Raw genomic sequence first — 226,370 nt, forward strand, 5'->3', positions numbered from 1 at the left:
GTCGCTGTCGGTGTGGAACTCGACCGGCATCCCGCCCAGCGAGCTGCGAGACCCCGCCAGCTGCTCGCGGCGATCAGCGCGGCTGGTCATCGCGGTCGTCCCGAGGATGACCGCCCCGGCGTTCCGCAGGCGTTCGACAGCGATGTAGTCATGAGGAAAGGAGGCGATTCCGGCAGCGGGTGCCGGCAGTCCCTTGACGCCGATGGTCTCCTTGACCGCGACCGGCACTCCATGGAGGACGCCGACGGGTTCGTTGGCCAGGACCTTGCGTTCGGCGGCCTTAGCCTGCTCTCGTGCACCGCTCGCGTCGACCGTAGCGAAGGAGAACAGCTTCGGATCGATCTCCTCGATCCGGTTCAGGAAGTGGTCGGTCACCTCGACAGGCGAGATATCCTTCTCGACGGCCAGCTCTCGCAGGCGCCATGCGGGCAGCCAGGTCAGGTCCTCCGGCATGTTCTCTCCTCAGCTCTCCGGTACAGCCTCGCAAAGGCCGGATCGTTCGTTCCCCGTCGATTCCGGTGCCCTCCGACGTCGGAGCGAGCTAAAGGTGAGAGTACGGCGACGGTGTTTCAGGGCAGGCTGCCATCTGGCGTCGAGTCGGACTGGAGTCCCGCCACACGGCGGTTGAGATTGCCGAAGGCACAGGACGTCACGTGTCCCTTTCTTTTTCCTTCCTTTCGGCTGTCCCGAGGGCAGGGGTTGCCCACCACGGTGCGCGTGGGGCAACCGCGCCCAGGCGGTGTGCCGGACAGGGACAGGTCAGACAGGGAGAGGTCAGCAGTGACGGGCAGGCGCGGGAAGTCCGTTCCCGGAACGTGTGCTCGCCGTTTGGCGGATTTGCCCGAAGAGTCCCAGCCAGATGGCGCGTCCGACGGTGTCGCTCCTCACTCAGACTCCCTTGAAGTGGTCACGAGGACGTGACCTCGGTGAAACGGAGTGAGTGTGACCACGGTGGCAGCCAATGCGCATCCCCCGGTTGATCCGGAGATTGCTGACGTTTTCGCCGTCGCACGTGCGAATCTTCCGTCGAGCGCGACGACGTCCGCAGCCCAGTACATCGCCGCGAGGCGGGAGATGGTGAGCGGTGCGGCGGCGACGGACGAGAGCCTTTCCCGTGGCGGTGCGATCGCGATCCAGGAGCTGACCGTACCGGGTCCTGCCGGTGCGCCGGATGTCCCGCTGCTTGTGTTGCGCCCGGTCGGCATGACCACGCAGGCGGCGCCCGGCATCTATGCGATCCACGGTGGCGGGATGATCGCCGGCGACAACAGGACCAGGATCGACACCTTCGTGGACTGGGCGGTCGAGTTCGGGGCGGTGCTCGTGTCAGTGGACTACCGTCTCGCCCCGGAGTGCCCGGATCCGGGACCGGTGGAGGACTGCTATGCCGGTCTGTCGTGGACGGCCGAGCACGCTGAAGAACTAGGCATTGACCCGGCCAGGCTGATCGTCGCAGGGGGGAGCGCCGGTGGCGGACTCGCGGCTGGCGTCGTGCTCATGGCCAGGGACCGAGGCGGCCCGGCACTGCTGGGCCAGGTGCTGATGAGCCCGATGGTCGACGACCGGCACGAGACCCAGTCCAGCACGATGCTCGACGGGGTGGGTGTCTGGGACCGGAACGCGAATCTCATCGGCTGGACGGCGCTGCTGGGGGAGCGCCGAGGCGGGCCGGACGTCTCCGTCTACGCGGCACCGGCACGCGAGGCCAACCTCGCCGGGCTGCCGCCGGCGTTCATCGACGTCGGTGAGGTCGACGGATTCCGCGACGAGGACGTGACGTACGCGACCCGGATCTGGCAGGCGGGTGGAGCCGCCGAACTTCATGTCTGGCCGGGCGGCCTGCACGGGTTCGACCAGTTGGTGCCCGGGGCGGAGGTATCCCGAGCCGCGATCTCGACCCGGACCGACTGGGTCCGTCGGCTGCTCAGCAGCCAGGCGTAGGACCACCCCCGAGACCCGAACAGACGCTAGTACAGGGCTAGTCCGAAGGAGGATGTCGTGCAGCAGGCAGCATTGATTCAGGTCACCCAGGAAATGGTGCCGATGCGGGATGGCATCCGCCTCGCGACCAGCATCCACCACCCCGCGGGTGAGGGGCCATGGCCAACGGTGCTATTCCGTACGGGATATGGGAAGGACGAACCCTATTCCGGACTGGACCAGATGGGCAGAAGGGCGGCCGAGCTGGGATTCGCCTATGTCGCTCAGGACGTCCGGGGCCGGTACGGCTCGGAGGGTGACTACGAGCTTGCCCTGAACGATCGAACGGACGCGTACGACACGGTCGACTGGCTGGTCGCACAGCCCTGGTCGAACGGCGCGGTGGCGCTGGGCGGAAGCTCCTACCTGGGCCTCACCGCATTGCTGGGAATGGTCGGCAACCACCCGGCGGTCAAGGCCGTGGCGTCCTCGCTGGCGGGCGGGATTTTCGACGGCTTCGGCTACTACGCACCAGGTGTCGCGCAGATCGACGTGCTGGTGATCTGGCCGCTCGCCAGTATTCTCCAGGACGCGCTGAGGCGCAGCGGGGCGGCTGTCACGGACCCGGTCGTCCTGAAGTTGATCGAGTTCCCGCTGCGGGACGTCGCGGCTGAACTCATGGCGGCGACACCCCCGACCCCCGAACGTCTCGCCGAGTTGGTCTCGCAAATCCAGACTCTCATGGCGGAGCAGGTCGAGACGGTCGGCCGGATCTACCAGCGCCCGCCGCACGAGGTCATCCAGCTCCTGGCCGAGCACATTCCGTGGGTGAAGGAATGGGCTTCGCACCCGGATCCCGGCGACTCCTACTGGCTGTCGCGAGATATCTCCTCCGGTATGGAGGACGTGACAGCGCCGGCACTCTATGCCACTGGATGGCACGACCTCTTCATTCGTGGCGCGATTCGCACGTATCTGCGCGTGCAGGCCAACCCGAATTCGGGACCACAGAAGCTGGTGATCTCCCCCTATTCGCATTACGGCACCATGTTTCCCGTGTCCGAGTGGACTCCGCAGGATGTGATGACGCCCGACGCCATGGAGATAGGTTCGGTTTCGTACGCCCCCAACTCGGTCATGACCCGTTGGTATGAACGCTTCCTCAAGGGTCATGACAACGGCATCGATACCGAGGCGCCGATCAGTATCTACGTGCAGCGGGCCAATGTCTGGCGTGACGAATGGGAGTGGCCGCTGGCGCGGACCGAGTGGACGCGGCTCCACCTCCGCGGCGGCGGAGCCGCGAACACCGCGGCCGGTGACGGCCGGCTCTCGGCCACGCCGCCCGGCGACGAACCCCCCGACTCGTACAGCTACGACCCTAAGGATCCGGTGCCGACCCGCGGCGGCACGACCCTGGGCACGGGATCTCCGGCCGGCATCACCGACCAGTCCGACGTCGAGACCCGCCGTGACGTCCTCGTCTACACGGGGGATCCGGTGGAGTCCGGGGTCGAGGTGACCGGCCCGGTGACGGTCGAGCTCTGGGTCACCACATCCGCGGTGGACACCGACTTCACGGCCAAGCTCACAGACCTCGCCCCCGACGGCCGGTCGACCAACGTCTGCGACGGGGTCACCCGGCTGCGCTACCGCCCGGAGGCCCCTGGGCTCGTCACGCCCGGTGAGGTCCAACGGATCACGATCGAACTGACGCCGACGAGTTATCTGTTCCTGCCCGGCCACGCCTTCCGGCTGCAGATCTCGTCCAGTAACTATCCCTTGCAGGACGTCAATCTCAACACGGGCGAAAGCAGTCTTCTCGGCGACAGTTCGGTGATCGCGCGGCAAACCGTCCTGCACGACGACAGGCACCCGTCCGTACTCGTGCTGCCGGTCATCCCGACGTGATGTGGGCGTCGTGCCCGTTAACCAAGGTCAACCAAGGCGTTCACCTGTTGCGGGCATGACGCTTCGCTGCGTCCTTCGAGACCGTAAGACGTTCGTACGGACCGACTGTCAGACCAGACCTCGGCGCGCATCGCCAGGGCGGCCAGGATCAGGTCGCGGTTGTCGAGGGCCGGGGTGCCGTCGGGAAGTTCTGGCCGTCCTCGAATCCGATGCGGGCCTGGTGGCAGTCCTCCAGGGCGGCTCTGAGCACCGGCCAGACCGTCGCGGCCTCGCCGTGGTGAAGGAGCGGGCAGGTGACGCCGGCGGCGAGGATGGCGGCGGCCATGGTCCGGGCGTGCGTCACCGCTGTGCCGGGGTCCTCGTCCATGGGCTCGATCAGGATGCGCACCTTGCGGTGAAGGGTGGGTGAGGCGAGGAGGGCGGGGACGCCGTCCATGCTCCAGATCGCGCTCTCAAAGCCCATGCCACGAGCCACCACGAGCGCAGCGGTCTCGGTGGCGCCATCCTCGCTGAAGGCGACGGAGGCGAAGTCGGGCAGCACCTCCCATGCCTCGACCAGGGCGAGGCGTTCTTCCGGGCCGGAGCAGGTCCACAGCCCGGTGGTCGTACCGATCACCGGGTCGGGGGCCGCCGCTCGGACTTTGCGCAGCACGGCGGCGAGTGCGTCGGGACAGCTGGTCTGGCCCTCCGCACCGTCCCTGACGTGCAGATGTACCGCGTTCGTGCCGGCGGCGAGTTCCGCGGCCGTCACCGGGGCGGCGGGGTATTCGGACGTGGTCCGTCCACCGTTGACGGCGGCCTTGAGGAACACGGTGGTCCTTCGGAGGCGTACGGGAACGTGACAGCAACATCAGTCGGTCAGGAGGCCAGCAGCTTCTCGACGACTGCCGTGGCGCCGGTCAGTGCGCCGAGCGGTTCGCCCTGCCGCAGGTCGGCGATCAGGCCGGGTTCCTCGGCGTCATCGGCGATCGCCTCGTCCAGCACGGCGGCGAGCCGCCCTGCGGGGGCGATCAGCAGGCCGTTGGCGTCGCCGAGCACGAGGCCGCCGGGTGCACGGGCATTCCGGCGCAGGTGACAGGGACATTCAGGCCGCCGTCGGCGATGCCGTGCAGTTTCGTGGTGAGCAACGACAGGCCGTAGGCGTAGACGGGCAGACCGATGGCGCTCAGCGCGTCGATGTCGGTGCAGACCCCGTCCACGACCGCGCCCGCCGCGCCGCGGGCGGAGACGGCGTTGGCGACGGCCTCGCCGAGGGGGGCGTGCCGACGATCGCCGCCGCAGTCGACCACCGCCACGTCACCGGGCCGCACGAGACTTGCGGTGTGGTGCAGCAGGACCGAGCGTCAGCCGGCGTCAGGGCCTATCGGCGTGGGGCCGAAGATGCGGCGGAGGTAGCTGAGCCTGGCCGTGATCGCCGCACGCGTGACCTCCGCCTTCGGTGCGACGCCCTCGGAGCCGTGCATCGCGCCGGCCCAGATGTGCAGATCCACCGGCACACCTGCCTGCGCGAGCCGGGCCCCGTAGTCGATGGTCTCGTCACGGAAGGTGTCCGCCGATCCCGCGTCGAGATAAGCCGGAGGAAGGCCGCTGAGGTCGGTCGCTCGCGACGGCGCCGCGTACGGGCTGACGTCCGGGCCCCCGCACTCGTCGCCGAGGATCGCAGACCACCCGGTCCGGTTCGACGTACGGTCCCAGATGACGTTCTCGAAGTGGCTGGAGACCGTGATCTCCCGGTCGTCGAGCATTGGGCTCAGCAGAACCTGATGGCTGACCGCCGGGCCGCCCCGGTCTCGGGCGAACAACGCCGTGGCTGCGGCGACCCCCCCTCCGCCACTGGCCCCGAACAGGGCGATCCGGTCCGGGGCGACGCCCAGCGACGCCGCGTTCTCCGCGACCCAGAGCAGACCGGCGTACCCGTCATGCACCTGTGCCGGATGCGGGTGCTCGGGCCCGACCCGGACGGCGACCACCACCGCCACCACGTTGAAGTCGGCCACCCAGTCGAGCAGGCCCAGAATGTCGACCGCCATACGGGTGCCGCTGGCCACTTTGCCGCCACAGTGGGTGAAGCAGATCCCTGGGCGGGGCCCGGAGCCTGCGGTCGGCCGGAGGACGAGAACGGGTACGTCGGGTCCTCCCTCGAACCCGGGAACGGTGAGCTCCTCGAACTCCACTCGACCGCCGTGGCGAAGGGTCTCATCGCTGGCAGACAGAGCCATGGCCTGTTCCCGGAGCGCGGGGATTCCGTCCGGCGTGAGGCTTGTGACGCCCATCCGGGTCGGGCTGTTGTCCCCGGCTGAATTCGTGGTCACAGCGGCCTCGACCTCGGGGTCCAGGACCGGGCGGGTAAGGTCCGTCATCGTTTTTCTCGCTCTCGTCGACTGGGCGGTTGCTCGTGGGGTGCCGGATGCCGGATGCCGGATCCGGAGGCGCAGCCGCACCCCGCAGGGCACGGAGGCACCGGCGTAACGGCCTGCCGGAGGAACCGACAGACCGTTAGGCAAGACTGAGGTCACCTCCGGGGCGAGCGGCGTGCCTGCGGTGAGTGTGCGCGGGTCACGAGCGCTCTTCGGGTGGTACGAACAGCCTCAGAAACAGGGCCACATCATGTCTGGGAGATCCGCGCCGCATCGCCGAAGTGGATGTGACTCACTCGACGAAGGCATGCGGCGTGTCGGCCGGGTCACGCGGGGAGGTCAGCGGCTGCCGTGGCGGCCTGTCCGCGCTGGGCGGCGACAAGCGCCAGAGCGGTGATCGTCCCTGCGGCGGCGATGATGCCCGGGACCAGGAAGCTGAATCTGACACCCGAGAGGGAGTAGAGCGGGATCCCGTTCATCATGGTCGCGAATGAGCTGTTCAGTATCGCGATCACCACGACCGGAACAGCCGACGAGAAGACGCTGATCATGACCGATGCCATTCCCGCGATGGTCGCCTGCAATGTGGAGGGGACCAATTCGATGATCAGGTTGTATGCCGATCCTGCCGCCATTCCGACGCCGACGCCGACAACCGCGATGGGGACGAGGATCCCGGCCGCCGAGGTAATGGTCGCGGCGGACGCCACCGCACCGACGACGGTGATGACCTGTGAGATGACGAGGGTTCGCGCCGGGCCCACCCGCTGTGTGAGCTGTCCTCCGATGATGCCGCCGATCAGGACCCCGAGACTGAAGGGGGCGAGATACCTGGCGATGCCGAGGGAGTCGGTGCCGAAACCGTATCCGAGCCCCAGCACCGGAGGTGTCTGGGAGACAATGCTGATCATGAGGAAGAAGCAGGCGCCGCTACCGCCGGCCAACCCGGCGATCAGCATGGTCAGCACCAGCGGCCGCTGCTTCAGGAAACGCACATCGACCAGGGGTTCGCGGGTGCGCAGTGCCTGGAACACCCACAGCACCAGCACTGCCAGCCCCGTGATGAAGAGGCCTGTCGTCTTGAGCGAGAGCCATCCCCAGCCCTCGCCGAGGCTGATGGCGGCCAGTACCGCCGCCAACGCCGCTCCCAGCAACAGGGCACCCAAGAAGTCGACTCGTCCCTGGGCGCGGACCGGGGACTCCGGGATGAGCGCCCGCACACAGGCGGCGACGACCAGCGCCATAACCGCGGGGAACCAGAAGACGCTACGGAAGCCCGTGCCGTCGACCAGCCAGCCCATGAAGTAGGGCATGCCCGCGGTGAGCAGGCCGGACCCGGTGGCGACGACACCCACACCGACGGCGATGGTCTTCACGGGGAAGGTCTGGCGGACCAGGGAAATGCAGAGGAACGGCGCCGCGAGGACAGCCCCCTGGAGAGCCCGGCCCGCGAGCAGCCAGCCGAACGTCGGCGCCACCGTGCACAGCAGCGATCCAGCAGCGCTGATGAGCAAGGTGATGATCAGGAGTCTTCGCTTGCCGTGGAGATCGGCGTACTTGCCCAGAATCGGCGCCCACACCGCGCCGACGAGGGTGACAGCGGTCGTGATCCATGCGGATTGACTCGTGTGGTAATGCGTGAGGATCTTCGGCAACGCGACCAGTGGCGCGGCGTAGATAATCGAGGCGACTTCCACGGAAAGAACCAGCATCAGCAGCCAGCTGAGTGTCTTGGGCGTCCACCCCCCGCCGTCGGTCGTCGGCACGGGGGCGGTTTCTGGCGGCATCTCGGCCTCAGTACCCGCGGTCGATTGTGTTGACATGGAGAGCCCTTTCGCAGAAGCGGACAGGAGGATGACCGGCGTTGTACGACGCCAGATCGATTCCGCATACGAGACGGAATGCGGGGGGCGGCGCCGTGTAGTGACTAGTTCTGAAACTGGCCGACGAAGGCGCTCCCGATGGGGATCGCACAGTCCGGCCCACTGCCCATGACAGTGCGGTTGGTCACCGCAGCGAATCGGTCATGGTGTGCCCTTCTCCTGCGCTGCAACATGGTGATGTTCACCGGATGGAGCGGCGTCGTTCCATGACATGGAGTGTGTCGCTCACGTAACATCCACGAGCCCTACATATGGCGGGAATCGGTGCGAAATATCCGCCATCCGGCGCGGGGGATCTTCTTTTGGGGCGAGGTACGTAGTGACTCATGAGGGCTTCCTCGACGGCGTCCGCGTCCCGACTCCACACTGTTGATCAGCGCGGGACCATACGTGTCGGCGTCGGCTGAACTCGGCCGTCGTCGAGAGTACGGATCAGGCCGTCGAGTCGGATGACCCCGCGGTTCAGCATGGGGTTCGCAACGATATGGCGCACCAACGCCGCGAACCCGGCAGGTCACCGAGCCGGGAGGGATATGCGGAACCTGGCGGCGGAGGGATTACCTCACCTCCGGCCTCCAGGGGGAGGCCCGAGGTGAGCGGAGTGCCGAAGACCCACGTGCGATGGAGACGACTCAGATCTGGTGCTGAGCCAGCCCTCGTACGGCGGGCAGGATCAGCCGGGAGAAGCCGACCGCGTGTCGCGATCCCCGCGCAGGTGACAGCGACACGCAGCGTGCCGAGCCGGAGGCGGACTCCACCGCGGCCTGAACAGTGACAGGGTCGGTCACATCGCAGGGCACGAACCGGGCTGCCGATTCGGAAGCGGCCGGCTTGGCGGCGACTTGGTCGCAGCCCGACGGCATGGCCTGCTGCCCTGAGGACAGACCGACTGCGTGGGGCCGACAGGGGAGCAAGCCGGTCTGCGCGGTCGCGCAACGAGGTGACGAGTTGCGTGTTCGACCAAGACGCAGCCTCCCCTGATGAGCGAGCCCAGATCACGACTCCAGACACGTCCTACGTGTGGGACACCCAGACCTGAGCGCGGTCAAGGCGGGCTGATGCGCGGTCGAGGGGCTCAGGGACTGAGTAGTCGTCGTACCCAGCCGGTTCGGGTCGATATCGACACTTGGGACACAGCTGCCTGCGGGAAGATCTGATCGAAGCCGTGGACGGCTCCGGGCCAGATGTGGAGTTCGGCCGAGCCGCCGGCCTGCCAGATGCGGGTGGCGTAGTCGACGGCCTCGTCGCGGAACACCTCTACTTCGCCGACGTCGATGAATGCGGGGGGCAGTCCTGCGAGGTCGCGTTCTCGGGCGGGGGCGGCGTAGCTGGAGACATCGGGTCCGCCTCGCCGGTCGCCGAGCAGCGCGGTCCAGCCGGTGAGGTTGGAGGTGCGGTCCCATATGCCCTCGCCGTCGAGCATGTGGCTGGAGGGGGTTTCGTTGCGGTCGTCGAGCATCGGGCACATCAGGAGCTGGCCGATCAAGGGCGGGCCGCCGCGGTCGCGGGCCATGAGTGCCATGGCGGCCGCCAGTCCGCCACCGGCGCTTCCGCCGACGACGAGCAGTCGGGCCGGGTCGATGCCGAGCTCCTCGGCGTGCTCTCCGGTCCAGACCAGGCCGGCGTAGCAGTCCTCCACCAGGGCCGGGTCGGGGTGCTCGGGAGCCAGCCGGTACTCCACCGATACCAGCACCACGCCCAGTTCCACCACCCAGTCGAGGAAATTGTCGATGCCGGCCCTGTTGTCGCCGCCGATCATTCCGCCGCCGTGCGTCACATAGATGCCCGCGCTCGGCGCCGTCGTGCCACTGGGCCGACAGACGAGCAACGAGATGTCCGGGGCGTCCGCGGGGCCGGGCACTGTTATCTCATTGAATTCAATGGCGCCGCCCCTTCGCAATTCCTCATCCGAAATCAGATATTCGGGATTCACCTCGCGCAGCTTCTTTATGTCCTCTGCCGTGATGGTGGTGGGTGCGCCCTTGCCCAGAAGTGCCAGCCCTGCGGCGATTTCTGGGTCGATCGGCGGATGGCAGATCCGGATAGTGGTCATACACACTCCAGTTTTTCTGGCCACACCATTGTAGCCACTGCAGATAATTCTCAGTGACGAAACTCACCGGCTCGAGCGCCAATCGGCGGAGATATCGCCCAGGCACCCGCCATCCGGCGGGCGGTGGCACTTCCCGGCCTTGGATTCGGTGCCGGGACCGTGGGCGTCCGCTGGACCGCGCCAGTTGGCGGGGATGTCCCGCCATTTGACGAGTACGGGAGCGCGGTCACCCATCTATGTTGAAACAGGATCATAGGCGATCGCGTGGATGGGATAAACGGATGAGCTTCATCGTGGACACTGGCGTCCAGGTTCCTGTTCGGGACGGATCCCTTCTCGCGACGACTGTCTGGCGTCCGGCGAGCGGAGCACCCGCGCCGACGCTGCTCATGCGCCATCCCTATGGCACAGACATCACCTCGGGGTATGGCGGCACCCAGAGTCCTGACATCCTCGCTCTCATGGCGGCCGGATACGCGGTCGCGGTGCAGGACTGCCGGGGGGCTTTCCACTCGGAGGGTGTGTTCACCCCTCATGTCGACGACCGGAACGACGGTGTCGACACGGTGGCGTGGCTGGTCGAGCAGGAGTGGTGCGACGGGAGGGTGGGCACCTACGGCGCGTCCTACGGGGGGTTCGTCCAGTGGCTGACAGCCTCCACCGGTGTCGAGGCCCTGAAGGCGATGGTCCCGACCGTGACCTCGGACGACTTCTACCTGTCGCCGTGGTACTCGCCGGGCGGCGCGCTCTCACTGGAGACCGTGTTCTCCTGGACCACGATGGTGGCTCTCATGCGGGCCCAGTTCGAGGTCAGCGGTGGTGGTGGGGATCCGAAGGAACTGATGGCGCTCGCCGAGGTCATGGCCGACCCGCGGGGAGCCATGAGCGTGGCGCCCACCAGTTCGCAGGAACTGCTGGAGAGGCATCTGCCCTGGCTGGGGGATGTGCTGCGGCACCCGAGCCGCGATGAGTACTGGCAGCGTCTCGGCCCTGTGCGAGACGTCTCGTCCATCACCGTGCCGGCGCTGAACATCGGCGGCTGGTACGACCTGTTCGTCACCCAGACCGTGCGCTCCTACACCACCATGCGCGAGGGCGGTGGAAGTGTGGAAGCCCGGGAGGGGCAGCGGCTCGTCATCGGCCCGTGGGCGCACACGCCGGGCGGTGACACAGGCATCTATCCGGACCGGCACTTCGGTATGGCCGGAAGCGTCGTCGGCTCGCAGCTGACCGACATCCAACTGCGTTTCCTCGACCGCTGGCTGCGGGGCAACGAGGACGCACTGGAGGGTACGGCCCCGGTGCGGATCTTCGTCATGGGCCTGGACCAGTGGCGTGACGAGCAGGAGTGGCCGCTGCCCGACACCCAGTACACGGACTACTTCCTGTCCGCTTCCGGCCCCGCCAACACCGCCGAGGGCGCCGGTCTGCTGTCCAGCGCGGAACCGGAGTCCGAGAAGCAGGACACTTACCTGTACGACCCGCGGCGGCCGGTCCCGACCCTCGGCGGCAATATTGTCGCCCTGGCTCCGCAGGATCTCGCGGGGCCGGTGGACCAACGCCCGGTCGAGGCCCGAGACGACGTGCTGTGCTTCACCACTCCGGTGCTCGAGAACCCCGTCGAGGTCACCGGCCCGGTGTCGCTCACCGTGTTCGTGTCGTCCTCGGCGGCGGACACCGACTTCACGGGCAAGCTCGTCGATGTCTTCCCCGACGGCCGCGCCATCATTCTGTGCGAGGGCATTCAGCGCGGCCGGTACCGCAACTCGCTGGCCGATCCGGAGCTCATGCAGCCCGGCGAGATCTACGATATAACGCTCAACATGTCCGTGACGTCGAATGTCTTCCTGCCAGGACACCGGATCCGCCTCGAGGTCTCCAGCAGCAACTTCCCCCGCTACGACCGCAACGGCAACACCGGCGGCGTCATCGCCGAAGAGACCGAGGCCGACATGGTCATCGCCGTCAACCATCTCCACCACGGCCCCGCACACCCCAGCCGGCTCACCCTTCCCATCATCGATCGGTGAGTGTGCAGGGACGGGCATGACGGTGTCCGTCCGCGGTCGTCAGCGCCACCGGCGGTCAGGTGATTTCCTGAGGGCCGGTGGCGTTCATGCCCTCCGGCATCGAGGCCTCCTGCGCCACAATGCCACGGCATTGTCCTGCGCCATGCCGGCATCCGTCAGAGCGCGGTGGGTGAGTCGTGGCCGGTGGCGGGGAAGGCCTGCTCAGCCCAGATGATCTTGCCGGTGGGGGTCTGACGGGTGCCCCAGTGGTCGGTGAGCTGGGCGACAAGCAGCAGACCGCGTCCGCCTTCGTCAAAAATGCGGGCGCGCCGTAGGTGCGGGGCGGTGCTGCTGGGGTCCGAGACCTCGCAGATGAGCGTGGCGTCCTTGATGAGGCGGAGCTGGATGGGGCCACCGCCGTAGCGGATGGCATTGGTGACGAGTTCGCTGACCACCAGTTCCGTCGTGAAGGTGATGTCTTCCAGACCCCAGGCCGTCAACTGGTTGGCGGTGTGCTTGCGGGCATCGGTGACGACAGCGGGGTTGGCGGGCAGATCCCAGGCGACCACCTGACCGGCGTCGAGAGCGTGGGTGCGGGCGAGGAGAAGGGCGATGTCGTCGGTGGGGCGTGTGGACAGCAGGGAGTCCAGGACGAGGTCGCATGTTCCCTCCAGCGACGGGGAGGGCTGACTCAGGGCTTGGCCGAGGAGGGCGAGCCCGGCGTCGATGTCCCGGTTGGAGGTCTCGATGAGGCCGTCGGTGAACAGGGCGAGCAGGCTGCCTTCGCGCAGCTCGACATCGGCTGTTTCGAAGGGGAACCCGCCCACGCCCAGTGGCGGGCCGACCTGCAGCTCCAGGAACTCCACCCCGCCGTCGGGGCTGACCACGGCGGGCAGCACATGCCCGGCGCTGGCCAGGGAACAGGTGCGGGAGACCGGGTCGTAGATCGCGTACAGGCAGGTGGCACTGATCTCGCCGGCCGGTGACGATGCCTCCCGTTCCAGGCGGATGACCACGTCGTCGAGGCGGGTCAGCAACTCGTCGGGTGCCAGGTCGACGTCGGCGAGGGTGCGTACCGCTGTCCGAAGCCGGCCCATGGCCGCAGAGGCGTGCAGACCGTGGCCGACCACGTCGCCCACCACCAGGGCGACCCGGGCTCCGGACAACGGGATCACATCGAACCAGTCGCCGCCCACACCCGCGCGAGAACCGGCGGGAATGTAGCGGGAGGCGACTTCCACGGCGGACTGCCGCGGTGTGTGCCGGGGCAGCAGGCTTTGCTGAAGGGCGATCGCGGTGGTGCGTTCGCGGGTGTAACGGCGGGCGTTGTCGACGCACACCGCTGCCCGGGCCGTGATCTCCTGGGCGAGCCGCAGGTCGTCCTCATCGAAGGGGTAGGGCGTTCGGTGGCGGAAGAACTGCGCGAGTCCCAGAGTGGTTCCGCGGGCCTGCAGCGGCACCACCAGCAACGAGTGGATTCCATACGTCACGGCGCTGCGCGTGCGGCCCGGATGCGCAGCCACCCACTTGGGAACGGCGGCGCCTTCGAGGTGGTGCCGGGAGGGGATCCCGGTGGCCAGGGCGCGGGACGGATCCGAGTCCTCAGGATAGCTGTGGGTTCGCCCGACGTGGATCACCGCTTCCGGGCAGCCCTCCAGCACGGACTGCTGGGCAACCCGCCGGAAGACGAGCGGTGTCGCCTCCTGATCCGATTCCTCGCCCTGGAGCGCGGAGTCCAGGAGATCGACGATCACGAAGTCGGCGAAGCGGTCGGTGCCCACATCCGCCAACTCCTGCGCGGTTCGGGAGACATCCAGGGTGCTGCCGATCCGGATGCTGGCCTCGTTCACCAGGGAAAGCCGTCGGCGAGCCCAGTACTGCTCGGTGGTGTCGTACAGCGCGGTGCCGACGCCCCGTATCTGTCCCTCCGGGTCCTTCAACGGAAAGAACACTGTCGACCAGGAGCGCTCGCGGCTCTCGGCAGGTGCCCGTCCGACGAAATCACCGGACACCACGTCCCCCATACGCAGCGCCCGCTCAGCGAGGGCAGGGAACTCCTCGGCACCGGGGAAGAACTGTCCGGGCTCTGTCTCGCCCATCCGCAGCCCGAGGGATTCCGTCTCCGCCTTCCCCGCCAGGGCACGGGATGCGTCGTTGAACCCCATGATCCGTCCGTGTCTGTCGCCCACCGCCACGGCCATCGGAAGCTGGGTCAGTGCCCACTTCTTCAGCTTGTCGGCGTCGGGCTCGTTGTCCGGTTGCTCGGGGGCACTGGCCGACACGATCCACAGCGGGCCGCCGGTGGCGCCCTGGAGCGGCTGCGCGAGAACCGCCAGCTCCAGCCGATAACCGTCGCGGTGCCGCGCCGAGACCACCCCGCTCCACGCCTCCCGCGCGGCATACCCTCGCTTGGCCGCAGCAGGCAGTTCCGTGGCAAGTAGGCCGTGCACAGACTGTCCCACCACTTCGGCGGGTTCGTATCCAAGCATGCGCTCGGCGGCCATACCCCAAGCCGAGACTCTGCCACGACTGTCGACCGCCGCCAGGGTCTCTGCCACCGAGGGCATCCCCGCTACGTCGGCGTCCGCGTCGGCAGCGACACCCTCGCCAATGGATCTGTCTCTCGCATTCCGCACAGGTGACTCCTTCCCCCAGTCTTCCGCACGATCCCGGGTCTGACCACTCACAAGCGGCGTCGGCGTCGGCTCCGAAGCGGTAACGCCCACGCTTGCACGGTTCCGAGGGGGACGGCTCGGCGGGATCGGCCGCCCGGCGCCTCGCGACGACTCGGCCGCTGATCGGGATGCGCGAACAAGATCGCTGGGTAAGGGCGCGACGGCGAGGTCGTGAGCTGGAACCACGAGCGCCAGCGGTACGACGGAGGTGCCCGTGCCCGAATCGTGGGCCGGCATAGACGCAGGCAAGACCCACCACCACTGCACTGTGATCAACGCCGAAGGACAGCGGCTGGTGTCGCGGAAGATTGCCACCGACGAGGTCTCACTCTGGACCTCGTCGGTGATGTCTTCCAATTGGACGACGGCGTCGCCTGGGTAATCGGCGTGAAGAGCGGTGGTGCCGCCCTGCTGATCGTCTTGGCCGGTGAACGACGGGCAGCAGTTGCACTAAATCCACAGCCGGACAGGCCACTCATCGCGCCTCCGAGGGCTACCGCGGCGAGGGCAAGACCGGCGGGGAGGACCATCGCGGTCGCGGTGTTCTCCGGCTGGTCGGGCCGAATGACAGATCGGTTCCATGCCTTGTCGGCGAAGCGCTCCACCTGGCGGGCAGATCGGGGAATCGAGTCAGTAGACCCCCGGCCCACCGGCTGCGAGATCGATCATCGTCTTGCGGGACACGGCGGGATTGCGTGCGGTCATGAATCTCTCCGTCGGGTTGAAGTCCCGGGAAGGGGGGAGCCGTATGCCCAGCTCATGTCGTCCGGCGGTCGAGGACGCCGGTGACGACGGCGTGGGTTTCGGCGAGCGGGGGATGGGTGACGAAGTGGCCGAAGGTGTCGTTGGCGAAGAAGGTCACTCCGTCGCAGCGATCGCCGTACTGGCGGTAGACCTGGTGCTGGTACTCGAAGTTCTTCCGGTCGTCCAGGTGGACGCGGTACGTGTACCAGGGGTCGACGAAGTCGAAGGAGAACAGCACTTTCGGGCCGCCGCCGTGCTGGTCGCGGATACGCAGTCGGCTCTCCAGATTGGGGATGATCTGTGTGCGTTCCACCAGCACCGCGAAATTGCTGACCATGACCGCGTCGAGACGGCGGTAGTTCTCCGGGCTCATGGCCCATCGTTCGCCCTCGACCTCGGCGGGCCAGTAGGAGTCCATCCAGTAGATGAGCCTGTCGCCCATCTGTTCCCGCAGCCCGTCGAAGAATCGGGTGATCCCGGCCCGGCGTTCGGGGGTCGGCTCGGGAGCGTTGTCCGGATGCCAGAAGCCGAGGAGGCCGAACTGGTTGCCCAGGAAGACTCCGTCCAGCTCCATGTCCCGGGTGAAGGCAGCGGTCTGCGCCGCGACGAAGTCACCCGTGCACAGGCCTTCTTCGATGCCCTGCGGGTAAGCGGCGTACGCACGCTCGTCGGCGCGCAGCGAGGAGCACACGTCGATCACGCCCGTGGCCATGGTGCCGCCCGCGTCCGCGCTGCCCGGTGCGCCCTCGGGATGGCGGTGGGTCTTCCACTCGCTGCGGCAGAACTCGGGTCCGGGCTCGAGGTATTCCAGCAGCCGAAGCTCTATGCCCCGGCGGTCCGCTTCCTCCCGCAGCGCGGCGTAGATGCGCTGCAGCACCCGATACGTCATGACCTGCTCGCTGAGGATGAACATCGGCCCGGCGCAGTACGGGTTGTACGAGCGTTCGCCACCCTCGCGCACCCGCAGGAGCCAGTTGAGGTTGTGCGCCATCGCATCGGCGTGTTCGCCGGCGTAGCAGTTGTAGCGGGCCCAGTCGAAGGAGTCCTGAACGTTCTCGAGGCCGCGGTAGTTGAGGATGTGGTCGCCATTGCCCGCGCAGAAGACGACGACCACCTGGTCGGCCGTAGTGGTCCACTCCGCGTAGTGGTCGAAGAACTCCCGCACCCGAGGCAACGGATCGCTCAAATCAGGGAAGATCTTCGGAGTCAGCCACAGACATACCTGGTGCTTGGCAGCCGCCTTGTCGGACGCCACGATGTGAGTCTCCTGTCGTGAAGTGAACGTAAGTTGCCCGGTCGTACGTCGCACGGCGCCAGCCGCCTGATGGGGCCGGCGCCGACATGATCAGCAGCCGCGGCGGTCGGCTGTGTACAGCACCAGCGTCGAAGACGACGGTGTCGAGGGCGGAGCCTGCCGTCCCGCCCGCGGCCTCGGCGGGTGTCCACCACTGGGCGTTGAGGGTGGCCGCGCCGACTCCCCGCAGGATGTTGCGGCCGCTGGTCGCGTTCATGGACGGTGCTCCCTGCTGCTGTGAAGGGAAGACGTGATTGACCGGCTGTGACGGGTGTACGTCGGTGACCGGCCGGAGGAAGAGGGAGTCCGCGCGGGGGATCAAGGCACGGGCGGGGGAGGGGCGGTGCTGCCGCGCACGACGAGCCGGGTGGGAAGGTCCGTACGGGTGTCGTCGACGTGCAGCCCGTGCAGCAGGCGCACCAGGGTGCGCAGGGCCGTGGCTGCCATCTCGGCGATCGGCTGGTGCACGGTTGTCAGACCCGGTACCAGGCGGCGAGCGTCGGGGATGTCGTCGAAGCCGACCACGCTGAGGTCGTCCGGCACGCGCAGCCCGCGCCGACCGGCCGCCCGCAGGACTCCGAAGGCCATCTCGTCCGAACAGAGGAAGAGGGCAGTGGGCGGCTCCGGAAGGTCCAGCAGTTCTCCCGCAAGCTGCTCGGCCCGGTCGGTATCGAAGCCGGCATGACGTACGTATTCCGGCCTGGGCTTGATCCACGCGGACGTGAGTGCCTGACGGTAGCCGTTGATACGGGCGTTGCTGCTCGGCATCCGCCGGTGACCGCCCAGCACCGCGATCCGCCGGTGGCCCAGGGCCAGCAGATGTTCGGTGGCGGCCCGGCCGCCGGAGCGATTGTCGGCTCCGACGGCGGGCACACCGGGCGGCGGCTCCACGCCTGGCTCCAGGACGGCGTACGGGATTCGACGGCGGGAGAGCCAGAGGTGCTGGGTGGGGTTGAGCCTTGTACCGGCGAACAGCACTGCGGACGTCCCGTGGGCCGCCAGTCGGTCCAGGCGCCCCGCGCGGTCCCGCAGCCATGAGGAGACCACAATGCCGAGGCCCAACTCGGCGCCGGCCGCTTCCGCTCCGCGCAGCACCTCGCCGGACCAGCCGCTTCCGAAGCCGGGCAGTACCACGTCCACCAGGGGGACGGGACCGGACGGGGCCGACTGCGGCCGTCGTACATAGCCTGCCTTGCGCACCGCTTCCTCCACCCGTAGCCGGGTCTCCGGCGCAACGTTCTCCCGGCCGTTGACCACCCGGGAGGCGGTGGGGACCGAGACACCCGCGATCTGGGCGATCTGGGCGAGCGTCGGCAGCGACGTCGTACGTGGCATGGTCGTCACTCCTCCCGGCCCTGGTGCAGCAGGATGACGCTCCACGGCTCGATGTCCTCGTCGAACAGGAACCGCCCGTCCGGGCCGACGCTGCGGATGACCCGGCGTATGGCGTGACCGGCGGTTCGCAGCAGGGCGGTCTGTTCGCGGGTGGGGGTTTCGGGGGCTCCCATGGCGTGCCAGGCGGCGACGGCGTTGCCGTGCGCGCCGTCCAGAGTCTGGATCGTGACCGCCGACCTCGGTCGCAGATGGACGAGTTCGACACGGAGGCGGCGTGGTTCACCGGTCGCGGGAACGCGTTCGGTGCAGTCGTGCGAGCCGCTGGAGTCGGGTGGAACCTGGGCGGCCTCGGGCGGGCAGTGGTAGCCGAGGGCGGCGAGTGCGCCGGTGGCGCTGTGCCGGGTGACGACCAGGCCCTGCACCTGGGCGAGGAGTTCGTCGCCGAGCAGGTGCAGCATCCGGTAGGCGTGGAAGGCGGGTTTCGGCACTCCCTGGTGGGTGACCAGTCCGAAGTCGCCGTGGAAGGGGGCGCTCCCGGCCCGGGGCGCCCCCAAGGGGTCGGCGGACCCGCCAGGGGCGATGGAGTGCACGAGGCCGATCGAGTCCAGGCTGGTTCTGACCGCGAGAGTCGCGGCTCGGAGCAGGTTGTGCGGGGACGGGCCGGGGTCCGAGCCCGTGAGGTGGATCTCGGCGTCGGGGTAGGCGCTCTCGCCGACCACGCGGCGCAGGGTGCGCAGATCGCGGGTGGTGGCGGGGGCGTGCTGTTCGTGCGCGTCCGCGGCCCGGCCGGTGGCGTACGAGGGGCAGGAGACGAAGTCCACCGGTAGCCCGGCGGCGTGGCAGAAGGCGAGGAATTCCCGCACGCCGGAAGCACGGTCGCCGGTCGTCCGGCCGCCGACGCGCAATCCGTGGTCCGCCTCCTTCAGGGCCCGGACGGCGACTCCGTACAGATCGAGATACCCGCTGTGCGAACCCCGTAGGAACGGGACACGGACGGGCTCGCTCCGCACTTCGAAGTACCAGGAACGGACCTCGTCGAGCCCGTAGCGGTCGATCCAGTGTTCGGCGAGCTCCCGAATCCGCTCGCTCCACTCCTCCAGGTCGGGCAACGGAGCCTCGTAGGCGTGCGACCGGTCTGCCAAGCTGGCCTCGTCGGCGAAGTCGCCCCGGGGGAAGTCGAGTTCGAGGAAGGGGCGGACCCCGGCGTGCAGCATCCGGTCAAAAAAGTCGTCCAGGTACGGGAAGTCGAGTACCGCCTCGCCTTCCCCGTCCCGCCGGCGCAGGAACATGCCGGCCTGCGGCAGCCCGGAGACCCGCACGAAGCGGAAGCCGGCCGCATCCTTCACCAGTCGCAGTTGCTCCTGCCAGTCGGCCCGGAGTCCACCGGGGGCCCGTCCGGCGCCGGCGCAGGCGGACCAGAGGTGGGCCAGTGGGGTGCCGGGGGCACGGGCGCCCACCGCGAGGGAGAGAGTCATGCGGCCGACACCCAGTCCCGGATGAGCCCGACAGTACGGTCCGGGTGTTCCTCGTGCAGATAGTGGCCGGTGTCGGGCCAGTGGTCCACCCGGGAGCCGGGGACACGGAGGGTGGCGCGTTCCCAGTCGGCGGCCTCGGCCGAGGTCCATACGGTGAGCGCCGGGCAGGGGCGGCGGCGCAGATACGTCTCGCTGTGCGGGCGGACTCCCACGGCGTCCGGGTCGGTGTACATCCCCGCGTACGCCTGGGCGATGACATGGCCGGGGGTGCCCAGCATGGTCCGGATGTGCGCGGTACGCAGTCCGGGCGGAGCGTCGGCGGAGAAGGCGCCGGCCACGAACCCGGCCGCCGCGGCGGAACCCTCCTCCTGATACGTGGTCAGGCGGCGCGGAATGTCCGCTGCCTCGGCCCCGTGCGCACCGTGCGCGGGGTCGAGAGCGACCACGGACCGTACGGCCCTCGGGTGGTGGACGGCGAGCAGGTTGACGACCTGCCCGCCCATCGAGTGCCCGACGGCGAAGACGGGTGCGGTGCCGAGCCGGTCCAGCAGCTCGGCCAGGTCGTGCGCCATCTCGGCCGGTGTGTTGTGCTTCTCCGGCACCTCCGAGCGTCCGTGTCCCCGCAGATCGGGCACGACGACCCGGTACCGGTCAGCGAGCGCCTCCGCGTGCGGCGACCACTCGCGCCCGTCGCCGCCCCAGCCGTGCACCAGCAGCAGCGTGGGCTGGTGGGCCGGGCCGAGGTCGGTGTGGAAGAGCCGGGCGCGCCCGCCGACGGCTGTCATGAGTGGCCGGTCCGGTAGGTGGCGTAGGCGAAGTCCGCGTGGACTCCGCTGCCGTCGAGGTCCTGGACCCAGAGGCCGAGCATGGCGCCGGTGAAGCCGAGGGTGCGGACGCGGCCGTCCTGGAATTCGTCGGCGGCCTCGTCGGAGACCGTCGTGGCGTCGAGTTCCACCGGGAACTGGCGCACCCGGTCGCCGATGTCGTACGAGAAGCGCAGCACCGGTCCGTCGAACTCGACGCCCAGCACGACGGGCGCCCCGCTCTCGACGGCGATCCCGGGCTCATGGAGGGTGAGCCGTCCGGCCTCGCAGCTGAGGACTCGCAGGAGTGGGGAGCCGTGGTCGCCGGCTGTCAGATGGAGGTAGTGCCAGTTGCGGGTGTTGTAGTAGGCGGTGAGGCCGGCGAGGTGGTCGGAAGTGCGGGGTTCGAAGTCCATCCGGGTCTCGAACACGCAGTGTTGATCGGTGACCCTGCGGGCGACCAGGCTGGGGGCGCGGCGGCTGCCCGCAGACTGGCCGCCGACGATCCGCAGGCGTCCCGGGGCGGGACTGACCCAGTGCGGCGCGGCGGGGCGGCGCAGCGTCGACCACTCGGGCCCGAGCCGCGGTCCTTCGAAGAGATCGGTCGCCGGGGGCTCGGGTACCGGGGCGTTCGCAAGCGTGGGGACCGGGATCTCGACGGCGGGGATGCCACCCGCGATGCGGGGCCAGCCGTCCTCGCTCCACTCGACGGGTTGCAGGGCGGTCTCGCGCCCGAGCACACAGCGACCGCGTTCGCCGTAGGGCCGGGCGGTGATGTGGGCGGCGTACCACTGGCCGTACTGGGTCTCGACCAGCGAGCAGTGCCCGGCTTTCTGCAGCTCCAGCGACGGGTCGTGCCGTGACGTCAGCATGGGACCGGCGGGGTCGGTCTCGTAGGGGCCGTCGATGCTGCGGGAGCGCGCGACGGTGGTCTGGTGCTCGTAGCCGGTGCCGCCCTCGGCGGTGACCAGGTAGTACCAGCCGTCACGGCGGTAGAGGTGCGGGCCCTCGGTGACGCCGAGGGCGGTGCCCCGGAAGATGGTGCGGGGTTCGCCGGTCACGCGGCGGGCGGCACGGTCGTAGCGCTGGAGCTGTATCCCGGCGAACGTCTCGTGGCCGGGCCGCCAGTCGAAGCGCATGTTCAGCAGCCAGCTGCTGCCGTCCTCGTCGGTGAAGAACGAGGTGTCGAAGCCCCGGGCGTGCAGCGGCACCGGATCCGACCAGGGGCCCTCGATCGAGGGTGCGGTGGTCAGGTAGTTGGGGACGTCCTTCCAGCCCTCGCCGTAGGTGTCGACGACGGTGAAGACGAGGTGGAACAGGCCGTCGGCGTAGGACAGCCCGGGTGCCCAGATGCCTCCGGAGTCCGGTACGCCCTGGAGATCGAGCAGCCGCTTGTCGTCCAGTACGCCGCCGAGGCAGCGCCAGTTGACGAGGTCGCGGGAGTGGTGAATGCGGACGCCGGGATACCACTCGAAGGTTGAGGTGGCCAGGTAGTAGTCCTCGCCCACGCGGAGGATGGACGGGTCGGGCTCGAAGCCCCGCAGCACAGGGTTGCGGAGCACGGCAGGGAGGTCGCTGTGGGTGGTCCCCTGCTCGCGGAGCTGGGGGAGGGGTTCGGGAAGGGGGAGGGGTTCGGGAAGGCGGAACCCTTCGCCGTGTGCGGTGGTGGTCACGATGCCGGTCGTCCTACTTCTTGTCGGCCTTGGCGCAGGCGTCGTCGAGCTTCTTGAGAGTGTGGCCGACGCTTGGCGAGCGGCCAGTGCGAGGGCCGGCGCCCGACGCGGGCTGCGGCTCGAAGGCAGTTGCTGGGACACGGTCGCGGCAGTTGCCCAGGAGTCATAGTAATCGGTTGCTGGAAACGTAGGGTCGGGATCGCCGCAGCTGCAAGAGTCGAGGTCCATGTATTTCAGAAAGTCTCCTGTTGGAGGCTGGCATCCCATGTCCATAATCATGTCGTTTATGGGAATTTGGGCTACTTGACTTCGCGGTCATGGCCCAGCGGCCGTGATTTCTTGCGCATGCGTTGACCTTGCTCGGAGGGCGTGGTGAGCTCTAGTACGCGATTACTATTGCTGTTGCTGATTCACTGGCCCGAAGCGCAGGAGACCCATGAGTGACCGTCCGGCGGCTCTGTTCGCCATGAACCCCGTGCACCTGCCCGAGCTCTTCCCGCGCCCAGCTCTGGACCGGCTCGGTCAACTGGTACGGATCGACGAGAAGGCAGTCGCTCAGGACTTCACCGACCCGGGCGTCACGGCGGCGCTCGCCGAGACGGAGATCCTGATCACCGGTTGGGGCTGCCCGTCCGTCGACGCGGCGGCGCTTGCCGCCGCACCCCGGCTGCGCGCCATACTGCACGCGGCCGGAAGTATCCGCAGCGTGGTCACCGACGCATGCTGGGAGCGTGGTCTGATCGTCTGCAGTGCGGTCCAGGCCAATGCCCTGCCCGTGGCCGAGTACGCCCTGGCGATGATCCTTCTCGCTGGGAAGGACGCCTTCGCGCTGAACGAGCGCTACCGCCGTGAGCACACATACCCCCTGTCCCAGGACCTCACCGGTCTGGGCAACAACGGACGGCGGGTGGGCATCATCGGTGCCTCCCGGGTCGGCCGCCGGGTACTCGAACTGCTGCGCCCCTTCGATCTGCGGGTCACGCTGCACGATCCGTATGTCGACGAGGCCGAGGCAGCCGCTCTCGGCGCACGTCTGCTGCCCCTGGACGAACTGCTGCGCGCCAGCGACATCGTCAGTCTGCATGCGCCCGAGATTCCCGCCACTTACCGGATGCTCGACGGCGAGCGGCTTGCCCTCATCCCCGACGGCGGTGTCCTCATCAACACCTCACGCGGCTCGCTGATCGACCCTGTCGCACTCACCGAGGAACTGGTCTCGGGCCGCATCGGTGCCGTCCTCGACGTCACCGAACCCGAACCGCTGCCCGGCGACTCCCCACTGCACCACCTGCCCAACGTCTTCCTCACCCCGCACATCGCCGGTTCGGTCGGCAACGAACTGGCACGGCTCGGCGGCACCGTCGTGACAGAACTCGAACACCTCACCGTCGGCCAGTCCCCGATGTACCAGGTCCGACGCTCCGACCTCGCGCACTTGGCCTGACGCCGTATCGGTCTCAGAACCCGTCCGCCGCGGGCCGGCGCTCGTATGCGGGCCGCGTTTCCGCTGCCGGGCTCCCGCCACCTTGTGGGATATCCCGCCGATGGCTCTGCTGTCCCGCCCTCGTGGGTGAGCGGGAACTCCGCATCCGTGCCGACGATGAACCGTCCTTGCCCGCTGCGGAGAGTGACCCCGGGCAGGGAGCGTTGCTCCCCGGGGGCAGGTGCCTCGGGTGCGGGCCGAGCCGCACCACGGCGCCGCAGATTACCGTCGGCCCACCCGGCGGTGCCGGAGAGGTCCGCCGCCCGAGTGTCCGTGCAGGTCGAGCTGGTGGCGGCCCCACTCGGCGAGGCGGACGCCGTCCCGGCGGAAGAACGCGTCCTCCAGCAGGGTGGCGGCAATCGGGCTGCGTACGCCCCCGACCTCGGGCTCCAGCCACAGACCCGGCACCATACCCGCCTCGCGGATGCGGTCGAGGATCTCGCCCAGCCCGCCCGGGAAACGCGCCGCCGACTCCGCCCATACCGCTGACGGCATCCCACCAGCCGGGCACCCCGCCCGGGGCGACGGCGCCGGGCCGTTCCGCGTCGACGCAGAAGACCTCGGCGCTCGCTGCCGCTGCCGCGTCCACCCGGGGCAGCAGGGCCTTCGTGGGGCTCGCCCATCAGGCTGTTCATGAAGTCGTTGAAGACCACCGGAAGACCTTGGTGGTCCGGGTGCTGCCGACGGCTGGCACGGCGGTGCAGGGTCATGGCGCCCAGCGCGGGCTCGACGCCGCCGGACGGCACGAGGGCGACGGCCACCGAGACCGTGCGGAAGGAGTCACCCGGGTCCAGGCGCCGACGCCACTGGTGCTCGCGGTCGTTGGGGCCGCCGAGGACGAGGCAGACGTCGTCGAAGCGTCGGAGAGTTCGGCGTGCCAGGAGCCGTTGTGTTCGATCTGCCAGAGCAGGGCGCGGCCGGTCGTGGTCTCCTCCAGGCAGCCCGACGGCAGGCACTCCGAGGATGACCACGAGCCCGTACTGGTCACGGCGATCCGGTTTTTAGAGCCGGTCTGGCCGTACGGCACCATGCCTACGTCGTACAGGCCGTGCTACGCCAGCGTGGCGCGCGCCCACCGGAACTCGCCGCTCCAGGGGTTGGCCGCCTTCCACAGGGACAGACCGTCCTCCCAGCGTTCTCCGTCGGGCAGCTGCCGGGCGAGGTTGGACACAGCGAAGGAGGAGACGAACTCCAGGGTGACGGGCTCGGCGCCGGCGTTCTCCACATACGCCTGCGAGCCCAGCACCAGCACGCCCGCGCGCTTGCAGACGCCGAACAGGGCCGTCCTGATCCTTTTCGTGGCCGACGTAGCGCAGAGCCCGCGCGGCGCCGTCCACGTGCCGATTGCCCGAGGTGCCCAGCCGCCCGCTGTCTGGACCTCGACCAGGGGAAGCGTGCGGCGGGCGAGCCGGCCGGACAGCTCGGGCTCGCTCAGGGGGTCGGGCAGCGACATGGCTTTGCCTGCCGCGAGAAGTCTCACCGGCTCCGCGGGGGTGTGGGAGATGAGCAGGGACAACGCATCGGATCCCCAGCGCAGGTGGGTGACAGTCATGGGTGCGGACTCCACGGGGTGCGATGGCCCCGGATGCAAAGGGGCGCTCTCGGTCGGGGTAAGTCTCTTCGCCCAGACAGCGAACGGCGAAGGTGATTCAGTCGCATCGCGGTCGGGACATGACAAACGCGCTGGGATGACCGCCGACCGGACTGCCCGGCGCGGGGGTGGGCAGGCGTGCAAGCCGGCAACCCCGCCAGGCGCCGGTGGCGCTCTGTCTACTTCGGGCGCACAGGCCCCGCTGATCCGCGTACGACGACGTGGGTGCCCATCTTCACGTACTGGACGGGGTTTTCGGCCTGGTTCAGGGTCATGCGCACGGCGGTGCGCCCCAGTTCCTCGTGGGGGATGTGGACCGTGGTCAGTTCTGGGAAGACATCGGAGGCCAGCGGGATGTCGTCGTAACCTGCGACCGAAATGTCCTCCGGTACCCGCACCCCCTCCTCCCGCAGTCCTTTCAGCAGACCGGCGGCGATCATGTCGGTGACCGCGAAGACAGCGGTGAACTCCAGGCCGCTGCCGAGCAGTTCACGGGCCGCCCGGTGGCCGAACTCGCGGGAGAAGTCGCCGGGGACCACCAGGTTAGGGTCGAAGGCAATGCCACGGCTTTCCAGTGCCCGTCGGTAACCGGCCACCCGTTCCGTCGACGTGGACACGTCCATCGTGCCGAGCAGCACGATGCGCTCGTGCCCTGCTGAGAGCAGATAGCTGGTCATCGCGAAGGCGCCGCCCTCGTTGTCGTACTCGACGACAGTGTGCGGGACATCCCGGCCGAGGGAGGGGCGCCCGCACAGCACCAGCCGGGATCCGGCCGAGTCCAGGGCCCGGGCGAGCTTGGCCATCCGCTCGGTGTACTCGGGGGTCTGGTGTGCGCCGCCCACCAGGATCACCGCTTCGGCGCGCTGCTCGCGCATCAGGTTGATCACTGCTATCTCGCGCTCCGGATCGCTGTGCGTGGTGCATACCAGGCACAACCGCCCCTCGGCGGTGGCCTGTTGCTCGACACCGCGAGCGATGTGGGCGAAAAAGGGGCCTGTGACATCGTTGACGACGAAGGCGACGGTGTTGCTGGTGGAAGTGCCCAGGGCGCGGGCATTGGCGTTGACGACGTAGTCGAGTTCGCTGAGTGCGCGTTGCACGCGAGTGCGGGTGGCGGCGGCCACCGGATACGTGCCGCCCAGAACTCGGGAGACGGTTGCCGTGGAGACACCCGCCCTGGCCGCGACCTCCTTGATCGTCCCGCGCTTGATCCCGTCCGCCGCACCATTGGTGGCGTCCCTGGCCATGGCTCTGCTCTCCCGTCGTTCCTGCTCGGTCATGGTAGATGCGTGGACTGTGCCAGGGGACGATCACCGGCCCACCGGTCGGGTCAGGCCCAGGCGCGGTCGAGTCAGAAGAGAACTCGATAGTAACCGCGTACTACCGTAGGGACGGCCTTCGAGGTCGGTCAACGCTCGCGTTGCGTGTGCCCTGCGAGGCTTCGAAAGCTTATCAAGTATGGCAAATAGGCATCCCGGTTACCTCGCTCGGCAACCTTCATGAAGATCTGGGGAAGCAAATTCACTTCATCCCTATGTCTCTTCGGAGTAGGGAGTCGTCGTTCTATGGCAAGTGGTTTCTATACCGCATCGCACGACCCCGACCCAGAGGACCAGTGAACAACACCCGTGCCAGAGCGATCGTCGCGGGCGCCGCGGCCACTTCTCTCCTGCTGCGATCAGCTCGTTCCAGGTGGTGGGAGCCTGCCCAGGTGGCCTTCTCCCAGCAGGCCGGCGACACCGTCTGGGTCGGCCCGCGCAGGAGCCTGGTCCTTCGCCGGGTCTGACCCGCCTCTGACGTGGCGACTCGGGTGACGCAGAGGGCGGCGGCCCGGAGGACTCTTCCTGACCTGGACGGGTCACCGTTCCGCGGGGGTCGGCCTTGTGGGGGATGTTCGTGGTCCTTATGCTGCGGCCGGTCGGCGCACAGTTCTACAAGGGCCCGGAGGTGGAGCCGTGACAGGTGATCCTCCTGTTGTGGCCGTAGGGCTGCTCGGCGGGTTCGTACTGTCACGTGACGGCACACCTTTGACGGGGAATTGGCGCCGCTCCAGTGCCAGGACGGTGGTGAAGGTGCTCGCGCTCGCCCCCGGCCACCGGCTGCATCGCGAGCGGGTGATCGACGCATGCTGGCCAGGCGTGGCGGAGGCGGTGGCCGGCCGCAATCTTCGGGCCGCCCTGCACGCGGCCCGGGACTTCCTGGAGGCGGGCCTGGAGAAGGGGGCCGGACGGAGCTATCTCGTCGCCGACGGTGAGATGGTGAGCCTGTGTCATGTCCGGGTCGACATGGACGAGGTGCGGTCGGCGCTGCGCCGGGGCGACCGCGCGGCCTTGGTGGCTGCCGTCGGAAATCTCGGCAATGAGCTGCTGCCGGAGGACCGCTATGCCGACTGGCTGGTGCCCTACGAGGCCGAACTGGTCGTGCTGCGCGAGCAGTTGGTCCGGGCGTTGCCCGTCGCACCGGACGGGCCTCGGCTGCCGGAGGTTGTGAACCGGCACGTCGACATGCCCATGCGGGGCAGAGAACGGGTTCTTCAGGAGCTCGCCGCATCGCGTTGGCCGGTGACTGTGATCAGTGGGGAGGCCGGGGCCGGGAAGACGCGGCTCGCGGCCGAGGCGGTACGACTGGCCGCCGACGGCGGGGCCCTGGTGCTGTGGGGGACCGCGCACGATGCCGAGGGGCCGACCCCGTACGGGGTGATCGGTGATGCGATCGGGAACTATCTGGCCTCGTTGTCGGATGAGCTCAGACAGGCCGCATTGGTGCGGCATCCGGCCCTGGCCGGACTGCTGCCGGTGACGGGCGCGCCGGTGAGCCGGGGCGGGCCGGAGGAGGAGCGGGCCCGGCTGTTCCATGCCGTGGCCTCACTGCTGGTCGACGCGGGGCAGGAGACGCAGGGCGGGCTCTGGCTCGTCCTGGACGATCTGCACGCCGCGGACCTGGGCAGTTTCCAGCTGCTGTACCACCTGGCACGGGTGGGTGCCGGACGGCTTCGGGTCCTGACCACGCTGCGCGAGGGCGAACTTGGTTCCGGCGATCCGAGGGTGAGGACACTGACCTCGCTGCTGGCCCAGGGGATGGCGGGCCGGGTGGAGATCATGCGGCTGGCCGAGGCGGACTGCCGACGGCTGGTGATCGACGCTATGGGCATCGACGTGATCGGCGAAGCCGACGAAGCCATCCTGCGGGCCTGCTGTGAACTCTCCGGCGGCAACCCGCTGTTCGCCCGAGAGCTGGCCGCGGCGCCGGACCGCGCGGCCGCGCTGACGCGGGGCGCGGGAAGTGTGCCGGAACGCGTCAGCTATCTGGCGGCTCAGCGCATTCAGGCCCTGGGCCCCGGCGCGCAGACGGTCGCCGAGCTGCTCGCGGTGGCGGGCGAGCCGATGCACCTGGATGAACTCGCCGAAGCAGCGGCCGAGTTGGGGATTGCGGTCGGAGCGCTTCTCGACGATCTCGATGAGGCCGTCCGCAGCCGGATCATCGGCGAGTCCCCGGTGGTGAAGGCCGGGCTGCCGAGCGTGGAGTACGGCTTCCGGCATCCGCTGATCCGGCTGGCCTGCCGGGACGTGCTCACCGCCGTGCGACGGCGCAGGCTGCACATACTTCTCGCCGACGCGCTGGTACGCCACCGCCCCGAGGCGGTCGACGCGGCGGCCTACCACCTCAGCCGCGCAGACGACCCGCGAGCGGTCGAGTTCCTGCGCCGGGCGGCGCACCGGGCTGCCGCGATGTACGCCAACGACACCGCCGACGGCCACTACTCCGAGCTTGTCGCCCGGCTGGAGGCCGCCGGCCTTCCGGCCGCCGAGGAGCGCCACGCCTGGGGCGTGGTGCTGCGGGCACTGGGGCGCTACGACCGGGCTGCCGAAGTCCTTGGTGCGGCCCGGGTCGGCTTCGGCGCAGTGGGGGAGACGGCGCGATCGGTACGGACGGTCGCCGCTCTGGCTGAGGTGCTCAGCCGCGCCGGACGGCCTGCGGAAGGACTGGACCTGCTCGCCGGGCATGATCCCGGTGCGTTGGACTCCCGTACGGCCGCCCTGTTCCATCTCGCCGAGAGCGTGTTGTACTTCGGCACCGGCCGGTATGCGGAGACGCTGGACGTCACAGCGAGAGCGGAGGCCCTGTGCGGTGGCGATCCGCAGCTGTTGGCCAGGGCCCTGGCCAACAGGGCGTCCGCGTTTCTGCTGCTCGACCGGCTGCCCGAGGCGCGGCGGACCGCAGAGCGTGCGCTGGGCCCGGCGGAGGCCTCCGGGGACCCGGCGCGTCTGGTCGGGCCGTTCAACGTACTGGCGCAGCTTGCCCAGCGCGAAGAGCGATTCGCCGAGGCCCACGCGAATGGGGAGCGGGTGCTTGAGCTGGTCGAGTTCGCGGGCGATCCGGCGGAGATCGTCCTGGCCCGCGGCAACCTCGTACAGCAGACCCTGAACCTCGGGGACCCTGCAGCCGCGGCCGAGCACGCGTCACAGGCGTTGACACTGGCGCGGCGCCTCGGCGAGTCCTGGTGCCTGCCCTACGCGCTGACCAACCAGGCCCGGGTACTTGTCCGGCTGGGGCGAGAGGGCGAGGCCGCCGGTCTTCTCGATGAGGCGCTCGTGATCGCCGAGTCCACCGGTGACAGGCAGGCCCGCGCGGCGGCGACCGGACTCCGTGAGCGGCTGGGCCAGTTACCACGTCGGGGAACGCGGCGGTAACTGCCGGATCCTACGGTGACGGGCACAGACCGACAGCGCCCGGAGCCACCGTGAGGATGCATGGCAGAGGACACCCCGCAGGCAGTCGTCGACGCGGGCGGCGAGGGGTGGCCCCGGGTCGAGCCACTCCTTGAGCGCTACGCGCGTGAACTGTCCGGCGGAGTACTGGAGATCCACACCGCGCATCCCGAGGTCCCTGCGGCCATGGGTGAGTGGTGCGCGACGCGGGGCCACACCGTACTCGCCACGCAGACATTGGAGGGCGTGACCGGTCTGCGTATCCGGCTGTCCCACCCATGGAGGCGCCATGACATTCCCTGACATTCCACTCGGTAGTGGTCCGCAGCCAAGACACAGACCCGGCAGGGCACTTGCGGTCGGCCTGGCCCTGGCGCTGCTCGGTCCGGCCCTTGTGGCGTCGATCCCCGCAGCCTCGGCCGCGGACGACCCCGCCGAGATCACCGCTCAGGTCACCGAAACCCTGGAGAAGAAGAAGGCCGCCGATGTGTGGCTGGTCTTCGACGACAAGGCCGACCTGGCCAAGGCTTCCGCGATCAAGGACTGGAACAAGCGCGGCCAGGCCGTCGTCGACGCGCTCAAGGCCACCGCCATTTCCAGCCAGGCCGAGACGAGGGCCGAACTCACGGACGCGGGAACGGAGTTCACCTCGTACTGGATCTCCAACCAGATACGCGTACCCGGGGCTTCCAAGAAGCTCGTCACCCGGCTCGCCGGGCTGCCGGGCGTGGAGAAGATCACCGAGTCGAAGCCGGCCGAGCTGGTCGAGCCCGAGGACGCCAAGGACGCGGCCGAGGTCAACGGCGTCGAATGGGGTCTGGCGGCGATCAACGCCGACGACGTGTGGAAGGAGCGGGGCGCCACCGGGCAGGGCATCACCATCGCCAACATCGACACCGGTGTGCAGTACGACCACCCCGCGCTCGCGGCGCAGTACCGGGGCCGGCAGGCCGACGGCACGGACAACCACAACTACAACTGGTACGACCCGGCCAACGTGTGCGGTTCCCCTTCCGTCGCTCCCTGCGACAACCAGGGGCACGGCACCCACACCATGGGCACGATGGTCGGCGACGACGGTGCCGGCAACCAGATCGGAGTGGCACCCGGCGCGAAGTGGATCGCCGCCAAGGGCTGCGAGTCGGACTCCTGCACCACCGAGTCGCTGCTCTCCTCCGGACAGTGGATGCTCGCCCCGACCGACCTGAGCGGCCAGAACCCGCGCGCCGACCTGCGCCCCGACATCATCAACAACTCATGGGGCGAGGACAACGGCAGCGACGAGAACCCGTACTTCGACGACATCGTGAAGGCCTGGACGGCCTCCGGGATCTTCGGACTCTTCTCGAACGGCAACGCGGGGCCGAACTGTGACACGGCCGGTTCGCCCGGCGACTCCGCGTCCGCCTATGCGGTGGGCGCGTTCACCAGTGGCGGTTCTATCGCCTCGTACTCCAGCCGCGGGCCCGGCGCGGACGGCAAGGTGAAGCCGGACATCGCCGCGCCCGGTAGCAACGTTCGGTCCTCGGTGCCCGGAAACGGCTACGCCTCGTCGTCCGGTACGTCGATGGCCGCCCCCCATGTCGCGGGCGCCGTAGCCCTGTTGTGGTCCGCTTCGCCCGGGCTGATCGGCCACTACAAGGAGACCAGCGCACTCCTCGACGACACCGCCGTGGACGTGAACGACACCACCTGCGGCGGCAGCGCCGACGACAACAGCGTGTGGGGCGAGGGCAAGCTGGACGTCCTGGCCGCCGTCGGACGCGCCCCCGGCGCCGAGTCGGGTGTACTGAGCGGCACCGTCACCGACAAGGCGACCGGCAAGCCGGTCGCCGGTGCGCGCCTCGACCTGACCGGCGCCTCCGACCGCAATGTCGTCACCGAGGAGGACGGCAGCTACCAGCTGACCGTGACCCCTGGCGAGTACACCGTGAAGGCCTCGCTGTACGGATACGAGACCGGCACCGCGACCGTCCCCGTCACCGACCAGGGCACGGTCACTCAGGACTTCGCGCTGGAGCCCAAGCCGGTGTGGAAGGTTGCCGGGACGGTGACCACGGACGCGGGCAAGGCGGTCGCGGGGGCCACGGTGTCGATTCCCGGCACTCCGGTCCAGCCGGTGGTCACCAAGGATGACGGCCGTTACACCCTGCCCGAGGTCGCGGCCGGTACCTACACCCTCCAAGTCGCGACCCCCCAGGGCTGCTTGGGCTCCGCGACGGTCGAACTCACGGTGGACGGCGACGAGAGCGCCGAGGTGACTCTCGGGTCGAAGACCGACGCCTTCGGCGACACCTGCGTGGTGGAGAAGTCGCAGTACATCGAGGCGGACGAACCGTTCGACCTCACGGGCGACGACGTCAGCGCCAAGCTCGACCTGCCGTTCGCGTTTCCGCTCTACAACGATGTCTACCGCAGCGGTGTGCTGAGCAGCAACGGCTATCTGAGCTTCCTGCCCAACCTGTCCAACCCGTTCAACACCGCGATTCCGGACCAGCGCACCCCCAACGCGGCGATCTACGCCTTCTGGGACGACGTACGGCTCCTGAACGGCGTCTCCAAGGTCTATACGAAGACGGTGGGCACGGCCCCGAACCGCCAGTTCGTCATCGAGTACCGCAACGCCGGCATCTTCGGTGGCGGAGACGCCCGTTTCGACTTCGAGACGGTGCTGCACGAGACCACGGGTGAGATCGTTCTCGCCTATCGGGGTCTCGACCCGGACAACCCGTACGAGACGGGCCACTCGGCGACGGTCGGTATCGAGAACGCCGCCGGCACGGACGCCCTCCTGTACTCCTACCTCGGCTCCGAGCCGCTGAGCGACGCGCGTGCCATCCGGATCATCCCGGCCACCGGCGGCTACATCCGGGGAACGGTGACCGACGGCAACGACGGCGACGCCGTCAAACGGGCCACCGTCGCGGTCTCGGCCGGCGGCAGGCGGATCGCCGCCACCACGACGGACACCAAGGGCGGGTACGCCTTCCGCGTCCCGACCGGCACCGGTTACGACGTGTCCGTCAACGCCTCCGGCTACTCGACCCAGTTGACGACGGCGTCCGTGAAGACCGACCAGTGGACGGACACCGACTTCAAGCTTCCCGCCGGGGCTCTGAAGGTGGAGGTCGGCGGCGACCTCGACCCGTGGGTGGTGAAGAAGGGCAGTAAGGCGCGGATCCCGGTCAAGGTCACCAACACCGGTACGAAGCCGCTCACCTTCGAGATGGCGGAGCTCGGCGGTGCGGCGAAGACGGCCGCGGCCCGCGAACCGGGGCAGGTGATCAGCGAGTTCGAAGCCCCCGGCCTGGAGAACATCTCCGGCACGGCCGTCGACGGGGCCGGCAACCTCTGGCTCAACAACTTCCCGACCCGCAGCTTCGTCGAGTACGACCGGAAGAAGCTGAAGCCCACCGGGCGGGCGGTCGACGCGTGGTACTCGTCGGACGACGTGGACATCGCCTACGACAGCAGGCACGGCCTGCTGTGCCAGCCGACCGGGATCGGCCCGGCGGACCTGATCGCCTGCACGGACCCGGACAAGGGCACCACCCGGCACATCGACGTGTCGCCGGTCGGCGGCGAGGTCTCGCGTGGACTCGGCTACCGAGCCGACGACGACACGTTCTACCTGGGCAGCGCCACGACCGGGAAGATCTACCAGGTGGCAGGGCTCTCGCACGAGAAGCCGGGGAAGCTGATCGCCAGCTGCCAGTGGACGATGCCGGTGTACGGCGTCGCCTACCACCCCGGCACCGGCGGCCTGTACTTGATCGGCTACGGCGATGTCTACACGTACGACATGAAGACCTGCGCGCAGACCGGCAAGCTCCCCGACCCGGAGGCGCAGGCGACAGCCGTCTCGGGGCTGGAGATCGACCCGAGCGGTGACCTGTGGGTGTCCGCCCCGAACACCCGCAAGGTCTACCGGATGAGCAGCGGGCAGACGGCTCCCACCGACATCGGCTGGCTGTCCGCGAAGGCGACCACCACCACTCTGAAGGCGGGGGAGTCTGCCACGGTCACCGTCACCGCGGACACCGCGGATCTCAAGTCAGGCACTTACCAGGCCTATTTGGAGGTCTCCAGCGATTCCGGCCGGGTCCAGCCGGTGACGGTTCCGATAGAGCTCGTGGTGTCCGCCTACCGGCAGGCCGTTGATGCCGGAGCGCGTGAGGCCTACACCGACACCTCGGGTCGGGAGTGGGGCGCGGACCAGCAGTACCGGCTGAACTCCTATGGCTGGGTAGGTAGTTCGCGGACAGTTTCGGCCGGTGCCACGACCGGGATCGCGGGAACGGTCGAGGACAGGCTCTACCGGTCCCAGCGCGAAGGCATGGACGCCTATCGGTTCGACGGCCTCCCGGTCGGTACCTATCAGGTGACACTTGACTTCGCCGAGCTGAGGAAGCGGGTTGCTCCGAACTCGCGGGTCTTCGACGTCACCGTCAACGGGAAGTCCGTGCTGTCCGGATACGACATCGCCGAGGCGGTCGACGCGCTGACCGCTGACCGGCACACCTTCCTGGCGAAGGCGGGAGAGGGCGGCAGCGTAACGGTCGGCTTCACCGGACCGCGGGGATCCCTGCCGCCCATGGTGGCCGGTGTGGTCGTGGAGCACCGCCCCGATCTCGGCTGACGGGTGACCTTGCCGTGTGTCCTCGCCCGGTCGGCCGAGCCGGCGGGGACACACGGCTCCACTGCTTGGCAGCCGGGGTTTGCACCAGGCGGACCATGGCCCGATACAGGTCTATGGGCGCGGGCAGGACTCGAACCTGAGACCAAGCGCTTAGCCCGGCGCTGGGTCGCGCGGACGCCCATGCCAAGACTCTGGCGGCAAAGCACGACTCCTCGGTGAAGAAGATGGTGGCCCGCCAGCGGGCCACCATCACGACATCCCAGGGGCCACGCCGATGCTACGAAGCCAGGATCGAACGCGAGGGCAAGCAACCATTGGTCGCCAGGTTCGACGGGATACCCCTCGCGCGGCACAAATACGCGGACCTCACCGACCGCATGCCAGGCCCTGCTCCGCGCGAAGCGCAACTGTCGGTTTCGTCCGGCCGACTCCTCCTGCATGGTATTGCGAATATCACGTAATGAAGAAGGGGACCCCGATGACGGCAACTCCGCCCTCGCGGTCTGTGCCGTGCGGTTCAATCACGTTCTGCCCGATGTTTTTGCAGGTTTCGGTCTGGCGGTCGCGGTAGCCGATCCAATCCCGGTGGCCAGAGGCGGTGATCTTCTGGCTGTAGCGGGCCTCGGGATTGCGCGGGGTGGCGATCTCCATGCTCGACCAGGGCACCCGCGCGGTGGCCGCAGCCGGCCTGCCGTCCGCCGAGGACTTCCCGGTGCTCCGCTGCTCGGTGTTCCGGCGGCTGGCCCGGTTACGGGTGGACTTCGGTCCCCGCCAGCGCAATTGGCCGTCCTCGTCCAACCAGTACTGCTGCACCCATACCTGCCGTCGGCGCCAATCTGCAGGACGTAGGCGATCAGCGCCTCTCCGCCGCGACAGCCGGTCGTAGCGCAGCTGCCGGCCGTAGCGGTCGACCCACCCCGACGTGATGAGTCCCGCGAGCCAGTCCTCGGCGTGCACCGAGAGTTCCTTCAGCGCGCAGCGCAGGCTCTCGGCGACCAGTTCACCGCGGTTGAGCCTGCGGACTGCGGCGAGTACGTGGGTGGATTCGGTGCGCAGTCGGCCGCCCCGCTTGACCAGCCTCGCCGCCACAAGACGGTCCACCATGACGGGAAAGTAGGCGATCGGCTCGGTCTCCTTCGGCCATCCGGGCTCGGAACTCGCTGAGCACGGAGTGGTCGAATCCCGGATCGTCCAGCTCCAGGCCGAGACAGTACTTCCAGTCCAGACGGCAGCGTACGGCCTTGGCGGCCTGCCGGTCGGTGAGGTTCTCCGCGTACTGCAGTACTGACACCAACGCCAGCCGGGCGGGCGAGAGCCTTCTGCGTCCGTCGGCCGGATACCAGCCAGCGAAGTCCTCGTCGGTGAACAGGCCATCCAGCCGGTCCCGCATCCACATCGCTGTCGTGCCCCGCGGATTGCTCGCCTGTGCCATCCGCACCGTCAACAGCGGGATCAACCGCCCCGGTGCATAACCCATCGCCATTGCGGCCCCCCGATCGCCGAACCTGCCCAGCTCAAGACACCAGAGCACGACGCGGCCCCAACCGAACGCTAAATCAGGCGACTTCACCCCACAGAGCGAAGATCACCAACAGCATCCGGCAATGCGGCCAGAGCCGTTTTCGAGAATCGCCATCAGGTCAAGCCGGATGATGTACCAGCAGCCGGACGTCGACCTCACCACCGCACCTACGTAGTCGATCCCTGAAGAACTCCGCGAGCTGGTCGCCGTCATGCTCGACCCGAATGCGTTCAGCAACAGGGCGTTCGCGGCCACCGACCCGGCCGAGATCGACTTCAACTTGTCTGAGGTGCAGGCCGCGGAACTCCCTGCCTCCAACGGCATCGGCACGGCACGCGGGCTGGCCCGCATGTACACCGCGTCGATCGGCGAGGTGGATGGCGTACGCCTGAGCACCCTGGAGACCCTCGCGTCGGTGACCAAGGCGCGGGCCGTTGACGGCCACTGGGACGGACCTGGTGATGGTGGTGCCGAGCCGGTTCGGCTCCGGAGACATGCTGCCCACCGAGACCAACCTCATGACCGGACCCAACTCCTTTGGCCACGCTGGCCGGGGCGGCTTGCTCGCCTTCGCTGGCTATGCCCACGAGCAGAGCATCGCCTTCGGCTATGTGATGAACCACATCATCGAGGACCCCGGCGATGTGCGGGCGGCGTCGCTGGTCGACGCGGTGCGGAGGTCGCTGGCGTCACTGGGCGAGGCTGACCCTCGACGGGCGGTCTCGCCCGACCTGAGGGGAGGCCAGGGCCCCGCAGCTGGTCCACAGCTCCGTCAGGCCACAGCGTTCTTGGTCATGGACTTGGGTACATCGACATGCCCCATGGCCCGGTCGATCGTGATCTCGATGACCACGCGCTCCGGATCCGGAGCCGGAGTCCGCCCGTACCGCTTGCCGTAGCGCGTCACGGCGTCGTCGACAGCGGCTGGGTGGGTGCGGACCTCGGCCGTGCCCTCCAGCGTCGCCCAGCGTCCTCCGTCCACTTGGCAGACGGCGACGCGTGCTTGGTCGGGCAACGCTGCCTGAAGGTTGGCGACTTTCCTACTCGATTTGCGAGTAATAACCCGAGCGATACCGGAGTTGGCGTCCACGGTGACCCCAACCGGCACGACATGCGGGCGGCCGTCTGGCCGAAGCGTCGTCAGGGTGCACAAGTGGTACTCGTTCCAGAACTTCAGGTAGCCGTCACCTTGGCGGTTTATCTCGGTGTGCATGGCAGGGAATCCTAATCGTGAATGATGTCCAGGCTGTCTGAAAGTGGCTAGGGCCACACTTCACCCTTCGACCCAAGAGTTTGGGAGATTTAAGCATTGATAGAAGTTTTTGCCCCATGTGCTCATGGTGCAAAAATCTCGAATTTATAACGAACTTAGCATCCCTCACGATGCTTGGCGTGGGCGCGTCAGGCGCAGGAAGTGCCAGCTCAAAAGCATGATCGACATCTTGCTGTGATGATTTGATGTGATTTGTTGTTTGGGTGTCTCTGCGGCTTGATGGGCGACTTTCAGACAGGTCATGACGTGGGCTTCGCGTAGTGTCCGATGAAGTTCCCGAAGCCTGCCGAGGGCACTTGATGTCGCGTCATTGCATGTTCGCGCTAGCGACTTTCGATGATTGGAGATCTCGGGTGCGCACCTCTGCTGTCCATGGGTAGGGGGCGTGCGCGGCCTGGAGCGACGTACTGGCCTCGATGTCCGTGATCACTTGTGGCTGCGTCGTGCGGCGGGGACTGGACCTGATTCGAAACGGGCGCGGCCGTTGCCCGGCTTCCTGGACGAGCCATCCACGGCTGGTACGAAGGGGATTACTGATGTGGCCGGGAAAAAGTGACCGCGACGCGGCTGAACCCGAGGTGCCTGCGCAGGGCGGAGTGAGCCGTCGGCGGTTGGGTCGGTGGCGGACAGCTCAGAAGCGGACGGTGGAGCGAGACCTGCACCGTCGGCTGCGGCGAGAGCTCCAGGACCTCGGCGTCCAGCCCCCCTTGGACGTGAAGGAACTGTGCCGGGCACTCGGGGAGAGACGGGGACGCCCGATCGTCCTGCGGCCTTTCCCGCTGGAGAAGCCTGGACCGTCGGGGCTGTGGGTCGACATGCCGCAGATGGACGTGGTCCTCTACCAGCAGGAAACGACTCCTCTGCACCAGGACCACATCATCCTGCACGAGGTGTTCCACATCATCGTGGCCGAGGACGAGCCGGGCGAGGAGGAGCAGGAACCCCCGGACGACTTCGTCGAGGGCTGGGCCACGATGATCCCGGTGCTCGACCCCGCGCTGATCCGGCGTGTGGCGCGCCGGTGCTCGTACGACGACGGGGAGGAGTGTGCCGTCGAACTCGCGGCCACGATCATCCTGGAGTGGTCGTCGGTGCTTGATCACGTCACCCCGCTGTCGGAGGACCCCTCGGTCCGACGTGTTCAGGCGGCGCTGGGTGACCGACGAGGGTGGCTCTGACCCGTGACCGGATTGATCCTCCTGGGCCTCGCCGCTGCCGTCGTCTGGAAGCTCTACCAGTGGTCGAGAGCACCCCATGACAAGCCGCTTCGTTCCGTCACACTGTGCCTGCTGAGCGCCGCGCTGTCCTATCCGCTGGCCATGCCCGGTGGCGCCTCGGGCGTCGACACCGTGGCCGGGCACGGCACCGCGAAGCTGATCCAGAACGTGCTGCTCCTGCTCACGGTCTACTTCCTCATGTGCTTCTACCTGTACTCGGCCGACGAGCGGGCCGGGCGGCTGCGCGCCAGGTGGGAAGCCCTCGTTGTGGGAGCCGTGGCAGTGGCGATCACGGTCGCCGCGTTGTCGGTTCCGCACGAGGTGTTCGCCGGTTCCTTCAGCACGGCGGACATGACGATCCCGCAGATCGCCTTCTTCTACGGCGGCGCCGGCCTGTACCTCATGTACGCCCTCGGCGTGGCCGGCCGGTGGACTTGCCGCTACGCCCGACTGTCGAGGCGTCCGCACGCCACGGGCCTGTGGATGGCCGCCATCGGTCTGAGCGTAATGGCGATGGCCTGCGCCGTCCGGGCAATCTTCGTCGTCATCCGTTGGAGTGGTAAGGCCGTGCCGCAGCCGCTCATGGCGGGTGTCGCGTTCCTTCTTGTGGTGTCCATCCTGCTGTTCTTCGTGGGTGTCACTTATCCGGGGGCCCGCGGGAGGGTTACGGCGGTGCGGCTCTGGCTGCGGCGTCGCCGAGACCACCGTCGGCTGGCCTCGCTGTGGCAACTGCTCGCCGAGGCCTATCCCGAGAACGTGCTGCAGCCTGCCTCCTCCGAACTGTGGGATCGGTGGCGGGCCCGTGGCGTGCACCGTCGCTACCACCGGCGGATAGTGGAGTGTCGTGACGGACTGGTTGACGTCAGCCCCTACCTGGCCGACGCGTCGGAGGACACCGAAGTGCTCGACCTGCCTCCTGCCGTGTTGGCGGACCGCCTTCGGCACGCCGTGAACATGATCGGAAAGGGAGCCCTTGCGCCACGTCCGGCGGTACCGCTGGCAGTGCCCACGGAGGACAACCGGGAAGCAGACGTCCGTCAGTTGATCGCCGTGTCGGACGCGCTGCGTCTGCCGGCCTAATCACTGAAGCCAAGGAGAGTTCAGATGCTGATCACCGCAGGCCGAGTCCTTGTCGACTCCGGGACGTACCTGGACGACGGCGCCATCCTCATCGAGGGCGACTCGATCACGGCGGTGGGGCCGCGTGTGCAGATCGCGGAGCAGGCTGACGCGGACGCGGTGCACCTCGCGTTCCCCGAGGGAATAGTCGTGCCCGGTCTCATCGACGCACATGTCCACCTCGCGTTCGACGGAGGCACGGATCCCGTGACCACGCTCCACGAGTCCACCGACGAGACCCTGCTGAAGGACATGCGGCGCCGTGCGGAGCAGCTCCTGCGCAGCGGCGTGACGACGGCCCGCGACCTGGGCGACCGCAACGGCCTTGCCCTCCGCCTGGACGAGGAGATCGCCCGAGGCGGCACGCCGGGCCCTCGGATCGTCTCGGCGGGAACGCCTGCGACCCCGCCCGGGGGACACTGCCACTTCCTCGGGGGCGAGGTCTCTGGCGTGGCCGAGGTCCGCGACCTCGTACGGCGCAACATCGCGGCGGGTGCCGGCGTGATCAAGGCGATGGTCACCGGAGGCGGCCTGACCAAGGACGGGCCGAAGAGCTGGCAGAGCCAGTTCACCTGGGAGGAGTTGCAGGCCCTGGTGGACGAGGCCCACCAGGCCGGCGTTCCGGTGGCCGCGCACGCGCACGGTACGGACGGCATCGCCGCGGCCGTGGAAGCGGGCGTGGACACGATCGAGCACTGCACGTGGATGACGGGCGACGGCTTCGACCTCCGGCAGGACGTCCTGAAGAAGATTGTCGACGACGGCATCGCGGTCTGCCCGGCCGTGAGCCCCCACTGGCAGATGCTCCCGCGATTCTTCGGTGAGGAGCGGGCGGCGGCCATGTTTGATCTGGTCCGGCAGATGGCGGAAGCCGGCGCCAAGCTCGTCGCCGGAACCGACGCGGGAGTCCAGCGTGCAGGATTCGACGGGCTGGTGCCTGCCCTGTCCTTCTATGCGCATCTGGGCCTGCCGACCAGCAAGATCCTCGACATGGCGACAGCCGACGCGGCCGACGCGCTGGGACTGGGCGGGACGACGGGCCGGATCGTTCCTGGATTCCGAGCGGACCTGCTGGTGATCGAGGGAGACCCCCTCGAAGACCTCGACGCGCTGCGTGCGATCCGCGCCGTGGTCGCCGCGGGTCGGCATCACGAGCTGTAGAGAGCAGACCCTGTGTAGTAGCTGACGCGCATCCTGTCCGGGGCCTTCAGCCGGGCTTCGGACAGGCGCTACTCGTTCGCGTCCGGCTCTCTCTCCTCCAACTCCGTGACCAGGTTGTTGACGAACTCCATGACGTTCGTCGGCAGCCCCTGAGAACCCATCCCGCGCCCCTTGACCCGGCCGACGGCCCCCTTCCTCGACGCCGACAGGAGCTGGAGGCCCTCGTAGACCTGACGGGCCACGGCATCATCCGGCTGGAAGTACATCGGCGACACACCGAGGAACGCTGCCAGGCCCTCAAGGACCACAGGCGAAGCCGTTTCTACTGCGCCGGTACGCAGATCCAGAACCCCTGCTGCGGAGATGACCCGGGCTCCAGCACGGGCGTTGACCGCGTCGGCGATCTCCGCGTCCGTCGGAGGCCCCTGTTCTCCGGGGTACGAGCGCTCCAGGACCAGGGTGATCTTCTCGGCCAGTGTGCCGGGCGGTCCCGCAGAGCCCAGAGCAGTCCCGGTGGCCTCCAATTCGGCTTCACCGCCCCGCGCCTTGGCGATCGATCGGTCCTCTGCTCGCCGCAGCTCCTCTTCGCTCACCCCGTAGGCCGCCGCCAAGGCCGGAACGTACTTGTCCTTCAGTCGCCGTTCCCCGCGTTCGGCTCCCGCCACGGGACCGGCACTCTTGGTCCCGATCAGCGTCGCCGTCTCGTACTGGTAGTAGCCGGCATCGCATCGCAGGTCGGTCAGATCGGGGAGGCCCGTGCGAGGGAACAACTTGTCCAGTTCCCGGTCGAGTGCCTTCGCCAAGGCAGGCAGTTTCTCCGGATCGGGAGTTGCCAACCCGGTCTCCCAGCCGGCGACCGTCGAGCCCGCTACGCCGACGGCCGTCGCCACGTCGGTCTGCGCGACGTTGGCGGCACGCCGCACAGTGCGCACGTGGTCTCTGTCGAAGTGGCGAGCAGACATCGAGCCTCGCTTTTCGGCAAACCGAGAGAATCTCGGTGTGTTGACTTTTTCTGGGACTAGTAATAGCTTCAGCTTAGCGAAAAACGGGGAGCCTCGCACGCTCTCCCGGTCTTCGCCTTTCGATCTTCTGAGGCGCCGAGACCGAGGGGGTCGATCTGCGGGGGTCCCGCGCTGATTTGTGTGCGGGGCTTTCGCAGGGCGTAGTCGGCGCCGGAGGGGTCGTATTCCTCGGACACCAGACGGTACGTGCTCCAGCTTTGCGGCGGGGCAGTGAGATCACATTACGGCTGCTCAGTGCCCGTGCGCGGTACTTGCAGAGTGGCTGTCACGCAAGGAGTTTCGTATGTCTCTGCTTCAACCGGCGGCCTACCGTATGGCCGTTCGGGCGGGACTTGCGAGTGGTGCAGAGGCTGCAGCCCGTATTGACGTGCCGTTAGCTTCGCGGGCGCAAGGCGTTCCAGTGCGCCGTGTTGGTTATGAACTGGCACGCCCGCGCTGGTGAATATCGGGTGCGGATGAGCCGTGAGAGCGGAAGCGTAGTTCGGTAGTGCTTCCGGAAACCCTTCTGGTCAGATACCCCTATGCCCTCCATCGCCCGCGCAGCGGCTTGATGGCCACCGAGTTGAAGGCTGCGCTCGGTTCAGTTGTTCGGAACGGAAACGCACCGTCCCAGCGGTATATGTCGAGTTGGCGTCGAATCGGCCCACTGCCCGCTGTCCGCTGGAGTGTTGCGAGCGGCATACATATGTTGCTGGTCCGCCGGCGAAACCGCCGAATCAGAACCCGCTCAGGGGAGGAAACCAGAGCCACATCGGACATCAAGTCCGCATTTTTCAGCGGGAGATGAGGCCGGGCGCCCAGAAGTTAGCAGCTTCCGGGCGCCAGGCCCGCCACCCCTGAGGGCGCGGATTCACAACCGGGGCGAATCGGCTGACCTTTTCGACGAGAACGGCCGTCCCACCCCACCTACGAGTGAGGAATTGTCGCATGCCCGAGTCCTGGACCGGAAGGGCGCTCGCCGCCCAGCCCGCCAAGACCCTTGACCCCACCGCCGGTACCCGCCGGCACCGCCTGGCTGTTCTCCTCGCGGACATGGTGCCCGGTGCCCGCACCGTCCGTGTCTCGCAGCACCAGCCCAGTCAGACCTGGCCGAGCCCCTACACCCGCGCGTACGACGAACAGGGGCAGCTCGTACCCCTCAACCGGGCTCAGCGCGTGACCACCGCACGCTGGGTGATCCGCGCCCACCCCGAGGCGAACTGGGACGAGGCGCACGACCTCGACCTGACCACTGGGGCCCTGCGGCCCGCCGCAGAGGCATGTGCCGTCGTGGACGGAGGCCGCTGACCGTGGCCCGGATCCGAACGATCAAGCCAGAAGCCTTCGCCTCCGAGTCCCTTGCAGCCGTCTCGATCGCGGCAGAGCGAACCTTCTTCGGCCTCCTTACCCAGGCCGACGACCACGGCCGCTTCCGCGACCAACCTGCCGTTCTCGCCGGGCTGCTGTGGTCTCTGCGCCCGGAGCACGGCCCTGTGGAGGTCGAGGACGACCTGTCCCAGCTCGCCTCCGCCCACCTGATCTGCCGCTACGAGGACGACGACGGCAAGCGGTATCTGCACATCGTCACCTGGCGCCGGCATCAGCGGATCAACCGTCCGAGCGGCGTTCGTTTCCCCGCCTGCCCGACCCACGAGGTCGAGCAGCGCGATGCGGATGCACCGCAGGCGCACGGAGCAGTCGCTGAGTCCTCCGTGAGGGCGCACGGAGGACTCAGTGAACCCTCACGCACTCCGCATAAGCCCTCAGTGAACCGTGAAACCCCAGGTCAAGATGCCTTCCGTGAGTCCTCGCGGAGCTCTCACGGAGGACTCAGTGAGCCTGCAGTGAGACCTCACCGTCCGGATCTAGGACCTAGGAACTTGGATCTAGGAACTACTTCTCCTTCGGGAGGCGCAAGCGCCACCGCACCGGAGACCGTCTCGACAGAGCTGCTCATCGACGAGTACGCCGCCGCCTGTGCTCACCGCCCGCCCAGCGGCGTGCTCGGTCACCTCCGACGCGAGACGGCCAAACTCCTCGCCGAGGGCATAGCCCCCGACCACATCCGCGCCGGGCTGGCCCGTCACCGAGCCAAGGGCCTGCACCCGAGCACCCTGCCGAGCCTGGTCCACGAGGCGATGAACGCCACTCCGGCCGGTTTGGTACGGCCGGAATCGCGGCCTAACGTGCCCGGTCACCGGGCCTGGGCCAACCCCGCCGACCCTGCCGCTGCCTACGCCGAGGAGCTGTGATGCGCGACCGTGACGCTCAGCCCGTCGGCGGCATCGCCCGCCGCCTGGCCACCATCCTCACCTCCCGGGGCATCGACCCGACCGCCCCGCTCATCGACCCGGTCGAGCCCATCCCCGCCCTCCAGGCGGCGCAGGCCCGCATCCCGGCCCGCTATCAGGCCGCCGTCGCCGACCATCCGGCGGTCGCCGCCTGGGTCCGCGAAGTCGCCCAGGCAGGGCGGCCCGGGATCGCGGGAGCCCCGGGCCTTGCCCAGGGACGCTCGCTGCTGATCGTCGGCACCACCGGAACCGGCAAGACCCACCAGGCGTACGGCGCAGTCCGGTCGCTGCTCATCGCCGGAGTCCGGCTGCGATGGAAGGCGACCACGGCCGCCGACCTGTACGCGGAGCTGCGACCCCGCCCCGGGCACGACGGTGAGCGGGAACTGATGGATCTCGCCCGTTGCCCGCTGCTGATCATCGACGACCTCGGCGCGGCCAAGAACAGCGAGTGGACCGAGGAGATCACGATGCGGCTCATCAATCGCCGCTACAACGAGATGCTCCCGACCCTCATCACCACCAACCTCGGCATGGCCGACCTGCGCCAGCACATCGGCGACCGGGTCGCTTCCCGGCTGACCGAGATGACCGACAAGGTCATCCTCGACGGTCCCGACCGCAGAAGAGCCCTCGCAGCCGAGCGTCGCCGCATCGCTGCCAGCTGAGCTCTGCCGCGACCGGCTGCCACCGCTTCCGCCTCCTTCACGCACCAACCCCTGGGCCGCGCATGCCCAAAACGCGCCCGGGGTGACCGGAGACCCCCACATGCACAGCACCGAGAACCAGATGCCGCGCACCCTCGGCGACCACACCTGGCACGAGAGTGCCGCCTGCCGCTCGACGCCCCATCACCAGGTCGACCCGGACCTCTTCTTCCCCGAGCCGGACGAGATGGACCGCATCCGCGACGCCAAGGCCCTGTGCGCGCAGTGCCCCGTCCGTGCCACCTGCCTGGACGCCGCCCTCGAAATCGGGGACCGCGACGGCATCCGGGGCGGCATGACCGAAGAGGAACGCGACCCCCTGCACCGCAACCTCCAGAGCCGCTTCGACTACGCCCGCGTGAACGCCGTACTGGCCGGCCGCGACATCCACCTCACCCAGGCGGAACGCGACGCCGTCGTCCGCGCCGCCTACCAGGCCGAGATGCCCGCCGAACGGCTCGCCTGGCTGCTCAAGGTCACCGATGAGCACGCCGAGAAGCTCTACCGCCGCACCCGCCGGGAGATCCGCAATCGGGCCGTCGACCAGCAGAAGAAGGCGAACAAGGGGAAGAAGAAGCCCAAGAGCCCCACCCAGGTGCTCAAGGCACCCCCAGCCGAGACACCCGCACGAGGCGACCTCGGGACGGCCGCGTGAGTCGCAGCGCGCCTATACCGGCGCGGATCACCGGCTGGGACCGAGCCGCGATCGTCGCCCTCGGCGGCGCCGGGTGCGCGCTCTCGTATGACGCCCTGCAGCAGATGGCCACCGCCATTCACGTCCGAGGGCCCCTCACGTTCGTCTTCCCCCTGGTGATCGACGGCTTCATCGCGTACGGGGTACGCGCTCTCCTGGTCCTGCGCACCGCCTCCTTCGCCGCCCGCCTGTACGTGTGGATGCTGTTCGGCACGGCGACGGCCGCCAGTATCTGGGCCAACTCCCTGCACGCCGTACGCCTCAACCAGCAGCGTCCCGAAGGCGGCGGGCTACGGCTGGGCGATGTGACCGTCGGCGCCTTGTCCACGCTCGCCCCGCTCGCTCTGGCCGGAGCCGTCCACCTGTACATCCTCATCGCCCGGCGGGTCACCGAAGCCGGCCACCACGGAGACCCGGACACCTTCGGCGTCCGGACCGACCGGGTCACCGCTGACCGACCGGAGACCCCGCTCGCGGCGGACGGACACCGGCGGGTCCCGGTCACCGCCGGACACTCGGCCGCCCTTTCCGGTCGGAACAGCAGCCGCCCGGCGGTCACCTCCGGCCGGGACGTACCGCGAGCGGTCGACCGGGAGGAGCTGTCGGGACACCCCGAGAGCGTGCCGGGGCCGGAGTCGACGAACGGCGGAGACACCGATGACCTGGGCGGACAGCCGGTCAGCAGACCTGCCCCGGTCGCCCGCCTGCGGCTGGCCGCCCCGTCGGTCACCGAGCCGGAGACCAGTCCGGACATCGCCTCGGAGACCCCGGACAACGGCGGCCCGGACACCGCCCTGCCGACGGACACCCTCCTGCCGATCGCCCGCCGGGCGGTCGCCGACGCGGGCAAGACCACCCGTGAGGTCGTCGCGGACGCCATCCGCGGACAGGGCAAAACCCTGGCCAACGACCGGCTGACCGCCCTGATGCGCCAGCTCCGCGCCGAGACCGGCCAGGACTCGGCCACCAAGAACGGCTGACCGACCAGCCCGGACAAGCGGGCGGCCAATGGGACCAACCCGGCCGCCCGCTCCGCACCCCGCCAACTTCCGTCCACGTACCGGAGGCACACGATGCGCACCACACCGGCCACACCCGCCGAAGCCGACGCCTGGATCACCGTGCTTCGGCAGTACGGACACCTCCACCGCGCCGAACCCGACCCGGACGGCACCTGGACCGTGCAGCGAACCCCCACCAGCACGCCCCGAACCCTGCACCACCCGGTCCTCGCCCTCGACTTTGTCGCCGAGGTCCTCCACGACGTGCGCCGTACGAAGGCCCAGACGCCCCGATGACGCGCCCCGAGTCGGCCGAAACCACCTCCGACCTGCAGCAAGACCCCTGCTCGGCACGAAGCCGAGCAAGCTGTACCTTCCGAAACTCCTCCGCTGCCCAGGGCCGCGGAGGAGTTTCGGAAGGGCATGCCTCCGCCCCGGGAGGGGCGGGGGAGACCCGGCACCAGGGGGCGCCGGGCTCGAAGGCTGCGACCGAGGGCGGATCGCAGCCAGAAGGAGAAGCAGAGCCGAGTGCCGCGACGCGTACGCGCCCCCGTCTGCGCCAGAGCGTCCACCGCGACCAAGTCCGCAGCGTCCGCCTGACCCGAGACGAACTCGACATCGTGAAGCGCGCCGCTGAAGCCGTCGGTCTGAAGACCGCCGGGTTCCTTGCCGACGCCGCGGTCGCGGTCGCCCAGGCCCAAGGCGGTCCGAAGACATGGCTGTTGGACCAGCGTGGCCGAGTGGAGGAACTGATGGCGGCCAGTGCCCAACTCGCCCGCGCCGGCAACAACCTCAACCAGGTCGCCCGTGCCCTGAACTCCGGCGGTCAGGCACAGTACGCGGACGAGGCGGTCGCCCGTGTCCTGCGTGCTGCCGCCCGCATCGAAGCCGCCGCCACAGAGATGGCGCGACGCTGACAGTGGTCCCCGACATCTCCACCGGCAGCCGCACATACGGACTGCTCAACTACCTCTACGGACCCGGCCGTCGGGACGAACACACCGACCCCCACCTCGTCGCATCCTGGATGCCAGGGCTCGCCCCCGACCCCGGACGCGACCCGGACGCCACGCTCAAGCAGCTCACCGATCGGCTCGACCTTCCCGTTCGGGCCCTGCCGAAGAACCGCCGTCCGGCCCGGCACGTGTGGCACTGCCCTGTCCGCACTGCGCCCGGCGACCGTCAACTCACCGACGCCGAATGGGCCGAGGTCGCCCGACGCATCGTCCACGCCACCGGCATCGCCGAGGAAGGCGACGCCAAGGCGTGCCGCTGGATCGCCGTACGCCACGCCGACGACCACATCCACCTCGTCGCCACCCTCGTCCGCGAAGACGGCCGCCGCCCCCGTCGCCACGAGGACGGCATCCGTGCCCAGGCCGAATGCCGAAAGATCGAAGCCGAGTTCGGCCTGCAGATCCTCGACGGCGGCGACCGTACCGCCGCCCAGCGCCCCACCAGCGCCGAACGCTCAAAAGCCGAGCGATCCGGTCGGACGGAGACACCCCGAGAAACGCTGAGGGAGAGCGTCCGCCACGCTCTGGCCGGAGCCGCCAGCGAGGAGGAGTTCTTCTGCCGCCTCGCCGAAGCTGGCCTTCGGGTCGAACAGCGCATTGCCCCGTCCGGCGATACCCTCGGATACAAGGTCGCCCTCCCCGGCGACCGCAACCGCGACGGCGAACCTATCTGGTTCTCCGGCTCGAAACTCGCCCAGGACCTCTCCCTCCCCAGGATCCGACAGCGCCTCGACGCCGGACTGCCCGACGATGATGCGCACATCACCGACCACACCGACGAACGAGTGCCCCGCCCGGCCCGCGCCCGTCGCCAGGCTGCTGCGGTCGCCGAACGGGCGGTGTCGACACTCGACGGGGACGACGACGAGGACTCCGCCGCCCAACTGGTCGGTGTCGGTGAACTCCTCGACGCCATCGCCCAGACCTCCCCGGCGTTGACCCGCAAGGAACTCGTCGAGGCCGCCCGCGTCTTCGAACGCGCCACCCGCTCCCACATCCGCGCCGAGCGCGCAGACAACCGAGCCATCCGCTCCGCCGCCCGCGGCATCATCCGCGCCGGCAACTCCCTCGGCAAGGGCGAAGACGGCGGCGCCACCGCGATGCTCCTGTCCACGATGGTCCTCATCGCCATCGCCGCGGTTCGCTGGCACTCCGCCCGCGGTCACGCCCAGCAGGCAGCCGCAGCCCAACGAGCCGCTCAACACCTGCGCACCGCCTACCGATCGGCTTCCGCCGTTCCCATGAACCTGATGCGCGAGCAAGGCCGGCGGCTCCCCGAACACGTACGAGAGCGGTACGCCGGCACCCTCGGAACCGTCCTGCCCCAGCAAGCCGACCGCATACGTCGCGAACCGGGCTGGGACGCCCTCGCCGCCACCCTCGACCAGGCCGAGCGAGCAGGACACGACCCCGACGCACTCCTCCAGCAGGCCATCGAATGGCGCGAATTGGACACCGCGGACAGCGTCACCGACGTGCTCGTCTGGCGACTGCGCCGGATTGGCAAGCTGCCCGCCCCGGCGGATGAGTCCCGCGCCCGTACGAAAGCGCGGACAACACAGTCGCGACCCCAACCCTCGACGCCGCAGGTCCCAGCGACACCGGTCGGAACCCACCGTGTCGACCCTCGCCGAGGGCCGAGGCGCTGACCAGCACGAAAACAGCTGGACACCGACCGCCAGTGCCTGTTAGTGCTGGTCAGACATGGAGAAGGAGACGATGTAGATGCTCGACCAAGGCCATCAGCCCCAGAGAACCGTTCTGCCGGAGACGGTCTTTGGAGACGACCCCCTGCTTCGACTCCAGCAGGAGACGCAACTCGGCGACGGCAACATCCGTCTCCGCGCCACCACCCACCCCGAGGAAATCGTCATCACGGGGATCCCTGTGATGTGCCCGCAGTGCGGCGCTCGGCGCGACTGGATGGTGATCTGCGACCGCAACGAGATCAGCATCCGCTGCCGCTGCGCACATCAGTGGGTCGAGCGCGAGCTGACCCGCTCGGACTACGACGCGATGATCGACGTCGGAGGGCAGGACTATCCGAGCCTGGAGGCTGCAGCCCGAGCCACGGGCTACGACGGCACGTACATCGGCATCTATCTGGATTGACGAGTGCAATCGCATCGTTACTCGGCGGGCGGCGTCCGCTCCTCCTGCCATCCTCCGGTCCCGGCTGCAGGTGGGCACCCCACTTGCGCTGAGCGTTGCTCCGTCACCCCGGCTACCCTTCCGGAGCCGCCGGAGAGGAACTCTGGGGGAAGAAGCCGAAACGGTGTCCGCGTGCTTCCCGGCTGAGCATGTAAACCTGTGCCTGCTCCTCGATGTGCGCTGGCGGATCGCTGTTCTCGACGACGATCGCCTGGCCGGTGAAGTCCGTCAGCAGGATGCGGTAAAAGTGCTGCATCACCCCGTCGGGCAGATCGGCATCCCGCATTCCGGGCTCCCGGTCGGTGGCCAAGGGGGAGTCCAGGACGACGAAACCGGGGTGGCTGTCCTCCCTGCGCAGACACATGCTGGTGAGCGGGATGGCGAAGGACGCGTGAAGAACGGCCCGCATGCCCGTGTCGTGTCCGGTCTGTGGGCGGTCGCCGACGTGGAGTTCGGCTGTGTCTGGTCGTAGGACACAGCATTGACCCTGCGTACCGACCAGGCATCCAGGGTCCGCTCGATGTTTCGTTCGAAGTCGGCGATGGTGCTGAGGCCTGGTCACCTTGGTGTTTCGCCGGGAGGAGCCAGCTGTATCCCGCCTGGTTCACTGCGGCTCTTGGGCCGCGACCCGGAAAGCTTTCGTAGATCGTCTTGTGTCAAATACCCTGACCCTGCGTGTTGTTGACGTGGTGCATGGTCAAGACGGTGAGGTGAGGGGGCGCAGTGGCGGCGGTGTTCGTCGACCGTGAGGACAGCCTGAGCGTGATCGGGAGCGTCGCGAGGAGACTGGAGGAGGGGAGCAGCAGTGTCCTGGTCGTTGAGGGTGACTCGGGCATCGGCAAATCGTCGCTGCTGGCCGAGGTGCATCGCCGGTGGTCCGGCGGAGCGTGCCGCGTGGTGCTGGTGAGCTGTGTGCCGGGGCTCGGCAGGGGAGGCGAGTACGGACCGTTTCTCGACGCTCTCGACGAACTGAGTTCATCGTCACGCGGCGGGAAGCGCAGATCGATGTGGGCCCGCGCGATGGGACGAGGCGCCGCTGCTGCCACACCGGTTCTGCTGTCCGCCGCCATTCCTGGGTTCGGAGGCGTGGTCGAGGCGTGGCGGGCGGCGGCCGAGGCGGCCGTTGGCACCGGGTCCGTCCCGGGAGACAGCTTGGGGCCGCCGCGGATGGCCATGACCTACGGGATCGTCGAAGCGCTGCTGGCGGAGGCGCGTGACGGCTTACCGCTCCTGCTGCTGATCGATGACGTCCAGCTGTTCGACGAGGGGAGCCGCGAACTCCTGAACATGCTGCTGCGTAACCTCGAAGGCGAGCCGCTCAGCCTGGTGCTGGGTATCGGTTCGTACGCGTCGTCGACGGTGAGTGGTGCCCAGGTCGAGCAGCTGCTCCATGTGTGGGAGAGGAGACACAATCTGCTGGTGGCACGCCACAGGGTCCCGCCCCTACCGGACTGGGCCGTCGGAGAGCTGGTAAGCGTCCGGCTACAGGGCCAAGACGTTCCCGTCGGCTTCGCGGAGCAGGTGCACTCGCTGACCGCCGGGCGTCCGGTCTTCGTGGACCAGGTCCTGAAGCTGTGGCGCCCCGGCTATGGGACGGACGTGCCGCTGCCGGACGAACTGCCGGACGCGTTCAGGGAACGCTTCCTGCGCATCGACCCCGAAGTCCGTGAACTGCTTGTTCTCGGAGCCACCGCAGGCGAGTTCTTCTTCTCGCACACGCTCGCCGAAGTGACCGGAATCCCCCAGATCCGTGTTCAGGACCTGCTGCACCGCGTCGGGCGCGAGCACGGGCTGGTGCGCGAACGGCGTCGTGCGGACATGCCACGGTGGGCCGACACATTGCACGTCGACTGGTACGACTTCGAGCACCGTGCTCTCCAGTCGTGCATCCGGCAAGAGCAGCAGGACGAGGGGGCGCTGCTGCTGCGGCACGCTCGTATAGCCGAAGCCCTGGAACGACTGCCGCGTAGCGGTGAGGATCTTCCGCGTGAAGTCCGCGTCATGATTGCCGGACACCTGCGCGCGGCCGGCCCGGCTCGTGCTGCCGCGAGCTCTGCTGCCCACTACCGGCTTGCACGGTCCGTGGCCGTGGAGGAGCTGTCGTTCATTCAGGCGGAGAAGTACTGCCAGACCGCCCTCGACTCGGCTCGGCAGCTACCCGAAGGAAGCCCGGAACGTGATCGGCGGCTCGTGGAGGCTGCCGAACTGCTGCTGAGCCTCACAGAGGTGCGCTGGAAGGGCAGCGGGAGCCGGCCGGAGGCACCCGGTATCGACACGCTGGCGGCCGAGGCCGAGGAGTCGGCCCGCCGCCTCGGTGACCGGTTGCTGATCGCCCGCACCGCGCTGCTGCGCGGCAAGACGCTTCTCGCGGTACGCGGCCTTGAGCCCTCGCTGGAAAAACTCCACGAGGCGGTCACCCTCGCCCGGGAGTGCGGACCAGAAGGTACCGAAGTGCTCTACGTCGCGCTCGTCGAGTACGGTCGCCAGCTCCCCAAACGCGACCTGGAAGCCGGCCTGGGGGTTCTTTTCGAGGCCGAAGAATTGTACGCCTCCTCCGCCGAACTCGGTGACGTCGCGAACCCGGTACTTCAGCACGCCCGCAACCTCAATGAGATGCAGATCGGCGTCAATCTCTTCGACGCCGGCCGCTTCGACGAAGCCCTGCAACGGTTGTTGCGCTGCGTGGAGCGGCTGAGCGGTGAGGTGATGCGCGGCGAGCTGCCCGTAGCGTTGAACTATCTTGCTCAACTGCGCATGGCCTTGGGCGACACGGAGGAAGCCGAGGCCGTACTTGCCAGGGCGCTGGGCTTCGAGGAGGAGCACCAGGAGAAGGGCGAGAGCATCAGCGGCTGGCACGCTTACAACAACGCACTCCTGGCCCTGATCGCCTCCCGTACACCCGAGCGTGCGCCAGAAGCGCTCTGGCGGATCCGGGCAGCCTGGCTTGAGACCCAGGAGACGTGGCTGGTCAACCTGGTGCCCATCGTCCGCAACTTGTACGTGGACGTGCTCACGGCCGTAGGAGAGGATTCCGGACAGGCCCTCCGGCTGATCGGGGACACACTCGTCGAGACGGAGACAACGCAGATGGCCCGCAGCCGCATCGCCGCGTTCTGCCTGCGCAGCCGCCTCCGGCTCGAGGAGGGCGATGTCCGGAACGCGGTCGACGACGCCCGTGCGGCTTACGCGATCCTCGTCGAGCGGGGTGCGATGCCTGCCCTGCGCACGGAAGAGGTGCTGTACGACGTGTCGCGCGCTCTGGCCGCAGCGGGCGACGACGAGGAGGCGGGCAGCCTGCTGGTGCGGGCCCGCGCGGAGGTAAGCCGCAAGGCGGACAGCATCGGCGATCCGCGCCGACGGGACCACTTCCTGAACGCCGTACCGCTCAACCAGGCCTTGTTCGCGGATGTGCCGTCGGTGCCCGCCGAATCCGCGGTTACAGTGCGGGACCAGGGTGATTCCCGCACGGAGGAGTAGAGGGAGGCGGAAAGCGTGTACACCATAACCAAGGAGTTCCACTTCTCCGCGAGCCATGTGCTCGACCAGCTGCCCGCATGGCACCCTTGCGCACGCATGCACGGCCACAACTACATCGTCGTCCTCGAACTCTCGGCCGAGGATGACGCGCTCACCCCTCCGGGATTCGTACGGGACTACAGGGACCTCGACACGTTCAAGAAGTGGATGGACGACACCCTCGATCACCGGCACCTCAACGAATCGATGGGGGGGGGGGGTGCTCTCCTTCGGCAGAGAACCTCGCCAAGTGGATCTTCGACAGATGGCGTGACGAACTACCCGAACTTTCGGCGGTGAAGGTATCGGAGACACCCAAGACGTGGGCGATCTACCGGCCGTAGTCGCGACTTTCCCGGCTCGCACGATGTCGGGTGTGGCCGCTTTCCACAGCTCAGCTTCGATACTCCAACGAGCCGAGGGCTGCCCCAGTTCGTGGGGCAGCCCTGGTGGCGTTCGAGACGATTGATCGTTAGCTGGCGGCCAGGTGGTTGGCGAGGCACAGGGCGTCAGTGGCCACGGACAGTGCGGCGTAGAGACCGATGACCTCCAGCACCGTGGGGTGTACGACCGGGGTCCAGTCGCCGTGAAGGTCCGGCCAGTTGGCGAGGAGGGCATCCGTCGCGGCCAGTCCGAGGTGGGCGTTCACGTTCATTCCGCCTGGGAGGCTGGGCTCCCAGCTCAGCAGGACGGAGCCGGGGCGGAGGCAACCGGCCCTTGGACCGGTTGCCCACACCGTGCGGATCGGCTGCGTGGGAAGCGGGGGAACCGAGCGGATCAGGGCACCGAGTGCGGACTGTGGCATGGGGTATCGGACCAGGTCACTGAGGATCAGGTGGTCCTGGGAGCTGATCGGCGACGCAGCGGGCTGGGTGCGGGGGCGGCAAGTCATACGCTGGCCCAGTCCAGCTGGTTTCGGGCTGCGGGCGGTAGAACGCCCTCCTGGCCGTTTTCGGCTATGTAGACGGCTCCGTCCGTTCCGGTGATCTCCACGATGCGGCCGATACGGTGGGCGTACGGCCAGTCCGGGTTGACGGCGAAGTACGCGGGCAGGTCGGGGTCGACGGTCTGAAGCTGATGGATCAGGTGGCCGACGGTGATCGTGTGGGGCAAGGGAGTCTCCTGGGCGGTGAGGGGGTGAAGCGGGAGCGTGGCCGGCGTTCAGTCGTCCGTGTCGAGTCGAAGCAGCTCGCGAAGCACAGCTGGGCCCTTCGACGGCGCCGGTGACTCCTCTTGCTGCTGTGCGGCGCGGTGGCGCCTGCCTTCTGCGATGGCGTAGTTCTTCGTCGACGAGGAGCTGCTAGTCGAGGTCGTGCAGCTGCACGTGGAGATGAAGCGGTCCTGTCCCGTGCACCCCTCCGTGAGCGGTTCACCGGTTCTGGTGTGCTTGTGTTCGGAGGGGCAGACGGTGTCGTCGGAGTGGTAGGCGGTCACGGTGATCGAATGGCGGGGCATGGAGCGACCTCTCGGGCGGTGGGTAGGGCTTGTGGCGGCTGCCGGGCGGCCGTCAGACGCAGGTGCAGTAATGGGTGGGGACGGCGATCAGGGCGGCGAGGAATCCGGCGACGGCCTGTGCTGGGGTGTCCGGCCCGAATGCCTGGCGCCAGGCCGTGGTGGCGTCCTTGTCCGTGACGTGGATGTGCCACAGCTCGCCGCGCGCTGCCTCCCGGCTTTCGGGGAGGAAACCCACGTACACGCGCCGGTCGGGGCTGGAGCAGTGGACATTGCAGTCCAGGTCGGTGACGACGTCCCAGCCCTGGCCGTGGAGGAGGTCGGTGACGGGACGGGCGCAGTGGCATTCGAGGAGCCATTGCCGTGCGCCGAGGGCGGGCAGCGGAGGTTCGGACAGAGGCTGGAACGAGATGGTGGTGGTGGGCGACACGAGCAGAGAACCCTTCGTTGACCTGCGGTTTTTTCGGGCTCCCGTACGTTGACATGGTCTGGGGCGGGGTCTCCACTCGTTGGCCGCAGCGCGCGTCTGCCGTGGGCGAACTGGCCTCGGATGCGACGGCTGATGTCCGTCGAAGGCGGAATGAAACGGTCGTTCCCGCAGCTGTTGCGGAAACGACCGTTTGCAGCCTGGAGGAAGGGGGATCGGACTTGGCCGACGAGGAGATCCGTGTGTACGACGAGGCCGTCGATGACGTCGAGGCGGCAGCCTTGGGCCGTGCCCGGATGGCCGATGGGCGGCGGATCGAGGTGACGGTGGAGGAGTTGACGCGGCTGCTGGCAACCGGGGACGGGAGAGCACCGCGAGCGGGCGGCCACGGACGGGCCGAAAACGCTTAGCGGCGCGGAGCGTGCCCCTTGTTGTCCCCCGTGCCGTGATGTGCTGGGGATTCGGTGCCCGGCGGGTTCCTCGGCGATGCGGACACTGAGGTGGTCGAGCGCGCCCTCGCTGCCTCGGTCCGCGGCGCAGCGGACCGGTTCAGTGACCGGGCCAGGCCTTCGGCCAGGTACCCCTCGGGGTAGGCGTCAACGATGGATCGGACTGCGTGAACGCGGGCCTGGCTGCTGGCGTGGGCGCTCAGCAGGTCGGAGGACGAGGAACCGATTCCCTTCAGGTCGTGGAACAGCGGGACGCGGGCGGGCCGGGTGAAACGGTGCACGCGCTCACGGTGGTTCGCGATGTCGGTGCCATCGATTTCAAGTGCTCCGCGTATCCGTAGGGCCGCCACGAGGGCCGGGTCGTTCACCCTGCCCTCGCGCAGGTACACGTGAAGATCCTCCACGGGGTGTCCCCAGGCCGATTCGATCATTTGGTCGGCGGCTGCCAGGTCGGTGGGATCGGACATGATCCTTGCTTTCTCAGTGGATGGAGGAGGCGGGCGGTCAGTGCGAGTGGTGGCGGTGGCTGCGGTGGACGCAGCGAGTGTCGTACCGGTCACGCGGTCTGCAACTTTGCTGCGGTGGTCGGCCCGGCGCGGTCATCGGCGGTACGGCGAGCGGACGGGGAGGCGGGAGCCCGGACCGGCTGGGGCGGGCGCCGCCGGGGCGCGTACGAGGTGCTTGGCAACGGTGGAGCTGGCCCGTGCGGCGGAGGCACGGCGGACATCCAGTGGAGTGGGCACCGGCGGCCTCACGGGGGTGATGTGAGCGGCTCCCCGGTTTCGGGCGGGGACGTCGCGCGGGTGCCGGATCACGGGGGTGGGGTCGGCCAGGCGTGCTGTGGTGGCCGCGATCAGACGGACGGGTGTGTGGGTGGTGAAGGAGGCGTACCAGCGTGAGATGTAACCGTCCCGGCCTCCCCACAGGAGCCAACGGGCAGCGTCTTCGCGCAGTTCGGCCTCTGGGGTGAGGAAGCGGCGCGAGTAGGTGAGCCCGGCGAGTTGGTCGGGTGCGGTCAGGAGTGTCTCGGCCCGCAGGTATTCGTGTTTCCAGCCCGCTTCGGTCAACGGACGGAGTCCCTCCTCGGCCCGGAGTGCCGTTCCAGTGAGGTAGGAGTCCGGGCCTTCGGCGTGACTGTTGGCGAGGGCGGTGGTGAACGCGGTCACCAGCTCGATGGGCGTGGCCGTGTCGAAGGTGGCCATCCAGCGCGGGGGTTCGAAGAGGTCGGTGTGGACGGTGACCTTCCACAGCGTGTGGTCCGGCCCTTCCGGCAGGTAGCCGAGCCGGATGTCCTGGGCTGGTGAGGAGACGTACACGTTGTGCGCGTCGTCATGGTTCACGGCGAAGCCGAGATCGAGGAGAGGCGCCAGGGCGGGGTCGCCGGTGAAATCGGAGGTCGGGCCGGCGAGGTAGAAGGGGGAGACCTGGACGTCTTCGAAGCGGGCGGAGTTGGGCACGGTGGGACTCCAGAACTCTGGGCGGGGCGCTATCGCTGGCGCCGGGGTCCGGCGTGCGGGGCGAGCACGGCGGGCGCGGCCGGGGACGGCGGCACGGGCACTGCTCGGACATGCGCGCTGCGGGCGAGGGCCGCAGCGGCGCGCGGGACCAGCGCGGCAGGCTCCGGGAGGGTGACCGACACCAGGGCGCGGTGGCGGTCCGGAATGTGCTCAGCGGTGCGCAGCACGGGGGCGGGGTCGGTGAACACGGCGGCCGACGCCGCGATGAGGTGCTGCGGGGTGAATCGGCTGAAGAACGCCTGCCAGGCGGGCGCGAAGACGGGGTCAGGGCCGGCGGACATGTGCCACGTCGACTTCGCGGGGCTGATCAGCTCGTCGTATTCGTGGAGCCATCCCACCTGCATCTGGTAGGCGGCGTGCCGGTCGGGCGAGAGCGTACGGAACGGCTGGGAGCCGTGTACTGGTTGCCACCCATGGCGTGCGATCAGTGAGGCCGGGCTGGTGCCCGTGTGGTGCTTGCCGCCGCTGAGGTAGTCGGCGAAGTTGTTGTGCAGTCCGTCGACGAGGGGCTCGGTGAACGCGGCGACGATCTCGCTGGGGGTGTTCCGATCGAACGTGGTGATCCAGTCGGGAACGCCGAGTGGGTCCTCCGCGTAGGAGACGGTCCACCCGCCGTAGTGGCTCTCCACAGGGTTGGCGACGCGGACGCGCTGGCACGGGCTGGTGTAGTAGGTGTCGGTGCCGAAGGCGACGGTCTTGGTCCAACCAGCGGCGTTGTCGAGGATGTTGAAGACGGCCGTGCTGGGTCCGGGGCCGGCGAGGTAGCCGGGGCTGACCAGGACTTCGGCATCCGCTGCGCGGGTACGGGGTTCGGTGCTGGGCATGGGGGAGACCTCCGTCGGGGCGGCGAACGGGCGCCCGCGCGAGTGGCGTTCGGCTTCGCACGGGCGCCGTGGGAGCGGCGGGATCTTTCTGCGGGCATGGGGGATCACCTGGTCCGTGAGGGGCGGGAGAGCGCTGTGATGTGCCCGGGGACGCGTGGCTGCGGGTCCGGGGCGTGCGAGAACAGTCCGGGGAAGGCGGAAGGACTGCGTCGTACGGCCGCTGTCGCCCGCGCCGTACCGGCCGTCTGCTGAGCCGCCGTGCTGTGCTCACCGCTGCGGGGAGCGAGGACTGCCTCGCTGCCACGGGCGAACGCCGTGAGTTCCGTGTACACGGTCGAGAGGGACCGGGCGGCGGGCGTCAGGGTGTACTTGGCGCCGGAGAAGTCGCTGGTCCGCGTGAGGAGCTGGTCCGTCTTGAGTTGATTGACGCGGTAGTGGAAGGTACCGGTGGCCAGCCGAGCGGCGGCCCGCAGTTCGCCGTTGGGGAGCGGGCCGTACTGCGTGAGGGCCTCCAGAACCTCGATGGCGCCCTTGCCACGCAGCCGGCGAAGGGCGTCTTCGGCACGCTCGGCCTCGGCGAGTGCGGGTCCGGTGTCGGCGAAGTGAGCGCGGTGCCAGGAAACGAGCGCGCGGTGGGCGGGCTCCGCGCTGCGGCCCAGCGGTGAGAGGGCGTACACACCGTGCTCCGGTCGTTCCAGAAGGCTGGCCGTCTCCATACGGCGTACGACCTGCGCGGTGTTCTGGATACCGATCCACGGCAGCGCGGAGGAGATGTTCGCGACGCGCAGGGGGCCGCGCTGTTGGATGGTCTGCAGGGTCCAGGTGGTCCATCGCGGTGCGAGCCGGGCGATGGCCTGATTGATGAACTTGACGTGCTCGTGCGCCATTTCGAGGTCGGGCATGGTCATTTCTCCGGGAGCTGGTTGCGGAGCCGTCAGCAGGATCGCCCTGTTGTTTGAGGCGTGTGGTCGGTGACGGCCAGCGAGGAGGCGGCGTGAAAAGGGGATCAGCGGGTGTGGCGGGTCCGCTGGTGCGTACTGGGACCGGCAGGGGGCGGCGGGCTGGCGGCGGTTCCTTGGCCGTTGCTGCCGTGAGGGGAACGGGACCTGGCCGCTTGGGCGCGGCGTCCCAGGGCGGAGGTGTTGGTGGCTCCTCGCTCGCGCTCCAGCCGGAGGGCGGCGGTGCGGTAGGCGGCCTGGTCCTGGCGCTCGCCGACGGCCAGGAGATAGATCTCCCGCTTGTGCTGTGAGGAGGCGGGCGCGTCCCGGTACTGGATGACCAGTCGCCACCGGGTCTCCGGGTCGACGTAGACCTTGTGACAGCCCGCCAGTTCGCGTTGCAGGGCGGCCCCGCGTTCGTTGCCGTGGACCAGGTGCTGCAGTTCGAGGAGGGCCAGGTCGCGGATGTCCTCCGGTACGGAACGCAGATCGGCGAGTGCCTCGGGATGCGCGGCGAAGGCGTACCGTGCCCGGCTCACAACGTGCCCCCACGAGGACGCGGCGGAGGAGGCCCTGCTGACCGTGGCGGGGAGACCGGCGCCGGGGCTACGGCGAGGCCGTTGCCCCGGAGCGTGGAACGGGCGCGTGCGGCGGCCGTCCTGCGGTCGGTCGAACCGGGTGGGGGAGGTGCCAGGGGGAGCGGCGAGTCGCGCTCCGTGGCCCAGGCGTCCGCCGCGTCGGCGCTGGCGAAGGCGCCCTCCCGGAGGGTGTAAGAGCGCAGGTCCTTGGTCGTCTCTTCGAGGAAGAGGCGGCATGGCGTCTGCGCGGAGTCCGGGTGACTGTCGTAGACGAGGGCGCGGACTTCGATGCCGGAATCGGCGGAGGACGGGTTGTCGGTGTAGTGGTCGAGGACCTCGTAGCGGTCGCCGGGGTTGGTCCTGAGCAGGTCCTCAAGGCGTGCCGAGAGTGCGTCGGCGGGGCGGGGCCCATGGGGGTCGGACAACTCGGCGGCTTCCCCTGGGCACCCCCGGTGGACGAGCCAGTTCTGTGCCAGGGGAACGACCGGGTGGCGCTCGGACGTGAAGTCGAACGTCTGCTGCTCGACGTCCCGGGTGATGTGCAGCGTCACGTACTCCGCCGTACCAGGGATGTCCCAGATCGCGGCCCGGTCGTACAACAGCAGGTAGCTGTCGCGGCCGTCGGCGCTGTGGTAGTCGGTGAGGGTGACGAACAGGTCGTCGGTGAGCGTGACGGAGGAGAAGTCCTCCTCGATCTGCTCGGTAGCGGCCTCGAAGCCGTCGATCCGGTAGTCCGGTACGAGCGGTTCGTACGCGTGGGTCATCTCAGACTCCGGCGGGCACGGGTGAGGCGAGCAGCCGGTGGTGGGGGCGGGCCGCGCTCGTCGTGCACGCGCCGAACGGCCCATCGGGGGTGCGGAGTTGGAGCAGTGTTGGGTCGAGGTGATCGCGGTGCCACGTCGAGGGACCGGTGAGGCCGGCCTGGACGTCGGTGAGCTGCTGCCAGGCGAGCCAGAGCGCGTGCAGCCGGGCGACGGCCTCGGGGTGCTCCTGCCACTGCCGGCACCACGGGCGGCCGGTGGTGATCTCCCGGCCGTAGACCGGCATGAGCAGGTCGTGCACCCAGTTCGTCAACGCCGCCAGTTCTTCGGCGTACGCCTTGGGGGCGAGCGCCAGGATGAAGACGGAGGCGGGCTCCTCCGCCGAGGGGGCGTTCGGATCGCCGGCCGCTCGAGACGGGGGCGATGCCGCGGGTTCGGGGCGATCGGCGTCGCCCGGGTCGTCGTCCTCCTGGGACGGGTGGTCGTCGGTGAGCAGGGCGAGCGTCTCGCCCTGCTTGCGGCTCTCCGCGACGAGCCGGGTGACCGTGGCGACGAGGTCGTCCAGGTCGTGGTCCGGTATGCGTACCGGCTCGCTCTTGTGAGCGGGTTCGGACATAGCTACCCCTGTGCAGGATCTGTTGGGTGGGGTGTCGAGGGTCCGGAGAAACCGGGGTTTGGCCCGGCCGGACATCGGGTGTAGAAGGCACTGCTCAACCCGGCGTGCGGTGACGGCAGACGGAGCGAGGTGGCGCCAGGATCCGCAGCGCGCGGGCAGCCTGTTGCGACACAACTCCGTTGCCCAGAGCGGTCAGTTGGGCCGGGCGGACCAGCCCGGGTGTGTCGGTCACCCAGCCCGGCGGGAGGCCCTGCATCCACTCCACGAACAGCGGGCTCAGGCGGCCCGCGTCATCGGTCGGCCGTGGTGCGAGACGGGTGACCGTCTCCCATCGGGCGATGGCGGCGGCGTAGCGTCCCCAGGTCCCGGCCCGTCCTTCGTCGGAACCGGCTCGGCGAACAGCGGGAGTACCACTGCCGAGAGGCGCGGCAGGAAGCCTGCTCCCGGTCGACGGACCGGTGTGCCGGTCTCCCCTGCCCGGTGTGTCGGACGCAGCCGGGCTGCCGCCGAGGGGGCAGGGTCAAGTCCCCATTGCCGTGGCGCTGGTTGGGTGAACCCTTCGTACCGTCCGAGGCTTTCGGGGTGGGCAGGAGCCACTCGACCTCGTCCGCCAGGTTCGGGCCGTGGCCGCCCTGCTTGCGTTTCGCCGGGTGCTGACTGCCGCCGTTGGCCCCCAGGTTGCTGGTCGGCATCTTGAGCAGGGGCGACCCGTCCGGACGGCCAGGCGGCGAGGAAGATCCGCTCCCGGCGGTGCGGGGCTCCGACGTCAGCGGCGCGAAGCACGCACCAGCACGCATCGAACCGGAGGTCGGCCAGGGAGCCGAGTACGGCACCGAGCGCTCGCACAGCAGGCTGACCTGCGGTGTCTCCCAGACACCGCAAGCAGAATTCCACGTCGCCAGGGGAACCGGCGGGCGAGGTGAGGAGCCCTCGGACATTCTCGACCACCACCAGGCAGGGGTTGAGGGCTTCGACGGCGCGGACGACGTGGTGCCAGAGCCCGGAACGGGTGCCTTCGGCCAGTCCGGCGCGGCGGTCGGCGTCGGAGACGTCTTTGACAGGGGAAGCCGGCCGTCAAGACGCACACCCCGGGGACGTCGGCCCAGTCCACGGCGGTGATGTCGCGGAGGTTGGGCACGGTGGGCCAGTGGCGGGACAGGATCCGGGAGGCGCCCGGATCGACCTCGGCGTGCCAGGCGAGCGTGCCCCCGAGGGCGGCCTGGGCGCCCAGGTCCAGGCCGCCGTAGCCGGAGCACAGGCTCCCGATCAACGGAGGCGTCGGCGACCCCGGAAGATCAACGTGCGTGGCGGGGTACGGGGGTGAAGGCGAGGCGGACCGGTGCAGGCGCGGGCGGTTCGGGGCACGCAGGGAGGCGTTCGGGCGAATCGGCGGGGAGGACCGAGCGGCTCAGGGCCGCCAGCATGTGCGGCGGGGTGCCGTCCAGGCGGTCCGCCGCACGCCGCAGGTCGACGACGACGTCCTGCAGGCTGTCCCGGACACGCTCCGTCCGCTCCTGGATAACCCGGAAGGCGGCCTTCCGGGCATCGCGGAGATCCCCGGATTCAGGGGCCTTGGCGTACCGGTTGAGGAAGCCGAACTGTGCGAGCGCTTCGGTGTGGTTCTTCAGGGCCTGTCCTGCGGGGACGGCTGCGCCAGCGTAGGCGTGGACGACCGGGCCGAGGTCGAGCGCGGCGGTGTTGTCCGTGGCGCGGAAGAGGACGTCGTCGGACAAGTCCTTGATCAGGTCGGCCAGCACGGCGAGTTGTTTGGCCGCGGTGGCGAGGCCGACAAGCTCGCTGGGTGTCTGGGGAACGCTGATGTCGTCCCGCAGTTTGTCGAACTCCACGGCGAAGAGATACAGCTCGCCCTGCTCGATGGCGGCGCGGCCAGTGCGGTGCATCACGAATGGCTCCGGCGGGGGTGTCGATCAGGGGTAGGGGAGCATGCGGGCGTGGCTGATGCCGTGGCCGGCGCGGGGGCCGTTACAGGAAGAGGACTGCGCGAGCGGGCGGCGTCGATTCGTGTGGCCGCAGGCGCGTCTGTTGGGCCGGCCGGACGGAGCGGCGCAGTCTCGCTCTCGGAGGCGGCTCGCCAGCGGCGGCGGACGTCGTCGAGTGGTCCCAGGGCGTGCAGGGCGTAACCGATCAGCCGTCCCGGGGCCAGGGCCTCGGTGTCGGCCAGCGCCCGCACCTGCCGGGCTGCCATGGCCGCCGCTCGTACGAGGGATGCCTGAACGATGCGCTCGCCGAAGTACTCGGCCGCTCCGGAGAAGGCCAGCGGGTCGCAGATCCGCAGGACGCGCTCGGCGTCGAGGCTCCCGTCGGCCAGTGCGCCCCGGCGCTGTGTCTCCCACAGCATGGTGAGCTGGTCGATGGGTTCACCGCGGTGGTGCAGTGCTCCTAGGGAGCGGTAGATGTGCTGGTGGCCGATGTCGGCGAAGTCGTCGGGGTGGAGCCATCCGACGACGTCGAGCAGTTGGTCGGGGCGGACGCTGAGACAGCCGAGGAGGAACTCCTCGTCGGCCAGGACTTCCTCGTCCACAGGCTGCGGCTGGTGTGCCGACGGCTGACTCGGTGCGGGCGGCGCCAGGGGGCGTGGGTCGGTGCCCCACCGGTGGGCGAGGTCGGTGAGGACGTCGGACAGGATCTGGGCGTGACGGATCGTTTCCTCGACACCCCCGCGGACTCCGTCGGCACGGGCGGCCTGGTGGAGGCGGATGGCGTGTTGGGCCACACTGCGGTGGATGGCGCCTTCCAGGACCATCCGTCCGTAGACCGGGGCGTGCGCGGGGCGCGGACAAGCGGACACGAGCGAGTGGGCGTACGGCGCCGTCAGTCCGCGCGTGCGGGTGCCGGCCTCCTGCAGGGTGTCGGTCACCCAGGCCAGCGGCAGGGGCTCGCCGGCGCTTATCGTGGTGGCGGGGTGGCCGTCTGCTCGGAGTTTGAGCATCGCGGCGTACAGGGCCCGGTGCGCGGGGCGGGAGAAGTGGTCAGGTCGCAGCCAGGGGGAGAGGTGGTCGAGTTGGCCGGGATCGAGGAAGACGGCGCCCAGGACCGCCTGTTCGGCCTGTATGAGCGGTGTCATCGGGAGACCTCGCCGACGGGCCCTCGGCCGGAGTTCAGGTGTGCGACGGCGCGGTTGGCGGCGGCCAAGTCGGCGGCGAAGCAGTCCAGTTCACTGGTGAAGGCGGCATCCGAGGCGGGCAGAGACCCGGTTGGAGAGACGAGCCACCAATGGCCGTCGCGGCGTACGGCGGGCGTGTCGGCAAGTCGCTCGACGGGGCGGACGGACGCCCAGGTCGGCGGTACGGGATGGGACATCGGAGCACCTCAGGCAGAAGGGGAACGAGCAGCGGCTGGGCGGAGGCAGGCACCAGGCCTAGGCGTCTGGTGCTGACTCGCTGCCGTACCGGGGCGGTCACGCGGCCGGGCCGAAGTCGTCGCGACGCAGGTGCTTGGCCAGCGCCCGCTCGGTGATGGCCGCGGTCGCCTCGGCGGAGGCGGCGCCAAGACGGTCGGCGTCCGGTTCGCGGAACCAGGGCTTGAGGTCGAGCAGCGCCGGACGGACGCCGGTGGCCAACAGGAGCGCGGAGCCCTTGGGCAGGGCCCGGATTGCGTCGGCAGGCAGCACACGCTCCTGACGCATCGAGACCGATGTCGACTTGCCCGACTCACTCGTGGATACGGAGACGGTGCGTACGTCGTGGTCGCCGACGAGGCGGGACAGCTTGTCGGCGAAGTCGGCGTCGTCGATGCCGGAGCCGATCAACTTGATCGTCGCGGCGGACCACAGGGCGTCCATGCCGGCCTCGCCCCAGACCCGTACGCCCTGGCGGTAGGACTGGAGGATCGTGATCGGGATGACGCCGCGGGAGCCGAGGTGGGAGTAGAGGTCGGGCAGGTCCGCGATCTTGCAGACATTGGCGGCCTCGTCGAGGATCGCCAACAGCGGCGCGTCGAGGCGCCCGCCGTCACGTTCGGCCTGGAGGACGGCCGCACGCATCACCGCGTCGGCGGCTGCGGCGATGATCGCCGAGGCGGAGCCGCCGCCGTCCTTCGACAGCAGGAACAGCGTGTCCTTGCTGGTCGCGAACTCCTGCGGCTTGAACTCCCGTACCTTCTCAAGACCGTTGGACGGGGTAACCCAGGCGGCGATGGCCGGGTCGAGGAGACAGCTCGCGTACTGCCGGGCGGTCTCGAAGATGCCGTCGCGGGTCTCGACGGCACCGGCCACCGTGCCCTGGAGCTGTGCGGCGACGGCGTCGAGGCCGGCGTCCTGGAGGAGGTCGATGGGCGTGCGGTCGGCGGGGGAGGCGAGCCAGGCCAGCACGTCGGTGATCGGGCGGCCGTCGCGGGCAGCGGCGAGGAACAGGGCGGTGAGAGTGTTGGCGGCGGCGGTGGACCAGAAGTCACCCGCGCTCGACTCGTCCACAGAGGCGGTCACGAAGTGCCCGGCCAGCCGCCGGGCCCCGGCGAGATCATGGGCGTCGGCGAGGACGTCCCACCACATGATCTGCGGGGCGTGCGCGATCTGCTGCGGGTCCAGCGTCCATACCGTGCCCACCCGGGAACGCTCGCCGAGCGTCGCCGTGAAGGCGTCGCGTGCCGCCTTGTTCGAGGTCAGCAGTACCGGGCCGGGGGCACGCAGAATCGCGGGTATCGCCAGACCGGACGTCTTCCCGGACCGAGGCGCCATGATCGCGAGAAGCACGTCCTCCCAGGAGGAACGCACCTCGGTGGCACCCGGCTTCAGTGTGCCGAGCAGCACGCCGCGATCGTCCGGCTCCACGTCCTTGGGCTTGGTGCCCTTCAGACTGGGCCGCAGATCGACCGCCTTCTTGGCGATCTTCCGGGGCAGCAGATCGGCCAGGTCCCGCCGATCGGCCAGCCCGCTGGGATTACGGCGAAGACGCAGCCAGAGCCGGGCCCCGAGAACGGCTGCCACGGCGAGCACGGCGCTCGGCAGCAGATAGCAGCCGGTGAGGACGGCGGGGTGAGGGAGATGCGGCCAGACCAGCCTGGGGTGCAGGAGCGCGTTGGTCGGCTGGAAGGCGGCCCACGGATCGGAGCCGGCAACGACGTTGGCGAGATTGCCGAACAGCCAGGCCAGCGAGCCTCCTGCCATACCGAGACCGGCGATGCCGATCAGGAGGTAGAGGAGGAAGTCGGTGCCGGTGGTGGTCGAGGGCGTGTTGGTACGCGGAGATGACAAGGCGGGATCCAGAGGGGTGCGGACCTACGGGTGGCGGTGGGACGACGCGTTGATCTGGCGGTCACGAGCAGGCTCCTAGCGGGTGCGGCGGCGGATAGCGGAGTCGGGCGCGGTGGGGGAGAGCGTGGTGGGCTCGGCGCATGCCGCAGACGTGGCGGCGGCAACTGCGGGCGAGTCAAGGGCGGCTGCCGTGTTGATCTCCGCGTGACGCTGCCGGATCTCGGCGAGTACGGCGGCGAGCGCCGTCTCGGATACCAGATCGTCGGCGACGTGCGCGTCGAATTGCTCGGCTCGCAACAGGCACACGGCACGGGTGGCCCGGCTGCGCTGCTCCTCGTCGGCCAAGCACTCGGGCAACTGGTGCCAGACGTACTGCGGAACAGCGGTCATCTCGACGAACCCGCAGGCGACAAGAATCCGGTGGGCGAGAGGATCGCTGCAGTCGGCGATGACCTCGGTGCCGAGCGGCTTGCGGTAGATCTCGGCGTCGGTTCCGTACTCCTCGTGGAGGAAGGACACGAAGCGGCCTCCTTATCTAGGGGGATTCAGCGGGCCCGGCCCGGCGACTGAGGTGTCCCGGGCGGCGTGGCTGCGGGCTCAGCCGACACGGCGGCTGCTGGTGCGGGGCGGCGGTTGGGGGCAGTCGCGTTGTAGCGGGCGACGCCTTCCTGCCAACTCCTCTGCGCGGGAGGGGCGAGATCCCGCATGCGGTCGCTGGCGGCATGTAGGTCCGTGCCGAGCTCCCTCGCCGTCGCGGCGGCATCTTCGAAGACGTATGACAGGTCCCAACCGCGTTCGGTATCAGTGGCGTTGGCCTGTGCGGCGGCGGCCTCGAAGAAGTCGCCGAGGCGGACGAGAACGCCGTCGTCCGGGTCCAGAACCTCGTCGACGACGTCCGCCGCGTCCCTGTACGTGGTCGCGCCGTTGAGTCGGTCGACGAGCATGAGCACGCTGTGTCCGATGACCCGATCACCGGCGGGGTCGGTGGGCGTGGTGACGCGGGTGACGTCCAGGCCGGGGTCGAGATCGACGTGGTAGCCGACGGCGGTCAGCATCCCGGCGGCGTGGGTGGCCATCCGGTTCTCGTGCGCTTCGCCCATGTCCCAGGGCAGGCGGTACCAGAAGGAGCGCGGCGTGGTCTGGATGACGAAGCCCGCGCGTTTGAGGAGGGTGGTGGCCAGCTCGTCGCCGCCTTCGGCGATGACGTTCCCGGTCGGCTCGCGAGTGATGACCACAGAGGGTGTGGTGGACATGGAGGCCTCCGGGCGCGGTTAGAAGTGCGGGTTCTCGGTCGGCCGGTCGTTCGTGGCGGCGGCTTCCAACAGCTCGGGGAGGTCGGCAGGGTCGGCGTCGCGTTGATCGAGCCACCACCCGGCCCGCGTCAGGAGCCGTACGGTGTCCTCGATGGCCTCCCACTCCGTCTCGCTTGTGGTGCCTTCCAGGGCGAGGGCGGTGTAGGCGGCAGAGACGAGCTGGTGGCGGCAGCGGGTGCCCCAGGCGACCGCACGGTCGGTGCCGTCCAGCGGAGGCATCCGGTAGCGCGCTGACCACTCCTCCGCCTCGTCCTGCTCGGCGGCTCGCTTTTCCGCCAGCCACTCGGCCTTCGACTCGGTGTCCTCGCCTTGGGCGGCACGCCAGCAGCCGGCGCAGTCACGCTCGGCGAGCCATCGGGCGTAGCCGGCGCGGCGGTCGGCCGGGCGGTCGGAGAGATCAGCCCGGGAGGTGTGTCCGCAGGCGTGGTTGATGGTCCAGGACTTCTTGACGGCCATGAGCCGGACTCCTTGAGCTATCGAGAGCGGGATCAGCGCGAACGGCGGGTGCTGGGCGGGGGAGCCTGGGCACGGACGGTTGCGTCCGGCGGTTCGGGGCCACCGGCGGGGGCCGGGCGGTTGGGGGAGGACGCCAAGGCCGCGCGCGAGCGTGCGGTGTGCGTGACAGACGGGATCTCGTGCCGGGCGGGGAGCGGCACCTCGGCCAGGGGCGGCGCGTTGTCCGGAGTCAGGTCCGGCATGACGGCCAGGTCGAGCTGGGCGGTGACGAGCTGATCGCCGAGGAACGCGACGTGGTGGGCGATGGTGCGCAGATGCACGCCCAGCTCGCGGCCGTTGGGGGTACCGAGGCGCTCGCACCAGACGGCGGCCGTGTCGACGAACTCCTCCAAGTCGCCGACGACACCGTGGTGTTCGTCGAGGATCTGCTCCAGTACGTCGGCGACATCGGCCGAACGACGCAGCTCGTGCAGTTCTCCGGTCAGCGCGGTCAAGGACTGGCCGGGCAATGCCTGGCGTACGGGCACCCGGTCCGGGGTGGGGATGGGCGGCGGCAGCATGATGCAGGGATCGGCAGCTACCGAGAGTCCGACGTTCTGGAAGTCGCGGCTGGCGCGGGCCACGGTGCGCACCGCCGTGTTGTGCGGGGTGTCGCCGGGCAGCAGGTAGAGATCGAGGGTGCTGCTGTAGCGGAAGTGATGCTTGCGCAGGACCTCGTCGAGGAACGGCCGGTCATCCGCGACGGCGGCCGTCACCCCGAGGTCGGGGTCAACTCCGAAAGCGACGTCGGGCTCGAGTTGCAGATTCATGGCGAAGGCTCCCTTCGGCGCAGGCGTCTAGCGGACGCGGGCCGGCTGCTGGGCGGCGACGGGCGGGCGGTAGGCGACCGCGGTGTCGGGCCGAGGTGGCACCGAGGCGCCCGCGCGGCCGGGGGAGATGGCGACGGCGGCCCTGGCCCGGCGCTGCTGGGTCGACGGAGTCGGATCGGGACGTCCGTTACCGCGGATGTAGGAGAACGCGTCGAACGCGAGGGACGTGTTGTCCAGCCGGGACTCGACGTACCGCAGATCGCCCTCGCCGTGCAGCAGCACGCCCTCGCGGGTGCGCAGGTCGGTGCCGACCGCCCGCAGCGTGCCGTCGGGATCGCGTACCTCGTCGTGCACGACGATCCGGGCGGCACGGATGTCGGCATCGAGCGCGCGGGCGGACGCGAAGACCGCCTCCTCGCCACCGACGGCCTCCGGCCGGTCGAGCAGACCTCGCCCGCCGTGGAGCCGGGTGGCGGGCTTGACGTCGTACACGGCGTCGGAGGTGACGCTGTACTGAGCGGCGCGCAGGGACTGGACGGCCTGCTGGCCTCGCCGCCTCGGGTCGTGCGTCGGCTCGGGCAGGGCGTACAGGTGACTATCGGGCATCCGTTCGAAGCCGACGAGCCGCAGCATGCGGTCGGCGGCGTGGTTGTCGTGCGATGCCGCGGCCACGACGCCGTACTGGTCGTGGTGGGCGATGGTGATGTGCGGAGGTATTTCCGCCACAAGAGTTGCACCTCGCAGTGGTCGGGGCGTGCGGAGGACGAGGATGCGGCCCGAAGACGGATTTGGCGGTGCCGGGAATCCGCGCTAGCGCGATCGGGTCGGGCGGTCGTGCCTGAGGACGCCGAGCGGCGGAGCAGCGGCGGACAACGTCGCTACCGGGGCGTTCTGGCGGATCGCGTGCGGAGACCGGGCGCGGGCTGCCTCGGCCTGTGCGGAGTGCTGTGGCCTGTCCCGCCAGCCGCGCACGGCTCGCTCGGCCCGCGCCATCTCGACGAGCGCGCCGCCGTTCTCTGTCCAGGTCAGGGAGTAGTGCCAGCCGTCGGCATCGCGCTCGGCTACAGCCTTCGCGAAGGCCGCTGCGGCGCGAGGGCGATCCGGCACCAGTGCACCGGCAAGAAAATCGAAGTCGGCATGTACCTGTGCGCCGCCTTCCAGGGCCTCGCGCAGCACCCGAAGCCGGTACGGCCAGCGTCCCTCCGCACGATCACCAGGATCCAGGAGCGGGAGTGTTGCGTCGGCGTGGGCGACGAGGGCCGGCCCGCAGGTGAGGGAGGGAGCGAACTGCGCCCACATCTCCGCTTCCCGTTGCTGCTGGCGCAAGCCGTAGCGCTCGTCGAGGGGCCGGTGGTCGGCGTCGCACAGGCTGCCCGACACGGCATCCCACTCAGCCAGGACGCGTTCCCCGGCGGCCACGCGCGGGCTGAACGGGGCAGCAGACACAGTGCCGTCGTCACCGGCCAGAGGCATCGCGGGCGACGTCTACGGCGGGGCGGGAATGTCAGAGAAGAGAGCATGGCGTGGCCGTGGGCGGATGACTGCTGACCGCGGCAGGGTTGCACCAACCAACCAACCAGGCGGGATGAGATGCGGGTCCGGCCGTGTGCGGATTGTGCTGGATCACTTACGCAGGAGTCATGATTCGTGCTACTCGTTTAGCGGGGTGATCTGGCGAGATGGGCGGGGGCGTATGACGTCGGACGGCATGGAGGTACGGACGCGGAGGGCGAGCCGGGTTCAGGATGCCGTACGCATCCTGTTCCTGTTGGACCACTGCGCAGAGCCGGATACCGAGTGCACGGCCCATCCGGATGCGGTGACGGTTCTGCGCGGGCAGAAGAAGCTTCAGGCGCTCGACTTCTGGCTTCGGAATCCCGACTACCTTGCCGATGAACTGTTGAACGCTGCAGAGACCGGCCGGAGCGTCCCGGGAGTCAGGCCGGTCGATCGGGCGGCAGCATTGCTGGACGGCGATGAGCCGGATCTCGATTCCTACCCCATGATCCGCTGGCGCTACGGCGCCTACGAGTCGCTCGATGACGCTCTGGCTCTGCTGGTCGCACACGGGCTGATCGGCATCGATGCGATCGGTACAGCGCCCGACATCGACCGCTGGGATTACTGCCTACTGCCAGCGGGCCGACGGGACGCACAGGAGATGCGCACGCAGGAGCCGGATCTGTCTTGGTACGACGAACGCGCCGCACTCGTACTGCTGCTGGCCGGGGACCGTAGCGGCAGCGCCCTGAAAGAGCTCCAGTACGCGCAAGGTGAGTACGAACGCACCCATATGGGCGAGGACATAGCCGGCATCCTCCCGCGTGTCCGGGCCCGCCTGGCGGCACTACAGAACAGGACGAGCGAGGGGCTGAGCGCATGAGTAACTTCACCGAGGCCGTCGCCCGCCGTGCCGGTGTGGACGTCGCGGAGGCCGCAGCAGTGCTTCAGCACCACCGGGTACGGGAGAGCAGCGTGCTGCCGCGGCCGCACCGCCTGGCGCTGACCTCCATCGAGTTCTCGGGAACCAAGGCAGGCAAATTCACTGACGACTTCCGCTTCACATGGCCGCTCAGCGACGGGTTGTGGTGCCTGGCCGCCGACAACCTCAAAGGCAAGAGCACCGTCCTGGAAGTGATCTGGTGGTGCCTGCGCGGCAAGAACAAGAGACTGCAGGACACCGCACGCAGGTGGATCTCCCAGGTCCGGCTCGAAGGCCACATTGATGGTGACCCCTTCAGCGTGACGTTCAGGCACAGGGACGGCATACCGACCGGACGCTTGGAGACCGGAAAGGGCACACCCGGGGTCGACTTTGCCAGCGAAGCTGAGTTCGCGTCCGTGATGAGCCAGTTCATGATGAATCGTCTCAACTTGGAGATCCTACGCGGATGGCACTCCGACGTCCAAGGCGAACAGGACGGTAAGGCCACCGTCACCGACTGGGCGCTGTTCAGCCATGCGCTGATCTGCCGCAACCGCAACGCTGAAGTTCTGCTCGGAGAAACCACCGAGAACGGATCCGTCGTCAGCCTGCTGCAGATGTTCATCGGTTTGCCCTGGACCAGCACACGCCGTGACGCCGATACCGCCCTGAAGACCGTTCGTCAGCAACAGCGGGGAGACAAGCGCCGCGCTACTGAAGACACCCAGGCTCGCACGGACTCTCTGCAACAGCTCAAGGACAAGATCACGGCAGCCGAGGCGGCCCTCGCCAATACTGGCGCCGCTCCATCACTGGAAGACCAGGCCATGGCCATCGAGCAGGCCGCGGCCCACGTCGCGTCCTGCGCAGAGCGCCATGCCACTGCCGTACAGGTGCACCTCACCGTCCAGCAGAACCACACCGAGCTGCACCAGACACTCTTGGAAGACCGGAAACGGCTACGCGACATGAAGGAGAACACGGCAGCCAAGCGGTACTTCGGGGCACTCACCCCCACTTGCTGCCCGCGCTGCACCACCACCGTCGCTGACCTCCTTCACGCGCGCGGTGAGCAGGCTGCGGACCAGTGCTCCGTATGCGGCAGCGCAACTCCCGAGGATGCTCCGGAGGACACCACAGCCATCGACCAGCTGAGCGAGAGCATCGACTCCCTGACCGTCGCAGACGACCAGCTCCGCACAGGATTGCGCCGGGCGGAGAAGAAGCGGAACGAAACTGAAGACCAGCTTGAGGCCGCCCGCCGTGCGATGGCCGCTGCCCAAGCAGGGCTGCCGGATGCTTCCGTCCTGCGACGCCAGCTTGACCTGGAACGTCTGCGGGGCGCCCTGACCGAGCGCGAAGTCACCCACGCTCGCGCGGGCGGAGCAGCGCAGACGGACCCGGAGGAGAAGATTCTCGAGGCTGCGTACAAAGAAGCAGACGCGCGCGTTGGGAAGGCCAGCAAGCCCATCATGGACCGGGTCAGCAGCGAAATCTTCGACCTCGCCGTACGACTGGGATACAACAACCTCCAGGGTGTAGCGCTGCAGGCCAACGGCCCCATGAAGCTCCACTTGGACGATGGGCCGACCTGGTTTCAGAAGGTGACCGAGGGCGAACAGCTGCGCCTGCGCATGGCGACTCTGCTCGCCCTCCTCCGCGTCGGCCAGCAGCACGGTGGCCGTCATCCCGGCCTGTTCCTCATCGACTCCGCCGGAGCCCAGGAGATGATCCCGACCGACCTGGCCGAGACGCTGCAGCAACTGCAGGCCATTTGCGACGAGACCGACGGGCTGCAGATCATCGCCGCTACTGCCAACCGCGAACTCGCCCGTGCGGTCATTCCTGACGACCGCACGAAGATCGCTGAAGCAGGTTCCTTCATGTGGTGACCAACAACCCGTTGGGGCGTTAACGCGCCAAAACCCCGCAGGCCGCCGCACGACAAGGAGGGCCACCGTGACTCCACTGGAGACACTGCTCGGCCGCCACGGAGACTCCCCCACACTCGAAGACTTCGGCGGCGAAGACCAAATCTGGACCCAGGCGAACGAACTTGCCACCTCCCGACTGTGGTTCCGCGCGGCCGAGACCCTCCTTGCTGCCTGGGACCGCCTCAGCAGCCCCGACCGCGCCGCAGCCTTCATCGCCGAAGCCCTCACGACTGAGAACCGGCCGGGCGTCGTCGGTGACCTCCTCGACCGACTGTGCGACCATTCTGGATACCTCGAGCACCACGCCGCCACGCTGAATCGCATCGCCCTGCGCCGGACGGGGTCCCACGCCACCGCCCTCGAAGCCGAGACCGCCGGCCTTTTCCTCGAAGCCGCACTTCGCCTGGCACTCGCTGGAGGCGCTATCAAGCGCTATGGGCTCCTCGACATCCTCGTCGACCCACAAGTCGTCTCCGCACCAATCGGATACGCGCGTCAAGTCGTACGGGCACTCGGAGCCGCCTATGAACAATGGCGCGACGAAGACCTGACTACCGCGCTCCATGCATTCATCGACATACCAACGCTGCGCTCCGACGCCGCGTTCGAGCTGGCCATGTGCTACCTCTCTGACGCTTTCAACGCCGCAGATCGCCCCAGCCTCCTGACCCAGCTCACCACCAGCCGCACCCACTTCAGCGAAGCCATCGGCTCCGACGAGGACCGCCCGGACGCCACGGCATACCGAGCCGCGATCAACGCTGTCCTAGCCTTCGAAGCCGGCGACAATGAAGCTCTCGCCGCCGAGGCAACGCAACTACGTCGCTCCACTTCTGAACACAGGCTCTGGCTCACAGGTCTGCGGACTGGCTGGCGAGATGGCCGCTACGACACCGAAGCTGCCTGGTACACCCTCAGCACTGACCTTGAGCGGGCCGCCACCCACCTCAACGCACCTCTCCCCACCTGGCCAAGCCAGACGATCCAGCACATCCTCGCCGTTTACACCGCTCACCGCTCCGTACGCCTCACCTCAACGGGAACTGCTTCCGCGCTGCAGCTCCTCGTAGCCCCCCGCATCGAGGACGCCTTCGCCGCCCGCGAGGGGCTCCTACTGCACGTGCGCGGGCTTCTCGCTGATGCCCCACCGGACTGGGATCGGCACGCCGCCGAGGAACTCCGCTCAGTAGTCGAGTCCCGGCTCGGGCTTCAGCCTGAGGAAGCTGCCGAGGACGGCCCGGGAAAAGACGGAGCGGCGGGCGACTTGGCCGCCGCACTCGGTAGGCAGGTACTAGTAGGGCTTGGTCAGGTGCGGTCCGTGATGGCGTGTCTTCTTGATCGGTTGTGTCGTTGGTCGGGTGTGCTGGGTGGGGAGTTGGCTGCGGTCCGGTGTGATCTGGAGGACTTCGCGGCGGAGATGTTCGAGCCGTTCGCGCGGGCAGATCAGCGGCGGTGGGGCGAGGTCTATCTGCGGGGCCTGCTGCTGGACGGCGGGCGCAAGTCGGTGGAGCCGATGGCCGCCCGCCTGGGCGAAGACGGGAACCGGCAGGCCCTGGCCCACTTCGTCACTTCCAGCCCGTGGGATGCGGCACATGTGCGAGCCCGTTTGGCCTGGCGTATGCAGCCGGTCGTCAAGCCCACCGCGTTGATCATCGATGACACCGGGTTCCTCAAGGACGGGGACGCGTCCGCGTGCGTGACCCGGCAGTACACCGGCACTGCGGGCAAGGTCACCAACTGCCAGGCCGGGGTCTCGCTGCACCTGGCTTCCAACGGCGCCTCGGCGGCGGTGAACTGGCGTCTGTTCCTGCCCGAGAGCTGGGATCCCGCCTCTCCGAAGGCCGATCCGGTCAAAGTGGTCCGCCGTGACAAGTGCGCCATCCCTGCCCAGGTGGGCCATGTCGAGAAGTGGCAGCTGGCCCTCGACATGATCGACGAGACGCGCTCCTGGGGTATCGAGGTGCCCCAGGTCATCGCCGACGCCGGCTATGGGGACACCGCCGCCTTCCGGCTTGGCCTGGAAGAACGCGGTCTCGACTACGTGGTGGGCATCTCGACCACGACCACCGCGCAACCCGAGGACGCACAGCCGTGCACGCCGGCCTACTCCGGCCTGGGCCGACGGCCGGTTCCTGCCTACCCCGATCCGGCGCAGAGGGTGAAAAGCCTGGTCATCGCGGCCGGCAAATCTTCCGCACGGCCAGTGCAGTGGAGGGAGGGATCGCGGCCGGGCAGTGGCCGCAGCGGGCACAAGCGCATGTACTCGCGCTTCGTGGCCCTGCGGATCCGGCCCGCCGGACGTGAGATCCGCAAGGCCACGGCCGCCACCGAGCTTCCGACGCGCTGGCTGCTCGCCGAATGGCCCACCGGCCAGGACGAGCCCGTGCAGTTCTGGCTCTCCAACCTGCCCGAGACCACCCCGTTGCCCGTCCTCGTGCGCACCGCGAAGCTTCGCTGGCGCATCGAGAACGACTACCGCGAGATGAAACAGGCCCTGGGCCTGGCCCACTTCGAAGGCCGAACCTGGCCAGGCTGGCACCACCACGTCACCCTCGTCTCCGTCGCCCACGCCTTCTGCACCCTCCAGCGACTGAGCCGATCCCCAAAAGAGACGGCGTCGGCCTGAGCCTCTACCGAGTCGTTCGCGAACTGCAGTTACTCCTCGTGATCTGGACCGGCGCCTGCCCCACCTGTCACCGCGACATGCCAGACCTCGCACCAACCTGACCAAGCCCTACTAGCTGCCCTACCCCCTGGGGTACTCAACGGCCTCCACGAGCAGCTCACTGACAGCGATCTCAACCACATCGCATCGCTGCCCAAAGCTGAGCAGGATCTCTTCAACAAGGTTGTTGAGGGGTTGCAGCAATGCCCAGACTTCCAGTCTCTTCTGGTGCGGAGACACTTTATCCGCCTCGTCACCGCGACTATCCGATTCCTTGCGAACAGGATGGACCGTGGCCGCGACAAGCACACGAAGAAGACCGCCTATCTCTTCGCTCCCAAGCCGGGAGAAACGCTCCCGCATGAGATCGAGCTGCAGGAAGATCTGCACGACTATCTCGACAGTGCGTGCTTCGAGGTTCAGATGGAAACCATCGACCGCAGCGGGGGGCGCGCTGACATCCTGGTTCTATTCCCGGAATTCAGCATCGTGATTGAGTGCAAGCGCGAACCTAAGAAGGCAGAACCCGAGGATCTCAAGCGCTACCTGGGGCAGACTGTGGCCTACCAAGCCTCAGGAGTCACGCTCGGCATGCTTGCCGTTCTGGATCTTACGCCGAAGCCCCACTGGTTCCCCAACCTGCGCGACAACATGTGGACCGAGCATGTTCCCGCCCCCGATTCCCGGCAGCTGGATCGCTGGGCCGTTGTCGTCCGGGTGCCCGGAAATCGCACTACCCCTCACGACATGTAAGGGCTAGCGAGTTCAATTGTCCGGCGATGAGCATGACGGACATGAGCGGCAAGGACGGAAAACCAGAACTGGACCCAGGGGCACGGTGGGGGCGGGGAATCGGAGCGCGACACCGACGCCCCCTCAGGAGCGATTGAAATGATCAAGAAAGAGTGATCTTGGACATTCGGGCGTCCGTGTCGAACAGGTCGCGCTCACGCGGATGAAGAAGATGTTGAGTAATGAACGACCGGCCTGCGACCTTCCATAGTCCGCGTCCCTTGGTGAGCGCGGAGACGGCCTGGGTCTCGACGCCGGTGAGCCCCAACAGGGCTGCGGCCGAGGCGAGTTGGTCGGCTTCCTGCCGGTAGATGATCCGGGTGGAGCAGTCGGTGAGCAGGCCCTCGGCCAGGGCCCGGCCCCGGGAACCGGCGTCACCCGCGGCCAGCAGGTCGCTGAGGCGGTGGATGACCATCAGGTTCGCGATGCCGAGGCCGCGGGAGAGCTTCCACTGGCTCTGCATTCGCTCCAGCAGAGCAACCTGGCGCATCACGCGCCACGCCTCGTCGTAGATCGCCCAGCGCCGTCCCCCGGAGGGGTCGGCCAGCGCGGACTCCATCCACGCGGACGCGCAGGTCATCGCCAAGACGAGCGAGGTATCGTCGCCCGCACCGCCGAGGCGGGACAGGTCGATGGACAGCATCGGCGCATTCGGGTCGAACGCCACGGTGCTCGGCGCGTCGAACATCCCGGCCAGATCGCCATGCACGAGCCGGCGCAGCGCGTGTGCCAGGTCTTCGGCGGCGTGCCCGAGGCGGCCGGACAGCTCGCCGAGCGCGGCATCGAGTCGCTCAGGAGAACCGAGGACGTAGGCGACCTCGCCCAGCAGCGGGGTGGTGCCGCGGGATCCGGCGTGGGCGACGACCTGGTCGAGCGCCACATCGAGCGCGGTGTGCTCCATGGGATGCAGTTCGCGCCCCAGGACCGTCTTCGCGAGCGAGCCGAGCAGCAGAAGGCGCCGCTTGCGGACCTCGCCGGTCCAGTCGTCCTCGCTCACGCCGTACGGCCGGGCGGGCGCGTCCAGGGGGTTCAGGCGTCCCGTCAGTCCGGGACCGAGCGCGATGGTCTGGCCGCCCAGTTCCTGGGCGACGACGGTCCACTCGCCCTTCGGGTCGCAGGGCACGTAGATCCGGTATCCGAAGGCCACGGCGCGTACGGCGAGGGACTTGGCCAGGGCGGACTTGCCCATGCCGATGATCCCGGCGAGCAGGATGTTGGGGTTGGTGAAGCCGTCGAGGCGCCCGTACAAGGAGAACGGGTCGTAGGTGAAGGCGGCTTCGGCGTGGACGTCACGGCCGATGTAGATCCCCTGGGCCCCGAGGCCGCCCTCCGCGAGAAAGGGGTAGGCCCCGGAGGCCGTAGCCGTCGTCATCCGGTGGGCGGGGAGCTTGAGACGGCCACCGCGGGCCGAGGCCGCACCGGGCCGGCCGGCGACCGGGTAGGTGGCCCGCAGCTCGGGATCGAGACCGGGCGCGGGGCTGCGGGCTTCGGGACGGGCGGCATGGCGGGCCTGGTCGCGGGCGGCGGCGAACTGATGACGGGCTGCGCGGGCCGTGCGGCGGTCGCTCTTGCGGGGGACGAACAGCGGGCTGGCGCTGGCGCGGGTACGAGAGGGCATGAGGGTGGTGCTCCTGGCTGTCAGTGGCGGGTGAGGCCGGTGAAGGGGTCGCGCAGATCGGCCGGGGTGTGGTCACGGCGGACGCGGGCGGCGGTGGCCAAGTGGCGTTGGCACACGGTGAGTTCGGGTGCTCCCTCGGGCAGCCGGGCCCGGCACGTCTCCTGGGTGGGGAGGCGGCCGGAGCCAGAGTGAGGGGCGGTGTGAAAGGCGGCGTGGAGGTGCTCGGCTGCCTGCCACAGCCGGATCCGGCATGCCCGCAGGTGGTCGCCCTCCACCCTGGCCACGGGGGTGGTACGGGCGGTGTGGGCGTCGAGCAGCCCGTAGAGCGCGACGACGTGGGCGTGCAGGGAGTCGAGTTCGGCACGGCCGGCGGCGACGGGGGCGACGGGCATGTTGATCGCCTGGTGGAAGTCAAGCGCGGCGGTGGCGAACGGGACGAAGTCCGGAGCCAGTTCGGGCAGGGGCTCGGTCGGCATGAGGGTGCCCTTCGGTTGAGCGCGAGACGGTGGTGCCGGTGCGCTACGGGCGGGCGAGGGGCAGGGCGGCGTTGGTGAAGGCCTCGGCCTGCTGCCAGGTCAGAAGGCGCAGGTCGACGAGGGCGGCGACGGCAGCCGTCTCGATTGCCGCGCAGGCCGCGTTGAGCTGTTCGTCGGTGTCGGCGCTGACGGTGAGCAGGCCGGTGAGGGCGACGTCGGCGTGTCCGGCGATCAGCTGGCGCTCGCGCTGCTTGATGTCGGCGTACTCGACCGAGTCCTCTTCGGAGTCGACCTGTCCCTTGCGCTGCCGCTCGGCGGCGTCGGCGATCACGGTGGCCTTGCGGCGCTGGACGTCCTTGAGCGCGGAGTCCAGTCCCTTGGGCTCGTACGTCAGCGAGAGCGTGCGGCGGACTCCGGAGGTGAACAGGAGCTGGTGCAGGAAGCCGGGTGAGGTTTCGATGCGGGGCCAGTTCTCGATCCAGAACGTGGCGTGGTGGGCCGAGTCGGTCTGGATCCGGTCGGCCTTCTCGACCAGGACGACGGGGCCGGCGGCAGCGGGCTCGGCCTGCGCGCGGCCGGAGGAGGACCACTGGTCCAGGGCAGCCGACGCCTTCGGGTCGTACGCGGTACGGATCACGGCGGCGATCTCGGATGCGCCCAGCCAACTGCTGGGCGTGAGACCGGAGTTGCGGGCGGCCTGGTCGAAGGTGGCGGTGAGCTGGGCCAGGACGGCCAAGCTGCCGGTGAGCCCGCCTCCGGCCTGGTTGATCAGACGGCGGGCGGCCTTGAGGTCGAGGGCGAGTATGACGTACGCCTCGTGCGGGGCTGCAGCCGGTCCGGCGGCGGCCAGCAGGTCACGGTAGATGGGTCCGGCCAAGTGGGTCGCCTCGTCGCCGTGGTCGTGCCAGTAGCGGTTGAGCGCGTCGCCGGAGTCGGGGACGGTGCGCTCCAGGACCTGGACCCGGGCGATGTGCCCGGTGCGTGCCAGAGCCGCCAGCGTGCGGCCCCAGCCTGCGACGTTGCTGGACTGGGTGGCCGGGTCGAGGAGGGCGAAGGCACGGGAGGAGACCTTCACGACGGCGGTGAGGGTGCCGTGGTGCGGGTCGTGCACCGCGCCGAAGCCGCCGCGGGGAGAGGTGACCACCCGCAGGGACGCCGCGGTGCCTGGGAGGTGGAGCAGGCCCTCGCGCTGCGGCCGGGTGGACGGCCGGGCCAGCCAGATGAGCTGGCCCCGGAAGCGGCGCAGTGCGTATTGGGCGGCGATAGGTGCCCAGTCGGCGAGGGAGCGCCCGCGATGGCGGATGAACACCGCCGCCAGGATGACCGCCCACAGCGGTACGAGCTTGAGCGCCCCGGCGACGCCGGAGGTGAGCAGCACCGCGAGTAGTAGCAGGCCGGTGACGGTGACGACGATCAACTGAGGAGCCGACAGGCCGAGCAGTACGCCGCGCCGCGAGCGATGCGGGAACTTCACGGTGGCCGGGCCGTCAGGCTGAGAGGTGTCGGAAAGCATGGCGAAGCCGTCCTTGGAACGTGGAGAGCAAGGAGGTTGGGGGAGGAAGGACGGGGCGGGCGGCGCCGGAGGCGACCTGTGCCGCCCGCCCCGTCAGGGGAGGGCTACGAGTCCGGTCCACCTGGCGGCTCGGGGTAGACCCACTGCTGCGGCGTGGCCCCGCCCTGCGGAGAAGGCCCGCTCACCGCGGACGATCCGTTGCGCCGGGGTGCCGGCGGATCCAGGTGCGTGACCTGCGGCTGTGCCACCGCCGCGCCCTGGGGCGTCGGCCCGGAGGAGACCGGTGCCGCGTCGGCCGCCGTCTCCTGGCCGGGACGCTGGATCAGCGGCTGACCACGGTCACCAACGGTGGGAGGTCGTCGGATCAGTGCCCGACCCTTGTCGCCGGTGGCGTTCGGGTCCTCGCCGAAGGGGAAGTGGGTCTGCTTCGGCTGGTCGTTCCCGGCCGAACCGCCGGTCGGGTCGATGCCGGAGGCGACACCGCCCGAACCCTGGCCCGGAACCTTCGACGGGCCCTGCGGAGCGGGCATGCCGGTGCCGACCTGCATCGCGAGCTGGCCCGCGGTCTTCGCCGCGCCGGTCGCCACCGCGACTCCTGCGAGGCCCGTACGGTGCAGGTCGTCCTGGCCGCCGCCGTCGGCCGCCCAGTGCACGAACTTGTACGTGGCGTAGGGACACAACATCACCAGAACCATGACGACGATGCCCGCCATGGCGTCGGACAGGGCGGCGAGCCCGTCGGAGGCGTCGCTCTTGCCCATGGCCGAGACGCCCAGTAGAAACACGATCGTCATCAGCAGCTTGCTGACGATCAATGTGCTGGTCGCCTCGATCCAGCCGCGTCGCCAGCGCTTGGCGACTTCCCAGCCGCCGCCCGCGCCGGCGAACACGGCGAGCGTCACCAGGACCAGGATGCCGACCTTGCGGGCGACCATCACTGCCCAGTACAAGAAGGCGCCGATGGCACACCCCAAGCCGACCATGGCGGGGATCGTCCAGCCCAACGCGTACATCGGGCCGAGGTTGTTGACCTCGATGACGCGCCGGATCGCGTCGTCGACCGAGCTGTTCGCCGCCTTGAACAACCCGGCGGAGAGCGCGTCGACCACAGTCAGTGCGACGGTGGTGCAGGCGATGGCGGCGAACGCGAACAGGACACCCGCCACCGTCCCGGTCACCGCCTGCGCGAGGGCACGTTCGTCACGGCGCCAGGCCGCGCGCATCAGCTGCAGACAGAACGTGCCGACGGTCAGGATCAGACCGATGGGCAGCAACAGCTCGTAATTGTCGCGGAACCACTCGGCGTTGAGATCGACGGCCGTGGTCTTGTCGACGGCCGTCGAGGCGAGGTCGGCGGCGGACTGGGCCAGTTCGCCCATCGACTTGGCGATCCAGGCACCGATGCCATCGGTGATTGCCTCGCCGGTCGAGCCGACGACGCCGCCGACGGTGCTGCACACCGTGTCCATCAGGGGAAGGTCACAAGCCCCCATGAGGGCACCTCCTTTCGGGGATTGGGGGCGATCAGGGCGCGACGCTCGGCAGCACACCGACCAGGGCACACGCCCGGGCGGGGCGGCACTGGACGGCGAGCGTCGTGGAGCGGGACTCGGCTCCGGTCCCGGAGCCCTTCCACGCGATTGCCTGCTTGCCGGTGACCGTGACGGCGTAGACGTACGCCTCGGTGATCGCGCCGGGGTCCTGGGCCAGGGCGGTCTTGAACGCCTGCGGGAAGTGGCCCTCGCCGACCTTGGCACTCGCGTGCTGGCGGTTGTCGTGCATCCGCGACCACAGCACCGGGCTCGGCACCTGATCGGAGACGGACGTCCAGTCGGCGTACTTCTTCTCGCTGGTCATCCACCGCTTGAGACCCGCGACGTGCTCGACCTGGGAGAAGGCTCGGGTGTCGTACGTCCACAGGACCTTGGTGGCCGCCTTCGCGAACTCGATCGGATCGCTCGTCCGGGGCGGCGACGCAACGGCCTCACGCTCACCGGCGGTCGCCGTCGGCGAAGCCGCCTGCGGCGTGGACTTCGGGGCCTGGGAGGGCTTCGCCGAGGCGGGGCTCTCCGCGCGGGTCAGATACGCGAGGAGACCGGCGACGGCCAGCAGCACCGCAAGCACGAGGCCGCCCATCACGGCACGTCGCAGGACCGAGGACGGCGACCCGTACGTGCGTTCCTGGGTGGCGAGGGAACGTTTCTTCGACATCAGTGGACCTGCGTCCCCATCGCCGAGAAGAAGGTGACGATGCCGTTGGCCGCGCCGAGCAGCAGCGCACACCCGGCGGCGATGACGGTGCCCTTCTTCCCGTTCGCCTCGGCCTGGTGACCGCCGCTGTGGTGACCCCACGCCCAGACGATGGCGGAGATGGCCAGGGCGCCGACCACCGCGATGATCCCGAAGAGGTTGATCGAGGAGACGACGTTCTTCAGCACGTTGAGGCCGGGGAGGCCGCCCTCCTTCGGCGTGATGCCGGGGTTGTACGCCAGATACCGGGCGTGCTGCATGAGCTTCACTTGGAACTCCAGTGCGAATTTGGGCCCGCGAGGGCCCGAGAGGGAGGGGATGGAGCGAGGGGAGGGGGGCGAAGAAGCTGGTCAGACGACTCGGCGGGCGGCGAGGATGTCTGCACGCCAGTCGGCGAGGGTCGAGATCTTGACCACGTCGCCGGTCTTCGGGGCCTGCAGGATCAACCCCTGGCCAACAAACATCCCGACGTGCTCCGGCACTTGGGCCGTGCCGCGGGTGAACAGGAGGTCGCCCGGCTTGAGGGCATCGACGCTGACTGCCTTGCCCTCCTTGACCTGCGTGTACGTCGTCCGGGAGATCGAGACACCGCCGGCCTTGTACGACGCCTGCATCAGGGACGAGCAGTCGCACCGGCCCATCGGGTCCTGGCCGTGCGGAGCGGAACACGTACCGCCCCACTCATACGGCGTACCGAGCTGACCGAGACCCCAACGGATCGCCGTACGCACCGACTTGGGTGCACTGGCCGGGATCGTGTAGCCCTCGGGGACGGACCCGGCGGGAATCGGGCCGAACGAGGACCCGTCCTCGCCGGTGCCGCACCCGGTAGCTGCCGAGGAGGAGACCGCCTGCTCGCCCTTACCGCTCGTGACGCTGTCACTGTCGGAACCCCCGTTCCGGCCAAGTGATTTGGCGATGGCGATCTGAAGGGCCGTGGCCAGCGGCTCCCACTTCGCGTACTCGTCGGGGAAGCCGCTCTTCTGAACCGCCTGCGCGGCCTGGGCGATGGTCATCGACTGCCAGCCCGAGACCTTGAGCAGGCCCTCGTAGAACTTCGTCGAGGCGTACACCGGATCGCGAACCTGCGCAGCCGTACCCCAGCCCTGACTGGGACGCTGCTGGAAAAGACCGAGCGAATCCCGATCGCCGTAATCCAGATTCCGCAGCCGCGACTCCTGCAGAGCCGTGGCCAGGGCAACGATCTGCCCCCGTGTCGGCACCTTCATCGCGACGCCGGTGGCCTGGATCGTCTTGGCGTTCGGTATCTGCTCCTCGGGTTCATCCAACCCCGAAACGGACACGGACCCCTTGCCGTCACCCTTGAGGATCGACTCCACCTGCTTCGCGACGGCCGCGCTGTCCACAGCCTGTGCGCCGTCGGCGGCACAGGAGGCTTGGGCGCTGCTGGAACCAGCGAGAGCGACAGCGACCGGCACGATCAACAACGTCGGGCCGAGTGCCACGGCCCCCGCTATGGCAACGACCTTCTTCACCGGCGATGTCCGAACGACAGCCGGAAGGACAGGGAACCTGGCCCTGGGGAGGGGCGCGCCTGGGCATGCTGCATCGACAGCTCCTTACTCGTAGACAGCGCGGCACAGGCGTTCTCGTCGAAAAGGCCACCGACACCACGCCGGTTATGAATTCGCAATCCCTGAGGGAAACAGGGAAACCAGGGCCGGGAGCTGCTAACTCCCGGCCGCTGGACCCCTTACTGGAAAGCGGCAGCCAGCCGCGCTCTTAATCTCACTCGCCACATTGGGATTCCCCTTCGTCGATTAGGAAGCCAGCCGGTGGGGTGCCAGGCGCGCTGCCCTTCGGACCAGCACGCATCGACACAGCTCACCAAGGGGAAGCAGGTCCCGTCCTGTGAACACAGCGAGACTGTAGGGACGAAATCCGGCCGCACCAAACGGCCCGTGCGTCGGGCGGTTTCGGGTTGCTAAGCGGAGATCCGACTCATTGGGTGCGGCCGGAATCCGGAGTTAACCTCCAGTGCATTGCTCGCCCCGGCAGCTGCTTCAGCGGTTCTGCGGAGCGACCCATGCCGACGTGCGCAGCCCTCCGTGAGCGGAGAAGTGCGCGCACGACCGCCGTCCTGAAGGAGAGAACCGCGCAATGCCGTACACCCTGTATCGAGGCGACGCGCTGACCGCCCTCGCCGGCATCCCTGACAACAGCGTCGATGCCGTGATCACCGACCCGCCCTACAACAGCGGCGGCCGAACGAGTAGCGAGCGCACCGGCCGCTCCGCGCGCGCGAAGTACACCTCGGCCGACGCCGAGCACGACCTCGCCAACTTCCCCGGAGAGAACCGCGACCAGCGCTCGTACGGATACTGGCTCACTCTCATACTCACCGAGTCCTATCGCGCGACCGTTGAGTCCGGCACCGCGCTCGTCTTCACCGACTGGCGGCAGTTGCCGACGACGACGGACGCCCTCCAGGCCGCCGGGTGGACCTGGCGGGGGATCGCCTCGTGGCACAAGCCGGTCTCCCGGCCGCAGAAGGGCCGACTCAAGCAGTCGTGCGAGTACATCGTGTGGGGAACCAAGGGGCCCGTCGACGCCAACCGCAACCCCGTCTACCTGCCCGGTCTCTACACGGCGAGCCAGCCGAGGAAGGACCGTGTGCACATTACGCAGAAGCCTGTGGAAGTGATGCGCGAGCTGGTGAAGATCTGCCCGTCGGGTGGAACGATCCTTGACCCTTTCGCTGGCTCCGGGACGACCGGCGTCGCCGCTCTGAAGGAAGGCCGCCATTTCATAGGCGTTGAACTCTCCGAGCACTACGCCGACATCGCAGAAGCTCGGCTATTGGAAACGCTGCAACAGACCGCACGGCGCGAGGACTTCGACCTCGCCGGACCTGAGGAATGACAGCGAGACGCCCCGGCGAACGGGCCCGAACGCAGAGACAGGGCGGGTGTACCACCCGGCATCGGTGGTACACCCGCCCTTGATCGTGCGGTTGTTCAGGCGGCTTCGACGCTCCGCCGAATGAGCTCACCAGCGCGTGCGAGATCCGCGTGCGATCCGATCCGCACCTCGATGCCGTCACGGATACCGAGGCACCCCAGACCACGAATATCGCGCGAGAATCCGTCGTGCAGCTTCACCGTGTCCGGGTCCAGCTTGAGGTTGACCACGAGCACCCTGTTCCGCGTCTGAACGCGCACTGTGGCAACGTTCTTGATCCGCCGGTACGCGATGTAGTGAAGCTGGGTCTCCTTCCGAACGTCACCGTACGACAGGAGCACCTTGTCGAGATCCGCGAACAGGTCCTTCAGGTCCTGCGGTGCCTTGTCGAGGTACCGCAGGACCGACTTCGGAGCCGTCGAACTGGCGCCCCGGGGAACACGTGGAGCTCCTCCCCGTGCCGGTGAGACTGCGCCGGCATCCGAGGCGACGAGTTGCAGAGTGAGCACATCGTCGAAGACCCGGTAGACCACCAGGTCGATCCGACGGCCGATCATCTCGACCGCCACAGCGTCGTGGTGCGTGAAGATGCCGGCGACGCAGACGATGCGGGGATTGCTCCAGTCGATCTCCCCAGCCGCTTTGATGCCGAGCCTCTCTCTGACCAGGCTCTCGAACTCGTGGTGGTGGTCGTGGAGCCACGACAGGTACGAAAGCGCCTGATTGACGACGTTCTGGTCGCGGGAGCGCTTGTACTCCACGATGACCGGTGTTCCGTTTTCATCCACACCGAGAGAGTCGATCCGACCGCGATGACGACCGGTGCGGTACTCGGTCGCCAGGAAGCGGATACCGAGCATCGCTTCCATGTTGGACTCGATGAGAGTCTGCAGCTCGCGCTCGACGCTCACGGAGGTCCCCGGTATCTCGGTGGCTTGCCAGCCTCTCACCCTGAAGACCTTCAGGTTACTCATGCGCCTCCCGGCCTCATCTCGATCACCAAGAACGAACAATCGAGGCCAGGAGTCGTTTATTCCGATGGCACAAACGGGGGCTCGGTTCCACCGAGCCGGCCTTGTCATCGAGAGGTGGATGAACGCTCAGCCTCTTTCATCCTGTGCTGGAGGGGCGAAATAGGCTGGTCAGCGAGGGTGGTGACGTGGCAGAGCCCCTCGTCGTTGGCGTGGTGATCTCACTCATCACACCGGCGACCGAGAGGCTCTGTTGGTTCCGTATCCTTATCCATCCATGCTCGACGTCCCGCATGAGCTGGTCGAGCATGTCTCTTGGCTCATCTACACCCGAAGACGTGAACTGAACTCGCCCTGGCGAAAGCTCGGTTGCTTCAAGCAGGCTCTGCTTGCCCTGGCCTACCTGCGGAAGAACGAGACGTTCGCTCAGGTCGGGGCCGGGTTCGGGGTGTCCGAATCGGCGGCGTGGCGATACGTGGACGAAACCGTCGAGGTCCTGGCCGCCCGGGCGCCGGGCTTGCACGAGGCCCTGGTGGGCCTGGGCGAAGGCGACTTCGTCATAGTCGACGGGACTTTGATTCCCACCGACCGCATCCGCGCGGACGAGTCGTACTACTCGTAGAAGCACAAGAAGCATGGCATGAATGAGCCTCTTCGAGCTGGCCACCGATCAGGTGATGGTCCACGAAGCGCAACGAGCGAGGCCCCCGGACAGTTGATCGAGATGTCTGACGTCTCAACCACGCTGCTCGGGGGCCTCGTTGGTCATCTATCCTGCCGCACTCGACCTGCCCCATGCCCTCGTGGAGTGGGTCACGATGCTCATCGTCACCCGCGAGGGTGACCGGCGCTGCAAGCTCCGCCCGTCCCAGCGCGCGACGGTGGCACTGGTGTACCTGCGCGAACACACCACCCTGGCGAAGATCGCTGCCGGGTTCGGGATCAGCGAGTCCACCGCCCACGCCTACACCAGCGCGGTCATCCACCTGCTCGCCGAACGCGCGCCGGGTCTGCTGAAGGTCCTGCGCGAGACCGACCCTGACTTCGTCCTGCTGGTCGGCACGCTCGCCGAGTGCGACCGGGTCGGCGACGGACGGGCCGACTATTCCCACAAGCACCGCCGGCACGGGGTGAACGTGCAGGTGGTCACCGATCCGGGCGGCCGACTGCTGTGGCTCTCACCCGCGTTGCCCGGCCGGACTCACGACCTGACCGCCGCCCGCACCCACCGGATCATCCGCATCTGCGAACGCCAGGGCGTCCCCATCCTGGCCGACCTCGCCTACCAGGGCGGAGGCCCCTGGATGACCACCGGCATCAAACGCAAGCCCCTGCAGGAACTCACCCCCACCGAGAAGACCCTCAACCGCGCGCTGTCCGCGGCACGCGCACCGGTCGAACGCGGCGTCGCACACCTCAAGACCTGGCGCATCTTCCGCAGATCCCGATGCAGCCCCAACCGCATGACGTCAATCGCCAAAGCCATCCTCACCCTGGAGCGGCAACGCTGAAGAAGCTCAATGTTCAGGTCATCACTGCACCGGACGGAACCCCGCTGTGGTTCTCAGGGGCAAGGCCAGGACGGACCCACGACCTGACCGCAGCCCGCGCCCAAGGCATCGTCCAAGCCTGCCTGACCCGGCAGGTCCTGGTCCTGGCCAGCCGCGCCTACCAGGGCGTGGCGCCATCGTCCGCACCCCGTACTGCGAACACCGCGAACTGCCCGAGCACTACCAGCAGTACAACCGCGACCACGCCCGCCTGCGCGCATCCGGCGAACGCGCCTTCGCCCAACTCAAGCCCCTGGCGCCTGCTGGCAAGCGCACGCTATTCAACCAATAGCTTCGGTCGCATCGTCCGCGCTGTGTATCCCCATCTGATCTGTGCAAACACAGGATGCAAGGGGCTCACTGGGGAGTTTCGGGAGCGCGAAGAGAGCCCTGACCGTCACGGGGCGATCGGGGCCTTCTCCTCACAGGTGGGGGAGCCATCTGGGTCAGGTGGCCTCTACTCCGCGAGGGGCTCGGGGGAGCTGGACGATCCGGGGCAGGGTGTCCATCCGCTCCATGGAGCGCTCGTGCATGGTCAGCAGTTCCTGCACGCACTCCCGGCAGGCGTACAGCGGGGTCTCGCCCTCGTCGCTCGTGATCTCACCGAAGCGGGTCACCTGGACCCGGCGACGGGAGCAGCGGAAGCAGGTGCCCATCTCGTACTCGTACGCCGCGATCAGGACGCCGAGGCGGTCGGTCGAGACGTGCTCGGGCAACTTGGTCACTTGGGCCGGCCGGTGTCCAAGGGCACGGTGACCGTCAGCCGCTCGGGGTCGTTCTGGGTCCACTCGGTGCCCCCGCCGGTGAGGGGACGCAGGAAGTACGTACCCCCGGAGACGTCCGTGACCATTCCGGTCCGGCCTGCGTCCTCGTCGCGGACATGGTCGCCCACCCACGCCTTGCCGTCCTTCACTGCTCGACCTCGCATTGCAGTTCGCCCCAGACCCGCTTCCCCCACCGGTAAAGGTCGGTGCCCCACCGGTCCGAGAGGGCGTCGATCAGGAGCAGCCCCCGGCCGCCCGTCGAGAGGTTGTCATCGTTGGACGTCTTCATCTCCGGCATGGTGCGGGACTTGTCGACCACGGCGATCCGTACGAACCGTTTGCTCGGTCTGGTGATGACGACCCGGATGAGACGGCTGTTCGTGTGCTTGACCGCGTTGGCCACCAGTTCGGAAACGAGGAGCGTCCCGGCGTCCGTCAGTTCCTCGAGGTGCCAGGCGGCCAGCGCCGTCTTGACGAGCTTGCGGGCGACCTCGGCGCTCTCCTCCAGACCGGGGACGGTCTCGGAGTATCCGTGGTGCCCTGTGGGGCATGGCTGCGTTGACACGATCATCTGTACCTCAGGGGTGTCGGCGTACGGCGGCCTCGCTTCAGTCAACGGCTGTGCACTGCTGTCGAGGAGGAAAAGTCGGCCCCGTGTGTATCGCGGTCAACCGGAAATTTCTCGACACTCGCCCCTACTGACGTGGCCGAAGTGGCTACCGTGGGTGCGTGGAGGGGAACACGAGTCTCATCAGCGCCATGGCCGAGTCGGGCCTCAAGCAGGCCGAGTTGGCCGAGGCCGTCAATGACCTCCTGCGTTCTCGCGGGTACGACGGAACGGTGAGTGATCGGACCGTCCGGAACTGGCTCACCGGAAAAACCCGCTGGCCCCACCCCCGTCAGCGGGAAGCCTTAGAGGCAGTATTCGGATGTACGGCCGATGAGCTGGGCTTCAGTCCGCCACCGGCAAGACACACCATCACCGAACCGGAGCCATCCGTGAGGCGCAGGAATTTCTTCTCCGCCACCGCCGGTACCGCCGTTGCCGTCGTGGCGCCCGTCGTGGATCTGCGGCCGACCTCTGTCGGCACCTCGGACGTGATCCGCTTGCGCAGCGGCCTGGACGCCCTGATGGCCCTGGACGCGTCCCGAGGCGGTCACGAGGGCCTGGAGCGGGCGGCCCTCGCCGGAGCGGACGACGCCCTCGGCAAGGTCAAACGGGCTGCCTCCCAGCGCATTCGCCAGCGGCTGTTCGCCGTGGCCGCCAACTACATGTCAACGGCTGCTTGGGCCGCCATCGACGGTCGCCAACTCGACCGCGCTCAGGCCCGCCTGGACCGCGCGCTGTACCTCGCCGGGATGGCCAAGGACCCTGTCGTCGAGCTGCGGGTCTGGAACTCGTACGCCATGCTCGCCCACCAGCGGGACAAGTTCACCGACGCCGTGGATGCCGGGTACGCGGCCCAGGCGACGGCCATCGCCCGGAGGGATCCCTTCTACGGCTCACTCGCTCACGCGCGTACGGCCGTCGCCCACGCCAACCTCGGCGACCGCCAGGCAGCCATCCGCTCCCTGGGGTACGCCCAGGAGTCTCTGAGCAAGGCGCCCGATGGCGAGCCCCGGCCGAGCTGGGTGACGTTCTACGGGGCATCCGAGCTGACCGCGATCAGGGCGATCGTCCGGGATCGGATCGGCGACGCGGCCGAGTCGGAGGCCGCCTCCCACCAGGCCCTGGCCACGATCCCCAAGACCTTTCGCCGGAACCGTGCTCTGGCCACCACACGGCTGGCCCTGGCTCAGCTCCACCAGCGCGAGATCGAGCGGGCGTGCACCACGGCTTCCACGGTCTTCGAGCTGATGTCCGGCAACCCCATCCCCGGCCGAATGCGGTCCCTCCTTGGGGACTACTACCGGGACTTGATCACTCTTGCGCCGGACACAGTCGTCGCACGAGAGTGGGGAGACCGCTACCGATCCGAATGGAGCCGAGCCTGATGGCCGACTTGGACGTCCGTCACTTCACCCACGACGACCTGCCGCAGATTCGACAGACGATCATCGATCTGCACGCCGCAGCGGCGGGCCCCGACCGGGACGACGACTTCAAGAAGAAGTTCCCCTGGTTCGTCGACCACTGGGGCGGCAATCCCGGCTTCGCCTGCGTGATCGCGTACGACGGCGACGAGGCAGTGGGCTTCGCCTACGGGGCTCCGGCGGTCCCGGGGCGGGAGTGGTGGCGCGAGTACGTCGATCAGGCACCGGAGAAGGACCTGACGTTCTCCTACTCCGAGTTGGCCGTCCACCCGAAGAAGCGGAAGCAGGGCGTGGCGGACCTGCTCTCCCGAACTCTCCTGGAGGACAGGGACGAGGACCTCGCGGTCCTCCTGGTGGACGTCATGCATCCTCGGGTCCAGGCCCTGTACGAGGACTGGGGCTTCCGGAAGGTGGGCGAGCGGCAACCCTTCCCGGACTCTCCGGTGTACGCCGTGATGCTGGCCGAACTGCCGCTTTCGTAGGTCCTGAAACGACAAGAACGCCCCCTCCCGGCCGGAGCCGGAAGGGGGCGCGGATCTTCCTTACGGGGTGGGCGCAGGAAGTTCCGGCGCGGATCAGGGGATGCGAAAGCCCCGGCCGGGGAGCCGAGGCTTTCGAGGTGCGAGCCAAGACCGTCGTGCAGGCCGCCGAAGTCGACACACTCAGCGCCACTGAGGTCAACGCCCAGGCCAAGGCGGATGACGAAGCCGCGCGCATCGTCGAACTACTGGGCCCGAACCTTATCCTCAAGCCCACCAACGAAGGTCGCTCGGTCGGACTGCGCCTTACCCACAACCGTGACGAACTCGCAGCAGCTCTGCTGGACGGCTCGAAGCAGTGACATCGGAGGGGGTTACACACAAGCCGCGCAGCAGAATGGTGACCAGTGCGTCTACCACTGCCCAGCCGAAGTCACGCCTGTGACGGAGGAGAAGCTGCGCCGCCACGACCTCTCCGTCCACCAGGCCTTGGGCTGCCACAGCTACGGCCGCCACGACTTCGCAGTCACCCGAAGCGGCCAGGTGCTGTGACTGGAAGCCAACACCCTTCCCGGCCTGAGCCGCTAGGGCAACCTCGCTCGCATGGCCCGTGCCGATGACATCAGCTACGAACGGCTCATTAGCCACATCCTGCGTGGCGCGCGCACCGTCGGCGGGCCCACTCATGAGAGGGGAGTACCGCGCCGTGCCCGGCATGACGTCCGTCAACATGCTTGGCGCGATGGACCTCCTCGGCCGAGAGGTCGTGTGGACTCCCATGTTTACGTCCACCGCCTTCGACTCTCTTCTCGGCGGGTGCCAGATGCGGGTGGAGGCCGAGAACGCGCGCACCCGATCCTTCAAATTCCGCAGCGCCTACGACGCACTTGCGACGTGGATTCGCACCCGGCGGTCCGCCGGAGTCATCGCCGCGCAGGCGACTGCCACCGCCACCCCGGCGGTGCTCAGTTGAGGTTGGGACAATGGCCTCGTTGGGCGCGGCCGGGAGAATCGCGTATACCTCTTGTTGAGCCTGCCCCGGAGGTAATAGTTGGAACGCCAGTACGTAGGAGTTGCCGAAGCGGCAGCCTTTCTCGACATGACCGAGCGTTGGATGTATCGAAGAGTCCCAACGGCATGGCATTCATAGGTACTACTTCGGTGGCAAATTGAAGTTCAAGATCGCCGATCTTGAACGATGGGCGCGTCAGCAGAAGGTCGCGTGAAGGGCCGGGCGATTGCCCGGCCCTTTCGCGTCAGAGGCTGTCGTTGAGGAGTCGAGCCGCGCGGCCGATCGACGCCGGCATGAGGTGGCGATAGATCTTGAAGGTCATGTTGATGTTCTTGTGGCCCATCCATTCGGCGACGTCTGTGATGGGTATCCCCTTGGACAGGCAGTTGGACGCGAAAAAGTGACGCAAGGAGTAGGGGGTGAGCCTCCTGGTGATGCCTGCCCGCTTCTTGGCCACGTCCCATTGGTAATCGAGTGTCGTGTGTCCCCAGTGCACGGATCGTTGGGTGTGGAGCAGGTATCCGTCTGTATCGACGCCATGTTCCTTCTCGTATTGAAGGACCGACTCACGGACTGTCCAAGGCATGGGGGATTCGCGGTACTCTCCGGGCTTGCGGTGCTTGAGGCGTGCTTGCTGGCGCGTCTTTCCGTCGATCTGTTCGGTGATGCGGTAGACGTCGTCAGCGACCATTCGGTCGAGGTTGGCGGCGTAGGCCTCCCCGTTCCGGCAGCCGCAGCCTGACATCAGGTCGATGACGACACGTAGCCCGTCGCTGCCGACAGCCTTGAGTGCGTGGATCTCGTCCAGTGTCGGGATGGTGATCTTCCGAGGGATGTACTCGGGCGGGATCACTCCGTCGAAGGGGTCTTGGGTGATCCCGCCGCGACGACGTGCATCGAGAAGGATCTTCTTGAGGGTGTCGAAGGCGTTCTGTTGTGCGGCGAGCCCGACGGAACGTTCCTCCATCGACATGATGAAGTCGTCGACGACCGTCGACGTGAACGTGCCCATCCGACGGGATTCCAGGGCCGGTAGAATCTGGCTGCCGAGAACCTGGTTGACCGAGCGAACACTGCCGGGGGCGTAGTGGCGCTGCCGGGTGAGCCATGCGGAGGCGTACGCGCCGAAGCGTTGTTTACCGATCTCGCGCTTGAGATCGACCTGCTGGCGCGGGGTGCTTCGTTTCTCGTCGTAGACCTTGGTCAGCCGGTAGAGTGCGTCCTCCTGCCTTGCGTACCCCGATTCCTCACACTGGCGTCCAGTAGCGTCGCGATAGCGAACGGTGTAGGGGTGAGAGCAACGACTCTGGTGGGAACAGGCGCAGTTCTTGAAGAAGCTGCCCATCCCACGTATGAGTTGGGTCGCCAACGTGCACGTCTCCTGACTCATGCTGGGAGTTTGCTGACCAACGGACCCTCAGCATGGTCCTGACCTGCGGCCGCACCAAACTACGAGACGTTGATGAGCATCTTCACGGGTACCTCCTGGTGAGATTGAGAGATGAGCCTCTGGCCTATGTCTTCGCAGGTCAGAGCCAAGATTATTCGGTTGTCGATCTCGCGGTGCACGACGGTCGGAAGCGGGCTGCGGCGGTACTGATGCTGACTCGACGCCGACTTTGATGACGGGTCGTCAGACATGGCTGACGTGCGCTTGCGTGGCTCTGGAAGCCTTCTCCGAAAGTATCAACGCTGACTGAGCGGGGGCCACGTGTGCGGACGCCGACGGAAGTGCGCGGGGTTGCGCTTGACGTCCTTCCGGGCGCGTCGCTCAGCAGCAGGGCGGCACGGGGTTCGTGCTGCCGGGGGCCGACACGGTCGGGTCGCGACGCGGGGACGGAGGTCCTGCGGGCCCGTATCCGAGGCGGATCACCATGTGGGCGGGACCGGTGGCATCGTGGCGCTCCGCGTCGGTGGTGAGCCGGAGAACGCGGTTGGTGTCGGCGTGGGAGACGTACGTCAGGACGGCGCCTCCGGAGTGGGCTGCTTCGGCGGGTTCGGCCGGCACCGCGGCGGGGAAGGAGCGCTCGGAGAAAAACGGGAAACGGCTGCTGGGCCGGCGCCGCAGAGCGTCGTAGAGACCGGGGGAGGAGCCTCGGACGAGGCCGCCGAGCCTGATGGCCGGCAGCTCGGGCTGGTCGGGGCGCGGCAGGAGGCGGGTCAACGGATCCCAGCCGCACTGTGTGATCGCCACCCGCAGATTGAGGACGGCGCAGCAGACCGACGGGTGGAGGGCGCGGCCGGGTCGCCGTGCCGCAGTCCGCGGTCCGTGGCCGCGCGGCCACGCAGTGTGACCGTGTCCGCCCTCGATCGAGCCTGACACGCCAGGGCTGAGTGTCGTGGATCGAGGGGGCTGTCACGGCGGCCGAGACCAGCGTCTTCAGGTTCCGGGCTTCGAACAGGGCGGAAGGCACCGGCGGTGGCGCCCCCGGTTGGGGAGCGCCGGGACAGGGGCAGTCCGGCCCGTCGCGCGGTCCCGATGGGCCTGCCCTTCGTCACTTGGGCCGTTGCTCGCCCGCCTCGGACTGCCCCAGGTGGGAGGCGAGGACGGCGGCCTGGACGCGGCGCTGCACGCCCAGCTTGGCCAGCAGGCGGGAGATGTGGTTCTTGACGGTCTTCTCCGACAGGTAGAGCCTCTTGCCGATCTCGCGGTTGGTCAGGCCGTCGCCGATCAGCGCCAGGATGTCCCTCTCACGCGGTGAGAGGCTCTCCAGCTCGGACGGCACGGACGGCGCCTGAACCGGGTCGGCCCGCAGCGACCGCATCAGGCGGGCCGTGGTCGCGGGGTCCAGCATCGACTGGCCCGAGGCCACCGTGCGTACCGCCGAGACGAGGTCGGTGCCCTTGATCTGCTTGAGGACATAGCCGGAGGCGCCGGCCATGATCGCGTCGAGCAGGGCCTCCTCGTCGTCGAACGAGGTCAGCATCAGGCAGGCCAGCTCCGGCATCTGGCTGCGCAGCTCCCGGCAGACCGAGATGCCGTCGCCGTCCGGCAGACGCACGTCGAGAACGGCGACGTCCGGGCGCAGAGCGGGGCCTCGGGCGAGCGCGTGGTCGACGGTGCCGGCGTCGCCGATCACCGAGATGTCGGGTTCGGCGTCGAGCAGATCGGCCAGGCCGCGGCGGACGACCTCGTGGTCGTCCAGCAGGAACACCCGGATCGGGTTCTGCTCGGTGAAGACGCGTGGCTCTGGCATGGTGACCTCTCGTTCCCCGACGGAGGACAGACTGCGGGCTGTCCGTGGAGCCGATCATCACCCGCCGGGACCGAATGCACTAGGGCCGACCGGCCCCACTCGCCCGGAGGAAGCTGCCCTGACAGTCCCACGACCACCTGGTCCCGGCAGGTTCACGCGTAGTCGGCGTTCTCGGTGTCGCCTGCGGGCGCTTCCTTGGGGTCTTCGTGCCGGGTGAGACCGAACTTCACGTCCACGACCCCCTCGACCGCGCGGACCAGCCGTGCCGCCACCGGCACCAGGGAGGTGTCCCGGACGCGGCCGACGAGCGTCACGACGCCGTCCCGTACGTTAGCGCGTACGTTCGAGTCCGGCGTGGGGAACAGATAGGACACGACCTCGCGCCGTACCTCCTCGGCGATCTCCTCGTCGGTACGCAGGAAGACCTTGAGCAGGTCGGCACGGCTGACGATGCCTTCCAGTACGCCCACGGCGTCGACCACGGGCAGTCGCTTGACCCTCGCCCGGGCCATGGTGCGGGCCGCCTGGGCGAGTGTGGCGTCCGGGCGGACGGTGAGGGCGGGGGAGGTCATGAGTTCCTCCGCAGTGACCGCGCCGGCCTTCTCCAGGTCGGACAGGCGGCGCAGCTGGGTGTACCGGTCGGGATCGCTGTCGCGGAACTCCTCCTTGGGCAGGAGATCCGCCTCGGAGACGACGCCGACGACGCGGCCCTCGCCGTCGACGACGGGCAGGGCACTGACCTTCCGGTCCTGCATCAGCCGCACGATCTCCTTGAAGGCCGCCCCGCGGCCGACCGCTGCGACCGTGTGGGTCATGACATCGCTGACGATGTGCGGGGTGCCGTGCATGGTCATTCCTCCGTGATGTGTTCGGGTCAGATGGTGCTTCCGGCGCCGTACGGGGCGTACAGGTCCAGCAGGCGGGTCCTGGCGGCGCGGAGGCGGTGGGCGAGTACCCCACCGACCCACTGGGCGACGTCGTTGCCCAGCACCGGGTCCTCCTGGCACATGGCCCGGACGACCGTGGCGTCGAACTCGTAGGCCCGCACAGGGGTGGTCGCCTCGGCGCCCAGGTGCCAGATGTGCGGAGTGAAGAGCCAGGACCAGCCGACCAGTTCGTTGTGCCCGAGGTTCTCGATGACGGCCGCACGACGGCCTGGCACGTGCATGTCGAGCTCGATCCTGCCGCTGCGGATGATCCAGAAGCGGTTGGCGCGTCCGCCCTCTTCGAAAAGACGTGTCCCCTGGGGGATCGACACCTCCCGGGCGGCGCTCATGAGCCGTTGGCGGTGTTCGGCTGACAGAGCGCGCAACATGCTGGGGCTGGGAGTGAGGGAAGCGTTCATGGCGTGCCTCCGTAGCCGGGTGTACGGGCTTCCAAGGCCAGCTTGCGCCGGGCCCTCCGGGCGGGCCATGGGCCACCTGGTCCCATTCCGCGCCACACGGCACCGAAGAGGAGTTTTCGGGTGCCGCGTGGGAGCGTCGCGTGCGGCAGGAACCGGTTCCTGTCTCCGGTCCGTCGGAGGTCCGGGCACCGACGGAAGCTCAGGGCGACGCCAATCATCGTGCGCCCACGACGAGTTGGGGCCGCCCGGACTTCTTCGACCGGGACCTTCGGTCCCCCTGCGGGCCCTGACGGCCGCTGCCCTGATCCGGTGTGGCGCAGAAGCATCGTTCGTGGAGCACCCCATCCGCAGCAACCCGCACAAGGAGCACAGCCATGCCCAGGACCTCATCGACCGGTGACCCAGCCGCGCCGGAGCCGAAGGCGGCGCTCGGGCTCCCGGCTGCGTCCGCGCTGGTGATCGGGACCATCATCGGCACGGGAATCTTCGCCCTGCCCTCCGCCCTCGCCCCCTACGGGCCGGTCTCGCTGGTCGCCTTCGTCATGGTGACGGTCGGCGCGCTGGCGCTCGCGCTGACCTTCGGGGCGCTGTCGAAGCGGGTGCCGGCGAGCGGCGGGCCGTACGTCTACGCCCGGGAGGCGTTCGGCGAGTTCGCGGGATTCCTCAACGCGTGGTCGTACTGGATCACCGCGTGGGCCGGCAACGCGGCGATCGCCGTGGCGTGGGTCGGATACGTCGAGGTGTTCGTCAACACGGGTCACAAGACCTGGATCTCGATGGGCATCGCCCTCGGCGGGCTCTGGGCGGCGGCCGCGATCAACCTCACCGGCGTCCGCAACATCGGGGCGTTCCAGGTGGTCACCACCGTGCTGAAGTTCGTGCCGCTCGTCTTCATGGCCACCATCGGGCTGCTGTTCATCGACCCGGACAACTTCGGTGCCTTCAACGCCGGCGACCAGTCGGCGCTCGGCGCGATCTCCGCCGCGGCGGCCATCGCCCTGTTCAGCTACCTCGGTCTGGAGGCGGCCTCGGTGGTCGCCGGCCGGGTGCGCGATCCGGAGCGCAACGTGCCGCGTGCCACCGTCTACGGCACGCTCCTGTGTGCCGTCATATACATCCTGGGCACGCTCGCGGTCTTCGGTACCGTCTCGCACGGGGCGCTGGGCGACACCGTCGCGCCGTTCACCGACGCCGCGAACAACATCGTCGGCGGCACCTGGGCGGGAGACGTCGTGGCTGTCGCCGCGATCATCTCGGGCATCGGCGCCCTCAACGGCTGGACCATGCTCTGCGCCGAGATGCCGTACGCCGCCGCCCGCGACGGGCTCTTCCCCGACGCCTTCGCGAAACTGCGCGGACCGAGCGGCGTCCCGGCCTTCGGCGTCATCGCCTCCACCGTGCTGGCCTCGCTGATCACCGTGTTCAGCTACACCCGCTTCGAGGACGTCTTCACGAAGATCGTGCTGTTGAGCGTGCTCACCGCAGTGGTCCCGTACCTGTTCTCCGCGGCCGCCCAGCTGTACTGGCTGCTGGTGCGGGGCAGGGAGACCCTCAGTCGGCGGCGCCTGGCCCGCGACGTCACCGTCGCCGCGCTGGCCCTGGCCTTCTCCTACTGGTCGATCCAGGGCAGCGGCTACCAGACCGTCTACTACGGACTGTTCGTGCTGCTGCTCGGCGTGCCGGTCTACGTCTGGCTGAAGCGGGGCCAGGGCCGCTACGGCGACGACCCGGCCGAGGTGATCCCCGCCCCGCGCGAGGAGCGCGCCCCGGAGACGCCGGCACCGCCCAAGCGGCTCTCCCGAGGACTGCGTACCAACCGGGTCGGCGGCCCGCGCAAGCGCAACGCCCACCGGCCGCAGGACTGACCCCACCGCCCCCTTACGCCCTCGCGCCCACCCACCTGCGCAAGCAGGGCATCGAGATCGTCACCATTGCCGGCGCCGAACTCGGCCGTGGCCGTGGCGGCCCACGCTGCATGAGCTGCCCCAGCGAACGAGACCCGGCCGCCTGAGCCACGTACAAGAGGACCGCCATGACCACCACCGCCACCAACGCGACGAACGTCGACCTGCGAGGCCGCTCCTACCTCAGCGAACTCGACCCGGACGTGAGGTTCATGCACTGCCTGCCGGCCCTGCACGACCGCCGTACCCACCTCGGTCAGGGCCTCTTCGACCGCTACGGCCTGGACGGACTCGAAGTCACCGACGGCGTCTTCGCCTCACCGGCGTCGATCGTCTTCGACCAGGCCGAGAACCGGCTGCACACCATCAAGGCCGTACTCGTCGCCACCCTGGAGGACTGAAGCCATGCGTATCGTCGTCGCCCTCGGCGGCAACGCCCTGCTCCACCGCGGCGAACGCCCCGACGCCGCGATCCAGCAGGCCAACATCGACCGCGTCGCCACCGCCCTGGCCGCCCTGGCCCACGAGCACGAGATGGTCCTCACCCACGGCAACGGCCCCCAGATCGGCCTGCTCGCCATGGAGAGCGCGGCCGATCCCGACCTCACCGCCCCCTACCCGCTCCATCTGCTCGGCGCCCAGACCCAGGGCATGATCGGCTCCCTGCTGGCCTGCACGCTGCACGACGCCCTCCCCGGCCGCCCCATCGCCACGATCGTCACCCACACCCTCGTACGGTCCGACGACCCGGCGTTCGCACGGCCCACCAAGTTCGTCGGCCAGGTCTATCCCCGGGAGGTGGCCGACGCCCTCGCACGCGAACGCGGCTGGCACATCGCGCGGGACACCGCCGGCTGGCGCCGCGTCGTTCCCTCCCCGGCACCGGAACGCATCCTGGAGACCGACACCGTCCACGAACTGCTGAACAGCGGCACCCTCGTGATCTGCGCGGGTGGCGGAGGCATCCCCGTCACCGCGGACAACGACACCGGCGCGTTGACGGGAACGGAGGCCGTCATCGACAAGGACCTCACGGCCGCCCTGCTCGCCGAGGACCTGAAGGCCGACTTCCTGCTCATCCTCACCGACGTCCCGTGCGTGTACGAGGACTACGGGTCCCCCGCCCAGCAGCCCGTCCCCCGTGCCACCCCCGCCGAACTGCGCCGCAAAGGCTTCCCCGAGGGCTCCATGGGGCCGAAGGCCGAGGCCGCCGCCCGGTTCGTCGAACGGACCGGAGGGCTCGCCGGCATCGGAGCCCTGGACGCGGCGTACGAGATCGTCCACGGCCGGTCGGGCACCCTGATCCGCCGGGACCTCACGGTCGGCTGACGGGCGGGTGCGGAGGAACGGCGGGCTGCCGGGCCCCCTGAACCCGGGGGCCGAACGGCCCTCCCGTGGGCGCTGTCCGGCACTCCCCGTGACGATCACGGACGACGAGCGTCGAAGCGCAGGACACGAACGGGGGAGAGGAACGGCGACGACCGCAACCGTGAAGGTCGGAGACCGGGTCGACGTACTGCCCTTCCACAAGCTCGGAGCACCGAAGTGCGAGGCACTCGGCATCCCCTTCCCGCTGCGCGACCCCCGGTTCCCTCCCCCGCCCTGGTCGGATGCGTCCACGAGCGCTTCAAGGAGCGGGGCGTGCCCGCCTACGGACGGGCGAACAACGCGCGGTACGCGGCAACGGCTGCCGTCGGCGACGCGTGGCGTCCGGCGTCCCCGGCGGCGAGCGATGCGATCACGGCGGCCGTCATGAGGGTGGGCGTGGACTCGGGGCCGACCGACAGCGGCCGTGAGGAACCGAACAGCGCGTACAGCGCGGGGACCGGCAGGATCGCCCACAGTCCGGTGACCGACGGCAGCCCGGCCACGCCGGCGTAGGCCATGGCCTACGGCACCAGGTATGCCGCCACGGACATCCCGGCGAGCAGGTCACCCCTTGAGCCACGCCCACCGGTAGCCGGGACGTGTGACCAGGCCTGGCGCCGGCCGGTGCCACTCCGGCAGGTGCCTGGCCGAACCCTGGGACATGTGCCGCCTTCCGTCGTCCGGCCCATGATCCACCGGCGCGGGAACCAGGGCGGGACCCCGCGCCCCGGTGTGCCGCACCCGGCCCAACGGCCCCTGCGAACAGGGCCGTTCGACCCCGTGACCGTGGACCTTCGGCATCCGTCGCCGGTCGGCGTGCGCGGCCAGAGTGAGCGGTGTCAGGGACCGACCCGACCGCCCCCGAAGGGAACCATGACCATGGCCGTGCACGAGCACCCGCACCGGAGCCCCGGCTTCCACCTGCCGTCGCTGCGCAGGAACCGGACCGCCTCCGCAACCGAGCCGGACGTGTCGGCAGCCACCGGCACCGCGCGGGCCTACGCCTTCGCCTCCCTGCGTCTGTTCACCGGGTTCGTCTTCCTGTGGGCGTTCCTCGACAAGACGTTCGGGTTCGGCTACGCGACCCCGTCCGGCAAGGGCTGGATCGACGGCGGCTCGCCGACGAAGGGTTTCCTCGGCTCCGTCGCCGTCGGACCGATGGAGTCCACCTTCCGCTCCTGGGCCGGCGACCCGTGGGCGAACTGGCTGTTCATGCTCGGTCTGCTCGGGATCGGCGTCGCCCTGGTCGCAGGAGTCGCGCTGCAGCTCGCCGCCGTCGCCGGCACCGTGATGATGGCGCTGATGTGGATCGCCGAGTGGCCGCCGGCCAAGCACCTCTCGGACGGCTCGGCGAGCATGTCGACGAACCCGTTCGTCGACTACCACCTGATCTACGCCGTCGTCCTGATCGTCCTGGCCGCTGTCGCCGCCGGCGACACCCTGGGTGCGGGGCGGCTCTGGGCCAAGCTGCCCTTCGTCCGCGACCACAGCTGGCTGCGCTGACCACAGACGGTGCGGTGGGCCCCTCACGCGGCCCACCGCACCGACGCGTGCAGGGGGTCGGTCGGCCCTGAACCGGGACCAGTGGCCCCTGCACGCCGAACCGCCCGAGGACGAGGCTGGAACCGGATCCGTCACCCCAGGAGGTGGAGATCATGCTCCGCACCATCACCGTAGGTCTCGACGGCTCGCAGGAGAGCCGGGCCGCCGCGGAATGGGCGGCCCGCGAGGCGAAACTGCGCGGCCTGCCGCTGAAGATCGTGCACGTGTGGGAGCCGGTGCCGGCCCCCATGGCACAGGCCCCGCTCCTGGGAGCCGAGACCCAGCAGCACTGGACCGAGAGGATTCCCCGGGAAGCCGCCGCAGGCATCCGGCTGCGCCACCCTGGCGTCGAGGTGTCCACGAAGCAGGTCTCCGGCAACCCGGGTGACGCACTGGTCGAAGCGGCGAAGAACGCCGAACTGCTCGTCCTGGGCTCGCGCGGCTTCAGCGGGATCGGCGGGTTCATGGTCGGCTCGGTCGGCCTGTCCGTCGTCGCGCACGCGGACCGCCCCGTCGTACTGGTCCGCGCGCAGGAAACGGCCGCCGACGAACACGAGATGGACCCTGCGGGCATTCCGTCCGCCGCGACCCCGTTCCGGCCCGTCGTCCTCGGACTCGACGTCGAGCACCCGGACGAGACGCTGATCGAGTTCGCCTTCGATGCCGCCAAGCGCCGCGCGACCTCCTTGCGGGCCGTCCACGGCTGGAACCCGCCCGCCTACTACGCCTACGACACGCCCGGCAACCGGGCACTCGCCCTGAGCGCGTCCGAGGCCGTGACCAAGGTGCTGCACCCCTGGCGCAAGAAGTTCCCGGACGTGGAGGTCGTCGAGACGTCCCGCTTCGGCAGCCCGGCCGTCCACGTCGTGGAGGCCTCCAGGGAGGCCTCCCTGGTCGTCGTGGGCCGGCGGATCCGCCGTAACCCCTTCGGCGCCCACATCGGCCATGTCGCGCATGCCGTCCTGCACCACTCCGCCGCCCCCGTCGCCGTCGTCCCTCACGACTGACCCGCCCCTCCTGGGGAGAAGAGCCCCACGGCGAAGCCGGTGGCTCCCGCCCCGGGGTCGCGGGCGTTCAGGCCGGGAACCGCCTCCGCGAGGAAGGGGTCCCCGGTCTCTTCGAGGACCAGGACGACGGGACAGGACGAAACGGCCACGGTGTCCAGGTCCCGCACGCCGGTCACGACCGGTTCCGCCGCCCCGGGGACGGCCGGGTCCAGTGCCGGTTCACCCGGGGCGGCAGCCCGCGCCGGGGCGCTTCCCAGGAGGGCCGGCGGACGGCCGCGCGGCAGGGTGCCGAGCGGCCGACGTGGGCGACGATGACGCGTTCCACAAGGTCTTCCTTCTTCTGCCCTCCGGCCGGATCGGCCGATGTCGACCGGCACCTCGGGCGGCTGGCGCAGGGCGTGACGACGAAAGGTCCGTGGCTGTGCCTTCTCGCGGTTTTCCGAGGAGGCACAGCCTCAGCCGGTGCGGTGCCCCCACTGCGGGCCGACCAGGTCCCACTCCCGGTCCCAGCCCGCCATGCGCCGCTGGTCGAGCCGCCGGCGGGCGAGCGCGCCCACGGCGTGGACACCGCCGACGAGGGAGAGCCCCGCGAAGCCGCCCATCACGGCCCCCTCGACGGTGGCCTCCGTGGCACTCGGCGGTTCGGTGACCAGCGTGCCCTGGCCGTCCTGCCAGAGCACGACACGGGTTCCGGACTTCAGACCGGTGTCGACCAGGGTGTTGTCGGTGCGGCTGGAGCCGTCGGGGGCTGTCCAGCGGACCTCGGCCAGGGCTTTGTCGCCCGAGGACCCCCTGCCTGCTGTGGGGTTCGGTACGTCGGTGAGGAGGACGGCGTTCACGGTATGCCGCTCCGCGCGCTGCTGGTCGAGTGTCGCTTCGGTGGCGTGTGCCGCGACCAGGCCGACGGCGGTGCCTCCCACGACGGCGAGTGTCCATACGGCGAGCACGACCCAGGCCTCGACGATGTCGTCACGCCGACGCAGCGGGTTGCTCCGCAAGCGCCAGAACCGCTTCCTCGTCGGCTTTCCGCGTCCCATGGCTCCGCACCTCTTCCGGTCGTTCGTCACACCTCGAAGGTGGCAGTCCTGCCGGGGGCCCGACACGGGCCGACCAGGTGCGGTCGTGGGGCCGAACGGCCTGGATCGCAGCGGGACTTGGCAGGACCTCCGACACACAGGGGTGGATCTCGAAGACCCCGCCGAGCCCGGCGGCGCGGACGACCCGCGAGAAATTGCCACCGCCGGTGACCAGGCGCAACCGTCCGGATCGGGCCAGGACCCGGTTGCGGACCCGGCACAGGGCCCCGAGCCCGGCGCAGTCGATGAAGGACACAGACGTGAGGTCGACCACCAGGTCGGGGTGCGGGCCGCAGGTCAGCGAGTCGAGGAGTGCCCTCAGCGGGATCGCCGTCGCGAGGTCGATCTCGCCGGACGGCGTCACGACGGTCGTTCCGCCGACGGTGCGGACCGTCGGGACCGTGGAGGGAGGTACGGACCTCGTGAGGGTGTCGGTCATGGTCAGATCCAAGCCGCGCCGACGGCCGGTCCGGAAGAGTCGAACGGTCCCCTTCTGCCCGGTCCGGTCGGCCCTCGGCCACCCTTTGCCGCGGGTCGCGCCCAGGCTCCCGTCCCGTCGGCCGAGGGGGCCGACCGGCCCAAGCGGCTCCCACGCACAAGGGCCAGACTGGACATGCGGGGCGATTCGGTGTGAGGGCGCAACCGGTCCCCGACCGGCTGCCGACACCTCACCACCGGGCCCCCGGGCCCCGCAGCGGAACGAACTGGGGTGAGGAGCGCCATGAAAGCCTTCGTGTTCCACGGTGCCGGACAGTCCGCCTGGGAAGACGTCCCGGACCCGGCAGTCAAAGAGCCCACCGACGCCGTCGTACGCGTCGACTCGGTCACCATCTGCGGCACTGACCTGCACATCCTCAAGGGCGATGTACCCGAGGTGCGCCCCGGTACCGTGCTGGGCCACGAGGCGGTCGGCGAGATCGTCGAGGTCGGCAGCGACGTGCGGACGGTACGGCCGGGAGACAGGGTTCTGGTCTCCTGCATCACCGCCTGCGGGCGCTGCGCCTACTGCCGTCAGGGCGGCTACGGCCAGTGCCGGGGCGGCGGGGGATGGATCCTCGGCCACCTGATCGACGGCACCCAGGCCGAGTACGTCCGTGTGCCGTACGCCGACCTGTCCGTACATCCACTGCCCGCCGCCATGGACAGCGCCGACGCCGTCCTGCTGGCCGACATCTTCCCCACCTCCTACGAGGTGGGCGTCCTCAACGGCCACGTCCGGCCCGGGGACACCGTCGTCGTGGTCGGCGCCGGACCCATCGGGCTCGCCGCGATCAGCACGGCCCGGCTGTTCTCCCCCGAGCGGATCGTCGCCGTCGACCTGGCCCCGGCCCGGCTGGAGGCCGCGCGCAAGCTGGGTGCCGACGCGGTGGCCGACGCCCGCGAGGCTCCCGAGCAGTTGGTCGCCGACCTCACGGACGGACTCGGCGCGGATGTCGTCATCGAGGCCGTCGGGGTGCCGGAGAGCTTCGAACTCTGCACCCGGACGGTCCGCCCCGGCGGCCATGTCGCCAACGTCGGCGTGCACGGCAAGCCCGCGACCCTGCACCTCGAAGACCTGTGGATCAAGAACATCACCATCACCACCGGCCTGGTCGACACCTACTCCACCCCGACCCTGCTGCGCATGGCCGCCGCCGACCGCCTGCCCACCTCGCAGCTGGTCACCCACACCTTCCCGCTCGACCGCATGGAAGAGGCGTACGACGTCTTCGCCCGCGCCGCCGACACTGGCGCCCTGAAGGTCGTACTCGGCGAAGAACGGCACGACGTCGTGGCCGTGGGCACGGTCTGAGGGAAGGAGATGACGACCATGACCGAACGGACACCGGCCGATGCCGGGACAACGGCGGACGAGCGCCCCCTGGGTGACCTGGGCCGCCGTATCTCCGCACGCCGCGCACGAATGGGCCTGAGCCGGCAGGAGACGGCCGACCGGACAGGCATGGCACTCAGCTACCTGAGCTACCTGGAAGAACATCCCGGCGCCGCACCGAACCGCGGCACGCTGGAAAACCTGGCCGCGGCCCTGGAGACCACGGCGGCGGAACTTACCGGCGGCACCGCCGATCTCCCGCCCGGCCGCGAACAGGCCGCCCGTGCACCGGAGTTCACGAAGATCGACGCCGACGAGTGCCGGGCCCTGCTCGGCACGCACGGTGTGGGGCGGATCGCTGTGACCACCACCGAGGGGCCGGTCGTCGTGCCCGTCAACTACGGCGTCTTCGACGGCAGAATCGCCTTCCGGACGGCCGCCGGCTCGACGCCGTCGCTGGCGGACGGGCACCGGGTGGCCTTCGAGGTCGACCGTATCGACGACGCGTTCAGCTCCGGCTGGAGCGTGCTCGTGTGCGGGCCCGCCCGCACCGTCACGGACCCCGACGAGACACACCGGCTCGACGCGGAGACGTTCAGCGCGCCGTGGGCGGGCGGCCCGCGTGACCTGTGGGTGCGGATCGAGGCGCGCACGGTCACCGGGCGACGGATCACCACATCCTGATGCCCCGTGCGTAGCCCGAGCCGGTGAGCGGCCGGGAACTCATGGGCGGGACCACGGTCTACGGCCCGGAGCCCAGTCCTTGAGGGGCTGTGGCACTGAACAGTCGTACGCCCGGTGCCGCAACGGCGCCGGGCGTACGACTGCCTGGGGGAGCGACATCAGGGGACATCGGGAAGGCGCCCCCGCGCAGTACCCGCTCAGTGCTGCCGGACGGGCCCGCGCCGGGCCACGGCCTGCCGCAGGCCCGTCTCCGTGAAGGTGAGCGCCGCGGCTGCGATCGCCGCGAGCAGGAGCAGGCCGATCGCGTAGGTGCCGTACTCGCCGTACAGCGAGCCCATCAGCAGGGGCGGGACGAACCCGCCCAGGCCGCCCGCGGCGCCGACGATGCCGGTGACCGAGCCGACCTTGTTCGCCGGAGCCAGCAGGGCGACCAGTGCGAACACGGCGCCGCTGCCCGCGCCGAGGGCGGCGCCCATCGACAGGAAGGCGAGGGTGCCGACCGGCGCCAGGGCGGGAGTGAACGCCTGTGCGAAGGCGCCGGCGAGCACCACGGCCAGCGAGCCGCCCAGCACCCGGACCGGGCCGAAGCGGTCCGACAGCCAGCCGCCGAGCGGCCGCATCGCCACCGCCAGCAGCACGAACCCGGCCATGCGGTTGGCCGCGTCGGCCTGGGTGAGGCCGTAGCCGGTCTTGAGGTACGTCGGCAGATAGACGGAGAAGGCCACATAGCCGCCGAAGGTGACCGCGTACAGCGCGGACGCCTGCCAGGTCACGCCCAGCCTCAGGGTGGCGGCCAGCCGCCGGGCCAGCGGCTCGGTGGGCACCGTGCGGCCTGGCGCGTCCCGCAGGACCAGAGCGGCCAGGACCGCGTAGGCCGTCAGTACGCCGGCGGTGATCAGGAACGGGTCGGCCATGCCGTACGCGTCGACCAGCCTCACGGTCGAGAGCGCGCTGACCGCGGTGCCGCCCATGCCCGCGCCGAAGATCCCGATGGCCAGGCCCCTCCGCTCGGGCGGGAACCAGGCACTGACGAACGGCACGCCGACGGCGAAGGCGGTGCCACCGACACCGAGGAAGAAGCCGCCCGCCAGCAACGCGGTCAGCGAGTCGTGTCCGGCCAGGCCCAGGTAGAGCACCGGGACGACGGTGGCCGCCGAGACCAGTGGGAACATCACCCGGCCACCGAACCGGTCGGTGAGCGCACCGACCGGGACCCGCCCCAGTGCCCCGACCACCACCGGCACCGCCACCAAGAGCGACTGCTGGAAGGAGGTCAGGCCCAGGGTGTCCTTGAACCGCGGGCCCAGCGGGCTGAGCAGGGCCCAGGCCCAGAAGTTGACGGCGAAGCCGGTCGTGGCGAGCGCCAGCATCAGCCACGCGCGAGGCGGGACGGACGTGCCGGCCGGCGGGATCCCGTCCTGGTTCCTCGGCTTCCTCGACGGATGGAGCATGGCCATCGGTTCCTTTCCGCTCGCGCTGTGGGGCGGCCCCGGAGAGCGTCTCGGGGACGAGGGCCTTCGGCGGCACGGAGCGTGCCGGTCGCCCGGCGGCCACTCTCCGCTCGGGACCGGTCCCCGGAGATGGGGCCGGAGGTCCCGGACTCCGGGCCCGGCGGCCCTCGTTCCAGGAGGCCGACGGGGCCGGACTGGTGGGCGACCCGGTCGAGCGACCCCGGGGCGCGGCTAGGGCCGGGGTCAGGGACCGACCGGGCCCTGGGTCGGGGCCGTTCGGCCCAGCGCGGTTCGTGGCCCGGCGCGGCTAGCTTCTGCGGCCATGGAGGACGAACAGAACGCACGACAGGGACAGCCGAACGGCACCGAGGGCTGGCCCCTGGCCATGCGTCGGCTGCTGACACGCCGTGAGGTGTCGGACGACGGACGCGCGGTGTTCGGCACCGGCGACCCGGCCTGGGAAGGCTTCTACCGGGACCGCTGGTCGCACGACAAGGTGGTGCGCTCCACCCACGGCGTCAACTGCACCGGTTCCTGTTCGTGGATGGTGTACGTCAAGGACGGCATCATCACCTGGGAACACCAGGCCACCGACTACCCGTCCATCGGCGCCGACTGCCCGGAGTACGAACCGCGGGGCTGCCCGCGCGGGGCTTCCTTCTCCTGGTACACCTACTCGCCCAGCCGGGTCCGCTACCCGTATGTGCGGGGCGAGTTGCTCAAGTTGTGGCGCGAGGCCCGGCGCCGCCTGGGCGACCCGGTGGCCGCATGGGCGGAGATCACCGGCGACCCGGCGAAGGCACGCGCCTACAAGCGGGCCCGAGGCAAGGGCGGTCTGGTGCGCGCCGACTGGGACGAGGTGTCCGAACTGGTCGCCGCCGCCCATGTGCACACAGTCAAGGAGTACGGTCCCGACCGCGTCGCCGGTTTCTCGCCGATCCCGGCGATGTCGATGGCGTCCTTCGCGTCCGGGGCCCGCTTCCTCTCGCTGATCGGCGGCACCCTGCTGTCCTTCTACGACTGGTACGCCGACCTGCCGATCGCCTCGCCGCAGGTCTTCGGCGACCAGACCGACGTCCCCGAGGCCGCCGACTGGTGGAACACCGGCTACCTGATCATGTGGGGCTCCAACATCCCGGTCACCCGCACGCCCGACGCGCACTTCCTCACCGAGACCCGCTACAACGGCACCAAGGTCGTCGCCGTCAGCCCCGACTACGCCGACAACGTCAAGCACGCCGACGAGTGGCTCGCCCCGCACCCGGGCACGGACGGGGCGTTGGCGATGGCCATGGGGCACGTGATCCTGCGGGAGTTCCTCGTCGACCGTGAAGTGCCCTACTTCCAGGACTACTTGCGGACCTACACGGACGCCCCCTTCCTGGTCGCCCTGCGTGAGCACGGTGACCACGGACTCGTCCCCGACGGATTCCTCACCGCGGCCGACCTCGGCCACGGCGACGAGGAGACCGACGAGAACTCGGCGTTCAAGACCGTCCTCCTGGACCGGGCCACCGGCGAACCGGTGGTCCCCGGCGGCTCGCTCGGCTTCCGGTGGGGGGAGGCCGGGCGAGGCCGCTGGAACCTCGAACTGGGTGACGTCGTACCCGAGTTGAGCCTTCTGGAGCGGGCCGAGGACACCGTCTCGATCGCGCTGCCCCGGTTCGACGAGGGCGACACGGAGGGCGGCTCGGTCATGGTGCGCGGCGTACCGGTCCGCCGGGTCGGCGGACGCCTGGTCACCACCGTCTTCGACCTCATGCTCGCCCAGTACGGTGTCCACCGCCCCGGCCTTCCAGGCACCTGGCCCACGTCGTACGAGGACGCCTCCCAGCCGTACACCCCGGCCTGGCAGGAGACGATCACCTCCGTCCCGGCGGATCAGGCGGCCCGCATCGCCCGGGAGTTCGCCCGCAACGCCGAGCGCACAGACGGCCGTTCGATGATCGCGATGGGCGCGGGCACCAACCACTGGTTCCACTCCGACACCATCTACCGGGCCTTCCTGGCCCTGACCACCATGACCGGCTGCCAGGGCGTCAACGGCGGCGGCTGGGCGCACTACGTGGGCCAGGAGAAGATCCGCCCCATCACCGGCCTTCAGCATCTCGCCTTCGCCTTCGACTGGCAGCGGCCCACCCGGCACATGGCCGGCACCTCGTACTGGTACCTGAACTCCGACCAGTGGCGCTACGAGGCCTTCGGACCGGACGAGTTGGCCTCCCCGCTGGGAGACGGCCGGTTCGCGGGGAAGTCCACGGCCGACTGTCTGGCCCAGGCGATACGGCTGGGCTGGACCCCGGGGCATCTCGGGTTCAACCGCAACCCGCTCGACCTCATGGACGAGGCCGCTGCCCAAGGACGTACGCCTTCCGAGTACATCGTCGACGAACTCACCTCGGGACGGCTGAGGTTCGCCGCCGAGGACCCCGACGACCCCGCCAACTTCCCGCGCGTGCTGACCGTGTGGCGTGCCAACCTTCTCGGTTCCTCCGGCAAGGGCAACGAGTACTTCCTGCGCCACCTGCTCGGCACGGACGCGGCGGTCCGCGCCACCGAGACACCGCCCGAGGGCCGGCCCAAGGACGTGGTGTGGCGGGAGGAGGCCCCGGAGGGCAAGCTCGACCTGCTGGTCACCATGGACTTCCGGATGACCTCCACCGGGCTGCTCGCCGACGTCGTCCTGCCGGCCGCGACCTGGTACGAGAAGGACGACCTCTCCAGTACGGACATGCATCCCTTCGTGCACGCCTTCACCCCTGCCATCGCCCCGCCCTGGCAGGCCCGCACCGACTACGACGCGTTCCTCACCATCGCCGACCGGTTCAGCGAGCTGGCCGCCGGGCACCTGGGCACGCGTACAGACGTCCTCGCCGTACCGCTGCTGCACGACACACCCGACGAACTGGCCCAGCCCGGCGGGGTCGTGCGGGACTGGAAGGCCGGGGAGTGCGAACCGGTCCCCGGGCGCACCATGCCGAAGCTCGTCACGATCGAGCGGGACTACCCGGCGGTGGCGGAGAAGATCCGTGCGGTCGGTCCGCTCCTCGACCGGCTCGGCACGACGACCAAGGGCGTCACCGTCCAGGTCGGCCCCGAGATCGACGACCTGCGCCGCCGCTGCGGCACGGTCCGCGAGGGCATCGCCGCAGGCCGGCCCTCGCTGGCCACCGCCACCCATATGTGCGAGGCGATCCTGGCCCTCTCCGGCACCACGAACGGCCGTCTGGCCACCGAGGGCTTCCGCCGACTCCAGGAGCGGACCGGCAGTCCGGGCCTGGTGGAACTGGCCGCCGAACGCGAGGCCGAGCGCATCACCTTCGCCGACACCCGTGTCCAGCCCCGGGCGGTGATGACGTCGTACGAGTGGTCGGGCTCGGAGACCGGCGGCCGTCGCTACTCGCCGTTCGTCATCAACGTGGAACACCGCAAGCCCTGGCACACCCTCACCGGCCGCCAGCACTTCTTCGTCCAGCACGACTGGATCGCCGAGCTGGGAGAACAACTCCCGGTGTACCGGCCTCCGTTGAACACCCGCAGACACTACGGCAACGAGGAACTGGGCGGTGACCGGGCCGAGGTGACGGTCCGTTACCTCACCCCGCACTCCAAGTGGTCCATCCACTCGGAGTACCAGGACAACGCCTACATGCTCGCCCTCTCCCGTGGTGGCCCGGTGATCTGGATGTCCGTGGCGGACGCCGAGAAGATCGGCGTCAAGGACAACGAGTGGATCGAGGCGTACAACCGCAACGGCGTCGTCGCCGCGCGGGCCGTGGTCACCCACCGGATGCCCGAGGGCACGGTGTACATGTACCACGCCAAGGACCGCACGGTGAACGTCCCGAAGACCGAGGTCAGCGGCCGTCGCGGCGGCATCCACAACTCGCTGACCCGGCTGCTGGTCAAGCCCACCCATCTCGCGGGCGGCTACGCACAGTTCACGTACGCCTTCAACTACTACGGCCCGACAGGCAACCAGCGCGACGAGGTCACCGTCATCCGCCGCCGCAGCCAGGAAGTGGAGTACTGAGATGCCCCGTGGCGAAGCCACCATCGGACGCGTCATGGCCCAGGTGGCGATGGTCATGAACCTCGACAAGTGCATCGGCTGCCACACCTGCTCGGTCACCTGCAAGCAGACCTGGACCAACCGGCCGGGTGTCGAGTACGCCTGGTTCAACAACGTCGAGACCAAGCCCGGCGTCGGATACCCCCGCCGCTACGAGGACCAGGAGCAGTGGAAGGGCGGCTGGACGCTCGACAGGCGCGGACGGCTCGTCCTGCGCTCGGGCGGTCGCGTCAAACGGCTGCTCTCCCTCTTCTCCAACCCCGACCTGCCGTCCATCGAGGACTACTACGAGCCGGTCACCTACGACTACGACAACCTGGTCGGTGCCCCGGCGGGCCAGGACATCCCGGTCGCCCGCCCGCGCTCGGTCCTCACCGGGAAACCCACGGCGATCACCTGGGGCGCCAACTGGGAGGACGGCCTCGGCGGTGCGCCCGAGAACGCGGGCGACGACCCCAACCTGACCGGCGAGTGGGCCGAGAAGGTCCGCTTCGAGTTCGAGCAGACCTTTCTCTTCCACCTGCCGCGCCTGTGCGAACACTGCCTCAACCCGGCCTGCGTGTCGGCGTGTCCGTCCGGCGCGCTGTACAAGCGGGTCGAGGACGGCATCGTCCTGGTCGACCAGCACCGCTGCCGGGGCTGGCGCATGTGCGTCACGGCGTGCCCGTACAAGAAGGTGTACGTCAACCACGCCACCGGCAAGGCCGAGAAGTGCACCTTCTGCTTCCCGCGCGTCGAGGCCGGACAGCCCACCGTCTGCTCCGAGACCTGCGTGGGCCGCCTGCGCTACCTCGGACTGCTGCTGTACGACGCCGACCGCGTCGGTGAGGCGGCGGCGACGCCGGGGGAACAGGATCTGCTCGACGCACAGCGCGGAGTCCTCCTCGACCCCCGCGACCCCGAGGTGATCGCTGCCGCGCGCGCCGAGGGCATCCCGGAGGACTGGCTGGAAGCGGCCCGGCGCTCGCCGGTGTACGACCTGGTCATGCGGTACAAGGTCGCGCTGCCGCTGCACCCCGAGTACCGCACTCTGCCCATGGTCTGGTACGTCCCGCCGCTCTCTCCCGTCCTCGACGCGGTGGACGCGGCGGGCGGCGACCAGGACGACCCCGACCACGTCTTCGCCGCCGTCACCCGGCTGCGCATCCCCCTGGAGTACCTGGCCGAGCTGTTCACGGCCGGGGACACCGATCTGGTCGCCGGGGTCCTGATGAAGCTCACCGCGCTCCGCACCCACATGCGCGGACGCGCCCTCGGCCAGGCCGGTGACGAGAGCGCGCTCGAGGCCGTCGGGCTCACCGTCCGCGAGGCGGAGGACCTGCACCGGCTGCTCGCCGTCGCCAAGTACCAGGACCGGTACGTCGTCCCGGCCGCCCACAAGGAGGACGCCGCCGCGCTCTCCGCGATCGAGAGCCGCTGCCCGGTGGACTCCGCCGAGCCGTCCGAACGCCGGGTCCTGCTCGGCATGCCCACCCTGCGCCGCACAACCGACGGAGGCCACGCATGAGCCCCCTGCCCTCCACCATCCCGGCGATCGTCCGCACGCGCGTCAAGGCGGCCACCCGCCGCAGTCGCCCCGAGTCCCCCGAAGAAGTCGAGCGCCGCGCACTGCTGCTGCGCCTGCTCTCCCTGCTCCTGCAGTACCCGGACCGCCAACTGACCGACGGAAGAGGCCAGTTGGCGTCGGCTGTGGCCGTGCTGCCGGCGTCCCCGGCCGCCACCGAACTCACGGCCTTCATCGGCTGGTTCACTCGGGAGGACCCGGACGCGCTACAGCGGCACTACGTCGAGATGTTCGACCTGCGGCGCAAGAGCAGTCTCTACCTCACCTACTACCTGCACGGCGACACCCGCCGCCGGGGCATGGCCCTGCTCGCGCTGGCCCAGCGCTACCGGGCAGCCGGCTGGGAGACCGACGGCGGCGAACTCCCCGATCACCTCCCGGTCGTCCTGGAGTTCGCGGCACTCATGGGACCGGGCAGGGGCGAGGCGCCGCTCAGACAGCACCGGCGTGGACTGGAACTGATCCACCGCTCCCTGACGGACGCCGACTCGCCCTACCGTCATCTGCTCGCCGCACTGCGGGCCCTGCTGCCGCCGCCCACCAGGGCCGACCTCGCCGCCGTCGCACGGCTCGCGGCCGAGGGCCCGCCCGCCGAGGAGGTCGGCCTGGACCCTTACGGCTACGGCGAGTTCGCCCCGCCCGGCACCTTCGTCCCGCCCGAGCCCGCTCGGCCCACACGCCAGGAAGACACCCGATGAACGTCTCGACCGCCGACCTGCTCCTGTGGGTCGCGTTCCCCTACGCCTGTCTCGCCGTCTTCGCCGTCGGGCACGTCTGGCGCTACCGGCACGACCAGTTCGGCTGGACCACCCACACCAGCCAGCTCCTCGAACACCGCTGGCTGCGCTGGGGCAGCCCGCTGTTCCACGCCGGCGCGTTCGCCGTGATCGCCGGGCATGTGGTGGGACTCGCCGTCCCCGCCTCCTGGACCGATGCCGTCGGCGTCTCCGAGCACGCCTACCACACCACCGCCGTCTGGCTCGGCTCGGCGGCGGGCGTCGCCATGGTCGCCGGCCTCGGCATGCTGTGCGCCCGCCGGCTGCTGACCCGCAGGATCCGCCTCACCACGGACCGCGCCGACAAGGTGCTCTTCCCGCTGCTGGCGGCCACCGTCCTGATCGGCATCGCCGCCACCACCGCCCACAACGTGTTCGGCGGCGGCTACGACTACCGGGAGACCGTCTCCGTCTGGTTCCGCGGCCTCTTCGCCCTCCAGCCGCGGCCCGAGCCGATCAGCGGCGCGCCGCTGCTGTTCCGACTGCACGCACTCACCGCCTGCCTCCTCTTCGCCGTCTGGCCGTTCACCCGGCTCGTCCATGTCTGGAGCGTCCCGGTCGGCTACCTGGTCCGCCCCTACCTGGTCTACCGACACCGCGCCACACCGCCGGCCCTGGAGCCGCAGCCGCGTCGCGCCGTATGACACGCGGCGCGACATGGCCGGAACGGCCCCGTTTCCAGGGGCCGTTCGACGTTCCGGGGAGTTCCTCCTGCCCCTGCCCCTGCCCCTGCCCCTGCGTCGTGGCACGGCGAACGACGAGGATCGCCGATGGAAGGGCACCGACAGAGCGCGCGGAAGGGAGTCGGGCCCATGACTCTCCTCCGTCACGTGGTCGTCGGCGTAGAAGGCTCGCTGGTCTCACCCGGGAGCTGGACCTGGCCGCGGACGAGGCGGACCGCCGTGTCCGTGCGGACGGAGGCCGCGGAAGGGGAGCCGTACAGGTGGCGACCCGTGAGAGCGCGGACGCGGCCCTCACCGTTGTCGGCAGCAGGAGGCCCGGCGGGTGGTCCGCCTGCTGTCGGGCGCCGTGAGCCTGCGGCCGGCCGCACACACGAGAGGTCCGCTGCTCGGCGTACGCGGAGACCGGCCGCACGACGACGATCGCAGTGACGTGCTGCTCGGCCTGGAGGACGACACCGGCATGGAGGCGGCCGTCCATGCCGGTGGAGCAGGCCGAGCGGCGCGGTACGCGCGTGCGGGTTCTGCACTCCTGGACGCACCGGCACACCGCGTCCGCGCCTCCCTCGCCGATGCCGGGCGGGACACCCCAGTCGTCGTCGAATCGCATCGGCCCCATGGCCCTCACGGTGCCGGCTTCGGGGCGGACGCCCACGCTCTTCTGCACCATTCGCCCTGTCCTGTGTTCCCTCTCCCCACCGGGTGAGCGGTACCCCGCCGCCCGCCGCCTTTCGGCCGCCCCTGCCCGGCTCAGGCCTCGCCAGGGCGGTCGTCCGTGGTGAGCAGGAGACCGGTGACCAGGTCCGGTCGGATACGGATCGCCTGGTCCATCGTCCGGTCCACCCAGGGACGCAGCATGGTCCGGTAGCGGGCCAGCTGCACGGGGTCGGTGACGAGGTGGGCGTATCCCGTCACCACCACGCTCCAGCCCAGATGTGTGTCCGGGTCGATGCGGTCGGCCTCGTAGGCGACGACGACGCCGAGACCGTCCGCCCGCCGGGTGTACGCACTCACCTCGGCACCCTCATGGGTACGGATGACGATGTCACCGCTGTCCAGGACGTGATTGACCGGACGTACGGTCGGCAGGGCGTGCCGGGTGAAGACGATCCTCCCCAGGGACACGCTGCCCAGCAGGCGCAGCGCCTCAGCGGCGTCGAGCTCGACGCGCCGGCGCGGCTGCGCGGTGACGGGCGGCTGGTCTTCGTGGGTCATGGTGGGCTTCCGTCGGGGCGGCGAGTTGTTCCCGGACCGGCAGGTTGCTTGCCGCCGGTCGGTGGACGAGCGGAGCGGACCGCGGGGGATCGGTGCCGCTCCTGGCTTCACTGTCTCCGGGACCATGATTCTTCCCTAGGGCCGGATGGTCCCGGGCAAGGGGCCGTACGGCCCTCACATCTCGGGTGGGGCGGTCTCCCCGCTCGTCTCCCCGCCTCGCCACGGCGGCGTGGAAGAAGTGGACGGACTCCGGGCCGCCCGCAGACGCCGGTCTTCGTGGCTGGACCCGGTGCCACTGCCCGAGCTGTCGTCGTACACGTTCTCCCCGCGTTACCTGGGGCACTGGGGTGTACGACTGCGGCTGGAACGCGGGTGCCTGGGGGGCGAGGTGCCGGCGTCCGGCGGTTCACCGATCGGCATCCGGCTGCCGGACCGCGCGGTGCCCGTGGCCCCCGGGGGAGACGTGACGGCTGATCCTGGCGGACCGATCGCCCGGCCGAAGCACGGGTCGGACGAGGGCCGGTCGGCCCCCGCAAAGGACCTGGCAGCCCATCCTCCCGCGCGGGCCGCGGCGCCAGGCTGGGAGCAGGACGGAGAGCCGACCAGCCCTGGAGATGTCGCGATGGTGCTGCCCGTTGTCGCCGGAGTCGACGGTTCCGCCGAGAGCCTGGCCGCCGCCGCGGGGGTACCTCCCACGCCTTTCGGGCAGTGGGGGAGGGCGGCCCGCGAGGCCGTACGGCGTGAGCGGCCGTTGCGTCTGGTGCACGCCTGGAACGGGCATCCGCGCCAGGAAGAAGGCGAGAGGGAGATCGCGAACGCCGCCCAGGGGCATCTGGCGCGGCGTTCCCTGCGGCAGGCGGAGAAACGGATCCGCGCTGCGTGCCCTGGGGTCCGTCTCGCCGACGAGCAGGTGGAGGGGCCCGCGACGGCGGCCCTGCTGAAGGCCGCCGACCAGGCGGAGCCGATGGTGCTGGGCTCGCGCGGGCTGAGCGGCTTCACCGGGTTCCTGGTGGGCTCGGACGCGCTCGGCGTCGTGGCGTGGGCCACCTGGCCCGTTGTCCTGGTCCGGGCGGACGAGAAGGCGGCCGACGAACACCTCCCGGCGTGCGACCGGAGCCCTGCGACGGACACCGGCCACCGGGACGTCGTGCTCGCCTTCGAGGCGGCCGGGCCGCGCCACGCCCGTCTGCGGGCCGTGCACGCCCGGCAGGCGCCCGGTCCGCTCGGCCTCGGTGCCGGGAGGTCGGCCTGGTGCTGGAGCCCCAGCAGTCCTACGAGTGGCTGGGCTTCCCCAGGGCCGTGCTCCAGGTGTGGCGGGACAAGTGCCCCGACCTGGAGGTTCTCGAGAGCGTCGTCGAGGACAAGCCCACGACCGCGCTCGTGCGGGCCGCGACCGGAGCGGGCCTCCTCGTCGTCGGCCACCGCCTCGCCGAGCGGCCGGTCGGCCCGCGCACCGGGCACGTCACCCACGCGGCGATCCACCACGACGGCTGCCCCGTGGCCGTCGTACCGCATCTGTGAGGGATCGCCGAACATCAACTGCACCGACAACAGAGGGAGCTGACGACCATGCTGAAGCCTGTCGTAGCCGGTGTCGACGGTTCGCGCGAGAGCATCGCCGCAGCCGACTGGGCAGCCCGGGAAGCGCTGTTGCGGGGACTGCCACTGCGTCTTGTGCACGCCTGGGAGGGCCTGCCCGAGGACGACGGCGATGCCGATCTTCCCGAGCTGAGGGCACCGCAGTACCACGCGCGCCGGGTGCTGCGCGCCGCTGTCGAGCGGTTGAACGATCGTTACCCGGGGCTGTACATCGCCGCCGAGCAGGTGCGCAGGCAGCCCGGTCCGGCGCTGCTCGCCGAGGCGGAGGACGCCGAACTGCTCGTCATCGGAAGCCAGGGCCTGGGCGGCGTCGGCGGCTTCCTGTCCGGGTCGGTCGCAGGCGCCACCATGGCCCACGTGGACCGCCCTGTCGTCCTCGTCCGCGCCGCCGAGACCGAGGCGGACGAGCACCTGTCCGACGGCCCCCGGAAGGCGTCGGCCCGCACCCCCTACCGGGAGGTCGCGGTCGCCGTCGACACCGACGGCCCCTGCGACGACGTCCTGGACTTCGCCTTCCGTGCCGCCGAACTCAGGCACGCGCCGCTGCGTGCGGTGCACGCCTGGCACGTGCCGCTCAGCCGGGGCGTGGCAGGGCCGGAGGAGCGGGCGCGGATCCGGGCGGAGGCGGAACGCGAACTGACCGCTGTGCTCGAACCCTGGCGTGCGAAGTACCCCGGCGTCACCGTCCACGAGACCCTCCACGAGGGGCGCGCCGGGCACGTCCTCGTGCGGGCCGCGGAAGGGGCCGGCCTGCTGGTCGTGGGCCGGCGCAGGCGCCGCGTCGGGGTCGGCCCGCACACCGGTCCGGTGGTGCACGCGCTGATCCACCACGTGCCCCAACCCGTCGTGCTGGTGCCGCACGACTGAACGGATGACACGGCAGAAGTGCAGAAGTAGGGTGCGGGCCGCCTCCTGCGGCCCGCACCCCACTCGGTTGTCACCTGCCTCAGTCGTGCGGTACCACGGCGACGGGGCTCGCGGCATGGTGCAGCGCGGTGTGCGCGACGGGCCCGAGTTTCCACGTCAGGGGAGAGGCGTGCCGACGGCGGCCGATCACCGTGAGCCGGCTGCGCACGGAGGCGGACACCAGAGCCTGCCCGGCCGAGCCCGTGACGGCCTGCTCCACGACGGGCACGTCGGGGAACTTCTCCCGCCAGGGCGCCAACGCGGCACCGAGCAGGGCGCGTTCCTCGGCCTCTGCCCTGCCCTCGTGAGCGCGTGCCCGTACCGCACGCACACCCACGCCGTACGACTGTGCGGCGGTGAACGCGAACTCCAGCACCGGGTCCGCAGCCGCCTCCGGGTCCCGTACGCCCACCACCACCTCGTCCCGTTCCGCCGCTGCGGGGTGTCCCCAGCTCTCCTCCACGGCCAGGTCGCCGGCCCGGACGGTGACCGTCGGACACGGTGCGAGCCCCAGCACGTGCAGGCTGATGGAACCGAGCAGGAAACCGGCGAGCGAGCCGTGCCCACGGGAGCCGAGGACCAGCACGGACGCGTCCGCGCCCCGTTCGAGCAGCGCGTGGGAGGCGGTGTCCGACACCAGCTCCGTGGTCAGGTCGAGATCGGGGCGACGGTGGAGCAGCTCGGCCTCCGCGCGCCGCAGTACGTCCTGCCCGTACCGCTGCTTGCTGCGGGCCTCCTGCGGGATCGGCACGTTGAGCGGCTGCGTGGTCCACGAGTGCAGCAGGACCAGGGGCAGCCGCCTGCGGGCCGCCTCGTCGGCGGCCCACCACGCGGCGGTCACGCTCGCGGGGGAGCCGTCGAGTCCGACGACGACGGGTCCGGTCATGGCAAACCTCCTTGGTCTGGCGCGACCCGTGACGGGCAGCCGCGCGGCACGGTCCTGTCCTGGTTAACAGCGTCACGGGACGGGCTACGGCCGACACAGGGCCGGACGGTGTGCTTCAGGGGACCGGCCGGCCCTGTCCCGGCCCCGCGCGTGAGGAGAGCCTGAGGCGGGGGAAACGGGACCGGGCCGCCGAGCCCGATGCCGCCGTGCCGTGCGCCCGGCGGCCTGCGGCTGCCCGGGTCGTCCAGGCTGAGAGGGAAAGAGGGGACCGTCATGAACGGTTCGGTGGTGGGTCCCGCGGCGGGGCCGGTCGTGGTGGGCGTCGACGGCTCACGGTCGTGCATGGCCGCGGTGGAGACAGCGGCACGTGCGGCCGACCGGCTCGGGGTGGGGCTCCTGCCCGCGCACGCCCTGCAATGGCCGTCGGCGCACGTGCTGCCCGGTGTGCCACCGTGGGACCGGGGCGCGCCCGGAGCGCGCGAGGTGGTCGACGGCGCGCTGGAGGACGCCGAGCGCCGGGCCCGGCGGGCCGCACCCCGCGTACGCGTCACGCACGAGATCCTCATGGGCGACCCCGCGACGGTCCTGGAGTCCGCCTCCCGGGACGACTCCCTCACCGTGGTCGGCGGCCGTCCAGCGGCCCGTCGGCACGGCGGCGGGCGACGCGGCTCGGTCGCCGGACGGCTGGCCGCTCACGGCTGCTCACCGGTGCTGGTGGTACGGGGCAGCCCGGTCCCGGCCGGTCCCGTCGTCCCGGTCGCCGAGACCCCCGAGGGCGGGGCGGCGGCGGAGTTCGCGTTCGCCGAGGCGTCGGGGCGCGGCGCGGACGTGACCGTCCTGGACGGGACGCGGGCGCGGAACGCCTCGTCCGCAGCCGACGGCTCCGCCGATCTCCTGGCCGCGCCGGAGAAGAAGCACCCGGACACGGCCTTCCACCACGTCCGCGTCCGGGGCGGACTCCACCGGGCACTCGTCGAGGCGGGTACGGAAGCCCAGCTCGTCGTCATCGCGCCGCGCGGCCCCGAGGGCCTTCTGGGCGCGCTGCCGCACCCGACCCGCCGAGGGGCACCGCCCCACGCGGACCGCCCCGTCGCCGTGATCCGACCGGAGGAGGACTGACCATGGCCGAGCCGACGACACTCGCCGAGACAGCGCAACCCGGATCCGCCGAACCGCGCCCAGCCGCGGACGCCCACCGGCTCACCCCCGCGCAGGTGACGGCCCTGCTCGGCGTCGACCCGGCAGCGGGCCTGCCCACCGGGGCGGCAGCCGAGCGGGCCGCCGTCCACGGACCCAACCAGCTCGCCGAACCCGCCCACCGTCCCGAGTGGCTGAAGTTCCTGGACCAGTTCCGAAACTGGCTCATCGGCATCCTGCTCCTGGCCGCCGTGGTGGCGGCCGCCATGGGAGACCTCAAGGACGCCGTCGTGATCACCGTGGTCCTCCAGATCAACGCCGTCCTGGGCCACCTCCAGGAGCGCCGCGCCGAACGGAGCCTCGAAGCCCTGCGCCGGATGCTGGTGCCCACAGCCAGGGTCCGCCGTGACGGCACCGAACGGGTCGTCGCGGCACACACCCTCGTACCCGGGGACATCGTGCTCCTGGAGGCCGGCGACCGTGTCCCGGCCGACGGACGGTTAGTCGTCGCCGAGTCGGTGGAGGCGGCCGAGGCAGCCCTGACCGGCGAGTCCCAGCCCGTCGCCAAGAACACCGCGGCCACCGACCCGGCCACCCCGGGGCCGGTACCGGTGGCCGAGCGCACCGGCATGCTCTTCATGAACACCTCCCTGACCCGCGGCCGGGCCGAGATCATCGTCACCGCCACCGGCATGGACACCGAACTCGGCACGATCGCCGCCGAGTTGCGCACCGGGACCGAACCTCCCAGCCCCCTCCAGATCCAGCTCGACAGCCTCGGCAAGCGGCTCGCGCTCCTCAGCGGTGTAGCGGTCGTGCTGTACGCCCTCACCGCACTGGTCCGCGGCGAGTCGCTGTCCGACATCGCGCTGCGCGCCGTGGCCCTGGCCGTTGCCGCGATCCCCGAGGGGCTGCCCGCCGTGCTCGCCCTGACCCTGGCCCTCGGGGTGCACCGGATGGCCGGCCGGGGCGCCATCGTCAAGCGCCTGGCCGCGGTGGAGTCGCTCGGCTCGGCCACGGTCGTGTGCAGCGACAAGACCGGCACGCTCACCCTCAACGAGATGACCGTACGGTCGCTGTGGACCGCCGGGAGGCATTACGAGGTCACGGGCGAGGGCTACGCGACACGAGGTGAGATACGTGCTCCCGACGACCAGCAGTCCATGGGCGGCGGCGAGTTGAAGGAGGTACTGCTGCCGTTCGCCCTCTGCAACGACGCCCGCCTCACCGACGAGGGCGACGAGAACGGCGCCGGCGGCACGGGCTTCGTCGGCGACCCCACCGAGGCCGCACTCGTCGTCCTCGCGGCGAAGGCCGGCCTGGACGCCGACCGTCTGCGCACCGAGCGGCCCCGCACGGGCGAACTGCCCTTCGACGCGGCCACCAAGTACATGGCGACCTTCCACCCCGAACCCGACGGCCGCACCCGGGTCCTCGTGAAGGGCGCGGTGGACGTCCTGCTGGACCTCTGCACGGACATCGTCACCGAGGACGGAGTCCGCCCCCTCGACGAGACGCGCCGCGGTGAACTCCTCGCCGTCACCTCACAGATGGGCGGCACCGGCCTGCGGGTACTCGGCGCGGCCACGGCACTGCTCGACGAGCCCCCGGCCGCCTACGAGGCAGCCGCCCTGCCCGCACTGACGTTCCAGTCGGTCGTGGGGATCGCGGACCCGCCCCGGCCGCAGGCGCGTGAGGCCATGGCGCTGTGCCGGACGGCCGGGGTAGCCGTCAAGATGATCACCGGGGACCACGCGGACACGGCGGCGGCGATCGCCCGCGAACTGGAGATCACCGGCGACGTCGTCACCGGCGCCGACCTGGACCGTATGACGGAGGACGAACTCGCCGCGCGCATCGACGACATCGGCGTCTTCGCACGCGTCGCACCCCAGCACAAGGTCGCGATCGTACGGGCGCTGGCGAGCCGGGGCCACATCGTCGCGATGACCGGCGACGGCGTCAACGACGCCGCCGCGCTGCGCGCCGCCCACATCGGGGTCGCCATGGGACGCGGCGGCACCGACGTGGCCAAGGAAGCCGCCGACATGGTCCTCACCGACGACGACTTCTCCACCATCGTGCGGGCGGTGCGCGAGGGCCGCGCGATCTACGGCAACATCGTGAAGTTCGTACGCTTCCAGCTGGCCACCAACTTCGGGGCGATCCTGACCCTGCTGGGAGCCTCCCTGGCCGGGCTGCCCGCCCCGCTCACCGCCGCGCAACTCCTGTGGATCAACATCATCATGGACGGGCCGCCCGCGATGGCCCTGGCCGTCGACCCGGCCCGCGACGACGACATGCGCCACCCGCCCCGCGACCCGGGGGAACGCATCCTGGACGCCCGCCGCCTCTTCGCCATCGGCCGGGCCGGCGCGGTGATGGCCCTGGGCACGGTGACCGTGCTGGCCCTCGCCCGCCCCCGCGTCGGCACGGACACAGCCCTGACCATGGCGTTCACCACGTTCGTCCTGTTCCAGCTCTTCAACGCGCTGTGCGCCCGCGCGGAGGGCGGCCCCCTGCTGGGCCGTCACCAACTGCGCAACCGCACCCTGTGGCTGTGCCTGACCGGCGTACTCGCCATCCAGGCCGCGGCGGTGCACCTCCCCTGGGCCCGCGACGCCTTCGGCACCGTGCCGCTCGACGCCGGGCAGTGGGCCGTGTGTGCGGGAACGGCGTCCACCGTGCTGCTGGCCGAACTGGTGGCGCGCGCGGTGGGGGCGGGGTGGCATCGCGGGACCGACGTGACCTCCCGGACCCGCCGGAACACGGCGTCCTGACGTGCCGTCCGCTGCTCGAGCCGGGCCCGGGCACTGCGTCTCGACGCTTTCCGGCACGTGTTCACGAGGCTCACGGGGAGCGGGTGGTGGTGCACGCCGCTGAGCGCGGCGTACGGCTGCGCACCGACGCGCCGCATCGGACTCGGGGCCTTTCCATCTGCCGCTCGGCGGGTGTCGGGCTGATCCTCTGCTCAGCCTTCCGTCTCGCCTGCGGTGAGCGTGGCCAGGGCGGCGTCGAGGCGGCGGGCGGCCTCTTCGGCGACCGGGCGGAGCCCGTCGAGTTCGGTGAGCGCGATCATCGTGTTCGGGTCGAGGGCCTGTACGACGGTGCGGTCGCCGTCGCGGCGGACGACGACGTTGCAGGGCAGCAGCAGTCCGATGGTGCGGTCGATCTCCAGGGCGCGGTGGGCGAGGGGAGGGTTGCACGCGCCGAGGATGACGTAGTCCTCCATGTCGTGGTCGAGCTTGGCCTTCAGGGTGGCGGTGACGTCGATCTCGGTGAGGATGCCGAAGCCCTGGGCGGCGAGAGCCTCGCGGGTGCGGGCGACGGCGGTGGCGAAGTCGGTGTCGAGGTGGACGGTTCGGTCGTAACGCATGGGCGTGGGCCCTCCTGGATGGCTCGGGCGGGGCGGGACGGGGTGTCCGGCCGTGTGTGAAGTACTCGTGAGGCGTTTCCCGGGGCGTTCCCTACCCTTTGGAATACCCCCATGGGTATTCAGGCTACCTTCACAAGTATACCCCCCGGGGTAATTCGTCACTGGAAGGGAGTACCGCGTGTTCTTCGTCGACGATCGAGGTGTCGGGGCTCGGCAACCGCAGTTGTCTCGCCGGCGGTGAGCGGACGGCCGTGGCGGTCGACCCGCCCCGCGACGTGGACCAGGTGGTCGTGGCCCCGGCTCGGCAAGGGGTGCGGATCTCGCACGTCGTCGAGCCGCACGTCCACAACGACTACGTCATCGGCGGCCTGGACCTCGCCCGGCTCACCGGCGCCGCCTACCTGGTTCCCGCCGCGGCGCGCGTCTCCTTCGAGCCCGTACCGGTGCACGACGGTGATCGGACGCCGATCGACACCGCGGCCGGCCTGAGCCTGCGGGCCCTGGCCACGCCGGGCCGCACCCCGCACCACACCTTCTACGCGCTGGAGGAGAACGGCACGGCGATCGCGGTCTTCACCGGCGGCCCCCTGCTCATCGGCACCGTCGGCCGCCCCGGCCTGGTGGCGCCGCGGCTGACCGAGCACCTGGCCCGCGCCCAGCACGCCTTCGCGCACCGGCCGGCCGCCGAACTCCCCGACGATGTGGCGGTGTTGCCCACGCACGGCTTCGGCAGCTTCTGCTCCTCCGCCCAGGCCGAGGGCAGCGACCCGAGCATCGGGAAGGAGAAGGCGTCCAACGAAGCCCTCACCCGGGACGTCGACTCCTTCGTCGCCGACCTGTTGGCCGGCCTGGACGACATCCCCGCCTACTGCACGCGCATGGGCTCGGCCGACGCCGCCCGCCGTCGCGGACGCCGGGGAGATCACCGCCCGGCCGGCCGCGGGGGAGCGGGTGGTCGACCTGCGCAACCGTGTCGCGTTCGCCGCCGGGCATGTCTCCGGCTCGTTCAACTTCGAGGCCGAGGGTCGGCTCGCGACGTATCTGGCCTGGCTTGTCCCGTGGGGCAAGCCAGTCACGCTGCCCGCCGAGTCGCCCGGGCAACTCGCCGCCGACGAGCGTGAGCTGGTCCGGGTGGGCATCGACCGGCCGGCCGCCGCGACCACCGGCGGACCGGTCGGCCGAGTGCGCGAGGGCGAGGTGCCGGCCTCCTTCCGGCGGGCCAGGTTCGCCGATCTCGCCGTGCGGTCCCGGGAGGGCGTCGTCGTCCTCGGCGTGCGCCGGGCGTCGGAACGGGCCGACGGGTACGTCGAGGGCTCGGTCCACATCCCGGTCCACATCCCGGTCCACACCCTGCACCGTCGCCTCGGAGAGGTCCCCGAGGGCGAGGTGTGGGTGCACTGCGCGGGCGGCATGCGGGCCGCGGTCGCCGCCTCCCTGCTGGATGCCGTCGGCCGTGCCGTCGTCGCCGTGGACGACTCCTACGACGGGGCCGAGAAGGCGGGACAGGTCGTCCGGACCGACTGACGGCGCAGGGGATCGTCCGCTCATCCGCACCGACACGCGAAACAGGAGCGAGAAAACCGAGATGAGCGTCTTCCGGCGAGGCACGGGCGGCCGGGGGCGCGGGACCGTGCAGCAGGCAGCCGTGCGCACCGGTCATGCCGGCCGGGGTGGTGACGCCGTACTGCTGGACGTTCGCGAGCCGTGCGGGTGGCAGGCAGAACACGCGCCCCGCGCCGCGCACCTGTCCCTGTCGGCCTTGGCCGCAGGCGCGGTCGCGACCTCTGATCGTGAGCTGCCGTTCCGGCAACCGGTTCCGGCAGGCTGTGGAACTGCTCGTCGCCCGCGGCACGCAGGCCGTGGACGTGATCGGCGGCATGAGGGACTGGGCCGGAGCGGGTCTGCCGGTGGTGGACTCAGGTGGCAGGAACGGCACCGTCGCACGAGTGCTCTCACTGCTCGCCCTGGCGGCCGGGGCTGTGGTCGGTCCGGCGCTCGGTGCGACCGGGGGCGGCGGCAGCGTTCTGGCCGTCCCGCACTCGTCCACCTGCTCGGCTTCGGTCCGGTCGGCGCCACGACCGCGAGCCTGGTCATCGTCACGCTCACGTCGGTCACCGCGCTGGTCACGCACGCCCGGGACGGGAACATGCGCAGGCGGACGGGGCTGCTGTTCGCGGCGGCCGGGATCGGCCCGGCGATGCCCGGCGGCGCGCTCGCAGCCCGCATCCCGGCAGCCGTCCTGACGGCGGCGTTCGCTCGTCGCGGGAGTGGCCGTCCCGCGCATGCTGTACTCCCGGCCGACCGCGGAGGGGGCCGCGCCGACGCGGCCGGGGCGCGGTGGCCGACGCCGGGCTGGGCGCGGTCACCGGTGTCCTCGGTGTCGGCGGCGGCTTCCTCGCCGTACCGGCGCCGGTGGGTGTGCTCGGCACGCGGATGCGCCACGCCGTGGACACCAGCCTGCCGGCCCCCACCGTCAACTCGCCGACCGCGCCGACGACCCGGGCGGAACGGTCGAGGGGTTGGACCGGGCGGTCGTCGGGCCGTTCATCGGGGCCGCGATCCCCGGCGCCCGGGACGGGAAGGCTGTCGGCGAAGGTCTCGGGGCCCATACTTCAGCGGATCTTCGCCCCGGTTGCCGGCCGTGGCCGCGTTCATGCTGATCGACGCGGTCGCGTGAGGCGGCCACCGCGCGTGATCACGCCAGGGACAGGAACAACTTCTCCAGGCGGGCGCGCATCTGCTGGGCGTCCTCGCCGTTCTTGCGGCCGGACTCGATGTCGGTCATGCACTGCTGCATGCCGGTCGCGATGATCGCGAAACCGGCGCGGTCGAGGGCGCGCGAAGCGGCGGCGAGCTGCGTGACGACGTCCTCGCAGTCCCGTCCCTCTTCGATCATCCGGATCACACCGGAGATCTGCCCCTGTGCCCGGCGCAGCCGGTTCAGCACGGACTTCAGGTCCGCACCCTCAAGCTCCAGTTCCACGATCACTCCTAAAAATACCCCTAGGGGTACTGTACGTCCCGCTTCGGGACGGCGTCGACCATTAAGGATCACACCTGTCGTGTCCGGCACTCCGACGCCCGCCGAGTACACCTCCGGCCACCTCCCGACGCCCTGGACTCCCCCTGGGTCGCATCCGGAACTGCCGGCGTCCTCGTGCTCCCGGGCCTGGTCTTCTCCGCCCTCACCGACACACCCGAGGCGTGGTGGTCGTGCCTGGCGAGCCGGGGCCGTGGCGGCTGTGGGTGCTTCGCGGGTGCCCCGGTGTCAGTCGGCTCCGCCGGCGTCCGCGGTGGCCTTCCGGCGCACGTCCTCCGTGTCGACAGCGCGGATCTTGGTGATGAGGTCCTCCAGAGCCTGCGGCGGCAGTGCGCCGGGCCGGGTGTAGAGCACGGTCCGGTCGCGGACGGCCATCAGGGTGGGGATGGAGGATATCTGGAAGGCGCCCGCGAGTTCGGGCTGCGCCTCGGTGTCGACCTTGCCGAAGACGATGTCGGGGTGGCGTTCGGCGGCCTTCTCGTAGACGGGGCCGAACATCCGGCACGGTCCGCACCAGGCGGCCCAGAAGTCGATCAGCACGATGTCGGAGCCGGTGACGGTCTCCTCGAAGTTGTCCTTGGTCAGTTCGACGGTCGGCATGGGACTCCCTCTTCTCTCATATACCCGGTGGGGTATGTCCGTCCGCCTGGTTCAACCGGCGCCGGACCGGGTTTGTTCCAGGCAGACGGGCGGCAGCGGGAACCAGCGCATGCGCTCGAAGTCGGCCGGCAGTCCGGTGACGCCGTCGTCGAGCCGGTCGGGTCGGCCGGCCGGCACCGCGCGGGCGGCGTCGAGTTGAGCTGCCAGGGCCTCCTCGCCCAGTCGGCGACGGCGGACGGCCGGGGAGGTGATCCGCCCGTCGGCGCCGAAGCGCACGTCCGTCAGCCTCAGCGGGGGCTGCGTGGGGCCGTGGTGGTGGCGCCACTGCCCGGTGTGCGGGTCGAATCGGTAGTCCGGCAGGAGCCGGTGGCCGTGCGTGGCGATCAGGTCGACGGCGTCGATGAGGTAGTCGCGGACGGTGTCGCTGATGAAGTAGTTGAAGTTGACGCGGGTCCAGCCGGGTTTGATGCCGTCGCAGCCGTGTGCGACCTCGTCGAGGAGGGCGTGGGAGGTGGCCGCGTCGATGGCGAGCAGCCGGTGGCCGTACGGTCCCGCGCAGGAGCAGCCGCCGCGGGCCTGGATGCCGAACAGGTCGTTGAGCAGGGCGACGACGTAGTTGTGGTGCAGGTAGGAGTGTTCGCCGTGGCGGATGCGGAAGGAGACGATGGACAGGCGGCGGGCGTGGTGGTTGCCGAGGACCTCGATGCCGGGGTTGCGCGCCCAGGCCGTGAGGGCGCGGCGCCAGTGGTGTTCCTCGGCGGCCTGGATGGTGTCGGTGCCGACCGCCTGCTTCAACGCGAAGACCAGCCCGGCGCGGACGGACTCCACGATCGCCGGGGTGCCGCCTTCCTCACGCGCGACCGGATCGTCCAGATAGCGATGGCCGCGAGGGTCGACGAAGGCGACCGTGCCACCGCCGGGCGCGGTGGGCACCGGGTTGCGTACGAGCTCTCGCCGTACGACGAGCACGCCCGGGGTCTGCGGACCGCCGACGCACTTGTGCGGGGACAGGAACAGTGCGTCCTTGTGGTCCCCGGCGCCCGGAGCGCTCGGGCCCGTCCGGATCGGGACGTACGGTGCCGCGGCCGCGTAGTCCCAGAAGGACAGGGCGCCGTACGCGTGCAGCAGACGCGCGACGCGGTCGGTGTCGGTGAGGATGCCGGTGACGTTCGACGCGGCGGAGAAGCTGCCGATCAGCAACGGGCGGCCGGTGTGGCGCCGTAGCCCCGCTTCGAGCTGTGCGAGGTCGATGTGGCCGTCCGTGTCCTCGTCGATCACCACGACGTCGGCGATGGACTCGCGCCACGGCAACTCGTTGGAATGGTGCTCGTAAGGGCCCACGAACACCACCGGCCGCTGGGCCGGCGGCGGCCGGTCCGGGTGGCGCAGTGCCAGGATGCCGACCAGTTTGTTGACCGCGGCAGTGGCGCCGGAGCCGCAGAAGATCACCAGGTCGTCCTCGGTGCCGCCGACCGCGTCGCGGATGATCCGGCGTGCGTCCTCGCGCAGCCGGGTGGTCTGCAGACCGGTGCTGGAACTCTCCGTGTGGGTGTTGCCGTAGCGCGGCAGCACCTGTTCGCGGACGAAGTCCTCGACGAAGTCGAGGGAACGGCCGGAGGCGGTGTAGTCGGCGTAGACGATCCGCTTCGGGCCGTAGGGACCGTCCAGCACCTCGTCGTCCCCGATGAGCCCGGCCCGGATCCGGGCCGGCCACGCCGACACGGCCGGCGGGGAGGCCGTGCTCATGGCTCCAGCTCGATGTCGATCTCGGGCGGCCTGTGCAGGGTGTTGTGGACGGTGCAGTGCGAGACCACCGCCAGCAGGGCCGCGCGGCGCTGCTCGGGCAGCTCCGGCGGTGGAACGACCACGAGTCGCAGGGCGGCGACCCGCGCCGGGCGGTCGGTGGCCATGGTGAATTCCGTACGGACACGCAGCCCGGTGCCGGGCAGGCCGTGCCGGTGGAGGTAGCGGCCCGCGTAGAAGGCGACGCAGGTGGCCAGCGAGGCCGCGAACAGCTCGGTGGGGGTGGGCGCGGTGTCCGTACCGCCGGCCTCCAGCGGCTGGTCGACCTGGAGGCGGTGTCCGCGGATGTCCACCGTGTAGACGTCCCGCTCGACGTGCGCGACCTCGAAACGGTGCACATCCATGGACTCCGGCCGGTTGGTGGCGTGGGTCTGCGAGGTGGTGTCGGTCATCGTCGGGCCCTTTCTCCGGCGTCGGTGGCTCCGGTCTCCAGTCGACCGCACGGGGTGCGGCGGATGAAGAGGCCTACGGGGTGGGGAAGGGGCCGTTCGGCCCTCGTGTGCCCAGTCGTGGCGGTATACCCTGCCGGGTATTTTTCCAGGAAATTTACTGCGTCCGAGGGGGAGCTGCGAGTCCCGAAGGGGTACGGCAGGTATACCCGGGTGGGTACCAGGGCAGGGACCAGTGGCCCATCCTTTGCTCTCATCTCCCGCACGACAGTGGGGACATGGGCAAACACATCGTGATTCTCGGAAGCGGAACCGCCGGCACGATGACCGCGAACCGCCTGTGCCGCGCGTATGACGACAGCGAGCTGCGGATCACGGTCGTCGACCAGGACGACGGCCACGTCTACCAGCCGGGCCTGCTGTTCGTGCCGTTCGGGCTGGCTCAGCCCGACCACCTCGTGCGATCCCGCCCGCGGCAGCTGAACCCGGCGGTCGACTACAAACAGGCACGGATCGAGCGAGTGGACCTGGACGCACGGACCGTGTACCTCGTCGGCGGCATCCGACTGTCCTATGACGTCCTCGTGGTCGCCACCGGGGCCCGGCTGCTGCCGGAGGAGACCGAGGGACTCACCGGCCCCGGCTGGGGCGAGAAGGTCTTCACCTTCTACGACCTGCCCGGAGCCGTGGGTCTGCACGGCGCGCTGGAACGCTTCGAGGGCGGACGCCTGGTGATCGACGTCGCCGACCTTCCCCTCAAGTGCCCCGTCGCGCCGCTGGAGTTCGCCTTCCTGGCCGACTGGTACTTCCGGCACCGGGGCATCCGGGACCGGGTCGAGCTGACGTACGCCACCCCGCTCGACGGCGCGTTCACCAAGCCGGTCGCCGCCAAGGCGCTGGGTGGGCTGCTCAAGGCGAAGGGAGTCGAGCTGGTCACGGAGTTCACGCTCGGTGAGGTCGACGGCGAACGCGGGCGGCTGGTGTCGTACGACGAGCGGACGTTGCCGTTCGATCTGGCGGTCGTGGTGCCTCTGCACGGCGGCGCGGAGTACGTCGGACGTTCCGAGGGCCTCGGCGACGAGCTGGACTTCGTGCCCGTCGACCCGCACACCCTCCAACACCCCGACCACGCCGAGGTGTTCGCCATCGGGGACGCGGCCGGACTACCCGCCTCCAAGGCCGGATCGGTGGCCCACTTCGAGAGCGAGGTGCTGGTGCACAACATCGGCCGCCACCTCGCCGGACAGCCGCTGGACGCCTCCTTCGACGGGCACGCCAACTGTTTCGTCGAGACGGGCTTCCACAAGGCGCTGCTCATCGACTTCAACTACGAGACCGAGCCGCTGCCCGGCCACTTCCCGGGCCCCGTCGGCCTGCCGCTGCTGAAGGAGTCCCACGCGGCCCATCTCGGCAAGCTCGCCTTCGAGTGGCTGTACTGGCACAGCCTGCTCCCCGGCCGGGAACTGCCCGGCATCGGATCGGCCATGCCCGAGCACGGCAAGCACCACGTCCACGCCTGAACCCAAGGAGCACCACCATGCCCGACGCCACGTACGGCGACACGACCGTCCCGGTCGACGAGGAAGGCTTCTTCACCGACCCCGGCCGGTGGACCGAGCCCATGGCCGAGCAGCTCGCCCGCGAGGCCGGCATCGAATCGCTGACCGACCGGCACTGGACGGTCCTGCGCTTCATGCGCGCCCAGTACGCCGAGAAGGGCACCGGCCCCACGGTGCGGGTGCTAGGCAAGACCTCCGGCGTGAGCGTCAAGGAGCTGTACCAGCTCTTCCCGAAGGGGCCGGCGAAGACGGCGGCGAAGATCGCCGGGATTCCCAAACCCCGCGGCTGTATCTGACATTTCCGCCATCGAGGAGCGTTCTGCCATGGCCGACACCGCCACGATCGAGAAGGTCTCGATCATCGTCTCCAAGGGATCCCTGGAAGGGATCTACCCGGCCCTCATCATGGCCAACGGCGCCCGCGCCGAAGGCATCGAGGCCGACCTGTTCTTCACCTTCTTCGGACTGGACGCCATCACCAGGAAGCGCTGGGAGCACATCAAGCTGGCCACCGTCGGCAACCCCGGCCTGCACCTGCCGACCCTGCTGGGTGGCATGCCGGGCGTCCCGGACCTGGTCACGCGTTACATGGAACGCAAGATGGACAAGCTCGACATCCCGCCGATCCCCGAGTTCATCGAGATGATCTCCGACACCGGCGCGGGCATCTACGCCTGCAAGGCGTCGGTGGACCTCTTCGAACTCGACAAGGACGACCTGGTCGAACAGGTCCAGGGCGTCATCACGGTCGGCGAGTTCTACGAACACGCCGCCGGCGGCCAGATCATCTACACCTGAGACGACCGGCACAGATACCGGACGCGGCCTGCCGCAAGGAGTGCGGCGCGCGCCGGCGGTGGTCGCCCGTGCCGACGACGAGTCGTCCGGCCTGGGCGGCTCCTCGCCCTGCTGTCCGACTCCGGCGTGTCCACAGCTGCGCCCTGCTCCACGCACGGCGATTCCACGCACGGCGATGCGCCCACTCTCCAGGGCACGCCGGGCGACCCGCACACCGTGCGGGCCGACGAACTCACGTGCGCGGCACGGGAACCGGGCGTCGAGCAGGTGGAGTCGGCCGGACACCTGGACGGTGCTCTCGACGACATCCCGGTGCCCCGGCTCCCGGCTCGCCCCGGAGGCCGGCCGCCTGCTCGGCGAGCGGTGCCCCTGCCACCTGCGGGTGTTCGACCCGGGAGGGGGCACCGGACACCGTGACCACCGACGGGCCACAAGCGCCGCGCTGTTCGCCGCGTGACGGTCCTGTGCCGCCGTCGTCCTGGGCCGGACACTGCCACAGGACACGGTGGACCGCTTGAACGCCGAGTTCCGTACGTCCTTCGTCGGCGGGATCCGGCCGACTGCCGTTTCATCCATCCGGTGCCGCGGGAACGGCAGCGGCGTGCGACCACCTTCCCCCCGTCTCGGCTAGCCCGACCGGGAGGTACCCGCCGTCACCGATCAGCCGACGGCGTGGTCAACGGGGAGGGCCGTCCTTCCGCGTCAACTGTGCGGGGGTGCGGCGCGCTCGGCCAAGCCTGCGTGCAGAAGGAGCAGGCGGGCCAGGTCGCGCGCCTCGTCGGGGGTGAGCGCCGCCCACGCGCCCGGCTCGTCTCCCTGGTCCCGGCCCATGTCGAGGGTGACCCGGGTGATGGGCCGGTCCGCGGGCGCGAGCCGCAGGTACCGCACGGCGATCCTGCGCCCGCAGGTGGTCACGAGAGAGGCGTCCTCACTTGTGGGGGGCCGGTCACGTCCTGCTGTCGCCATCCTTCTCACGCTCCTCCGTCCGGTCGGGGCCGTCCCGGCGGTGTCGTCCGTGTTCTGAATACCCGCTGGGGTATAAGAGACAGCGCTGCGCGAGGCTGGATTGTTCCGCGTTTCACGCACCGGCGCCCGCTCGCGGGATGGGCAGCGACGACGGGGCGGCCGACGAAGGAGGACCGAGACCGTGAGAGGGATCCTCCGACGGCCGTCTCCGGCCAGCCCGTCCCACCCACCAACCCCGCACTGCCGCTCATCGGGGACAGGGCACCGGACTTCGAGGCCGAATCCGCCCACGGCCCGGTCCGGCTGGCCGGCGACAGGGTCGAGGTCACCGACTGGTATGTGGCGACGGCGCCCGGCACACCGGCCTGACCCGCGGCGCGGTCTCGCGGGACGGTGTCACGTCCGCACGGCACGGACGAGCGTGTCGAGGGCCGTGCGGCTGCCGCCCTCGGTGTCGGTCACCGGCCGGGAGACCGTCTCGGCGCGCAGGATCTCGGCGTGAGGTCGCCACAGGTCGGTCACCCGCTCAGGCGTGTACAGCACACGCGGATCCTGCGGGCCGCCGTACCCGTGCTCGGGATTGGCCGCGTCGTGGCCGACGAGCAGCAGGGTGCCGCCCGAGCGGACGGCAGCGGCGGCCCGGGTCAGCACCTGGGTCATGTCCGGCCACGGCAGGTGCAGATACGCGATCAGTACCAGGCTGTACGTCGCCTCCGGGGGCGCCCAGAGTGCGAGATCGGCCCGGACGGTACGCAGCCGGACACCCCGCTCGGCGGCCAGCCCCTCGGCCTTCTCCAGTGCTACGGCGGAGAAGTCGACGGCGTCCACCTCCCAGCCCCGTTCCGCGAGCCACACCGCGTTGCGCCCTTCGCCGGCGGCGAGGTCCACCGCCCGCCCGGACGGCTTCAGAGGTCCTAACAGAAGTTGTTGATCATGTGACTTTCGGCCTGGATGGTCGTTGGTCTGGTCGTGGGGAAGCGACAGTCGCGGCCATGGATCGTGTCGGATGAACTGTGGTCGCTCATCGAGCCGTTGCTGCCGGGACCGAGGCCGAAGTTGGTGGAGGGCCGCCCGCGGGTCCCGGACCGGCAGGCGCTGTGCGGGATCTTGTTCGTGCTGCATACGGGCATCCAGTGGGAGTACCTGCCGCAGGAGTTGGGCTTCGGCTCGGGCATGACGTGTTGGCGGCGCCTGGCCGCGTGGAACGAGGTCGGCGTGTGGGAGGAACTGCACCTGGTGCTGCTGAAGAAGCTGCGGGCCGCGGGGAAGCTGGACTGGTCGCGGGCGGTGATCGACTCCTCCCACGTCAGGGCGGCGCGGCGCGGCCCAAAAGCGGGCCCAGCCCGGTCGATCGCGCACGGCCTGGCAGCAAACACCACGTCCTCACCGACGGGCAGGGGATCCCCCTCTCCGTGTCGCTGACCGGCGGCAACCGCAACGACGTCACGCAGTTGCTGCCGCTGCTGGACAAGGTTCCGGCGGTGGCAGGCGTCGTCGGCCGGCCCCGACGCAGACCCGACGCGCTCCTCGCCGACCGCGGCTACGACCACGACAAGTACCGCCGCCTGCTGTGGCAGCGCGGCATCCGCCCAGTCATCGCCGAACGAGGTGTTGAACACGGCTCTGGCCTGGGCGTTTTCCGTTGGGTGGTAGAGCGCACGATCGCCTGGCTGCACGGCTTCCGCCGCCTGCGGATCCGCTGGGAACGACGCGACGACATCCACGAAGCCTTCCTCGGCCTCGCCACCTGCCTCATCACCCACCGACACGTCCAACGCCTTTGTTAGGACCTCTCAGACCGGACAGCTCCTCGGCGACGAATCGGTTGGGCTCGGCCTTCCACACCAGTTCGCTGCCCCGGTACCGCTCGTCCCAGCTCGCCGCGTCCATTTCCTCCGCCTCATTTCTCCGCATTTGTCCGCGTGCGCGGAATCGTCGTCCGTGTCCATGTCGTCGTCCGGGTCCATCGTGTCGTCCCCGGCGAGCAGATACGGGCAGGGGCAGTTGCTGGGGTCCGGAGCGATGCGGGCGTTGCAGGGGCGGGACCGGTCGAGAACGCACTTCGGGGTCGGCCTCACGTCTCGCCGCCTTTCTCGGCCAGGGCGGCAACGTGTTCGGGCAGCTGCCCCGAGGCACGTTTGAACGCCAGGACGGGCACGTAGTGCCGTACGCGCGCCGGCGAAGAACACGAACGCCTCCGCCTTCGCCGCTGCCGTCGCCAGTGTCGGTGGGCCGGTCGGGTGTCGGGGCAGTGGCTGCCCGGCTTGACGGCCCGGTCGGTGATGACGGCTCGGGAGATCGTCTCGCACCCCCTGCGACGGGAATCGGGGTTCGCGTCGGGCGTCAGGAACAGCTTCTCCGGTTGGCCCCGCTCAGTGGCGGGACGTGTCCCCGTTGTCGTCCGGTGAGGCACCGTCGAATGCCGCCCGCCACCATCTTGAAGCCGGCCCGGTCCAGGGCGCGGGAGACCGCGGCCAGTTGTCCCTGGGCCCGGCACAGTCGGTTGAGCACCTCGGGCCACGAGTCCGCTTCCTTGTTGTCGGTGTTCACGACTTCGGTGGTGTTCACCGGGCACCTCCTCGGCGCCGGGTTCCGGGAGCGTGTACTGAGCCCCTACGCGTCCCGTGGCGACGCGCCTGTGCCGTTGCTGAGTACCGTCTCGGCGCGGACGGTGAGCGGGACCGTAGGTCCGCTCGCGTCATCCGACACGTCCGGTGCGTCGCCCGTCTGCTCCGGTGTTCGTCCCGAGCGCCTGAGCACGTACCAACTGAAGGCGATCCCCGCCGCCGTGGCCACGGCGGCCCACGTCCAGGGGCTGGTCAGCAGGGTCTGACGCAGGTCGGCGCTGATCTGCCGGCCGAGGACGAAGACGCCCATCACGGCGACGAACCAGCCGAAGGACTTGCGCAGTGCGTCTTGAGGGATGCGTCCGGCGAGCAGGCCCCCGAGCAGGCCGCCGACGACGGCGGTCGCCGTGACGAGGGCCGCGAGCCCCCAGTCGATGTGCACGCCGGCGAGGTAACCGGCCAGGCCGGCGAAGGACTTCATGGCGATGACCAGCAGGGAGGTGCCGACGGCGACGGTCATGGGCAGGCCGCCGAGCAGCGCGAGGGCGGGGACGACGAGGAAGCCGCCGCCCGCGCCGACCAGGCCGGTGACCAGGCCTACGGCGATACCCTCCAACAGGACGTGAACGACCGGGAGTTCGTGGTGGATCTTGGTCGGCTGCCGCCTGCGTCCCCGGATCATGGCGACGGCGGTGGCGATCATCATGAGGGCGAACGCGAGCAGCAGGACGGTGCCCGGGACGAACTCGGCGAGCCGTCCGCCCGCGTACGCGCCGGTCATGCCGGCCAGACCGAACAACAGACCCGTACGCCACCGGACGCGTCCGGCACGGGCGTGCGAGACGACCCCGGCGGCGCTGGTGACGCCGACGACGAACAGGGAGGTGGCGATGGCCTCCTTGGTCTCCATGCCGGCCAGGTAGATCAGGATGGGCACGGTCAGGATGGACCCGCCGCCGCCCAGGACGCCGAGGCTGACGCCGATGAGCAGGGACGCGGCGATGATGACGGCGATCACGACGAATCCCGCAGAGCGGCGACGGCGGTGTCGAGGTCGGTGCGCGGGCCGCGGTTGTAGGGCAGCTTCGCCAGCAGCATGCCCATCGCGCAGGTGTTGGTGAGCGCGGCGACGGTCAGCCCGGCCCCGACGGCCGTGCCGATCAGGTGCAGTCCGGGCACGAACAGGCCCGCGACGCCGGTCACCAGGACGAGAACTCCCGCGACGAGCCGGACCTGGCGTTCCAGGTCCCAGCGCTGGGGGCCGCGGGTGAGCGGGCCGCCTGCGGCCTCCCAATCCATGACGCCGCCGTCGAGGACGCGCAGGTTGGGCAGTCCGGCTTCGGCGAGGGCCTGTTCGGCCTGGGCGGCGCGGGCGCCGGAGCGGCAGATGAGTACGACGTCCTCGTCGAGGTGGTGGCGCAGTTCGGCGCGGTGCTCGCGCAAGGTGTCGAGGGGGACGTTGTAGGAGCCGGGGATGTGGGCGGTGCGGAACTCGCCCGGCGTACGTACGTCCAGCAGGCGCGGGCCCTCCCCGTCCCGGGTGAGGTCGCGCAGGGCGGCGGGATCGAGGCTCGGTTTGTCGGCGTGGATGGTCATCAGTGGGTTCCCTGGTGTCTTCGAGGCGGGTGGGGGCGGGCGGCGGCCGATTCCCGTGACCGCCGCCCGGAGCGCGGTGGATCAGACGTCGGCCGGTGCCGACAGGGCGAGCCAGGCGCCGTAGCCGCCGAGCAGGTCGGAGACGTCGGTACGGCCCTGGTGGCGCAGCAGGCTGGCGGCGATGGAGGATCGGTGACCGCCCGCGCAGTGGACTACGAGGGGCCGGCCGGCCGGGATCTCGTCGATGCGGCGGGAGAGTTCGGCCAGCGGGATGTGCAACGAGCCCTCGATGAAGCCCTCTTCGCGCTCGGCGGTGTTGCGCACGTCCAGGACCAGCGGGGGCTCGTCGCCGTCCCGCAGGCGGCGCAACTCGTCGGCGGTGAGCCGGCTGGCCTGTTCCATCTCGGCGGCCAGCGCGGGGAAGGCGCCCTCGGGCTCGCGCAGGTAGCCGCCGACCTTGTCGAAGCCGATCCGGGCGAGCCGGGTGACGACCTCCTCCTCGCGGTCCTGCGGCGCGATGACGACGACGTCCTGCTCGGGGGCGACGACCATGCCGGCCTGCTCGGCGAAGCGCCCGTCGGCGGGCACATTGACCGAGCCGCGCAGATACCCCGGGGCGAAGTCCTGCGGCGAGCGGGCGTCCACCACGACCGCACCGGTCGCCCGCTGCTCCAGGAACTCTTCGACCGACAGCGGCCGGGGCGCGGCGGCCGAGTCGAACAGGCCGTGCTCCTTGCGGTTGAGGATGGCGTCGTAGACGAAGTAGGCGGGGGCGGACGGCTGGCCCTCGGTCACCAGCGCCATGAACTTCTCCTCGCTCATGGGCCGGCAGGCGTAGTTGGTGGCACGCTGCTCACCGATGGTGGACCGGCGCTGGGTGGAGAGGTTCTTTCCGCAGGCCGAGCCGGCGCCGTGCGCGGGGAAGACCCGGACCGCGTCCGGGAGGTCCATCAGCTTGTGCTGGATGGTGTCGTAGAGCATGTGGCCGAGTTCGTCGGCGGTCACCCCGATGGAGGCGAGCAGGTCGGGCCGGCCCACGTCGCCGATGAACAGCGCGTCGCCCGTGAGGACGCCGTAGGGGACGGTGTCCTGCGCGTGCTCGTACACCAGGACGCTGATCGACTCCGGGGTGTGGCCCGGTGTTTCGAGGATCCGCAGCTGGACGTCGCCGAGGGTGATGCGCTCGCCGTCGACCAGTTTGCGGATCGGGTATTCGGCCTCGGCGCGCTGTCCGTAGCCGATCCAGGCGCCGGTGCGGTCGGCCAGCTCCAGGTGGCCGGCGAGGAAGTCGGCGTGGAAGTGCGTGTTGACGACGGCCTCGATGGTGAAACCGTGTTCGGCGGCGTCGGTGAGGTATTCGGAGATGTCGCGGCGGGGGTCGACGACAACGGCCTTGCCGGTGGTCTCGTCGGCGATCATGTAGGACGCCTGGGAGAGGCAGTCCAGGTAGTACTGGGCGAAGAACATGTTGGGTGACCTCCATGCCGGAAGGGGTCTATTACCCCGGGGGGTATATAGAAGGGTCGGGTCCGCCCTTGTCGAAGGGCGGGGAGGGGGGCGGCCCCGGGGCGGGGGATGTCCCGGGGCGACCGGTCAGAGGCGGCCGGTGAGCATGCCGCGCCAGTACACCGGCGGCAGTCCGTACCGCTTGAACAGCCACATCGTGCGCCGCTCCTTGAAGGGGTCGAGCAGCGGGAACGAGGGCGTGGGGTTCAGGTCGTAGTCGAACTCGGCGAGCAGCATCCGGTCACGGGCGGTCACCAGCGGGCAGGACGTGTAGCCGTCGTAGCGGTGCGACGGGGAGTGGCCGTTCATCACCTCCAGCAGGTTCGCCGCGACCACCGGGGCCTGCTTGCGCACGGCCGCGCCGGTCTTGGAGGTGGAAAGGTTCGCCACGTCGCCGAGGGCGAAGACGTTCTCGTAGGACGGGTGTCGGAGGGTGTGCTTGTCGGCGGCGACGAACCCCTGCGGGCTCGCGGGGTCGGTGAGCGGGCTCGCCTTGATCCAGTCGGGTGCGCTCTGCCGTGGGACGGCGTGCAGGAGGTCGTAGCCGATGGTCTCCTTGGTGCCGTTCGCGTGGTCGGTGACGGTCACGGTGCGGCCGTCGCCGTCGACGGCGGTCATCTCCGAGCGCAGCCGTACCTCGATGCCGTAGCGGGCGGCCACCTTCTCCAGGACCTGTGACCAGGCGGGCACCTTGAACATCGCCGGGTCGGGGATGACGAGGACGATGCGGATGTCGTCCAGGACCTTCCGCCTGCGCCAGTGGTCGGCGGCCAGGTAGGCGATCTTCTGCGGGGCTCCGCCGCATTTGAGCGGGCTCGCCGGGTGGGTGAAGACGGCGGTGCCGGAGCGCATCCGCTTGATCAGCTCCCAGGTGCGCGGGGCGTACTCGGGCGCGTAGTTGCTGCTCACCCGGTCGTGGCCGACAGCCTCGGCCAGGCCCGGCACGCCGTCCCAGTCGAGTTGTAGACCGGGCGCCACGACCAGGTGCTCGTAGGTGAGTTCGGCGTCGCCGGACAGGGCCACCGTGCGGGCGTCGGGGTCGACGGCCAGGGCGCGTCGGCGGATCCACCGCACTCCGTCCGGTATGACCGAGCCCTCGGGGCGGCGGGAGGTGCGCAGGGGCGCCTGGCCGCCGCCGACCAGGGTCCACAGCGGCTGGTACCAGTGGGTGTCGGACGGTTCGATCAGGGTGATGTCGGTGACGCCGGCGCGGCGCAGGCGGGCGGCGACGCTGATGCCGGCGCTGCCGCCGCCGATTACGGCGACGCGATGGCGACCGGAGACCGACGAGTCGGTGGGGGAAGGGATGGCGGCCAAGGTGGTACTCCTTTCCGGCTGACCGGTGTGCGGGGGTGGACGGTCAGGCGGCGTGCTCGTGGGAACCGGCCGCCACAGGGCGCCCGCCACGGGCCCGGGCGCCGGTGCCGCCCACAACGGAGTAGGCGTCGATGCCACGGGAGTTCATCCAGTCGGCGGCGGTCCTGCTGCGGTTGCCACTTGCGCAGATCACGAACACCGGCCGGTCGGCGGGCAGTTCACCGCACCGGACGGGCACGGTCCGCAGCGGCATCAGCAGCGCGCCCGGGACGTGCCCGGCCGCGTACTCGTCCGCCTCCCGTACGTCGACCACGAGCGCGCCGTCGGCCCAGGCCGCCGCGAACGCTTCCTGTGTCACTTCACGAGCCACTTCGTTGCCTCCTCAATTACCCCCTGGGGTATCTCTCCGGCGAGAGTAAGGCGGCTCGGCGGGGAGCGTCAAATACCCCTGGGGGTATTTGCCCGAGAGGTAACTCGCGGCTCGGCGTCGAGGCCCAGGCCGAGTCGCGGTCCTTGTGGCGCGGACCTGGGCAGCCGGAGTGTCAGCCGTGTTCCGCCGTTCGGTCCGGAGGCGGCGGTGACCGTGCCGCCGTGGGCGGTGACCAGTTCTTTGACGACGGCGAGGCCGATACCGCTGCCGTCCGTGGCGCGAGCGCGGGCTCCGCGCCACAGACGGTCGAAGACATGCGGCAGCTCGTCGGCGGGAATGCCGGGGCCGTTGTCCGCCACCTCCGCGAGCGCTTCGGAAGGCGTGGCGGAGGTGGTGACGGTGACGGTGTCGCCGGGACGGCAGTGGCGGGCGGCGTTGCTCAGCAGGTTGCCCAGGGCCTGATGCAGCCGGTCCGCGTCCGCGCGGACCAGCAGCGGAACAGGGCCCGGGGTGGCGCGTACGGTCAGTCCGGCGGTGCGCAGTTCGGGCTCTCGCTCGGCCGTGGCGGCCTCGGCCAGGGCGGTCAGATCCACCTCGGCCAGGTGCAGGGAGAGCCGGGCCGACTCCGCCTCGGCCAGCTCCCCGAGGTCGTCGACGATGCGGCCCAGCCGCAGAGCCTGGTCGTGCAGGGCGGCAAGGCGGTGCGGGGTCGGCTCGGTGCAGCCGTCGCGCAGTTCCTCCAGCCCCGCCCGCAAGGAGGCCAGGGGTGTGCGCAGTTCGTGGGCGACATCGGCGGCGAGGCGGTGGCGGGCCTGCTCGGTGTGGCCCATGTCGTCGGCCATGGCGTCGAACGCGTGGGCGAGGTCGCCCAGCTCGCCGGGTGCGTCGATCCGGGCCCGTGCGGTGCGGTCACCCGCGGCCAGCGCACGCGCGGTCGCGGCGATCCGGACGACCGGAGCCGTCAGGCGCCGGGTGACGAACCAGCTCATGCCCAGCGCCAGAGCCAGTGCCCCGACGGCGGCCACGACGACCCACCTCCAGGCGACGGACAGACCCGCCGATCCGGACCCGGCCGAGAAGACCAGCGACACGGAACCGACCGTGCGACCGTCGGCCACCACGGACGCGCTCGCGGAGGGCCCCGAGCCGGCACCCTGCCCGTGATGCCCGCGACCCGAACCGGGCATGCCGTGCTCGTCCTCGGTCCCGGAGCCCGTCCCGGAGCCACCGGAGACCGTCTCGTCGTCCGCGTCCCGCACCGTGAGCCCGGCCCCCGCACCGGAAGCGAGCGACCGGACCGCGGACAGGTCGGCCGACGTCCAGCCGCCCGCCGCCCGGTAGGCGTCGGCGGCAGCCGCGGCCACCCGGTCGGCGGCGCGCTGCCGGTCGGCCTGGTGGGCGCTGCTGAGCCCGCGGTCGGTTCCGATGAGCGCCGCGACCGTCAGCAGGGCCACGGACGCCAGCGCGACCACGGCGAACGCGGCGAACAGGCGTCGCCCGAGCGGGCCGAGCCCGCCGGACGGCCACACACCGGCGCGTGGCGGACGCGGCTCAGGGATCACGGGACCACCCCAGCCGGTAGCCCACGCCCAGTACCGTCTCCACGAGGTCGGGGCCGACGCCCCCGAGCTTGTGCCGCAGGTTCTTCACATGCGAGTCGATCGTCCGCTCGTATCCGGCGAACTCGTAGCCGCGTACCCGGTTGACCAGTTCGTAGCGCGAGTACACCCGGCCCGGCACCGAGGCGAGCGCGGTCAGCAGACCCCACTCGGTGGGTGTCAGCTCCAGTGGCATTCCGTCCAGGGCCGCCTCGTGCCGGGCCGCGTCGATCCGCAGCCGCCCCTCGCCGTACGACAGCACCGGCGCCGCGCCCGTCGCCGTACCCGTGGCCCGCTGCAGCACCGCACCCACCCGCAGTACCACCTCGGTGGGACTGAACGGCTTGGTCACGTAGTCGTCGGCGCCCAGCCGCAGTCCGTGGATGCGGTCCTCGACGGTGGTGCGCGCGGTCAGCACCACCACCGGTACCCGTCCGCTCTCGCGGGCCTCCCGCAGCACCTCGTCCCCGTCCACGTCGGGCAGCCCGAGATCGAGCAGCGCCAGATCGATGCCACGCTCACCCAGCAGCCGTACGGCCTCGGCTCCCGACCCGGTCGTCAGCACCCCGTACCCGGCGCGTTCCAGGTAACGGCGCAGCAGCTCGCGGATCTCCTTCTCGTCCTCGACGACGAGCACGGTGGAGGTCATGTCCCACACTTATGCGCCACACGCACGCTCTCGGGAGGGGCCGAACAGCCCCAACCCGTCGTCGGCCGTCTCCATCCCGTCTCCACACGCGGCGCACGGCGACTGCAGGGCCCGGCGCGACGGTGACGGTGCGGGAACGGAAGACGCTCCCGCGGAACCGAGGAGGTTCGCCATGAAGCGCGACATCAGGATCGCGACAGCGGTCACCGCGGGCGTGCTCGTCATCGGCGGGGTGCTGACCGGCGGCGCGGTGGCGGCGGGCACCGACAGCACCCCGACACCGGGACCCACCGTGCGGCAGCAGATGATGACGGGCCGTCAGCATCACGCCGAGCGGCACGGCGACGGCACGTACGACGTCCGCCGCGACGGGAGCTGCACCGGCTACACCGCCCTGGCCTCGCAAGGCACCCTGACGGTGGCCCAGAAGGCCACGCTGGTGGGCATGGCCGAGGAGGAGAAGCTCGCGCACGACCTCTACACAGCGTTCGCCGAAGGCCACGACGCGCGGGTCTTCGAGCGGATCGCGTCGGCGGAGGCCCGGCACCTGACCGCCGTGCGCACCCTGCTGGACCGCTACGACGTCACCGACCCGACCGCCGACAAGCCGACCGGCGAGTTCACCGACCCGGCGGTTCAGGCCACCTACGACCGGCTCCTGAAGCAGGGCGAGGACAGCCTGTCCGCAGCCCTGGCAGCGGGGCGCACGGTCGAGACCGACGACATCGCCGCGCTGACCGAGGCGGTGTCCGGACTCACCGCCCCGGACGCGCGCCAGGTGTACACCAACCTGCTCGCCGCCTCGGAGCGGCATCTGGCGGCGTTCGAGCACTGGCTCGCAGTCGAGCGGGCCGAGTGAGCAAGGCGGGGGTCCCGGCCGGTACGGGCCGGGACCCTTGAGCGTGGCCGTTCGCCATGACCACGGCGGGCGGCGTCGAGCAGCGCGCTCAGAGGTGTCGTCCGGCGCTGCGGACCAGAGGTTCTTCCCGTGCCGGTCATGCTGTCTCGTCCTACGGCAGCGTCATCGAGCGGTGTCCTGTGCCGGGAGTCGGGTCGGGCCTCCGGTGAGGGTGACATCGAGGCCGGTGTCGGTGACGTCCAGTGAGGTGGTTTTGGGGCCCAGGGGGTGGTCGACGCCTGCGCGGTCGGAGAGGCCGTCCTGGAATCGGTCGACGAGTCCGGCGGGTGCGGGGCTTCCGAGGATCTCGGCGTCTTCGAGGTGCAGGGTCGGACGGCCGTTCTGCAACTGGGGCCGCAGTGTGGCCTCACCAAGGCCCCCTTGGCCGAGGACGAGCGTGAGGGTGTCGGCCGCGTCGTGGAGGCGGACGGCCGAGACCGGGAGGCGCCCGCCGGAGCCGGCACCCTGGCCGGGAGTATCGTCCTGCTCACCACCGCCGTGGCGGCGATGGCCTTGGCGTTCACCGGGCTGTTCGCCTGGCGGATGATCCGTACGAACGCCGAGGCCCAGGAGCGCGACCAACTCCTTCGGCAGGCGGAGGTTCTGGCCCGCACCCCGCCCCTGGCCTCCCTGATGCTGGACCGGCAGCAGCGGATCGCCGGCCCCGGCGGCATCGAGCTCGCCCGCGTCCAGCCCTCCGGCGAGGTGGACGGACCGGCGGCGGTCGTCGGCACCGCCGGGCGCAAGACGCCTGCGCCGGGTCGCCCAGACCCACCAGGCAGGCGTCGAGGTCGCCCGCACCGCCTACCTCGGCAACGACCGGCCGGAGGGAGTCGGACGCGAGGAACTGCTGGCCCGCGCGCAGGCGGGCGACGTCGTCGTCCTGGACGTGCGTCCGGCCGAGGAGTACGCCGCCGGTCACATCCCGGCGCCCTCTCCATCCCGGTCGGGGAACTCGCCGACCGGATCGCCGAGTTGCCCGCCGACACCGACACCGACACCGACACCGACACCGACACCGACACCGACACCGACACCGACACCGACACCGACACCGAGGCCGTCGCCTACTGCCGCGGCGAGTACTGCGTCCTGGCCCACGACGCTGTACGGCTGCTCAACGCCCGCGGGCGGCGAGCCGTGCGGCTGTCCGACGGCATGCTGGAGTGGCGCCTGGCGGGCCTGGCGGACGGCCCGGTACATCTGGACCACAACGCCACCACCTCCTCCCCGTCGATCCCCGCGTGGCCGACGCCGTGCTGCCTCGCCTCGGGCATTGCTTCGGCGACCCCTCAGGCCGGTGGGCGGACCGGTTCACGCCGTCCCAGGGCGGCCACCGAGGTCCCTCCCGCCTCGTCGGGGGCAGGGAGCGGGGCCGGATACGCTGGCGGGATGATCGACAATCCTCCTCCCTGTCCGAAGTGCTCGTGCGAGTACACCTACGAGATGAACGCCCTGGTGGTGTGCCCGGAGTGCGCCCACGAATGGGACCCGGCCCAGAGCGACACCGGCACTGGCTCCGTCCCGGGTGAGCGGGTCATCAAGGACGCCGTCGGCAATGTGCTCCAGGACGGGGACACCGTGGTCGTCGTCAAGGCGCTCAAGGTCAAGGGCAGCCCTTCGGGGATCAAGGCCGGCACCAAGGTGCGGGGCATCCGGCTGGTCGACGGAGTCGACGGCCATGACATCGACTGCAAGATCGACGGGTTCGGGGCGATGCAGCTCAAGTCCGGCGTGGTCAAGAAGGGCTGAGTCTCCGGCCCCGCTCGCAGGGGCGGCCCGGCAGTAGCCGGATGCTGAATTGCAAAATTTCGCAATTGGCTAGATGCTGTGTTGGTTGTGTCCGCAGGTAGCTGCGGGCGCAGTCTTCACTTGCCCCGGGTGGGGCGCTGTCGGGGAAGCCGAGGGATCGTGTCCGTTCCGCTGTACCAGGCCAAGGCCGAGTTCTTCCGGATGCTGGGGCATCCCGTACGGATACGGGTGCTGGAGCTGCTGCAGGACGGGCCGCTGCCGGTACGGGAGCTGCTGGCCGCGATCGAGGTGGAGCCCTCCGGCCTGTCGCAGCAATTGGCCGTGCTGCGCCGTTCCGGGATCGTCACCTCGACGCGTGAAGGCTCGACGGTCGTCTACGAGCTGGCCGGCGGAGACGTCGCCGACCTGATGAGGGCCGCGCGCCGGATCCTGACGGAGATGCTGGCCGGGCAGGGCGAGCTGCTGGCCGAGCTGCGGCATGCCGAGGTCGCCACGCGATGAGGGGCTGGATCAACAAGGCGATGGCCCGGTTCACCGTGCTGCTGCCCGGCCGTGGCGATCTGACGGGGATGCGCCGCGACCCGCGCCGGGACCTGCTGGCCGGCCTCACGGTGGCGATCGTCGCGCTGCCGCTCGCGCTCGGCTTCGGCGTCTCCTCGGGGCTCGGTGCCGAGGCGGGGCTGGCGACCGCGGTCGTCGCCGGTGCGCTGGCCGCGGTGTTCGGCGGTTCGAATCTGCAGGTGTCCGGGCCTACGGGTGCGATGACGGTCGTGCTGGTGCCGATCGTCGCGGAGCACGGGCCGTCCGGGGTGCTCACGGTGGGGCTGGTCGCGGGCGTGATGCTCGTCGCGCTCGCCCTGCTCAGGGCCGGGAAGTACATGCGGTACGTGCCCGCACCCGTCGTCGAGGGCTTCACCCTCGGCATCGCCTGTGTGATCGGTCTCCAGCAGATCCCGAGCGCCCTCGGGGTGCCCAGGCCCGAGGGCGACCGCGTCCTCGTGGTGACCTGGCGTGCCCTGGAGGAGTTCGCGCGGCACCCGAACTGGACCGCCGTCGCCTTCGCCCTGGCGGTCGCCGCCGTGATGCTGACCGGTGCCCGCCTGCGGCCCACGATTCCCTTCTCCATCCTCGCGGTGATCGCGGCCACCGTCGTGGCCCAGGCGGCCGGCCTGGACGCGGCGAAGCCGATCGGTGAGCTGCCGTCCGGTCTGCCCGCTCCGTCCCTGGCCTTCCTCGACCCGGGCGCGCTCGGCTCGCTGCTCGCCCCGGCCGTGGCGGTGGCGGCGCTGGCCGCCCTTGAGTCCCTGCTGTCGGCCTCGGTGGCCGACGGCATGACGGTCGGCCAGCAGCACGACCCGGACCGTGAACTGTTCGGGCAGGGCCTCGCCAACATCGCCGCCCCGCTGTTCGGCGGTGTGCCCGCGACCGGCGCGATCGCCCGCACCGCGGTCAACGTCCGTACCGGCGCCGGGTCCCGGCTCGCCGCGCTCACCCACGCCGCGGTCCTCGCGGCGATCGTCTTCGCGGCGGCGCCCCTGGTCTCGAAGATCCCGCTGGCCGCGCTCGCGGGCGTGCTGCTGGCCACCGCGATCCGGATGGTCGAGGTCGGCTCGCTGCGCGCCATGGCCAGGGCCACCCGCTCCGACGCGCTGATCCTCGTCCTGACCGCCGTGGCAACCCTCGCGCTCGACCTGGTGTACGCCGTGATCATCGGCCTGGTCGTCGCGGGCGCACTGGCGCTGCGCGCGGTGGCCAAGCAGGCCCGCCTCGATCAGGTGCCCCTCGACCGCGGCGACCACAGCGCGGAGGAACACGCGCTGCTGGCCGAGCACATCGTCGCCTACCGTATCGACGGCCCGCTGTTCTTCGCCGCCGCCCACCGGTTCCTGATGGAGCTGGCCGAGGTCGCCGACGTCCGCGTGATCATTCTGCGTATGTCCCGGGTGACGACCATCGACGCCACCGGCGCCCTCGTCCTCAAGGACGCCGTCGAGAAGCTGGGCCGGCGCGGCATCGTCGTCATGACCTCCGGGATCCGCCTCGGCCAGCGGCAGGTGCTGGACTCGGTCGGCGCGCTGGAGCTGCTGCGCCTGGAGGGGCGTGAGTACGCCACCACCCCCGAGGCGATCCAGGGTGCCCGCGCCCACCTGGAGTGCGCCGGCGTGATATCGCCCACCTCCACCCGGAAGCCGCGGTCCGTCAGAGCGGAAACAACAGTGGAAACAGAGGAAACAGTCGGATGAGCACGCCGCCCGCATCGCTGCGCATGGTCGAGGTCTCGGGTGCCGAGGCCCTGTGGCTGCTGGAGGGCAGCGCACTGGGACGGTTGGTGTATCCGCAGCGGGACCTGACGGTCATCAGGCCCGGCCGGCACACCTGGGAGTACGGCCGTCTGGTGGTGCGCACGCCCGCCCCGGCTGCCGCTGTGCCCGTCACCGCGACGTACCACGTGGACGAGGTCCGCGCGGCGACCGCCACCGGCTGGACGGTCACCGTGGCCGGACGGGTCGACGTGATCACCGACCGCGATGAGGCCGCCCTCCCCCATTGCCTCAAGGGCATGGGAGGTGCCCCCAAAGAGCGCACCCTCGCCGGCTGGACCCACGGCCCGCACGACACCCTGCTGCGCCTGCACCCCAGGACGGTCACCGGCTTCCGCCTCGCCCGCGCGGAGGCGTGATGCGCACCCGGCTCGAAGCCCTGCCCCACCGGCACGTGCTCACGCTGCCCGCGCAGCCGTCCGCGGTCCGGACGGCCCGGGAGACCGCCGAGCAGACCCTGACCGGGTGGGGCATAAGCCTGCGTCACCCCGCGGTGGATCCGGCACTGCTGATCCTCAGTGAACTTGTCACCAACAGTGTCCGGCACGCCGTGGTGCTCTCGCCGGAGGTGACCGTCATCTACGCGGCGGGCGAGGACTGTCCGGCCTTCGCCGTGCACGACCGTCACCCGTACCAGCCGTCGTTGTTCGTGCCGGTCACCGATGCCGGAAGCGGCGGCCTGGCCACCGTCATGGAGCTCACCCTGGGCCTGAGCGGCACCGCGGTCGTCCGCAGCGACGCCGACGGTCAGGGCAAGAGCATCTGGATCACTCTCCCCCTCTGAGCCCGCCTCCTTCGAACCGACAGTCCGACCGCGCAAGGAAGTTGACGACGATGACCAGCGAGGGCACTGCCCGTCCTCGCCGACGGCGGTGGGCCGGCACTTGAGACGGCAGGCGGGGCACTTGAACCAGGCGACACCCGCGCCACGCAGCGGAATGATTCTCACGCAAGCCTCCCTCGCATCATGTGTGGAGTTGCTAATCGTGGCAATTGCCGAGGTCGTCACTATTGAATCCGGGCGGCTCGGCTCTCGTGTGCGGAATTCGGCGTGGGAGCTGCCGCAGGCGAGGATGGGCCTCATGTGTGTGACGAGTAGCAGGTGGATGCGATGCGCCGAGGACCGGCCGGTACGGCCGTACTGCTCCGCGGGGGAGGCGACGGCACGGTGAGTGCGCCGCTGTACCAACTGAAGGCCGAGTTCTTCAAGACGATCGGCCACCCGGCGCGCATCAGGGTCCTGGAACTGCTGAGCGAGCGCGAGCACGCGGTGGCGGAGATGCTGCCCGAGGTGGGCATCGAGCCCGCGCATCTGTCGCAGCAGCTCGCGGTGCTGCGGCGGGCGAACCTGGTGGTGACCCGTAAGGAGGGCTCGACCGTGTACTACTCGCTGACCAGTCCGCACATCGCCGAGCTGCTCCGGGTGGCCCGCACCATCCTGTCCGGCGTGCTGGCCGGGCAGGCCGAGCTCCTCGCCGATCTGCAGGCCGCCCAGACCCAGGCCGAACCGCCGTCGTGACGACGGCCCTCAAACGGCGGCCGTCTCCTCAGAGCTGAAGCGCTCTGTGTCGGTGGACGGCGGCCGCGTTCACCCCCGAGTGACGTAACTCCGGTCGCGGGTGGCCGAGCCTGCCCCGCCGCGCCCGGAGGACGAACAGCCTGCCGCGGCCGACGAGTTCGGCGGCTCGGTGCAGGTGCGGTGCGTGGACGCAGGGTTCTGCAACGGCTGTGAGAGCGAGATCGCCGCCGCCTTCAACCCGGTCTACGACGCCGAGCGCTACGGCGCCCGGCTGGTGGCCTCGCCCCGCCACGCGGACGTGGCGCTGGTGACCGGGCCGGTGACGCGGAACATGGCCGAGTCGCTGCGGCGTACGGTTGCCGCGATACCCGAGCCGCGGCTGGTGGCCGCGGTCGGCGACTGCGCGGTCGACTGCGGGGAGTTCGCGGGCGGGTACGGCGTCGAGGGCGCCGTCGGCGATGTCGTACCGGTGGATCTGGCGGTGCCCGGTTGCCCGCCGTGGCCGGAGGAGATCGTGGCGGCGCCGCGGAGGGTGACCGGGCGGTGAGCGTGATCCCGCCGCGCTTACGACGGCCGCCGCGCTCCGCGTGGCGGGCGCTGCGGCCGGGCTGGTCCTGCCGCAGCGGGTCCGCGGCTGGGCGCTGATCCGGGAGCTTCGCGACTGCGTCGCCACCGGCGCGGTCCTCGCGCCCCAGCCCGCTGCGGGGGCCGGCCCCCGCAGCGGTGTCGGCCTCGTCGAGGGCTGGCGCGGCACCATCGCGACCCGTGTCGAACTCGCCGCCGACGGCACCCTCGCGCGGGTCAAGCCGGTCGACCCGTCCTTCGTCAACTGGCCCGCGCTGCCGGTGGCCCTGAACGACACGATCGTTTCGGACTTCCCGCTGACCAGCAAGAGCTTCAATCTCTCCTGCGCGGGCAACGACCTGTGACCGGTCAGGATCCCGACTCGCCGCGCACCAGCCGGTAGCCGCTCACGATGTCGGCCCGGATGCGCACCACGCGGTCCATTTCCGTGTCGACCCAGGGCGTGAGCACCGTCAGGTAGCGGCCGAGCTCGGCGGGGTCCGACACGGCGCAGGCGGCGCCGGTGACGACCACGCTCCAGCCGGTCCGGGTGGCCGGGTCGAGGTCGTCGGCCTCGTAGGCCACCACCTCCGAGACCGCCGCACGGCCGAGCAACGCGGCCCCGGTGTGCGTACGGATGACGATGTCTCCGTTCGCCTCCACGAGATGGTTGACCGGACGGATCGCGGGCAGCGCCTGATGGGAGAACACCACCCGGCCCAGCGGAGCCCCGGCCAGCAGTATCAGTGCCTCGTCCCGGCCCAGCGCGACCGTGCGAACCCGCGGTGGCGTACCAGTCGTCATGACGACTCCTCCCCGGGTTCCGGCACACGCTCGGCGCCCTCCGGCCACAGCACCTGGACGTCCATGCCGTGGCTGTGGGCGTAGGCCACCAGGTGGGCAGTGGTGTCACCGCCGTTGGAAGAGGAGCCGTCCCAGACCGCCACCACGCGGGCGCACGCGCGCAGCAGCCGCTCGTCGGCGCGGACACAGGCATCCCGGTCCGCCGGGTCGTACTCCAGGAGCCGTACCTGCCGCGACAGCAGCAGCAACTCCCCGGCCGCCGGCCGGTCCCGCTCCCGCAGCAGCGCGGGCACCCGGTTGAGCGTGGGCAGCACGGTCACCAGCGCCAGCCCCGCCTGCCTCGCCGCCCGTCCGAACGCGACCGGCAGCCCCTGCCCCACCCGGACCAGCCCCGTCCCGCCCGCGTCGGCACACCGGGCCAGCCGTGCGCGCATTTCCTGCTCCAGCAGCGCCAGGGTGCAGGGCGCGAGATCGGCATGCCCCACAACAGCGATCACCCTCGGCGACCCCTTCTCCATTCATGCCAGTTACGGCAACATGCCAATTGAAGAAGCCTTCAAGCCGCCCCGACGAGTGGCCCGCGGGGCAGGGGGAGCGGACGGCCGCTCGGGGGAGGGACGGCCGCCCGCTGACTCTGCCGATGCACAGCCTCAGCGACGCTTCATCGGCTCCACAAGGGCTGTTCGGCCCCAAGACGGGGTCGGCCGGGCCTTGTCCAGGGATACCTCGAAACCTCGCCCCCGGCTACTTGTTCGCGTGCTCGCCCAGGTAGAAGAGCAGCCACACGAACCCGGCGAACAGATGGGTGCCGAAGATGTAGAAGCCTGCCCGGATCGCGACACCGCGCTCGATCCAGCTGTCCCGGTCCGTGTGTTCTTCTTCGCGGTGCTCGCTCTCCGGCCGGTCCGCGGTCCGATCTCCATCACTCACGGTGTCGTCTCCTGCTTCCCACAATTTCCACGTTCCGACAGTTCGGCGACGCTGCTGCTCCATGGCTGCTGTGGGCCTGCTCTGCGCCACGGCGAACGGAACGGGTGCCCGCGCCCGTCACCGCGCCGGCTCCGTGGCGCGCAGTTCCTCCAGCAGTTCTTGTTGGCCCACCAGCAGCACGGACAGGATCCGGCGCGCCGCGGCCAGCAACTCGGCCACGTCCCCGCCCGCCAGCTCGTACATCACGGTGGAGCCGGTGCGGGTGGCGGTGACGATCCCGGAGCGGCGCAGCACTGCCAGCTGCTGCGACAGGTTCGACGGCTCGACCTCGATCGCGGCCAGCAGGTCGCGCACCGGCTTCGGCCCGTCCTGCAACAGCTCCAGCACCCTTATCCGCACCGGATGCCCGAGCATCCGGAAGAACTCCGCCTTCGCCTCGTACAACGGAACCGGCATCCCGATCACTCCTCGTCCGCCCCCGCCACCTCGATGTCGAGCCCGTACCCGCGGGCCAGCCGCACCGCGTCGTCCAGCTCGTCCTGGGCCACCGCAACGGCATACGGGTCACCGGCCGCCACCGCGTCCGCCAGCCCGGCCCGGGCCGCCCGCACCCGCGCCAGCAGTGCCTCGACGGCTGTGCCCACCCGGACCTCCACACCCTGGATCATGTACTGACCAACGCAACTAGCGAATTGAAGAACTCTTCAATTGTAGAGGGTGTGAAGAGTCGACGTCGCGCCCTCACCCGATCGAGCCTCGAACGAGATCACCGAGCGGCCGTCGACACACCACCTCGGCGGACGCGACTCGCGGCGCCGTCGCGGTGGACGTCCTGCCGTTCCACAGGCTCGGCGTCGCGAAGTACGAGGCCTCGGCATCCCGTTCCCGCTGCGCGACAACCCGGTTCCTCCGCGGGAGCCGGTCGAGCGGGTGCGGGAGCGGTTCCGGGAGCGCGGCCTGAAGGCCTACTGAGCCGGGGTGAGGCGGTCGATCAGGTGACGGGCCACACCGGTCAGGGCCTGTAGGCGGAAGTGTGCCTCGTCGGTGTGCGAGGTGCCCGGACGCGGTCCGTTGGTGTGGGTGATCGGCCACACGCCGCGCACGAAGGAGCCGCCGCCGTTCTCGGGCAGCAGGCCCTGGTCGACGAGGTACCGGACGGCCGTTCCTCCCGCCCCCTGCTTCGTGGTGGTGAATCCGTGACCTGTGGCCACATGCACGGCGACAGCCCCGAACATCTCCCTCGACCGGCCGTTCGCCGCCTCGAAGCGCTGCTCCACCAGGTTGTCCACGGCCCAGCGGCAGCCGTTCCTGGCGACCTTCGTCCCGAGCCGCTCGAAGTCGTGCTCCAGGGCTGTGATTTCGCCAGTGAGCGGCGCACGCGGCTCGGCCGGAGGCAACAGCCGGACGCCGACCGGATTCGTTTCCGGTACGCCCCGCCTGGCCTCGGAAGCCTCATACGGCGCGACGAGACAGAAGCCGTCTGCACGGACTGCCTCCCGCAGTGCCTCACGTGCCGTCGGATCGGCCTCGGCCGCCCGACGGTGGGCGTTCCGCACTGTGCCCGATCACGGGTGACGAAAGCAGTCCGGCCCGATCAACCTGCCGGGTCCGCGCCCCAACGGTCCCCGGAGTCAGGGCCGTTCAGCCCAGGTGCGACAGACCTTCGGCATCAGGCAGGCGCCGCCGCACGAGACGAGAGTGAGGAGCGTCAGACATCGATCGAACTCTCTCCCACCCTCACAGAAGGGATCACCGCCATGGCCGTGCACGAGCACCCTCACCGGAGTTCGGGCTTCCACCTGCCGTCCTTCCGCAGGAACCGGAACGCCTCCACCTCCGAGTCCGCCGTGTCGGCACTCAGCGACACGCACACCGCGCGGGCGTACGTCCTCGCGTCCCTGCGCCTGCTCACCGGGTTCGTCTTCCTGTGGGCCTTCCTCGACAAGACCTTCGGCCTCGGCTACGCCACCTCCTCCGGCAAGGGCTGGATCGACGGCGGCTCGCCCACCAAGGGCTTCCTCAGCGGAGTGGCCGCCGGGCCGATGGAGTCCACCTTCCACGACTGGGCCGGGGCCGCCTGGGCCGACTGGCTGTTCATGCTCGGCCTGCTCGGGATCGGCGTCGCGCTGATCGCCGGTGTGGCGCTGCGGTTCGCGGCCCTCGCGGGCACCTTGATGATGGCGCTGATGTGGGTCGCCGAGTGGCCGCCCGCCCAGCACCTCTCCGACGGCTCGCCGAGCATGTCGACGAACCCGTTCGCCGAGTACCACGTCGTCTACGCCGTCGTCCTGATCGCCCTGGCCGCCACTGCCGCCGGGGACACCCTCGGCCTCGGCCGACTGTGGGCCAAGCTCCCGCTCGTCCGCCGCAGCCCCTGGCTGCGCTGACCCGCGGGAGGCGCGGCGGACCGGGCCGGTGGGTCCGCCGCACCGCGACACCGGCCCATGGGGCCGGTCGGCCCTTGGCAGGGACCTGCGGCCCCTGCCAAGGGCCTCGTCCTGAGACGAGGCTCGTATCGGAGCCCCCGAATCAAAAGGTGGAGATCATGACCCGCACCGTCACCGTCGGCCTCGACGGTTCGAACGAGAGCCTGGCAGCCGCGGAATGGGCGGCCCGCGAGGCCGGACTGCTGGGCCTGCCGCTGAAGCTGGTGCATGTGTGGGAGCCGGTTCCGGCTCCCATCGCGCAGGCGCCGCTGCTCGGAGCCGAGACGCAACAGCACTGGACCGAGCGGATTCCGCGTGAGGCGGCCCAGGGCATCCGGCTGCGGCACCCCGGCCTCGACGTCACCACCGAGCAGTTGTCCGGCCAGCCCGCCGACGTCCTGGCGGACGCGGCGAAGGACGCCGAACTGCTGGTGCTGGGCTCGCGTGGAATGAGCGGCATCGGCGGCTTCATGGTCGGCTCGGTCGGCCTGTCGACCGTGGCACACGCCGAGCGGCCGGTCGTCCTGGTCCGGGCCGGGGAGCAGGCCGCCGACGAGCACGAGATGGACCCGGCCGGCATCCCGTCCGCCGCGACCGCGTTCCGGCCCGTCGTCCTCGGTCTCGACATCGGGAGCCCGGACGAGGACCTGATCGAGTTCGCCTTCGCGGCAGCGGCCCGCCGCGGTACCTCCCTGCGCGTCGTGCACGGCTGGAACCCGCCCCCGTACTACGCCTACGGCCTCTCCGTCGACCTCGAACTCCACGGCGCCCTCGCCCGCCGCGAGGCCGTCGCCCTGGCCGAGTTCCTGCACCCGTGGCGGGAGAAGCACCCCGACGTCGAGGTCACCGAGGAGTCCCTCTACGGCACCCCCGGCAACCACCTCGTCGACGCCTCCCGGGAGGCCTCCCTGGTCGTCGTGGGCCGTCGGATCCGCCGCAACGCGTTCGGCACCCACATCGGCCCGGTCGCCCACGCCGTCCTGCACCACTCCGCCGCCCCCGTCGCCGTCGTCCCGCACGACTGACGTCCCGCCCCCCCCAAGACCCCCAGAAACCCGAGGAGAAGAGACCCATGAAGGCAGCGGTCGTACGAGCGTTCGGTGAGCCCCTGGTCATCGAGGAGCGCCCCGACCCGGAGCCCGGCCCCGGCCAGGTCCGGGTCCGTGTGGAGGCCTCCGGGCTGTGCCACACCGACATCCACGCCGCCCACGGCGACTGGCCCGTCAAGCCGACCCCGCCCTTCGTGCCCGGCCACGAGGGTGTCGGCCTGGTCGAGAAGCTCGGCGAGGGCGTCACCCACCTGGCCGTCGGGCAGCGGGTGGCCGTGCCCTGGCTGGGCAGGGCGTGCGGGCGGTGCGAGCACTGCCTGTCCGGCTGGGAGACCCTCTGCGAGCAACAGGTCAACACCGGCTACGGCTGCGACGGCGGGTACGCCGAGAAGATGCTCGCCTGGGCCGACTTCGCGCAACCCGTGCCGGACGGGGTCAGCGCCGTCGACGCCGCCCCGCTGACCTGCGCGGGCGTCACGACGTACAAGGCCCTGAAGGTAGCCGAGGTGAAGCCCGCACAGCTCGTGGCGATCTCCGGCGTCGGCGGGCTCGGGCACCTGGCCGTGCAGTACGCGAAGATCGCCGGGGCGACCGTGGCGGCCATCGACGTCACCGACGAGAAGCTCGAACTCGCCGCCGAACTCGGCGCCGACATCCTCATCGACGCCCGCAAGGACGACGTCGGCGCGGTCCTCAAGCGGCACGGCGGCGCGCACGCCGCGATCGCGCTCGCCGTCAACGACGCCGCGTTCGAGGCGGTCAACGCCGGGCTGCGGCGCGGCGGCAAGCTGGTCATGGTGGCCCTGCCCGCGCACGGCACGGTCCGCGTGCCGATCTTCGACACCGTCCTGAACGGCACCTCCGTCATCGGTTCGATCGTCGGCACCCGTCAGGATCTCGCCGAGGTCTTCCAGCTGCACGCGGCCGGCCGGACCCGGGTCATCAGCGAGACCCGCCCGCTGGCCTCCGTCAACGAGTCGATCGACGAGGTGCTGCGCGGTGAGGTCAAGGCCCGGATCGTCTTCGACCTGGGCGCGGGGCGGTGACGGCGATGACGACGGACCTGCCGATCGTCGTCGGCGTCGACGGCTCCGAGCCCGCTCTGCGGGCCGTGGACTGGGCGGTGGACGAGGCCGCCCGGCGCGGGGCGCCGCTGCGACTGGTGTACGCCTCGCTGTGGGAGCGGTACGAGGGCGCCCACCTCGCCGAGGACCTGGGCAAGCCGTCCGAGCAGGTACGGGCCGAGGACGTCGTGGCGACCGCCGCCCGGCGCGCCACGAGCCGACGGCCCGAGGTGAAGGTCTCCACCGACGTACGGGCCGAGGAACCCGAGTACGCGCTGGTACGGGAGAGCCGCAGCGCCTCCCTCCTGGTGACCGGCTCCCGCGGCCGCAGCGGCATCGCCGAGGCGCTGCTGGGCTCCGTGAGCCTCACCGTGGCCGGGCACTCCCACTGCCCCGTGGTCGTCGTGCGCGGCAGCCACGACAACCAGGCCCTGCCCGCGACCCACAACCGTGTGGTCGTCGGCGTGGGCGAGCAGCCGGTGGCCTCGGCGGCGGTGCGCTTCGCCGCCGAGGAGGCGCGGCGGCGCGGGGCCGAACTGGAGGCCGTACGGGCCTGGCGGTGCCCCGCGCACGAGACCACCGACCATCCGTTGCTCGCGGGGGAACCCGCCCGGCTGCACGAGCAGCAGGCGGTGGAGGCTCTGGAGAAGGCGCTTCAGGACGTCCCGGCCGGGGTCGCGGTGCGCCCCCGTACGGTCGAGGGCCACACCCGGACCGTCCTGGTGGACGCCTCGCGCGACGCCGACCTCCTGGTCCTCGGGGCCCGCCGCCGGCAGCGGCACTTCGGGCTCCAGCTGGGCCGGGTCGCCCACGGCGTGCTGCACCACTCCGCCTGCCCGGTCGTCATCGTGCCCGAGGAGGTGTGAGAGATGACCGGCTGCTCAGAGGCTCGCCGCGTGGTCGGGGACGTAGGTCTGCAGATCGCGCGGCGGGCGCAGGTAGCCGGTCGACGGCGGCCGTTCCGGCAGCTTCAGCACCGGCGGCGGCACCTCGTGGTAGGGCACGGACGACAGCAGGTGGGCGATCATGTTGAGGCGCGCCTTGCGTTTGTCGTCGCTCTCGACGACGTACCAGGGCGCCTCGGAGATGTCGGTGTGCACCAGCATCTCGTCCTTGGCCCGGGAGTACGCCTCCCAGCGGGTGATCGACTCCAGGTCCATCGGCGAGAGCTTCCAGCGCCGCAGCGGGTCCTCCATCCGGCGCCGGAAGCGCTCCTGCTGCTCGGTGTCGCTCACCGAGAACCAGTACTTGCGCAGCAGGACCCCGGCCTCGACCAGCATGCGTTCGAAGATCGGACACTGACGGAGGAACAGCTGATGCTCCTCCTTCGTGCAGAAGCCCATCACGTGCTCGACGCCGGCCCGGTTGTACCAGGACCGGTCGAACAGCACGATCTCCCCGGCCGCCGGCAACTGCTCGACGTACCGCTGGAAGTACCACTGGGTGCGCTCGCGCTCGGTCGGCTTCGGCAGCGCCGCGATCCGGGCCACACGCGGGTTGAGGTGCTCGGCGACCCGCTTGATCGTCCCGCCCTTGCCCGCCGCGTCCCGCCCCTCGAACACCACCACCAGCCGGGTGCCGGTCGCCCGCACCCACTCCTGCAACTTCACCAACTCCGTTTGCAGGCGCAGCAGTTCCTTCTCGTACGAGTCGCGCGGCAGTCGTGCCGCCTTCTTGCCGGCCATGCCGCCTCCACCGCCCGATGACCCCTACGTCGACGACTTCCGGAGTCTCTCCCATGTCCAAGGTCGAACACCAGGACGCCACCGTACTTTCCGACGACGAGCTGCGCACCCTGGACGCGCACTGGCGGGCCGCCAACTACCTGACCGCCGGGCAGATCTACCTGATGTCCAACCCGCTGCTGACCGAGCCCCTGACGCCGGAGCACATCAAGCCGCGCCTGCTCGGCCACTGGGGCACCTCGCCCGGCCTCAACCTCGTGTACACGCACCTCAACCGGGTGATCAGGAAGCGGGGGCTTGACGCGCTGTGCGTGTGGGGGCCCGGTCACGGCGGGCCGGCGGTGGTCGCGAACTCCTGGCTGGAGGGCAGTTACAGCGAGACCTATCCGGATGTGTCGCGTGACGCGGAGGGCATGGCGCGGCTGTTCCGGCAGTTCTCCTTCCCCGGCGGTGTGCCCAGCCATGTCGCCCCCGAGACGCCCGGTTCGATCCACGAGGGCGGTGAGCTCGGCTACTCGCTCTCCCACGCGTACGGCGCCGCCCTCGACAACCCGGGCCTGCTGGTCGCCTGCGTGATCGGTGACGGCGAGGCCGAGACCGGACCGCTGGCCGCCTCCTGGCACTCCAACAAGCTCCTCGACCCCGTCCACGACGGCGCGGTCCTGCCGATCCTGCACCTCAACGGCTACAAGATCGCCAACCCGACGGTGCTGGCCCGGCTGCCCGAGTCCGAACTCGACGAGCTGCTGCGGGGATACGGCCACGAGCCGATCCATGTGACCGGCGACGACCCGGCCCAGGTGCACCGCGACATGGCGGCGGCGCTGGACGACGCGCTGGACCGCATCGCGGTGATGCAGCAGACCGCCCGCGAGGACGGTGTCACCGAACGCGTGCACTGGCCGGTGATCGTGCTGCGCACCCCGAAGGGCTGGACCGGTCCGGCCGAGGTCGACGGCGAGCCCGTGGAGGGTACGTGGCGTGCCCACCAGGTCCCGCTGGCGGGAGTGCGCGAAAACCCGGCCCACCTGCGGCAGTTGGAGACCTGGCTGCGCTCGTACAAGCCCCAGGAACTCTTCGCCCCGGACGGTCGCCCCGTCGCAGACGTCCTCGCCTGTGTCCCCGACGGCACCAAGCGGCTCGGCGCCAGCCCGCACGCCAACGGCGGGCTGCTCGTACGCGACCTGCCCGTCGCGCCGCTGGACGAGTTCGCCGTGCCCGTCGACAAGCCGGGCACCACACTGCACGAACCGACCCGGGTCCTGGGCGACCTCCTGGCCCGGGTGATGAAGGACACGGGCGGGCGCCGCGACTTCCGCCTCGTCGGTCCCGACGAGACCGCGTCGAACCGGCTGCAGGCCGTCTTCGACGTCAGCGGAAAGGCCTGGCAGGCCGAACACCTGCCGGTCGACGAACACCTCGAACATCACGGCCGGGTGATGGAGATCCTCTCCGAACACACCTGCCAGGGCTGGCTGGAGGGCTATCTCCTCACCGGCCGGCACGGACTGTTCTCCTGCTACGAGGCGTTCGTCCACATCGTCGACTCGATGGTCAACCAGCACATCAAGTGGCTGCGGACATCGCGGGAGCTGCCGTGGCGGGCGCCCATCGCCTCCCTCAACTACCTGCTCACCTCGCACGTGTGGCGCCAGGACCACAACGGTTTCTCGCACCAGGACCCCGGCTTCGTCGACCACGTCCTCAACAAGAGCCCCGAAGTCGTCCGCGTCTATCTGCCGCCGGACGCCAACACCCTCCTGTCCGTGGCGGATCACGCCCTGCGCAGCCGCGACTACGTCAACGTCATCGTGGCGGGCAAGCAGCCCTGCTTCGACTGGCTCTCCATGGAACAGGCGCGGGTCCACTGTGCGCGTGGCGCCGGGATCTGGGAGTGGGCGGGCACCGAGAACGGCGGTGAGCCCGACGTGGTGCTGGCCTGCGCGGGCGACGTACCGACACAGGAAGTCCTCGCCGCCGCCCAGCTGTTGCGCAGGCACCTGCCGGACCTCGCCGTACGGGTCGTGAACGTCGTCGACCTGGCCCGGCTGCTGCCCCGTGAGGAACACCCGCACGGCATGAGCGACTTCGAGTACGACGGGCTGTTCACCACGGACAAGCCGGTGATCTTCGCCTACCACGGCTACCCCTGGCTGATCCACCGTCTGGCCTACCGCCGCACCGGCCACCAGAACCTGCACGTGCGCGGCTACAAGGAGTCCGGCACCACGACCACGCCCTTCGACATGGTCGTCCGCAACGACCTCGACCGCTACCGCCTCGTCATGGACGTCATCGACCGCGTCCCGGGCCTCGCCGTACGCGCGGCGGCCGTACGCCAGCACATGGCCGACGCCCGCACCCGCCACCACGCCTGGATCCGCGAGCACGGCACCGACCTGCCCGAGGTCGCCGACTGGACCTGGAACGCCTGAACATCCCTGTTCCGCAAAGGAGTTCACTGTCATGACCGTACGCGTCGGCATCAACGGCTTCGGCCGTATCGGCCGAACCTACCTGCGTGCCGCCCTCGATCGCGCAGAGGAAGGCACCCAGGACGTCGAGGTGGTCGCCGTCAACGACATCACCTCACCCGCCACGCTGGCCCACCTGCTGGAGTACGACTCGACGTTCGGCCGCATCGGACGCGACGTCCGGCACGACGACAGCTCCATCACCGTCGACGGACGGCGCATCGCCGTCACCGCCGAACGCGATCCGGCCGCCCTGCGCTGGTCCGACCACGGCGCCGGCATCGTCATCGAGTCCACCGGGCGGTTCCGCGACCGGGACTCCGCGGCCCTGCACCTGAAGGGCGGCGCCCACACCGTGCTGCTGTCGGCACCCGGCAAGAACGCGGACGCCACCATCGTCATGGGCGTCAACGACCGGACCTACGACCGGCACCGCGACCGCATCGTCTCCGCAGCCTCCTGCACCACCAACTGCGTCGCCCCGATGGTGAAGGTCCTCGACGACGCCTTCGGCGTCGAGCGCGGCATGATGACCACCATCCACGGCTACACCAACGACCAGTCCCTGCTCGACGGCCCCCACAAGGACCTGCGCCGGGCCCGCTCCGCCGCCCTCAGCATCATCCCCACCAGCACCGGCGCCGCCCGCGCCGTGGGCCTGGTGATGCCGGAACTGGCCGGGACACTGGACGGGATCGCCGTCCGGGTGCCCGTGGAGGACGGCTCGCTCACCGACCTCGCCGTGGTCCTCGCCCGGGAGGCGAGCGCGGACGAGATCAACGCCGCGTTCGAGGCGGCCGCGGACGGTCCGCTCAACGGCATCCTGCGCGTCTCCAAGGCCCCGATCGTCTCCCGCGACGTCATCGGCGACCCCGCGTCCTGCATCTTCGACCCGGCGCTGACCCAGGCCAACGGCACCCTGGCCAAGGTCTTCGGCTGGTACGACAACGAGTGGGGCTACACCAACCGCCTCCTGGACCTGACGGCACTGGTGGCGGACGACTGACGCGTTCCGACCGCTCGTCGTGACGGGGGAAACGGGCCGGTCGGCGGCCATGGACTGGGCCGACCGGCCCGGGGACGGCCCCGGACAGCCCATGGGCCCGTCCTCCGTTCCGCCGGACGATCGAGGTATCGAGAGCCATGGAGGAGACCTGCGATGACGGACGACCTGCTCGACCGGCGCACGGTGCACGCCCTGCTCGCGGACGGCACCACCGTGTGCATCCGACCCGTGCGGCCGGGTGATCACGACCAGTTGCAAGGGTTCTACGAGGAGATGTCGCCGGAGAACCTCCGTCTGCGCTTCTTCGCGGCGAGCCGGCGCTCGGCCGCCATGGCCGCCGACCGGGCCTGTGCCCCGGCCGGTCCGGGCTACCGGGCCCTGCTGGCCGAGGTGGACGGCCGGGTGATCGGCATCGCCGAGTACGGCACCGTCAAGGAGACGGAGGAAGGCGGGGAGAGCGGCGCCGAGATCTCCATCGCCGTCGCCGACGGCCTGCACCACCGGGGCGTGGGCACCCTGCTCGTCGAGCACCTGGCCTCGGTGGCGCGTGCGGAGGGCATCACCACCTTCACCGCCGACGCGCTCAGCGAGAACCACGAGGTGCTCCGCCTCTTCGCCGACCTCGGCCTGCGCACCTCCCGCCGCTTCGAGGGGCCCGAGGTGCGCTGCACCGTCCACCTGGACCAGGACGACACCTACCTGTCGGCCGTCGAGGCCCGCGGCCGTGCCGCCGACGTGGCCAGCCTGCTGCCCCTCCTGCGACCGTCCACCGTCGCCGTGGTCGGCGCCGGACGCACGCCCGGATCGGTGGGCCGGGCCGTCCTGCACCACCTGCACTCGGGCGGCTTCGCGCATCGGCTCTTCGCCGTGAACCCCGGCGTCACCTCGGTGCTCGGTGTGCCGTCCCACCCCTCGGTCGTGTCGCTGCCGAAGACACCCGACCTGGTGATCGTGGCCGTCCCCGCCGCCGCGGTCCCGGCCGTCGCCGACGAGTGCGGCCGGGCCGGGGTGCGTGCGCTCGTCGTCGTCACCGCCGGCCTCGACCACACCCAGGCGCAGGCCCTGCTGACCGCCTGCCGCACCTACGGCATGCGTCTCGTCGGCCCCAACTGCCTCGGCGTCTCCAACACCGACCCGGAACTGAGCCTCGACGCGACCTTCGCCGCCGAGCACCCTCGCCCCGGGACGGCCGGTGTCGCCGTGCAGTCCGGCGGGGTCGGTATCGCGCTGCTCGACGGACTGTCCCGGCTCGGCATCGGCGTCTCCTCCTTCGTCTCCCTCGGCGACAAGTACGACGTCAGCGGCAACGACATGCTCCAGTGGTGGGAGAGCGACGGCCGCACCGACCTCGCCCTGCTGCACCTGGAGTCGTTCGGCAACCCGCGCGCCTTCTCCCGCACCGCCCGGCGCGTCACCCGCCGCATCCCGGTGCTCACCGTCGACGCCGGCCGTACCGACGCGGGCCGCAAGGCCGCCGCCTCGCACACCGCTGCCGCCGCCACCCGCACCATGACCCGAGGCGCGCTGTTCACCCAGGCCGGCATCACCGCGACCCGCTCGGTCGGCGAACTCCTCGAAACGGCGGCCCTGCTGCACTCCCAGCCGCTGCCGGAAGGCAGCCGCGTCGCGATCGTCACCAACGCGGGCGGAGCGGGCGTCCTCACCGCCGACGCCTGCGCCGAGGCCGGGCTCGCCCTTCCCCCGTTCACCCCCACGATGATCGACGAACTCCTCGCCGTACTGCCGGACGGCGCCGCCATCGGCAACCCGATCGACGCCACGGCCGCGGTGTCCGAGGAACAGCTCACGGCGTGCGTCGACCGCCTGACCCGGTGCTCCGGCATCGACGCCGTCGTGGTGGCCCTCGTGCCCACGGCGGTCGCCGCCGCCACCGGTGACGACCTGGTGCGGGCCGTCACGGCGGCTCCCGGCCGACGGGCGCGCCCCGTGCTCGCCGTACGCCTGGAGCAGGACCGGTCCGTCCGGCTGCTGCCCGCCGCGGACGGCGGCACGATCCCCTCCTACGCCGAACCGCAGGGGGCGGCCCGCGCGCTGGCGCACGCCGCCGAGCGTGCGGCCTGGCTCGCCCGGCCCGTCGGCGTCGTCCCCGGCCTCGACGGCATCGAGACCGAGCGGGCGCGCAAGGTCGTGGTGGAGTACCTGGCCGCGCACCCCGACGGCGGCTGGCTCGATCCGCGTACCTGCGCCGACCTGCTCGCCTGCTACAGCGTCCCGCAGATCCCGTGGGCCTGGGCCGAGACCGAGGACGACGCAGTGCTCGCCGCCGAACGGCTGCGCGGCTTCGACGGCCGGGTGGTCATGAAGGCGTACTGGCCCGGACTGCTCCACAAGACCCAGGAGCACGCCGTCCACCTCGACCTGCGCGGCGACTCCCAGGTCCGGGCCGGGTTCCGCGACCTGGAGACCCGATTCGCGGGACTCATGACCGGTGTGGTCCTGCAACCCCTCGCCGCCCGCGGCACCGAACTCTTCGCGGGCGTCGTCCAGGACGAGGTCTTCGGGCCGCTCGTCCTGTTCGGGCTCGGGGGCACGGCCACCGAGATCCTCGCGGACCACGCCGCCCGGCTCGCCCCGCTCACCGACCGCGACGTCCACGACCTGATCACCTCGCCGCGGTGCGCCCCGCTGCTGCTGGGCGCGAACGGGAACACCCCCGTCGACCTCAAGGAACTGGAACAGCTGCTTCTGCGGCTGTCCCGGATGGCGGCGGACCTGCCGCAGCTCGCCGAGGCCGACTTCAACCCCGTCCTGGCGACACCCGGCGGCGTCACCGTGCTCGACGCACGGATACGCCTGCTGCCGCGCCGCCCCCAGGACCCGTATCTGCGCCGGCTGCGCTGAGGAGGGACACGACCATGAGGCACAACAAGGTCGGCTCCGTGATGACCACGGACGTCGTCCGCGCCGAGTACGGCACACCGTTCAAGGAGGTGGCCCAGCTGCTGGCGTCCCACCGGATCAGCGGACTGCCGGTGGTGGACGAGGACGACAAGGTCGTCGGGGTCCTGTCCGAAACGGACCTGATGATGCATCAGGCGACCACTCCGGACCCGTACGAGCCGAAGCACCGTGCGAGGCTCGCCGAACTGACCCCGGGGGCCAAGCGCCGGACCGCGAAGGGCAAGGCGCGCACCGCCGGTGAGCTGATGACGGAGCCCCCCGTCACCGTGCACGCGGACGACACCATCGTCCAGGCCGCCCGCACCATGGTCCGGCGGCACGTGGAACGGCTCCCCGTCCTCGACGAGGAGGACCGGCTCGTCGGGATCGTCACCCGCCGCGACCTCCTCCAGGTCTTCCTGCGGCCCGACCAGGAGATCCGCACCGAGGTGATCGAGGAAGTCCTGGTGCGCGCGCTGTGGCTGGCGCCGCGCAGCGTCGAGGTCTCCGTGGCGGAAGGCGTCGTCACGCTCACGGGACACATGGAACGCAAGAGCGAGACGGAGATCGCCGTCGCCATGACGCGCCGGATCGACGGCGTGGTCGACGTGGTCGCCAAGCTCACCTACCGGCTGGACGACGCGGACCTGCGTGCCGAGGCACAGACACAGACACCGCACGGCGTGGCCGACGACTGGCTGCGCCGGCGGTGAAAGGAGGCGGACCGTCATGACCGACACCGTGCTGGTCACCTACGGAACGACGAACGGAGCCACGGCGGAGATCGCCGAGGCCGTCGCCGGCGTCCTGGGCAAGGGCGGGCTGACCGCCGAGGCGCTTCCGGCCCGGTCCGTGAAGGACGTGGCGCGGTACGACGCCGTCGTGGTCGGCGGCGGGCTCTACGCGGGGCGCTGGCACAAGGACGCGCGGCGGTTCGTCCGCCGGCACCGCGCCGTACTCGCGGAGCGTCCGGTGTGGTTCTTCAGCAGCGGACCGCTCGACGCCTCGGCCTCCGAGCGGGACATCCCGCCGGTTCGCGGCGTGCAGCGGGCCATGATCCGGCTGGGCGTCCGGGATCACGTCACCTTCGGAGGATGCCTGGAGGAAGGCGCCAAAGGGCGGATCGCGGGGATGATCCTCCGCTCCGGGAAGGGCGGCGACTTCCGGGACTTCGGCGTGATCGAGGCCTGGGCGCAAGGCATCGCCGACGAGCTGACGTCCTCTCAGGGCCCCTCGTAGGAGGGGACTCTGCCCGGTCCTGCGAGGCCGGCCGCGAGACCCGGTTCGCGCCGGGTCTCGCGGCCGGCCTCATGGCGCCTCCCGGGCCGGTACCACGGCAACGGGGGAGGCAGCCTCGTGCAGGAGAGCCCGCACGACCTCGCCCCACTCCGTACCGGGCTCTCGTCCCACCACGATCAGTGCGGCGCTCTCGGCGTGGTGCAGGAGCGCCTGAACCGGCGGGAGGAGAACGACGTCTTCGCGCACCGCAACCCGCGGACACCTCGCACGCCACGGACGCAGCACGTCGGCCAGCAGCTGCACCTCCTGGTCCTCCCAGGTCGCACGCTCGGTCTCCGGCACGGCGAAAGGCCACTCGGCGGCACAGGGAGGAAGCGACCAGGTGTGCACCACGTGCAGGAGGGCATCGCGTACCCGGGCGCTGTCGAAGGCGAAGTCGATCGTGCCGTCCGAAGGGTCTCGGGCGTCCATGCCGAGAAGGACCTTCCCGGAGCGGTGCGCGGACGCGCGGCCGTCCGGAACGAGCACCAGCGGACGGTCGGTTGCCCGAGCGGCAGCCGGAAGCAGGGAGCCGAGAGGCCGATCGGTGTCGTCGGCCCCGTGAGGGGCGCCGCACACGATCACTTTCGCCCGGCCAGGGTCAGGTGGTGCGCCCAGGAATGTACGCATCGGCAGGCCGTGCAGCCGTGCCTCCTGTTCGGCCCAGTCGACCGCGGAACGGCTCGGCGCCGACGGGTCGGTACAGGCAAGGATCACTTGGTCCATCGCGGTCGGCCTTTCCGGGGCGGCGGGACGAGCCCCTTCGGGGCCCAGCCTGGCGTACGCCTTCGCGTCCGGGCAGGGGCAGAACGGTCCCGCGGAACGGTGCGGCCGGGCCCGCCCGTGGCAGAGGCACACACAGGAAGGCTCCAGGCCGCTGTTCGGCCCGGAGCCAGGATCCGTCGTGCGTTCAGCTGGTCTTGTGGCTCCACTCAGGTCCCACCTGGTCCCATTCCCTGCCCCACCCGTCGACACGGCGCCGGTCGAGCTGCGACCGGGCGACAGCTCCGGCACCGAACACCAGGCCGGCGAGGCCGGCCGCGGCTGCGGCACCCAGGAAGCCCGACTCGATCGCCGCCTCGGTGGAACTCCGGGGCGCGGCGGTGAGACGGCCCTGGCCGTCCTGCCACACCGTGACCCTGGATCCGGCCTTGCGGCCGGTGTCCACGAGGGTTCGGCCCGTGCGGGCCGAACCGTCGGGTGCCGTCCAACGCACGCTTGTCGTCCGACGATCGGAGGTGACACCGACCGCCGTGGTGCTGACGAGGACGTCGTCGAGGAGCACGGCTCGGACGGACTGCCGCTCGGCTCGCTGCCGTGCGAACACCTCGTCCGCCGCATGGAAGGTCACCAGCCCGGCGACGGTGCCGCCCACGGCGAAGACCGTCCACACGGCCAGCACGATCCAGGCCTCGACGATGTCGTCGCGTCGTTGCAGCGGGTTGCCGCGCCACCGCCACAACCGCTTCTTCGCGTACTTGCCACCGGTCATCGGTCCGCACCTCCTCGTCGTCGTGACACGTCCGAAGGTGACAGAGAGGGGCCGTGCCGCGACATGGGCCGAGCAGGCGCCGCCACAAGGCCGTTCGGGACCGGACTCCGCGATCTGAGAGGGCCCTTCGGCCCACGCGGCCGGTACTCGGCGCCGACGCCCCCGACCTGCCTGCCACCGTGCGGCGGGGGGCCGCCGCCGGGTCCACGGGCCACCGGGGACGAACGTCGAACGCGTCGTGCAGGCCCGTGCCGATGAAGGACACGGTACGAAGATCGAGCACCGGGTCGGGGGACTGGCCGGCGGTCAGCGCGTCCAGGCGTGCCGCGAGCGCGGGCACCGTCAGGATGTCGATCTCGCCCTGCAGGGCCAGGACGGCCGTGCCACCGGATGTGCGGTGAGAGCGGAACTGCGTGGACCTCGTGTGGAAGGGGGAACAGGGTCACTCTCAGGAAGCCGGGGACCGGTGGCCCCTGGCTGGGGACGCCTGTGCCACTCGACGGTGGACAGTGCCCGTACCGCGATGTCAGGTGAGAGACGAGAAGGCAGATGGATGCCAACGACGGATTCCGTGAGCTCGACCGGCAGGAGTGCCTGAGCCGCTTGGCCGAGGCGCCGGTGGGGCGCATTGTGTACACACGGCAGGCGTTGCCCGCCGTGCTGCCGGTCAACTTCTCCCTCGAGCGTGACGGCGCGGTTGTGGTGCGCACCTCCGCCGTGTCGGATCTGGTGAGCGCGGTCGACGGAGCCGTGGTGGCCTTCGAGGCCGACGCGGTCGACGTCACCACCCAGTCCGGCTGGAGCGTCGTGGTCATGGGGCCGGCCGCCCTGGTGACCGACCCCGTCGAGCACGCACGGCTTCTGCGCACCGGGCCGCGTTCCTGGGTGCCGGCGCCGCAGGAGGTCTTCGTGCGCATCGCCCCGGAGCTGGTCACCGGACGCGAACTCGTCGGCGGACGCACCCTGTACGGCGTGCACCTTCCTTCCTGAACCTCGGGCGCCACGTCCTTGGGGACCTCGTCACTCTGCCCTGTCCCGGACCGAACGGCCCTTGAACAAGGGCCGTTCGGCGTTTCTTCGGGTCTCCCGGCTCCTGCCCGTGCGGCCGGCCCCCGAGGAACATCGTCCGAGGAGGCCGGTGCGTTCGCCGAGCGTCGCTTCCGCCGAACGGTCACTCGAAGAAAGGACGGGTACGGCCATGACCTCGCATCACATAGTCGTCGGAGTGGACGGCTCGCTGAATTCCGTAAGGGCGTTGGACTGGGCCGAGGCCGAGGCGGTACGACACGGCACCGGACTGCGCGTGCTGTACGCGGTCCCCGACCGTGACGAGGCCGCACCCGTTCTGCGATACGCCGCGTCGCGCACCCGTGCCCGGCATCCGGAACTGTTCGTGGAGACCGTCGCGGCGGAGGACGGCGCGGTGCGGGCGTTGGCGCGCGAGAGCGCGGACGCGGCGCTCACCGTCGTGGGAACACGCGGGCTGGGTGCGTTGACCGGTCTGGCGTTCGGTTCGGTGAGCCTGAGGCTGGCCGCGCTCACGCAAGGACCGCTCCTGGTCGTCCGCGGGGACCACCCGTGCGGCGACGGCCGGGATGTGCTGCTCGGCCTCGCGGACGACACGGACGAGCAGGTGGCCGCGTACGCCTTCGAGGAGGCCGAGCGGCGAGGTGTGAACCTCCGTGTCCTGCATTCCTGGAGCCACCGGCACGTCACCCCCGAACTTCCCTCCCTCGTGCCCGCCCGCAGCCCGGGCCAGGAACGGCTGGCCAGGGAAGCCCGGGCGGAGGAGGCCGTACCCCGTTACGCCCTCACCCGTCTACAGGACCGGCATCCCGGCGTCGAGGTGGAGATCCGGACGGTCCGCTCGGCTCCGGCGGACGAACTGCTGGGAGCGACCCAGGACGCTGCCGTGGTCGTCATCGGCGCCCACCGCCGTAGCAACGTGCTCGGCCCGCGCCCCGGTCCGGTCGCCCACACCCTGCTGCACCGGGCGCACTGTGCCGTGGTCGTCGTCCCCCACATATGACCGGCCCGCCGCGATGCCCTCATGCACCTTCCCGAAGGAGGCCCGCTCATGTCCCGGATCGTCGCCGTCGGTCTGGACGGTTCGAACGAAAGCCTGGCAGCGGCGGAGTGGGGCGCTCGTGAGGCCGCGATGTACGGGATCCCACTCCGCGTCGTGCACGCGGGGGAGCAACCACCCCACGACTACGTGCCGTTCGCCGGCCATCCCGTTCCCCCGCCGGGAGCGGACCCGTCCGCCCGTCTGCTGACCGAGACGAAGGCCCGGCTGACCCATCGCCACTCCGGGGTACGGGTGAGCGCCGAGCAGATCGCCGGCCGGGCGGTGCCCGTACTGGTCGCCGTCGCGAGGGAGGCCGAACTCCTGGTGCTCGGATCGAGGGGCCTCGGCATCGTGGCGGGGGTCCTGCTGGGCTCCGTGGCGTCGGCCGTGGTGGCGCGGGCGGAGCGGCCGGTCGTGCTGGTCCGCGACGACGAGGAACGCGGGCAGGGACGCCGAACGGAGGTCTTCGGCGGGTCCGCTGATACGACGCCGTACCGCGATGTCGTGGTGGGACTGGATCTGCGCGCCCCCGACGACCGTGTTCTGGAATTCGCGTTCGACGCCGCTTCCCGACGGGCCACCGGACTGCGTGTGGTCCACGGCGGTGAACCCGCCGCTGACACACGGCAGGGGCCGGCCGACGTGCTCCGCCCCTGGCGGGACAAGTACCCGGGGGTCGAGGTGACGGAGGAGGCCGTGGTCGGTGACGCGGGCGCGCACCTGGTCGACGCCTCGCGTGACGCGTCACTGGTCGTCGTGGGACGCCGCGGCCAGGAAGGCTCGATCATCGGCCCGCACATCGGCCCGGTGGCGCGCACCGTCCTGCGGCACGCGGTCGCACCGGTCGCCGTCGTCCCGCACGACTGACGCCGTTCAGGCCGACGCGGACGGATGGCCGGCCGTGAGGCGAACCCCGGTGACCAGATCGGGGCTGATCCGGACGGCGTGATCCGTCTTCTGCGCCACCTGCGGACGCAACAGGGTCCGGTAGCGGGCCGGTTCGCGTGGGTCGGGTGACCGCCCACGCGTAGCCCGTGACGATGGTGAGCAGCCCGAGGGGCAATCGGGCCTCCGGTCCCGCCGGTCGGGCGGGGAACCGTGCCCCCTGCGGTTTCCCGGCACCAGGCCGTGCGTCACCGGGCTGTCGGCCGCCTCACCGGGCCGGAGGACCCACCCCGGCATGGTCCCGGGGGACGGGCGGCGGGTCGTCACCGACGGTCTCGCGTCACTTCAACGGTGCGGAATCACGCCGTGGGGGAGTCCTCCGCGGTTGCACCGCACCACGGAGGTGCCGTCGTCCGGGGCATGTCGTCCCGGGCCCGGGCTGCCTTGCCGGTCCGGCGGCGCAGCCGGTCCGGAGCCGGGCGACGGCCTCCTTGCCCGCCGTCTCCCCGGCCGTCGCGACCACCCGGCGGCTGTCGATGCGCGGGTTCGCCGCGGCCGACCACGGGTGGCCGGCGTGGTGGGCGGCACCGCTCGCGCGATGTGTGCCTCGGCGGTCGTACGGATCCCGGTAGTGCGCCGCCGAAGTGCCCATGCAGCCTGCGCGGTTGCCCACTAGGCCGGGTGCGGCTGCTCCGGAGCGGTCAACCGACGGCGCTGCACGGGTCGTCCGCGGTGTGCCGACGGTGACGGTACGGCCGGGCACGCTCGCCCCGCAAGGACTCGAAGACGGCCAGGACCGCCCGGCACAACGCTTCGGCCGGTGAACACGGGAAGTCCCCGGTCTCCCGGCGGATCAGGTCCATGCACGTTCCGGCGAACCCGGCCAGGACCGCCGCGTTCAGGTCCAGGTCGTTCGTCGCCTCCTGCCTTCGATCGAGGCCGGCGACGGCGTCCTCGGTCGTCTCCGTCGTGCCGGGCATGGAGAACCGCGCCCCGGAGCGGACGGACAGCGGCAACGGGTCGTCCGGCCGCCCCGCCTGCTCCAGGACGGCCAGGCGGGCGGGGACCTCGTCGGCCTTTACTGCTCGGCCCGGTGCCATCGGCGTGGAAGGCCCGGCAGGCCTCGGTGGTGACGGTGAACCCGGCGGGACCGGCAGGCCCAGCCTGGTCATCCCGGCCAGGTTCGGGTCCTTGCCGCAGAGGAGGCCGGCCAGGTCACGGCCGCCTGGCGTGAAGTCGTACACGGGACGCACCATGACCCCGGTCTCCTCCGCCGGACCTCGGGCTGGACACCTCTCCGGCGTCCGACCGCCGGGACCGGAAGGGACAGGCGCTCCCGGTCCCCTCCACTGGGCCGATCGGCCCAGGCTGCTTCGAGACGGGGCCGTCGTGGGACCCGGCGGATTTCGGGCAGCGGCCCAGGCCAGGCGTGATGTCGGTGAACCGGACGTGCGGGGACCGGGCCCTGTGTGCTGGGCTTGATTGGCTACCGGACCTCGCAGTCGACCACTACCGTGACACATGACCGGACCACTGGGCGTCCGTGCGTAACAGGGGACCTGGAGGAACGCAGGGTGGAAACCCCCGAGGAGGCTCGCGTGCGCCTGCCTCAGCTACGGCTGGACGAACTGCTGGACGAACTACAGGTTCGTCTCGACGTGGCCCGCGGCACCAGGGACCGGGTGCACAGCCTGCTGGAGGCGGTGCTGTCGGTCGGCCGGGAACTGGACCTGGAACAGGCCCTGCGCAGCATCGTGGAGGCCGCCGCCCTGCTGGTCGACGCGGAGTACGCGGCGCTCGGCGTGATCGGCCCGGACGGCAGGCGCCTGTCCGCGTTCCACACCGTGGGGGTCAGCGAGGAGCAGATCGCGCGGATCGGCCCGTATCCGGAGGGCCACGGCATCCTGGGGGAGCTGATCCACCACCCGGAGCCGCTGCGCCTGGCGAAGATCTCCGAACACGAGGCCTCGTACGGCTTCCCGGCGCACCACCCGCCGATGAACACCTTCCTGGGCGTCCCCATCCGGGTGCGCGACCAGGTCTTCGGCAACCTGTATCTGACCGAGAAACGGGGTGGCGCCCAGTTCGACGAGGACGACGTGTCGGTCACCCTGACGCTCGCCGTGGCGGCAGGCGTCGCGATCGACAACGCCCGGCTGTACGAGGAGTCCCGGCTGCGGGAACGCTGGCTGCGGGCGAACGCGGAGGTCACCCACAGCCTGATGTCCGGCAGTGAGCGCGCCGAGGTCCTCGCTCTGATCGCCGAGCGGGCCGGCGAGATCACCGGATCCGCCCTGGCGGCGGTCTCGGTGCCCATGGAGGACACCGGGGCGCTCGCCGTGGAGATCGCCGTAGGAATGGACGCCGAGGCGCACCGGGGCCTCGTACTGGCCATGGACAAGAGCCTGATGGGGCTGGCGTTCTCCGGCGCCGTCCCCGTCACCAGCGCGGACGTCACCCACGACGAACGCATCTCCCTGGAACCTCCGCGGTTCGGCGGACTCGGCCCCGCCGTGGCCGTACCCATCGGCACGGGCGACCCGGGGCCGCGAGGCGTGGTCCTGCTGGCGCGCAAGGCCGGGCAGCCGGTGTTCTCGGCGACGGAGACCGAGACCCTTCAGTCCTTCGCCGCACAGGCCGCCGTCGCGATGGAACTGGCGGAACGCCGCCAGGACGCCGAGGCGGTCGCGGTGCTCATGGACCGGGACCGCATCGCGCGCGACCTGCACGATCTGGCCATCCAGCGGCTGTTCGCCACCGGTATGACGTTGCAGAGCGCCGGCCGCTTCATCGAGCACGGGGAGGCGGCCGAGCGCGTGGCGCGCGCGGTCGACGACCTCGACGAGACCATCAAGATCATCAGGTCGACCATCTTCGGCCTGCGCACCCGTGAGGGCGCGGGAGAGACCGGCCTGCGCGCTCGCGCCGTACGGGTCGTGGGGGAGGCCGCACCGGTCCTCGGCTTCGCCCCCGGTGTCCGGATGGAGGGCCTGCTGGACACCGACGTACCGAAGGACATCGCCGACCACGTGGTGGCCGTGCTCTCCGAAGCCCTGACCAACATCGCCCGGCATGCCCGGGCGAACCGCGCCGACGTCCTCCTGGCCACGGACGGGCGCGAGGTACGGCTCTCGGTCACCGACAACGGAGTGGGCATTCCCGCCGACGGCCGCCGCAGCGGGCTGCGCAACATGGCGGAGCGCGCCGAGCAACAGGGCGGCAGACTGGAACTGAGGACGCCCGAAGGCGGCGGCACCACGCTCGTGTGGCGGGTGCCGGCGCGGAAGCCGTAGGACCGGGGCCCCCGGCGCCCGCGCTCGACGGCCTCTCCGGCCCGCGAGGGCGGAAAGAGACAGTCGGGCCCCCGGACGGGGTCATTGGGCCCATGCCGTCACCGGCGTGGGGGCGGATGCTGGAGGGTGACGCGGGACGGCATCCGAGCACCTGGAGGACGCCATGCCCTACCTCGTGAGCGACGTGATGACGCGGACCGTCGTCGCCCTGCGTACGGGAGCGGCCTTCAAGGACATCGCCAGGACCATGCGGCGCTGGAAAGTCAGCGCGCTCCCCGTCCTGGACGGAGACCGCCGGGTCGTCGGCGTCGTGTCCGAGGCCGATCTCCTCCCCAAGGAGATGTTCCGCGACGGCGACCCGGACCGGTACGCGCGCTCGCGCGGCCGTTCCGACCTCGCGAAGGCGGACGCGGTGGCCGCTGCGGACCTGATGACTGCTCCGGCGGTCACCGTGCACGCCGACGCCACCGTGGCCCGGGCCGCACGCATCATGGCGCGGCACAACCTCAAGCGGCTGCCGGTCGTCGACGACGAGGGCGTGCTTCAGGGCATCGTCAGCCGAACCGACCTGCTCAAGGTGTTCCTGCGGCAGGACGCGGAGATCGCCGACGAAGTGCGCCGGGAGGTGGTCGCCCACTTCCGCACCGCGTCCGGCGATCCTGTCCGGGTCGCGGTGCGCGACGGGGTCGTGACGCTCACCGGCCGGGTGCGGGACACGTCGCTCGTTCCCGTCCTGACGAGGCTGGTGCGGGCGGTGGAAGGCGTCGTGGACGTGGACTGCGCGCTGTCCGGCCCACTCCGGGACCCGGACACCGATCCCTCTCTTCCCGCCGACGCCCGGACCGGATGGGCCGGCGGTCCCGGCACCGTGCTGTGACCGTGCCGCACCGGAGGAGGTGGCGAGTCCCATGGCCAGGACACGTCGGGCGAAGGCGACACGAGTGTGGTTCTGGCGATGGCGGCACAACGCCCTGAGACGGCACAGCGACGTGGTCGAAGCCAGAATCGTGCTCGCCACATGGATTCTCGCGCTCCTGGGCGGAACCCTCCTGGGCCAGGCGGCTGCCGAGGGACTCGACCACAGCCTGGCAGATCGGCGAACGGCCGCACACGCTGTCACCGCCGTGCTGACCGAGGACGCCTCGAAGATTCCGCCCGTCACGACCGGATTCGACGACGGCAAGGTGTGGGCCAAGGTCCGCTGGACGACCACCGACGGCGTCACACACACGGCACGGACGAAGGTCGACCCCGATGCCTCGACGGGCACTCGCGTGACGGTGTGGGTGGACGGCAGCGGCGCGCTGGTCGCCGAGCCGGCCACGGCGACGGAGGCGGAGCTGGAAGTGGTCGGTACCGGACTGTTCGTCGGGTCCGGCACCGGATCCATGGTGCTCGCCGGTGGCTGGCTGGTACGCAGGCGCCTGCTGAGCCGACGGCTGGTGGAGTGGGACGCGGAGTGGAAGCGCGTCGGCCCGCAGTGGCGCGACCTCAGCGGAGGCAAGGGATGACAGACGGCCGACGCCTCCCAGGCCCCGTACCCAGCCTGGGGAGCGCTGCATGCGGAGGCCCTGGCACGACGGGGCGGGAAGGACGCCACCCGCTTCTCGCGGATCCTGATTGCGCGGTGCGCGGTCCCTGTCGGCCGTTTCTCCGCGCCTCTGCCGGGTCCTTCCCGCCATCTCCAGCACACCACCCGGAAGCCGCGGCCACCAGGGCCGACCGGTCCAGATCCTACGGAGACCGGACACCGAGGAGACCCACGTCACGACCACTGCCACCGCTCCTGCCGAGGCTCCGTCGACCGCACGGCCGCGCCCAGCGCTGTGGTGCTGCCTCGCTCCGGGGAGCACGTGCTCGTTCGCTGACGGAGCGGGCCCTGCCCGCGGGGAGGCCCGTCTGCCGGCCGGCCCCACGCGCAAGGGCCGGACCGCACCTGTGTGCGGCCCTCTCGGCTCATGCGCCCCGACCTGTGGCGGAGTTGGCTGGAAGCAGGGAGAACGACGCCGATCAGGGAGGGTGAGGACAGTGGGTACCAGTCTCACACCGGAGTTCTGGGAACGGTTCGCAGTGCTGCTCGTGCTGGCCGTGGGGCTGACATGTGTCCTCGTGGCGGTCTTCGACGGTCTCGTCGACCGGCTGATGCGCCGTCGGACCCCCAGGACGACGCCACACGTGCCGCACCCGTCGGCGCGGAGGAACCACCGCACGTCGGTGCACTCCTGACGTGCTGACAGGCACTGCTGTCATGGGCCGGGGACGTGGTCCCCGGCCCAGCAGTGGTCAGGACCCGGGTACGGAGGGCCGGCAGGCCGGTGCTCCTGCGGACGCGGGTGATCGTCGAGGTTCCCGCCGGGGTGCGGATCCCGTCGGAGACCAGGATTCAGGGTGGCGGCGGACTCCCGAGGGCATCGCGGTGGCCGGAACACGCGGGTACGGCCCCCGGCCCGGACCGCGCCACCCCTGCTGACTCGCACCGGCCCGGACCGGGGACCCACTGCGGGGAGACGCCCGCCAAGCGGCACGGGCCGGGCCGACGACCCACGTGCGGCCACAGCCCGCCACGAGGCTGTCTCCCCGGCGCGGACGCCGTTTCCGGCCGGGGGACGGGGAGCCCCTTTGCGAATGCCGTGCCCGGCGCCCGCGCTGATTCAAGGATCACTCTGCGGGAAAGCGGGCGAGAGGGCCGGACGGATCCGAGGTGAGGCCGGTGAGGACCTTGCGCCGCGCTCTCTCGGGTGCGTCCCGTGCCACCGCACCGGAGGTGCTGCGGGCGATCGCGGCACCTCCGGTGGAAGGCGTCAACCGGTCCGGTGCCCCCACGTCGGCTCCACCCGGTTCCACTCCGTGCCCCATTGATCGATTCGCCGCCGGTCGAGCCGTCATCGTGCGAGCGCTCCGGCGCCGGTCACCACTCCAGTGACGGCGAGTTCCGCCGCCGTGCCCAGGAGCGCCGACTCGTAGGCAAGCCTCCGCACGGCTGGGCGGTTCGGTGGTGAGCCCGGACCGGGTGTCAAGCCAGATCACGATGCCGGCGCCCGCCTTCCGGCCGGTCTCCACCAGCGTCCTGCCCGTACGGGCGGAGCCGTCTTCGGCCGTCCAGCGGATCTTCGCCGCGATCCGATTGCGCGCGCCCGCGACTCCCGAGGCCCCCGAAGGCCGTTGTTGCGCCGGCGCCACAACCGCTTCCGTCCGCTCCTGTCGCCCTCGATCGAACCGCGCCTCCTCGGCGCCGTGACACCGAGCGTCGGCAGCGGGGCGCCTTGGGCGGCATGGGCCGATCAGACGTCGGAGGGGGACCGGTCGGAACCGATTCGGCGCCGGGGACGGGCCGTTCGGCCCCCGAACCTCGTGACAGGGACCATCGGCCCCTCGCCGTCGCATCGCCGGCCGGTCACGCTCGGAGTACGGCATCACCGCCCGTCGCCGGGAGGTCATCATGCGGAGCACGTCTTTCGACGCCGTCACCCTGGAGACCTGTGTCGCGGCAGCGTCCGCCGCACCGTCGATTCTCAACACCCAGCCATGGCACTTCCAGGTGGATCCCGGGACTCCCGTGTTCCAGGTACGGGCCGCTTCGGAGCGCGGCCTGCGCCGTCTGGACCCGACGGGACGCGCCCTGCATGTCTCGGTGGGGGCGTGCGTCCTGAACCTGCGGGTGGCGATGGCACACTTCGGCCGCTCACCGGACACCCGGCTGCTGCCCTGTCCCGGAGACCCGGAACTGCTGGCCGTCGTCCGCTCGACCGGGCCGGTGGCACAGGACGGGGCGGACGGCCAGGCAGACCTCTACGAGGCGATCCGGCATCGCCACAGCAGCCGCACCCCGTTCTCCGGCGCACCCCTCTCACCGTCCCTCAACGCCGCACTCGCGGACGCGGCTGCCTCGGAGGGTGCCAGGCTCGTCCTCCCCCCGCCCGAGGAGACGGGGCGCCTTCTCCGGCTCACCGCGGAGGCCGAACAGCGCAACCGCCTCGACGCCGACCGTGCCATGGAGAGCCGGCGCTGGGTGCGGCACGACCCGTACGAGTCCGCGGACGTCGGTCTGACCCGGTCGGGGCTCGGCCCGCAGGACGCCCGGGAGTTGCTTCCCATGCGGGACTTCACCGCCCAACCGCACAGGGAACGGCTCCTCGCTCGCGATTTCGAGGTGACTCCGGTCCTCGCCCTGCTCAGTACGGAACACGACCGGCGTGTCGACTGGCTGCGCGCCGGACAGGCACTGGAGCGCGTACTCCTCGTCGCCACGACCCTCGGCCTGCGCACCTCCCTGCTGCACCAGGCGATGGAGTGGCCGGACCTGCGCGGCGCCCTGGCCCCCTCGCCCGATCGCACCGGGCACGCCCAGATGCTCATCCGCCTGGGGTACGGGACCGCCGGCCCCGAATCCCCACGGCGTGGCGCGCGCAAGCTGATCGACGTCCGGTCGTGAAACCGTGGGCCGGCCCGGCCCACGTGCTGCCGGAGACAACGCGCGAGGCGGCCGCCGTCGACATCGGCGGACACCGTCGCACCGGTGCGGCAGGCCGCCGCCGTCGCACGCTGCGGAGGCCGAACAGGCGGTACGCGCAACGGAGTCGCTCGCCGGGGCACTGCTCCTCCGACGGCACAGGCGCCCGCATGTCCGGGTGCGGGAGGAGGTGGCCGTGGACACGGCAGGCGTGCCGCCGTTCCTGTCCCGGTCGTTCCGTACGGCTCAACTGACTCGCGTGCCCCCCGAGGTGCTTCGTGGGACCGCTCAAGTGGGGTCCTGTGGCGGGCGGTTGTGGCCCTGCGGCCCATCCCCGGGTCCGGCCCGCGGAGCGATGCTGGGAAGTGGGGCAGGGCCCCTCGGGGTCCCCCATGGGGCCCTTCGGCCCCTACAGCCCGCGTCGCACGCGGGTGAGGCTGATGCGACCAGTCGGAGAGAGGCACGTGGGAGGTGCCATGGACGCTTCCGCCGCCTCGGTGTCCGCGCTGCGCGCGGCGCACGAGCGGTTCGTGATCTCGTCGTCCGGACCGGCGCAGGGAGTACGGCCCTTGGTGGCCGACTCATGGGCCCGTTGCACGGCGTGCGGTGTACGCCCCGACGGTGGCACCCTCCCACCCCTGCGTCAGACCTCCGGGGACCTGGCCTCGTACCGGCGCGGCCATCCCCTCGCCGGCGCCATGCCGCTGCTGCGCGACCTGCTCGGCACCGGCGCCGCGGACGACGGACACGTCTTCGCGGTCGGGGACACGGACGGCACCCTGCTGTGGGTGGAGGGCGACTCAGAGGCCCTGCGCCGCGCCGAACGGATGCGCTTCGTCGAGGGAGCCCGGTGGTCCGAGCGACTGGCCGGGACCAACGCCCCGGGTACGGCCCTGGAGTTGGGGCGGGCCGTCCAGATCGTGGCAGGGGAGCACTACAGCGCCGCGGTCCACAACTGGTCGTGCGCGGCCGCCCCCGTACGCGATCTGCGAACCGGCCGCCTGCTCGGCGTGCTGGACCTCTCCGGCGGCGCGAGCATCGCCACGCCCCCGGCGCTGGCCGCGGTGCGTGCGGCCGCGCTGGCGGTCGAGGCGGAACTGGCCCGCACACCCGGTGGCGCCCTGCCCGCCCCCGACGCCGTACGGCTCCTGGCTCTGGGCCGCGACAGCGCCCTGCTGGACGACGCCGGGCGGGTACGTCGGCTCAGTCCGCGGCACAGCGAGATCGTGGTGGCCCTGGCGCTGGAGGGCCGGGGCGTGACCGGTGACCGGCTCGCCGTGGGCCTCTCGGAGCAGGAGATACCCCCCTCGACGCTCCGCGCCGAACTGACCCGGCTGCGCGCGGTGCTCGGGCCCGATCTCCTCGGCTCCCGGCCGTACGCGCTGCTGCGCCCGGTGCGCACCGACTACGACGAGGTGGCCGGACTGCTGTCCGAGGGACGGGTGGACGAGGCTCTCGCCCGGTACCCGGGCCCGCTGCTGCCGCGGTCCGAGGCTCCGCTCGTCGAGGAACACCGGCGGTCGCTGGAGCAGCAGCTGCGCGGTGCCGTGCTGGCCGGCGGTTCCGTGGGGTCGCTGCGCCGCTGGGTCGCCTCGGAGTGGGGAATCGACGACGTGTCCGCGTGGGCCGTGCTCGCCCGCACGCTGCCCGCCGGCTCGCCGCAGCGAGCCGCCGCGGCCGCCCGTGCGCTGGACCTTCGGGGAGCCGTCGTGCCGCAGGCCAGGGGCCATGCAGCGGTATTGCAGCGTTGCCGCTCCTAACGTCTGGGCATCACCACGATCGTCGTGACCGGCGGTGATCAGGAATTGATCGGAAAGGGGACGGCCATGAAGTACGACCCCCCGGGCAGGCCGGGCAGTCCCGTGGACGTCGCGCCACGGTACGAGAACTTCATCGGAGGCAAGTGGCAGGCACCCAGCACCGGGCAGTACTCGCCCAACCTGTGCCCCGCCACCGCCAAGCCGATCTGTGAGGTCCCGAAGTCGGGGCCCGAGGACATCGAACTCGCCCTGGACGCCGCGCACTCCGCGCAGGAGGCGTGGGGCGAGGCGAGCACGGCACAGCGGGCCGCGGTGCTGAACAAGGTCGCCGACGCCATCGACGCCCACCGTGAGGAGCTCGCGGTCGCCGAGAGCTGGGAGAACGGCAAGCCGGTCCGCGAGACCCTCGCCGCCGACATCCCCCTCGCCGCCGACCACTTCCGCTACTTCGCGTCCGCGATCCGCGCCGAGGAGAGCTCGATCACCGAGATCGACAAGGAGACGATCGCCTACCACTTCCACGAGCCGCTGGGTGTGGTCGGCCAGATCATCCCGTTCAACTTCCCGCTGCTGATGGCCGCGTGGAAGCTGGCTCCCGCCCTCGCCGCCGGCAACGCCTCGGTCATCAAGCCCGCGTCGCCGACCCCGTGGTCGATCCTGAAGCTGATGGAGGTCGTCGGCGACATCCTGCCGCCCGGCGTCCTCAACGTCGTCAACGGCCCCGGAGCCGAGATCGGCAAGGCGCTCGCCACCAACAAGCGCATCGCCAAGGTCGCCTTCACCGGTGAGACCACCACCGGCCGGCTGATCATGCAGTACGCGGCGCAGAACATCATCCCCGTCACCCTGGAGCTGGGCGGCAAGTCGCCGAACATCTTCTTCAACGACGTGGCCGCCGAGGACGACGACTTCCTGGACAAGGCCGTCGAGGGACTCGTCCTGTACGCGTTCAACAAGGGCGAGGTCTGCACCGCTCCCTCGCGCGCCCTCGTCCAGGAGGACATCTACGAGGAGTTCATGGGCCGCTGCCTGGAGCGGATCCGCGCCATCAAGCAGGGCGACCCGCTCGACACCGACACCATGATGGGCCCCCAGGTCTCCAGGCAGCAGGTCGAGAAGATCGCCTCGTACGTCGAGATCGGTCTCAAGGAGGGCGCCGAACTGCTCGTCGGCGGCCACCGGCCCACGCTCGGAGGAGAGTTCGCGAACGGCTACTTCTACGAGCCGACCGTCCTCAAGGGCCACAACAAGATGCGGGTCTTCCAGGAGGAGATCTTCGGCCCCGTCCTCGCGGTCACCACCTTCAAGGACGAGGCCGAGGCGCTCGCCCTCGCCAACGACACGCTGTACGGCCTCGGGGCCGGCGTGTGGAGCCGCGACACCAACCGCACCTATCGGATGGGCCGCGCGATCAAGGCCGGCCGGGTCTGGACGAACTGCTACCACCAGTACCCCGCGGGTGCGGCGTTCGGCGGTTACAAGGTCTCCGGCATCGGCCGTGAGACGCACAAGATGATGCTCGAGCACTACAGCCAGACCAAGAACCTGCTGGTCAGCTACGGCACCAAGCCGCTCGGGCTGTTCTAGGAGGAGGCAGGGACATGCCCGCGAAGCTGCACAACGGCACTGTCGGGCGCGTCACGGCCACCCGTGCGGCGCGCAAGGCGATCGCGGCCCTGCGCGCCGCCCACGGCGCACCGGTGATGTTCGTCCAGTCCGGAGGCTGCTGCGACGGCAGCGACCCGATGTGCTTCCCGGGCGGCGAATTCGCCCTGGGAGAGGGCGACATGCTCGTCGGCGTCGTCGAGGGCTGCACGTTCCACATGAACGCCGACCACTACGAGGCCCTCGGCCGCCCCTTCTTCGTCCTGGACGTCGAACCGGGCACACCGGGCGGCTTCTCCCTCGCAGCCGGGGACGGGCTGCACTTCGTGACCCGGGTCGAGGCGCCCCGGAAAAGGATCAGTTGAGGAGCGGACGCCATGAAAGCAGCGGTAGTCACCGACTTCGGCAAGCCCCTGGAGATCCAGGACCTGCCCGTCCCCGAGCCCGGCCCCGGCCAGGTGCTCGTGAAGATGGAGGCCTCGGGGCTCTGCCACACCGACATCCACGCGGCCCACGGCGACTGGCCGGTCAAGCCGCAGCCGCCGTTCGTCCCCGGCCACGAGGGCATCGGCATCGTGCAGTCCGCCGGCGCCGGCGTCTCCGCGGACCTGACCGGCAAGCGGGTCGCCGTCCCGTGGCTCGGCTCGTCCTGCGGCACCTGCCGTCACTGCCTCTCCGGCTGGGAGACCCTGTGCCTGTCACAGGTCAACTCGGGCTATTCCGTGGACGGCTGCTACGCCGAGTACGCCGTCGCGGACGCGGGCGCGGTGGTCCGGGTGCCCGACGGGGTGTCGTCGTTCGACGCGGCGCCCCTGACCTGCGCGGGTGTCACCACCTACAAGGCGATCAAGGTCGCGCGGGTGGTGCCGGCCGAGCGGGTCGCGATCTTCGGCGTGGGGGGCCTGGGCCACCTGGCCGTGCAGTACGCGCGGCTCGTGGGCGGTTTCGTCACCGCCGTCGACCTCGAACCCGACAAGCTGGGCCTGGCCCACCGGCTCGGCGCCGACCAGCTCGTCAACGCCCGTACGCACGACCCGGTCGAGGAGATCAAGCAGGCCGGCGGCGCGGACGTCGCCGTCGTGCTGGCCGCCGCACCCAAGGCGTTCGAGCAGGCCTACCGGTCGCTCAACCGGGGCGGACGCCTCGTCATGGTCGGGCTGCCCGCCGACAACGCGGCGATCGACGTGCCGATCTTCGAGACCGTCCTCAACGGCATATCCGTCATCGGCTCCATCGTCGGCACCCGTCAGGACCTGACCGAGGTGTTCGCGCTGCACGCGGCAGGCCGCACCCAGGTCATCGCCGAACCGCGGCGGCTGGACCAGGTGAACGACTCCTTCGACGACGTCCTCGGCGGACGGGCCGAAGCACGGCTCGTCTTCGAGTTCTGAGAGTTCCGCGGCCCGGCACCACCGGGCCGCGGGGAGAGGCAGCACATCATGGCCACCGTCACCGTAGGTGCCGTACGGGAGCGGGCGCCCGGCGAACGCCGCGTCGCCCTCGTCCCCGAGGCCGTCACCCTCCTGCACCGGGCGGGCATCGACGTCCTGGTCGAGACCGGGGCGGGCTCCGGGGCCTGGTTCACCGACGCCGACTACACCGCGGCGGGAGCGGCCGTCGTTCCGCCCGACGAGTTGTACGCGAGGGCGGACGCCGTCCTGTGCGTGGGACCACCGGACACGGACACCGCCCGGTCGCTGCGCGCCGGCCAGACCCTCGTCGGCCTGTTGGAACCATTGCGGCACCCCGTGCTGGTCCAGGAGCTCCGCGGGCGCGGTGTGCGCACGGTGAGCCTCGACCTGCTGCCCCGCACCCTCAGCCGCGCCCAGTCGATGGACGCGCTCACCTCGCAGGCGAGCGTCGCCGGGTACCGGGCGGCCGTCGTCGCGGCGGAGTCGTACGACCGCTTCTTCCCGATGCTGACCACCGCGGCGGGCACCATGCGCCCGGCGCAGGTCCTCGTCCTCGGTGCCGGAGTGGCCGGACTCCAGGCCATCGCCACCGCGCGCCGCCTCGGTGCCGTCGTCACGGCGTACGACGTACGCCCCGAGTCACGAGGGGAGGTGGAGTCGCTCGGCGCCCGGTTCCTCGACGTCCAGAGCCCTCAGGAAGGGGAACCGGGCACCGAACGGGGCGGCTACGCGAAGGAGTTGACCGCCGACGAGCAGAAGGCCCAACGGGCGGCGCTCGACGAGCACATCGCCCGCTCCGACGTCGTGATCACCACCGCCCAGGTTCCGGGACGCAGACCACCCCTGCTGGTGACGTCGGCCGTGCTGGAGCGGATGAGGCCCGGCTCGGTCGTCGTCGACCTCGCCGCGAGCGAACTCGGCGGCAACGTCGAGGGATCCGAGCCCGACAAGACGGACGTCCTGACGGGTGGCGTCACCGTGATCGGCGCCGGCCGGCTGCCGTCCGCGATGGCGACCGCCGCGTCCACGGCCTACGCCAGAAACCTCGTCGCCCTGCTGCGCCACCTGGTGCGGGACGGCGACCTCGTCCTCGACCCGGCCGACGAGATCACGGGAGCCCTGATGGGAGGCGAAACGTCATGAACGACCTCGATCTGCTCACCGCGGTCACCGTGTTCGTGCTGAGTGTGCTGGTCGGCGTCGAGGTCATCAGCAAGGTGCCCGCGACCCTGCACACCCCGCTGATGTCCGGATCCAACTCGGTGCACGGCATCGTCGTCATCGGCGCGATGCTGATCGCGGCCGAGGCGCACACCTGGCTCGGATACGTCCTGGCCTTCGCGGCCATGGTGTTCGGCGCGATGAACGTCGTCGGCGGGTACGTGGTCACCGACCGGATGCTGGAGATGTTCAAGGCGCGTCCGGCCACCGAGAAGAAGGCCGAGGAGTGAGCGTCATGGTTTCCGACACCGTCCACTACGTCTTCCTGGCCGCGGCCGCCTGCTTCGTGATGGGCCTCCATCTGATGAACCACCCGCGCACGGCCCGCCGCGGCAACACCCTCTCCGCCGCCGCCATGGCCGTGGCGATCGCCGCCACCGTGTGGCTCGTCGCCGACGAGGGCGCGATCAGCCGCACCGGCTGGCTCGTCCTGACCTCGGGCGGCCTCGTGGGCGCGGCGCTCGGCCTCTGGGCGGCGCGCGAGGTGCAGATGACCGCCATGCCCCAACTGGTCAGCCTCTTCAACGCCGTCGGCGGCGGCGCCGCCGCGCTCATCGCCGTGGGCGACCTGCTCCAGACCGAGGATCCGGCAGGGCTCGGCGCACGGGTCTCGCTGCCCGGGGCGCTGGACATCGTGATCGGCGCGGTCACCTTCTCCGGTTCGCTGATCGCCGCCGGCAAGCTCCAGGGCGTGGTGTCCGGTGCGCCCGTCGTGTTCCCCGGGGCACGGCTGCTGAACGTGCTGCTGCCGGCGTCCTTCGTCGTCGGTACCGGCTGGCTGGTGCTGGCACCCGACTCGCGCACGGCGCTGTACGGGCTCGTGGTGGTCGCGCTGCTGTTCGGCGTGACGATGGTGCTGCCGATCGGCGGTGCCGACATGCCGGTCGTCATCGCCCTGCTGAACGCCTTCACCGGGTCGGCGGTCGCGATGGCGGGCTTCGTGCTCGACGAGACCGCGCTCATCATCGCGGGCATGCTGGTCAGCGCCTCGGGCGGCATCCTCACCAAGCTGATGGCCGATGCCATGAACCGCTCCATCGCCAACATCGTCATCGGCGGCTTCGGCACCGGCGACAGCGCCCCCGCGACGGCCGCCGAGGGCGGGACACCGGCGCAGGTTCGGTCCGTGTCCGCGGACGACGTGGCGGTCCAGCTGGCGTACGCGAGCAAGGTGATCTTCGTCCCCGGGTACGGTCTGGCCGCCGCCCAGGCCCAGCACGAACTCGGGGATCTGGCCAAGCTGTTGACCGAGCAGGGCGTCGACGTCAGTTACGCCGTGCACCCGGTCGCGGGCCGTATGCCGGGGCACATGAACGTGCTCCTGGCGGAGGCGAACGTGCCGTACACCCAGCTGAAGGAGATGGACGACGTCAACCCCGAGTTCCCGCAGGCGGACGTGGCCCTGGTGATCGGCGCGAACGACGTGACCAACCCGATGGCCCGCCGCCCCGGCAACGCGATCTCGGGCATGCCGATCCTCGACGTCGACAGGGCGAAGAGCGTGGTCGTGATCAAGCGGTCGATGGGCCACGGGTACGCGGGCATCGACAACGAGCTCTACACCGACCCGAAGACCGGCATGTTCTTCACCGACGCGAAGAAGGGACTGAGCGAACTGAAGGCAGCCGTCAATGAGTTCGTCGGCTGACGTACGGCGGCGAGACGGGCCCCGCGGACGATGTGGGGCCCGTCTCGGCGGTCGGTCCCGTCTTCACTCCTCCGGCACCATGTCGACCGTCCCGCCGTCCCCGCCCTGTCCGACCACCCGGACGTCCGTGCGGCCCTTGACGCGCAGCGCGGCGGCGACCCCGGCGGCGACGGCGGGCGCGTTGCCGAACAGCGAGTGCAGCCAGGGCAGTTGCCAGGACGTCTCCGGGTACGGCGTCGAGAACACCTCCAGACAGCCGGTCGCGTTGACCGCGATCACCTTGCCGCCGGCCGCCCGCTGTGCCGCGTCCAGGATGTACCGGGCGCCGAGCGCCTCGCCGCAGCCCTGGCAGGCACGGTGACCTGAGGTGAGTGCGTTGGACCGGTCCGGGTCCGCCTGGTCCGACTGCATCTCGGGGCCCAGCAGCCGGTTTCCGGCGGCGAAACTGCCGACCTGATAGAACCTCACCTGCCGTGCGGTGCTCATCGGTTGCTCCCCACGTCACGCAGGATGTTCTCGGCCGAAGGCCCGGACCGCCGGGTCCGCGCCATACGCGCCAACTCCCGCTCCACCAGGTCGGTGTCGAGGTCCAGGAACGTCAGCTGTCCGAGCCGCCCGGCCGGCGCGTCGGCGAACAGCCGGTGCAGCGAGGCCTTGGTGATCGCGCGCCCGCCGAGCCCGGCGATCACGGTGTGGCCGTCGAGCTGGATCCCGGAGAGCGCGGTGCGGACGTTCGCCGAGACGATCCCGCCGATGCCGACCGCCAACGCCCTTTCCAGCACGACGACCTGGCGGGCCCGGCCCAGTGCGGCACGTACCGCCTCCAGCGGGAACGGCCGGAAGGACGTGATCGCCAGAGCGCCGATGCGCACCCCGTTCTCCCGCATCTCGTCGACGACGTCGCACACCGTGCCGAACACCGACCCGAGGGCCACGACGATCGTCTCGGCGTCCTCGCATGCGTACGGATGGACCAGACCGCCGCAGTCCCGCCCGAACACCTCGCGGAACTCCGCCGCGATCCTCGGGATCGCCTCCAGCGCCTGCATCTGCTTGGCGTGGGCGAGGTAGCGCACCTCGGTGAAGGCCTCCGGGCCGACCATCGCGCCGATCGACACCGGCTCGGCCGGGTCCAGGACCTGGCGGGGTTCGTACGGCGGCAGGAACGCGTCGACCTGAGCCTGGTCGGGCACCTCGATCCGCTCCCAGGCGTGCGTGAGGACGAAGCCGTCCATGCACACCATCACCGGCAGGGACAGCTCCTCGGCCAGCCGGAAGGCCTGCGGGTGCAGGTCTGCCGCCTCCTGGTTGTCGCGGGCGTACAGCTGGATCCAGCCCGAGTCGCGCTGGGACATGCTGTCGCTGTGGTCGTTCCAGATGTTGATGGGCGCGCCGATCGCCCGGTTGGCGACCGTCATCACGATCGGCAGCCCGAGGCCCGAGGCGTTGTAGAGGGCCTCCACCATGTACAGCAGCCCTTGGCTCGCGGTCGCCGTGTAGGTACGGGCCCCGGCCGCCGAGGCGCCGATGCACAGGGACATCGCGGCGAACTCCGACTCGACGTTGACGTACTCGCACGGCTTCAGCGCACCGGACTTCACCAGGCGGCTGAGTTCCTCCACGATGTGCGTCTGCGGGGAGATGGGGTAGGCGGCGATCACTTCCGGGCGGCAGTACGCGACGGTCTCGGCGACCGCGCGCGAGCCCTCAGTCCGCTTCAGCATGAGCGGGCTCCTCACGAAGGATCTCGACGTGCTCGTACGCCTCCCGGGCGGCGTCCGCGTTGGCCGACCCCAGGCCGCCGGGGAAGCGTTGCCGGATCGCGGCGGTCAGCGAGCCGAGCGTCACGCAGCCGGTGAGGGCGGCGAGGCCGCCGAGCGGGACGGCGCTGGGCACCGGACGCCCGACATGGCGCAGGGCGAGTGCGGTGGCGGGGACCGTGAGGACCGGACCGGTGAGTGATTCCAGGCCCAGGTGATCGGCGCCATGAGGGGAGTTGACCAGAACCGGGCCGCCGGGCCGCAGCCCGGCGAAGACGTCCACCTGGTGCAGCAGCGTCGCGTCCTGGACCACCAGGGCGTCGGGCCGGGTGACGGGCTCGCGAACCCGGATCGGCCGGTCGTCGATCCGACAGAACGCCATGACCGGCGCCCCTGTCCGCTCCGAGCCGAAACTCGGGAACGCCTGCGCGTGGCGGCCCTCCAGAAAGGCCGCCACCGACAACAACTCCGCGGCCGTGACGGCACCTTGACCGCCGCGGCCGTGGATGCGTACCTGGAACACGGAGCACCCTCCTTGCCTGGGATCCGGTGCGGACACTCACCGGTGCGGCACGACGGCGACCGGGCAGTGGACGCGGTGCATCACCGCGTGGGTGACGGGCCCGGTGTGTGTGCCCAGCCTGGCGGGGCGGATGCGACGGCCGACGACCAGCAGACCGGCGTCCTTCGCGGCGTCCGTCAGCCGCTGGCCGGCGCTGCCCTCCTGCGCAAGCTCGTGGACCTCGACGGTGGGAAACTTCTCCCGCCACGGCCGCAGTACGGCGGTCAGCGCTTTCGAGGTACCCGCCCGCACCGCCCTGCGCGCCCTGGCCGCCGCGGCGGCCTCCACGTACGGCAGTTGCCATGTGTGCACGGCCCGCAGCGGAGCCGCCCGCAGCATCGCGCTCTCGAAGGCGAACGCGAGCACCTCGTCGCACGCGTTCGCGGGGTCGACGCCGACGACGACATCACGGTACGGGGTGGTGGCCGAAGGGCGGTTCTCCGCGTCCGGCAGGTGCTCGTCCTCCGGAGTCCGCCCGGCCCGTACGAGGACGACGGGGCGCGTCACATGGGCGACTGTCGCCAGTGCGACCGAGCCGGCCATGAATCCGCCGAAGCCGCTGAACGCACGGCTGCCCAGCACCAGCAGCTCGGCCTTGTCGCCTGCCTCCACCAGGGCGTCCGGCGCGGACCCGGCTATCTGCTCGATGGTCGGCACGATCTGTGGGAAGCGTTCGCCGAGCCGCTCCACGGCACCCCGGAGAGTCCGGCGCGCCCGGTCGCGCGGCGCGTCCAGCTCGGGCAGCTCCGACGGGTCGGGAGCCGTCCCGCCCTCCCAGGCGTGCACCAGGTGCAGCGGCAGACCACGCCTGAGTGCCTCCTGGGCCGCCCACTCCGCGGCGGCGAGGCTCTCCCTCGATCCGTCCGTTCCCACGACAACGGGGCGCAGCATGGCCGACACCTCCTCCGGTCGGTGTCCGCGCGCAGATGCGCGGACCCTGCCCCACCAGAGTCGCCGAGCCGGCCCACCGCCGTCAGGGGCCGGTGCGTCCCGACCGCAGGGCCGAACGGCCCCTCTGGGGCGTCAGCGGTGGCGGCCACAAGACCTGGCCGACGTCGCGCGCCTTCGGAACCCGGCCAGGCCGAGCGTAGTCAGCGCGGCAGCGACCGTCGCGAGCAGTATCGGCGCGGCGACGCCCGGGTCGCGCATGGCGGGCAGGGGTGGGATGTGCTCGAACGGAGAGGCGTCCACGGCCCGGTCGGGCAGGTGGACCTGCCGCACCCGGACGGGTCGACGAGGACCATGAACTCGCTGTAGGCGATGTCCAGTTCGAGTCCGGCGACGGCAGGGTGGTCCATCTTAGGGAAGCCACGGGTCGCCTTGCGGAAGGTGGCGGGTGCCATGACTGTTTCCTACCGGAATCCGTGGGACGGACGGACGGAGCGGGCAGGGCCGGGCCCGACGGGACCACCCACCAGGGCCGGTCGGCCCATGCTCCGGTCAGGGCCCATGACCGAGGCTGAGGTCGGGGAGCCCATGTCCGTGACGACACGCGCACCTGGCGCCGTGGGAGGACACCATGCACAACACCCCGCACACCGTGAGCGATGTGATGACCCGTACCGTCCTCGCCCTGAGGTCCGGCGCGACGTTCAAGGACGTGGTGAAGGCTATGCGGGAGTGGAAGGTCAGCGCCCTTCCCGTGGTGGACGACGGGCACCGGGTCGTGGGGGTCGTCTCCGAGGCCGATCTGCTGCTCAAGGAGGAGTTCCGGGACGGCGACCCCGACGGGTACGCCCGTCCGCGTCGTCCGGACGACCTGGCCAAGGCCGGGGCGCGTACCGCCGAGGAACTGATGACGGCCCCGGCGGTCACCGTCCGCTCGGGTGCGTCTCTCGCGCAGTGCGCCCGGATCATGGCGCGCCACCGGGTGAAGAGGCTGCCGGTCGTCGACGGCAACGGTGTTCTGAAGGGGATCGTCAGTCGCTGCGACCTTCTCGGGGTGTTCCTGCGGGACGACGCCGACCTTGCCCGGGAAGTGCGCCGCACGGTCGTGGAACGCCTCGTCCCCCACACGGCGGAAGCGATCCGGGTCGAGGTCCGCGACGGGATCGTGAAGCTGACCGGCCGGGTCCGGGAGGTCGGGCTCGCCCCCGTCGCCACCCATCTGGCGCGGGCCGTCGAAGGCGTGGTGGACGTGGACTGCGCACTGTCGGGACCTCACCGCCACCCCGACCCGGATCCCGGCCTTCCGGACGTCGAAGCGGCTGTGGCGAACCCCGGATCCCCTCCCGGGTGAGCCGGCCCGGCTCCTGGACGACCGGGCGGAGGCCTGGACCGTCCTGGCCGCCTGTCTGTTCGCCGTGGCGGGAGCCTGGTCGTGCGCTGCTGACGAGGGGGAGGAGACGAGCGGCTGACAGGGCCCGAAGGGCCCCGCGTGGGGCCGGTCGGCCCTGCCCCGCCTGTGCCGCGGCGCGCGACGCTGGTAGTAGGAGAAGAACGAGGAGGGTGACATGAGCGGCATGATCGAGAGGCTGCCCGGCTGGACGACGCTCCCCGACCTGTTGGGGTGGATCGACAGCGGGCTCCCCGTGGCGCACACCGCGCCGGGGACGCACGGCATCCGTGTCGAGGAGCGGCTGACGGACGGAACATACGTGCTTCGGGCCGAACTCCCGGGCATCGACCCTGAGAATGACGTCGAGATCACCGTCGCGGAAGGCCTGCTGACGCTGCGCGCCGAGCGCACCGAGGAGACGAAGGACAAGCACCACACCGAATTCCGCTACGGCACCTTCACCCGCGTGGTCCGGCTGCCGGCCGGTGCCGAGGGGGACGAGGCGACCGCGGAGTACAAGGACGGTGTCCTGACCGTCACGGTCCCGGTGCCGGAGAAGAAGGAGGGCACCAGGACGATTTCCGTGCGGCATGTCTGAGCGCCGTCGCGCGCCGAGCCGCACCGCGTGTGCGTGGCCGACCGTCCGGCCACGCACACGTTTCGTTGCCCGATTTCCCTCCGGAGAGATGAACGGCGCGGCGGCCGGAACGGCGGTGCCGACGCCCCAGCGGTGGGTGAACAGCCGGGCGTACTCGTCGTCGTCGACGCGGGCGGCCTTGAACCGATGCTCGGCGGCCAGGCTGTCCTCGGCCTCCCCGGTGGCGGCCGTCCAGGCCTGACCCGGCCGCCGCGACCAGGATCGCGCCGTCTGCCGTGTCGCGCCCGGCACTCGTCGGCCCGCGCGCGGCAGCCTGCCGGGGCCGTGCGGGTCCTGGAGGGCGTGGGCGAGGAAGGGCAGCGCCACCGCGGTGAGCGGGACGGGAGCGAACAGGAACAGCTCGGTGAACGGCCGTCACAACACCTTGTGGCGGGGCGGAGGAGCTGGTCGGGGCCGGGCGTCCGCCGCCTGGGTGGACAGTCCGCGCGGGGACGTGCCGCGAACGGCTGGAACACGTCGTCCGGGCGCAGCCGCTGCGCCGACGTGGCCGGCTCACCGGGCGGAGTGTCCGCTCGCGGCCGGTCGGTGCCGGCCGGAGCGTCGGTGGGGTGACTCGGCGCCGTACCCCCGTTCGGCAGGTGTGTCAGACAGGTGTGCCCGGCTCCAGCCGCACGTCCGTCTCGGGCTGCCCGTGCAGGGTGTTGTGGACGGTGCAGTGCGAGGCGACGGCCAGCAGGTCCGCGTGGCGCTGTGCGGACAGCCCCGGTGGGGGAGTGATGAACAGCCGGACGGACGCGATCCCGGGGGGACGGTCCGCCGATGTCGTGAACTCCGTACGGATCCGCAGTCCGGAGCGGGGCATGCCCTGGCTCCTGAGGTATCGGCCCGCGCAGAAGGCGACATGGGTGGCCAGGGAGGCCGCGAACAACTCCGTCGGTGTCGGGGCGGTGTCGTTGCCGCCCTCCTCGGTGGGCTGGTCCACCAGGAGCTGGTGGCCGCGGATGTCCACGGCGTACGCCTCGCCGTGGACATGGGCGACGTCGAGCCGGTGCACCTGTCTCTCCACGGGGCGTGTCGTGGCGGTGGGGCGCACTGCTGTCTCGGACATGACCGTGCCTTTCTCGTCGACGTCGAATGCCGCTCACTGCCTTGCGGGGCGCTGTCAGCGCGCGATCAACTGGTCCTCCACCTCGAACACGTCCGGGATCGCCGCCACTTCCTCGATGAGCCGCGGAACCAGGCGGGCGTCGACCGTGCCCCTGAGGGTGACGGTGCCGTTGCGGACACGCACGTCCACCTGCCCGGGACCGATGTGGAGTTCGTCCCGGACGACATGGGAGACGATCTCGGAGCGGATCGCCGTGTCGTCCCGCACGAGGGCGTGCAGCAGTTCCGCGCGGCTGACGACGCCGACGAGCCTGCCCCTGTGGTCGGTCACGAAGATCTGCCGGATCCGGGAGCGGGCGGCCGCGCGGGCCGCTTCCAGCACGGATGTCCAGGGGTGGACGGTGAGCGCCGGGGCGGTCATCAGCGTGGCCGCCGTGCCGCCCGCGTCACCGGTCTGCTGCCGGTGGCCGAGCAGTCCGGCGAACCGGCTCCGGTGTCCGTCCGGGAGCGCGAGGGCGGCTGCCCGGGCGAGCAGGTCGGACTCCGCGATCACGCCGATGACACGCTGGGCGTCGTCCAGCACGGGGGCGGCGCCGATCTGCCGGCGGGCCAGCATCCGCGCGATGTCGAGGAACGACGTGTCGGCGGGCACCCCGGCGACGGACCGCTTCATCACGTGTCGCACCTGAAGGCCGGCGATCGTGGACGTCCCGGCGGAGGCCGGTGAGGCAACGGCGGGTTCGGTGACCGTCGCTTCCTCGGCGGTCGCACTCGCCGAGTGCGCGGCCATGGCCTGGAGGTAACGCACCATCATGGTCTGACGGAACTCCTCGCTCGGTTTGCCGGCGTACGAGGGCATCGAGTGCCGTGCCTCGGCCGGCGCGGCCCCGGCGCCGTGAGCGTCCCGGTCGTGCATGGCTGCCTCCCGTGGTGTGCGTACCAGATGTCCTGTGCCCACCATCTCCCCGTCGCGGCCGAGGGGACAGGGCCGCTCGGCCCCTTCCACCGGTCGACCGGCCCCGGGGCGGGCACGCGGGGTCCGGCCGAACGAGGGATGACCGCCTGGACGTTGCGGCCCGGTTGCTCACCGCGCCGGACCCGGGATCGGGCCAGGGGCACGGGGCCCGCGATCTGGTGGACGGCGCGAAGGCGCCCAGATGTTCGGAGAGGTCGGAGAGTACGTACCTGTGCGGGACCGGGCAGTGGCTGTGGGGAGTTCCGGCGCCGGACGTCGCCTGCCTGGTCCGCGGTGAGCCCGGCGCTTCGGCCGCCCTGCGCGGCCTGGCCGCATCGACCGTACGCCGCGCCGGACAGCCGTCGTACCGTGTTCGGGGCTGCGGTGCTCGCCCGGTGACGGGGCAGCCTCAGTAGGGCATGGGCCGCCCGGAGGGCGTCCGCAGGTCCTGGGGCTCCGGCCGCCGCGGAGTGCGGGGGCGCCTGGCCTCTTGAATCCGCCTCATGACGTCGCCTCCTCGTACGTCGTCCGCGATCCGCCGGGGCTGTCCCGGTACCCGCGTCCGTGGAGAAGCCTTGTCCGTGCCGGGCTCCCGGTCATGAGGCCACCGACCCCGGATCATGGGCCGGGCAGCCCTGCCTTCGAGGGCCGGTCGGCGCACGCGGCCCGTCCGTCACGGAGCCGGCCGGAGGCGAGAGGCGTCGCCGGCCGATGCGGCGAGGATCGTGGGCACGGGTCTCGCACCGGAGTTCTCGGGGCTGTTCACGCCGATGCTGTTCGCGGTGATGGGCCCGACGATCGCGCTCGGCGCGCTGATCCGACGGGCTGTGGCACCGCCGCACGCCCAGGCCGATGGCGCGTACACCGCGGACGGCGGGCGGAGACCGGCCGCCGCGGACCGGACCGCAGACGATCGCGGCACTTGCCCTTCGACGGCATTCGGGGCCAGGCCGCCGTCGGCGGGTCGCCCGGCCGTCGATGACCTGATCCGTCCACCGGACGTCGGACGGTCACCCGGCCTCGGCCCTCGGCCCCGGCCGCCGAGGGCCGAGGCCGAGGGCCGACCGCTGTCCGCCCGGTGCACCCGCGGGTGGCGCCGGACGCGGTCGCGTGTCCCACCGGTCGGGCGTGCCGCTCGTGCATACGGTCGCCCCCCTTGCCGCCCCCTTACGCGGCTCCCCGCCGCGAGCCGGAGGACGCGCCGACAGCCCTGAGCGGTGCGGTGTGCCGTTCGGTGGCGGGCACCGACACGACGGGCACCGTGGCGCTGCGCAGACAGGCGCGGCCGACCATGCCGAAGGCGGGCGGACCGTCCTGCCCGCGCGCCTTGTGGCCCAGTGCGAGCAGCACGGCTCCACTCGCCTGTTCCGGCAGCACACGCTCGGGCGGTCCTTCCAGCACGACGGCCCGCACGGGGTCGTCGATCCGCGGGCCGAGGACCTCCCGCACGGTCGAGGCGAGCAGCCGGGCTGCCTCGGCGCGCTGCTCGGCGTGGGTCGGACGGGCCGACACGGGAGCGTAGGGGGCGAATCCGGAGCCCAAGGGCTCCCAGGCGTGCACGGCGACGACGTGCGTGTGCAGTGCGCGGGCCTGCTCGACGGCCCATCGCAGCGCGGCCATCGACGCCTCGGATCCGTCGACGCCCACCACGATTCCGTCTTCGGCTGCGTGTTCTTCCATGGCGGCCTCCCTCGCTGTCCCGTCGGTCCCACCGTGCCCGGGACCCGGCACGACCGCGTGGGCCGATGGGCTCCGGCCCCGGGCCGAACGGCCCATTGGCCGTGAACCGGTTCAGTACAGCGGTCTTGGCAGGCTCGTCAGAACCGAGGTGATCACGCCTGTGTCCAGCAGGAGGCCGGCTGTCAGCCACGGGCTGAACCAGAGGGCCTTCAGGATCAGCCCCATGACGGCGCCGGTCGCCGCCGGTATCGGCCAGCCGTCGCTCTGCGTCGCGGCGGAGGTGCCCGCGACGGCGCACAGCAGGGCGGTGGCCGAGGCGAAACCGACGGCGGCCAGTTCCACGGCCTCCGACCGGGGCGGCGCGGCGGCGGTGAGGACCCAGGAGCGGCCGGGGTCGAAGGGCAGTTGCTCGGCGGCGTCCTGCGGCAGCCAGATCGCCAGATGGATGAGTCCGTGGACGAGCAGGGACGCGCAGAGGAGTGCCGTGATCATGACGGAATCCCCGGTTGGTCGCCGCCCGGTGAGACGGTGGGGGGTGTGATCTGTCGCTTCAGCAGGCGGAGACGTCGCGATCGGGTGACGGTCACGACCGGTAGTGCTGATGGTCGTCGTGGTCCCCCAGATAGCGGCGTTCGATGACCACCTCGTTCTCGCCTGGGCGTCGGATCGTGCCCTGTGCGCCGACGAACGCGATGACACCGAGGACGCCGACGGCCATCAGGGCGAAACCGACGATGAAGGAGCTGTAGCCGAAGACCAGGCATGCGCCCAGCACGGCCGCGCCGATCAGAATGAGCGGAATGAGTAGCATTGCTGCCCCCCTTTGGGCTGGTCGGCCCTGGCCGGGCCGACCGGGTCGGTGAGGCGCCGGGACGCCGTCTCAGAGCTTGCGCAGCCAGTCGTCGGCAACGCCGTGCAGGGCCTGTTCGGCCGGCTTCAGGCGGCGGTCGTCGAGGCGGTACGTCAGGTTGTCGACGACTCCGAGTACACCGTCCAGACGACGGGTCATGGCGAGCGCGATGGACTTCTCACTGCGCCGCTCCAACTGTCCGCCGAGGGTCACGACTCCCTCGCGCACATCCACCCGGACGATGTTCGGGTTCAGCCAGAGTGTGTCGGCGAAGACTCCTTCCCGCACGTCCCGCCGGATCTCGTCGTCGGTGCGCAGAAAGACCTTCAGCAGGTCACGGCGGGTGACGATGCCGATGAGGCGGTCCTCCTCGTCCACCACCGGGAGGCGCTCGACGCGGTGGCCGAGCATGGTCCGGGCAGCCTCCGTGGCGGTGGTGTCCGCCCGGACCGTGACAGCGGGCGACGACATCAGCCCGTCCGCCGTCAGGGCCCGGCTCTTGTGTCCCGCGCGCCGTACGAGGCGGCTCAACCGGGCTCGGAGGGTGGTGTCCCGCTCGGGCCGTCGTGACTGGCGGAGCATGAGGTCGGTCTCGGATATCACCCCGAGCACCCTGTCGTCCTCGTCCGTCACCGGAAGCCCGCTGATGCGGTGTGCCTCCAGAATCCGGGCCACTTCCTTGAACGGGGTGTCGCGGTCCACGGTGACGACTTCGTCGACCATGAGGGTGCCGATCGCCGTGGGTTTCATGACTGTTCCTCCTCGGGGACTACGGGAACCCGGTCACAGCGCAGTCGGCGTGGACACGGGTCGTCCGGGTGGCTCGGCAGGAGTCGCACGCGGCCGTCGAGAGCCTGGACGCCGTACGACCGGTGCGACAGTTGCCCCAGCGCCTCGACGTCCGCGGTGCGAGGCCCGCCGTGGTCGAAGGGCAGCGGGGCGCGGTGACCGGGGCGGGCGGCCCGGGGCACGCGGCCGGCGGTACGCCGTGCGGAGGTCCGGCCGACCGTGTGGAACCGCGGCCACGGGTTCTGCGGCGACAACTCCTCGTACATCCGCGGCACGGCGTCATGGCCGGGGTGGCTCGCCCACTCGATCCGGACGGTGGTGCCGTCCCCGAGCAGGGCGAGCGCCGGTGCTTGCTGGACATCGGTCATGGCGGACCTCCGGGCCTCACCTCCAGAATCGTCTGCGCGGGCCGGTCGGATCAGGGGCTGAACGGGCAGGTGACCGGGCCGACCGGCCCTCGTCCGCGGTACGCACCGGACGTGGGCCCGGCGAGCGCAGCAGTGCCCGGGGCGATGGGCCGAACGGCCCCGACGGGGGGCCGAGTCACCCCTGCCGCACCCCGGTCCCCGGTGGGACGCTGACGCTGAGACCTCTTTGCCGCACCCTCGTGCGGCTCGACGACAGGCGGTGGGAAAGATGGAGCTGCCCCTGGTTGTGGGCATCGACGGATCGGATCCCAGCCTCACGGCGGTCGACTGGGCCGCGGACGAGGCTGCCCGGCTCGGTGTGCCGCTGTGCCTCGTGTACGCCTCCCTCTGGCAGCGCTACGAAGGGGACGTGCAGTCCGGCAGCCTCGAACGCCCCTCGGAGGAGGTGATGGCGCAGAACATCGTCGCCACCGCTGCCGAACGCGTCCACCGGCGCGACCCCGAGGTGAAGGTCTCCACGGCGGTGGTCCCCGCCGAGGCCGCCGACGCCCTCCTGCGCGAGGGGCACAACGCCTCCGCCCTGGTCACGGGATCCCGGGGCCGAGGCGAGCTGACGGGCCTGCTCCTGGGGTCCGTGAGCCTGGCAGTGGCGGCCCGCGCCCACTGCCCGGTGATCGTGGTCCGGGGCGACAAGGCCGGGCTGGAAGGCACGCACGAGCGGATCCTGCTCGGCGTGGACGAACCCGCCCTCTCCGGTGAGGCCGTGCGGTTCGCCTTCCGCGAGGCCGAAGCGCGCGGCTGCACCCTGGACGTCGTACGCGCCTGGCGCTGCCCCGCCCATGAGACCGCCGACGATCCCGGTCTCGCCGACGACCCGGCCCACGACCACGAGGCGAGGGCGTCCGCCCTGCTCGACGCGGCGTTGCACGACGCCGTCGCCGACCACCCCGGTGTTCCGGTGCGCCGCAGCACCGTGGAAGGACCGGCCCGCAGGGTGCTGCTGAGCCGCTCGGCCGCCGCGGACCTCGTGATCGTCGGGGCCCGGCGCCGGACCGGCCACTTCGGACTCCAGCTGGGCAGGGTCGGGCACACGCTGCTCCACCACGCGGACTGTCCGGTGGCGATCGTCCCGCAGCGGGTGTGACCGTGTGCCGCCCCGCGAGCACGACTCCGTCCCATGACGTCCTCGTGCCCGCACTGCGGGACGTGCGGGCGGTCGTGTTCGACACCGACGGGGTGATCACCGACTCGGCCCGGGTGCACGCCGCGGCGTGGAAGACGGCCTTCGACACCCACCTGGACGAGCATCCGCCCGAAGACCCCGGTCTGCGGCGTCCGTTCGACCCGCAGGACGACTACCTGCGGTACGTGGACGGCAGATCCCGCCTCGACGGCGCCGCGGCCTTCCTCGCCTCGCGCGGCATGGACACATCGGCGGGGACGGTACAGGCCGTCGCGGCGGAGAAGGAACGCCTGTTCACCCGGAGTCTGCGCGAGCACGGCGTCGACGCGTTCCCGGGAACCGTACGACTGGTACGCGCCCTGCGCGAGGCGGGAGTGCCCTGTGCGGCGGCCTCGGCCTCGCGGCACGCGGGCGAACTGCTCGGCCGGGCGGGCGTGCTGGACCTCTTCGACGTACTGGTCGACGGCGGCGAGGCGGCCCGGCTGGGGCTCGCGGGCAAGCCTCGGCCCGACCTCTTCCTGGAGGCGGTCGGCAGACTCGGAGTTCCGGCCGGCCGCTCCGCCGTCGTCGAGGACGCGCTGGCCGGCGTGGAGGCGGGCCGCGACGGAGGATTCGCCCTCGTCGTCGGAGTGGACCGCACCGCCGGTCCGGGCACCCGGGAGAGGCTCCTGCGCCACGGCGCCGGCATCGTCGTACGGGATCTGGCGGAGCTGCTCGTCAGCGAGGCACCGCGGTGACCGGCCGGACGTGGGAGTACGAGGGGTACGACGCCGGCCAGGAGCGGCTGCGGGAGGCGTTGTGCACGCTCGGCAACGGCTACTTCGCCACCCGGGGCGCCCTGCCGGAGTGCGTGGCGGACCGGGCGCACTATCCGGGCACGTACGCGGCGGGCTGCTACAACCGCCTGACCTCCGAGGTGGCGGGACACCAGGTCGAGAACGAGGACATGGTCAACCTGCCCAACTGGCTGTCACTGCGTTTCAGGCTCCCCGGCCGGACGTGGCTCACGCCGGACACGGCGGGTGTACTCGCCCACCGTGTCGTCCTGCACCTCCCGTCGGCGCTGCTGGAGCGCCGTACGCGCTACGACCTCGGCGCGGGACGGGTGCTGTCGGTGCGTCAGCTGCGGCTGGTGCACATGGGCGATCCCCATCTGGCCGCGCTGCGCACCGAGTTCACGGCCGAGGGCACGACGGAGGAACTGGAGGTGGAGGCGGCCCTCGACGGCGGGGTCACCAACTCAGGCGTCGCCCGCTACCGCGACCTGGACGGCCGTCACCTCACCCACGTGCACACCGGGACCGCCGAACCGGACACGGTGTGGCTGCGCTGCCGGACCCGCACCTCCGACATCCGCATCGGTATGGCCGCACGGCTGACGGCCGGGGCGCCGGCCACCGTCCGGTACGAGGAACCACGCGTGGTCCAGCGCCTCCGCCTGGAACTGCGCCCCGGGGAGCCCGTCACCGTCGACAAGACCGTCGCCCTGCACACCTCGCGGGACCCCGCGATCAGCGACCCGTTGTACGCGGCCGTCGACCGGGTCGGCCGCGCCCCGGGCTTCGACGACCTGTTGGAGTCGCATCTGACGGCGTGGGACCAGCTGTGGCGCCGGGCCGACATCGACGTCCCCGGAGAGGCGGGCCGCATCCTGCGGCTGCATCTCTTCCACGTGCTCCAGACGCTCTCCCCGCACACCGCCGACCTCGACGTCGGTGTCCCCGCCCGCGGACTGCACGGCGAGGCCTACCGGGGCCATGTCTTCTGGGACGAGCTGTTCGTCCTGCCGTACCTGAACCTGCACTTCCCCGAGGTCTCCCGCGCCCTGCTCCGCTACCGTCGCCGGCGCCTCGAAGTAGCCTGTTCCGCCGCGCGTGCCATCGGCCGACGCGGAGCGCTGTACCCGTGGCAGAGCGGAAGCGACGGCCGGGAGGAGACCCAACGGCTCCATCTCAACCCGCGCTCGGGCCGCTGGCTGCCCGACCACTCCCGGCTCCAGCACCACGTGGGCTCCGCCATCGCGTACAACGTCTGGCAGTACTGCGAGGCGAGCGGCGACACCGAGTTCCGCGACACCGAGGGCGCCGAGATGCTGCTCCAGATCGCCCGCTTCTGGGCCGACTCGGCCACCTGGGACGAGGACCTGCGCCGGCATCGCATCAAAGGGGTGATGGGGCCGGACGAGTACCACGACGCCTACCCCGGCGCGACGGAACCCGGGCTCGACGACAACACGTACACCAACGTCACCGCCGCCTGGGTCCTCACCCGCACCCTGGAACTGCTGCGCACCCTGCCCGAGCCCCGCCGCCGAGAACTGATGGAACGCACGGGCCTGGACGGGGGCGAACTCGAACAGTGGGAGGATGTCTCCCGCACCCTGTACGTGCCCTTCCACCAGGGAATCGTCAGCCAGTTCGAGGGATACGGCGATCTCGCGGAGCTCGACTGGGAGGCATACCGGAAAAGGTACGACGACATCCGTCGCCTGGACCGGATCCTGGAGGCCGAGGGCGACACCGTCAACCGCTACCGGGCTTCCAAGCAGGCCGACGTGCTGATGCTCGGATACCTTTTCTCACCGTCCGAACTACAGGGCCTTTTCAGCCGGTTGGGGTACCGGATCGACGAGGAGATCTGGCGGCGCACCGTCGACCACTACCTGGACCGCACCAGCCACGGGTCCACGCTCAGCGGCCTGGTCCACGGCTGGGTCCTGGCCCGTGCTCGGCGCACCGAAGCCTGGACCTTCTGCCAGGAGGCCCTGCGCGGCGACATCGCCGATCTGCAGGGCGGCACCACCGGTGAGGGGATCCACCTGGGTGCCATGGCCGGCACCCTCGACCTCGTCCAGCGTGGACTGACCGGACTGGAGACCCGCCACGGCGCGCTGTGTCTGGACCCGGTGCCGCTGCCGGAGCTGTCGTCGTACGGGTTCGCCATCCGCTACCAGGGCCACTGGGGCGTACGGCTGAGGCTGGAACGCAGGCAGCTGGAGATCACCGTGCCGCCGTCCGACGGGGAGCCGATCGACGTCCTGCTGCCGGGACGAGCGGTCAGCCTCCAGCCCGGAGAGACGAGCAGGCTGGTGCTCCCCGAATGACCGTCAGCCGGGGACGAGGGCGAGCGGACACCCGGTGTGCCGGGCGACCGCGAGGGCGACCGCCCCGAGCCCCGGGGCGCCGGTCCGCCGTCCCAGCACCAGCAGCACGGAGCTGACCGAGGTGCGGACCAACGCCCTGGCCGGGTCGCGGAGGACCACGTCCTCCGTGACCCGCACGTGCGGGAACTTCGCGCGCCACGGGTCCAGCACCTCCGCCAGGATCTCCATCTCCCGGGCCGACCGGGCCGCGTACAACGGTGCCGACGGCGAACACGACGTGCGCCCCTTAGCCGCGACCGGCGGTGGCCCGGCATGCAGCGCGTGCAGCCGTGCGCCGCGGAGCCGGGCCTCGTCGAAGGCGAAACCGAGCGCACCGTCCGCCGGGTCCCGGGCGTCCACGGCGAGCGTCACCTTGTCCGGGCGGCGGGGTGTTCGGCCGCGGGCGAGGTCACTGGGCACCAGCACCACCGGACAGGACGCGGCACCGGCGACGGCCCGGGCCGTCGGCCCCGGGAACAGCCCGGCCCGGCCGCCCTCGCCCCGCAGGCCGAGCACGATCATCTCCGCGACCGTGCCCCACGCCATGAGTGACTGAGCGACGGTGCCCGCCGCCGGTAGGTGATCGATCGTCAGCCCCGGGTGCCGTCGGGCGAGTTCGGCGGCGAACCGGTCCGCCGCCGACTCCGGGCGGTGCCGTTCGTGCGGCGCGGCTGCCGATGGCACGTGGATCACGCGCAGCGGCAGTCCGCGCAGCGCTGCTTCCCGCGCCGCCCAGTCGGCGGCGGCACGGCCGCGCGCCGACCCGTCGACACCGGTGACGATCACTCGCTCCATGACGTGAGCCTCCCGGACGGGGGACGGACGCTCAGGCCTGCCCGTCCGTCCGGACGCCCGAGATGAGACCCGTGCCCAGATCGGACTGGACCATCAGGTGCGTACGGTGGGAACGGCCCACGTGGTCCTCCCAGGTGAGGGTGACCCGGGTCCAGCAGTGCCCCATGCCGCTGTCGTTGTAGCCGACCTCCCAGGCCACCGGCACGCCCTCGGCGCGCAGCATGCCGTCGGTGCGGTGCTCTTTCTCCCAGCGCGCCAGGTCCGTACGCAGCCTGGCGGTGAGGTAGTGGCCGCGCAGCGCGTCGGCCACCGTGGTGCGGCCGGAGTCGTACAGGACGTCGATGTAGGCGCCGTAGAAGTCGGCCACCCGGTCGACGGCCGAGCGCGGACTGCCCTCGCGGGCCGGAGCGACCGTGGCGGCGGTGTCCGTGGCGTCGACCCGGGTGACGGTGGAGGAAGCCGAGTGCGGTGTCGCCGCCAGGGCCCGTACGGCGCCGGCCAGAGCGACGCGGTGAAGTGCGGGGGTCGTCCTCATCGTGTTCCCCTTCCGATCCGGAGAGCGGATGCGTTTCCCAACTCCAGTAGATCGCGCCCGGGTTGTCGCCGGAGTGGGCCGGTCGGCCCGAGTCGACGGGCCGACCGGCATGCGTACGCCGCGTGTCACCTCTCTGGTGCGGCGTTGAGCCGGTGCCGCAGGGCCAGGGAGGCGAGGGCGAGGAGAGCCGCGGCGAACGCCCCGAGGACGGCCAGGTCGGTGAGGATCGCCGACAGGTCCCCGTCCCGGGAGAGGAGTGCCGTCCACGCGTCGACGGCCCAGGCATGCGGCAGCGCGTGCCCGACCGTGCTCAGCCAGTCGGGGACGAGGGCCAGCGGCCACATGCAGCCGCCGAGCATGCCGAGCGTGATGCCGACGGTCGGGCCGACCGCGTGCACCTGCTCAGGGGTTCGGAACACCGCCCCGGCCAGGACGCCCGCACCCGTACCGACGAGGGCCCACAGCGTGACGAGGATCCCGGCGGCGAGCGGATCACCCCAGTCGACGTCGAAGGCGACCGCACCGACCCCCACGATCAGTGCGGACTGGAGCAGCGCCAGCAGCAGGTACGCGACCGTCTCACCGAGCACGAGGGCTCGGGCGGGGACGGGTGCCGCCAGGGCGCGGGCGTACACGCCCGTCCTGCGGGTCTGGACGATGGTCGCGCCGCCCGCCAGGGCGTTGATGAACACGAACAGCACCAGCATGGTGGGCGTGCTGTAGCTGTAGCCCAGCGGCAGGTAGTCGCTCTGGCCGTTGACGGTCTCGGTCCGGACGGCGATGGGGGCGGCGGCCTGTTCGGCGCCACGGGCGGCCGAGAGACCGCCCTCGAAAGTGCCCCCGGTCTGTTCGGCGGCGAAACGCGCTGCCTGGAGACGTGCCGCGTGGTCGGCGACGACGGCCGACACCGACGACACCGCCGCGTGCCCGGCGCTGCCGGAGGGCTCAACGAGCACGGTGACGGCGACCGTTCGTCCGTCCAGGACATCCGCGTCGAGACCCGCGGGAACCACGACCACGGCGTCCAGTTCGGCACGCCGCAGCGCGGTGCGCGCGTCCGCGGCGCTCTCGTAGGTGTGCGTGCGCAGACCAGGCGCCTGCCGCAGGTCCGCAGTCAACTCCTGGGCCACGGGGCCCGGTCGGGCCGCCGGGACCACGCCCACCCGGAACACGTCGAACCCGCTGATCGTGACCCCCAGCACGACGATGATCGCCACCGGGAGCAGCACCATGAAGAACAGGGCCCCGCGGTCGCGCAGCGCGCGCAGCAGGGTGGCCCAGGTCACGGCGAGGGCGGTCATGTGGTCCTCCTCAACCGCAGCAGCACGGCCGTCACGACAGCGACGGCCGCCGAGAAGGCGGCGATGCCGAGCAGCGGCATCCCGACCGCCGCCCAGCCGCGCACGCCGGTGCCCAGGTCGGTGAACCCGCGCAGGGCCCAGCCGTTGGGGGTGAACAGCGCGAGACGGCGGATCGTCGGCGTGGTGCCCGAGGCGAAGACGAAGCTCCCGCCGAGCAGGGCCAGCGCGAACACCGTGACCGACGCGAGCCCCTCGGCCTGCCGCTCGGTCCGGGCGAGCGCGATGACGAACGCCGTCAGACACACCACGGTCACCGCCATGGCCACGCTGAGCGCCGCGACACCGAGCGGGTCGGCCCAGCGGGCGCCGAAGGCGAGCCAGGACACGACCGTCACGGTGGCGAGCCCGGCCAGGCTGTACACGAAGGCGGACAGCGACTTGCCGAGCAGCAGCGCACCGCGCCCGACGGGCGCCGCCGCGATCCGGTCGAGGGTGCCCTGCTGCTGCTCCACGAAGTAGCCACGGGCTCCGAAACCGACGGTGAACAGCACGAAGAACATGCCCATGCTGGGGCCGAAGTAGCTGATGACCTTCAGCGGGTCGTCCGTCAGGCCCTGTGTCCGTACTTCTTCCGGCAGCCGCAACAGGGCGGCCTCGGCCGCCAGCCGCTCGGTGTCCCGCGCGGGAGCGCCCGCCGCCACGGCGGTCGCGACGGACAGCCGGTCGGCGTTGACCTGGGCGACATAGGACTCCGTGACCGCCCGCACGAGCTGCGCCTGGAGACCGAAGTCCACGCTGTCGAGCACCTTGACCGGCGGCGCGCCGCCGCCGCGCAGCGCCGACGTGAATCCCTCGGGCACGACGATCGCGGCGTGCACGCGTCCCGCGTCCACCGCGCGCCGGGCGGCGCTCTCGTCGTCGTACGCACGCACATGGACCGTGTCGGCCAGCTGTGGGTCGGTCAGCACCCGGGTGAGGCCGGCGGCGGCCCGGCCGCGGTCCAGGTCCACGACGCCGATGTCCGCGCGGAACTCGGAGTTGCTGTTGAAGGCCAGGGCCATGAGGGCGGAGATGAGCACCGGTGCCAGGAACAAGATCACCCAGGCCGACCGGTCGCGCAGACGCTGGCGCAGGTCCTTGGCCGCGATGGCGAGTACCACACGCACGGTCGCTCACTCCCTCAGCGCGGTGCCGGTCAGGTGGAGGAAGACCGCCTCCAGGTCGGGTTCGTCGATCTCCACGCTGCGGATGTCGACACCGTGGTCGTGGGCCAGGCCGATGAGGTTCGGCAGCAGACTGCGGGCGTCCTTGACGACCAGTTCCACGACCTCGCCCCGCTCACCGGTGCGCGCCGCGCCCTCCACCCGGGCAAGCCCGCGGCACGCCTCGCTGTACGCCGCCAGGTCGCCGACGGCTGTCAGCCGTACCCGGTCGCGCTCGGCCACCAGGGTCACCAGCTCGCGCGGGCTGCCCTCTGCGACGAGGCGGCCCCGGTCGATGATGCCGACGCGGTCGCAGAGGCGTTCGGCCTCCTCCATGTAGTGCGTGGTGTAGAGGACGGCCATGCCTTCCTGCCCGAACCGTGTGACGCTCTCCAGGATCGCGTGCCGACTCTGTGGATCGACACCGACCGTCGGTTCGTCGAGCACCAGCAGTGTCGGTGAATGCACCAGCCCCGCGCCGATGTTGAGGCGCCTGCGCATGCCGCCGGACAGCGAGTCGACGCGGTCCCCGGCGCGGTCGCCCAGTTCGACGAGACCGAGGACCTCGTCGACACGGCGCTCCAGCTCGCGGCGCGGCAGCCGGTAGAGGCGGCCGAAGAACCGGAGGTTCTCGCGGACGGTGAGGTCCGGGTAGAGGGCGACGTCCTGCGGGACGAAGCCGATGAGCCGCTTGGCCTGTCCCGCGGCCGTGGTCACCCGCCGGCCCGCCACGTGGACGGTCCCCGCGTCGGGGCGAAGCAGTCCGCACACCATCCTGATCGTGGTGGTCTTGCCGGCACCGTTCGGCCCGAGGAGCCCGTACGTCTCACCGGGCGCGACGTTCAGGCTCACGTCGTCGACGGCGGTGCGTTCGCCGAACCGCCGGACGAGACCTTCGCAGGCGAGCACGGCGGCACGGCTGTTCGCGGCGGTGTTCATGGCATCACCTCGGGGCTGAGTGAGAAGTAGCTCTCTTCTTCTTGGGCGAAGTGCAGGCGCAGCACGGTGTGCAGCCCGTACAGACAGGCCCGCAGGTCGTCGAGCTGCTCCGGGGCGAGGGACCGGTCGGGCCCGGCGAGCGCGAGATGGGTGGAGACGCGGCGGGCGAGCCGTTCGATCTCGGCGTGGGCGCGGCTCATGGTGGCGGTGGCCTCCGGTCCGCCGAGCGTGGGGGCGAGCGCGGGATAGAGCTGGTGCTCCTCCGCGTACTCGTGCGGCAACAGCCGCTCGGTGAGCAGTCGATGGGCCTCGGCCACCGCCGTGAGCGACTCCGGTCCGGCGCTGTCGCTGAGGCGGTCGGCCGCGGACCGTACGGCTTCCAGTACGTCCTGGAGGTCGTCGTGCTCGGCGGCGAAACGGTGGATGAGTGCCTCCGTGGCCGGTTGCAGCACCGGCCGCGCCGCCCTGTCGTCACCCAGTGCGCGCAGGGCGTTGAGGATCACCACGACGTCGATGCCCTCCTGGAGCAGGGCACCGAAGGCGGGCGCGAGCAGACCGAAGGCGGCCAGGGCCATCGCGGCCAGCGAGAGGGCCATCCCGCCGAGCGCGCTCTGCACGGCGATGCGCCGGGACCGTACGGCGATGAGGACCGCGTCGGCCAACCGGTCCACCCGGTCGGTGGTCAGGACGATGTCGGCGGCCTCGGAGGACGCGGTGGAGCCACGGGCGCCCATGGCCACGCCGATGTCGGCGGCGGCGAGAGCCGGCGCGTCGTTGACGCCGTCGCCGACCATCACGGTGACCGCGCGTTCGCGTTCCGCGTGCACCGCGGCGACCTTGTCCGCCGGGGAGAGACCGGCCCGCACGTCGTCGAGGCCGAGCACGGCACCGACCTCGCGGGCGGGTTCGGCCCGGTCGCCGGTGAGCATCACCAGCCGTTCGATGCCCGCCGCGCGTAGCCTGCGCAGCGTCCGGGGCGCGTCGGGGCGCAGCGGATCACGCAGCAGGAGGGCGCCGACGGGACGGCCGTCGACGGTGAGCCAGGAGACGGCCGCCCCGTCGAGGAGGGCCCGGTTGTCCGTCGCGCGGGCCCACCCCGGTTTCCCGGCGGCCGGGTCGAGCCTGCCGACCGCCATCCGGCTTCCCGCGACCGTGCCCATGGCACCCTGTCCGGGTTCCTCGGACACGTCCGTCGGTACGGACAGCCGCAGCCCCCGTTCCCGGGCGGCGCCGACGATCGCCTGTGCCAGCACGTGCGGGGAGAACTGGTCGAGGGAGGCGGCCAGGCGCAGGATCTGCGACGGGTGCCGGCCGGGCTCGGCGACCACGTCGACGACCTGGGGGCGGCCTCGGGTCAGGGTGCCCGTCTTGTCCAGCAGCAGGGTGCGGGCCCGGCCGAGGTTCTCCAGCGCCCCGCCGTCCCTGACCACCACACCGAGCCGTGAGGCCCGGGACAGACCGGAGACGACGGCCACCGGCGCCGCCAGCAGCAGTGGGCACGGCGTCGCGACCACCAGGACCGCCACCGCGCGCACGGCGGAGCCGGTGACCAGCCAGGCGAGCCCGGCGGCCGCCAGGGCCAGCGGCAGGAACCAGGCCGCGTACCGGTCGGCCAGCCGCACCACGGGCGCGGACTCGGCCCCGGCCAGGCGGGCGAGTCGTACGATCCCGGCATACGTGCTGTCCTGCTCGGTCGCCGTGGCGCGCATCTCGAACGCGTGGCCCGCGTTGACCACACCGCTGCGCACCGCCTCGCCGGGCGGGCGTCGCACCGTCAGGGGCTCCCCGGTCAGCACCGATTCGTCCAGCACGGCCGTGGTGTCCGTCACGCGCCCGTCGACGGGAACGACCTCGCCCGGGCCGACCACGAGCAGATCGCCGGCCGCGACCTCGGCGGCCGGCACGGTACGCACCTCGGTGCCGGTGCGTCGCCGCGCGGTACGGGGCGCGTGTTCCAGCAGGGCCCGCAGATCGCGGGAGGCGCGCCGCTGGGCGGCTGATTCCAGGGTGCGCCCGGTGGCCAGCATCAAAGCGATCAGGGCCCCGGCCAGATACTCGCCCACGGCGAGGGTGCCGCCGAGGGCCACGACCGCGATCAGGTCCACACCCGCGTGCCCCCGGCGCAGGGCGCCCAGCACCCAGGCGACCGAGGGGACCACGGCGGCGACGGTGCCGAGGGCCCAGCAGAGGTCGGCGAGGTCGCGGGCACCGAGCAGCCACGCGACGGACCCGGCTGTCAGCGCGGCGGCAGTGACCGCCAGGAGGACCGGTTCGGTCCCCGGGAGCCGGATGGTCCTGTTCTTCACGACGAGTTTCATGGCGGTCCTCGCGGGGGCGGCCGGAGGCTGTCAGCCGTGTGGGGCGGCGGCGACCGGACCCGCTGGGTGGTGTGCGACGGGACCGGGATGTCCCGAAGAGGCGGGAGAGGTCCTTGTCGATGCCGCGTTGCTCACCGGGGGACCGTCGCGCCCCACGACGCCGGGACCGGTCATGACACACCTCCGGTGGCGCGACGGCCGGGCGTGAGCCGCGCCGAGCACCTCTCCGGCACCAGTCTCCTTGCCGCACAGCCGGCCGACGAGGGCCGGTCGGTGCGCTTGTGGGGCCCGTACGGCCCAGCGCGGTGCGGCCCGGGCCGGGGGTGAGGAGGACACCTGGGCCGGGCCGGGGCCGGAAGGCCCATGGGGCCGCGCACCGGAGTGGTGGACGCTGGAGGCGGACGGGTCACCGAAGGACGGAGCCGATCATGGACATGGCCTACCGGAACCCGGGCCGTGCGGCCCTGCACCTGGCCCGTGCGGCATCCTTGGCGCCTTCGCCGCACAACAGCCAGCCCTGGTTCTTCGTCGAGGAGGGCGACGACCACGGCTTCGAGGTGCACATCCACCCCGGCCGACGGCTGACGTCGACCGACCCGGGGGGCCGGGAGGCCGCCATCGCCGGGGGTGCCGCGCTGTTCAACGTGAGGGTCGCCGTACGGCACATCGGATTCCGGCCCGTCGTGGACGTGCTGCCGCGGCTGGGCCGGCCGGGTTTCCTGGCCCGGGTGGGCTACGGAGCACATGCTCCCGTGACCGGTACCGAGGCGAGGACGGCGTGGGCGGTGGGTCACCGTCGTACGGTCCGCGGGTGTTTCCTGCCCGGGCGGCTGCCGGAGAACCTCCTCGACGAGCTGCGCGCACACGCACGGGCCGAGGGCGCCGAGCTGGACCTCGTCGACACCTCCGACCGGTTGGAGGTGCTGGCGGGCCTGGTGCGCACCGCCGAGGAGCAGCACCGCGCGGATCCCGCACACGCCGCCGAACTGGCCCGGTGCATCAGCCCCCGTCAGCTTCCCGCCCAGGCGTGCCGGACGCACCCCGACCTGACACTCCTGGCCGGGCGCGACTACCTGGGACTGGCCGGCCGGTACACCGTCCCGGCCCGCGTCCCCCGGACGGGGACGGGGGTCGTCCTCGTGCTGTCCACGGTCGGCGACGGCCGCGTGGACTGGCTGCGGGCCGGGCAGGCACTCCAGCGTGTCCTGCTGCACGCCGCGGCCCACGACGTGATGGCGGCCTTCCACACACAGCCGCTCGAACTGCCCGCGCTGCGTGCCGAGCTGCGGACCCGGCTCACCCCGGGCCGCTTCCCGCAGATGGTGCTGAGGATCGGCCGTGCGGAACCGGCTCCGCACATGCCGCGGCGTCCGCTCGCCGACCTCCTCGGGCGCGGCGGTCCGCGGCCCGGACGGTGACGACGGCCGGAGCCAAGGGCCCGTTCACCGTTCCGTCCGCCGGAAAGCGGAACGGGATCAGCAGATGCGGGGCAACTGCTCCCCGAGGGGCATGTCCACGATGCGCCGGGCACCCACCAGGGTGCGCATCGTCACCCGTCCGCCGGGCCCCTCCCGCAGGACCTCGCCGATGCGCACGGCCTGCGCGCCCTCCGGCAGGGAGCGCAGGGCCGCGAGGGCCGCCTCCGCCGCGTCCGCCGCGACGAAGGCGACCAGGCAGCCCTCGTTGGCGACGACCAGCGGATCCAGCCCCAGCAGGTCACAGGCGGAGGCGACCGCCTGCGGGACGGGCACGTCGCCCTCGCGGATCTCGACGGCGACGGACGAGTCGCGGGCGATCTCGTTGAGGGCGGCGGCCAGTCCGCCCCGGGTCGGGTCCCGCAGGACGTGGATGCCGGAGCCCAGCGGCGTCAGGGCGGCGACCAGCCGGTGCAACGGGCGGGTGTCGGACGCGATGTCGCTCTCGAAGCCGAGTCCCTCCCGGGTGCTGAGCACGGTCGTGCCGTGCAGCCCGATCGGACCGGAGAGCAGTACCGCGTCTCCTGGCCGGGCCAGTGCCGCGGACGGGTGCAGCGAGCCGTGCCGCTCGCCGACACCGGTGGTGTTGACGAACAGTCTGTCGGCGGCGCCGCGTCCCACGACCTTGGTGTCCCCGGTGACCACGGGCACCCCGGCGTCCTGGGCGGCCTTCCCCAACGAGGTCATGACGGCCCGGAGTTCGGCCAGCGCGAGTCCCTCCTCGATGATGAGGGAGACGGCCAGCGCGAGCGGCCGCGCACCCCGCATGGCGAGGTCGTTGACCGTGCCGTGGACGGCCAGGGAACCGATGTCCCCGCCCGGGAAGAACAGGGGGCTCACCACGAAACTGTCGGTGCTGATCACCAGCTCCCGGTGACCGGGCAGCAGCGCCGCATCCTCCAGGGGCCCCCGGCCGCCGCCCACGGCGGGCAGGATCAGCTGTCCGAGCAACTCGGCGGTGAGACTGCCGCCGGCACCGTGGCCGAGCAGCACGACCTCGTCCTCGGAGCGGGGAACCGGGCATCGGACGGTCATGGCGTGCTCCTCGCAGGTGTGCGTCCGGCGGCGTGGAAGGCGGCGCAGGTGCCCTCGGACGACACCATCGGTGCGCCGAGGGGATGACGGGGTGTGCAACGGGTGCCGTACGCCGCGCAGTCCGTGGGCAGTTTCGCCCCGGTGAGGATCGCGCCGGCGATGCACTCGGTGTCCTCGACCGGGCTCAGGCCGCCCACGTCGAAGCGGCGGGCCGCGTCGAACCGCGCGTACTCCTCGGCGAGTTCGAGGCCGCTCCCGGGCAGCGTGCCGATGCCGCGCCAGGCCCGGTCGGCGACCCGGAAGACCGTGCGGACAGCGTCCTGGGCGTCGGTGTTCCCGGCCCGGCGCACGGCCCGCACGTACTGGTTCTCCACCTCGTGCCGGCCGCCCTCCAGTTGCTGTACGGCCATGAGGATGCCTTCCAGCAGGTCCAGCGGCTCGAACCCGGTCACCACGATCGGCACCCGGTAGCGGGCGGCGATCGGTTCGTACTCGTGCCAGCCCATCACCGCGCACACATGCCCGGCGGCGAGGAAGGCCTGCACCTCGCAGTCGGGGTCGTCGAGCAGTGCGGTCATCGCCGGGGGCACGAGGACGTGGCTGACCAGCATCGAGAAGTTCGTCAGTCCCAGGCGGGCCGCGTGCAGCACGGCCGTGGCGTTGGCCGGCGCCGTCGTCTCGAAGCCCACGGCCAGGAACACCACTTCGCGCTCCGGGCACTCGGCGGCCAGGCGTACGGCGTCCATCGGGGCGTACACGACGCGGACGTCCGCGCCCCGCGCCCGCAGGGACAGCAGGTCGGTGTCCGTGCCGGGCACCCGCAGCATGTCACCGAAGCTGGTGAGGATCACGCCGGGCCGGGCGGCCACGGCCATGGCCCGGTCCAGGGTCTCCAGCGGAGTCACGCAGACCGGGCAGCCGGGCCCGTGGATCATCCGCATCCCGGCGGGCAGCAGTTCGTCGATGCCCTGGCGGACCAGGGTGTGGGTCTGACCGCCGCACACCTCCATGATCCGCCAGGGGCGCGTGGCGGTCCGCCGCAGCTCGCCCAGCAGCCGCCGGGCCAGCGCGGGATCGCGGTACTCGTCCAGGTACTTCATCGGTGTGTGAGTTCGATCCGGATGTCGACGACCCCCTCCACCGCCCGTACCGCCCGGGCCACGACGGGGACGAGCGTGCGGTCGGGCAGGGGGCCGCCCAGAGTGACCACGCCCTCGGCCACGCCGACCGTCAGGGCGGTGGTGACCGGGAGACGGCCCAGGATGGTGTGCCGGATCTCGTCTGCGATCTCCTCGTCGGAGCGGAGGAACACCTTCAGCAGGTCGCCGCGGCTGACCACGCCCTGGAGGACGCCGACCCCGTCCACGACGGGCAGCCGCTTGACGTGGCGACGGGCCATGATGCGGGCGGCCTCGGCGATCGTCGCGTCCGCGTGCACGGTCACGGCCGGCGTGCTCATCAGTTCGCCCGCACTCACCGCACCCGCCTTGGTGCGCTCCGCCGGTTCGCCCTCGTCGGTGTCGCGGAACTCCTCCTTGGGCAGCAGGTCGGCTTCGGAGACCACTCCGACGACCCGGCCCTCCCCGGCCAGCACCGGCAGGGCGCTGACCTTCCACTGGTCGAGCAGCTCGACGATCTCCTTGAAGGAGGCCTCACTGCCGACGGCGACGGCGGTGTGCGTCATCACATCGCTCACGGTGTACGGGGAATCAGGCATCGCTGCCTCCTCGGGTGCGAACGACCGTCAGGTCGAGGAAGTGGGTGGAGCACGAGATGCACGGGTCGTGGTTGCGGATCGCCCGCTCGCACAGGGCGGTCAACTCGTCGTCGTCCGGGTCGTGTTCGGCGATGGCCCGCTGGGCCAGGCGCCGCAGGTCGTCCTCGATGGCGCCCTGGTTCTGGGCGGTGGGCGGCACCAGCAGCGCGCTGGTGACGATGCCGTCGGCGTCGAGTTCGTAACGGTGGTACAGCAGCCCGCGCGGTGCCTCGGTCGCGCCGTGTCCGGTGCCCGCGACCGGCGGCACCTCCGTGTACGGGTGCGCGGGCGGCTCGTACGCCTCGATGATCCGCAGGGCCTCGTCGACGGCGTACAGCGTCTCCACCGCCCGCACCAGGATCGACCGGAACGGATTGCGGCACACGGCACCCGCCAGTGGATCGCCCAGCCCGGCCGCCACGGCCGCCTGCCGCGCCACCGGCGACAGCCGCGCGCCGCTGATCGCGAACCGAGCGAGGGAGCCGGTGAGATGGAGCCGTCCGTCGAGCCGCGAGTGCAGCGCGGTGGAGTGCGCGACGTGCGTCTCTCCGACGTGCTCGGTGAAGTCCCGTACGGGGAAGACGGACGTGGTCCCGTCGGCGCGCAGGACGGTGGGCGTACCGCTCTCGATGGCGTACGTGTCCGGTTCCGCCAGCGCCAGCAGGTCGGCCTCGACGCTCGCGTCCGGGAACTCGAAGCCGGCGACCCAGCGCACGGTCTCCCACGCGTCGTCCAGGGCCTGCTTCAACTCCTCCTTCAGCGGCCGGAGTTCCGCGCGTGTCGGCACCCGGTGGAAGCCGCCGAGGCGGACGTTCACGGGATGTACGGCCCGTCCACCGAGCAGTTCCATCAGCGAGTTGCCCGCCTTCTTGAGCCTGAGCCCCCGCTCCACCTCGGCCCGGTGCGTGCGGGCCAGGTCGATCGCGCTCGCGCGGCCGAGGAAGTCGGGGGCGTGCAGCAGGTAGATGTGCAGGGCCTGGCTCTCGATCCACTCGCCGCAGTACAGCAGCCGGCGCAGATCACGGATCACCGGATCGACGCTCACCCCGCACGCGTCCTCGATCGCCGCGCAGGCGCTCATCTGGTACGCCACCGGGCAGATCCCGCACACCCGCGCCGTGATGTCCGGCGGTTCGGTGTGGGAACGTCCGCGCAGGAACGCCTCGAAGAAGCGAGGCGGTTCGTAGATCTCCAGCCGGGCCTCGGTGACCGTGCCGTCGTGCACACGCAGGCGCAGCGCGCCCTCGCCCTCGACCCGGGACAGCGAGCCGACGTGCAGCACACGGGATCCGCGGTGCGTCACTTGGGCAACTCCTTCTCGAAAGCAGGGGCGTTGAAGGTGTGCAGGAAGCGTTCGACGGCGTCCTCGTCGAGGCCGTCGCGGCGCAGCAGCGGGATCAGCGCGGGGAGGTTCACCGACCTGGACGGGCCGAAGCAGCCGAAGCAGCCGCGGTGGTACGCCGGGCACAGGGCCCCGCATCCGGCGTGCGTGACCGGGCCGAGACACGGAGTGCCGTGGGCGACGGTGACACAGACCGTGCCGCGTCGCTTGCACTCGAAGCACACACTGTGGTTCGGGACGTCCGGTTTGCGGCCGGCGAGGAAGGCGGTGATCACTTCGAGGAGCTGCCGTCGGTCGACCGGGCAGCCACGCAGCTCGAAGTCGACGTCCACGTGGGCCGACACGGGTGTCGAGGTGGCCAGCGTGTCGATGTACTCGGGGTGCGCGTACACCACGCTCCGGTACTCGTCGACGTCGGCGAAGTTCCTCAGGGCCTGGATGCCCCCGGCGGTCGCACACGCTCCGATGGTCACCAACCTGCGTGAGGCGGCGCGGATCGCGCGGATCCGCTCGGCGTCCTTCGCCGTGGTGACCGAGCCCTCGACCAGGGACAGGTCGTAGGGTCCGGGTGCGACCGCACTGGACGCCTCCAGGAAGTGCGCGATCTCCACCTCGCCGGCCAGCGCCAGGAGTTCGTCCTCACAGTCCAGCAGTGTGAGCTGACAGCCGTCGCAGGAGGCCAGCTTGAACACGGCGAGTTTGGGTGCCATCACAACTCCCTCACCGACAGCAGGGGTTCGGCTTCCGCCCAGTCCACGACCGGACCGGCCCGGCACAGCAGCAGCGGACCGAGCTGGCAGTGCCCGCAGTGCCCGGTCGCGCAGCGCATGTTGCGCTCCAGGGAGACCCGTATGCGGTCGCGGGGCAGACCGCGGTGGGCGAGTTCACGGGCGGTGGCCCGGATCATCGGCTCGGGCCCGCAGACGAACGCCCAGGCGCCGTCCGGATCGAAGTGCGCCCGCCCCAGCAGCTGGGTGACCACGCCGACGTCCCCGCGCCAGTCCCTGTCGGGCTGGTCGACCGTGACCGCGGTGCACGCCGTGGCCCAGCCCGCCATCTCGTCCCGGGAGATCAGGTCGCCCGGGGTGCGCGCCCCGATCAGGACGTTGACGCGTCGGTAGGCATCCGGGTCGGCCAGCGCGTCCAGGATGAGCGGCCGCAGCGGGGCGAGCCCGATGCCGCCGGCCACGATCAGTACGTCCCGCCCGTGTGCCCGCTCCAGCTCCCAGCCCGTGCCGTAGGGCCCACGGATGCCGACGACGGCGCCGACCCCGGCCGCGCACAGCCCGTCGGACACCGCGCCCACCGCACGGATCGTGTGTGCGAGGCCGCCCATGGCCTGCACGGAACTGACCGAGACGGGGATCTCGCCACGGCCGAAGCAGTGCACCATCGCGAACTGCCCCGGCGCGAAGTCGGGCAGCGCCGCGCCGACCGGTTCCAGCCGCAGGGTGACCGTGTCCGAGGTTTCCGGCAGGCGGGCCACCACACGATGGGGGACCGGTACGGCGGTCATCGCGGTTCCTTCGTCTCGTAGGTCCCGTACAGGTCGACCAGCCGGGCACGGGCCGCGTTCAGCCGGTGGGCCAGCACGCGGCCGACCCAGTGCTCGACGGCCCGCCCGAACTCGGGGTCGTCGAGACACATCAGACGGACGGCGACGGCGTCGAACTCGTAGGCCCGCACCGGGGTCACGGTCTCGGCGCCCAGCTGCCAGACGTACGGTTCGTACAGCCAGGACCATCCGACCAGGTCACCGGCGCCGAGCGTCTCGATGACGGGCGGGCGGTGGCCGGGCACATGCATGTCGAGCGCGGCCGTGCCCTCCCGGATGATCCAGAAGCGGTCGGCGCGTCCGCCTTCCTCGAACAGGCGGCTGCCCTGCGGGATGCCCGTCTCGCGGCCGACCCGCAGCAGCCGGTCGCGGTGCTCGGCGGGCAGCGCGTGGTTCATGCGCAGGGTGATCGAGGGCGTCATCGGGCCGTCTCCGTTCCGGGTGCCGTGTGTTCGGTGTTCAGCGCGGCGACTTCCTCCGTGATGTCGATGCCGGCCGGGCACCAGGCGATACAGCGACCGCAGCCCACGCATCCGGACGTGCCGAACTGGTCGTGCCAGGTGGAGAGCTTGTGGGTGAGCCACTGCCGGTAGCGGCTGCGGGCGGAGGAGCGGACCGGGCCGCCGTGCAGGTACGAGAAGTCCAGGTCGAAGCAGGAGTCCCAGCGCTGCCACCGCTCGGCGTGGTCGCCGGTGAGGTCCGTGACCTCCTCCGTGGTCGTGCAGAAGCAGGTCGGACAGACCATCGTGCAGTTGCCGCAGGTCAGGCAGCGGTCGGCGACGTCGTTCCAGCGGTCGGCGCTCGCGCTCGCGCCCAGGAGGGTCCGCAGGTCCACCGGCGGCAGCGCACGGCCCATGCGGTCGCGCGCCGCGTCCACGGCGGCGCGTGCGGTGTCCTGGGTGGCCGCGTCGGCGGCGCTGTGGGGGACCTCGTCCAGCAGCTCGGCGCCCTCCTCGCTGCCGACGCGCACGAGGAAGCGGCCGTCCACCTCGGTGAGGGCCAGGTCGTAGCCGGGGTCGGCCGCGGGGCCGCCGCCTGCGGAGACACAGAAGCAGGTCGCGCCCGGTTCGGTGCACTCGGCGGCGATCAGGAACACCTTGCTCCGGCGCTTCCCGTAGCCGGTGTCCTCGTACCGTCCGCCGGTCAGCACCCGGTCCTGGATCGCGATGGCCCGCAGGTCGCAGGGGCGGACGCCGAGGAAGGCGTACGACGGGGCCTGCGGCTCTTCGGACGTGTAGGAGAGAGCGCCCTCCGGTGTCCGGTCGGCGCTCCACAACCGCTCTCGTGCCGGGTGCAGGAAGTTCTTCCAGGACTGCGGGCCCGCGCTGTGCGCGAAGGCGGCCCCGTCCGCACGGCGGACCAGTCGATAGCGCCCGGCGTCCAGCTCGACGCCCCAGCCGTAGGGGAGGGCGTCGGCCGAGGTCAGTTCGGCCAGCACGATCGCGCCGTCCGCGACGGTCGGTCCGATCACAGTCCGTCCGCGTGCCACCAGCGCGGCGACCAGCGCGTTCAGTCCGTTCCGGTCGAGTACGGCAGGGGCTGGGCCGGCGGTCATGGCGGCGCTCCTTCTCCAAGGCGGCTCCGTAGTCCTCCACCCCCCAGTCTCCGGTGCGGGACGACGTGTGCGGCAGGGGCTGACCGGCCCTCCTGACGGGCCGACCGGGCCCCGGGGCGGGGGCTCGGAATGCTCCGCGACGGTCCGAAATCGAACGGGTGAACGTCTGGCGGGGGTGGGTCCATGGACGCTGCCGAGCCCCACGTCCACGTCGACAGGGACGCGAACCCGCTGCGACGCCCGTGCACGTGACCTGTCGGCCACCACGGTCGGCCGGCCGGTGATCTTCCGGGGCCGGTCGCGACCGGCCGGGGCTGCGGGTGCCGTGTCGCCCCGGGGTGCCGATCCGGCCACCGCCCGCGAGCTGATCACCACAACCGCCCACCCGGCGGCCGATCCGCAGACGGGGCGTACGCGCTGGCCCCTCCGCGGCACGGGAACGCCACCTGCCCGGCCTGCCGCGAGCAAGTCCGCCGTCGGCACCCGGCCCTGGGCCGGGCAGACGGAGCGACTTGGCACCGTGCCGGGCCACGCCATCGCCCGAGCCGAGTGCACCGGGCGGTCGAGCACTCCCGGGACCTGGCGCGCAGACGCGCCGACGGCGACCGGCCTTCGGCGGGTCCCCTCAGGGAAGCGGCTCGCCGAGTTCGCCCTCGACCGCGTCGGCCATCGCCCGCAGCACGTCGAGCGTGCGGCGTGCCTCCGCCTCGTCGACCTGGGTGATCGCGAAGCCGACGTGCACGATGACGTACGACCCGACGTCCGCTCCGGGCGTGCAGCTGAGGCAGACCTCGCGCCGGATGCCGCCGAAGTCGACGGTCGCCATGCGCAGTCCGGCGTCGTCGTGGATCTCGACGACCCGGCCCGGGATGCCCAGGCACATGTGCGTTCACCCCTCTCCGGCCAGCCGTGCGGCGGCCACCGCCGCCTGGCCGTAACTGATGCCGCCGTCCCCGACCGGGACCTGACCGCCGACCAGCACCCGCAGCCCCTGGGCGCGCAGCCTGCGCTTCACCTCGGTGAGCAGCCGCCGGTTGGCGAAGCAGCCCCCGCCCAGGCACACGGTGCGCGGCGCGCCCTCGGCCACGGCCCGTGCGACGAGATCCGCGGTGACGACCGCGAGCGTCAGATGGAAGGCCGCGGCCAGCCGGGGCACCGGCTCCCCGCTCAGCTGCCGCTCCAGCAGATCGGCCAGGGTCGGCGCGGGGTCGTACACCCACAGGCCCTGCACCCGCACGACGCGCTGGGCGAGTGGTACGGCGTGCTCGTCGCCCGCCGCGGCTTCGAGGAGCACCGCGGCCTCGCCCTCGTAACTCACCCGGTCGCACAGGCCGAGCAGTGCGGCGACCGTGTCGAAGAGCCGCCCGGCGCTCGACGCGCGGGGGCAGTTGACGTCCCGCGCGATCATGGCGCGCACCGCGACGGCCTCGGCCGGGTCGAGTCGGTCCGTGAAGGGCCGGGTGAGCCAGGGGTACGGGCGCGGTGAGCCCAGCGTCTCGCCGCCCAGCAGGTGGCCGAGGGCGGTGCGGGACGGATGGCGTACCGCACTGTCGCCGCCGGGAAGCGGAGCGGTCGCGAACCTGCCCGCACGGCGGTAGCCGGTCAGATCGGCGACGAGGATCTCGCCGCCCCACAGCGTGCCGTCGTCGCCCAGACCCAGCCCGTCGTAGGCGACGCCGAGGAACGGGCCCCGCACCCCGTGCTCGGCCGCGCAGGCGGCCACGTGCGCGTGGTGGTGCTGCACCGGGATCCGCCGCAGCGGCTGTGCCTCGGCCCACCGCGTGGACGGATATCCGGGGTGCAGATCGTGGGCGAGGGCCACCGGTTCGATGCCGGTGAGCCGCTTGAGGTGTCCGTACGAGGTCACGAACGCGTCGTACGTCGGCAGGTCGGCCAGGTCCCCGGTGTGCGGCCCGATGTGGGCCAGGCCGTCCGAGGCGAGGGTGAACGTGTGCTTCAGCTGGGCGCCGACCCCGGCGACCGGCTCCCGTACGGCGAGCGGCACCGGGGCGGGAGCCAGTCCGCGGGCCCGGCGGACCGTGATCCGGGTGCGTCCGGCGAACTGCACCACCGAATCGTCGTACCGTGACCGGATCGGCCGGTCGTGGGTGAGGAAGCCGTCCGCGACGGAGGCCAGGGTACGGGCGGCCTCGGTGTCGTCGACGGTGATCGGCTCGTCGCTGAGATTGCCGCTGGTGACCACGAGCGGACGGGCCAGTTCGTCGAGCAGCAGGTGGTGCAGGCCGGTGGTGGGCAGGAACAGCCCCACACGGGTCAGCCCGGGATGCACCTGGTCCGTGAGCGGGGCCACGGCCGAGCGCCACCGGCGCCGGGACAGCAGCACCACGGGCCGTTCCGCGGACGTCAGCGCCCTGCTCTCGGTGGCGCTGATCCGTGCGAGCCGGGCCGCCGCATCCAGGTCGCCGACCATCACGGCGAACGGTTTCGACGGACGGCGCTTGCGGCGCCGCAGCTCCGCCACGGCGGCCGGATCGCCCGCGTCGCACAGCAACTGGTACCCGCCCATCCCCTTCAGCGCGACGATCCCGCCCTCGTCGACGGTCTTGACGGCCGCCCGCAGCGCTTCCTCACCGCGCAGCTCGCCCCACGCGAGCCGGGGACCGCAGGCGGGGCAGGCGACGGGTTCGGCGTGGAAGCGCCGGTCGCCGGGATCCGCGTACTCCGCCGCGCACTCCTGACACAGCGGGAAGCGGCGCATGGTGGTGCGGATCCGGTCGTAGGGCAGGTCCTCGATGATCGTGGCGCGGGGGCCGCAGTCCGTGCAGTTGACGAACGGGTAGCGGTGGCGGCGGTCGCGCGGGTCCCGCAGTTCGGCCAGGCAGGCGGCGCAGATCGCCGAGTCGGGCGGGATCTCGCGTGGTGCCGTGCCGGAGAGTCCCGGGGGACTGTGGCGGACCTGGAAGCCGGGCGCGTACGACGACTGCCGTGCACCACCGGTCAGTTGCACACGGCGCACCCGGGCGAGGGCCGGCGCGTCCGAGCGCAGGCGGACGGCGAACTCCCCGATCTCGCGGGAAGGCCCCGCGACCTCGCCCTCCACATGGCCGTTGACGTTGGCCACCCAGCCGTCGAGGCCGAGTTCGGCCGCGGTCCGGTACACGAACGGCCGGAAGCCGACGCCCTGGACGATGCCCTCCACACGGAAGTGACGTACGGTCATGACGACTTCCCCGCCATCTCGCCCTCGACGGCCGTCACCAGGGGTTCCACGGTGGCCGCCACGGCGGGGGAGAGACCGGTGCCGAATGTGCCGTCGGCGCCCTCCACCGCGTACACCACCAGACGCCCGGGCATGAGTCCCAGCACCCGTGCGAGTTCGACGGCCTCACCGAGACCCAGCCCGTGCGAGCTGGTGGTCGAGGGCTGCGGGAGGAGCCCGTCGTCGAGTTCGAGGCGGTGCACTCGGCCGGGGGTGCCCGGGTGGGCGTGGGCCGCGTCCACGACAACGGCCAGGCCGGCGCTCTCCCACAGCCCGATGAGTCGTGCGGGGTCGCCGTCGCACGTGGCCAGGACGGTGTCCGGCGGCAGCGGCCGTTGTTCGGCCCGCTCGCGCAGCCGTGCGAGGACGGCCCAGCCCACGCCGTCGTCGCGCCGGAACGCGTTCCCGACGCCGATGACCACGGTCCGGCCATGCCCGCTCATGACTCCTACAGTGGGCCGGGCCCCCGCGCCCCACATGGGCCGAACGACCCCGTTCCCAGGGCCGACCGGGGTCACGAAGGTACGACGGCGACCGGGACGCGGCTTCGTGCTGCGGCGTGAGGACGACGACGGCGGTCGAGCGGTGCGCGACCGCGACCGGTCCGGGGTCGGGGAACGTGGCGCATGCCGGGGCGGGGGAGAGTGGCGGCACGTCCTCCGCGACGCCGGCTTCCCCGGCGTGACCGCCGTTGCCATGGCTGCCGAGGACGAGCGGTCGCGCCCCTGTGGCCGCGGCACGCAAAGGTGCCACCGGGTTCCTGGTGAGGCTCACGGCCCGGGCCGCCGACGCCGGGTGCCGTACGCCGAGTTCGGCGAGAGCGCGTCCTGCCGCCGTGTCCGGCGGGTACGGCCGTTGACGCGCGGGTTCCCGTAGGTACGGCGGTGGCACAGGGACCGGCCGCAGCCCACGCGGCGGTGCCTCGCGTGCGGCCCGGTCGGCGGCGGTACGGCTTCGAGCCGGCCGGTCGACTCCGCCGATGACGCGCGAAGCATGGTGCGCACCTCCCGCACTGGACCGGTCAGGCCTCCGCTCGTAACCGGCCGATGTGCAGGGGCCGAACGGACTCGGCAGGCGACCTGTCGGCCCATGCCCGCCGGTAGGCCACGGAGGGACGCTGAGACCGGGACAACAGGCCCAGCGCGGGAGGTGCGCACCATGATTCGCCCCGTCATCGCCGGAATCGACGGTTCCGCAGAGAGCCTTGCCGCCGCCGAGTGGGCCGCCCACGAGGCGGTCCGCCGTGACCGTCCGCTGCGTCTCGTGCACGTCTGGAACTGGCACCCGCGCCAGGACGGCGAGCTCGCCACCGCGGCCGCGCGGCACCTGGGACGGCGTGCTCTGCGGCAGGCCGAGGAACGCATCGGCCATGTCTGCCCGGGCGTTCGACTCGACGACGAGCAGGTCGAGGGTCCCGCGACCACCGCGCTCCTGCGCGCGTCCGAGCAGGCGGACATGCTGGTGCTGGGCTCGCGCGGGCTGAGCGGTCTCACCGGATTCCTGGTCGGCTCGGTCGGCCTGGGAGTGGTGGCGCGGGCCCGCCGGCCCGTCGTCCTGGTGCGGGCGCGCGAACAGGCCGAGGACGAGCCCCTTCCCGCGGACGACGGCAGCGTTTCGACTCGCCCCGGACACCACGAAGTCGTGCTGGGCATCGACCTCGGTGACCCCTGCGACCAGGTGATCGACTTCGCCTTCGAGGCCGCCCGGACGCGGGGAGCGCGCCTGCGGGCCGTGCACGCCTCACAGCCGCCCGGCCCGTTCGTGCCGGGCCCGGGGGAGGTGGGCATCCTGGAGGGGCCGCAACGGGCCGAGGAGTGGCTCGGCTTCATGACCGCCACCCTGGAGGTGTGGCGCGACAAGTACCCCGATGTCCAGGTCACCGGGACCGTCACCGAGGGCCGGGCCCAGTCCGTACTGGTCCGGGCGTCCTCCGGCGCGGACCTCGTGGTCGTCGGCCGCCGGATCACCGGGCGTCCCGGTCTCGCGCACACCGGGCCCGTCACTCACGCCGCCATCCACCACGTCGTCTGCCCCGTGGCCGTGGTGCCCCACGAGTGAGAGGACCGGCCCCAGGGGGAGCCCGGAGCAGGAAACCGCTCATGGACTTCGGCTGCGGCAGGGCGCGTCGGGCCGGACCAGGTGTGTGGGCGGCCGGTGGATCGCCGGCCGCCCACACCGCCGCCCACGCCCAACAGCCGCTGGACACAGCGAAGTCGACCGTCGGACGGCACACACTCGGCCGACCGCCTGGATTCTCCGCCTGCCCGTGCCGGACGTGCGGCCACGGGCATCGGTTCTGTGCCGTCCACCGGTCCCGCGAGGGTCACGACGCTCTTCGGGGACCTCGACTTCGGCGGCCGGCCACGGGCGAGTGGACCGCACGGGCCCGATGTCCCCGACGCCCCGTCCCGGTCCGGGTGGTGAGACGAGTGGTCAACGGCGCCGCGGCCGTGACCGGTTCGGTGTGCCGGATGGTCCGATCGGTCGCCGCGGGTGCGGGTAGCATCAGCCGCGCCGGGATCACGGGGGCTGTCAACGAGGGTTCCCGGCTTGGGGATTGACATTGTGGAGGGGTGGGGGCCGGGCATGACGACGCCACCAGGAGGCGGCCAGGATCCGCAGACGAGCCTGCGTGATCTTGAGACGATGCTGGACGCGGTCACGGACCACGCGGTCGTCAAGCTGGGGCCGGGTGGTGAGGTGGTCCGCTGGAGCCGCGGCGCCCAGGCGATGACCGGCTACACCGAGCCCGAGATGGTGGGGCGGTCGGTGTCGGTGCTGCACACCGAGGAGGACCGCGGCGCCGGGCTGATGGAGCAGGAACTGGAGTCCGCCCGCCAGGACGGACGGCGCGAGTTCCAGGGCTGGCGGGTCCGCAAGGGCGGCAAACGGTTCCTCGCCCACCTGGCCCTGACACCGGTGCGCGGCGAGGACGGGGCGGTGACCGGCTTCGTCAAGGTCTTCCGGGACGTCACCGAGAGCGCGCGGGCCGAGTCACTGTTCCACGGTCTGCTCGAGTCCGCCCCGGACGCGATGGTGATCGTGGGTTCGGACGCGCGGATCGTGCTGGTCAACCGACAGGCGCAGACGCTGTTCGGTTACGAGCGCGAGGAGTTGGTGGGCCGGGAGATCGAGGTGCTGGTTCCGCCGCGGTTCCGGGACCGCCACGTCGGCCACCGTTCCGGCTTTCTCGCCGACCCCCGGCTGCGGCCGATGGGGGCGGGGCTGGACCTGTCCGGGATGCGCCGGGACGGGACGGAGTTCCCCGTCGAGATCAGTCTGAGTCCGCTGGAGACCTCCGAGGGCCGGTTGGTGGCGGCCGCCATTCGGGACGTCACCGACCGCCGGGAGACCGAGCAGCGGCTGCTGCGGCAGCGCGACGAGATCCTGGAGCTGTCCACGCCGGTGATCCAGGTGTGGGACAAGGTGCTCGCGCTGCCGATCATCGGCACTCTGGACACGCTGCGGGCCACCCGGCTGACCGAGGGCCTGCTGGAGAAGATCGCGCAGACCCAGGCCGAGGTCGCCATCCTGGACATCAGCGGGGTGCCCACCATCGACACCCAGGTCGCCCAGCACCTGCTGAAAACGGTGCAGGCGGCCGCCCTGATGGGCACGGTGAGCATCATGAGCGGAGTACGGCCGGAGACGGCCCAGTCCATCGTGCATCTGGGCATCGACATGGGGCGACTGCGCTCCCGCAACACCTTGCAGGACGCGCTCCAACTGGCGTTGGCGGTCCTGGCGGAGCGGGCCGGGACCGCGGCTGCCGCCGCCCGGGCGCTGACGTCGGGGGAGTCACGGTGACCGAGGACGTCGTTCCCGTCATGAAGATCGGTGACACGCTCCTGGTCGCCCTGCACGGCGACCTGGACGACACCACGGTGATCCGGATCGAGGAGCAGCTCACCCGCGAGGTCGCACGCACCGGTGCGTCGGGCATGCTCATCGACGTCAGCCGGCTCAGTGTGGTCGACTCGTTCATCGCCCGGGTCCTGGCCAGGATCGTCGCCATGGTCCGGCTGTTGGGCGCGCAGGCGGCCGTCGTGGGGATCCAGCCGGCGGTCGCCATCACCCTGGTGGAACTCGGCGTGCCGATGGGGCATCTGGACACCGCGCTCAACGCCGAACAAGGCCTGGCCCTGCTGGAGCGGCTGCGCCGCGCCGATACCGGTACGGACCGCCCATGACCGGCGCCGGGGCTGTGACGGACAGGGAACCGTCCGTTTTCGACATCGTCGACGAGTCCGACCTGATCCGCGTCCGCAAGGCGCTGCGCGCCGAGGCCGAGGCGGTGGGGCTCAACCTGGTGGACGCGACGAAGCTGATCACGGCCGGCAGCGAGCTGGCCCGCAACATCCTCAACTACGCGACCGGTCGCCGTGGCCGGGTCGGCGTCGAGCAGGTGTCCCGGCAGGGCCGACGGGGTGTGCGGGTCACGTTCGCCGACGACGGTCCGGGTATCGAGGACATCGAGGCGGCTCTGACCGATGGCTTCAGCACCCGGGGCAGCATGGGGCTGGGCCTGCCGGGAGCGCGGCGGCTGGTGGACGACATGACCCTCACCTCCGCCTCCGGGTCGGGCACGACCGTGGTGATCGTGAAATGGCAGCGATGAGGGTGGCGGGGGTGTGCCAGCCCTGAGCGAGAGCGAACACCGTCGCCAGGACGTCGCGGCGGAGGAGGATGTCGGAGCCCTGCGCCGGGCGGTGGCCCGTATGGCCGCCGGCCAGCGCGCGCTGCGCCCGGGTGTGGCCGAGCTGGTGGCCACCGAACTCGGCACCAATCTGCTCCGGCACGCCCACCCGGGCGGCTACGTACTGGCCCGGAAGGCCGGCGACGGGATCGAGCTGCTGTCCGTCGACCGTGGGCCGGGGATGACCGCCGCGGCACTCGCCCCGTCGGCCGGGGCGGCCTCGCCCGTCGCGCTGCCTTCGTCCCGCGGCGGCGGTCTGAAGGCGGGGCTGAACGTCGTCCGGCGCAACGCCGCCGAGTTCGACTGGTACGCCACCCGCCGCGGCACCGTCATCTACGCCCGGCTCGGGGCCCCCGCACCGACCGGACACCCGGGGTGGCTGTTCGGCGGGGTCAACGTGCCTCTCGGTGGCGACGGCGAGTCCGGGGACGCCTGGGTGGTCGCGCCGGGTTCACGGACAGCCGCGTTGGTCGTCGACGGGCTGGGCCACGGCCCCGGAGCCGCCGCCGCGGCCCGCGCCGCGGTCACCACGTTCGAAGGCGCTGCCGTCACCGATCTCGACCGGTTCATTCAGCACACGCACGGGGCGATGCGCGCCACCCGGGGCGGAGTCCTGGGCGCGTGTCTGATCGACCCCGAGCGCGGGGAGTTCGTCTACGCGGCGGTCGGCAACATCACCGGCCGGGTTCTCACCGGCGGCCGGTCCGTGCACCTGCTGGATCGCCCCGGCACCGTCGGCACCCAACTGTCCCTTCCCACCGTCCGCCTTCAACGCGGCCCGTGGGAGCCCGGATCGACGCTCATCCTGGTCTCCGACGGTATGCGTTCCGCCTGGAGTCCGGAGGACCACCCGCGCCTGCTGGAGCGGCATCCCGCGATCATCGCCGCCGTGCTCCACCGCGAGTACGGCCGGGGCACCGACGACGTCACCGTGCTCGTGGTCCGCCAAGTCACCGCCGTGGCATGATGAATCGGTTCTCGTCGTCATGTGAAGGGTGGCCGGGCATGGGAGATGCGTCTGGCCTCCGGACTGCCGACGGCGTGGACGACGCGGCCGCACAGCAGGCCGAACTGGCGCGTCGCGCACGGCTGGTGGACGAACTGAGCCAGGAGCTGGACGACACCAACCGCGGTCTGATAGCCCTGCACACCGAGCTGGAGGCCGCCCGGCGTGCCGAGGCCAGGCTCGCGGCCATCGTGGCGTCGTCCGACGACGCCATGATCTCCGTGGGTTCCACCCACGTCGTCCAGACCTGGAATCCCGGCGCCCAGCGGCTGTTCGGCCACACCGAGGACCACATCGTCGGCCGGACGATCGATTCCCTCATGCCCGGCGCGGCCTTCGACGTCTTCCGGGCAGTGGTGGAGCAGATCCGTTCCCAGGGGCACGCCGACTCCTACCAGAGCCGCTGGAACCGTGCCGACGGCACGGATGTCGACGTGGCGGTCACCGTCTCACCGATGCGGGACGCGGAAGGGGCCCTGATCGGCTTCACGACGGTGGCGCGGGACATCACCCACCAGCTGGTCGCCCAGGCCGAGTTGGCCGCCGCCCGCGCCGACCGCGAGGTGATGGCCGACCGCGACCGCATCGCCCGCGACCTGCACGACATGGTCATCCAGCGGGTCTTCGGCGCCGGACTGGCTCTTCAGAGCATCACCGCCCGCCTCGCCCACCCCGACACCCCGGCGCGCATCCACACGGTCATCGGTGAACTCGACGCCACCATCCGGGAGTTGCGCGGCACCATCTTCAACCTCAACCAGCCCACCCAGAAGGCGGCCAGCCTCCGCGCCCAGGTCCTCGACGAGACCTCCACCGCACAGAACCGGCTCGGCTTCGCCCCCTCGGTCGAGTTCGACGGCCCTGTCGACGCCGCTCTGCCGGACGAAACCGCCGCGCACCTGCTCGCGGTATTGCGCGAAGCCCTGTCCAACGTCGCACGCCATGCCCACGCCACCGCCGCCTGGGTCGCCGTCCGCGCCGGAGACGAACTGCTCCTGGACGTCACCGACAACGGCCGAGGTCTGGGCCGGCCCACGCGGAGCAGCGGCCTGACCAACCTGCGCCGCCGGGCGGAGAAGCTGGGCGGCACGTTCGAGGTGGCCGACCGCCCCGAAGGCGGCACCCGCCTGCGTTGGCGCATCCCCGTCACCACCGAAGACGCGACTCGCACCTCCTGACCCCGTCCGGCCGACAGCCGACAGCCCGGCACACACCGTCCGCGCTGCGCCACCCCTGACGGACCGGCGCGGCGGGCCGGCCGTCGACGCGGGGTCGCACACTCGGGTCGGGCCGGATTCGCGCCCTTCCTCCGGCCGGGCGGGCCGTGTCGTCCGACAGCGAGTGGTGAACTCGGCGGAAACACCGGGCCCGTGTCCGCAGGGCGGGCCGCTGGGGCCTGTGGTTCGGAAGGGGAGCCGGGGGACCGCCTTGCCCCTGCGGCCGACTGGTCATGGGAGTCGGCCGATGCCATCAGGGCCGCCTCGCAACGGCGGCATGCGAGTGTCCGGTCCTCCCGCCGACTTCTCC

At 70.7% G+C, this 226,370-nt stretch carries 216 protein-coding genes and 16 pseudogenes (1 of these 232 only partly in view); 107 read left to right on the forward strand and 125 right to left on the reverse strand.

The features are described 5' to 3' along the window. On the reverse strand, window positions 1-453 hold the start of the coding sequence (locus OG787_RS46710; protein ID WP_405539589.1) for an amidase. The gene continues 957 nt to the left of window position 1, outside the view; only the first 453 of its 1,410 coding nucleotides appear in the window; its start codon is at window positions 451-453; its stop codon lies off the left edge, out of view. A 489-nt stretch (window positions 454-942) separates the two neighbouring features. On the opposite strand from OG787_RS46710, the gene OG787_RS46715 reads away from it, so the two are divergent. Beyond that, window positions 943-1,941: an alpha/beta hydrolase fold domain-containing protein gene (locus tag OG787_RS46715; protein ID WP_405539590.1), complete on the forward strand. Its 999-nt coding sequence runs from the start codon at window positions 943-945 to the stop codon at window positions 1,939-1,941. Window positions 1,942-1,998: 57 nt separating this feature from the next. Beyond that, on the forward strand, window positions 1,999-3,831 hold the full coding sequence (locus tag OG787_RS46720) for a CocE/NonD family hydrolase (RefSeq protein WP_405539591.1): 1,833 nt from the start codon (window positions 1,999-2,001) through the stop codon (window positions 3,829-3,831). 148 nt (window positions 3,832-3,979) lie between these two features. Here the strand turns inward: OG787_RS46720 and OG787_RS46725 are convergent, their stop codons facing one another. The 6 genes from OG787_RS46725 to OG787_RS46750 form a co-directional block, all read right to left on the reverse strand. Then, window positions 3,980-4,642, reverse strand: coding sequence for a 3-keto-5-aminohexanoate cleavage protein (locus OG787_RS46725; protein WP_405539592.1), 663 nt, complete (start codon window positions 4,640-4,642; stop codon window positions 3,980-3,982). 47 nt (window positions 4,643-4,689) lie between these two features. Beyond that, window positions 4,690-4,869, reverse strand: coding sequence for a hypothetical protein (locus OG787_RS46730; protein ID WP_405539593.1), 180 nt, complete (start codon window positions 4,867-4,869; stop codon window positions 4,690-4,692). Next, a complete protein-coding gene (locus OG787_RS46735; RefSeq protein ID WP_405539594.1) occupies window positions 4,842-5,141 on the reverse strand; it encodes an RraA family protein in 300 nt (99 codons plus the stop codon). The genes OG787_RS46730 and OG787_RS46735 overlap by 28 nt, the downstream gene beginning before the upstream one ends. A 33-nt stretch (window positions 5,142-5,174) precedes the next feature. After that, complete coding sequence (locus OG787_RS46740; protein WP_405539595.1) at window positions 5,175-6,191, reverse strand: alpha/beta hydrolase fold domain-containing protein; 1,017 nt, start codon at window positions 6,189-6,191, stop codon at window positions 5,175-5,177. 323 nt (window positions 6,192-6,514) lie between these two features. Beyond that, complete coding sequence (locus OG787_RS46745; RefSeq protein WP_405539596.1) at window positions 6,515-7,975, reverse strand: MFS transporter; 1,461 nt, start codon at window positions 7,973-7,975, stop codon at window positions 6,515-6,517. Window positions 7,976-9,146: 1,171 nt separating this feature from the next. Continuing rightward, window positions 9,147-10,124 carry an alpha/beta hydrolase gene (locus OG787_RS46750; protein WP_405539597.1) on the reverse strand — a complete coding sequence of 326 codons (978 nt, stop codon included), beginning with the start codon at window positions 10,122-10,124 and terminating at the stop codon, window positions 9,147-9,149. A gap of 281 nt (window positions 10,125-10,405) precedes the next feature. Here OG787_RS46750 and OG787_RS46755 point away from each other — a divergent pair, with 281 nt between their 5' ends. Further along, window positions 10,406-12,154: a CocE/NonD family hydrolase gene (locus OG787_RS46755; protein ID WP_405539598.1), complete on the forward strand. Its 1,749-nt coding sequence runs from the start codon at window positions 10,406-10,408 to the stop codon at window positions 12,152-12,154. Window positions 12,155-12,309: 155 nt separating this feature from the next. Here OG787_RS46755 and OG787_RS46760 read toward each other — a convergent pair whose 3' ends face one another. Continuing rightward, a complete protein-coding gene (locus tag OG787_RS46760; RefSeq protein ID WP_405540782.1) occupies window positions 12,310-14,700 on the reverse strand; it encodes a SpoIIE family protein phosphatase in 2,391 nt (796 codons plus the stop codon). Between the two features lie 322 nt (window positions 14,701-15,022). Here OG787_RS46760 and OG787_RS46765 point away from each other — a divergent pair, with 322 nt between their 5' ends. Next, entirely contained in the window at window positions 15,023-15,190 is a 168-nt protein-coding gene (locus OG787_RS46765) for a transposase (RefSeq protein ID WP_405539599.1), read from the forward strand. Window positions 15,191-15,565: 375 nt separating this feature from the next. Here the strand turns inward: OG787_RS46765 and OG787_RS46770 are convergent, their stop codons facing one another. From OG787_RS46770 to OG787_RS46790, 5 genes are all read right to left on the reverse strand, one after another. Next, a complete protein-coding gene (locus OG787_RS46770) occupies window positions 15,566-16,807 on the reverse strand; it encodes a hypothetical protein (protein WP_405539600.1) in 1,242 nt (413 codons plus the stop codon). Between the two features lie 357 nt (window positions 16,808-17,164). Continuing rightward, on the reverse strand, window positions 17,165-18,181 hold the full coding sequence (locus OG787_RS46775) for a LacI family DNA-binding transcriptional regulator (RefSeq protein WP_405539601.1): 1,017 nt from the start codon (window positions 18,179-18,181) through the stop codon (window positions 17,165-17,167). 5 nt (window positions 18,182-18,186) lie between these two features. After that, a complete protein-coding gene (locus OG787_RS46780) occupies window positions 18,187-19,656 on the reverse strand; it encodes a GH39 family glycosyl hydrolase (RefSeq protein WP_405539602.1) in 1,470 nt (489 codons plus the stop codon). Continuing rightward, window positions 19,653-20,441 (reverse strand): alpha/beta fold hydrolase, encoded by a 789-nt coding sequence (locus tag OG787_RS46785; RefSeq protein WP_405539603.1) that lies wholly within the window; start codon window positions 20,439-20,441, stop codon window positions 19,653-19,655. Before OG787_RS46785 ends, OG787_RS46780 begins: the two co-directional genes overlap by 4 nt. Beyond that, window positions 20,438-22,021: a glycoside hydrolase family 43 protein gene (locus tag OG787_RS46790; RefSeq protein WP_405540783.1), complete on the reverse strand. Its 1,584-nt coding sequence runs from the start codon at window positions 22,019-22,021 to the stop codon at window positions 20,438-20,440. Before OG787_RS46790 ends, OG787_RS46785 begins: the two co-directional genes overlap by 4 nt. Window positions 22,022-22,568: 547 nt before the next feature. On the opposite strand from OG787_RS46790, the gene OG787_RS46795 reads away from it, so the two are divergent. Continuing rightward, window positions 22,569-23,576, forward strand: coding sequence for a hydroxyacid dehydrogenase (locus tag OG787_RS46795; RefSeq protein ID WP_405539604.1), 1,008 nt, complete (start codon window positions 22,569-22,571; stop codon window positions 23,574-23,576). A 261-nt stretch (window positions 23,577-23,837) separates the two neighbouring features. Here the strand turns inward: OG787_RS46795 and OG787_RS46800 are convergent, their stop codons facing one another. The 3 genes from OG787_RS46800 to OG787_RS46810 form a co-directional block, all read right to left on the reverse strand. After that, the gene (locus tag OG787_RS46800) at window positions 23,838-24,110 is read right to left on the reverse strand and encodes a hypothetical protein (protein WP_405539606.1); all 273 of its coding nucleotides are present in this window, start codon (window positions 24,108-24,110) and stop codon (window positions 23,838-23,840) included. A 556-nt stretch (window positions 24,111-24,666) separates the two neighbouring features. Further along, window positions 24,667-25,167: a hypothetical protein gene (locus tag OG787_RS46805; RefSeq protein ID WP_405539608.1), complete on the reverse strand. Its 501-nt coding sequence runs from the start codon at window positions 25,165-25,167 to the stop codon at window positions 24,667-24,669. Window positions 25,168-25,385: 218 nt separating this feature from the next. After that, entirely contained in the window at window positions 25,386-26,486 is a 1,101-nt protein-coding gene (locus OG787_RS46810) for a LacI family DNA-binding transcriptional regulator (protein WP_405539610.1), read from the reverse strand. Window positions 26,487-27,161: 675 nt separating this feature from the next. Here OG787_RS46810 and OG787_RS46815 point away from each other — a divergent pair. From OG787_RS46815 to OG787_RS46825, 3 genes are read left to right on the forward strand one after another with little or no spacing between them, the layout of a single operon-like run. Continuing rightward, the gene (locus OG787_RS46815) at window positions 27,162-29,897 is read left to right on the forward strand and encodes an ATP-binding protein (protein ID WP_405539611.1); all 2,736 of its coding nucleotides are present in this window, start codon (window positions 27,162-27,164) and stop codon (window positions 29,895-29,897) included. A 60-nt stretch (window positions 29,898-29,957) separates the two neighbouring features. Then, complete coding sequence (locus OG787_RS46820; protein WP_405539612.1) at window positions 29,958-30,218, forward strand: sulfurtransferase TusA family protein; 261 nt, start codon at window positions 29,958-29,960, stop codon at window positions 30,216-30,218. Then, window positions 30,205-34,554, forward strand: a complete 4,350-nt coding sequence (locus OG787_RS46825; protein WP_405539613.1) for a S8 family serine peptidase — start codon at window positions 30,205-30,207, stop codon at window positions 34,552-34,554. The genes OG787_RS46820 and OG787_RS46825 overlap by 14 nt, the downstream gene beginning before the upstream one ends. 453 nt (window positions 34,555-35,007) lie before the next feature. Here the strand turns inward: OG787_RS46825 and OG787_RS46830 are convergent, their stop codons facing one another. Both OG787_RS46830 and OG787_RS46835 read right to left on the reverse strand, forming a co-directional pair. Further along, window positions 35,008-35,658, reverse strand: coding sequence for a hypothetical protein (locus OG787_RS46830; RefSeq protein WP_405539614.1), 651 nt, complete (start codon window positions 35,656-35,658; stop codon window positions 35,008-35,010). Then, window positions 35,555-36,037, reverse strand: coding sequence for a transposase (locus tag OG787_RS46835; protein ID WP_405540785.1), 483 nt, complete (start codon window positions 36,035-36,037; stop codon window positions 35,555-35,557). Before OG787_RS46835 ends, OG787_RS46830 begins: the two co-directional genes overlap by 104 nt. Window positions 36,038-36,191: 154 nt before the next feature. On the opposite strand from OG787_RS46835, the pseudogene OG787_RS46840 reads away from it, so the two are divergent. Beyond that, a pseudogene (locus tag OG787_RS46840) lies at window positions 36,192-36,762 on the forward strand (esterase); the annotation flags it as partial. 86 nt (window positions 36,763-36,848) lie between these two features. Here the strand turns inward: OG787_RS46840 and OG787_RS46845 are convergent. Further along, a complete protein-coding gene (locus OG787_RS46845) occupies window positions 36,849-37,289 on the reverse strand; it encodes a pyridoxamine 5'-phosphate oxidase family protein (RefSeq protein WP_405539615.1) in 441 nt (146 codons plus the stop codon). A 704-nt stretch (window positions 37,290-37,993) separates the two neighbouring features. Here OG787_RS46845 and OG787_RS46850 point away from each other — a divergent pair. The 3 genes from OG787_RS46850 to OG787_RS46860 are packed head-to-tail and all read left to right on the forward strand — an operon-like array spanning window position 37,994 to window position 40,846. Continuing rightward, window positions 37,994-38,527 (forward strand): hypothetical protein, encoded by a 534-nt coding sequence (locus OG787_RS46850; RefSeq protein ID WP_405539616.1) that lies wholly within the window; start codon window positions 37,994-37,996, stop codon window positions 38,525-38,527. Window positions 38,528-38,530: 3 nt separating this feature from the next. Next, a complete protein-coding gene (locus OG787_RS46855; RefSeq protein ID WP_405539618.1) occupies window positions 38,531-39,646 on the forward strand; it encodes an MAB_1171c family putative transporter in 1,116 nt (371 codons plus the stop codon). Window positions 39,647-39,670: 24 nt separating this feature from the next. Next, window positions 39,671-40,846 (forward strand): amidohydrolase family protein, encoded by a 1,176-nt coding sequence (locus OG787_RS46860; protein ID WP_405539620.1) that lies wholly within the window; start codon window positions 39,671-39,673, stop codon window positions 40,844-40,846. A 68-nt stretch (window positions 40,847-40,914) separates the two neighbouring features. On the opposite strand, the gene OG787_RS46865 is transcribed toward OG787_RS46860, so the two are convergent. Further along, window positions 40,915-41,778 (reverse strand): helix-turn-helix domain-containing protein, encoded by an 864-nt coding sequence (locus tag OG787_RS46865; protein WP_405539621.1) that lies wholly within the window; start codon window positions 41,776-41,778, stop codon window positions 40,915-40,917. A gap of 1,017 nt (window positions 41,779-42,795) precedes the next feature. Here OG787_RS46865 and OG787_RS46870 point away from each other — a divergent pair. The 9 genes from OG787_RS46870 to OG787_RS46910 all read left to right on the forward strand — a co-directional run bounded on the left by OG787_RS46870 (window position 42,796) and on the right by OG787_RS46910 (window position 49,668). After that, window positions 42,796-43,155 (forward strand): hypothetical protein, encoded by a 360-nt coding sequence (locus OG787_RS46870; protein ID WP_405539622.1) that lies wholly within the window; start codon window positions 42,796-42,798, stop codon window positions 43,153-43,155. A 2-nt stretch (window positions 43,156-43,157) separates the two neighbouring features. Next, window positions 43,158-44,099: a hypothetical protein gene (locus OG787_RS46875; RefSeq protein WP_405539623.1), complete on the forward strand. Its 942-nt coding sequence runs from the start codon at window positions 43,158-43,160 to the stop codon at window positions 44,097-44,099. Then, window positions 44,099-44,806, forward strand: coding sequence for an ATP-binding protein (locus OG787_RS46880; RefSeq protein WP_405539624.1), 708 nt, complete (start codon window positions 44,099-44,101; stop codon window positions 44,804-44,806). Before OG787_RS46875 ends, OG787_RS46880 begins: the two co-directional genes overlap by 1 nt. Before the next feature lie 100 nt (window positions 44,807-44,906). After that, entirely contained in the window at window positions 44,907-45,500 is a 594-nt protein-coding gene (locus OG787_RS46885) for a WhiB family transcriptional regulator (protein WP_405539626.1), read from the forward strand. Further along, entirely contained in the window at window positions 45,497-46,519 is a 1,023-nt protein-coding gene (locus OG787_RS46890) for a DUF2637 domain-containing protein (protein ID WP_405539627.1), read from the forward strand. The genes OG787_RS46885 and OG787_RS46890 overlap by 4 nt, the downstream gene beginning before the upstream one ends. Before the next feature lie 93 nt (window positions 46,520-46,612). Next, window positions 46,613-46,837, forward strand: a complete 225-nt coding sequence (locus tag OG787_RS46895) for a hypothetical protein (protein ID WP_405539628.1) — start codon at window positions 46,613-46,615, stop codon at window positions 46,835-46,837. A gap of 257 nt (window positions 46,838-47,094) precedes the next feature. Next, window positions 47,095-47,457 (forward strand): plasmid mobilization protein, encoded by a 363-nt coding sequence (locus OG787_RS46900; protein WP_405540787.1) that lies wholly within the window; start codon window positions 47,095-47,097, stop codon window positions 47,455-47,457. Window positions 47,458-47,459: 2 nt separating this feature from the next. Continuing rightward, window positions 47,460-49,205, forward strand: coding sequence for a relaxase/mobilization nuclease domain-containing protein (locus OG787_RS46905; RefSeq protein WP_405539629.1), 1,746 nt, complete (start codon window positions 47,460-47,462; stop codon window positions 49,203-49,205). Window positions 49,206-49,281: 76 nt separating this feature from the next. Then, on the forward strand, window positions 49,282-49,668 hold the full coding sequence (locus OG787_RS46910) for a hypothetical protein (RefSeq protein ID WP_405539631.1): 387 nt from the start codon (window positions 49,282-49,284) through the stop codon (window positions 49,666-49,668). Window positions 49,669-49,780: 112 nt separating this feature from the next. On the opposite strand, the gene OG787_RS46915 is transcribed toward OG787_RS46910, so the two are convergent. Beyond that, window positions 49,781-50,116, reverse strand: a complete 336-nt coding sequence (locus tag OG787_RS46915) for a hypothetical protein (RefSeq protein ID WP_405539633.1) — start codon at window positions 50,114-50,116, stop codon at window positions 49,781-49,783. A 314-nt stretch (window positions 50,117-50,430) separates the two neighbouring features. On the opposite strand from OG787_RS46915, the gene OG787_RS46920 reads away from it, so the two are divergent. Beyond that, on the forward strand, window positions 50,431-53,184 hold the full coding sequence (locus OG787_RS46920) for an AAA family ATPase (protein ID WP_405539634.1): 2,754 nt from the start codon (window positions 50,431-50,433) through the stop codon (window positions 53,182-53,184). Window positions 53,185-53,199: 15 nt separating this feature from the next. Continuing rightward, window positions 53,200-53,567, forward strand: a pseudogene (locus OG787_RS46925) (6-pyruvoyl trahydropterin synthase family protein). A 128-nt stretch (window positions 53,568-53,695) separates the two neighbouring features. Here the strand turns inward: OG787_RS46925 and OG787_RS46930 are convergent. The 4 genes from OG787_RS46930 to OG787_RS46945 all read right to left on the reverse strand — a co-directional run bounded on the left by OG787_RS46930 (window position 53,696) and on the right by OG787_RS46945 (window position 55,105). After that, complete coding sequence (locus OG787_RS46930) at window positions 53,696-53,878, reverse strand: hypothetical protein (protein WP_405539636.1); 183 nt, start codon at window positions 53,876-53,878, stop codon at window positions 53,696-53,698. Between the two features lie 233 nt (window positions 53,879-54,111). Further along, window positions 54,112-54,336: a hypothetical protein gene (locus OG787_RS46935; protein WP_405539637.1), complete on the reverse strand. Its 225-nt coding sequence runs from the start codon at window positions 54,334-54,336 to the stop codon at window positions 54,112-54,114. Window positions 54,337-54,384: 48 nt separating this feature from the next. Further along, the gene (locus OG787_RS46940) at window positions 54,385-54,678 is read right to left on the reverse strand and encodes a hypothetical protein (protein WP_405539639.1); all 294 of its coding nucleotides are present in this window, start codon (window positions 54,676-54,678) and stop codon (window positions 54,385-54,387) included. A gap of 52 nt (window positions 54,679-54,730) precedes the next feature. Continuing rightward, on the reverse strand, window positions 54,731-55,105 hold the full coding sequence (locus OG787_RS46945) for a DUF317 domain-containing protein (protein ID WP_405539640.1): 375 nt from the start codon (window positions 55,103-55,105) through the stop codon (window positions 54,731-54,733). Between the two features lie 218 nt (window positions 55,106-55,323). Here OG787_RS46945 and OG787_RS46950 point away from each other — a divergent pair, with 218 nt between their 5' ends. Next, entirely contained in the window at window positions 55,324-55,512 is a 189-nt protein-coding gene (locus tag OG787_RS46950) for a hypothetical protein (protein WP_405539641.1), read from the forward strand. On the opposite strand, the gene OG787_RS46955 is transcribed toward OG787_RS46950, so the two are convergent. From OG787_RS46955 to OG787_RS47045, 19 genes and pseudogenes are all read right to left on the reverse strand, one after another. After that, entirely contained in the window at window positions 55,509-56,018 is a 510-nt protein-coding gene (locus OG787_RS46955; protein WP_405539642.1) for a hypothetical protein, read from the reverse strand. The two genes, OG787_RS46950 and OG787_RS46955, sit on opposite strands and share 4 nt — an antisense overlap. Before the next feature lie 132 nt (window positions 56,019-56,150). After that, window positions 56,151-57,008, reverse strand: a complete 858-nt coding sequence (locus OG787_RS46960; protein ID WP_405539644.1) for a DUF317 domain-containing protein — start codon at window positions 57,006-57,008, stop codon at window positions 56,151-56,153. A 29-nt stretch (window positions 57,009-57,037) separates the two neighbouring features. Continuing rightward, on the reverse strand, window positions 57,038-57,892 hold the full coding sequence (locus OG787_RS46965; protein ID WP_405539646.1) for a DUF317 domain-containing protein: 855 nt from the start codon (window positions 57,890-57,892) through the stop codon (window positions 57,038-57,040). A gap of 104 nt (window positions 57,893-57,996) precedes the next feature. Further along, a complete protein-coding gene (locus OG787_RS46970) occupies window positions 57,997-58,794 on the reverse strand; it encodes a winged helix-turn-helix transcriptional regulator (RefSeq protein ID WP_405539648.1) in 798 nt (265 codons plus the stop codon). 104 nt (window positions 58,795-58,898) lie between these two features. Further along, entirely contained in the window at window positions 58,899-59,369 is a 471-nt protein-coding gene (locus tag OG787_RS46975) for a type II toxin-antitoxin system RelE/ParE family toxin (RefSeq protein WP_405539649.1), read from the reverse strand. Next, window positions 59,366-60,172 carry a hypothetical protein gene (locus OG787_RS46980; protein WP_405539650.1) on the reverse strand — a complete coding sequence of 269 codons (807 nt, stop codon included), beginning with the start codon at window positions 60,170-60,172 and terminating at the stop codon, window positions 59,366-59,368. The genes OG787_RS46975 and OG787_RS46980 overlap by 4 nt, the downstream gene beginning before the upstream one ends. A gap of 1 nt (window position 60,173) precedes the next feature. Continuing rightward, a complete protein-coding gene (locus tag OG787_RS46985) occupies window positions 60,174-60,785 on the reverse strand; it encodes a DUF4913 domain-containing protein (RefSeq protein WP_405539651.1) in 612 nt (203 codons plus the stop codon). A 276-nt stretch (window positions 60,786-61,061) separates the two neighbouring features. Then, complete coding sequence (locus OG787_RS46990) at window positions 61,062-61,808, reverse strand: DNA cytosine methyltransferase (protein WP_405540788.1); 747 nt, start codon at window positions 61,806-61,808, stop codon at window positions 61,062-61,064. A 91-nt stretch (window positions 61,809-61,899) separates the two neighbouring features. Next, window positions 61,900-62,055 (reverse strand): annotated as a pseudogene (locus OG787_RS46995) (DNA methyltransferase); the annotation flags it as partial. Between the two features lie 25 nt (window positions 62,056-62,080). Beyond that, window positions 62,081-62,686 (reverse strand): hypothetical protein, encoded by a 606-nt coding sequence (locus tag OG787_RS47000; RefSeq protein ID WP_405540789.1) that lies wholly within the window; start codon window positions 62,684-62,686, stop codon window positions 62,081-62,083. Further along, entirely contained in the window at window positions 62,686-63,870 is a 1,185-nt protein-coding gene (locus OG787_RS47005) for a DnaB-like helicase N-terminal domain-containing protein (RefSeq protein WP_405539652.1), read from the reverse strand. The genes OG787_RS47000 and OG787_RS47005 overlap by 1 nt, the downstream gene beginning before the upstream one ends. Continuing rightward, on the reverse strand, window positions 63,867-64,106 hold the full coding sequence (locus OG787_RS47010) for a hypothetical protein (protein ID WP_405539653.1): 240 nt from the start codon (window positions 64,104-64,106) through the stop codon (window positions 63,867-63,869). The genes OG787_RS47005 and OG787_RS47010 overlap by 4 nt, the downstream gene beginning before the upstream one ends. A gap of 97 nt (window positions 64,107-64,203) precedes the next feature. Continuing rightward, a complete protein-coding gene (locus OG787_RS47015; protein WP_405539654.1) occupies window positions 64,204-65,997 on the reverse strand; it encodes a type IV secretory system conjugative DNA transfer family protein in 1,794 nt (597 codons plus the stop codon). A gap of 75 nt (window positions 65,998-66,072) precedes the next feature. Then, window positions 66,073-66,516: a hypothetical protein gene (locus OG787_RS47020; protein WP_405539656.1), complete on the reverse strand. Its 444-nt coding sequence runs from the start codon at window positions 66,514-66,516 to the stop codon at window positions 66,073-66,075. Window positions 66,517-66,542: 26 nt separating this feature from the next. Next, window positions 66,543-67,250: a hypothetical protein gene (locus OG787_RS47025; protein ID WP_405539657.1), complete on the reverse strand. Its 708-nt coding sequence runs from the start codon at window positions 67,248-67,250 to the stop codon at window positions 66,543-66,545. An 18-nt stretch (window positions 67,251-67,268) separates the two neighbouring features. Beyond that, on the reverse strand, window positions 67,269-67,766 hold the full coding sequence (locus OG787_RS47030; protein WP_405539659.1) for a hypothetical protein: 498 nt from the start codon (window positions 67,764-67,766) through the stop codon (window positions 67,269-67,271). 32 nt (window positions 67,767-67,798) lie between these two features. Further along, entirely contained in the window at window positions 67,799-68,575 is a 777-nt protein-coding gene (locus tag OG787_RS47035) for a hypothetical protein (protein ID WP_405539660.1), read from the reverse strand. A gap of 27 nt (window positions 68,576-68,602) precedes the next feature. Further along, entirely contained in the window at window positions 68,603-69,301 is a 699-nt protein-coding gene (locus OG787_RS47040) for a hypothetical protein (RefSeq protein WP_405539661.1), read from the reverse strand. Between the two features lie 84 nt (window positions 69,302-69,385). Next, window positions 69,386-70,048 carry a hypothetical protein gene (locus OG787_RS47045; protein WP_405539662.1) on the reverse strand — a complete coding sequence of 221 codons (663 nt, stop codon included), beginning with the start codon at window positions 70,046-70,048 and terminating at the stop codon, window positions 69,386-69,388. Between the two features lie 220 nt (window positions 70,049-70,268). Between OG787_RS47045 and OG787_RS47050 the strand changes: the two genes are divergently transcribed. From OG787_RS47050 to OG787_RS47065, 4 genes are all read left to right on the forward strand, one after another. Continuing rightward, the gene (locus OG787_RS47050) at window positions 70,269-70,958 is read left to right on the forward strand and encodes a hypothetical protein (RefSeq protein ID WP_405539663.1); all 690 of its coding nucleotides are present in this window, start codon (window positions 70,269-70,271) and stop codon (window positions 70,956-70,958) included. Then, the gene (locus OG787_RS47055; RefSeq protein ID WP_405539664.1) at window positions 70,955-72,892 is read left to right on the forward strand and encodes an ATP-binding protein; all 1,938 of its coding nucleotides are present in this window, start codon (window positions 70,955-70,957) and stop codon (window positions 72,890-72,892) included. Before OG787_RS47050 ends, OG787_RS47055 begins: the two co-directional genes overlap by 4 nt. A 1,363-nt stretch (window positions 72,893-74,255) precedes the next feature. Continuing rightward, the gene (locus OG787_RS47060) at window positions 74,256-75,560 is read left to right on the forward strand and encodes an IS701 family transposase (RefSeq protein WP_405540791.1); all 1,305 of its coding nucleotides are present in this window, start codon (window positions 74,256-74,258) and stop codon (window positions 75,558-75,560) included. Between the two features lie 324 nt (window positions 75,561-75,884). After that, window positions 75,885-76,352: a hypothetical protein gene (locus tag OG787_RS47065; protein ID WP_405539665.1), complete on the forward strand. Its 468-nt coding sequence runs from the start codon at window positions 75,885-75,887 to the stop codon at window positions 76,350-76,352. 142 nt (window positions 76,353-76,494) lie between these two features. Here the strand turns inward: OG787_RS47065 and OG787_RS47070 are convergent, their stop codons facing one another. From OG787_RS47070 to OG787_RS47100, 7 genes are all read right to left on the reverse strand, one after another. Further along, entirely contained in the window at window positions 76,495-78,009 is a 1,515-nt protein-coding gene (locus tag OG787_RS47070; RefSeq protein WP_405539666.1) for an ATP-binding protein, read from the reverse strand. Between the two features lie 20 nt (window positions 78,010-78,029). Then, window positions 78,030-78,485, reverse strand: a complete 456-nt coding sequence (locus OG787_RS47075) for a DUF6238 family protein (RefSeq protein WP_405539667.1) — start codon at window positions 78,483-78,485, stop codon at window positions 78,030-78,032. A gap of 43 nt (window positions 78,486-78,528) precedes the next feature. After that, window positions 78,529-79,998, reverse strand: coding sequence for an SCO6880 family protein (locus tag OG787_RS47080; RefSeq protein ID WP_405539668.1), 1,470 nt, complete (start codon window positions 79,996-79,998; stop codon window positions 78,529-78,531). Window positions 79,999-80,102: 104 nt separating this feature from the next. Next, the gene (locus tag OG787_RS47085) at window positions 80,103-81,491 is read right to left on the reverse strand and encodes an ATP-binding protein (protein ID WP_405539669.1); all 1,389 of its coding nucleotides are present in this window, start codon (window positions 81,489-81,491) and stop codon (window positions 80,103-80,105) included. A gap of 31 nt (window positions 81,492-81,522) precedes the next feature. Next, complete coding sequence (locus OG787_RS47090; RefSeq protein ID WP_405539670.1) at window positions 81,523-82,209, reverse strand: hypothetical protein; 687 nt, start codon at window positions 82,207-82,209, stop codon at window positions 81,523-81,525. Then, entirely contained in the window at window positions 82,209-82,508 is a 300-nt protein-coding gene (locus tag OG787_RS47095; RefSeq protein WP_405540792.1) for a DUF6112 family protein, read from the reverse strand. The genes OG787_RS47090 and OG787_RS47095 overlap by 1 nt, the downstream gene beginning before the upstream one ends. Window positions 82,509-82,598: 90 nt before the next feature. Then, on the reverse strand, window positions 82,599-83,744 hold the full coding sequence (locus OG787_RS47100; RefSeq protein WP_405539671.1) for a C40 family peptidase: 1,146 nt from the start codon (window positions 83,742-83,744) through the stop codon (window positions 82,599-82,601). 625 nt (window positions 83,745-84,369) lie between these two features. Between OG787_RS47100 and OG787_RS47105 the strand changes: the two genes are divergently transcribed. Continuing rightward, window positions 84,370-85,131 (forward strand): DNA-methyltransferase, encoded by a 762-nt coding sequence (locus OG787_RS47105; protein WP_405539672.1) that lies wholly within the window; start codon window positions 84,370-84,372, stop codon window positions 85,129-85,131. A 95-nt stretch (window positions 85,132-85,226) separates the two neighbouring features. On the opposite strand, the gene OG787_RS47110 is transcribed toward OG787_RS47105, so the two are convergent. Then, window positions 85,227-86,144, reverse strand: coding sequence for an endonuclease NucS domain-containing protein (locus tag OG787_RS47110; protein WP_405539673.1), 918 nt, complete (start codon window positions 86,142-86,144; stop codon window positions 85,227-85,229). A gap of 209 nt (window positions 86,145-86,353) precedes the next feature. Here OG787_RS47110 and OG787_RS47115 point away from each other — a divergent pair. From OG787_RS47115 to OG787_RS47125, 3 genes and pseudogenes are all read left to right on the forward strand, one after another. Beyond that, a pseudogene (locus OG787_RS47115) lies at window positions 86,354-86,760 on the forward strand (transposase family protein); the annotation flags it as partial. A 142-nt stretch (window positions 86,761-86,902) separates the two neighbouring features. Next, window positions 86,903-87,652: a transposase family protein gene (locus OG787_RS47120; RefSeq protein ID WP_405539675.1), complete on the forward strand. Its 750-nt coding sequence runs from the start codon at window positions 86,903-86,905 to the stop codon at window positions 87,650-87,652. Window positions 87,653-87,657: 5 nt separating this feature from the next. After that, window positions 87,658-88,038: pseudogene (locus OG787_RS47125) on the forward strand (transposase family protein); the annotation flags it as partial. A 99-nt stretch (window positions 88,039-88,137) separates the two neighbouring features. Here OG787_RS47125 and OG787_RS47130 read toward each other — a convergent pair. Genes OG787_RS47130 through OG787_RS47140 form a run of 3 tightly spaced genes read right to left on the reverse strand, consistent with a single transcriptional unit; the run spans window position 88,138 to window position 89,026 of the window. Further along, window positions 88,138-88,416 (reverse strand): hypothetical protein, encoded by a 279-nt coding sequence (locus OG787_RS47130; protein WP_405539676.1) that lies wholly within the window; start codon window positions 88,414-88,416, stop codon window positions 88,138-88,140. Next, a complete protein-coding gene (locus OG787_RS47135) occupies window positions 88,413-88,604 on the reverse strand; it encodes a hypothetical protein (protein WP_405539677.1) in 192 nt (63 codons plus the stop codon). Before OG787_RS47135 ends, OG787_RS47130 begins: the two co-directional genes overlap by 4 nt. Then, on the reverse strand, window positions 88,601-89,026 hold the full coding sequence (locus OG787_RS47140) for an ATP-binding protein (protein WP_405539678.1): 426 nt from the start codon (window positions 89,024-89,026) through the stop codon (window positions 88,601-88,603). The genes OG787_RS47135 and OG787_RS47140 overlap by 4 nt, the downstream gene beginning before the upstream one ends. A 428-nt stretch (window positions 89,027-89,454) precedes the next feature. Between OG787_RS47140 and OG787_RS47145 the strand changes: the two genes are divergently transcribed. The 4 genes from OG787_RS47145 (at window position 89,455) to OG787_RS47160 (ending at window position 91,941) form a co-directional block, all read left to right on the forward strand. Beyond that, a complete protein-coding gene (locus tag OG787_RS47145) occupies window positions 89,455-90,450 on the forward strand; it encodes a hypothetical protein (protein WP_405539679.1) in 996 nt (331 codons plus the stop codon). After that, window positions 90,450-90,971 (forward strand): GNAT family N-acetyltransferase, encoded by a 522-nt coding sequence (locus OG787_RS47150; protein ID WP_405539680.1) that lies wholly within the window; start codon window positions 90,450-90,452, stop codon window positions 90,969-90,971. Before OG787_RS47145 ends, OG787_RS47150 begins: the two co-directional genes overlap by 1 nt. 137 nt (window positions 90,972-91,108) lie before the next feature. Then, window positions 91,109-91,330 (forward strand): hypothetical protein, encoded by a 222-nt coding sequence (locus OG787_RS47155; RefSeq protein ID WP_405539681.1) that lies wholly within the window; start codon window positions 91,109-91,111, stop codon window positions 91,328-91,330. Between the two features lie 344 nt (window positions 91,331-91,674). Continuing rightward, window positions 91,675-91,941: a hypothetical protein gene (locus OG787_RS47160; protein ID WP_405539682.1), complete on the forward strand. Its 267-nt coding sequence runs from the start codon at window positions 91,675-91,677 to the stop codon at window positions 91,939-91,941. Window positions 91,942-92,224: 283 nt separating this feature from the next. Here OG787_RS47160 and OG787_RS47165 read toward each other — a convergent pair whose 3' ends face one another. From OG787_RS47165 to OG787_RS47185, 5 genes are all read right to left on the reverse strand, one after another. Beyond that, window positions 92,225-93,370: a tyrosine-type recombinase/integrase gene (locus OG787_RS47165; RefSeq protein ID WP_405539683.1), complete on the reverse strand. Its 1,146-nt coding sequence runs from the start codon at window positions 93,368-93,370 to the stop codon at window positions 92,225-92,227. Between the two features lie 381 nt (window positions 93,371-93,751). Beyond that, on the reverse strand, window positions 93,752-94,174 hold the full coding sequence (locus tag OG787_RS47170) for a hypothetical protein (RefSeq protein WP_405539685.1): 423 nt from the start codon (window positions 94,172-94,174) through the stop codon (window positions 93,752-93,754). A 301-nt stretch (window positions 94,175-94,475) separates the two neighbouring features. Further along, window positions 94,476-95,177 (reverse strand): response regulator, encoded by a 702-nt coding sequence (locus OG787_RS47175; protein WP_369029843.1) that lies wholly within the window; start codon window positions 95,175-95,177, stop codon window positions 94,476-94,478. Window positions 95,178-95,329: 152 nt separating this feature from the next. Beyond that, the gene (locus OG787_RS47180; RefSeq protein WP_369029842.1) at window positions 95,330-96,025 is read right to left on the reverse strand and encodes a CBS domain-containing protein; all 696 of its coding nucleotides are present in this window, start codon (window positions 96,023-96,025) and stop codon (window positions 95,330-95,332) included. 26 nt (window positions 96,026-96,051) lie between these two features. Further along, on the reverse strand, window positions 96,052-96,522 hold the full coding sequence (locus OG787_RS47185; protein ID WP_405539686.1) for a Crp/Fnr family transcriptional regulator: 471 nt from the start codon (window positions 96,520-96,522) through the stop codon (window positions 96,052-96,054). 455 nt (window positions 96,523-96,977) lie between these two features. Between OG787_RS47185 and OG787_RS47190 the strand changes: the two genes are divergently transcribed. The 5 genes and pseudogenes from OG787_RS47190 to OG787_RS47210 form a co-directional block, all read left to right on the forward strand. Further along, window positions 96,978-98,387: an APC family permease gene (locus tag OG787_RS47190; protein ID WP_405540793.1), complete on the forward strand. Its 1,410-nt coding sequence runs from the start codon at window positions 96,978-96,980 to the stop codon at window positions 98,385-98,387. A gap of 29 nt (window positions 98,388-98,416) precedes the next feature. Then, window positions 98,417-98,533, forward strand: a pseudogene (locus OG787_RS47195) (arginine deiminase family protein); the annotation flags it as partial. 87 nt (window positions 98,534-98,620) lie between these two features. Next, window positions 98,621-98,827 (forward strand): annotated as a pseudogene (locus tag OG787_RS47200) (ornithine carbamoyltransferase subunit F); the annotation flags it as partial. 4 nt (window positions 98,828-98,831) lie between these two features. Next, on the forward strand, window positions 98,832-99,755 hold the full coding sequence (locus OG787_RS47205) for a carbamate kinase (RefSeq protein ID WP_405539688.1): 924 nt from the start codon (window positions 98,832-98,834) through the stop codon (window positions 99,753-99,755). Between the two features lie 172 nt (window positions 99,756-99,927). Beyond that, a pseudogene (locus tag OG787_RS47210) lies at window positions 99,928-100,079 on the forward strand (pyruvate formate-lyase 1-activating enzyme); the annotation flags it as partial. Window positions 100,080-100,105: 26 nt separating this feature from the next. Here the strand turns inward: OG787_RS47210 and OG787_RS47215 are convergent. After that, window positions 100,106-100,457: pseudogene (locus OG787_RS47215) on the reverse strand (SulP family inorganic anion transporter); the annotation flags it as partial. Window positions 100,458-100,673: 216 nt separating this feature from the next. Between OG787_RS47215 and OG787_RS47220 the strand changes: the two are divergent. Both OG787_RS47220 and OG787_RS47225 read left to right on the forward strand, forming a co-directional pair. After that, window positions 100,674-101,297 carry a hypothetical protein gene (locus tag OG787_RS47220; protein ID WP_405539689.1) on the forward strand — a complete coding sequence of 208 codons (624 nt, stop codon included), beginning with the start codon at window positions 100,674-100,676 and terminating at the stop codon, window positions 101,295-101,297. 152 nt (window positions 101,298-101,449) lie between these two features. Beyond that, on the forward strand, window positions 101,450-102,343 hold the full coding sequence (locus OG787_RS47225) for a universal stress protein (RefSeq protein WP_369029837.1): 894 nt from the start codon (window positions 101,450-101,452) through the stop codon (window positions 102,341-102,343). Here OG787_RS47225 and OG787_RS47230 read toward each other — a convergent pair. The 3 genes from OG787_RS47230 to OG787_RS47240 all read right to left on the reverse strand — a co-directional run bounded on the left by OG787_RS47230 (window position 102,334) and on the right by OG787_RS47240 (window position 103,858). Next, the gene (locus OG787_RS47230) at window positions 102,334-102,519 is read right to left on the reverse strand and encodes a hypothetical protein (protein ID WP_369029836.1); all 186 of its coding nucleotides are present in this window, start codon (window positions 102,517-102,519) and stop codon (window positions 102,334-102,336) included. The two genes, OG787_RS47225 and OG787_RS47230, sit on opposite strands and share 10 nt — an antisense overlap. A gap of 279 nt (window positions 102,520-102,798) precedes the next feature. Further along, window positions 102,799-103,341 carry a hypothetical protein gene (locus OG787_RS47235; RefSeq protein ID WP_405539690.1) on the reverse strand — a complete coding sequence of 181 codons (543 nt, stop codon included), beginning with the start codon at window positions 103,339-103,341 and terminating at the stop codon, window positions 102,799-102,801. Beyond that, window positions 103,313-103,858, reverse strand: a complete 546-nt coding sequence (locus OG787_RS47240; RefSeq protein ID WP_405539691.1) for an STAS domain-containing protein — start codon at window positions 103,856-103,858, stop codon at window positions 103,313-103,315. The genes OG787_RS47235 and OG787_RS47240 overlap by 29 nt, the downstream gene beginning before the upstream one ends. Window positions 103,859-104,140: 282 nt before the next feature. Between OG787_RS47240 and OG787_RS47245 the strand changes: the two genes are divergently transcribed. Both OG787_RS47245 and OG787_RS47250 read left to right on the forward strand, forming a co-directional pair. Further along, window positions 104,141-105,211, forward strand: coding sequence for a zinc-dependent alcohol dehydrogenase family protein (locus OG787_RS47245; RefSeq protein ID WP_405539692.1), 1,071 nt, complete (start codon window positions 104,141-104,143; stop codon window positions 105,209-105,211). A 9-nt stretch (window positions 105,212-105,220) separates the two neighbouring features. Next, entirely contained in the window at window positions 105,221-105,916 is a 696-nt protein-coding gene (locus OG787_RS47250; RefSeq protein ID WP_369029831.1) for a pyridoxamine 5'-phosphate oxidase family protein, read from the forward strand. A 197-nt stretch (window positions 105,917-106,113) separates the two neighbouring features. On the opposite strand, the gene OG787_RS47255 is transcribed toward OG787_RS47250, so the two are convergent. After that, window positions 106,114-107,367 (reverse strand): nitrate/nitrite transporter, encoded by a 1,254-nt coding sequence (locus OG787_RS47255; protein WP_405539694.1) that lies wholly within the window; start codon window positions 107,365-107,367, stop codon window positions 106,114-106,116. A gap of 322 nt (window positions 107,368-107,689) precedes the next feature. On the opposite strand from OG787_RS47255, the gene OG787_RS47260 reads away from it, so the two are divergent. Genes OG787_RS47260 through narI form a run of 4 tightly spaced genes read left to right on the forward strand, consistent with a single transcriptional unit; the run spans window position 107,690 to window position 114,423 of the window. Further along, window positions 107,690-111,400 carry a nitrate reductase subunit alpha gene (locus OG787_RS47260; protein ID WP_405539696.1) on the forward strand — a complete coding sequence of 1,237 codons (3,711 nt, stop codon included), beginning with the start codon at window positions 107,690-107,692 and terminating at the stop codon, window positions 111,398-111,400. Between the two features lies 1 nt (window position 111,401). After that, on the forward strand, window positions 111,402-112,946 hold the full coding sequence (gene narH, locus OG787_RS47265; protein ID WP_369029829.1) for a nitrate reductase subunit beta: 1,545 nt from the start codon (window positions 111,402-111,404) through the stop codon (window positions 112,944-112,946). Continuing rightward, window positions 112,943-113,701, forward strand: a complete 759-nt coding sequence (gene narJ / locus OG787_RS47270; protein WP_369029828.1) for a nitrate reductase molybdenum cofactor assembly chaperone — start codon at window positions 112,943-112,945, stop codon at window positions 113,699-113,701. The genes narH and narJ overlap by 4 nt, the downstream gene beginning before the upstream one ends. Beyond that, window positions 113,698-114,423, forward strand: coding sequence for a respiratory nitrate reductase subunit gamma (gene narI, locus OG787_RS47275; protein WP_369029827.1), 726 nt, complete (start codon window positions 113,698-113,700; stop codon window positions 114,421-114,423). The genes narJ and narI overlap by 4 nt, the downstream gene beginning before the upstream one ends. A 786-nt stretch (window positions 114,424-115,209) precedes the next feature. On the opposite strand, the gene OG787_RS47280 is transcribed toward narI, so the two are convergent. Next, on the reverse strand, window positions 115,210-115,674 hold the full coding sequence (locus tag OG787_RS47280) for a pyridoxamine 5'-phosphate oxidase family protein (protein ID WP_369029825.1): 465 nt from the start codon (window positions 115,672-115,674) through the stop codon (window positions 115,210-115,212). A 622-nt stretch (window positions 115,675-116,296) separates the two neighbouring features. Between OG787_RS47280 and OG787_RS47285 the strand changes: the two are divergent. Both OG787_RS47285 and OG787_RS47290 read left to right on the forward strand, forming a co-directional pair. Beyond that, a pseudogene (locus tag OG787_RS47285) lies at window positions 116,297-117,195 on the forward strand (universal stress protein). A 48-nt stretch (window positions 117,196-117,243) separates the two neighbouring features. After that, window positions 117,244-118,140, forward strand: coding sequence for a universal stress protein (locus OG787_RS47290; RefSeq protein WP_369029824.1), 897 nt, complete (start codon window positions 117,244-117,246; stop codon window positions 118,138-118,140). A 79-nt stretch (window positions 118,141-118,219) separates the two neighbouring features. On the opposite strand, the gene OG787_RS47295 is transcribed toward OG787_RS47290, so the two are convergent. Next, window positions 118,220-119,065: a universal stress protein gene (locus OG787_RS47295; RefSeq protein WP_405539697.1), complete on the reverse strand. Its 846-nt coding sequence runs from the start codon at window positions 119,063-119,065 to the stop codon at window positions 118,220-118,222. Between the two features lie 273 nt (window positions 119,066-119,338). Here OG787_RS47295 and OG787_RS47300 point away from each other — a divergent pair, with 273 nt between their 5' ends. Together OG787_RS47300 and OG787_RS47305 are read left to right on the forward strand one after the other, a co-directional pair. Then, window positions 119,339-120,184, forward strand: a complete 846-nt coding sequence (locus tag OG787_RS47300) for a universal stress protein (RefSeq protein WP_405539698.1) — start codon at window positions 119,339-119,341, stop codon at window positions 120,182-120,184. 2 nt (window positions 120,185-120,186) lie between these two features. Further along, entirely contained in the window at window positions 120,187-122,982 is a 2,796-nt protein-coding gene (locus OG787_RS47305; protein WP_369029821.1) for a cation-translocating P-type ATPase, read from the forward strand. Window positions 122,983-123,173: 191 nt separating this feature from the next. On the opposite strand, the gene OG787_RS47310 is transcribed toward OG787_RS47305, so the two are convergent. Further along, window positions 123,174-123,578 carry a DUF302 domain-containing protein gene (locus tag OG787_RS47310; RefSeq protein ID WP_369029820.1) on the reverse strand — a complete coding sequence of 135 codons (405 nt, stop codon included), beginning with the start codon at window positions 123,576-123,578 and terminating at the stop codon, window positions 123,174-123,176. A 161-nt stretch (window positions 123,579-123,739) separates the two neighbouring features. Here OG787_RS47310 and OG787_RS47315 point away from each other — a divergent pair. After that, window positions 123,740-125,102, forward strand: a pseudogene (locus OG787_RS47315) (rhodanese-like domain-containing protein). Between the two features lie 61 nt (window positions 125,103-125,163). Next, window positions 125,164-125,521: pseudogene (locus OG787_RS47320) on the forward strand (rhodanese-like domain-containing protein); the annotation flags it as partial. Between the two features lie 752 nt (window positions 125,522-126,273). On the opposite strand, the gene OG787_RS47325 reads toward OG787_RS47320, so the two are convergent. From OG787_RS47325 to OG787_RS47340, 4 genes are all read right to left on the reverse strand, one after another. After that, the gene (locus OG787_RS47325; protein WP_101403955.1) at window positions 126,274-126,561 is read right to left on the reverse strand and encodes a metal-sensitive transcriptional regulator; all 288 of its coding nucleotides are present in this window, start codon (window positions 126,559-126,561) and stop codon (window positions 126,274-126,276) included. Between the two features lie 285 nt (window positions 126,562-126,846). Beyond that, window positions 126,847-127,218, reverse strand: a complete 372-nt coding sequence (gene trxA, locus OG787_RS47330) for a thioredoxin (protein ID WP_405539699.1) — start codon at window positions 127,216-127,218, stop codon at window positions 126,847-126,849. Between the two features lie 51 nt (window positions 127,219-127,269). Then, window positions 127,270-128,964, reverse strand: coding sequence for an aminotransferase class V-fold PLP-dependent enzyme (locus OG787_RS47335; protein WP_405539700.1), 1,695 nt, complete (start codon window positions 128,962-128,964; stop codon window positions 127,270-127,272). Beyond that, window positions 128,961-129,413, reverse strand: a complete 453-nt coding sequence (locus tag OG787_RS47340; RefSeq protein WP_369029817.1) for an OsmC family protein — start codon at window positions 129,411-129,413, stop codon at window positions 128,961-128,963. The genes OG787_RS47335 and OG787_RS47340 overlap by 4 nt, the downstream gene beginning before the upstream one ends. 275 nt (window positions 129,414-129,688) lie before the next feature. On the opposite strand from OG787_RS47340, the gene OG787_RS47345 reads away from it, so the two are divergent. The 3 genes from OG787_RS47345 to OG787_RS47355 are packed head-to-tail and all read left to right on the forward strand — an operon-like array spanning window position 129,689 to window position 131,767. Beyond that, entirely contained in the window at window positions 129,689-130,930 is a 1,242-nt protein-coding gene (locus OG787_RS47345) for an NAD(P)/FAD-dependent oxidoreductase (protein WP_405539701.1), read from the forward strand. Between the two features lie 17 nt (window positions 130,931-130,947). After that, window positions 130,948-131,265: a TusE/DsrC/DsvC family sulfur relay protein gene (locus OG787_RS47350; RefSeq protein ID WP_369029815.1), complete on the forward strand. Its 318-nt coding sequence runs from the start codon at window positions 130,948-130,950 to the stop codon at window positions 131,263-131,265. 28 nt (window positions 131,266-131,293) lie between these two features. Then, on the forward strand, window positions 131,294-131,767 hold the full coding sequence (locus tag OG787_RS47355) for a DsrE/DsrF/DrsH-like family protein (protein WP_369029814.1): 474 nt from the start codon (window positions 131,294-131,296) through the stop codon (window positions 131,765-131,767). A 702-nt stretch (window positions 131,768-132,469) separates the two neighbouring features. Here OG787_RS47355 and OG787_RS47360 read toward each other — a convergent pair. After that, a complete protein-coding gene (locus tag OG787_RS47360; protein ID WP_405539702.1) occupies window positions 132,470-132,682 on the reverse strand; it encodes a hypothetical protein in 213 nt (70 codons plus the stop codon). Between the two features lie 447 nt (window positions 132,683-133,129). Beyond that, window positions 133,130-133,621: a class I SAM-dependent methyltransferase gene (locus tag OG787_RS47365; protein ID WP_405539703.1), complete on the reverse strand. Its 492-nt coding sequence runs from the start codon at window positions 133,619-133,621 to the stop codon at window positions 133,130-133,132. Between the two features lie 63 nt (window positions 133,622-133,684). Here OG787_RS47365 and OG787_RS47370 point away from each other — a divergent pair. Next, a protein-coding gene (locus tag OG787_RS47370; protein WP_405537216.1) for an IS5 family transposase occupies window positions 133,685-134,520 on the forward strand; the annotation gives its coding sequence in 2 pieces (ribosomal slippage) (window positions 133,685-134,066 and window positions 134,066-134,520; 837 coding nt in all). Window positions 134,521-135,077: 557 nt separating this feature from the next. Here OG787_RS47370 and OG787_RS47375 read toward each other — a convergent pair. The 8 genes and pseudogenes from OG787_RS47375 to OG787_RS47410 all read right to left on the reverse strand — a co-directional run. Then, window positions 135,078-135,301: pseudogene (locus OG787_RS47375) on the reverse strand (hypothetical protein); the annotation flags it as partial. Window positions 135,302-135,346: 45 nt separating this feature from the next. Further along, the gene (locus OG787_RS47380) at window positions 135,347-136,318 is read right to left on the reverse strand and encodes a sulfite exporter TauE/SafE family protein (RefSeq protein ID WP_405539704.1); all 972 of its coding nucleotides are present in this window, start codon (window positions 136,316-136,318) and stop codon (window positions 135,347-135,349) included. Then, window positions 136,315-136,896 carry a rhodanese-like domain-containing protein gene (locus OG787_RS47385; protein ID WP_405539705.1) on the reverse strand — a complete coding sequence of 194 codons (582 nt, stop codon included), beginning with the start codon at window positions 136,894-136,896 and terminating at the stop codon, window positions 136,315-136,317. The genes OG787_RS47380 and OG787_RS47385 overlap by 4 nt, the downstream gene beginning before the upstream one ends. An 81-nt stretch (window positions 136,897-136,977) precedes the next feature. Further along, on the reverse strand, window positions 136,978-138,363 hold the full coding sequence (locus tag OG787_RS47390; RefSeq protein WP_369029808.1) for a rhodanese-like domain-containing protein: 1,386 nt from the start codon (window positions 138,361-138,363) through the stop codon (window positions 136,978-136,980). A 126-nt stretch (window positions 138,364-138,489) separates the two neighbouring features. Then, window positions 138,490-139,719 carry an FAD-dependent oxidoreductase gene (locus OG787_RS47395; protein WP_405539706.1) on the reverse strand — a complete coding sequence of 410 codons (1,230 nt, stop codon included), beginning with the start codon at window positions 139,717-139,719 and terminating at the stop codon, window positions 138,490-138,492. Between the two features lie 43 nt (window positions 139,720-139,762). Beyond that, a complete protein-coding gene (locus OG787_RS47400; protein WP_405539708.1) occupies window positions 139,763-140,089 on the reverse strand; it encodes a rhodanese-like domain-containing protein in 327 nt (108 codons plus the stop codon). 68 nt (window positions 140,090-140,157) lie between these two features. Further along, window positions 140,158-141,651 carry an ATP-binding protein gene (locus OG787_RS47405; RefSeq protein WP_405539710.1) on the reverse strand — a complete coding sequence of 498 codons (1,494 nt, stop codon included), beginning with the start codon at window positions 141,649-141,651 and terminating at the stop codon, window positions 140,158-140,160. Then, a complete protein-coding gene (locus OG787_RS47410) occupies window positions 141,641-142,336 on the reverse strand; it encodes a response regulator transcription factor (RefSeq protein ID WP_405539711.1) in 696 nt (231 codons plus the stop codon). Before OG787_RS47410 ends, OG787_RS47405 begins: the two co-directional genes overlap by 11 nt. A 172-nt stretch (window positions 142,337-142,508) precedes the next feature. On the opposite strand from OG787_RS47410, the gene OG787_RS47415 reads away from it, so the two are divergent. Beyond that, window positions 142,509-143,195 (forward strand): DUF2202 domain-containing protein, encoded by a 687-nt coding sequence (locus OG787_RS47415; protein WP_405539712.1) that lies wholly within the window; start codon window positions 142,509-142,511, stop codon window positions 143,193-143,195. A 162-nt stretch (window positions 143,196-143,357) separates the two neighbouring features. Here the strand turns inward: OG787_RS47415 and OG787_RS47420 are convergent, their stop codons facing one another. Next, complete coding sequence (locus tag OG787_RS47420; protein WP_405539713.1) at window positions 143,358-144,035, reverse strand: hypothetical protein; 678 nt, start codon at window positions 144,033-144,035, stop codon at window positions 143,358-143,360. On the opposite strand from OG787_RS47420, the pseudogene OG787_RS47425 reads away from it, so the two are divergent. From OG787_RS47425 to OG787_RS47465, 9 genes and pseudogenes are all read left to right on the forward strand, one after another. After that, a pseudogene (locus tag OG787_RS47425) lies at window positions 143,986-144,419 on the forward strand (rhodanese-like domain-containing protein); the annotation flags it as partial. The gene OG787_RS47420 and the pseudogene OG787_RS47425 sit on opposite strands and share 50 nt — an antisense overlap. Window positions 144,420-144,626: 207 nt before the next feature. Further along, window positions 144,627-144,986 carry a zinc ribbon domain-containing protein YjdM gene (locus tag OG787_RS47430; protein ID WP_369029800.1) on the forward strand — a complete coding sequence of 120 codons (360 nt, stop codon included), beginning with the start codon at window positions 144,627-144,629 and terminating at the stop codon, window positions 144,984-144,986. 159 nt (window positions 144,987-145,145) lie between these two features. Continuing rightward, window positions 145,146-145,487, forward strand: a complete 342-nt coding sequence (locus OG787_RS47435) for an ArsR/SmtB family transcription factor (protein WP_369029799.1) — start codon at window positions 145,146-145,148, stop codon at window positions 145,485-145,487. Further along, entirely contained in the window at window positions 145,484-147,229 is a 1,746-nt protein-coding gene (locus OG787_RS47440; RefSeq protein ID WP_405539714.1) for a SulP family inorganic anion transporter, read from the forward strand. The genes OG787_RS47435 and OG787_RS47440 overlap by 4 nt, the downstream gene beginning before the upstream one ends. Further along, the gene (locus OG787_RS47445; protein WP_369029798.1) at window positions 147,226-147,666 is read left to right on the forward strand and encodes a pyridoxamine 5'-phosphate oxidase family protein; all 441 of its coding nucleotides are present in this window, start codon (window positions 147,226-147,228) and stop codon (window positions 147,664-147,666) included. The genes OG787_RS47440 and OG787_RS47445 overlap by 4 nt, the downstream gene beginning before the upstream one ends. Then, complete coding sequence (locus OG787_RS47450; RefSeq protein ID WP_405539715.1) at window positions 147,666-148,091, forward strand: ATP-binding protein; 426 nt, start codon at window positions 147,666-147,668, stop codon at window positions 148,089-148,091. Before OG787_RS47445 ends, OG787_RS47450 begins: the two co-directional genes overlap by 1 nt. A 384-nt stretch (window positions 148,092-148,475) precedes the next feature. Then, window positions 148,476-148,826, forward strand: coding sequence for an ArsR/SmtB family transcription factor (locus OG787_RS47455; protein WP_369029883.1), 351 nt, complete (start codon window positions 148,476-148,478; stop codon window positions 148,824-148,826). Between the two features lie 100 nt (window positions 148,827-148,926). Further along, window positions 148,927-149,373 (forward strand): NADH-quinone oxidoreductase subunit B family protein, encoded by a 447-nt coding sequence (locus tag OG787_RS47460; protein WP_405539716.1) that lies wholly within the window; start codon window positions 148,927-148,929, stop codon window positions 149,371-149,373. A gap of 40 nt (window positions 149,374-149,413) precedes the next feature. Further along, the gene (locus tag OG787_RS47465; protein ID WP_369029795.1) at window positions 149,414-149,755 is read left to right on the forward strand and encodes a hypothetical protein; all 342 of its coding nucleotides are present in this window, start codon (window positions 149,414-149,416) and stop codon (window positions 149,753-149,755) included. A gap of 4 nt (window positions 149,756-149,759) precedes the next feature. Here the strand turns inward: OG787_RS47465 and OG787_RS47470 are convergent, their stop codons facing one another. The 5 genes from OG787_RS47470 to OG787_RS47490 all read right to left on the reverse strand — a co-directional run bounded on the left by OG787_RS47470 (window position 149,760) and on the right by OG787_RS47490 (window position 151,792). Further along, a complete protein-coding gene (locus OG787_RS47470) occupies window positions 149,760-150,194 on the reverse strand; it encodes a pyridoxamine 5'-phosphate oxidase family protein (RefSeq protein WP_405539717.1) in 435 nt (144 codons plus the stop codon). Continuing rightward, window positions 150,191-150,712: a hypothetical protein gene (locus OG787_RS47475; protein WP_405539719.1), complete on the reverse strand. Its 522-nt coding sequence runs from the start codon at window positions 150,710-150,712 to the stop codon at window positions 150,191-150,193. Before OG787_RS47475 ends, OG787_RS47470 begins: the two co-directional genes overlap by 4 nt. A 226-nt stretch (window positions 150,713-150,938) precedes the next feature. After that, complete coding sequence (locus OG787_RS47480) at window positions 150,939-151,124, reverse strand: DUF6126 family protein (protein WP_369029792.1); 186 nt, start codon at window positions 151,122-151,124, stop codon at window positions 150,939-150,941. A 117-nt stretch (window positions 151,125-151,241) separates the two neighbouring features. After that, window positions 151,242-151,580, reverse strand: coding sequence for an ArsR/SmtB family transcription factor (locus tag OG787_RS47485; protein WP_369029791.1), 339 nt, complete (start codon window positions 151,578-151,580; stop codon window positions 151,242-151,244). 5 nt (window positions 151,581-151,585) lie between these two features. Beyond that, the gene (locus OG787_RS47490; protein WP_369029790.1) at window positions 151,586-151,792 is read right to left on the reverse strand and encodes a hypothetical protein; all 207 of its coding nucleotides are present in this window, start codon (window positions 151,790-151,792) and stop codon (window positions 151,586-151,588) included. Between the two features lie 155 nt (window positions 151,793-151,947). On the opposite strand from OG787_RS47490, the pseudogene OG787_RS47495 reads away from it, so the two are divergent. Next, a pseudogene (locus OG787_RS47495) lies at window positions 151,948-152,096 on the forward strand (pyruvate formate-lyase 1-activating enzyme); the annotation flags it as partial. On the opposite strand, the gene OG787_RS47500 reads toward OG787_RS47495, so the two are convergent. Next, complete coding sequence (locus OG787_RS47500) at window positions 152,090-152,680, reverse strand: hypothetical protein (RefSeq protein WP_405539721.1); 591 nt, start codon at window positions 152,678-152,680, stop codon at window positions 152,090-152,092. The pseudogene OG787_RS47495 and the gene OG787_RS47500 sit on opposite strands and share 7 nt — an antisense overlap. A 201-nt stretch (window positions 152,681-152,881) precedes the next feature. Between OG787_RS47500 and OG787_RS47505 the strand changes: the two genes are divergently transcribed. The 4 genes from OG787_RS47505 to OG787_RS47520 all read left to right on the forward strand — a co-directional run bounded on the left by OG787_RS47505 (window position 152,882) and on the right by OG787_RS47520 (window position 156,529). Next, window positions 152,882-153,511, forward strand: coding sequence for a DoxX family protein (locus OG787_RS47505; protein ID WP_369029788.1), 630 nt, complete (start codon window positions 152,882-152,884; stop codon window positions 153,509-153,511). Between the two features lie 158 nt (window positions 153,512-153,669). Beyond that, window positions 153,670-154,575, forward strand: a complete 906-nt coding sequence (locus OG787_RS47510) for a universal stress protein (RefSeq protein ID WP_405539722.1) — start codon at window positions 153,670-153,672, stop codon at window positions 154,573-154,575. A gap of 47 nt (window positions 154,576-154,622) precedes the next feature. Further along, window positions 154,623-155,645, forward strand: a complete 1,023-nt coding sequence (gene adhP / locus OG787_RS47515; protein ID WP_369029786.1) for an alcohol dehydrogenase AdhP — start codon at window positions 154,623-154,625, stop codon at window positions 155,643-155,645. A 5-nt stretch (window positions 155,646-155,650) separates the two neighbouring features. Next, complete coding sequence (locus OG787_RS47520) at window positions 155,651-156,529, forward strand: universal stress protein (protein WP_369029785.1); 879 nt, start codon at window positions 155,651-155,653, stop codon at window positions 156,527-156,529. A 15-nt stretch (window positions 156,530-156,544) separates the two neighbouring features. Here the strand turns inward: OG787_RS47520 and ppk2 are convergent, their stop codons facing one another. After that, window positions 156,545-157,348: a polyphosphate kinase 2 gene (ppk2, locus tag OG787_RS47525; RefSeq protein ID WP_369029784.1), complete on the reverse strand. Its 804-nt coding sequence runs from the start codon at window positions 157,346-157,348 to the stop codon at window positions 156,545-156,547. 53 nt (window positions 157,349-157,401) lie between these two features. Here ppk2 and OG787_RS47530 point away from each other — a divergent pair, with 53 nt between their 5' ends. The 5 genes from OG787_RS47530 to OG787_RS47550 all read left to right on the forward strand — a co-directional run bounded on the left by OG787_RS47530 (window position 157,402) and on the right by OG787_RS47550 (window position 164,968). Further along, window positions 157,402-159,783 (forward strand): phosphoketolase, encoded by a 2,382-nt coding sequence (locus OG787_RS47530; protein WP_405539723.1) that lies wholly within the window; start codon window positions 157,402-157,404, stop codon window positions 159,781-159,783. 31 nt (window positions 159,784-159,814) lie between these two features. Beyond that, a complete protein-coding gene (gene gap, locus OG787_RS47535; RefSeq protein ID WP_405539724.1) occupies window positions 159,815-160,828 on the forward strand; it encodes a type I glyceraldehyde-3-phosphate dehydrogenase in 1,014 nt (337 codons plus the stop codon). Between the two features lie 153 nt (window positions 160,829-160,981). After that, entirely contained in the window at window positions 160,982-163,690 is a 2,709-nt protein-coding gene (locus OG787_RS47540) for a GNAT family N-acetyltransferase (RefSeq protein WP_405539725.1), read from the forward strand. A gap of 14 nt (window positions 163,691-163,704) precedes the next feature. Next, window positions 163,705-164,442, forward strand: a complete 738-nt coding sequence (locus OG787_RS47545) for a CBS domain-containing protein (protein WP_369029780.1) — start codon at window positions 163,705-163,707, stop codon at window positions 164,440-164,442. A gap of 16 nt (window positions 164,443-164,458) precedes the next feature. Further along, window positions 164,459-164,968: a flavodoxin domain-containing protein gene (locus OG787_RS47550; protein ID WP_369029779.1), complete on the forward strand. Its 510-nt coding sequence runs from the start codon at window positions 164,459-164,461 to the stop codon at window positions 164,966-164,968. Between the two features lie 69 nt (window positions 164,969-165,037). Here the strand turns inward: OG787_RS47550 and OG787_RS47555 are convergent, their stop codons facing one another. Both OG787_RS47555 and OG787_RS47560 read right to left on the reverse strand, forming a co-directional pair. Continuing rightward, window positions 165,038-165,733 (reverse strand): universal stress protein, encoded by a 696-nt coding sequence (locus OG787_RS47555; RefSeq protein ID WP_405539727.1) that lies wholly within the window; start codon window positions 165,731-165,733, stop codon window positions 165,038-165,040. A gap of 184 nt (window positions 165,734-165,917) precedes the next feature. Then, complete coding sequence (locus tag OG787_RS47560) at window positions 165,918-166,499, reverse strand: hypothetical protein (RefSeq protein WP_369029777.1); 582 nt, start codon at window positions 166,497-166,499, stop codon at window positions 165,918-165,920. A 549-nt stretch (window positions 166,500-167,048) separates the two neighbouring features. On the opposite strand from OG787_RS47560, the gene OG787_RS47565 reads away from it, so the two are divergent. From OG787_RS47565 to OG787_RS47575, 3 genes are all read left to right on the forward strand, one after another. After that, a complete protein-coding gene (locus tag OG787_RS47565; RefSeq protein WP_405539729.1) occupies window positions 167,049-167,489 on the forward strand; it encodes a pyridoxamine 5'-phosphate oxidase family protein in 441 nt (146 codons plus the stop codon). 208 nt (window positions 167,490-167,697) lie between these two features. Then, the gene (locus tag OG787_RS47570; RefSeq protein WP_405539731.1) at window positions 167,698-168,528 is read left to right on the forward strand and encodes a universal stress protein; all 831 of its coding nucleotides are present in this window, start codon (window positions 167,698-167,700) and stop codon (window positions 168,526-168,528) included. 48 nt (window positions 168,529-168,576) lie between these two features. Further along, complete coding sequence (locus OG787_RS47575; RefSeq protein WP_405539732.1) at window positions 168,577-169,434, forward strand: universal stress protein; 858 nt, start codon at window positions 168,577-168,579, stop codon at window positions 169,432-169,434. Between the two features lie 719 nt (window positions 169,435-170,153). Here the strand turns inward: OG787_RS47575 and OG787_RS47580 are convergent. After that, the gene (locus tag OG787_RS47580) at window positions 170,154-170,708 is read right to left on the reverse strand and encodes a hypothetical protein (RefSeq protein ID WP_405539733.1); all 555 of its coding nucleotides are present in this window, start codon (window positions 170,706-170,708) and stop codon (window positions 170,154-170,156) included. Between the two features lie 318 nt (window positions 170,709-171,026). Here OG787_RS47580 and OG787_RS47585 point away from each other — a divergent pair, with 318 nt between their 5' ends. The 4 genes from OG787_RS47585 (at window position 171,027) to OG787_RS47600 (ending at window position 174,971) form a co-directional block, all read left to right on the forward strand. Next, on the forward strand, window positions 171,027-172,745 hold the full coding sequence (locus tag OG787_RS47585) for a GAF domain-containing protein (protein WP_405539734.1): 1,719 nt from the start codon (window positions 171,027-171,029) through the stop codon (window positions 172,743-172,745). Between the two features lie 163 nt (window positions 172,746-172,908). Beyond that, window positions 172,909-173,622: a CBS domain-containing protein gene (locus tag OG787_RS47590; RefSeq protein ID WP_405539736.1), complete on the forward strand. Its 714-nt coding sequence runs from the start codon at window positions 172,909-172,911 to the stop codon at window positions 173,620-173,622. A 31-nt stretch (window positions 173,623-173,653) separates the two neighbouring features. After that, window positions 173,654-174,256 (forward strand): hypothetical protein, encoded by a 603-nt coding sequence (locus tag OG787_RS47595; RefSeq protein ID WP_405539737.1) that lies wholly within the window; start codon window positions 173,654-173,656, stop codon window positions 174,254-174,256. Window positions 174,257-174,773: 517 nt separating this feature from the next. Beyond that, window positions 174,774-174,971 carry a hypothetical protein gene (locus OG787_RS47600; RefSeq protein ID WP_369029769.1) on the forward strand — a complete coding sequence of 66 codons (198 nt, stop codon included), beginning with the start codon at window positions 174,774-174,776 and terminating at the stop codon, window positions 174,969-174,971. A gap of 432 nt (window positions 174,972-175,403) precedes the next feature. Here the strand turns inward: OG787_RS47600 and OG787_RS47605 are convergent, their stop codons facing one another. Further along, entirely contained in the window at window positions 175,404-175,568 is a 165-nt protein-coding gene (locus OG787_RS47605; RefSeq protein WP_369029768.1) for a hypothetical protein, read from the reverse strand. Between the two features lie 616 nt (window positions 175,569-176,184). On the opposite strand from OG787_RS47605, the gene OG787_RS47610 reads away from it, so the two are divergent. The 8 genes from OG787_RS47610 to OG787_RS47645 all read left to right on the forward strand — a co-directional run bounded on the left by OG787_RS47610 (window position 176,185) and on the right by OG787_RS47645 (window position 184,841). Next, the gene (locus OG787_RS47610; RefSeq protein WP_405539738.1) at window positions 176,185-177,177 is read left to right on the forward strand and encodes an Acg family FMN-binding oxidoreductase; all 993 of its coding nucleotides are present in this window, start codon (window positions 176,185-176,187) and stop codon (window positions 177,175-177,177) included. Window positions 177,178-177,671: 494 nt separating this feature from the next. Next, window positions 177,672-178,955 carry a GAF domain-containing protein gene (locus OG787_RS47615; protein WP_405539739.1) on the forward strand — a complete coding sequence of 428 codons (1,284 nt, stop codon included), beginning with the start codon at window positions 177,672-177,674 and terminating at the stop codon, window positions 178,953-178,955. A gap of 66 nt (window positions 178,956-179,021) precedes the next feature. Beyond that, complete coding sequence (locus tag OG787_RS47620; RefSeq protein ID WP_369029765.1) at window positions 179,022-180,542, forward strand: aldehyde dehydrogenase family protein; 1,521 nt, start codon at window positions 179,022-179,024, stop codon at window positions 180,540-180,542. 14 nt (window positions 180,543-180,556) lie between these two features. Next, window positions 180,557-180,925 carry a DUF779 domain-containing protein gene (locus OG787_RS47625; protein ID WP_369029764.1) on the forward strand — a complete coding sequence of 123 codons (369 nt, stop codon included), beginning with the start codon at window positions 180,557-180,559 and terminating at the stop codon, window positions 180,923-180,925. Window positions 180,926-180,937: 12 nt separating this feature from the next. Next, complete coding sequence (locus OG787_RS47630) at window positions 180,938-181,951, forward strand: zinc-dependent alcohol dehydrogenase (RefSeq protein WP_405539741.1); 1,014 nt, start codon at window positions 180,938-180,940, stop codon at window positions 181,949-181,951. Between the two features lie 48 nt (window positions 181,952-181,999). Beyond that, window positions 182,000-183,115 carry an NAD(P) transhydrogenase subunit alpha gene (locus OG787_RS47635; RefSeq protein ID WP_369029762.1) on the forward strand — a complete coding sequence of 372 codons (1,116 nt, stop codon included), beginning with the start codon at window positions 182,000-182,002 and terminating at the stop codon, window positions 183,113-183,115. Continuing rightward, window positions 183,112-183,423: an NAD(P) transhydrogenase subunit alpha gene (locus OG787_RS47640; protein ID WP_369029761.1), complete on the forward strand. Its 312-nt coding sequence runs from the start codon at window positions 183,112-183,114 to the stop codon at window positions 183,421-183,423. Before OG787_RS47635 ends, OG787_RS47640 begins: the two co-directional genes overlap by 4 nt. Window positions 183,424-183,428: 5 nt before the next feature. Further along, a complete protein-coding gene (locus tag OG787_RS47645; RefSeq protein WP_369029760.1) occupies window positions 183,429-184,841 on the forward strand; it encodes an NAD(P)(+) transhydrogenase (Re/Si-specific) subunit beta in 1,413 nt (470 codons plus the stop codon). Window positions 184,842-184,904: 63 nt separating this feature from the next. On the opposite strand, the gene OG787_RS47650 is transcribed toward OG787_RS47645, so the two are convergent. From OG787_RS47650 to OG787_RS47675, 6 genes and pseudogenes are all read right to left on the reverse strand, one after another. Next, the gene (locus tag OG787_RS47650; protein WP_369029759.1) at window positions 184,905-185,327 is read right to left on the reverse strand and encodes a thiamine pyrophosphate-dependent enzyme; all 423 of its coding nucleotides are present in this window, start codon (window positions 185,325-185,327) and stop codon (window positions 184,905-184,907) included. Beyond that, window positions 185,324-186,565, reverse strand: a complete 1,242-nt coding sequence (gene porA / locus OG787_RS47655; protein WP_405539744.1) for a pyruvate ferredoxin oxidoreductase — start codon at window positions 186,563-186,565, stop codon at window positions 185,324-185,326. Before porA ends, OG787_RS47650 begins: the two co-directional genes overlap by 4 nt. Then, window positions 186,549-187,124 carry a 2-oxoacid:acceptor oxidoreductase family protein gene (locus OG787_RS47660; protein WP_405539745.1) on the reverse strand — a complete coding sequence of 192 codons (576 nt, stop codon included), beginning with the start codon at window positions 187,122-187,124 and terminating at the stop codon, window positions 186,549-186,551. The genes porA and OG787_RS47660 overlap by 17 nt, the downstream gene beginning before the upstream one ends. Window positions 187,125-187,160: 36 nt before the next feature. Beyond that, window positions 187,161-188,054 (reverse strand): universal stress protein, encoded by an 894-nt coding sequence (locus tag OG787_RS47665; RefSeq protein WP_405539746.1) that lies wholly within the window; start codon window positions 188,052-188,054, stop codon window positions 187,161-187,163. 132 nt (window positions 188,055-188,186) lie between these two features. Next, window positions 188,187-188,384 carry a hypothetical protein gene (locus OG787_RS47670; RefSeq protein WP_405540833.1) on the reverse strand — a complete coding sequence of 66 codons (198 nt, stop codon included), beginning with the start codon at window positions 188,382-188,384 and terminating at the stop codon, window positions 188,187-188,189. Further along, window positions 188,369-188,506, reverse strand: a pseudogene (locus tag OG787_RS47675) (sugar ABC transporter ATP-binding protein); the annotation flags it as partial. The pseudogene OG787_RS47675 and the gene OG787_RS47670, both read right to left, overlap by 16 nt. A 176-nt stretch (window positions 188,507-188,682) precedes the next feature. On the opposite strand from OG787_RS47675, the gene OG787_RS47680 reads away from it, so the two are divergent. The 3 genes from OG787_RS47680 to OG787_RS47690 all read left to right on the forward strand — a co-directional run bounded on the left by OG787_RS47680 (window position 188,683) and on the right by OG787_RS47690 (window position 190,651). Then, complete coding sequence (locus tag OG787_RS47680) at window positions 188,683-189,402, forward strand: CBS domain-containing protein (RefSeq protein WP_369029755.1); 720 nt, start codon at window positions 188,683-188,685, stop codon at window positions 189,400-189,402. Window positions 189,403-189,616: 214 nt separating this feature from the next. Continuing rightward, window positions 189,617-190,039 carry an Hsp20/alpha crystallin family protein gene (locus OG787_RS47685; RefSeq protein WP_369029754.1) on the forward strand — a complete coding sequence of 141 codons (423 nt, stop codon included), beginning with the start codon at window positions 189,617-189,619 and terminating at the stop codon, window positions 190,037-190,039. Between the two features lie 132 nt (window positions 190,040-190,171). Further along, entirely contained in the window at window positions 190,172-190,651 is a 480-nt protein-coding gene (locus OG787_RS47690) for a hypothetical protein (protein ID WP_405539749.1), read from the forward strand. A 31-nt stretch (window positions 190,652-190,682) separates the two neighbouring features. On the opposite strand, the gene OG787_RS47695 is transcribed toward OG787_RS47690, so the two are convergent. From OG787_RS47695 to OG787_RS47725, 7 genes are all read right to left on the reverse strand, one after another. Further along, window positions 190,683-191,147, reverse strand: coding sequence for an OsmC family protein (locus OG787_RS47695; RefSeq protein ID WP_369029752.1), 465 nt, complete (start codon window positions 191,145-191,147; stop codon window positions 190,683-190,685). A gap of 54 nt (window positions 191,148-191,201) precedes the next feature. Beyond that, complete coding sequence (locus OG787_RS47700; protein WP_405539751.1) at window positions 191,202-192,062, reverse strand: CBS domain-containing protein; 861 nt, start codon at window positions 192,060-192,062, stop codon at window positions 191,202-191,204. Between the two features lie 1,206 nt (window positions 192,063-193,268). Beyond that, a complete protein-coding gene (locus tag OG787_RS47705; protein ID WP_369029750.1) occupies window positions 193,269-193,781 on the reverse strand; it encodes a universal stress protein in 513 nt (170 codons plus the stop codon). Between the two features lie 111 nt (window positions 193,782-193,892). After that, window positions 193,893-194,273 carry a hypothetical protein gene (locus OG787_RS47710; protein WP_405539752.1) on the reverse strand — a complete coding sequence of 127 codons (381 nt, stop codon included), beginning with the start codon at window positions 194,271-194,273 and terminating at the stop codon, window positions 193,893-193,895. Window positions 194,274-194,364: 91 nt separating this feature from the next. After that, the gene (locus OG787_RS47715; RefSeq protein ID WP_369029748.1) at window positions 194,365-194,592 is read right to left on the reverse strand and encodes a hypothetical protein; all 228 of its coding nucleotides are present in this window, start codon (window positions 194,590-194,592) and stop codon (window positions 194,365-194,367) included. 69 nt (window positions 194,593-194,661) lie between these two features. Continuing rightward, window positions 194,662-195,381, reverse strand: coding sequence for a CBS domain-containing protein (locus OG787_RS47720; RefSeq protein WP_369029747.1), 720 nt, complete (start codon window positions 195,379-195,381; stop codon window positions 194,662-194,664). Beyond that, a complete protein-coding gene (locus OG787_RS47725; RefSeq protein WP_405539754.1) occupies window positions 195,378-195,788 on the reverse strand; it encodes a hypothetical protein in 411 nt (136 codons plus the stop codon). Before OG787_RS47725 ends, OG787_RS47720 begins: the two co-directional genes overlap by 4 nt. Before the next feature lie 268 nt (window positions 195,789-196,056). Between OG787_RS47725 and OG787_RS47730 the strand changes: the two genes are divergently transcribed. Genes OG787_RS47730 through OG787_RS47740 form a run of 3 tightly spaced genes read left to right on the forward strand, consistent with a single transcriptional unit; the run spans window position 196,057 to window position 200,074 of the window. Further along, window positions 196,057-196,932, forward strand: a complete 876-nt coding sequence (locus tag OG787_RS47730; RefSeq protein ID WP_405539755.1) for a universal stress protein — start codon at window positions 196,057-196,059, stop codon at window positions 196,930-196,932. After that, on the forward strand, window positions 196,929-197,708 hold the full coding sequence (locus OG787_RS47735) for an HAD family hydrolase (RefSeq protein WP_405539757.1): 780 nt from the start codon (window positions 196,929-196,931) through the stop codon (window positions 197,706-197,708). The genes OG787_RS47730 and OG787_RS47735 overlap by 4 nt, the downstream gene beginning before the upstream one ends. Then, a complete protein-coding gene (locus tag OG787_RS47740) occupies window positions 197,705-200,074 on the forward strand; it encodes a glycoside hydrolase family 65 protein (protein WP_405539758.1) in 2,370 nt (789 codons plus the stop codon). The genes OG787_RS47735 and OG787_RS47740 overlap by 4 nt, the downstream gene beginning before the upstream one ends. A gap of 3 nt (window positions 200,075-200,077) precedes the next feature. On the opposite strand, the gene OG787_RS47745 is transcribed toward OG787_RS47740, so the two are convergent. From OG787_RS47745 to OG787_RS47770, 6 genes are all read right to left on the reverse strand, one after another. Beyond that, entirely contained in the window at window positions 200,078-200,908 is an 831-nt protein-coding gene (locus OG787_RS47745; RefSeq protein WP_369029742.1) for a universal stress protein, read from the reverse strand. A gap of 31 nt (window positions 200,909-200,939) precedes the next feature. Further along, window positions 200,940-201,443: a hypothetical protein gene (locus OG787_RS47750; RefSeq protein WP_405539759.1), complete on the reverse strand. Its 504-nt coding sequence runs from the start codon at window positions 201,441-201,443 to the stop codon at window positions 200,940-200,942. Between the two features lie 125 nt (window positions 201,444-201,568). After that, entirely contained in the window at window positions 201,569-202,744 is a 1,176-nt protein-coding gene (locus OG787_RS47755; RefSeq protein ID WP_405539760.1) for an ABC transporter permease, read from the reverse strand. After that, the gene (locus OG787_RS47760) at window positions 202,741-203,910 is read right to left on the reverse strand and encodes an ABC transporter permease (RefSeq protein WP_405539761.1); all 1,170 of its coding nucleotides are present in this window, start codon (window positions 203,908-203,910) and stop codon (window positions 202,741-202,743) included. The genes OG787_RS47755 and OG787_RS47760 overlap by 4 nt, the downstream gene beginning before the upstream one ends. A 6-nt stretch (window positions 203,911-203,916) precedes the next feature. Further along, complete coding sequence (locus OG787_RS47765) at window positions 203,917-204,885, reverse strand: ABC transporter ATP-binding protein (RefSeq protein WP_405539762.1); 969 nt, start codon at window positions 204,883-204,885, stop codon at window positions 203,917-203,919. Further along, complete coding sequence (locus OG787_RS47770) at window positions 204,882-207,203, reverse strand: heavy metal translocating P-type ATPase (RefSeq protein ID WP_369029737.1); 2,322 nt, start codon at window positions 207,201-207,203, stop codon at window positions 204,882-204,884. Before OG787_RS47770 ends, OG787_RS47765 begins: the two co-directional genes overlap by 4 nt. 428 nt (window positions 207,204-207,631) lie before the next feature. Between OG787_RS47770 and OG787_RS47775 the strand changes: the two genes are divergently transcribed. Further along, window positions 207,632-208,621, forward strand: coding sequence for an Acg family FMN-binding oxidoreductase (locus OG787_RS47775; RefSeq protein ID WP_369029736.1), 990 nt, complete (start codon window positions 207,632-207,634; stop codon window positions 208,619-208,621). Window positions 208,622-208,678: 57 nt separating this feature from the next. On the opposite strand, the gene hypE is transcribed toward OG787_RS47775, so the two are convergent. The 12 genes from hypE to OG787_RS47835 form a co-directional block, all read right to left on the reverse strand. Beyond that, window positions 208,679-209,713: a hydrogenase expression/formation protein HypE gene (hypE, locus tag OG787_RS47780; protein WP_405539764.1), complete on the reverse strand. Its 1,035-nt coding sequence runs from the start codon at window positions 209,711-209,713 to the stop codon at window positions 208,679-208,681. Next, window positions 209,710-210,813, reverse strand: a complete 1,104-nt coding sequence (gene hypD / locus OG787_RS47785; RefSeq protein WP_405539765.1) for a hydrogenase formation protein HypD — start codon at window positions 210,811-210,813, stop codon at window positions 209,710-209,712. Before hypD ends, hypE begins: the two co-directional genes overlap by 4 nt. Continuing rightward, entirely contained in the window at window positions 210,810-211,430 is a 621-nt protein-coding gene (locus OG787_RS47790; protein WP_405539766.1) for a CBS domain-containing protein, read from the reverse strand. Before OG787_RS47790 ends, hypD begins: the two co-directional genes overlap by 4 nt. Continuing rightward, a complete protein-coding gene (locus tag OG787_RS47795) occupies window positions 211,423-212,772 on the reverse strand; it encodes a Ni/Fe hydrogenase subunit alpha (RefSeq protein WP_369029732.1) in 1,350 nt (449 codons plus the stop codon). The genes OG787_RS47790 and OG787_RS47795 overlap by 8 nt, the downstream gene beginning before the upstream one ends. Further along, the gene (locus OG787_RS47800; RefSeq protein ID WP_405539767.1) at window positions 212,769-213,521 is read right to left on the reverse strand and encodes an oxidoreductase; all 753 of its coding nucleotides are present in this window, start codon (window positions 213,519-213,521) and stop codon (window positions 212,769-212,771) included. The genes OG787_RS47795 and OG787_RS47800 overlap by 4 nt, the downstream gene beginning before the upstream one ends. After that, entirely contained in the window at window positions 213,521-214,327 is an 807-nt protein-coding gene (locus tag OG787_RS47805; RefSeq protein WP_405539768.1) for an FAD/NAD(P)-binding protein, read from the reverse strand. Before OG787_RS47805 ends, OG787_RS47800 begins: the two co-directional genes overlap by 1 nt. Next, window positions 214,324-214,788 carry a Crp/Fnr family transcriptional regulator gene (locus OG787_RS47810; RefSeq protein ID WP_369029729.1) on the reverse strand — a complete coding sequence of 155 codons (465 nt, stop codon included), beginning with the start codon at window positions 214,786-214,788 and terminating at the stop codon, window positions 214,324-214,326. The genes OG787_RS47805 and OG787_RS47810 overlap by 4 nt, the downstream gene beginning before the upstream one ends. After that, window positions 214,785-215,921, reverse strand: coding sequence for a 4Fe-4S dicluster domain-containing protein (locus tag OG787_RS47815; RefSeq protein WP_405539769.1), 1,137 nt, complete (start codon window positions 215,919-215,921; stop codon window positions 214,785-214,787). The genes OG787_RS47810 and OG787_RS47815 overlap by 4 nt, the downstream gene beginning before the upstream one ends. Window positions 215,922-216,546: 625 nt before the next feature. After that, window positions 216,547-216,804 (reverse strand): HypC/HybG/HupF family hydrogenase formation chaperone, encoded by a 258-nt coding sequence (locus OG787_RS47820; protein WP_369029727.1) that lies wholly within the window; start codon window positions 216,802-216,804, stop codon window positions 216,547-216,549. A gap of 6 nt (window positions 216,805-216,810) precedes the next feature. Beyond that, the gene (hypF, locus tag OG787_RS47825) at window positions 216,811-219,102 is read right to left on the reverse strand and encodes a carbamoyltransferase HypF (protein WP_405539770.1); all 2,292 of its coding nucleotides are present in this window, start codon (window positions 219,100-219,102) and stop codon (window positions 216,811-216,813) included. Beyond that, complete coding sequence (locus OG787_RS47830; RefSeq protein ID WP_369029725.1) at window positions 219,099-219,584, reverse strand: hydrogenase maturation protease; 486 nt, start codon at window positions 219,582-219,584, stop codon at window positions 219,099-219,101. The genes hypF and OG787_RS47830 overlap by 4 nt, the downstream gene beginning before the upstream one ends. A gap of 327 nt (window positions 219,585-219,911) precedes the next feature. Next, window positions 219,912-220,136, reverse strand: coding sequence for a hypothetical protein (locus OG787_RS47835; RefSeq protein ID WP_405539771.1), 225 nt, complete (start codon window positions 220,134-220,136; stop codon window positions 219,912-219,914). 163 nt (window positions 220,137-220,299) lie between these two features. Between OG787_RS47835 and OG787_RS47840 the strand changes: the two genes are divergently transcribed. The 6 genes from OG787_RS47840 (at window position 220,300) to OG787_RS47865 (ending at window position 226,021) form a co-directional block, all read left to right on the forward strand. Further along, window positions 220,300-221,199 carry a universal stress protein gene (locus OG787_RS47840; RefSeq protein ID WP_405539772.1) on the forward strand — a complete coding sequence of 300 codons (900 nt, stop codon included), beginning with the start codon at window positions 220,300-220,302 and terminating at the stop codon, window positions 221,197-221,199. Between the two features lie 528 nt (window positions 221,200-221,727). After that, window positions 221,728-222,948, forward strand: coding sequence for a PAS domain S-box protein (locus OG787_RS47845; protein WP_369029723.1), 1,221 nt, complete (start codon window positions 221,728-221,730; stop codon window positions 222,946-222,948). Next, on the forward strand, window positions 222,945-223,331 hold the full coding sequence (locus OG787_RS47850) for an STAS domain-containing protein (protein WP_369029722.1): 387 nt from the start codon (window positions 222,945-222,947) through the stop codon (window positions 223,329-223,331). The genes OG787_RS47845 and OG787_RS47850 overlap by 4 nt, the downstream gene beginning before the upstream one ends. Further along, window positions 223,328-223,759 (forward strand): ATP-binding protein, encoded by a 432-nt coding sequence (locus OG787_RS47855; protein WP_405539773.1) that lies wholly within the window; start codon window positions 223,328-223,330, stop codon window positions 223,757-223,759. The genes OG787_RS47850 and OG787_RS47855 overlap by 4 nt, the downstream gene beginning before the upstream one ends. A 13-nt stretch (window positions 223,760-223,772) precedes the next feature. Continuing rightward, window positions 223,773-224,804 (forward strand): SpoIIE family protein phosphatase, encoded by a 1,032-nt coding sequence (locus OG787_RS47860; protein WP_405539774.1) that lies wholly within the window; start codon window positions 223,773-223,775, stop codon window positions 224,802-224,804. A 38-nt stretch (window positions 224,805-224,842) separates the two neighbouring features. Next, a complete protein-coding gene (locus tag OG787_RS47865) occupies window positions 224,843-226,021 on the forward strand; it encodes a PAS domain S-box protein (protein ID WP_405539775.1) in 1,179 nt (392 codons plus the stop codon). The last annotated feature ends 349 nt before the right edge of the window (window positions 226,022-226,370 follow it).

The sequence above is a fragment of the Streptomyces sp. NBC_00075 genome (genome assembly GCF_045041225.1).
Taxonomy (GTDB): domain Bacteria; phylum Actinomycetota; class Actinomycetes; order Streptomycetales; family Streptomycetaceae; genus Streptomyces; species Streptomyces adonidis.

Bases quoted from the DNA above. Each gene is read 5' to 3' on its own strand.
- OG787_RS46740 (WP_405539595.1), bottom strand. From the start codon at position 6,191: ATGACGGACCTTACCCGCCCGGTCCTGGACCCCGAGGTCGAGGCCGCT.
- OG787_RS46745 (WP_405539596.1), bottom strand. From the start codon at position 7,975: ATGCCGCCAGAAACCGCCCCCGTGCCGACGACCGACGGCGGGGGGTGG.
- OG787_RS46750 (WP_405539597.1), bottom strand. From the start codon at position 10,124: ATGACCACTATCCGGATCTGCCATCCGCCGATCGACCCAGAAATCGCC.
- OG787_RS46755 (WP_405539598.1), top strand. From the start codon at position 10,406: ATGAGCTTCATCGTGGACACTGGCGTCCAGGTTCCTGTTCGGGACGGA.
- OG787_RS46760 (WP_405540782.1), bottom strand. From the start codon at position 14,700: ATGCCCTCGGTGGCAGAGACCCTGGCGGCGGTCGACAGTCGTGGCAGA.
- OG787_RS46775 (WP_405539601.1), bottom strand. From the start codon at position 18,181: ATGCCACGTACGACGTCGCTGCCGACGCTCGCCCAGATCGCCCAGATC.
- OG787_RS46780 (WP_405539602.1), bottom strand. From the start codon at position 19,656: ATGACTCTCTCCCTCGCGGTGGGCGCCCGTGCCCCCGGCACCCCACTG.
- OG787_RS46785 (WP_405539603.1), bottom strand. From the start codon at position 20,441: ATGACAGCCGTCGGCGGGCGCGCCCGGCTCTTCCACACCGACCTCGGC.
- OG787_RS46795 (WP_405539604.1), top strand. From the start codon at position 22,569: ATGAGTGACCGTCCGGCGGCTCTGTTCGCCATGAACCCCGTGCACCTG.
- OG787_RS46800 (WP_405539606.1), bottom strand. From the start codon at position 24,110: ATGCCGTCAGCGGTATGGGCGGAGTCGGCGGCGCGTTTCCCGGGCGGG.
- OG787_RS46805 (WP_405539608.1), bottom strand. From the start codon at position 25,167: ATGACTGTCACCCACCTGCGCTGGGGATCCGATGCGTTGTCCCTGCTC.
- OG787_RS46810 (WP_405539610.1), bottom strand. From the start codon at position 26,486: ATGACCGAGCAGGAACGACGGGAGAGCAGAGCCATGGCCAGGGACGCC.
- OG787_RS46820 (WP_405539612.1), top strand. From the start codon at position 29,958: ATGGCAGAGGACACCCCGCAGGCAGTCGTCGACGCGGGCGGCGAGGGG.
- OG787_RS46825 (WP_405539613.1), top strand. From the start codon at position 30,205: ATGACATTCCCTGACATTCCACTCGGTAGTGGTCCGCAGCCAAGACAC.
- OG787_RS46830 (WP_405539614.1), bottom strand. From the start codon at position 35,658: ATGGTGGACCGTCTTGTGGCGGCGAGGCTGGTCAAGCGGGGCGGCCGA.
- OG787_RS46835 (WP_405540785.1), bottom strand. From the start codon at position 36,037: ATGGCGATGGGTTATGCACCGGGGCGGTTGATCCCGCTGTTGACGGTG.
- OG787_RS46845 (WP_405539615.1), bottom strand. From the start codon at position 37,289: ATGCACACCGAGATAAACCGCCAAGGTGACGGCTACCTGAAGTTCTGG.
- OG787_RS46860 (WP_405539620.1), top strand. From the start codon at position 39,671: ATGCTGATCACCGCAGGCCGAGTCCTTGTCGACTCCGGGACGTACCTG.
- OG787_RS46870 (WP_405539622.1), top strand. From the start codon at position 42,796: ATGCCCGAGTCCTGGACCGGAAGGGCGCTCGCCGCCCAGCCCGCCAAG.
- OG787_RS46880 (WP_405539624.1), top strand. From the start codon at position 44,099: ATGCGCGACCGTGACGCTCAGCCCGTCGGCGGCATCGCCCGCCGCCTG.
- OG787_RS46885 (WP_405539626.1), top strand. From the start codon at position 44,907: ATGCACAGCACCGAGAACCAGATGCCGCGCACCCTCGGCGACCACACC.
- OG787_RS46895 (WP_405539628.1), top strand. From the start codon at position 46,613: ATGCGCACCACACCGGCCACACCCGCCGAAGCCGACGCCTGGATCACC.
- OG787_RS46910 (WP_405539631.1), top strand. From the start codon at position 49,282: ATGCTCGACCAAGGCCATCAGCCCCAGAGAACCGTTCTGCCGGAGACG.
- OG787_RS46915 (WP_405539633.1), bottom strand. From the start codon at position 50,116: ATGCGGGCCGTTCTTCACGCGTCCTTCGCCATCCCGCTCACCAGCATG.
- OG787_RS46930 (WP_405539636.1), bottom strand. From the start codon at position 53,878: ATGAACGTGAACGCCCACCTCGGACTGGCCGCGACGGATGCCCTCCTC.
- OG787_RS46940 (WP_405539639.1), bottom strand. From the start codon at position 54,678: ATGCCCCGCCATTCGATCACCGTGACCGCCTACCACTCCGACGACACC.
- OG787_RS46955 (WP_405539642.1), bottom strand. From the start codon at position 56,018: ATGTCCGATCCCACCGACCTGGCAGCCGCCGACCAAATGATCGAATCG.
- OG787_RS46965 (WP_405539646.1), bottom strand. From the start codon at position 57,892: ATGCCCAGCACCGAACCCCGTACCCGCGCAGCGGATGCCGAAGTCCTG.
- OG787_RS46970 (WP_405539648.1), bottom strand. From the start codon at position 58,794: ATGCCCGACCTCGAAATGGCGCACGAGCACGTCAAGTTCATCAATCAG.
- OG787_RS46980 (WP_405539650.1), bottom strand. From the start codon at position 60,172: ATGACCCACGCGTACGAACCGCTCGTACCGGACTACCGGATCGACGGC.
- OG787_RS46985 (WP_405539651.1), bottom strand. From the start codon at position 60,785: ATGTCCGAACCCGCTCACAAGAGCGAGCCGGTACGCATACCGGACCAC.
- OG787_RS47000 (WP_405540789.1), bottom strand. From the start codon at position 62,686: ATGCACCGCACTGGCCGCGCCGCCATCGAGCAGGGCGAGCTGTATCTC.
- OG787_RS47005 (WP_405539652.1), bottom strand. From the start codon at position 63,870: ATGACACCGCTCATACAGGCCGAACAGGCGGTCCTGGGCGCCGTCTTC.
- OG787_RS47010 (WP_405539653.1), bottom strand. From the start codon at position 64,106: ATGTCCCATCCCGTACCGCCGACCTGGGCGTCCGTCCGCCCCGTCGAG.
- OG787_RS47025 (WP_405539657.1), bottom strand. From the start codon at position 67,250: ATGTCCACCACACCCTCTGTGGTCATCACTCGCGAGCCGACCGGGAAC.
- OG787_RS47030 (WP_405539659.1), bottom strand. From the start codon at position 67,766: ATGGCCGTCAAGAAGTCCTGGACCATCAACCACGCCTGCGGACACACC.
- OG787_RS47035 (WP_405539660.1), bottom strand. From the start codon at position 68,575: ATGAATCTGCAACTCGAGCCCGACGTCGCTTTCGGAGTTGACCCCGAC.
- OG787_RS47045 (WP_405539662.1), bottom strand. From the start codon at position 70,048: ATGCCTCTGGCCGGTGACGACGGCACTGTGTCTGCTGCCCCGTTCAGC.
- OG787_RS47050 (WP_405539663.1), top strand. From the start codon at position 70,269: ATGACGTCGGACGGCATGGAGGTACGGACGCGGAGGGCGAGCCGGGTT.
- OG787_RS47055 (WP_405539664.1), top strand. From the start codon at position 70,955: ATGAGTAACTTCACCGAGGCCGTCGCCCGCCGTGCCGGTGTGGACGTC.
- OG787_RS47060 (WP_405540791.1), top strand. From the start codon at position 74,256: ATGGCGTGTCTTCTTGATCGGTTGTGTCGTTGGTCGGGTGTGCTGGGT.
- OG787_RS47065 (WP_405539665.1), top strand. From the start codon at position 75,885: ATGGACCGTGGCCGCGACAAGCACACGAAGAAGACCGCCTATCTCTTC.
- OG787_RS47070 (WP_405539666.1), bottom strand. From the start codon at position 78,009: ATGCCCTCTCGTACCCGCGCCAGCGCCAGCCCGCTGTTCGTCCCCCGC.
- OG787_RS47075 (WP_405539667.1), bottom strand. From the start codon at position 78,485: ATGCCGACCGAGCCCCTGCCCGAACTGGCTCCGGACTTCGTCCCGTTC.
- OG787_RS47080 (WP_405539668.1), bottom strand. From the start codon at position 79,998: ATGCTTTCCGACACCTCTCAGCCTGACGGCCCGGCCACCGTGAAGTTC.
- OG787_RS47085 (WP_405539669.1), bottom strand. From the start codon at position 81,491: ATGGGGGCTTGTGACCTTCCCCTGATGGACACGGTGTGCAGCACCGTC.
- OG787_RS47090 (WP_405539670.1), bottom strand. From the start codon at position 82,209: ATGTCGAAGAAACGTTCCCTCGCCACCCAGGAACGCACGTACGGGTCG.
- OG787_RS47095 (WP_405540792.1), bottom strand. From the start codon at position 82,508: ATGCAGCACGCCCGGTATCTGGCGTACAACCCCGGCATCACGCCGAAG.
- OG787_RS47105 (WP_405539672.1), top strand. From the start codon at position 84,370: ATGCCGTACACCCTGTATCGAGGCGACGCGCTGACCGCCCTCGCCGGC.
- OG787_RS47110 (WP_405539673.1), bottom strand. From the start codon at position 86,144: ATGAGTAACCTGAAGGTCTTCAGGGTGAGAGGCTGGCAAGCCACCGAG.
- OG787_RS47140 (WP_405539678.1), bottom strand. From the start codon at position 89,026: ATGATCGTGTCAACGCAGCCATGCCCCACAGGGCACCACGGATACTCC.
- OG787_RS47150 (WP_405539680.1), top strand. From the start codon at position 90,450: ATGGCCGACTTGGACGTCCGTCACTTCACCCACGACGACCTGCCGCAG.
- OG787_RS47165 (WP_405539683.1), bottom strand. From the start codon at position 93,370: ATGAGTCAGGAGACGTGCACGTTGGCGACCCAACTCATACGTGGGATG.
- OG787_RS47175 (WP_369029843.1), bottom strand. From the start codon at position 95,177: ATGCCAGAGCCACGCGTCTTCACCGAGCAGAACCCGATCCGGGTGTTC.
- OG787_RS47180 (WP_369029842.1), bottom strand. From the start codon at position 96,025: ATGCACGGCACCCCGCACATCGTCAGCGATGTCATGACCCACACGGTC.
- OG787_RS47185 (WP_405539686.1), bottom strand. From the start codon at position 96,522: ATGAACGCTTCCCTCACTCCCAGCCCCAGCATGTTGCGCGCTCTGTCA.
- OG787_RS47205 (WP_405539688.1), top strand. From the start codon at position 98,832: ATGCGTATCGTCGTCGCCCTCGGCGGCAACGCCCTGCTCCACCGCGGC.
- OG787_RS47220 (WP_405539689.1), top strand. From the start codon at position 100,674: ATGGCCGTGCACGAGCACCCGCACCGGAGCCCCGGCTTCCACCTGCCG.
- OG787_RS47225 (WP_369029837.1), top strand. From the start codon at position 101,450: ATGCTCCGCACCATCACCGTAGGTCTCGACGGCTCGCAGGAGAGCCGG.
- OG787_RS47240 (WP_405539691.1), bottom strand. From the start codon at position 103,858: ATGACCGACACCCTCACGAGGTCCGTACCTCCCTCCACGGTCCCGACG.
- OG787_RS47245 (WP_405539692.1), top strand. From the start codon at position 104,141: ATGAAAGCCTTCGTGTTCCACGGTGCCGGACAGTCCGCCTGGGAAGAC.
- OG787_RS47250 (WP_369029831.1), top strand. From the start codon at position 105,221: ATGACGACCATGACCGAACGGACACCGGCCGATGCCGGGACAACGGCG.
- OG787_RS47255 (WP_405539694.1), bottom strand. From the start codon at position 107,367: ATGCTCCATCCGTCGAGGAAGCCGAGGAACCAGGACGGGATCCCGCCG.
- OG787_RS47260 (WP_405539696.1), top strand. From the start codon at position 107,690: ATGGAGGACGAACAGAACGCACGACAGGGACAGCCGAACGGCACCGAG.
- narH (WP_369029829.1), top strand. From the start codon at position 111,402: ATGCCCCGTGGCGAAGCCACCATCGGACGCGTCATGGCCCAGGTGGCG.
- narJ (WP_369029828.1), top strand. From the start codon at position 112,943: ATGAGCCCCCTGCCCTCCACCATCCCGGCGATCGTCCGCACGCGCGTC.
- narI (WP_369029827.1), top strand. From the start codon at position 113,698: ATGAACGTCTCGACCGCCGACCTGCTCCTGTGGGTCGCGTTCCCCTAC.
- OG787_RS47280 (WP_369029825.1), bottom strand. From the start codon at position 115,674: ATGACCCACGAAGACCAGCCGCCCGTCACCGCGCAGCCGCGCCGGCGC.
- OG787_RS47290 (WP_369029824.1), top strand. From the start codon at position 117,244: ATGCTGAAGCCTGTCGTAGCCGGTGTCGACGGTTCGCGCGAGAGCATC.
- OG787_RS47295 (WP_405539697.1), bottom strand. From the start codon at position 119,065: ATGACCGGACCCGTCGTCGTCGGACTCGACGGCTCCCCCGCGAGCGTG.
- OG787_RS47300 (WP_405539698.1), top strand. From the start codon at position 119,339: ATGAACGGTTCGGTGGTGGGTCCCGCGGCGGGGCCGGTCGTGGTGGGC.
- OG787_RS47305 (WP_369029821.1), top strand. From the start codon at position 120,187: ATGGCCGAGCCGACGACACTCGCCGAGACAGCGCAACCCGGATCCGCC.
- OG787_RS47310 (WP_369029820.1), bottom strand. From the start codon at position 123,578: ATGCGTTACGACCGAACCGTCCACCTCGACACCGACTTCGCCACCGCC.
- trxA (WP_405539699.1), bottom strand. From the start codon at position 127,218: ATGCCGACCGTCGAACTGACCAAGGACAACTTCGAGGAGACCGTCACC.
- OG787_RS47335 (WP_405539700.1), bottom strand. From the start codon at position 128,964: ATGAGCACGGCCTCCCCGCCGGCCGTGTCGGCGTGGCCGGCCCGGATC.
- OG787_RS47340 (WP_369029817.1), bottom strand. From the start codon at position 129,413: ATGACCGACACCACCTCGCAGACCCACGCCACCAACCGGCCGGAGTCC.
- OG787_RS47345 (WP_405539701.1), top strand. From the start codon at position 129,689: ATGGGCAAACACATCGTGATTCTCGGAAGCGGAACCGCCGGCACGATG.
- OG787_RS47350 (WP_369029815.1), top strand. From the start codon at position 130,948: ATGCCCGACGCCACGTACGGCGACACGACCGTCCCGGTCGACGAGGAA.
- OG787_RS47355 (WP_369029814.1), top strand. From the start codon at position 131,294: ATGGCCGACACCGCCACGATCGAGAAGGTCTCGATCATCGTCTCCAAG.
- OG787_RS47385 (WP_405539705.1), bottom strand. From the start codon at position 136,896: ATGACCATCCACGCCGACAAACCGAGCCTCGATCCCGCCGCCCTGCGC.
- OG787_RS47390 (WP_369029808.1), bottom strand. From the start codon at position 138,363: ATGTTCTTCGCCCAGTACTACCTGGACTGCCTCTCCCAGGCGTCCTAC.
- OG787_RS47410 (WP_405539711.1), bottom strand. From the start codon at position 142,336: ATGACCTCCACCGTGCTCGTCGTCGAGGACGAGAAGGAGATCCGCGAG.
- OG787_RS47415 (WP_405539712.1), top strand. From the start codon at position 142,509: ATGAAGCGCGACATCAGGATCGCGACAGCGGTCACCGCGGGCGTGCTC.
- OG787_RS47430 (WP_369029800.1), top strand. From the start codon at position 144,627: ATGATCGACAATCCTCCTCCCTGTCCGAAGTGCTCGTGCGAGTACACC.
- OG787_RS47440 (WP_405539714.1), top strand. From the start codon at position 145,484: ATGAGGGGCTGGATCAACAAGGCGATGGCCCGGTTCACCGTGCTGCTG.
- OG787_RS47445 (WP_369029798.1), top strand. From the start codon at position 147,226: ATGAGCACGCCGCCCGCATCGCTGCGCATGGTCGAGGTCTCGGGTGCC.
- OG787_RS47450 (WP_405539715.1), top strand. From the start codon at position 147,666: ATGCGCACCCGGCTCGAAGCCCTGCCCCACCGGCACGTGCTCACGCTG.
- OG787_RS47470 (WP_405539717.1), bottom strand. From the start codon at position 150,194: ATGACGACTGGTACGCCACCGCGGGTTCGCACGGTCGCGCTGGGCCGG.
- OG787_RS47475 (WP_405539719.1), bottom strand. From the start codon at position 150,712: ATGGAGAAGGGGTCGCCGAGGGTGATCGCTGTTGTGGGGCATGCCGAT.
- OG787_RS47485 (WP_369029791.1), bottom strand. From the start codon at position 151,580: ATGCCGGTTCCGTTGTACGAGGCGAAGGCGGAGTTCTTCCGGATGCTC.
- OG787_RS47490 (WP_369029790.1), bottom strand. From the start codon at position 151,792: ATGATCCAGGGTGTGGAGGTCCGGGTGGGCACAGCCGTCGAGGCACTG.
- OG787_RS47505 (WP_369029788.1), top strand. From the start codon at position 152,882: ATGGCCGTGCACGAGCACCCTCACCGGAGTTCGGGCTTCCACCTGCCG.
- OG787_RS47510 (WP_405539722.1), top strand. From the start codon at position 153,670: ATGACCCGCACCGTCACCGTCGGCCTCGACGGTTCGAACGAGAGCCTG.
- adhP (WP_369029786.1), top strand. From the start codon at position 154,623: ATGAAGGCAGCGGTCGTACGAGCGTTCGGTGAGCCCCTGGTCATCGAG.
- OG787_RS47520 (WP_369029785.1), top strand. From the start codon at position 155,651: ATGACGACGGACCTGCCGATCGTCGTCGGCGTCGACGGCTCCGAGCCC.
- ppk2 (WP_369029784.1), bottom strand. From the start codon at position 157,348: ATGGCCGGCAAGAAGGCGGCACGACTGCCGCGCGACTCGTACGAGAAG.
- OG787_RS47530 (WP_405539723.1), top strand. From the start codon at position 157,402: ATGTCCAAGGTCGAACACCAGGACGCCACCGTACTTTCCGACGACGAG.
- gap (WP_405539724.1), top strand. From the start codon at position 159,815: ATGACCGTACGCGTCGGCATCAACGGCTTCGGCCGTATCGGCCGAACC.
- OG787_RS47540 (WP_405539725.1), top strand. From the start codon at position 160,982: ATGACGGACGACCTGCTCGACCGGCGCACGGTGCACGCCCTGCTCGCG.
- OG787_RS47545 (WP_369029780.1), top strand. From the start codon at position 163,705: ATGAGGCACAACAAGGTCGGCTCCGTGATGACCACGGACGTCGTCCGC.
- OG787_RS47550 (WP_369029779.1), top strand. From the start codon at position 164,459: ATGACCGACACCGTGCTGGTCACCTACGGAACGACGAACGGAGCCACG.
- OG787_RS47555 (WP_405539727.1), bottom strand. From the start codon at position 165,733: ATGGACCAAGTGATCCTTGCCTGTACCGACCCGTCGGCGCCGAGCCGT.
- OG787_RS47560 (WP_369029777.1), bottom strand. From the start codon at position 166,499: ATGACCGGTGGCAAGTACGCGAAGAAGCGGTTGTGGCGGTGGCGCGGC.
- OG787_RS47565 (WP_405539729.1), top strand. From the start codon at position 167,049: ATGGATGCCAACGACGGATTCCGTGAGCTCGACCGGCAGGAGTGCCTG.
- OG787_RS47570 (WP_405539731.1), top strand. From the start codon at position 167,698: ATGACCTCGCATCACATAGTCGTCGGAGTGGACGGCTCGCTGAATTCC.
- OG787_RS47575 (WP_405539732.1), top strand. From the start codon at position 168,577: ATGTCCCGGATCGTCGCCGTCGGTCTGGACGGTTCGAACGAAAGCCTG.
- OG787_RS47580 (WP_405539733.1), bottom strand. From the start codon at position 170,708: ATGGTGCGTCCCGTGTACGACTTCACGCCAGGCGGCCGTGACCTGGCC.
- OG787_RS47590 (WP_405539736.1), top strand. From the start codon at position 172,909: ATGCCCTACCTCGTGAGCGACGTGATGACGCGGACCGTCGTCGCCCTG.
- OG787_RS47595 (WP_405539737.1), top strand. From the start codon at position 173,654: ATGGCCAGGACACGTCGGGCGAAGGCGACACGAGTGTGGTTCTGGCGA.
- OG787_RS47610 (WP_405539738.1), top strand. From the start codon at position 176,185: ATGCGGAGCACGTCTTTCGACGCCGTCACCCTGGAGACCTGTGTCGCG.
- OG787_RS47615 (WP_405539739.1), top strand. From the start codon at position 177,672: ATGGACGCTTCCGCCGCCTCGGTGTCCGCGCTGCGCGCGGCGCACGAG.
- OG787_RS47620 (WP_369029765.1), top strand. From the start codon at position 179,022: ATGAAGTACGACCCCCCGGGCAGGCCGGGCAGTCCCGTGGACGTCGCG.
- OG787_RS47625 (WP_369029764.1), top strand. From the start codon at position 180,557: ATGCCCGCGAAGCTGCACAACGGCACTGTCGGGCGCGTCACGGCCACC.
- OG787_RS47630 (WP_405539741.1), top strand. From the start codon at position 180,938: ATGAAAGCAGCGGTAGTCACCGACTTCGGCAAGCCCCTGGAGATCCAG.
- OG787_RS47635 (WP_369029762.1), top strand. From the start codon at position 182,000: ATGGCCACCGTCACCGTAGGTGCCGTACGGGAGCGGGCGCCCGGCGAA.
- OG787_RS47640 (WP_369029761.1), top strand. From the start codon at position 183,112: ATGAACGACCTCGATCTGCTCACCGCGGTCACCGTGTTCGTGCTGAGT.
- OG787_RS47645 (WP_369029760.1), top strand. From the start codon at position 183,429: ATGGTTTCCGACACCGTCCACTACGTCTTCCTGGCCGCGGCCGCCTGC.
- OG787_RS47650 (WP_369029759.1), bottom strand. From the start codon at position 185,327: ATGAGCACCGCACGGCAGGTGAGGTTCTATCAGGTCGGCAGTTTCGCC.
- porA (WP_405539744.1), bottom strand. From the start codon at position 186,565: ATGCTGAAGCGGACTGAGGGCTCGCGCGCGGTCGCCGAGACCGTCGCG.
- OG787_RS47665 (WP_405539746.1), bottom strand. From the start codon at position 188,054: ATGCTGCGCCCCGTTGTCGTGGGAACGGACGGATCGAGGGAGAGCCTC.
- OG787_RS47680 (WP_369029755.1), top strand. From the start codon at position 188,683: ATGCACAACACCCCGCACACCGTGAGCGATGTGATGACCCGTACCGTC.
- OG787_RS47685 (WP_369029754.1), top strand. From the start codon at position 189,617: ATGAGCGGCATGATCGAGAGGCTGCCCGGCTGGACGACGCTCCCCGAC.
- OG787_RS47695 (WP_369029752.1), bottom strand. From the start codon at position 191,147: ATGTCCGAGACAGCAGTGCGCCCCACCGCCACGACACGCCCCGTGGAG.
- OG787_RS47700 (WP_405539751.1), bottom strand. From the start codon at position 192,062: ATGCACGACCGGGACGCTCACGGCGCCGGGGCCGCGCCGGCCGAGGCA.
- OG787_RS47705 (WP_369029750.1), bottom strand. From the start codon at position 193,781: ATGGAAGAACACGCAGCCGAAGACGGAATCGTGGTGGGCGTCGACGGA.
- OG787_RS47710 (WP_405539752.1), bottom strand. From the start codon at position 194,273: ATGATCACGGCACTCCTCTGCGCGTCCCTGCTCGTCCACGGACTCATC.
- OG787_RS47715 (WP_369029748.1), bottom strand. From the start codon at position 194,592: ATGCTACTCATTCCGCTCATTCTGATCGGCGCGGCCGTGCTGGGCGCA.
- OG787_RS47720 (WP_369029747.1), bottom strand. From the start codon at position 195,381: ATGAAACCCACGGCGATCGGCACCCTCATGGTCGACGAAGTCGTCACC.
- OG787_RS47725 (WP_405539754.1), bottom strand. From the start codon at position 195,788: ATGACCGATGTCCAGCAAGCACCGGCGCTCGCCCTGCTCGGGGACGGC.
- OG787_RS47730 (WP_405539755.1), top strand. From the start codon at position 196,057: ATGGAGCTGCCCCTGGTTGTGGGCATCGACGGATCGGATCCCAGCCTC.
- OG787_RS47745 (WP_369029742.1), bottom strand. From the start codon at position 200,908: ATGGAGCGAGTGATCGTCACCGGTGTCGACGGGTCGGCGCGCGGCCGT.
- OG787_RS47750 (WP_405539759.1), bottom strand. From the start codon at position 201,443: ATGAGGACGACCCCCGCACTTCACCGCGTCGCTCTGGCCGGCGCCGTA.
- OG787_RS47755 (WP_405539760.1), bottom strand. From the start codon at position 202,744: ATGACCGCCCTCGCCGTGACCTGGGCCACCCTGCTGCGCGCGCTGCGC.
- OG787_RS47765 (WP_405539762.1), bottom strand. From the start codon at position 204,885: ATGAACACCGCCGCGAACAGCCGTGCCGCCGTGCTCGCCTGCGAAGGT.
- OG787_RS47770 (WP_369029737.1), bottom strand. From the start codon at position 207,203: ATGAAACTCGTCGTGAAGAACAGGACCATCCGGCTCCCGGGGACCGAA.
- OG787_RS47775 (WP_369029736.1), top strand. From the start codon at position 207,632: ATGGACATGGCCTACCGGAACCCGGGCCGTGCGGCCCTGCACCTGGCC.
- hypE (WP_405539764.1), bottom strand. From the start codon at position 209,713: ATGACCGTCCGATGCCCGGTTCCCCGCTCCGAGGACGAGGTCGTGCTG.
- hypD (WP_405539765.1), bottom strand. From the start codon at position 210,813: ATGAAGTACCTGGACGAGTACCGCGATCCCGCGCTGGCCCGGCGGCTG.
- OG787_RS47790 (WP_405539766.1), bottom strand. From the start codon at position 211,430: ATGCCTGATTCCCCGTACACCGTGAGCGATGTGATGACGCACACCGCC.
- OG787_RS47800 (WP_405539767.1), bottom strand. From the start codon at position 213,521: ATGGCACCCAAACTCGCCGTGTTCAAGCTGGCCTCCTGCGACGGCTGT.
- OG787_RS47805 (WP_405539768.1), bottom strand. From the start codon at position 214,327: ATGACCGCCGTACCGGTCCCCCATCGTGTGGTGGCCCGCCTGCCGGAA.
- OG787_RS47810 (WP_369029729.1), bottom strand. From the start codon at position 214,788: ATGACGCCCTCGATCACCCTGCGCATGAACCACGCGCTGCCCGCCGAG.
- OG787_RS47815 (WP_405539769.1), bottom strand. From the start codon at position 215,921: ATGACCGCCGGCCCAGCCCCTGCCGTACTCGACCGGAACGGACTGAAC.
- OG787_RS47820 (WP_369029727.1), bottom strand. From the start codon at position 216,804: ATGTGCCTGGGCATCCCGGGCCGGGTCGTCGAGATCCACGACGACGCC.
- hypF (WP_405539770.1), bottom strand. From the start codon at position 219,102: ATGACCGTACGTCACTTCCGTGTGGAGGGCATCGTCCAGGGCGTCGGC.
- OG787_RS47830 (WP_369029725.1), bottom strand. From the start codon at position 219,584: ATGAGCGGGCATGGCCGGACCGTGGTCATCGGCGTCGGGAACGCGTTC.
- OG787_RS47835 (WP_405539771.1), bottom strand. From the start codon at position 220,136: ATGCTTCGCGCGTCATCGGCGGAGTCGACCGGCCGGCTCGAAGCCGTA.
- OG787_RS47840 (WP_405539772.1), top strand. From the start codon at position 220,300: ATGATTCGCCCCGTCATCGCCGGAATCGACGGTTCCGCAGAGAGCCTT.
- OG787_RS47845 (WP_369029723.1), top strand. From the start codon at position 221,728: ATGACGACGCCACCAGGAGGCGGCCAGGATCCGCAGACGAGCCTGCGT.
- OG787_RS47855 (WP_405539773.1), top strand. From the start codon at position 223,328: ATGACCGGCGCCGGGGCTGTGACGGACAGGGAACCGTCCGTTTTCGAC.
- OG787_RS47865 (WP_405539775.1), top strand. From the start codon at position 224,843: ATGGGAGATGCGTCTGGCCTCCGGACTGCCGACGGCGTGGACGACGCG.